This window comes from Planctomycetota bacterium (assembly GCA_033763975.1).
GTDB lineage: Bacteria > Planctomycetota > Phycisphaerae > Phycisphaerales > UBA1924 > RI-211.
Map to the genome: position 1 here is coordinate 1 of JANRJM010000006.1, position 202,653 is coordinate 202,653.

At 71.7% G+C, this 202,653-nt stretch carries 159 protein-coding genes, 4 tRNA genes and 3 rRNA genes; 80 read left to right on the forward strand and 86 right to left on the reverse strand.

Going from position 1 to position 202,653, the window contains the following annotated elements:
* Both SFY69_03420 and SFY69_03425 read right to left on the reverse strand, forming a co-directional pair.
* Nucleotides 1–266, reverse strand: a 266-nt coding sequence (locus SFY69_03420) for an acetyl-CoA carboxylase, biotin carboxyl carrier protein (protein MDX2131086.1), incomplete at its 3' end; no start/stop codon positions are given.
* Between the two features lie 42 nt (nucleotides 267–308).
* Nucleotides 309–1,463 carry a Xaa-Pro peptidase family protein gene (locus tag SFY69_03425; protein MDX2131087.1) on the reverse strand — a complete coding sequence of 385 codons (1,155 nt, stop codon included), beginning with the start codon at nucleotides 1,461–1,463 and terminating at the stop codon, nucleotides 309–311.
* Between the two features lie 79 nt (nucleotides 1,464–1,542).
* Here SFY69_03425 and SFY69_03430 point away from each other — a divergent pair, with 79 nt between their 5' ends.
* The 12 genes from SFY69_03430 to SFY69_03485 all read left to right on the forward strand — a co-directional run bounded on the left by SFY69_03430 (nucleotide 1,543) and on the right by SFY69_03485 (nucleotide 20,703).
* On the forward strand, nucleotides 1,543–3,189 hold the full coding sequence (locus tag SFY69_03430; protein MDX2131088.1) for a hypothetical protein: 1,647 nt from the start codon (nucleotides 1,543–1,545) through the stop codon (nucleotides 3,187–3,189).
* Entirely contained in the window at nucleotides 3,189–4,295 is a 1,107-nt protein-coding gene (locus SFY69_03435; protein ID MDX2131089.1) for a hypothetical protein, read from the forward strand. The genes SFY69_03430 and SFY69_03435 overlap by 1 nt, the downstream gene beginning before the upstream one ends.
* Nucleotides 4,295–7,378: a glutamine amidotransferase gene (locus SFY69_03440; GenBank protein MDX2131090.1), complete on the forward strand. Its 3,084-nt coding sequence runs from the start codon at nucleotides 4,295–4,297 to the stop codon at nucleotides 7,376–7,378. The genes SFY69_03435 and SFY69_03440 overlap by 1 nt, the downstream gene beginning before the upstream one ends.
* 64 nt (nucleotides 7,379–7,442) lie before the next feature.
* The gene (locus SFY69_03445; protein ID MDX2131091.1) at nucleotides 7,443–8,465 is read left to right on the forward strand and encodes a MoxR family ATPase; all 1,023 of its coding nucleotides are present in this window, start codon (nucleotides 7,443–7,445) and stop codon (nucleotides 8,463–8,465) included.
* Between the two features lie 88 nt (nucleotides 8,466–8,553).
* The gene (locus SFY69_03450) at nucleotides 8,554–8,898 is read left to right on the forward strand and encodes a GxxExxY protein (protein MDX2131092.1); all 345 of its coding nucleotides are present in this window, start codon (nucleotides 8,554–8,556) and stop codon (nucleotides 8,896–8,898) included.
* 35 nt (nucleotides 8,899–8,933) lie between these two features.
* Nucleotides 8,934–9,857 (forward strand): DUF58 domain-containing protein, encoded by a 924-nt coding sequence (locus tag SFY69_03455; protein MDX2131093.1) that lies wholly within the window; start codon nucleotides 8,934–8,936, stop codon nucleotides 9,855–9,857.
* On the forward strand, nucleotides 9,854–10,276 hold the full coding sequence (locus tag SFY69_03460; protein MDX2131094.1) for a four helix bundle protein: 423 nt from the start codon (nucleotides 9,854–9,856) through the stop codon (nucleotides 10,274–10,276). Before SFY69_03455 ends, SFY69_03460 begins: the two co-directional genes overlap by 4 nt.
* A gap of 91 nt (nucleotides 10,277–10,367) precedes the next feature.
* Complete coding sequence (locus tag SFY69_03465; protein ID MDX2131095.1) at nucleotides 10,368–12,674, forward strand: BatA and WFA domain-containing protein; 2,307 nt, start codon at nucleotides 10,368–10,370, stop codon at nucleotides 12,672–12,674.
* Nucleotides 12,671–14,887 (forward strand): hypothetical protein, encoded by a 2,217-nt coding sequence (locus SFY69_03470; protein MDX2131096.1) that lies wholly within the window; start codon nucleotides 12,671–12,673, stop codon nucleotides 14,885–14,887. Before SFY69_03465 ends, SFY69_03470 begins: the two co-directional genes overlap by 4 nt.
* Nucleotides 14,884–15,837 carry an ABC transporter ATP-binding protein gene (locus tag SFY69_03475; GenBank protein MDX2131097.1) on the forward strand — a complete coding sequence of 318 codons (954 nt, stop codon included), beginning with the start codon at nucleotides 14,884–14,886 and terminating at the stop codon, nucleotides 15,835–15,837. The genes SFY69_03470 and SFY69_03475 overlap by 4 nt, the downstream gene beginning before the upstream one ends.
* Before the next feature lie 13 nt (nucleotides 15,838–15,850).
* On the forward strand, nucleotides 15,851–17,878 hold the full coding sequence (locus SFY69_03480; protein ID MDX2131098.1) for an ABC transporter permease subunit: 2,028 nt from the start codon (nucleotides 15,851–15,853) through the stop codon (nucleotides 17,876–17,878).
* 56 nt (nucleotides 17,879–17,934) lie between these two features.
* Nucleotides 17,935–20,703: a hypothetical protein gene (locus SFY69_03485; GenBank protein ID MDX2131099.1), complete on the forward strand. Its 2,769-nt coding sequence runs from the start codon at nucleotides 17,935–17,937 to the stop codon at nucleotides 20,701–20,703.
* Here the strand turns inward: SFY69_03485 and SFY69_03490 are convergent.
* Complete coding sequence (locus tag SFY69_03490; GenBank protein MDX2131100.1) at nucleotides 20,615–21,514, reverse strand: class I SAM-dependent methyltransferase; 900 nt, start codon at nucleotides 21,512–21,514, stop codon at nucleotides 20,615–20,617. The two genes, SFY69_03485 and SFY69_03490, sit on opposite strands and share 89 nt — an antisense overlap.
* Nucleotides 21,515–21,527: 13 nt before the next feature.
* Between SFY69_03490 and SFY69_03495 the strand changes: the two genes are divergently transcribed.
* Nucleotides 21,528–22,043: a DinB family protein gene (locus SFY69_03495; protein ID MDX2131101.1), complete on the forward strand. Its 516-nt coding sequence runs from the start codon at nucleotides 21,528–21,530 to the stop codon at nucleotides 22,041–22,043.
* 41 nt (nucleotides 22,044–22,084) lie between these two features.
* On the opposite strand, the gene SFY69_03500 is transcribed toward SFY69_03495, so the two are convergent.
* The 4 genes from SFY69_03500 to SFY69_03515 all read right to left on the reverse strand — a co-directional run bounded on the left by SFY69_03500 (nucleotide 22,085) and on the right by SFY69_03515 (nucleotide 29,443).
* Entirely contained in the window at nucleotides 22,085–24,091 is a 2,007-nt protein-coding gene (locus tag SFY69_03500; protein MDX2131102.1) for a hypothetical protein, read from the reverse strand.
* 10 nt (nucleotides 24,092–24,101) lie between these two features.
* Complete coding sequence (locus SFY69_03505) at nucleotides 24,102–26,270, reverse strand: PqqD family peptide modification chaperone (protein ID MDX2131103.1); 2,169 nt, start codon at nucleotides 26,268–26,270, stop codon at nucleotides 24,102–24,104.
* A 211-nt stretch (nucleotides 26,271–26,481) separates the two neighbouring features.
* On the reverse strand, nucleotides 26,482–28,527 hold the full coding sequence (locus SFY69_03510; GenBank protein MDX2131104.1) for an HlyD family efflux transporter periplasmic adaptor subunit: 2,046 nt from the start codon (nucleotides 28,525–28,527) through the stop codon (nucleotides 26,482–26,484).
* A gap of 52 nt (nucleotides 28,528–28,579) precedes the next feature.
* Entirely contained in the window at nucleotides 28,580–29,443 is an 864-nt protein-coding gene (locus tag SFY69_03515) for an efflux RND transporter periplasmic adaptor subunit (protein MDX2131105.1), read from the reverse strand.
* Between the two features lie 328 nt (nucleotides 29,444–29,771).
* Here SFY69_03515 and SFY69_03520 point away from each other — a divergent pair, with 328 nt between their 5' ends.
* Nucleotides 29,772–30,863 carry a DegT/DnrJ/EryC1/StrS family aminotransferase gene (locus SFY69_03520; GenBank protein MDX2131106.1) on the forward strand — a complete coding sequence of 364 codons (1,092 nt, stop codon included), beginning with the start codon at nucleotides 29,772–29,774 and terminating at the stop codon, nucleotides 30,861–30,863.
* Between the two features lie 80 nt (nucleotides 30,864–30,943).
* On the opposite strand, the gene SFY69_03525 is transcribed toward SFY69_03520, so the two are convergent.
* The 4 genes from SFY69_03525 to SFY69_03540 are packed head-to-tail and all read right to left on the reverse strand — an operon-like array spanning nucleotide 30,944 to nucleotide 36,833.
* Nucleotides 30,944–32,092, reverse strand: a complete 1,149-nt coding sequence (locus tag SFY69_03525) for a hypothetical protein (GenBank protein ID MDX2131107.1) — start codon at nucleotides 32,090–32,092, stop codon at nucleotides 30,944–30,946.
* Nucleotides 32,093–32,141: 49 nt separating this feature from the next.
* Nucleotides 32,142–32,447, reverse strand: a complete 306-nt coding sequence (locus SFY69_03530) for a hypothetical protein (GenBank protein MDX2131108.1) — start codon at nucleotides 32,445–32,447, stop codon at nucleotides 32,142–32,144.
* 55 nt (nucleotides 32,448–32,502) lie between these two features.
* Complete coding sequence (locus tag SFY69_03535) at nucleotides 32,503–34,497, reverse strand: ABC transporter ATP-binding protein (protein ID MDX2131109.1); 1,995 nt, start codon at nucleotides 34,495–34,497, stop codon at nucleotides 32,503–32,505.
* A gap of 44 nt (nucleotides 34,498–34,541) precedes the next feature.
* Nucleotides 34,542–36,833 carry a M14 family zinc carboxypeptidase gene (locus SFY69_03540; protein MDX2131110.1) on the reverse strand — a complete coding sequence of 764 codons (2,292 nt, stop codon included), beginning with the start codon at nucleotides 36,831–36,833 and terminating at the stop codon, nucleotides 34,542–34,544.
* Between the two features lie 111 nt (nucleotides 36,834–36,944).
* Here SFY69_03540 and ggt point away from each other — a divergent pair, with 111 nt between their 5' ends.
* A complete protein-coding gene (gene ggt / locus SFY69_03545) occupies nucleotides 36,945–38,726 on the forward strand; it encodes a gamma-glutamyltransferase (GenBank protein MDX2131111.1) in 1,782 nt (593 codons plus the stop codon).
* Here ggt and SFY69_03550 read toward each other — a convergent pair.
* The 6 genes from SFY69_03550 to murA form a co-directional block, all read right to left on the reverse strand.
* Nucleotides 38,723–38,992: a Trm112 family protein gene (locus SFY69_03550; GenBank protein ID MDX2131112.1), complete on the reverse strand. Its 270-nt coding sequence runs from the start codon at nucleotides 38,990–38,992 to the stop codon at nucleotides 38,723–38,725. The two genes, ggt and SFY69_03550, sit on opposite strands and share 4 nt — an antisense overlap.
* Nucleotides 38,979–39,254, reverse strand: a complete 276-nt coding sequence (locus SFY69_03555; protein ID MDX2131113.1) for an HPr family phosphocarrier protein — start codon at nucleotides 39,252–39,254, stop codon at nucleotides 38,979–38,981. Before SFY69_03555 ends, SFY69_03550 begins: the two co-directional genes overlap by 14 nt.
* 49 nt (nucleotides 39,255–39,303) lie before the next feature.
* Nucleotides 39,304–39,783, reverse strand: a complete 480-nt coding sequence (locus tag SFY69_03560; protein MDX2131114.1) for a PTS sugar transporter subunit IIA — start codon at nucleotides 39,781–39,783, stop codon at nucleotides 39,304–39,306.
* 49 nt (nucleotides 39,784–39,832) lie between these two features.
* Nucleotides 39,833–40,141, reverse strand: coding sequence for a ribosome-associated translation inhibitor RaiA (gene raiA, locus SFY69_03565; GenBank protein MDX2131115.1), 309 nt, complete (start codon nucleotides 40,139–40,141; stop codon nucleotides 39,833–39,835).
* Between the two features lie 125 nt (nucleotides 40,142–40,266).
* Nucleotides 40,267–40,340, reverse strand: a tRNA-Ile gene (locus SFY69_03570).
* 89 nt (nucleotides 40,341–40,429) lie between these two features.
* A complete protein-coding gene (gene murA, locus SFY69_03575) occupies nucleotides 40,430–41,845 on the reverse strand; it encodes a UDP-N-acetylglucosamine 1-carboxyvinyltransferase (GenBank protein ID MDX2131116.1) in 1,416 nt (471 codons plus the stop codon).
* A gap of 310 nt (nucleotides 41,846–42,155) precedes the next feature.
* Here murA and SFY69_03580 point away from each other — a divergent pair, with 310 nt between their 5' ends.
* A complete protein-coding gene (locus tag SFY69_03580; GenBank protein ID MDX2131117.1) occupies nucleotides 42,156–43,079 on the forward strand; it encodes a fibro-slime domain-containing protein in 924 nt (307 codons plus the stop codon).
* Between the two features lie 130 nt (nucleotides 43,080–43,209).
* On the opposite strand, the gene SFY69_03585 is transcribed toward SFY69_03580, so the two are convergent.
* Nucleotides 43,210–43,527 (reverse strand): hypothetical protein, encoded by a 318-nt coding sequence (locus SFY69_03585; GenBank protein ID MDX2131118.1) that lies wholly within the window; start codon nucleotides 43,525–43,527, stop codon nucleotides 43,210–43,212.
* Between the two features lie 159 nt (nucleotides 43,528–43,686).
* Nucleotides 43,687–44,058, reverse strand: coding sequence for a hypothetical protein (locus tag SFY69_03590; protein MDX2131119.1), 372 nt, complete (start codon nucleotides 44,056–44,058; stop codon nucleotides 43,687–43,689).
* A 157-nt stretch (nucleotides 44,059–44,215) separates the two neighbouring features.
* On the opposite strand from SFY69_03590, the gene queA reads away from it, so the two are divergent.
* From queA to mraY, 4 genes are all read left to right on the forward strand, one after another.
* Complete coding sequence (gene queA / locus SFY69_03595) at nucleotides 44,216–45,331, forward strand: tRNA preQ1(34) S-adenosylmethionine ribosyltransferase-isomerase QueA (GenBank protein MDX2131120.1); 1,116 nt, start codon at nucleotides 44,216–44,218, stop codon at nucleotides 45,329–45,331.
* 62 nt (nucleotides 45,332–45,393) lie between these two features.
* The gene (locus SFY69_03600; protein MDX2131121.1) at nucleotides 45,394–46,998 is read left to right on the forward strand and encodes a UDP-N-acetylmuramoyl-L-alanyl-D-glutamate--2,6-diaminopimelate ligase; all 1,605 of its coding nucleotides are present in this window, start codon (nucleotides 45,394–45,396) and stop codon (nucleotides 46,996–46,998) included.
* A complete protein-coding gene (murF, locus tag SFY69_03605) occupies nucleotides 46,995–48,434 on the forward strand; it encodes a UDP-N-acetylmuramoyl-tripeptide--D-alanyl-D-alanine ligase (protein ID MDX2131122.1) in 1,440 nt (479 codons plus the stop codon). Before SFY69_03600 ends, murF begins: the two co-directional genes overlap by 4 nt.
* 31 nt (nucleotides 48,435–48,465) lie before the next feature.
* The gene (mraY, locus tag SFY69_03610; GenBank protein ID MDX2131123.1) at nucleotides 48,466–49,632 is read left to right on the forward strand and encodes a phospho-N-acetylmuramoyl-pentapeptide-transferase; all 1,167 of its coding nucleotides are present in this window, start codon (nucleotides 48,466–48,468) and stop codon (nucleotides 49,630–49,632) included.
* On the opposite strand, the gene SFY69_03615 is transcribed toward mraY, so the two are convergent.
* The 8 genes from SFY69_03615 to SFY69_03650 all read right to left on the reverse strand — a co-directional run bounded on the left by SFY69_03615 (nucleotide 49,629) and on the right by SFY69_03650 (nucleotide 63,537).
* Entirely contained in the window at nucleotides 49,629–50,843 is a 1,215-nt protein-coding gene (locus SFY69_03615; protein MDX2131124.1) for a hypothetical protein, read from the reverse strand. The two genes, mraY and SFY69_03615, sit on opposite strands and share 4 nt — an antisense overlap.
* Before the next feature lie 32 nt (nucleotides 50,844–50,875).
* Nucleotides 50,876–52,015: a prenyltransferase/squalene oxidase repeat-containing protein gene (locus tag SFY69_03620; GenBank protein ID MDX2131125.1), complete on the reverse strand. Its 1,140-nt coding sequence runs from the start codon at nucleotides 52,013–52,015 to the stop codon at nucleotides 50,876–50,878.
* Nucleotides 52,012–52,764 (reverse strand): hypothetical protein, encoded by a 753-nt coding sequence (locus SFY69_03625; protein MDX2131126.1) that lies wholly within the window; start codon nucleotides 52,762–52,764, stop codon nucleotides 52,012–52,014. The genes SFY69_03620 and SFY69_03625 overlap by 4 nt, the downstream gene beginning before the upstream one ends.
* On the reverse strand, nucleotides 52,761–56,495 hold the full coding sequence (locus SFY69_03630) for a hypothetical protein (GenBank protein MDX2131127.1): 3,735 nt from the start codon (nucleotides 56,493–56,495) through the stop codon (nucleotides 52,761–52,763). Before SFY69_03630 ends, SFY69_03625 begins: the two co-directional genes overlap by 4 nt.
* Nucleotides 56,496–56,693: 198 nt before the next feature.
* Nucleotides 56,694–59,027, reverse strand: coding sequence for a hypothetical protein (locus SFY69_03635; protein MDX2131128.1), 2,334 nt, complete (start codon nucleotides 59,025–59,027; stop codon nucleotides 56,694–56,696).
* Nucleotides 59,024–61,285, reverse strand: coding sequence for a BatA domain-containing protein (locus tag SFY69_03640; GenBank protein ID MDX2131129.1), 2,262 nt, complete (start codon nucleotides 61,283–61,285; stop codon nucleotides 59,024–59,026). The genes SFY69_03635 and SFY69_03640 overlap by 4 nt, the downstream gene beginning before the upstream one ends.
* Entirely contained in the window at nucleotides 61,282–62,307 is a 1,026-nt protein-coding gene (locus tag SFY69_03645) for a DUF58 domain-containing protein (protein MDX2131130.1), read from the reverse strand. The genes SFY69_03640 and SFY69_03645 overlap by 4 nt, the downstream gene beginning before the upstream one ends.
* A 12-nt stretch (nucleotides 62,308–62,319) precedes the next feature.
* Nucleotides 62,320–63,537, reverse strand: coding sequence for a hypothetical protein (locus SFY69_03650; protein ID MDX2131131.1), 1,218 nt, complete (start codon nucleotides 63,535–63,537; stop codon nucleotides 62,320–62,322).
* 192 nt (nucleotides 63,538–63,729) lie between these two features.
* On the opposite strand from SFY69_03650, the gene SFY69_03655 reads away from it, so the two are divergent.
* The 6 genes from SFY69_03655 (at nucleotide 63,730) to SFY69_03680 (ending at nucleotide 72,055) form a co-directional block, all read left to right on the forward strand.
* Nucleotides 63,730–64,158 (forward strand): carboxymuconolactone decarboxylase family protein, encoded by a 429-nt coding sequence (locus tag SFY69_03655; GenBank protein MDX2131132.1) that lies wholly within the window; start codon nucleotides 63,730–63,732, stop codon nucleotides 64,156–64,158.
* A 158-nt stretch (nucleotides 64,159–64,316) separates the two neighbouring features.
* Complete coding sequence (locus SFY69_03660) at nucleotides 64,317–65,627, forward strand: CCA tRNA nucleotidyltransferase (protein MDX2131133.1); 1,311 nt, start codon at nucleotides 64,317–64,319, stop codon at nucleotides 65,625–65,627.
* A gap of 199 nt (nucleotides 65,628–65,826) precedes the next feature.
* Entirely contained in the window at nucleotides 65,827–67,242 is a 1,416-nt protein-coding gene (locus SFY69_03665; protein MDX2131134.1) for a hypothetical protein, read from the forward strand.
* 61 nt (nucleotides 67,243–67,303) lie between these two features.
* A complete protein-coding gene (locus tag SFY69_03670) occupies nucleotides 67,304–68,605 on the forward strand; it encodes a hypothetical protein (GenBank protein MDX2131135.1) in 1,302 nt (433 codons plus the stop codon).
* Between the two features lie 133 nt (nucleotides 68,606–68,738).
* A complete protein-coding gene (locus tag SFY69_03675; GenBank protein ID MDX2131136.1) occupies nucleotides 68,739–70,487 on the forward strand; it encodes a M3 family oligoendopeptidase in 1,749 nt (582 codons plus the stop codon).
* A gap of 5 nt (nucleotides 70,488–70,492) precedes the next feature.
* Nucleotides 70,493–72,055, forward strand: coding sequence for a pyridoxal-dependent decarboxylase (locus tag SFY69_03680; protein MDX2131137.1), 1,563 nt, complete (start codon nucleotides 70,493–70,495; stop codon nucleotides 72,053–72,055).
* Nucleotides 72,056–72,186: 131 nt separating this feature from the next.
* On the opposite strand, the gene SFY69_03685 is transcribed toward SFY69_03680, so the two are convergent.
* Nucleotides 72,187–72,816 carry a hypothetical protein gene (locus SFY69_03685; protein MDX2131138.1) on the reverse strand — a complete coding sequence of 210 codons (630 nt, stop codon included), beginning with the start codon at nucleotides 72,814–72,816 and terminating at the stop codon, nucleotides 72,187–72,189.
* Between the two features lie 114 nt (nucleotides 72,817–72,930).
* On the opposite strand from SFY69_03685, the gene SFY69_03690 reads away from it, so the two are divergent.
* Nucleotides 72,931–74,601, forward strand: coding sequence for an FAD-dependent oxidoreductase (locus SFY69_03690; protein MDX2131139.1), 1,671 nt, complete (start codon nucleotides 72,931–72,933; stop codon nucleotides 74,599–74,601).
* Nucleotides 74,602–74,919: 318 nt separating this feature from the next.
* Here SFY69_03690 and SFY69_03695 read toward each other — a convergent pair whose 3' ends face one another.
* Complete coding sequence (locus tag SFY69_03695) at nucleotides 74,920–76,152, reverse strand: porin (protein ID MDX2131140.1); 1,233 nt, start codon at nucleotides 76,150–76,152, stop codon at nucleotides 74,920–74,922.
* 588 nt (nucleotides 76,153–76,740) lie between these two features.
* On the opposite strand from SFY69_03695, the gene SFY69_03700 reads away from it, so the two are divergent.
* Entirely contained in the window at nucleotides 76,741–77,526 is a 786-nt protein-coding gene (locus SFY69_03700) for a response regulator transcription factor (GenBank protein MDX2131141.1), read from the forward strand.
* Between the two features lie 26 nt (nucleotides 77,527–77,552).
* On the forward strand, nucleotides 77,553–78,920 hold the full coding sequence (locus SFY69_03705; protein ID MDX2131142.1) for an ATP-binding protein: 1,368 nt from the start codon (nucleotides 77,553–77,555) through the stop codon (nucleotides 78,918–78,920).
* Here the strand turns inward: SFY69_03705 and SFY69_03710 are convergent.
* Nucleotides 78,917–79,711: a PIG-L family deacetylase gene (locus SFY69_03710; protein ID MDX2131143.1), complete on the reverse strand. Its 795-nt coding sequence runs from the start codon at nucleotides 79,709–79,711 to the stop codon at nucleotides 78,917–78,919. The genes SFY69_03705 and SFY69_03710 overlap by 4 nt on opposite strands.
* Before the next feature lie 5 nt (nucleotides 79,712–79,716).
* On the reverse strand, nucleotides 79,717–80,154 hold the full coding sequence (locus tag SFY69_03715) for a hypothetical protein (GenBank protein ID MDX2131144.1): 438 nt from the start codon (nucleotides 80,152–80,154) through the stop codon (nucleotides 79,717–79,719).
* A gap of 59 nt (nucleotides 80,155–80,213) precedes the next feature.
* Between SFY69_03715 and SFY69_03720 the strand changes: the two genes are divergently transcribed.
* On the forward strand, nucleotides 80,214–81,677 hold the full coding sequence (locus SFY69_03720) for a tRNA-dihydrouridine synthase family protein (protein ID MDX2131145.1): 1,464 nt from the start codon (nucleotides 80,214–80,216) through the stop codon (nucleotides 81,675–81,677).
* Here SFY69_03720 and SFY69_03725 read toward each other — a convergent pair.
* The 3 genes from SFY69_03725 to SFY69_03735 all read right to left on the reverse strand — a co-directional run bounded on the left by SFY69_03725 (nucleotide 81,662) and on the right by SFY69_03735 (nucleotide 86,264).
* Complete coding sequence (locus tag SFY69_03725) at nucleotides 81,662–82,549, reverse strand: DUF3800 domain-containing protein (GenBank protein ID MDX2131146.1); 888 nt, start codon at nucleotides 82,547–82,549, stop codon at nucleotides 81,662–81,664. The two genes, SFY69_03720 and SFY69_03725, sit on opposite strands and share 16 nt — an antisense overlap.
* A 215-nt stretch (nucleotides 82,550–82,764) precedes the next feature.
* A complete protein-coding gene (locus SFY69_03730; protein MDX2131147.1) occupies nucleotides 82,765–85,182 on the reverse strand; it encodes an HDIG domain-containing protein in 2,418 nt (805 codons plus the stop codon).
* A complete protein-coding gene (locus SFY69_03735) occupies nucleotides 85,179–86,264 on the reverse strand; it encodes a PhoH family protein (protein MDX2131148.1) in 1,086 nt (361 codons plus the stop codon). Before SFY69_03735 ends, SFY69_03730 begins: the two co-directional genes overlap by 4 nt.
* Before the next feature lie 237 nt (nucleotides 86,265–86,501).
* Here SFY69_03735 and SFY69_03740 point away from each other — a divergent pair, with 237 nt between their 5' ends.
* Nucleotides 86,502–86,891, forward strand: coding sequence for a hypothetical protein (locus SFY69_03740; GenBank protein MDX2131149.1), 390 nt, complete (start codon nucleotides 86,502–86,504; stop codon nucleotides 86,889–86,891).
* Between the two features lie 35 nt (nucleotides 86,892–86,926).
* Entirely contained in the window at nucleotides 86,927–88,321 is a 1,395-nt protein-coding gene (mgtE, locus tag SFY69_03745; GenBank protein MDX2131150.1) for a magnesium transporter, read from the forward strand.
* A 13-nt stretch (nucleotides 88,322–88,334) separates the two neighbouring features.
* On the opposite strand, the gene SFY69_03750 is transcribed toward mgtE, so the two are convergent.
* A complete protein-coding gene (locus SFY69_03750) occupies nucleotides 88,335–90,392 on the reverse strand; it encodes a cation-translocating P-type ATPase (GenBank protein ID MDX2131151.1) in 2,058 nt (685 codons plus the stop codon).
* Between the two features lie 235 nt (nucleotides 90,393–90,627).
* On the opposite strand from SFY69_03750, the gene SFY69_03755 reads away from it, so the two are divergent.
* From SFY69_03755 to SFY69_03765, 3 genes are read left to right on the forward strand one after another with little or no spacing between them, the layout of a single operon-like run.
* A complete protein-coding gene (locus SFY69_03755; protein ID MDX2131152.1) occupies nucleotides 90,628–91,674 on the forward strand; it encodes an NAD(P)H-dependent glycerol-3-phosphate dehydrogenase in 1,047 nt (348 codons plus the stop codon).
* Nucleotides 91,675–91,697: 23 nt separating this feature from the next.
* A complete protein-coding gene (locus tag SFY69_03760) occupies nucleotides 91,698–92,708 on the forward strand; it encodes a hypothetical protein (GenBank protein MDX2131153.1) in 1,011 nt (336 codons plus the stop codon).
* Between the two features lie 22 nt (nucleotides 92,709–92,730).
* Nucleotides 92,731–93,600 (forward strand): MBL fold metallo-hydrolase, encoded by an 870-nt coding sequence (locus SFY69_03765; protein MDX2131154.1) that lies wholly within the window; start codon nucleotides 92,731–92,733, stop codon nucleotides 93,598–93,600.
* On the opposite strand, the gene SFY69_03770 is transcribed toward SFY69_03765, so the two are convergent.
* Nucleotides 93,597–94,331, reverse strand: a complete 735-nt coding sequence (locus SFY69_03770) for a hypothetical protein (protein ID MDX2131155.1) — start codon at nucleotides 94,329–94,331, stop codon at nucleotides 93,597–93,599. The two genes, SFY69_03765 and SFY69_03770, sit on opposite strands and share 4 nt — an antisense overlap.
* A 224-nt stretch (nucleotides 94,332–94,555) precedes the next feature.
* Between SFY69_03770 and atpG the strand changes: the two genes are divergently transcribed.
* Nucleotides 94,556–95,434 carry an ATP synthase F1 subunit gamma gene (gene atpG, locus SFY69_03775; protein ID MDX2131156.1) on the forward strand — a complete coding sequence of 293 codons (879 nt, stop codon included), beginning with the start codon at nucleotides 94,556–94,558 and terminating at the stop codon, nucleotides 95,432–95,434.
* Nucleotides 95,435–95,442: 8 nt separating this feature from the next.
* On the opposite strand, the gene SFY69_03780 is transcribed toward atpG, so the two are convergent.
* Genes SFY69_03780 through SFY69_03790 form a run of 3 tightly spaced genes read right to left on the reverse strand, consistent with a single transcriptional unit; the run spans nucleotide 95,443 to nucleotide 102,439 of the window.
* Nucleotides 95,443–98,331, reverse strand: a complete 2,889-nt coding sequence (locus SFY69_03780) for an insulinase family protein (protein MDX2131157.1) — start codon at nucleotides 98,329–98,331, stop codon at nucleotides 95,443–95,445.
* A 29-nt stretch (nucleotides 98,332–98,360) separates the two neighbouring features.
* Nucleotides 98,361–101,633 carry an ATP-dependent DNA helicase gene (locus tag SFY69_03785; protein ID MDX2131158.1) on the reverse strand — a complete coding sequence of 1,091 codons (3,273 nt, stop codon included), beginning with the start codon at nucleotides 101,631–101,633 and terminating at the stop codon, nucleotides 98,361–98,363.
* A complete protein-coding gene (locus tag SFY69_03790) occupies nucleotides 101,630–102,439 on the reverse strand; it encodes an RsmD family RNA methyltransferase (GenBank protein MDX2131159.1) in 810 nt (269 codons plus the stop codon). The genes SFY69_03785 and SFY69_03790 overlap by 4 nt, the downstream gene beginning before the upstream one ends.
* A 180-nt stretch (nucleotides 102,440–102,619) precedes the next feature.
* Between SFY69_03790 and SFY69_03795 the strand changes: the two genes are divergently transcribed.
* Together SFY69_03795 and SFY69_03800 are read left to right on the forward strand one after the other, a co-directional pair.
* The gene (locus SFY69_03795) at nucleotides 102,620–103,183 is read left to right on the forward strand and encodes a hypothetical protein (GenBank protein ID MDX2131160.1); all 564 of its coding nucleotides are present in this window, start codon (nucleotides 102,620–102,622) and stop codon (nucleotides 103,181–103,183) included.
* A gap of 66 nt (nucleotides 103,184–103,249) precedes the next feature.
* Nucleotides 103,250–104,014 (forward strand): LON peptidase substrate-binding domain-containing protein, encoded by a 765-nt coding sequence (locus tag SFY69_03800; protein ID MDX2131161.1) that lies wholly within the window; start codon nucleotides 103,250–103,252, stop codon nucleotides 104,012–104,014.
* Between the two features lie 291 nt (nucleotides 104,015–104,305).
* Here SFY69_03800 and tnpA read toward each other — a convergent pair whose 3' ends face one another.
* The 5 genes from tnpA to SFY69_03825 form a co-directional block, all read right to left on the reverse strand.
* Nucleotides 104,306–104,758, reverse strand: a complete 453-nt coding sequence (gene tnpA / locus SFY69_03805) for an IS200/IS605 family transposase (protein ID MDX2131162.1) — start codon at nucleotides 104,756–104,758, stop codon at nucleotides 104,306–104,308.
* Nucleotides 104,759–105,058: 300 nt separating this feature from the next.
* Nucleotides 105,059–105,775, reverse strand: coding sequence for a hypothetical protein (locus SFY69_03810; GenBank protein MDX2131163.1), 717 nt, complete (start codon nucleotides 105,773–105,775; stop codon nucleotides 105,059–105,061).
* 58 nt (nucleotides 105,776–105,833) lie between these two features.
* Nucleotides 105,834–106,409, reverse strand: coding sequence for a hypothetical protein (locus SFY69_03815; GenBank protein ID MDX2131164.1), 576 nt, complete (start codon nucleotides 106,407–106,409; stop codon nucleotides 105,834–105,836).
* 84 nt (nucleotides 106,410–106,493) lie between these two features.
* Nucleotides 106,494–107,192 carry a lipid-A-disaccharide synthase N-terminal domain-containing protein gene (locus tag SFY69_03820; GenBank protein ID MDX2131165.1) on the reverse strand — a complete coding sequence of 233 codons (699 nt, stop codon included), beginning with the start codon at nucleotides 107,190–107,192 and terminating at the stop codon, nucleotides 106,494–106,496.
* Entirely contained in the window at nucleotides 107,189–107,977 is a 789-nt protein-coding gene (locus SFY69_03825) for a glycosyltransferase family 2 protein (protein MDX2131166.1), read from the reverse strand. The genes SFY69_03820 and SFY69_03825 overlap by 4 nt, the downstream gene beginning before the upstream one ends.
* Before the next feature lie 78 nt (nucleotides 107,978–108,055).
* Here SFY69_03825 and SFY69_03830 point away from each other — a divergent pair, with 78 nt between their 5' ends.
* The 4 genes from SFY69_03830 to iscX all read left to right on the forward strand — a co-directional run bounded on the left by SFY69_03830 (nucleotide 108,056) and on the right by iscX (nucleotide 109,322).
* A complete protein-coding gene (locus tag SFY69_03830; GenBank protein ID MDX2131167.1) occupies nucleotides 108,056–108,454 on the forward strand; it encodes a 2Fe-2S iron-sulfur cluster-binding protein in 399 nt (132 codons plus the stop codon).
* A 63-nt stretch (nucleotides 108,455–108,517) separates the two neighbouring features.
* Nucleotides 108,518–108,718: a type II toxin-antitoxin system VapB family antitoxin gene (locus SFY69_03835; GenBank protein MDX2131168.1), complete on the forward strand. Its 201-nt coding sequence runs from the start codon at nucleotides 108,518–108,520 to the stop codon at nucleotides 108,716–108,718.
* Nucleotides 108,718–109,089 carry a PIN domain-containing protein gene (locus SFY69_03840; protein ID MDX2131169.1) on the forward strand — a complete coding sequence of 124 codons (372 nt, stop codon included), beginning with the start codon at nucleotides 108,718–108,720 and terminating at the stop codon, nucleotides 109,087–109,089. The genes SFY69_03835 and SFY69_03840 overlap by 1 nt, the downstream gene beginning before the upstream one ends.
* Nucleotides 109,014–109,322, forward strand: coding sequence for a Fe-S cluster assembly protein IscX (gene iscX, locus SFY69_03845; protein ID MDX2131170.1), 309 nt, complete (start codon nucleotides 109,014–109,016; stop codon nucleotides 109,320–109,322). Before SFY69_03840 ends, iscX begins: the two co-directional genes overlap by 76 nt.
* Nucleotides 109,323–109,358: 36 nt before the next feature.
* Here the strand turns inward: iscX and SFY69_03850 are convergent, their stop codons facing one another.
* Nucleotides 109,359–109,904: a DinB family protein gene (locus SFY69_03850; protein MDX2131171.1), complete on the reverse strand. Its 546-nt coding sequence runs from the start codon at nucleotides 109,902–109,904 to the stop codon at nucleotides 109,359–109,361.
* A gap of 57 nt (nucleotides 109,905–109,961) precedes the next feature.
* On the opposite strand from SFY69_03850, the gene SFY69_03855 reads away from it, so the two are divergent.
* Both SFY69_03855 and SFY69_03860 read left to right on the forward strand, forming a co-directional pair.
* Nucleotides 109,962–110,672 (forward strand): RlmE family RNA methyltransferase, encoded by a 711-nt coding sequence (locus tag SFY69_03855; GenBank protein ID MDX2131172.1) that lies wholly within the window; start codon nucleotides 109,962–109,964, stop codon nucleotides 110,670–110,672.
* A 44-nt stretch (nucleotides 110,673–110,716) separates the two neighbouring features.
* On the forward strand, nucleotides 110,717–112,651 hold the full coding sequence (locus tag SFY69_03860) for a VWA domain-containing protein (GenBank protein ID MDX2131173.1): 1,935 nt from the start codon (nucleotides 110,717–110,719) through the stop codon (nucleotides 112,649–112,651).
* Between the two features lie 95 nt (nucleotides 112,652–112,746).
* On the opposite strand, the gene SFY69_03865 is transcribed toward SFY69_03860, so the two are convergent.
* Nucleotides 112,747–113,784: an SMP-30/gluconolactonase/LRE family protein gene (locus SFY69_03865; protein ID MDX2131174.1), complete on the reverse strand. Its 1,038-nt coding sequence runs from the start codon at nucleotides 113,782–113,784 to the stop codon at nucleotides 112,747–112,749.
* A 191-nt stretch (nucleotides 113,785–113,975) separates the two neighbouring features.
* Here SFY69_03865 and SFY69_03870 point away from each other — a divergent pair, with 191 nt between their 5' ends.
* The gene (locus SFY69_03870; protein MDX2131175.1) at nucleotides 113,976–114,914 is read left to right on the forward strand and encodes an AAA family ATPase; all 939 of its coding nucleotides are present in this window, start codon (nucleotides 113,976–113,978) and stop codon (nucleotides 114,912–114,914) included.
* Nucleotides 114,911–116,746, forward strand: coding sequence for a hypothetical protein (locus tag SFY69_03875; protein ID MDX2131176.1), 1,836 nt, complete (start codon nucleotides 114,911–114,913; stop codon nucleotides 116,744–116,746). The genes SFY69_03870 and SFY69_03875 overlap by 4 nt, the downstream gene beginning before the upstream one ends.
* A gap of 2 nt (nucleotides 116,747–116,748) precedes the next feature.
* Here the strand turns inward: SFY69_03875 and SFY69_03880 are convergent.
* Nucleotides 116,749–116,829, reverse strand: a tRNA-Cys gene (locus SFY69_03880).
* 100 nt (nucleotides 116,830–116,929) lie between these two features.
* Here SFY69_03880 and SFY69_03885 point away from each other — a divergent pair.
* The 11 genes from SFY69_03885 (at nucleotide 116,930) to SFY69_03935 (ending at nucleotide 130,226) form a co-directional block, all read left to right on the forward strand.
* Nucleotides 116,930–117,916: a hypothetical protein gene (locus SFY69_03885; GenBank protein ID MDX2131177.1), complete on the forward strand. Its 987-nt coding sequence runs from the start codon at nucleotides 116,930–116,932 to the stop codon at nucleotides 117,914–117,916.
* Between the two features lie 33 nt (nucleotides 117,917–117,949).
* A complete protein-coding gene (locus tag SFY69_03890; GenBank protein ID MDX2131178.1) occupies nucleotides 117,950–119,524 on the forward strand; it encodes an FtsX-like permease family protein in 1,575 nt (524 codons plus the stop codon).
* Nucleotides 119,525–119,558: 34 nt separating this feature from the next.
* Entirely contained in the window at nucleotides 119,559–120,320 is a 762-nt protein-coding gene (locus SFY69_03895; protein MDX2131179.1) for an ABC transporter ATP-binding protein, read from the forward strand.
* A gap of 39 nt (nucleotides 120,321–120,359) precedes the next feature.
* Nucleotides 120,360–121,190 carry an alpha/beta hydrolase gene (locus SFY69_03900; GenBank protein MDX2131180.1) on the forward strand — a complete coding sequence of 277 codons (831 nt, stop codon included), beginning with the start codon at nucleotides 120,360–120,362 and terminating at the stop codon, nucleotides 121,188–121,190.
* Between the two features lie 37 nt (nucleotides 121,191–121,227).
* Nucleotides 121,228–122,880: a GH3 auxin-responsive promoter family protein gene (locus SFY69_03905; GenBank protein ID MDX2131181.1), complete on the forward strand. Its 1,653-nt coding sequence runs from the start codon at nucleotides 121,228–121,230 to the stop codon at nucleotides 122,878–122,880.
* Nucleotides 122,881–122,947: 67 nt separating this feature from the next.
* Nucleotides 122,948–123,490, forward strand: coding sequence for a hypothetical protein (locus SFY69_03910; GenBank protein MDX2131182.1), 543 nt, complete (start codon nucleotides 122,948–122,950; stop codon nucleotides 123,488–123,490).
* 21 nt (nucleotides 123,491–123,511) lie between these two features.
* A complete protein-coding gene (locus tag SFY69_03915) occupies nucleotides 123,512–124,321 on the forward strand; it encodes an NRDE family protein (GenBank protein ID MDX2131183.1) in 810 nt (269 codons plus the stop codon).
* A gap of 109 nt (nucleotides 124,322–124,430) precedes the next feature.
* The gene (locus SFY69_03920; protein MDX2131184.1) at nucleotides 124,431–125,291 is read left to right on the forward strand and encodes an ABC transporter permease; all 861 of its coding nucleotides are present in this window, start codon (nucleotides 124,431–124,433) and stop codon (nucleotides 125,289–125,291) included.
* Nucleotides 125,281–126,618 carry an ABC transporter ATP-binding protein gene (locus SFY69_03925; GenBank protein ID MDX2131185.1) on the forward strand — a complete coding sequence of 446 codons (1,338 nt, stop codon included), beginning with the start codon at nucleotides 125,281–125,283 and terminating at the stop codon, nucleotides 126,616–126,618. The genes SFY69_03920 and SFY69_03925 overlap by 11 nt, the downstream gene beginning before the upstream one ends.
* Complete coding sequence (locus SFY69_03930; protein MDX2131186.1) at nucleotides 126,615–127,928, forward strand: class I SAM-dependent methyltransferase; 1,314 nt, start codon at nucleotides 126,615–126,617, stop codon at nucleotides 127,926–127,928. Before SFY69_03925 ends, SFY69_03930 begins: the two co-directional genes overlap by 4 nt.
* Before the next feature lie 39 nt (nucleotides 127,929–127,967).
* On the forward strand, nucleotides 127,968–130,226 hold the full coding sequence (locus SFY69_03935; GenBank protein MDX2131187.1) for a hypothetical protein: 2,259 nt from the start codon (nucleotides 127,968–127,970) through the stop codon (nucleotides 130,224–130,226).
* Nucleotides 130,227–130,236: 10 nt separating this feature from the next.
* Here the strand turns inward: SFY69_03935 and SFY69_03940 are convergent, their stop codons facing one another.
* From SFY69_03940 to SFY69_03950, 3 genes are all read right to left on the reverse strand, one after another.
* Nucleotides 130,237–132,552, reverse strand: coding sequence for a glycosyltransferase (locus SFY69_03940; GenBank protein ID MDX2131188.1), 2,316 nt, complete (start codon nucleotides 132,550–132,552; stop codon nucleotides 130,237–130,239).
* 105 nt (nucleotides 132,553–132,657) lie between these two features.
* The gene (locus SFY69_03945) at nucleotides 132,658–133,368 is read right to left on the reverse strand and encodes a haloacid dehalogenase type II (GenBank protein ID MDX2131189.1); all 711 of its coding nucleotides are present in this window, start codon (nucleotides 133,366–133,368) and stop codon (nucleotides 132,658–132,660) included.
* Entirely contained in the window at nucleotides 133,365–133,613 is a 249-nt protein-coding gene (locus SFY69_03950) for a hypothetical protein (GenBank protein MDX2131190.1), read from the reverse strand. Before SFY69_03950 ends, SFY69_03945 begins: the two co-directional genes overlap by 4 nt.
* A gap of 170 nt (nucleotides 133,614–133,783) precedes the next feature.
* On the opposite strand from SFY69_03950, the gene SFY69_03955 reads away from it, so the two are divergent.
* Complete coding sequence (locus tag SFY69_03955; GenBank protein MDX2131191.1) at nucleotides 133,784–135,523, forward strand: hypothetical protein; 1,740 nt, start codon at nucleotides 133,784–133,786, stop codon at nucleotides 135,521–135,523.
* Between the two features lie 8 nt (nucleotides 135,524–135,531).
* Here SFY69_03955 and SFY69_03960 read toward each other — a convergent pair whose 3' ends face one another.
* The 11 genes from SFY69_03960 to SFY69_04010 all read right to left on the reverse strand — a co-directional run bounded on the left by SFY69_03960 (nucleotide 135,532) and on the right by SFY69_04010 (nucleotide 153,595).
* Nucleotides 135,532–136,344 carry a CoA transferase subunit A gene (locus SFY69_03960; GenBank protein MDX2131192.1) on the reverse strand — a complete coding sequence of 271 codons (813 nt, stop codon included), beginning with the start codon at nucleotides 136,342–136,344 and terminating at the stop codon, nucleotides 135,532–135,534.
* A 92-nt stretch (nucleotides 136,345–136,436) separates the two neighbouring features.
* Nucleotides 136,437–138,308 (reverse strand): hypothetical protein, encoded by a 1,872-nt coding sequence (locus tag SFY69_03965; protein MDX2131193.1) that lies wholly within the window; start codon nucleotides 138,306–138,308, stop codon nucleotides 136,437–136,439.
* A gap of 123 nt (nucleotides 138,309–138,431) precedes the next feature.
* Nucleotides 138,432–139,817: a serine/threonine-protein kinase gene (locus SFY69_03970; GenBank protein ID MDX2131194.1), complete on the reverse strand. Its 1,386-nt coding sequence runs from the start codon at nucleotides 139,815–139,817 to the stop codon at nucleotides 138,432–138,434.
* A gap of 76 nt (nucleotides 139,818–139,893) precedes the next feature.
* Nucleotides 139,894–143,061 (reverse strand): DEAD/DEAH box helicase, encoded by a 3,168-nt coding sequence (locus SFY69_03975; protein MDX2131195.1) that lies wholly within the window; start codon nucleotides 143,059–143,061, stop codon nucleotides 139,894–139,896.
* A 24-nt stretch (nucleotides 143,062–143,085) separates the two neighbouring features.
* Nucleotides 143,086–143,158 (reverse strand) — tRNA-Lys (locus tag SFY69_03980).
* Between the two features lie 109 nt (nucleotides 143,159–143,267).
* A complete protein-coding gene (locus SFY69_03985) occupies nucleotides 143,268–148,757 on the reverse strand; it encodes a sensory rhodopsin transducer (protein MDX2131196.1) in 5,490 nt (1,829 codons plus the stop codon).
* 230 nt (nucleotides 148,758–148,987) lie between these two features.
* Complete coding sequence (locus tag SFY69_03990) at nucleotides 148,988–150,262, reverse strand: glycosyltransferase N-terminal domain-containing protein (protein MDX2131197.1); 1,275 nt, start codon at nucleotides 150,260–150,262, stop codon at nucleotides 148,988–148,990.
* Between the two features lie 55 nt (nucleotides 150,263–150,317).
* Nucleotides 150,318–150,390, reverse strand: a tRNA-Val gene (locus tag SFY69_03995).
* A 19-nt stretch (nucleotides 150,391–150,409) separates the two neighbouring features.
* Nucleotides 150,410–151,729 carry an ABC transporter permease gene (locus tag SFY69_04000; protein MDX2131198.1) on the reverse strand — a complete coding sequence of 440 codons (1,320 nt, stop codon included), beginning with the start codon at nucleotides 151,727–151,729 and terminating at the stop codon, nucleotides 150,410–150,412.
* Nucleotides 151,730–152,587 carry an ABC transporter ATP-binding protein gene (locus SFY69_04005; protein MDX2131199.1) on the reverse strand — a complete coding sequence of 286 codons (858 nt, stop codon included), beginning with the start codon at nucleotides 152,585–152,587 and terminating at the stop codon, nucleotides 151,730–151,732. It lies immediately after the preceding gene.
* 303 nt (nucleotides 152,588–152,890) lie between these two features.
* Nucleotides 152,891–153,595: a nitroreductase family protein gene (locus SFY69_04010; GenBank protein MDX2131200.1), complete on the reverse strand. Its 705-nt coding sequence runs from the start codon at nucleotides 153,593–153,595 to the stop codon at nucleotides 152,891–152,893.
* A 63-nt stretch (nucleotides 153,596–153,658) separates the two neighbouring features.
* Between SFY69_04010 and SFY69_04015 the strand changes: the two genes are divergently transcribed.
* Both SFY69_04015 and SFY69_04020 read left to right on the forward strand, forming a co-directional pair.
* Nucleotides 153,659–154,048, forward strand: coding sequence for a PilZ domain-containing protein (locus tag SFY69_04015; protein MDX2131201.1), 390 nt, complete (start codon nucleotides 153,659–153,661; stop codon nucleotides 154,046–154,048).
* Between the two features lie 91 nt (nucleotides 154,049–154,139).
* Nucleotides 154,140–155,051: a hypothetical protein gene (locus SFY69_04020; GenBank protein ID MDX2131202.1), complete on the forward strand. Its 912-nt coding sequence runs from the start codon at nucleotides 154,140–154,142 to the stop codon at nucleotides 155,049–155,051.
* A gap of 21 nt (nucleotides 155,052–155,072) precedes the next feature.
* On the opposite strand, the gene SFY69_04025 is transcribed toward SFY69_04020, so the two are convergent.
* Complete coding sequence (locus SFY69_04025) at nucleotides 155,073–156,122, reverse strand: GntG family PLP-dependent aldolase (GenBank protein ID MDX2131203.1); 1,050 nt, start codon at nucleotides 156,120–156,122, stop codon at nucleotides 155,073–155,075.
* Nucleotides 156,123–156,360: 238 nt separating this feature from the next.
* On the opposite strand from SFY69_04025, the gene SFY69_04030 reads away from it, so the two are divergent.
* Nucleotides 156,361–156,795 carry an Hsp20/alpha crystallin family protein gene (locus SFY69_04030; GenBank protein ID MDX2131204.1) on the forward strand — a complete coding sequence of 145 codons (435 nt, stop codon included), beginning with the start codon at nucleotides 156,361–156,363 and terminating at the stop codon, nucleotides 156,793–156,795.
* Between the two features lie 126 nt (nucleotides 156,796–156,921).
* Here SFY69_04030 and SFY69_04035 read toward each other — a convergent pair whose 3' ends face one another.
* The 10 genes from SFY69_04035 to SFY69_04080 form a co-directional block, all read right to left on the reverse strand.
* Entirely contained in the window at nucleotides 156,922–158,796 is a 1,875-nt protein-coding gene (locus SFY69_04035) for a 5'-nucleotidase C-terminal domain-containing protein (protein MDX2131205.1), read from the reverse strand.
* A gap of 89 nt (nucleotides 158,797–158,885) precedes the next feature.
* Nucleotides 158,886–159,674, reverse strand: coding sequence for a hypothetical protein (locus SFY69_04040; protein ID MDX2131206.1), 789 nt, complete (start codon nucleotides 159,672–159,674; stop codon nucleotides 158,886–158,888).
* A gap of 147 nt (nucleotides 159,675–159,821) precedes the next feature.
* Nucleotides 159,822–161,168, reverse strand: coding sequence for an MFS transporter (locus tag SFY69_04045; protein MDX2131207.1), 1,347 nt, complete (start codon nucleotides 161,166–161,168; stop codon nucleotides 159,822–159,824).
* A 391-nt stretch (nucleotides 161,169–161,559) separates the two neighbouring features.
* Nucleotides 161,560–163,042 (reverse strand): 16S ribosomal RNA (locus SFY69_04050).
* 651 nt (nucleotides 163,043–163,693) lie between these two features.
* Nucleotides 163,694–164,701: a hypothetical protein gene (locus tag SFY69_04055; protein ID MDX2131208.1), complete on the reverse strand. Its 1,008-nt coding sequence runs from the start codon at nucleotides 164,699–164,701 to the stop codon at nucleotides 163,694–163,696.
* Nucleotides 164,702–164,741: 40 nt separating this feature from the next.
* Nucleotides 164,742–165,938, reverse strand: a complete 1,197-nt coding sequence (locus SFY69_04060; protein ID MDX2131209.1) for a protein arginine kinase — start codon at nucleotides 165,936–165,938, stop codon at nucleotides 164,742–164,744.
* Complete coding sequence (locus tag SFY69_04065; protein ID MDX2131210.1) at nucleotides 165,935–166,468, reverse strand: UvrB/UvrC motif-containing protein; 534 nt, start codon at nucleotides 166,466–166,468, stop codon at nucleotides 165,935–165,937. The genes SFY69_04060 and SFY69_04065 overlap by 4 nt, the downstream gene beginning before the upstream one ends.
* Nucleotides 166,469–166,696: 228 nt before the next feature.
* Nucleotides 166,697–166,981: a L28 family ribosomal protein gene (locus SFY69_04070; protein ID MDX2131211.1), complete on the reverse strand. Its 285-nt coding sequence runs from the start codon at nucleotides 166,979–166,981 to the stop codon at nucleotides 166,697–166,699.
* Nucleotides 166,982–167,046: 65 nt separating this feature from the next.
* Nucleotides 167,047–167,343: a bL27 family ribosomal protein gene (locus tag SFY69_04075; protein ID MDX2131212.1), complete on the reverse strand. Its 297-nt coding sequence runs from the start codon at nucleotides 167,341–167,343 to the stop codon at nucleotides 167,047–167,049.
* A 156-nt stretch (nucleotides 167,344–167,499) separates the two neighbouring features.
* Entirely contained in the window at nucleotides 167,500–168,345 is an 846-nt protein-coding gene (locus tag SFY69_04080) for an RNA methyltransferase (protein MDX2131213.1), read from the reverse strand.
* Between the two features lie 57 nt (nucleotides 168,346–168,402).
* Here SFY69_04080 and SFY69_04085 point away from each other — a divergent pair, with 57 nt between their 5' ends.
* On the forward strand, nucleotides 168,403–169,386 hold the full coding sequence (locus SFY69_04085; protein ID MDX2131214.1) for an undecaprenyl-diphosphate phosphatase: 984 nt from the start codon (nucleotides 168,403–168,405) through the stop codon (nucleotides 169,384–169,386).
* Nucleotides 169,383–170,834, forward strand: coding sequence for a phosphoglycerate dehydrogenase (serA, locus tag SFY69_04090; GenBank protein ID MDX2131215.1), 1,452 nt, complete (start codon nucleotides 169,383–169,385; stop codon nucleotides 170,832–170,834). Before SFY69_04085 ends, serA begins: the two co-directional genes overlap by 4 nt.
* Nucleotides 170,835–171,035: 201 nt before the next feature.
* On the opposite strand, the gene SFY69_04095 is transcribed toward serA, so the two are convergent.
* The 5 genes from SFY69_04095 to rlmKL all read right to left on the reverse strand — a co-directional run bounded on the left by SFY69_04095 (nucleotide 171,036) and on the right by rlmKL (nucleotide 176,841).
* Nucleotides 171,036–171,926 carry a hypothetical protein gene (locus SFY69_04095; protein ID MDX2131216.1) on the reverse strand — a complete coding sequence of 297 codons (891 nt, stop codon included), beginning with the start codon at nucleotides 171,924–171,926 and terminating at the stop codon, nucleotides 171,036–171,038.
* 242 nt (nucleotides 171,927–172,168) lie between these two features.
* Nucleotides 172,169–172,363: a YqaE/Pmp3 family membrane protein gene (locus tag SFY69_04100; GenBank protein MDX2131217.1), complete on the reverse strand. Its 195-nt coding sequence runs from the start codon at nucleotides 172,361–172,363 to the stop codon at nucleotides 172,169–172,171.
* 50 nt (nucleotides 172,364–172,413) lie between these two features.
* Entirely contained in the window at nucleotides 172,414–173,469 is a 1,056-nt protein-coding gene (locus SFY69_04105) for an alcohol dehydrogenase catalytic domain-containing protein (protein ID MDX2131218.1), read from the reverse strand.
* A gap of 85 nt (nucleotides 173,470–173,554) precedes the next feature.
* Nucleotides 173,555–174,424, reverse strand: coding sequence for a HEAT repeat domain-containing protein (locus SFY69_04110; GenBank protein ID MDX2131219.1), 870 nt, complete (start codon nucleotides 174,422–174,424; stop codon nucleotides 173,555–173,557).
* On the reverse strand, nucleotides 174,421–176,841 hold the full coding sequence (gene rlmKL / locus SFY69_04115; GenBank protein MDX2131220.1) for a bifunctional 23S rRNA (guanine(2069)-N(7))-methyltransferase RlmK/23S rRNA (guanine(2445)-N(2))-methyltransferase RlmL: 2,421 nt from the start codon (nucleotides 176,839–176,841) through the stop codon (nucleotides 174,421–174,423). The genes SFY69_04110 and rlmKL overlap by 4 nt, the downstream gene beginning before the upstream one ends.
* Nucleotides 176,842–176,862: 21 nt before the next feature.
* On the opposite strand from rlmKL, the gene SFY69_04120 reads away from it, so the two are divergent.
* Together SFY69_04120 and SFY69_04125 are read left to right on the forward strand one after the other, a co-directional pair.
* Nucleotides 176,863–177,309 carry a carbonic anhydrase gene (locus tag SFY69_04120; protein MDX2131221.1) on the forward strand — a complete coding sequence of 149 codons (447 nt, stop codon included), beginning with the start codon at nucleotides 176,863–176,865 and terminating at the stop codon, nucleotides 177,307–177,309.
* 171 nt (nucleotides 177,310–177,480) lie between these two features.
* Complete coding sequence (locus tag SFY69_04125; protein ID MDX2131222.1) at nucleotides 177,481–178,236, forward strand: putative 2OG-Fe(II) oxygenase; 756 nt, start codon at nucleotides 177,481–177,483, stop codon at nucleotides 178,234–178,236.
* Between the two features lie 135 nt (nucleotides 178,237–178,371).
* On the opposite strand, the gene SFY69_04130 is transcribed toward SFY69_04125, so the two are convergent.
* Complete coding sequence (locus SFY69_04130; GenBank protein ID MDX2131223.1) at nucleotides 178,372–179,937, reverse strand: DEAD/DEAH box helicase; 1,566 nt, start codon at nucleotides 179,935–179,937, stop codon at nucleotides 178,372–178,374.
* A 306-nt stretch (nucleotides 179,938–180,243) separates the two neighbouring features.
* Here SFY69_04130 and SFY69_04135 point away from each other — a divergent pair, with 306 nt between their 5' ends.
* Nucleotides 180,244–180,507, forward strand: coding sequence for a hypothetical protein (locus SFY69_04135; GenBank protein ID MDX2131224.1), 264 nt, complete (start codon nucleotides 180,244–180,246; stop codon nucleotides 180,505–180,507).
* Here SFY69_04135 and SFY69_04140 read toward each other — a convergent pair.
* From SFY69_04140 to SFY69_04150, 3 genes are all read right to left on the reverse strand, one after another.
* Nucleotides 180,492–182,201 carry an endonuclease/exonuclease/phosphatase family protein gene (locus SFY69_04140; GenBank protein MDX2131225.1) on the reverse strand — a complete coding sequence of 570 codons (1,710 nt, stop codon included), beginning with the start codon at nucleotides 182,199–182,201 and terminating at the stop codon, nucleotides 180,492–180,494. The genes SFY69_04135 and SFY69_04140 overlap by 16 nt on opposite strands.
* Nucleotides 182,202–182,393: 192 nt before the next feature.
* Nucleotides 182,394–182,795 carry a hypothetical protein gene (locus SFY69_04145; protein MDX2131226.1) on the reverse strand — a complete coding sequence of 134 codons (402 nt, stop codon included), beginning with the start codon at nucleotides 182,793–182,795 and terminating at the stop codon, nucleotides 182,394–182,396.
* A gap of 142 nt (nucleotides 182,796–182,937) precedes the next feature.
* Nucleotides 182,938–183,234, reverse strand: coding sequence for a hypothetical protein (locus SFY69_04150; GenBank protein MDX2131227.1), 297 nt, complete (start codon nucleotides 183,232–183,234; stop codon nucleotides 182,938–182,940).
* A gap of 164 nt (nucleotides 183,235–183,398) precedes the next feature.
* On the opposite strand from SFY69_04150, the gene SFY69_04155 reads away from it, so the two are divergent.
* The 11 genes from SFY69_04155 to SFY69_04205 all read left to right on the forward strand — a co-directional run bounded on the left by SFY69_04155 (nucleotide 183,399) and on the right by SFY69_04205 (nucleotide 194,604).
* A complete protein-coding gene (locus tag SFY69_04155; GenBank protein MDX2131228.1) occupies nucleotides 183,399–184,535 on the forward strand; it encodes a deoxyhypusine synthase in 1,137 nt (378 codons plus the stop codon).
* A 116-nt stretch (nucleotides 184,536–184,651) separates the two neighbouring features.
* A complete protein-coding gene (locus tag SFY69_04160) occupies nucleotides 184,652–186,490 on the forward strand; it encodes a gamma-glutamyltransferase family protein (GenBank protein MDX2131229.1) in 1,839 nt (612 codons plus the stop codon).
* Between the two features lie 160 nt (nucleotides 186,491–186,650).
* Nucleotides 186,651–188,330: an alpha/beta hydrolase gene (locus SFY69_04165; protein ID MDX2131230.1), complete on the forward strand. Its 1,680-nt coding sequence runs from the start codon at nucleotides 186,651–186,653 to the stop codon at nucleotides 188,328–188,330.
* A 113-nt stretch (nucleotides 188,331–188,443) separates the two neighbouring features.
* Nucleotides 188,444–190,177 carry an alkaline phosphatase D family protein gene (locus tag SFY69_04170; GenBank protein ID MDX2131231.1) on the forward strand — a complete coding sequence of 578 codons (1,734 nt, stop codon included), beginning with the start codon at nucleotides 188,444–188,446 and terminating at the stop codon, nucleotides 190,175–190,177.
* 87 nt (nucleotides 190,178–190,264) lie between these two features.
* Nucleotides 190,265–191,014, forward strand: coding sequence for a class I SAM-dependent methyltransferase (locus SFY69_04175; GenBank protein MDX2131232.1), 750 nt, complete (start codon nucleotides 190,265–190,267; stop codon nucleotides 191,012–191,014).
* Between the two features lie 89 nt (nucleotides 191,015–191,103).
* Nucleotides 191,104–191,325 (forward strand): DUF2798 domain-containing protein, encoded by a 222-nt coding sequence (locus SFY69_04180; GenBank protein ID MDX2131233.1) that lies wholly within the window; start codon nucleotides 191,104–191,106, stop codon nucleotides 191,323–191,325.
* A gap of 22 nt (nucleotides 191,326–191,347) precedes the next feature.
* Entirely contained in the window at nucleotides 191,348–192,322 is a 975-nt protein-coding gene (locus SFY69_04185) for a thiamine-phosphate kinase (protein MDX2131234.1), read from the forward strand.
* 8 nt (nucleotides 192,323–192,330) lie between these two features.
* Nucleotides 192,331–193,017 (forward strand): tRNA (adenosine(37)-N6)-threonylcarbamoyltransferase complex ATPase subunit type 1 TsaE, encoded by a 687-nt coding sequence (tsaE, locus tag SFY69_04190; protein MDX2131235.1) that lies wholly within the window; start codon nucleotides 192,331–192,333, stop codon nucleotides 193,015–193,017.
* Between the two features lie 23 nt (nucleotides 193,018–193,040).
* Complete coding sequence (locus SFY69_04195) at nucleotides 193,041–193,718, forward strand: MotA/TolQ/ExbB proton channel family protein (protein ID MDX2131236.1); 678 nt, start codon at nucleotides 193,041–193,043, stop codon at nucleotides 193,716–193,718.
* Nucleotides 193,715–194,140: a biopolymer transporter ExbD gene (locus SFY69_04200; protein ID MDX2131237.1), complete on the forward strand. Its 426-nt coding sequence runs from the start codon at nucleotides 193,715–193,717 to the stop codon at nucleotides 194,138–194,140. The genes SFY69_04195 and SFY69_04200 overlap by 4 nt, the downstream gene beginning before the upstream one ends.
* The gene (locus tag SFY69_04205; protein ID MDX2131238.1) at nucleotides 194,137–194,604 is read left to right on the forward strand and encodes a biopolymer transporter ExbD; all 468 of its coding nucleotides are present in this window, start codon (nucleotides 194,137–194,139) and stop codon (nucleotides 194,602–194,604) included. The genes SFY69_04200 and SFY69_04205 overlap by 4 nt, the downstream gene beginning before the upstream one ends.
* A gap of 22 nt (nucleotides 194,605–194,626) precedes the next feature.
* On the opposite strand, the gene SFY69_04210 is transcribed toward SFY69_04205, so the two are convergent.
* Nucleotides 194,627–195,100: a transcriptional repressor gene (locus SFY69_04210; GenBank protein MDX2131239.1), complete on the reverse strand. Its 474-nt coding sequence runs from the start codon at nucleotides 195,098–195,100 to the stop codon at nucleotides 194,627–194,629.
* Nucleotides 195,101–195,126: 26 nt separating this feature from the next.
* On the opposite strand from SFY69_04210, the gene SFY69_04215 reads away from it, so the two are divergent.
* The 3 genes from SFY69_04215 to SFY69_04225 are packed head-to-tail and all read left to right on the forward strand — an operon-like array spanning nucleotide 195,127 to nucleotide 200,241.
* Nucleotides 195,127–197,448, forward strand: coding sequence for a glycosyltransferase 87 family protein (locus SFY69_04215; GenBank protein ID MDX2131240.1), 2,322 nt, complete (start codon nucleotides 195,127–195,129; stop codon nucleotides 197,446–197,448).
* Nucleotides 197,445–198,572 (forward strand): lysylphosphatidylglycerol synthase domain-containing protein, encoded by a 1,128-nt coding sequence (locus SFY69_04220; protein ID MDX2131241.1) that lies wholly within the window; start codon nucleotides 197,445–197,447, stop codon nucleotides 198,570–198,572. Before SFY69_04215 ends, SFY69_04220 begins: the two co-directional genes overlap by 4 nt.
* Nucleotides 198,517–200,241 carry an NAD+ synthase gene (locus tag SFY69_04225; protein ID MDX2131242.1) on the forward strand — a complete coding sequence of 575 codons (1,725 nt, stop codon included), beginning with the start codon at nucleotides 198,517–198,519 and terminating at the stop codon, nucleotides 200,239–200,241. Before SFY69_04220 ends, SFY69_04225 begins: the two co-directional genes overlap by 56 nt.
* A gap of 12 nt (nucleotides 200,242–200,253) precedes the next feature.
* Here SFY69_04225 and SFY69_04230 read toward each other — a convergent pair whose 3' ends face one another.
* The 4 genes from SFY69_04230 to SFY69_04245 form a co-directional block, all read right to left on the reverse strand.
* A complete protein-coding gene (locus SFY69_04230; protein MDX2131243.1) occupies nucleotides 200,254–200,757 on the reverse strand; it encodes a zinc ribbon domain-containing protein in 504 nt (167 codons plus the stop codon).
* 214 nt (nucleotides 200,758–200,971) lie between these two features.
* The gene (locus tag SFY69_04235) at nucleotides 200,972–201,673 is read right to left on the reverse strand and encodes a hypothetical protein (GenBank protein MDX2131244.1); all 702 of its coding nucleotides are present in this window, start codon (nucleotides 201,671–201,673) and stop codon (nucleotides 200,972–200,974) included.
* A gap of 228 nt (nucleotides 201,674–201,901) precedes the next feature.
* A 5S ribosomal RNA gene (gene rrf, locus SFY69_04240) occupies nucleotides 201,902–202,008 on the reverse strand.
* Nucleotides 202,009–202,243: 235 nt separating this feature from the next.
* Nucleotides 202,244–202,653: ribosomal RNA gene (locus SFY69_04245) — 23S ribosomal RNA — on the reverse strand; the annotation flags it as partial.

Here is a 202,653-nt window from a genome sequence, read left to right on the forward strand (position 1 = left end):
GCCAGGTAGCAGGTGCCGACCATGGGGCTCTCGATCGCGGGTCCGCTGGCCGCGGGCGGGGCGGCGGGGGCTGCGGGCGCCGGGGCGGCGGGGCCGGCCTGGGGCGCGGCGGCGGGGGGCGCGGCGGCGTAGTGCACGATGGGGGCCGCGGCGGGCGACCCCCGCTTGATGCTCACGCCTTCTTTCTCGTCGGTGAGTTCGACCTCGGTGAGGTCGTTGGCGGTCATGAGCGCCACGAGTTCCTTGAGTTTGGCGATGTCGATCATGTCTGATGGTTCCACGCAGACGCGCACCGTCGGTGCGCGAGGCTACAGAGTGGCCCACCCCGCGTCGAGGGGGAGCGAACAGAGGTTCTCGGCGCCGCGCGCCGTGATGAGGTAATCGTCTTCGAGGCGAACGCCCCCGACGCCCGGCAGGTAGATCCCCGGCTCGATCGTCACGACCATCCCTTCGCGCAGGGTCGTCGCGGCGGCGATGTGCGAGAGGAACGGCTCTTCGTGCGCGTTGAAGCCCAGCCCGTGCCCCAACCCGTGCCCGAACCGCTCGGCGTACCCGTGGCGCGAGATGTACCCGCGGGCGATCGCGTCGATCTCGCGCGTCGTTCGCCCGGGGGCGAGGGCGGCGGCGGCGGCGCGGTGGGCGTCGAGCACGACGTCGTAGATCTCGCGGATGGGGGCGGGCCAGCGCCCGAGCGAGAACGTGCGGGTCATGTCGCTGTGGTAGCCGTCGACCACCGCGCCCCAGTCGATGAGCAGCGGGCGGTTGGCGGCGAGCTTGACCTTGTGCGGGCGGTAGTGCGGGAGGCTGCCGTTGGCCCGGGCCGCGACGATGGTCTCGAAACCCGGCGCGCTCGAGCCGCGGGTCTTCATCTCGGCCTCGATGCGGGCCGCGACTTCGAGCTCGGTCTGCCCGGGGCGGATGGTGGGGAGCACGGCGAGCAGGGCCTGCTCCTGGATGCGTGCGGCGGCGCGGATGGCGCGGACCTCGGTCTCGTCCTTGACGGCGCGGAGCGGGGCGACGAGGTCGCGCACGGGCACGAGCGTGACGCCCGCGCCCGCCGCCTCGGCGAGGGCATCGCGCGACGCGAGGGTGACGGTCTCGGCCTGGATCGCGACGCGCCGGATCGAGCGGTCGGCGAGGAGGCCGGCGACGGCCCGGACCATGGGCTCGCGCCGGATGTGCACGCGGGCGAGCGCGCGAACGGGGACGAGTTCTTCCTCGTACCGGAAGTCGGAGATGATGACACGCTCGCGCTGTCCGGCGAGGAGGTAGGAATCCCCGCCGAGGAACCCGGTGAGGTACGCCACGTCGAGCGGATTGGTGACGAGCACCCAGTCGCAGTCGTGGGCGGCGAGGGCGCTCGCGAGGCGGCGGAGGCGGGCGGCGTGCACCGATCCGGCGCGCGCGGGGCCCGACGCGCGGGCGCGCGTGGTCGGGCGGGGGGTTGCGGCGCGGGCCGTCATGGGGTCACGATGATACCGTGGGCGAGTCGGCCTTGAATCGCCCGTGTAGAGCCCGAACCTTGGCAGGCGAAGCACACGCGTGACCATCCCGCTGCGGCAGGTCGAATCGGATCGCAACGCCGCGCCCTCGGGCGTGGGGCTGGTCGCGGCGTGGGGCGTGCTGCTGGGCGGGGTGGCGTTCGTCGCGCTCCCCGCGTTCGGGGTGGCGAGGTCGCTGGTCGGAGGCGTGACGTCCGGCCGCGTGACGAGCGCGTCGCTGACGCCCTCGGCCGGGCTGCTGCTCACCACCGGCGCGTGGTGCGTGGGGGTCGCGGTACTCGCCACCGCGCTCGCGCTCCCGGCGGGGTGGTGGCTCGGCCGGCGCGGCGGGCGTGCGGCGTGGTGGGCGGGCGGGCTCACGATGCTCTTCCCGTCGTTCCTGTCGTACGCGGCGTACGGGCTCGCCCGGGCGCCGGGAACCTGGACCGGCGACCTCATCGCGCGGGCGGCCGAGCGCGGGTGGACCAATCTCCCCGTGCTCGCCGGGCGGGTGGTCGCGGCGGGCGGGCTGGCCTTGTGGGCGTGGCCCCTGGCCGCGCTGATCGTCGCGTGGGGCGTCCGCGCGATCCCGCGCGAGGCGCTCGATTCCCTGCGTCTCGACGTGCCCGGGCGCGGGCGCCGGGCGTGGCACGTCGTGCGGATGGTGCGGGCGCAGGCCGCGGCAAGCGTCGGCGTGATCGCGCTGCTCATGGCCGGCTCGGCGGTGCCCCTGCACCTCGCGCAGGCCCCCACCTACAGCGTGCGGGTGTGGCTGGAACTCACTACTTCGCCGGGAAGTCCTGCGGCGTGGGCGGCGTCGTGGCCTCTGCTGGTGCTGGGCGTGGGCGGGGCGGTGTGGCTGGGCGGCACGGTGGCGCGCGTGCGCATGCCGGGGGGTGAGGAGCCGGCGGGAGCGCTCGGCCCGGCGAGCGGGGCCGCGGCCTGGTTCTGGGGGCTGGTGGTGCTCTCGACGGCGGTGCCGGCGGGGCTGATGGCCGGGAGCCTGACGAGTCTGCGCCCGCTGCTGGATTTCTGGACGCTCTCGGGCGCGGCGCTGGGCGCGAGCACGGTGACCGCGGCGATCGCCGGGATCTTGGGCGGCGCGCTGTGCGTGGGCGTGTGGATCGCGCTGTCGGTCGGCGGGGGCGGGGCCCGGCGGGTGGTGCGGGCGGCCGGGATCGTGTGGTTCGTGGGTGCGCTCACGCCCGGGGTGCTGGTCGGGCAGGCGCTGTCGACGGCGTGGACGGGCTGGGACGCGCTGCTCGAGAGCCCGTTCGCGCCGGCGTTCGCCCATGTCGTGCGGTTCGGGGCGATCGGCGTGGTCATCGGCGTGCTGCTGGCGGGGACGGAGCGCGCGAGCGAGCGCGACCTGCGCGCCATCGACGGGCAGGGCGGGCTGGGCGGGTTCCTGCGGGTCGTCGTGCGCGGGCGTGCGATGGCGGCGGCGGGCGTGGGCGCGGCGATCGCGTGCCTCAGCCTGCACGAGATCGAGACGGGCGTGCTGCTCCAGCCGCCGGGCACGCCGAGCTTTGCGCAGATCATGCTCGGCTACCTTCATTTCTCGCGGCTTGACGATCTCGCCGCGGCGGTCGTGTGGCTGCTGGCGCTGGGAGGCGTCGCGGGCGGGCTGGGAGCGCTCGTGGCGGCACGGCTCGCCCCGCATCCTTGCGTCGCCCGTCGCAGTACCATCCCCCCGGAGTCTGCATGATGACGGCGCGGGCAACCTGGGCGGCGGCGAGGCGGGCTGCCGCGGTGCGGGGACGCGCGTTGGCGGCGTTCGCCGGGGCGCTCGCGGCGCTGTCCGGCGGGTGCGGGGGCACGCCCGACGGCGATCTGCTCGACGTGGTGGCGCTCTACGGCGAGGCGGGGGACGCGCCCGGCCAGTTTTCGTACCCCAGGTGCCTGGACGCGACCCAGACGCACGCCTGGGTCATCGACAAACTGGCGCGCGTGCAGAAGATCGACGTGCGCACCGGCGAGTGTGTCGGCGGGTGGCGCATGCCCGAGTGGCAGAACGGCAAGCCCACCGGCGTCACGGTCTGGACGCCCCCCGCCGGCGGGCCGACGCGGATCATCATCGCCGACACCCACTACCACCGCGTCATGGTGTACGACCCCGCGGGGATCGCGCCGCCCGGCGAGATGTCCGACGCGCACGGCCTGGTGCTCGCCAGCTTCGGCTCGTACGGCGAGGAGGACGGGCAGTTCATCTATCCCACGGACGTGTGCGTCCTGCCGACCGACGACGGTCGCGGGATCAAGCGGCTGTACGTCGCGGAGTACGGCGGGAACGACCGCGTGAGCGTGTTCGAGCCGGCGGTGGGCGAGACGCCCGGGCACGAGACCAGGTTCACGTTCCTGTTCGCGTTCGGCGAGCCGGGCGCGGGCGAGGGCCGCTTCAACCGCCCGCAGTCGCTGTTCCTGGGCGCCGACGGGACGGAACTCGTGGTGGTCGACGCGTGCAACCACCGGCTGGCGCGTCATGCGCTGGACGGCACGTACCTGGGGCAGGTGGGGCTGGGGATCGGTAACGGGCCGGGAGAGATGAAGTATCCGTACGCGGGCGTGGTGCTCTCGGACGGGAGCGTGATGGTGAGCGAGTTCGGCGGGAACCGGCTGCAGCGGTTCGATCTGCGCACGGGCGCGAGCCTGGGGATCTATGGTCGTGCGGGGCGGTCGCCGGGCGAACTCGCGTCGCCGTGGGGGGTCGCGGTCGCGGGGACGCGTCTGCTGGTGCTGGATTCGGGGAACAACCGCGTGCAGAGCATCACGGCGCCGGGGCGGTCGATGTGGTCCGTGGGGGGAAGCCGCTGATGCACATGGCGACGCTGGCATCGCTGGCGCTGGGACCGGTGCAGTTCGACGAGCCGGTCTTCCTCTGGCTGGCGCCGGTGGCGTGCGCGCTGGTGCTGCTCATGGCGCGCAAGAGCCTGTCGGGCCTGGGGCCCGTGACGCGCTGGGCGGCGCTGGCGATCCGGCTGCTGGTGGTGGTGCTGATCGTGGGCGCGATGGCCGAGCCACACTGGCGCCGTGAGTCCAAGGACGTCGCGGTAATCGCGGTGGTGGATTCCAGCGAGAGCGTGCCCTCGAGCAAGCAGACGGAGGTCGAGTCGTACATCCGCGGCGCGCTCGAGGGGCAGGACCGGCGCGACGACCGGCTGGGGGTCATCACGACGGCGAAGAGCTCCTTCGTGCAGGCGTTGCCCAGCCGCCTGACGCGTGAGGTCGAGCGCCAGCACCTGGGCCCGCTGGACGGGACGGACCTGGCGGCGGGGGTGCGCCTGGCTTTGGCCGTGAAGCCGACCGACGCCGCGACGCGGATCCTGCTCGCCTCCGACGGGATCCAGACGGCGGGGAACGTGCTGCAGGTCGCGGAGACGGCCAAGGCGCTGGGGGTGCCCATCGACGTGCTCCCGCTGCAGTACCGGTACGACGAAGAAGTGATCGTCGACCGGCTGGTGGCGCCGGCGAGCGCGCGCGAGGGAGAGACGCTGAACCTGCGCGTGGTGCTGCAGGCGGTGACGCCCGCGCGCGGGCTGCTGACGATCCTGATGAACGGCGAGCCGGTGGACCTGGACCCCGAAGGCCCGTCGCTGGGTGCGCGGGTGGTGCTCAAGGCGGGGCCCAACGTGCTGTCGGTGCCGGTGAAGGCCATCTCGACGGGCCCGCAGCGGTTCGAGGCGGTCTTCGAGCCCGAGGCCCGGGGCGGGCGGGCGATCGGCGACTCGGTCGCGGAGAACAACCGCGGGCAGGCGGTGACGTTCGTGTCGGGCGAGGGCAAGGTGCTGGTGCTCGCGGAGCAGCCGGAAGAGGCGCGGTACCTGCTGGACGCGATGGCGGGGGCGAAGATCAAGGCCGACGTGCGCACCGCCGAGCAGGTCCCCACGTCGCTGACGGACCTCAACGCGTACGACGCGGTGGTGCTGGTGAACCAGGCGGCGTACGGGTTCACGCAGAAGTTCCAGGAAGACCTGCGCCAGTACGTGCACGACACGGGGGGCGGGCTGCTCATGGTGGGCGGACCGGACTCGTTCGGCGCGGGCGGGTGGATCGGCTCGCCCATCGAGGACGCGCTACCGATCAAGCTCGACCCGCCCCAGAAGCGCCAGATGCCCCGGGGCGCGCTGGTGCTCGTGGTGCACTCGGTGGAAGCGCCCGAGGGGACGTTCCTGGGCAAGAAGGTCAGCGAGGCGGCGGTGAACTCGCTCTCGCGCCTCGACCTGATCGGGATCATCGAGTACGGGTGGGGCGGCGGGACGGACTGGGTGCTCCCGCTGGGCCCGCGGGGCGACGGCACCAGGGCCAAGCGCGCGATCAACAACCTGATGTTCGGCGACATGCCGGACTTCACGCCCAGCATCGAGCTGGCGTACGAGGGGCTGAGCAAGGCCGACGCCGGGCAGCGCCACGTCATCATGATCAGCGACGGCGACCCGTCGATCCCCAGCACGGCGCTGCTCGACAGGTACGTGCAGAGGAAGATCACGATCAGCACGGTGGGCGTGTTCCCGCACAGCGGGGCCGACACGAGCCGCATGCAGCAGATCAGCCGGTACACGGGCGGGCGGCACTACCACATCAACACGCAGGCGGGGCTGGCGACGGTGCCCGAGATCTTCGTGAAGGAAGCACAGACCGTGCGCCGGAGCCTGATCTGGGAGGGCACGCCCTTCACGCCGCAGATCCTGCCGGGCGGGGAGGCGATGCGCGGGCTGACGCAGGTGCCGCCGATCAGCGGGTACGTGGTGGCGGCGGAGCGCGAAGGGCTGGCGCTGGTCTCGCTGAAGGGCAAGGAGGGCGACCCGATCCTCGCGCAGTGGCAGCACGGGCTGGGCAAGGTCGTGACGTACACGAGCGACGCGACAAGCCGCTGGAACGCCGCGTGGATCTCGTGGCCCAGCTACCGCCAGTTCTGGGAGCAGCATCTGCGCTGGGTGATGCGCCCGGGCGGGTCGGCGAACGTGCGTGTCGTGACCGAGAACCGGGGCGACCAGACGGTGATCATCGTGGAGGCGCTCGACGCGGCGGGCGAACGCCTCAACTTCGCGACGTTCAAGGGGCGCCTCGCGCTCCCCGACGGGCGCGGGATTGATGTCGACCTGAATCAGGTGGGGCCCGGACGCTATCAGGGCGTGGTGCAGACGGATCGGCCGGGGTCGTACGTCGTCAGCCTGCGCTACGCCGCCCCGGACCCGACGCAGCAGGACGGCGTGCTGGAGGGGAGCGTGCAGGCGGCCGTGACGCGCCCGTACGCCGACGAGTACCGCACGCTGGAGGACAACACGCCCCTGCTGCGCCAGGTGGCGGAACTGACGGGCGGGCGCGTACTGACGGGCGACCCCCGCGCCGAGGACCTGTGGCTGCGCGAGGGGCTCCGGGTGCCGGTGGCGCTGCGGGCGATCTGGCTGTGGGTGGCGGTGCTGGCGATCACCCTGTTCCTGATGGACGTGGGCGTGCGCCGGGTGCGGATCGACCTCGTCGCGATGTGGCGGGCGGTGGCGCGGGGCGCGTCGAAGTCGACGTCGAAGGACGCGGCCCACGTGGGCTCGCTGCGGGCGGCCCGCGAGCAGGCCCGCGCGAAGATGCAGCAGCGTTCGGGCGGGAGCGCGGGCGACCTGCGCCCCGACGAGGCCGCCGCGGGCGCCGTGCGCGACGTCCGCAAGGCGCAGCGCCTGAGCGGGGTGAAGTTCGAGGCGACGCCCGCGCAGGCGCAGCAGGCGGCGGCCCCGATCGTGATGGGCGGGGCCGACGCGCGCGTGACGCCCCTCACGCCACCACCCCCGCCCCGCGACGCGGGCGCGCAGCCCGGCGAGGGGCTGGGGCGGCTCATGAAGGCGAAGCAGAAGGCACGCGAGGGGATGGACGACGAGGGCGCGGGCCCGCAGCAGGGAACCTGACCGACTGGCGCCGGCGCGAGCGGCGAAGGAGTGCACCATGGCCGTGGTCGAACGCGAGATGACGATGGAAACCCCCGCCGAGGTGAAGGCGGAGTGCGAGCGGTTCCGGGCGACGTTCCAGACGCTCAAGGCCGAGGTCGGCAAGATCGTCGTGGGGCACGAGAGCGTGGTGGAGGGCGTGCTGATCGCGCTCTTCGCGGGGGGCAACGTGCTGCTGGAGGGCGTGCCCGGGCTGGGCAAGACGCTCCTGGTGCGCACGCTGGCGCAGACGCTGAGCCTGCCCTTCAGCCGCATCCAGTTCACGCCCGACCTGATGCCCGCGGACGTGATCGGCACGAACATCGTGACCGAAGACCCGGCGACCGGGCGCCGGCGGTTCGAGTTCCAGCGCGGGCCGATCTTCGCGCAGCTCGTGCTGGCCGACGAGATCAACCGCGCGACGCCCAAGACGCAGTCGGCGCTGCTGGAGGCGATGCAGGAGCGGAGCGTGACGGCGGCGGGCACGACGTACAAGCTCGACCAGCCGTTCATCGTGCTCGCGACGCAGAACCCCATCGAGCAGGAGGGCACCTACCCGCTGCCCGAGGCCCAGCTCGACCGGTTCATCTTCAAGATCGTCGTGGGCTACAGCGGGCTCAGCGACCTCATCACGATCCTCGACCGCACGACCGGGCAGAAGACGCCCGACGCGACGAAGGTGCTCGACGCGCCCGGCATCCTCGCGATGCAGAACCTCGTGCGCGGGGCGGTGGTGGCGCCGCACGTCAAGGAGTACGTCGCGCGGCTCGTGCTCGCGACGCACCCGGGCGGGCAGATGGCCGCCGGCGGGAGCGGGGGGCCGACGAACAAGTACGTGCGCTGCGGGGCGAGCCCCCGCGCGGCCCAGGCGCTGATGCTCGGGGGAAAGGTCAAGGCGCTGATCGAGGGGCGCTACCACGTGGGGTTCAAGGACATCCAGTCGATCGCGGCGATGAGCCTGCGCCACCGCCTGCTGCTGAACTTCGAGGCCGAGGCGGACCGCGTGGACCCGGACGTGCTGGTGAAGCAGATCATGGAGCTGACGCCGACCGAGCCGGTGCGGGTGTGAGGAGTTTCAACGCGAAGCCCGCGAAGACGCGAAGCGGGAACGCGGAGTGGGTAACCAGAAACAGCGGGCGAGAAGCGGCGAGGTGGGCATGAGCAACCTGACGCACAAGGAACTCCCGGCGCATATTGAAGCGGCGTGCCACACCGTGATCGGTCGCGCGATCGAAGTGCATCGCGTGCTCGGCCCGGGGCTGCTCGAGAGCTTGTACGAGGACGCGCTGGTGTACGAGCTACGCGACGCGGGACTTCGCGTGGATCAGCAGGTCGACCTTGCCGTGCCCTACAAGGCGACGACGCTGCGCGGCCAGCGTCTCGATGTGCTCGTTCTCCTCAAGGACGGGCTACGACGCGTCTTCAATGAGCGATCTCCCCTGGCCCGGACCGACGTGCACGGCCGGCACGACAAAGTAACCTCGGACGGCATCTCCCTTTGAGCCCTTCGCGGCCTTCGCGTTGAAACAGGTTGTGCATGCTGAAGACTTCCAACCCAACCCGGCCGTCGTCGATCGAGGACCTGCTCACGCCGGACCTCATTGCGCGGCTGGACCCGCTGGACCTCTCGAGCAAGAAGGTCTTCTTCGGCAAGCTCAAGGGCGAGCGGCGGAGCAAGAAGCGCGGGCAGAGCGTGGAGTTCGCCGATCACAGGCCGTATGCGACGGGCGACGACATCCGCCACATCGACTGGAACATCTACGCGCGGCTCGACCAGATCTTCATGAAGCTGTTCCTCGAGGAAGAAGACCTCTCGCTGCACCTGGTGCTGGATTGCTCGGGAAGCGCGGACTGCGGCGAGCCGGGCAAGTTCCTGTTCATGCAGAAGGCCGTCATGGCGCTGGGGTACGTGGGGCTCGTGAACCTCAACCGCGTGTCGGCGACGGCGATGGGCGCCGGGGCGGGGGGCGTGGTCTCGAACATCCGCGACCTGCGCGGGCGCCGGCGCGTGCACGATCTCGCGCAGTGGGTCTGCTCGCTCACGCCCGAGGGCGACTTCTCGTTCCGCGAGGCGACGGAGCGCATCGCGCTGACGCGCCGGGGCAAGGGGCTGATGCTCGTGTTCTCCGACTACTTCTTCAAGGAAGGGTACGAAGAGGGCCTGCGCCGCCTCGTCGGGCACGGCTACGACGTGTACGTCATGCAGGTGCTGAGCCCGCAGGAGGTCGACCCGCCCCTCACCGGCGACCTGCGCCTGCGCGACGTCGAGGACCTCGACACCGCCGAGGTCACCATCTCGGCGCCGCTGCTCAAGCGCTACAAGGCGAACCTCGCGGCGTACTGCGGGCAGCTCGCGTCGTTCTGCGCCCGGCGTGAACTCACGCACATGACCGTCCGCAGCGACACGCCCGTCGACGTGCTCGTGCTCGACTACCTCCGCAAGAAGGGAGTAGTCAAGTGAGCGAGACAGCGAAGCAACGAGCGAGCGAGACAGGGCGGACGCGGACGACCACGAAGGTCCGGACATTCCGTGATCTCGTGGCGTGGCAGCGGGGTATGGAGCTGGCCATCGCCGTGTACGACCATACCCGGTCGCTCCCGGAGGCGGAGCGGTACGGACTTGTGTCCCAGATGCGCCGGGCCGCGGTGTCCGTACCGTCAAACATCGCCGAGGGCTACGCCCGCCAGAGCAGAGCGGACTACGTTCGATTCCTGCGAGTCGCGCGAGGCTCGATCGCCGAACTCGGCACGCAGGCCGAGCTCGCCGAACGGCTCACGCTCGTCGCACCCAACCCGCAGCTCCGCGCGTTGATCGACGAGGAGGCGCGAATACTCCAGGCCCTGATTCGTGCGCTCGAACTGAAGGAGGGCGGCGTATGAGCACCGTTCGCACTTCGCACGCCAGCGGGCATGAATCGGCCCCTGTTTCGCTGTCTCGCTTGCTCGCTCGGTCCCTCTGCGGAGGCCGCCCGTGACGTGGCTCACCCCGATGTACGGCCTCATCGCCGCGTCGATCGCGGTGCCGACGCTCATCATTCTGTACTTCCTGAAGCTCCGCCGGCGCGACGTCGAGATCTCGACGACGCTGCTGTGGAAGAAGGCGATCCAGGACCTGCAGGCCAACGCGCCGTTCCAGCGCCTCCGGCGGAACATCCTGCTCTTCCTCCAACTGCTCATCCTGGGCGCGATGCTGGTCGCGCTCGCCCAGCCGCAGCTCACCAGCCAGGTGATGACCGGGCGGCGGCACGTGATCCTGATCGACCGATCGGCGTCGATGAGCGCGCAGGACGAGGAGCTGGCGGGCGGGAAGAAGGCGAGCCGCCTCGACGTGGCGAAGGAGCAGGCGCTCGCGCTCGTCGAATCGCTGCGCGAGGGCGGGCTGCTGGCGAAGGACCGCGCGGACCAGGCGATGGTCATCGCGTTCGACAGCCAGGCGGAGATCCGCCAGCAACTGACGGCCGACAAGGCCGCGCTGCGGCGCGCGATCGAGGAGATCACGCCCAGCGAGGCCCCCACCGCGATCGAGGAGGCCATCCGCCTGGCGAAGGCGCAGCAGCGCCGGCGCGTGGTCGAGGGGCAGGAGATCGCGGGGCTGACGAGCGACGAGCCGTTCACGATCCACGTGTACTCGGACGGGCGGATCCCCGACGCCTCGCGGACCGCGCCGGGGCCGGAGGATCACGTCGAGTTTCATCGCGTGGGCACGCCGGACGCCGCCAACGTGGCGATCGTGGGCATGCGCGCGGAACGCTCGTTCGACAACCCGTCGAGGCTGAGCGTGTTCGTGTCGCTCATCAACACGCAGACGCTCCCGCGCACGGTGGACGTCGAACTGCTCATCGACGACGCGGGCTCGGGCATCAAGACAACGACCATCGCGGGCGCGAGCACCGAGGGCGTGTCGCTCTCGGCGCCCGAGGCGGCCCGGGCGGGGGCACGCGAGCGCGAGGCCGCGAACGCCGCGGGCCTGGCCCAGCCCGTCGCCGAGCGCACCGGGCGGGCCTCGCCCGGGGTCGGGGGCGTGGTGTTCAGCGTCGACCGGTCCGCGGGGGCGGTGGTGCAGGTGCGACTGCGCGATCCGGCGACGGGCGCGGCGTTGGAGGCCGATTCGCTCGAGATGGACAATCGCGGGTGGCTGATCGTGCCGCCCGCGAAGCGCCTGGCGGTGGCGGTGGTCTCGGCGCGGGGCAATCTCTTCCTGACCTCGGCGCTGCAGGGCCTGCCCTTGTCGCGCCTGGCGGAGTTCGGCCCCGAGGAGTTCGAGGAGCGGGCGGCCGACGGTTCTCTGGGCGAGTTCGACGTGGTGATCCTGGACGGGTACCTGCCGGAGGGCGCGAAGGCGGCGCCCCAGGCCGCCGCGCCGGCAGCGCCCGCACCCGAGGGCGATGCGCCCGCCGCACCGGCCGAGGCGTCCCCCGGGCCCGAGGCGGCCCCGCCCGCGCCGATCGACGCCGCGGTGCCCGTGGATGTGCTCCCGCCGGGGCGGTACCTGATCTTCGGCTCGGTGCCGGGGCGCCTGGGCGCGACGCCCTCGGGCATCCGCGACCTGGGCACGGGCGGCAGTGGCTCGATCATCGACTGGCGGCGTGACCATCCCCTGTTGCGCGCGGTGAACCTCGACGGGCTCGACATCGCACGCACGCGCAAGGTGTCGCTCGAGCAGGGAAGCCCGGCGACGGCGCTCGCGTTCTCCGAGGCCGGGCCGATCATCCTCGACGCCTCGACGGGCGAGGTCCGCAGCGTCGTCGTGCCGTTCGACGTGGCGGAGAGCGACTGGCCCTTCAACGTGAGCTTCGTGGTGTTCATGGCGTCGGCGGTGAACTACCTGGCCGACGACACCGGCGCGGGCGCGACGGGTCGCACCGTGCAGCCCGGCTCGGTCTTCTCCGACCGCCTGCCGCCCGGCTCGACCGGCGCGCGGGTGCAATCGCCGGACGAACAATCCCAAGTCCTTCAGGCGGCCGGCGACGGACGCATCATCTACGGGCCTGTCTCGCGCACCGGCGTGTACGAGCTGTCCTGGAGCGGCCCGGCGGGCCCCACCGACCTGGCGGGCGATGGAGAACGTCCCACGCGCTACTTCGCGGCCAACCTGTTCGACCCCACCGAGTCCGACATCGGCGCCACCGACGTGCTCGACCTCGCGAGCGACCGGGTCGCGGCGCGCGACTCGGGCAGCGCCGGCGCCACGCGACGCCTCTGGCCGCTCTTGCTGCTGGGCGCCCTGCTCATCGTCCTGGTCGAGTGGTTCGTGTACAACCGCAAGGTGCACGTGTGATCACCCGCCCTCGTCCATCGCGTGCGTTCGCGCGGGCGATCGGACTGGGCCTGCTGGCGGCGTCGGCCGCGGGCGCGCACGCGCAGGAGTCGCCCCCGGCGGAGATCACGCGGGTCCGGCTCGGCTGGGGGGGCGCCATCATCCCGGGCGAGCGCTGGGCGCCGGTGGTGGTGGACGTGCGGGGCGGGCCCGATGCGTTCGCGGGCACGCTGACGATCGAGTACACGCAGGATGCAACGCAGCGGGCGCAGGTGTGGGTGCCGGTGGCGACGACGCCCAACCAGACGGTGCCGTACGAACTGGGCGTGTGCGTGCCCTTTCACACCGACAGCGTGCGGGTGACGCTCACGGGCGAGCGGTTCCGCCAGCAGATCGATTTCGACCGGTCCGGGGCGGCGGGCAGCCAGCCGCTCCCGTCGATCGACGGGGCCGAGCGGTTCGTGCTGGCGGTGGGCGATGATCTGGCGGCACTGCGCCTGGCCGACGCGGGTGTGGGCACGCCCGTGCCGCCCGCGGGGATGCCCGTAATGCCCGCGAGCACGCCGCCCGACCCGTGGTCGCGGACGACCGTGGTGCCGGCCGGCGCCGCCGATCTGCCGATGTCGTGGATGCTGTACGAGGGACTGTCGCTGGTCGTCGCGCGCGAGCGCGACCTCCTGGACGCCGACCGGCGCAGCCGGGACGCGCTGCTCACCTGGGTCGAGGCGGGCGGGCGTCTGATCGTGCTGCTCGAGCCCGCCGGCGACGCCTGGCGCACGTTCGTCGGCGCGGGGCACGTGGAGGTCGGGGGCGCCGTGCCCGTGACGCTCGAGCAGGGATCGATCGCGAACGACGCGGCCTCGGGCGGCGCGGACGCCGGCATTCGCACGGCCCGCCCCATCACCATCACGCCAGCGGGCCTCGCCCAAGGGTGGCGCACCCTGTGGCCTTTCGAGGGCGGGGGGCCGACGCGCGGGCTGGGCGCGACCGGGCCCGTCGGCATGGGCATGGTCGGCCTGCTGGGCATCGACCCCGCGCGCCTGCACCCGACGCTCGATACCTCCCGGACACGTTCGCACTGGCGGGATGTCTGCGCGCAGGTGCTGCCGAGCCATTCGAACTACGGCGATTCCTCGCAACCCTGGGCCTGGTTCGGCTCGGGGCGATCCGGGCCCGACACGCCCTCCGCGGACGCGATGTCCGCGGGGCTCGACGCCCTCGCGATCGTGCCCCCCTTCGGCAGCGGCGCGTTCGTCGTCGTCGGCCTCTCGATCGCGCTGCTGGGCCTGATGCTCGGCCCGGTCGACTACGCGCTCCTGCGCCGGCGCCGGCGCGCCCGCTGGAACTGGCTCACCGCCATCACGTGGATCGGCCTGGCGGGCGGCACGGCCTACCTGGCGCCGGTGCTCGTCCGCTCGGGCGAGACCGTGAACGCGCGGATGCGCGCGGTCGACCTGATCGACGGGCCCGAGGGCGGCGCCTTCGCGTGGGAGACCGCGCTGACGGGGGTCTTCGCCGGGCAGCCGCTGCTGACGGCGCCCCCCACCATCGACGGGCGTCCCGCGTGCGAGGGATCGTGGTTTCGGGGCGTGTCGCCGGTGTACCAGCACGGCGGGCCGGCCACCGGGTTCCCGCCGCTGCGCATCGGGGTGCGGAGCACGCCCACGCGGGGCGGGATTCCAGGGCCCATGTCGCAGGGGCAATGGACGTACCGCACGCTGCTCGAGCAGCGCCCCGGCATGCCCGCCTCTCTCCCGATGCCCGTCCGCGTCGCGCGGACCAAGGCGGGATACGCCGTCGAGGTCGGCCCGCTGCCCGAGGGCGCGGCGCTGCGGTCGGCGCACCTCGTGACCGACGCGGGGCACGCATCTCTGCACCTCGTCCCCGCCGAGGACGAACGGGGCGGACGCGTGCTCGTGGACAATGTCCGCGCGAACACGCTGGTTGTCTCGCCATCGGCGCGGGCGGCCGAGTGGGAGCGCGACACCCCGACGCGGACGGTGTGGCCGGCCGGCAGCACCTGGCCGGGGACATGCCTGGACCTGCCGCTGGTGCGCGATCGCACCGACGCCATCGATCGCCGCCTGGCGCGAGGGTGGGTGTGCGTGATGCTCGAGGCGCACGACATGCCCGACGACGGGCTGCTGGACGTGCCCGGCTCGCGTCCGCGCACCGTCATGCTGCTCCGGGCGGTGCTGCGCCCTGACGCCCCTCTCGACGGAGACTTGCCATGATCGAGGCCCGCGGGCTCACCAAGCGGTTCGGGGCGCTGACGGCGCTCCATGACCTCACGCTCGACATCGGCCCGGGCGAGGTCTTCGGCTTCATCGGGCCCAACGGCGCCGGCAAGTCCACCACCATGAAGATCCTCGCGTGCCTGCTGCGGCCCGACGCGGGGACCGCGAAGGTCTGCGGCCTGGACATCGCGACGCGCGCCGACGACATCCGGGCCGCCATCGGCTACATGCCCGACTTCCTGGGCGTGTACGACGACCTGACGGTGGACGAGTACCTGCAGTTCTTCGCGGCGGCGTTCCGCCTGCCCCGCATCAAGCGGCGCACCATCGTGGGGCAGGTGCTGGAACTGACGGACCTGACGGAAAAGCGCGACGCGCTGGTCGACAGCCTGTCGCGCGGGATGCAGCAGCGCCTCGGCGTGGCGCGCGTGCTCATCCACGACCCCAAGGTGCTGCTGCTGGACGAGCCCGCGAGCGGGCTGGACCCGCGCGCCCGCATCGAGATGCGATCGCTGCTGGTGGAGCTGGGACGCATGGGCAAGACGCTCATGGTCTCGTCGCACATCCTGTCCGAGCTCGCCGAGATGTGCACCTGCATCGGGATCGTCGAGCGCGGCCGCCTGCTCTACGCCGGGTCGATCGCCGAGGCGTACGCACGCACCCGCGAGGCGGCCGGGCACGGGGAGCGCATCGCGGTGCGCCTTGATCCCGGCGGCGCCGGCGTGGCGCGGGTGCGCGAGGTGTTCGCGACCGACGCGCGGGTGCAGCGCGTGCTGGGGGACGACGCCGGGCAGACGCTCGTCGTCGAACTGACGCCCGGCCAGCACGGGCACCATTTCGTCATCGAGGCGCTCGTGGGCTGCGGGGCGCGGATCGACGCCTTCCAGCCCGAGGACGTGAAGCTCGAGGACGCGTTCCTGAAGCTCACGACGGGTGCGCTGCAATGACGGGGGCCCCGCCATGACGCAGGCCCCGACCGCGCCCGCGCCGCCCGCGGCTGTGCCACGTCGGTCGCGCGGGGCCCGCCTGTTCGCGGCGCTGCACCCGTCGTACCTGGCGTGGGCGATCCCCGGCCCGATCTTCCACAAGGAGATGTGGATGGCCGGACGCCGTGGGGGCACGTACGCCATCCGCGCGTTGTACACGGGCGCGCTGCTCGCGATCGTCGCGCTGACGTTCGTGAGCATGCGCCCGTGGGGCGGCGGCAGCACGACGGCCCGCCTGCAGCAGATCCAGGGCGTCGCGCCGAGCATCGCGTTCGGGGCCGCATGGTTCCAGTTCTTCGCGCTCGCGCTCGCCGCCATCATCTTCGCCGCCCCGAGCATCTGCGACGAGAAGCGCGCGGGCACCCTCGGCACGCTGCTCACCACGCCGCTGCGCGCCTGGCAGATCGTGCTGGGCAAGCTCGCCTCCACGTGCACGCAACTGGTGATCCTCGCGCTCGTCTCGGCCCCCGTGCTGCTGGCGCTGCGCCTGTTCGGCGGGGTGACGGCGGAGTTCGTGCTCGGCAGCCAGTGCGTTACCATCGCGACGGCGTTGCTCGCGGCGAACATCGCCTTGTACGTGTCGATCGGGGCGAAGCGCGCCCCCGCCGCGGCGGGCACGGCGCTGGTGCTGTTCTTCGTGTCTCTGGGCGCCGGCCCGCTGCTGCTGTGGGGCGTCACTTCGATCGATCTGCCCGCAGGAGTCGCGGCGCGGCTGCTCTCGGGGTGCGTCCCGGGCACGGGCCCCCTGCTCGCTCCGATCATCGAGGGCGTGCTACGCCGACTGAGCGGCGCGGTCGGCCCCGGGGCGTACCTCTTCTCGACGCCCGTCGTCGGCATGTCGATGCTGTACCAGGAACTGCGCCCCGGGATGCTGCCGGCGTGGACGACGCGCGCCGGATGGCTGGCGGGCACCGCGTTCGGGCTCGCCGGGTCGGCGGTGCTGTTCTTCGCGTCCACGTTCCGGCTGCGCCGCGTGCTGCGAGCCGAGAGCGACGGCGGGGCCCCGATCCCCGCGCCGGCGCCCTCACGGACGGCGCGTCCGGGCGCGCAGCCGCCCCCGCTGCCGGGGCCGGCGGGCGGCGCGTGGACGCTGCAAACGGGGGCGGCCTCGCCACCGACCCGCCCGCATGAAGCCGTGCGGGTGCGTGGATGGAGCCGCGAGGTGGGGGACCATCCGGTGTTCTGGCGCGAGTTCCGCCAGCCGCTGTTCCGATCGAGCGTGCAGCGGCTGCTGGCGATCGGGTTCCTGTCGGTGCTGCTGCTCTTCGTGTACTGGCGGGTGGGGTGGGACAATCTGGGCGAGCAGGCGGTGCAGATGCCCGTCGGCACGCTGGGCACGCTGATGCTGGTGCTGCTGGGCATCTTCTCGTCGTCGGCGCTCATCGCCGGCGAGCGCGAGAGCCGCACGTGGGAAGCGCTGCTGGCGTCGCCCCTCTCGGCGTGGGAGATCGTCACGCAGAAGTTCCTGGGGTCGCTCCGCAAGGCCTGGCTGGTGCTGGGCACGCTCACCGCACACTTCGTGCTCATGACGCTGCTCTTCCGCGTGCACCCGCTCACCATCGTCTTCCTGGCCTTCGCCGTGATTCCCCCCCTGCTGGGCGTGACGGCGACGGGCGTGCTGTTCTCCACCGTGCTCCCCAAGAGCGTGCGAGCCGCGGCGGCGAACTTCGCGCTCTGGGTCGGCGTGTGGGCGGCCCTGCCGCTCGTCGTCGGCATCGCCAGCGCCGGCATCGGACGCGCGGACACCATGATCAGCATCGCGATGTTCCCCAACCCCGTCGGCATGACCGCCGTCTCGCTCACCGGGCTGGCCGAGTTCGAGTGGTCCCGGAAGTTCTCCTTGGCACGCTGGGACTTCGATTTCTACGGCATCGGTGACGTGCCGGCCCTGGGCTTCGTGTTCCTCCTGGCGCTCTACACCGCCCTGTACGCCGGCGTCGCCTGGGGCGCCCTGCAGATGGCGGCGAGGCACATCGCCGTCCGCACGGGACGCGCGCGCTGAGGCCCCGGAGTGACGGCCGGTCGAGTTCCCCCGCCCCCGGGGCCGATACTGAACGCATGCGGGCGCGGCGTGTCGAGTTCCTGGCCGGTGTTTGCTCGGTGATCGCCGGCGCCGCGAGCAGCGTCGCGCAAGAGGTCGCCCGCCCTTCGGCGTCGGGGCGCATCGTCCGCATCTTCGACTTCGAAGAACGCGAGACGAACCCCGGCGAGGTGCCCGACCTGTGGTACCGCGACCAGGACGACCCGAGCGGGGTCCGCCGCCCCGGGTTCCCGCCGTGGAACCGGGCGCGCGTCGCGTACGGGCGCGAGGGAACGCTCGCGTACGCGGGGCAGGGCGCGGTCGAGCTGCCCACACGCGGGGGTTCGACGTCGCTGGTGCTCGCGCCGGGGGCGATCCCCGTCTTTCCCAACGCCGACTACCGCATCGGCGCGTACGTCCGGACGCAGGGCCTGCGCCACGCACGCGCGGTGATCGAGGCCCGGTTCCTCGACGCCCAGCGACGGGCGATCCCCGGCGAGACCTATCGCTCGGCCCCGGTGGTGGCGCCCGACCAATGGACACGCGTGGAGTTCGAGGCGGTCGGCCGCGCGAGCGGGGCGGCGTGGCTGCAGCTGGAACTGCTGCTGCTGCAGCCGGAATCGCTCGGGGCGGGCGCGACGACCGGCGAGCACCACGTGCGCAGCCAGGACTTCGACGGGAGCGCGTGGTTCGACGACCTGTCGGTGGTGCAGCTGCCGCGCGTGGAGATCACCACGGGCATTCCCGGCAACGTGTTCACGGGCCCGGACCGCCCGGAGATCGACCTGCTGGTGCGCGACCTCACGGGCGAAGCGCTCACGATCATCGCCGAGGTGCTCGACGCGTCCGGGGCGGTGGTCGCGACCTCGACGCACCGGTCGGGCGCCGGTTTGTTCAAGTCGACGTGGAGGCCCGAGCTGCCGCGCCTGGGGTGGTACCGCGCCCGGACGCGCGTGCGTTCGGGCGGGCGCGAGGTGGACGGCGCGACCGCCGACTTCGCGTGGATCCCCGCCTCGGCGTCGGTCTCGGCGATGCCCGAGGAACTCGAGCGGTTCTCGATCGACCTGCTGTCGCTCCCCGAATCCGCGATGCGCGACGCGGAGGAACTCGTGCAGCGCGCGGGCGCGGGGCACGCGACGCTCGACGTCTGGACGCCCGACCTGACGCCCGAGCTCGCGCCGGAGCGGGCCCGCGCCCTGCTCGAGGGCGTGGGCGCGCTGCTCACGCACGGAAGGGGCGTCTCGTTGTCCGTCTCGGTCGTGCCCGACCAGCTCGCGACCTCGATGCGCCTGGGGGCGGACCGTCCGCTCGCGGTGCTCGCCTCGCCCCGCGAGCACTGGGAGGCGCACGCCGTCGACCTCTTCGAGACCCTCGGCCCGCGCGTCCCGCGCTGGCGCTTCGGGCTGCCCGCGAACGACGCGGACTTCTGGAACCCCTCGATCGCCGACGACCTCCAGCGCGCCCGCGCCTCGCTGGGCAAGTTCATCCCCTCGGCCCGCCTCTCGCTCTGCGGCGGGCTCGAACGCGACTGGTCGGACGTCTCCGGCTGCGACGGCGTCGTGCTCCGCGTTCCCCCGGACATGCCCCCGGAGGGCGTGCGCCTCGCGGTCGAAGGCTGGCGCGCCCGGGCCGACGCCCCGGAACTCACGCTTGTCTTTGAGCCCGTGCCCGGGCCGGTGCGCGACGGCGTCGCGAACCTCGCGCGCCAGGTCGTCGAGGCTTGGCTCGGCGCGGGCGAGACGCGCCCCCCCACCATGACGCTCGCCGATGCGTACTCGTGGGTCGGCGAGCGCCGCCCCGCGCTCGTTCCGCGCCCGACAATCCCCGCGTGGCGGACGCTGGCCGACCATCTCCGCGGGCGCCGGTACGCGGGGGATTTCCCCGCCGCCCCGGGCGTGCGCTGCATCATGCTCGCGCCCTCGCCGGGGTCCGGGCGTCCCGGGGCGCTCGTCGCGTGGAGCGAGGTCGACACGGGCGCCGTGCTGGAGTCGTACCTCGGGCCCGGGCCCGTGCAGGTCACCGATCTCGACGGCAACACCCGCGGTGCCCCGACGCCCGAATCCGCCGGCGACCGACGCCCCTCGGGCGTGCGCATCGCCCTCACCACCACCCCCGTCTTCATCGAGGGCGTGGACATGGGCTGGTGCCGGTTCCTCGCCTCGCTGCGCCTCGACCCCGCCACGCTCGACAGCGCCGGGCGCGACCAGGACCTCGCGTTCGAGATCAGCGGCACGTGGAAGACCGGAGCCGCGGGTTCGATCACGATCTTGGAGCCCGGCGGGCACGAGCGGGGCGAGCGCGACCGATCCTGGCGCATTTCGCCCCGCCAACTCCGCTTTCACGTCGGCCCCGGCGAGGTCGCCCGCGTGCCCTTCAGCGTCGGCTTCAGCCCCGTGGAGGAATCCGGCACGCGCGAGATGGTGCTGGAGGTCGAGGTGCAGGGCGAGAAGGCCTACGGCCCGGTCGAAGTCCGTCGCACGTTCGAGATCGGGTCGCGCGGGCTGCGCCTGGAACTCGCGCCCACCATCGTCGGGGCTGACCTCATCGTCGACGCCATCGTGTCGAACGCCGGAGAGCAGGCGGCCTCGCTGCGCCTGACCGCCTTTGCGCCCAACGCACCGCGCATCAAGGCGGTGATCCCGGACCTTCCGCGTGGCAACCAGGCGACACGCCGGTTCCGGTTCGACGGGCTGGCGGAGCGGGCCCGCGGGCAGCGGGTCATGGTCGTGCTCGAAGACCCCGAGTCCGGCGCGCGCCTCGTGCGCTCTGTGCAGGCCCCGGATCCTGCCCGTCCCGGGCGAGAATGAAGAGGTAGTACCCGGGCTCGCGGGGCGTCGCCGGCACGCCTTCGCCGTCGGTGACGCCGACGACGCGCAGCCCGCCCCGCGACACGACGTCCCGCCACTGCGCGAGGTTGTACCCGCGCAGGGCGTACGTCGAATCGATGTGCCGCTCGCGGACGCGCTTCCCCACCCCAGTCCGCACGGTGAGATGGCTGATCACGCGCTCGTTGCGGGCCGATTCTCCGCGTGCGCCCGCGGGCGGGATGTACTGCACGACCTGCGAGACGCGGACCCCGTCGCGCGAGCCCTTCCAGACGTCCTCGGTGATGCTCTCCAGCCCGTACGCGCACAGGCTGATGCCCACCACGTACACGCCCCCGGGGCGCAGCACGCCCCCGACACTGCGCAGGTGCTCGACCATCGCGCGGTCGCTCGTCAGGTGGCGGATGGTGTTGATCAGGTTGAACGCCATCGTCACAGGGGGCAGACGCCGCCCCGACGCGAAGTCCTCCATGCGGGCGGCGAAGATGCGCACGCCCCCGTCGCCCTCCCCGGTCTGCGACTGGCAGACGCCCGCGTCGCGGGCCGTGCGGCGGGCGAACGCGACCATCTTCGGCTCGCTGTCGAAGCCGATCCCGCGCACCTTGAGGCGTGCCGCCGCACGCAGGTACCGGCCCGTGCCGCAGCCGGGCTCCAGCCACACGTCGGGCCCCTCGTGGCGCGGCACGTGCGCACGGCGCAGGCGGCGCAGCACGCGCACGTCCGACATCGTGCCGGGCGCGTGCAGAATGTCGTACAGTCGCGGGATGGAATAGAAGTCCTCGAACGTGCCCATCGCGGGGGAGCGTATGAACCGATCCGAAGAACTCGCCGGCGCCATCGAGATGTCGCGGGCGCTGCTCGTCCGATTCCTTCCGGGCTTCACCGACGAAACCCACACCGCGCAGTTCCCCGGCCTGCCGAACCACCTGGCCTGGAACCTCGGGCACCTCGCGCACACCTGCCACCGCTGCGCCGCGATGCTCGACGGGCTGGAGGCCTTCCCCGCAGCGGACTTCGTGCCCGGCGACGCGGGAAACCCCGAGCGCTACGCCATCGAGTCCATCGCGTTCGGGTCCGTGCCCGTGGCCGACCCCGCCCGCTACCCGCGATTGGCCCGGTGCAGCGCGATCTTCGACGCGGCCATCGCCCGCTACGCCGCCGCGGTGCGCGCGCTGGAAGATCCCGACCGCGTGGTGTCGTGGGGCGGCACGCCGCTCACCGCGGCGCAGCTCGTGATCCGCATGGTCTTCCACAACGGCACGCACTGCGGCGAGATCCTGGACCTCCGCCGGGCGCTTCGCCTCGGGCGCATCCTGGGCTAGCCCGTGCCGGGGGCTCGGCGACGGGTCGTATGCGCTGGGCGCTACGCCCCGGGCAGATGCTTGTCGATCCAGTCGTCCTGGCGCAGCACGCTGGCGCGGTTGCGTCGGTCGCGCGCCTCGCTGCGGCGCTGCGCGTGACGGAAGACCATCAGCGCGACGCGCGTGTCGAGCAGTTCGTCCGCCGTCGCCCGCGCCCGCAGCAGGCGCGCCTCGAACGGCGCGTGCCGGGTGATGAGTTCGTCCTCCAGCGAGACAAAGACCTGCGACGAACCCGGGTCGCCCTGGCGCCCGGCGCGCCCGATGAACTGGCGGTCGATGCGCTGGGCCCCGTGCATCTCGGTGAGCAGCACGTGCAGCCCGCCGGCCTCGAGCGCCGCCCGGTCGGGCTTGATGTCCGTCCCGCGTCCGGCCATGTTCGTCGCGACGGTGATCGCCGCCCCGGACCCGCCGATGCCCGCCCGCCCGATGAACTCGGCCTCTTCCTTGTCGAAGTTCGCGTTCAGCACCTGGTGCGGGAGGCCCCGCGCCGTCAGCAGGCGCGACAGCAGTTCCGACGCCGCGATCGAGCGCGTCCCCACCAGCACCGGGCGTCCGCGCCGGTGCATGTCCTCGATCGACGCGCCGATGGCGGCCCACTTGTCGCGCACCGTCCGGAACACGCGCGTGGGCATCCGCGTCCGCACCACCGGGCGGTTCGGCGGGATCACCGTCACGGGGCGCGCATACACCGTCTCCATCTCGCTCGTCGCGTCGGCCGCCGTGCCCGTCATCCCGCACAGGAACGGGTACGTGCGGAAGAACCGCTGGAACGAGAGTCGCGCGAGCGTCTCGCGGTCGGCCGTCACGTCCAGCCCTTCCTTGGCCTCCACCGCCTGGTGCAGGCCGTGCTCCCACTGCCGGTCGGGGAGGAACCGCCCCGTGTACTCATCGACGATGAGCACCTTGCCGTCCACCACCTGGTAGTGCTGCCCGTGCAGGTAGCAGTGGCTCGCGACCAGCGCCTGGCGCACGAGCTCTTCGCCCCGGCGCGACGCCCGCCAGATCGCCTCGCCCCCGTGCGCGAGCAGGTCGTCGGTGAGCACGCGCAGCCGGTCGCGCCCGCGGCGCGTGAGCGTCGCGCGCCGGCGCACGTGCTCGACCTCGTAGTCGGCCTGCTCGTCGAGCTTGCCCGCCAGGCGCGTCGCCTCGCGGTACACCTTCGCCATGTCGTCCTCACGCCGCGAACGCGCGATGATCAGCGGGACGACGCCCTCGTCGATCAGCACGGCGTCGGCCTCGTCGACCAGCGCCGCCCGCAGCCCGGGCACCAGCGGGTTCAGTCCTTCGCCCCCCGAGCCGACGAGCGAGGTCAGGCGCCGTGCGCTCCACGCCGTGCCCGTGGGGCCGAGCTTGATCTGATCGCGCAGCCAGTCGGCGACGATCTGCTTGGGCGTGCCGTAGACGATGCCCCGCGAGTAGACGCCCGCGCGCTCCGGGGGCGAGAGGTCCTGGGTGATGGCCCCGACCTCGAGCAGGCATCGTCGGTAGATGTGGCGGCGAGATTCCGCGTCGCGGGCCGCCAGGTAGTCATTCACCGTGAAGACGTGCAGGCGCTTGCGTCGCCAGGCGATGAGCGCCGCCGCGAGCGAGCCGGTGAGGGTCTTGCCCTCGCCGGTCAGCATCTCGATGATCCGCCCGTGGTAGAGGCCCAGCGCGCCCATGAGCTGCACGACGTACGCCTCTTCGCCCGTCGCGCGCCGGGCCACCTCGCGCACGCACGCCAGCCCACGGCGCACGCACGCGTCGTCCTGACGCCCGCGCACGAACCGCTCGCGCACGTCGGCGATCACCGCGTCGAGCGCGCCCTCCGACATCCCCCGCATCTCCGGCGAGAGCGCGTCGGTCGCCTGCGCCTCGCGCAGCAGGCACGACGCACGCGACCGCGCGTGACGCACCAGCGTCCCCACGCGCGACGCGAGCAGATCGACCCCCTTGTGCACCGGCGGCCTCATCCGCCGGCTGCGGAACGAGTCGAACAGCACGCTGTACCTGGTCAGCACCTGCGTCACACGCGCTCCGTTAGATCTTCGCACGCCCCTGCAGCGCCTGACGCAGACGCACCCACCACTGCGCCGCCAGCGGGCGGCTCTCCAGCGTGAACCGCAGCACCACCCGCTCGCCCGGCACGCCGATCGGCGCCGCCCGCTCCGCGCCGGCGTCGTCCACCGCACGGAAATACCCGCGGAAGACCGGCGAAGTCGCGACCCGCCCCGTCTGGTCGTCCGGGCTCGTCGCGATCACCCCGCCCCCCATGGCCGAGAGCGCCTCGTGCGGGAGCGAGCGCGTGCCCGCCTCGATGATCTTCTCGGTCCGCGCCGGCACGACATCGTCCACGCGCGAGACCGTCCGCACTTCCACCTTCAGGGGCCCCTCGCGGACCCACGACGCCTCGGTCTGCGAGAGCACCGCCGCCACGCGCACGTCGGCCAGGTCCACGACCTCGCACAACGCCGCCCCTTCGCGCACGTAGCTGCCCAGTAGCAGGCGGGGATCATCGCCCACGACGACGCCCGCGTGCGGCGCGCGCACGATCATCGCCTCCCGGCGCGCTTCCAGCCACTCGAGCTGCGCGCGGATCGCGCGGGCGTACTCCTCCGCCGCCTGGGCCGCGGCGATGCTCTCGGGCATCGCGGCCCGCCCGCGGCTCTCGACCTCGGCGAGCTGCGCCTTGGAGAGCCGGTAGTGCGCGTCCAGCGAGGCGTTCTCGAGCGTCACGAGGGGCTGGCCCTGCTCGACGCGATCGCCGCCGCGCACGTGCGCCTCGCGCACGAACCCGTCGACCCCGAAGAACACGCCCGAGGCGCTCGCGCTCTCCAGCACGCCCGAGGCGCGGCGACGGTCCGGCGCGGGGATGACCCCCACCGCCGTCACCACCAGGGCGGCCAGCGCAACCGACGTCGCGATCGCGCGCGGGCGCGAGTCGGAGAGCATCGGGCTGGTCGCCAGCCAGTGGACGAAGCGCCCGGTGGGCAGGATGAACCACATCGCCGCCGTCCACGCCGCCAGGAACACCCCGATGGCGAACAGCTTGGTCATCACGTACAGCGTGATCGAGACGAACAGGAAGATGCGGTACACGAACGCCGCGATGCCGTAGACAACGAGGATGGCGGCCTCGGAGAGGCTGCCCGTCGGGGGCTGGGCCTGCTCCAGCCGGTACACGTGGCGCTGGAACAGGAACTGGAGCATCTGGTTCGAACGCTGCATGAGGTTGGGCACCTCGAGCAGGTCGCTGAGCATGTAGTACCCGTCGAACTTCATGAGCGGGTTGGCGTTGAAGAGCACGGTGCTGACGCCCGCGCTGAGCATGACGTTGTACGCGAGCTGGTGGGGCAGGCTCTCGTCGGGGGTGCGCAGCCACACGAACGCGGCGATCGCCGCGACGAAGAGCTCAAAGAGCATGCCCCCCGCGCCGACGGCGATGCGCTTCCACTTGCTCGTGAAGCCCCACGCCGCCGAGGCGTCGACGTACGGCGCGGGCAGCAGCACGAGGAGCATCGCGCCGAACTCGGGCACCTGCCCGCCGTAGCGCTTGCAGATGAGCCCGTGCCCCAGCTCGTGGAAGAGCTTGAGCAGCACGAACACGACCGCCATCCAGCCCCAGTTCGCCGGCGCGATGGCGCCGTCGATCCCGCTCGCCAGGCGCCCCCAGTGCGGGAGCAGCGCGACCACCGCCGCCACGACCAGCCCGAGCCACAGCAAGAAGCCCACGGGCGAGATCGCCGGGCGCACGATCGGCTCGAGCCACGACAGGATGGTGTCGGGGTTGAACAGGCGCACCTTGAAGTACATCAGCCCGATGGCCTGCTGACGCACCTTCTTCGCCGTGCGGTCGCGCCCGCGCCGCAGCAGTTGCTCGGTCTCGGGCGTCACGTCGCCCGTGAGCAGGTTGCTCCCGTACAACTGCGAGAGGAGCTGGATCACCTCGTTCTGCGTCAGCGCGTCGTCCGCGTGCTTCTCGAGCGAGGTCTGCCACACCGCCTCGACGGTGCGCCGTCCGTCGAGCAGCCCAACGAACTCGTGCGCCACGCTGTTCAGCCGGTAGAACTGGTTCGACGAGGGGTCGTGCACCACGTGCCACCGGCGCCCGCGGAAGTGCTGCCTCGTGATCTGCACGTGCGGCCTCAGGCGGGGCTTCATCGCCCGCACCCGGTGCCAGAACGGCGAAAATGTCGATCGCTCGCTCATGTCGTCTCACCGCGAACCGGGCCGCTACCCCTGCCCGCTCTTTCCCTGCCGCGCTGTCTCGCTCTTCCCCTGCCTCGCTGCCTCGCCGTCTCGCTCTTCCCCTGCCTCGCTGCCTCGCTCTTTCGCTCTTTCCCTGCCTCGCTGTCTCGCTCTTTCGCTCTTTACCTGTCTCGCTGTCTCGCTGTCTCGCTTCTTCCCTGCCTCGCTCTCTTCACCACCACAGCCACACGCGCAGCGTGTCGATCACCCGGCGCGACGCGATCCACGCCAGCGAGTGTTCCTCGGTGTCGAACCGCGCCTGGCCTTCCATGCCCGGCAGCGCCCACGCCGGCAGCGCGCCCTGCTGCACCTTGCCCCGCACCTCGAAGACGTTCTCGCCTTCCTTCGCCCGCGCCAGCGGCACGACCGCCTCCACCGTGAAGTCCATCGCCAGCGAGGGGTCCGACTTCGGGCTCACCTGCCCCGTGCCCCCCACCCCGATCATCGCGATGTCGCGATCGTCGACCTCCGCCACCACCACCATGTCGCGCGTGTCCGCCACCTCCAGCAGCCCATCGCCCACCCGTGCCGACGCCCCGATCTTCCGACGCAGGTCCCCCGCGATGATCGTCCCGTCGATCGGCGAGATCACGCGGCTGCGCTCTATCTGGTACGTCATCAGATCCCGGCGCGCCCGCGCCTGCTCCGCCTTCGCCCGCGCCTGCGATGCCTCGCTCAGCTCCGAGCGCTTCAGCGCCTCCGCCTCCTGCTTCTCGAACTGCACCACCTGCGCCTCGGCCTCCAGACGCGACAGGATCATCTCCCGCGTGTCCAGCTCCACCAGCACCTCGCCCGCACGCACGTCGCGCCCCGGCTCCATCCCCTCCGCCACCCGCGCGATCGTCCCGTCGAACGGCATCGACAGCGTCCGACGCTCGCGCGGCTGCAACTGCATCGGCGCGCCCACCCGGTACGTCGTCGTGTAGAACGTCATGAACAGCACCGCGGCCATCACCAGCACGCCCGCGACCTTCCACACCGTGTGCGTCGGGCCCACCGCCCACCCCGCCGCACGCTTCGCCGACGCCCACGCCCGGGCCGCCAGGATGCGGTCGTCGCTCCGGCGCACCGCCAGCACCGGCGCCACCAGGTCGAGCGTCGCCTGCAGCAGTTCCACCGTCGCCGTGTCGATCTTGCCCTCGCCCCCCGCCTCGACGAGCAGCACGCCGACGATCCGCTCGCCCTCGGCGTCCACCACGCGCAGGGGCATGCTCGCGACCTTCAGGCGCGCGTCCTCCGCCGCAAGTTCCCGGTGCGCGTGCGTCACCGCCTGCGACAGCACCGCGTCTCCCGAGGCCTCGGGCGCCGGGAACAGCACCGGCTGCTCCTGGTCCAGGCACTCGTCCATCGCGTGCTCGATCTTGCGGACCATCGCCATGCGACGGTCCAGGTTCTCGGTGTCCGAGAGCGCGACGCACCGCGTCTCGCGCCGGGGCGAACTCCCCTCGCGCGCCGACCCCGCCTCGTGCACCCACCCCACCGCCACGCGGTCGACCGACAACTGGCGGCTCAGGTCGTTCACCAACTGCAGGCAGCACCCCTTGAAGTCGTTGGTCGAGTTGATCGACGCGATCAGCCGGGCCGCCAGGTCCAGCGACGCGCCCGACGCCCGCGCACGGCGGAGCGCCTGGCTCGCCGCGTGCAGGAACGAATACCCGGTCAGCACCTCCACCATCGCCAGCGTGGTCTGCAGCGCCTGGCGCGAGCGCGAGTCGATCAGCAGCGTGATGACGCCCAGCAGGGGCAGGCCCGAGGCCTCGGCGGGCAGGCCCGCCATCACGGGCGCCGCGATCACGCTCCCGCGCTGCCCGGACGCGTCGTACATCAGCGTGTCGCCCTCGAGGGCGAACACCGCCGGCTGGCGCGTCGTGCCCGCGCTGCGCGCCGCCGCCTTCACCTCCGCCGCGGACTCCAACTGGCGCTCGTCGAACGCGCCGGCGTCGAACATCGCGTCCAGCGAGCGCGACACCCGCCCCTGCGCGTCGACCGCGTCGCCGGCGAGGGGCCAGACGAGCGTCGGGCGGGGTTCGAACTCGGGCGCGTTCTCGCGTTGCCCGCCCACGGTGAACAGCACGCCCTGGCGCGCCCCCGACACCTGCCCCAGCACGCCCAGCAGGCGCAGCAGGAACACGCGGTCGTCGGCCGCGGGAGACGTCAGCTCCGACACCACCCGCTGCCACCCGGGCGCCTTGAGATTCGACAGGTCCGTCAGTGCCATGCCAATCACCTCGCCGCCGCGCGGGCCCGCCCGCGCCGCCCCACAGGGTTGCTCACCGGCTCGCCGCCGCGGCCTGCACCCGCAGCGATCCGAGCAACGCCGCGTCGGGTTCCTCGAACCGCACCCACGCCGGCCCGCCCGACAGCAAGCGCCCCGCGCCCTTCGGGTTCGCGATCTCCACACGCACCCGCCTCGTGCGGCTGCCCAGGTCCGACGTCGGCGCGACCTCCGTCACCTTCCCCGTCCGCAACTGCGCGGACCCGGCCACCTCGACCAGCACCCACGCCGGGTCGCCCACCTGCACCCGCCACGTCCGCGCATCGCCGATGTCGGCCCCCACGTCCATCACCAGCGAGTCGATGCGCACCAGGCGCACCAGCGGGTCGGTCTCGCGCACGCTCTGTCCGGCGTCGGCCAGCACGCGGTCCACGATCCCGTCGAACGGCGCGGTGATCCGGAAGCGGTCCACGCGCGCCTGGAACCGATCGACCTGCAGCACCTCCTGCGTCTGCTGCAACTGGGCGTTCAGGTAGTCCAGCCGGGCCGTCTCGAACGTCAGGCGCGCCCGCTCCACCTCTTGCGGGCCCGATCCGCCCTTGTCCCGAATCTCCAGCAGGTGCTTGTACTCCACCTCCGCGAGGTCCATCGCGGCCTTGGCCCGCTGGACGGGAATGTCCTTCTCCGCCCGCACTTTCTGCAGGTTGAGGATCGCGAGTTCCTCGGTGTCGTCGCCCCGAAGCAGCAACTGCCCCGCGACGACCTCCTGCCCCCCCTGCACGAGCACTTCCTTCACGGTCGTCGGCAACTGCAGGCTCATGGTCACGTCCAGCCGCGGGCGGACGTGGCAGAGCACGCCGAACTTCTCCGCGGCCTGCGAATCCACCCGCGTGGGGCCTTCCAGGGGCTGCGGGGCCACCGGCGCAGTGGATCCCCCCGGCGCCGGTCCGGAAGTCTGTGCTGGAACGGGTGATACGCCGAGAGTCACGAGCGAGGCGGCGACAAGCGCCCCCACGCCCCAAGCGGGCTTCGACATGCCCGGACTATACGTCTCCGCCCCCATGAACTGTTGCAGGGGCGTGGATTCCGCGTCGCACCTTCCTACCCTAGCCGGTTAGTCGCCCGCTCAGGGATCGATCTGGAGCACCCGCTTGGCAACCGCCGCCGCCGCCCGACCCCGTTCCGACGCCGCGAAAAATCTGGCCCTGTTTGGCGGGACGCCCGTCAGCACGACCGCCGTGCCGTTCATGTCCACGGCGTTGGCGCCGGCCGACATCGAGGCGTGCCTGGCGGTGCTGAAGTCGGGCATGCTCCGGGCCTCCACGAAGTGCGCGGAACTCGAGGACCGCTGGGCCTCGATGACCGACGCGAAGTACGCCATGACCTGCGCCAACGGGACGTGCGCGCTGCAGCTCGCGTACGAGCCGCTCGTGCGCCCGGGCGATGAGGTCCTGGTTCCCGCCTGGTCGTACATCGCGACCGTCTCGATGGTCGTGGCGCGGGGCGGGGTTCCCGTCTTCGTCGACGCGGACCCCGACACCTTCCAGATCGACGTCAAGGACGCCGCCGCCAAGATCACCAAGCGCACCACCGCCATCGCCGCGACGCACCTCTACGGGTGCCCGGTCGACATCGACGGCGTGCAGGCCCTCGCCGAGAAGCACAACCTCATGGTCGTGTACGACGCGGCCCAGGCGCACCTCGCCACCTACAAGGGGCGCGGGCTGGGCGCCTTCGGCGACGTCGTCACGTACTCGATGTACGCCACCAAGAACCTCGCCACCGGCGAGGGCGGCATCGTCACCTGCAACGACGAGGGGCTCGCCCGCGAGATCCGCCTCCTGCGCTCGCACGGCGAGACCGAGAAGTACCTGCACGAGTCCGTCGGGTACAACTACCGCCTCAACGACATGGCCGGCGCCATCGGCTGCTCGCGCCTCGACCGCCTCGCCGACCAGACGGCCCAGCGCCGGCGCAACGCCTCGCGCTACGACGCGCTGCTCGCCGAGATCGACGGGCTGCTCGCCCCCAAGGCCACGCCCGGCGCCGAGCCCGTGTACCACCTGTACACCGTCCGGCTCGACCTCTCGAAGTTCTCGTGCACGCGCGACGAGTTCTGCAAGGCCCTGGGCGCCGAGGGCGTGCCCACCGCCACGCACTACCCCCGCAGCCTGCCCGAGCAGCCCGCCCTCGCCGAGTTCGACCGGGGCGACACGCCCGAGGCCGCCTCGCTCGCGGCCCGCGTCTTCTCGCTCCCCATGCACCACGACCTCACCGACGAGCACTTCCGCATCGTCGGCGAGGCGCTCCGCAAGGTCGCGAAGGCCTACCGCGCCTGAGCACGCGCACGCCGTCAGCAGCCGTCCGATCAGCCGGGCTGAACACGCGCGCCTGAACGCGTGCTTCCGAGCGGCCCCGCCTACTTGGCGCTGATGGTCGCGCGCCCTTCGCTCAGCGCCTTCATCCCCTCGCCCACGAGGTAGGCGCGTCCCGCGTCGTTGCCCCGCAGGTGCGCGTCGAGGAACGCCAGCACCGCGCTGTGCGTGCACTCCTGGATGACCTCCACGGGCGTGGTCGGGCGCTCGCGCAGCACCGCGGTCGCGCCCTTCCCGCCGAAGGACGCGTGCGTCGCGCCCTCGATCCACAGCAGGTAGACCGGCGGGCCGCCCTTCGCCGTGCCGCGGCTTTTTTCGAACGGATGCCTCCGCGTCGCGGGCACCTCGCTGGTAATGGTCGACGTATCCAGCGACCCGGTGATGACCAGCATGGGAATCTCGATCTCGCTCCACGCGTCTTCGCGGATGGCGACGCGGTTGACCCCCTGCCCGCTGATGACCACGCTCACGCGGATGCGCTTCTCGGGGCGGGCCTCGCCCGCGGGGTTCTCGCGGTCGCGCACCTTCATGCCCGACGCCAGCTGCGTCGTGTACGCCCCGGCCGAATGCCCCAGCAGCACGATCTTCGCCCGATCAACCGTGGCGAGTTCGCCCAGGCCGGCGCATTCCTTCTCCAGTGTCGCCACGCTGTCGATGATGAACGAGATGTCACCGACGCGCTCGGCCCGCTTCTCGGGGTTCATGAGGCGCAGGTCGAAGGCGTTGTCGCGCGTCACCTTTTCGCCATCGCGCCGGCGCTCCTGGACAGAGTCGGCGTGGCTGCACGCGACCACCACGAAGCCGTGGCTCGCCAGATGGTCGCACAGGTCGGGGAAGACGTCCTTCGACCCGCCCAGCCCGTGCGAGAAGATCGCGAGCGGGTACGCGGGACGCGACGCGCCGTCGCCCTCCATCGGGCCCCCGCCCTTGGCCACCGGCACGCGCACCTTGACCCGCAGGTCTTTGCCCCGCTGCTCGTCCTTGAGCACGAGGTCGTCGGTCACGCGCACCTCGAACGGGCCGCGCTCGACCTTGTACCCGCCCTCGGGCTCCAGGCGTGGCCCGGCCATCGGATGGGCCTGGGCGAACGCCGTGCCGGCGCCGGCGAGCAGCACCGCGCCGCCGAGCAGGGCCGCAGCAAGAACCCGCACCGCGCGACCAGCTCGAGCCATCGTCGCTGCGCGGCCCGTCATGGCCGCTCGACCCGTCATCCGGCGCGTGTTCATCCTCGCACCCCCGCTGCTACCGCATGGACTTGTTGACGACCTTGCCCTTGTCGAACGTGACCGACATCTCGGTATTGCCGTTCTTCCAGGTCCACGTCACCTGGCTGTTCTGGCTGCTGCCCCCGGCCACGCCCGCGCCCGAGATGCTCATCCCGCCCACGTCCTGCACCTCGCCCTTGCCGAGGATCCCCTGCACCTGCCCCATCGTCATCCCGATCGTCACCTTCTCGTAGTTCTCGGGCGTCGCTTTGTCGTCGCACGACACCAGCACCACGAGACACAGGGCGGCAACAGCGGCGTACACCGGGCGGGCGATGCGCATGGGAGGCTCCTTTGCGCGTCAGCCTACCACGGCGCGCCCCCCGCGCGGGGCGTTTCTACACGCCGCGCAGCGCGGGCGGCTCGGTCTGCGCCCGCAGCAACTCCGCGTACCGCCCGCCCCGGGCGAGCAGGTCCTCGTGCGGGCCCAGCTCGGTGATCGCCCCCTTCTCGACGACCGCGATCCGCGAGGCGTACCGGATCGTGCTCAGCCGGTGCGCGATCACGAAGCACGTCCGGCCCTTCATGAGCGTCGCGAGCGACCGCTGGATCAGCACCTCGCTCTCCGTGTCGAGGTTGCTCGTCGCTTCGTCCAGGATCAGCAGCAGCGGATCGGCGAGCAGCGCCCGCGCGATCGCCAGACGCTGCTTCTGCCCGCCCGACAGGCGCACCCCACGCTCTCCGATCACCGTCGCGTAGCCCTTCTCGAGGTCGGAGATGAACGCGTGCGCGTTGGCGGCCTTGGCCGCGTCGACGATCATGTCCCCCGTCGCGTCCCGGCGTCCGTACGCGATGTTCTCGGCGACCGTGCCGTCGAAGAGCAGCACCTCCTGCTCGACGATGCCCAGCAGCGCGCGGTACGAGCCGACGTCGAGCCGCCGCAGGTCGACCCCGTCGAAGAGCACCTCCCCGCCCGTCGGGTCGTAGAAGCGCGCGATGAGGTTGCACAGCGTGGTCTTGCCCGAGCCGGACGGGCCGACGAACGCGATGACCTCGCCGGGCTTCACGTCCAGCGAGACGCCCCGCACGACCGGCTCGGGGGGCGTCTCCTGTGCCGCGGGTTCGCCCTCGGCGCGTTTCCTGGGCGCGGGCGCGCGGGGGTAGGTGAACCAGACGTTGCGCAGCTCGACGCGTCCCTCGGCGGTGGCGCGCGAGACCACGACGTCGCCGGGCATGGACGCGAACTCCTCTTCCTCGCCCAGGAGGTCGAGCACGCGGTCGAGTGCCGCCAGGTTGCTCTGGATGGTGGACGCGGTGGACGTCAGGGTCTCGAGCGGGCCCAGGAGCATGAGGAGGTAGGTCGAGAACATCATGACGTCGCCGATGGTGAGCTCGCCGCGGACCACCTGCGACCCGCCGTAGACCAGCACGAACGCCGAGGCGAGCGGGATGAGCACGGCCCAGGCGATCTCGAGCACGCGCGACCACCACCACGTCACGATCTCGATGCGCGTCATGTAGTGCTGCGCGCCGGTGAATCGCACGGCCTCGGCACGCTCGCGTGCGAACCCGCGCACCACCCGGATGCCCCCGAACACCTCGGTCGTCGAGGCGTCGATCCCCTGGCGCACCTGCTTGGCGTCGCGGTGCAGCGGGCGGATCCGCCCGATCCATGTCCGGTGCGTCACCCACACCGCCGGGATCAGCATCGCCCCGCCCGCCAGCATCCGCCAATCCACCCAGGCGAGGATCCCCAGCGTGCCCACGAGCTGCACCACCGCCCGCCACGGGTTGTAGATCATCGAGAACAGCAGCTCGCCCGCCAGCCCCGCGTCCTCGCGCAGCAGGCTCGCCACCCCGCCGGTCTTGTAGTGCTGCAGGCGGTGCAGCGGCAGGCGCACGGCGTGCAGGAAAGTCGTCCGGCGCAGGTGCGCCTGCACGCGCTTCGTCACCCGCGTGATCTGCCACCGCCCCACCGTGCCGATCGAGACCCCCAGCAGCGCGATGAGCACCAGGACCATCCCGAGCCGCCACAGCAGCCCCTCGCGCGAATCCGGCAGCGCGAACACCTCCCGCGCCCACGCGGGGATGCCCGCCGGGCCCGGCTCGTCGGTCAGGATGTAGTCGATCGCGACCTTCGTCGACGCCGGCGCGACCAGGCCCATCGCCGTCACGAGCGTGAGCGTGCCCAGCGCCAGCGCCACGTACCGGCGGTGCCCGCGCGTCAGCTCCCAGAACCGCCCGAAGAGCTCGACGAACGAGCGCGACCGCTTCGACCTGTCCGCGCGCGGACCTTTGTCCGAGGTGGGGCGCTTCGCCCACGCCGCGTCCGCCTTGCGGGTGCGCTGGTACTCCGAGAACCGTTCGCGGCTGGACGATCGGCGTGGGATCATCAGAGGGTTCTATAGGTCCCCTGCGCTCGGCGCGCCCACTTTTCTCAGCCGCCCCCGATGGCGATCGCCAGCGCCTGGACGTCGTCCTGGTCGACGTTCCCGTCCCCGTTGAAGTCCGGGTCCAGCACCGTGCACGACCCCTCGCCCGCCACCGTCTGCGCCAGGCACGCGATGTCGTCCTGGTCCGCGTTGCCGTCCGCGTTGTAATCCAGGTCGATCGGGCACGAGAGCACCTCGACGCGGACGTCGTCCAGCCCGCACTCGACGATCGACCCGGCGCCCAGGTCGCTCGCGACAAACCGCAGGCGCATCCGGTCGGTGGGCGGGAGGAACTCCTCCAGCCGCCAGGCCTTGCGCTGCCACACGCCCGCGTTGTCCTGCGCGCCCTCGAGCTGCACCCACGTGGCGCCGTCGTCGTTCGACAGGAGGATGGGCGACGTGTCCTGGTTCGGGTTCGCCCCGGCGTTGTTCGAGTGCCACCGCGCGTACGACAGACGCACCCCGGCGACCCGGCGCCCGCTCGCCGGTACCGCGCCGAAGCGCGGGCTCGTCAGCGTGGTCGTCCCGCCGTCGACATCGAACGAGCCCACGCCCGTCCCAGCGCGGCAGTCGGTGATCCAGGCCAGCACGCCCGGGTCGAAGGTCGCGTCGTTACCGGGTTGCGCCGCCGTCGCCTCCGGATCGCAGCGGTTCCAGATCCCCAGCGTCGCCGTATCGCCCGGGGCCCCCACCGTCCAGCCCCGGTCCGTCTCCATGTCGTCCGCGAACGTCACGTCGAGATCAACGCCCCGGGCGAGCAGCGTGGCGCCGCCGGCGGGGTACGTCACCGACGTTCCCGTGGTCGTGGGCGCTTCGAAGTAGTACTCCACCACGTTCCCGCACCCCAGCGCGGGCAGCGCGCCCGTGAACGTGCTGCCGACCTCCGAACCCATCGGCTGGCTGGTCCAGGCCCCGCCGTTCACGCGTGTCCACAGCAGAGGCGTCGCGGGGTTCTCCTTCGCCGCCCGCACCGCCAGGCGCACCAGTTCGGGCGCCGACGTCGTCAGCACGCTGGGGTACTCGCCCACCGGCACGACGTACAGCGGGAGCAGCGTCGACTCGGCCAGCCGGATCGCGGCCTCGAAGTTCTCCTCCGCGTTGGGGATGATCTCCGACACCGGCATCACGAAGCCGTATGTCCCCTGGTCGCGCACCTCGATCGTGTACGCCAGCAGCCCGCGCGCGCCGAACGACCAGTCCGGGGCGACGCCGGACGCCGGGTAGATCGTCGTGTACGCCGGGCCCGCGTCGTACACCCGCCCGTGCACGCCGAAGATCCCCTCGCGCATGTCTTCCTCGAGGAACGCGAAGATCGGCCTGTCCGGCGGCAGTTCGCTCGTGTACCCCCAGGGCGCCAGGATGAGCTGCGAGAAGCTGTGGAAGTCGATGTGGGCGCGCAGGCGCGTGTTCGCCGTGATGAAGTCGCGCATCACCTGCGTCTCGGGCTCCGAGAACGGCCCGGTGCCGCGGTACGTGTCGTTCCCGGGGTTGGTGCTCGCGCCCTCGCCCCCCCACTGATAGCCCCAGTTGCGGTTGGGATCGACGCCGAACGTCCCGTCGCCGTTGTCGCGCCGGTTCTTCCGCCACAGGCGGTTGTTGGGCTGCCACGAGAACTCGTACCCGTCGCAGTTCACGACCGGGATGATGATGATCTCGCACTGGTTGACGAGCGCGCTGAGCCGCGCGTCCGTGCCGTACGACTCGAGAAGGCGATCGCCGATCCACATGGTGGTCATGGGCGTCGCCCATTCGCGCGCGTGCTGGCAGGAGTTGAAGAGCACCGCCGGGCGCGAGATCCGCGGGTTGCCGGGCTGGTCGGGCGCGGTGATGCGGATGCCCTTGATGTTCCGCCCTTGCAGCGTCTGCCCCGCGACGAACGTCTCGGCCAGCGTCGGGTACTGCGTCGCCCACAAGTCCAGGCGCGCGTGCACCTCCGTCAGCGTGCGGAACACGCCGAACCACGACGCGTCGCGCTGCAGGCGCGCCTCGGCGATCTCCCGCTGTTCCTGGTCCAGCAGCGCCTGCACGTCGGGGATCACCACCTGGGGCTCGAGCCCAAGGGCCCGGATCGCGCCCAACTGCTCGGGCGTGACCTGCACGTCGATCAGGCCCGTGCCGACGCGGCAGTTCCACGCCGTCGTCGCCAGGTCCAGCACCCGGTCGCGCATCTCGGGCGAGCCCACCTCAACGCGGACGAGTTGGTGCCCGTGGTAGGGGCCCGCGGGCGGGGCGTGCTGGGCCCACGCCGCCGTGCAAACACCCGCCGTCAGAATGACGCTCAGAACCGCAATGCGCATGGCCAGTCTCCGAAAGCCGCCCCCCCGGCGGAATCGCCGGTCCTATCGATCCGCTCACCCGGTGCGCGCGGTTCCCCGCCCGGGGCGGGGGAATCGCTATTCTGCCATGCCATGACCGCTTTGACCAGAGCATTGTCGAGCCTGGCGGCCGCGTGCGCCCTGGCCGGACTCGGCGGTGCGGGCGCATCCGCCCAGGTCTCGCCCCTCGGTCCGGGAGCCGGCGTGTACGAAAAAGCCTGTGTCGCCGCCGATCACGCCCTGGCCAGCGCCGCCGGGGCCGACATCCTCCGCGCGGGCGGCAACGCCGTCGACGCCGCCGTCGCCACCTCGTTCGCGCTCTCCGTCGTCCGCCCCTATTCCTGCGGCATCGGCGGGGGCGGGTTCATGGTGATCCGCCTCAAAGACCACCCGCGCGTCGGCCCGGTCACCGTCGCCATCGACTACCGCGAGGCCGGCCCGCGCGCGGTCCGCGCCGACTCCTTCGAGAACGACCCCGACCCCGACGCCAGCACCCACGGCGGGAAAGCCGTCTGCGTCCCGGGCACCGTCGCCGGCCTGCTGCACGCCCTGGAGCGCTACGGCACGCTGGACCGCGAGGCCGTCCTCGCGCCGGCCATCCGCCTCGCCGAGGAGGGATTCACCGCCGACGCGCACTACGTCGAGAACGCGCGCGAGGATGCGCTCGTGCTGCCCTGGTTCCGCAAGGACCCGGCCCGGGCCGCCCGGTTTGCGTTCGTCTGGGAGCGCTACCTGCTGAAGGGCGAGGTGCAGGTCGGCGACCGCATCCACGTTCCCGAGCAGGGCGAGGCGCTGCGGCGGATCGCGCGCGACGGACGCGCCGGGTTCTACGAGGGGCCCGTCGCGAGCGCGATGGTCGCGTGCGTGCAGAAGGACAACGGGTTCCTCACGCTCGAAGACCTCGCGTCGTACCGCGTGCGCGAGTTCGAGCCCCTGCGCACCCGCTTCCGCGGGCTCGAGGTGCTCGGCATGCCGCCCCCCAGCAGCGGCGGGATCGTGCTGGCGCAGGTCCTGGGAATGCTCGAACACCGGCGCGCCGACCTCGACGCGCTCGTCGCGGCCGACGGGCACAACAGCGCCGCGTACATCCATCTCATCGCCGAGTCCTCCAAGCACGCCTTCGCCGACCGCGCCCGCTGGGTCGCCGACCCGGACTTCGCCCGCGTCCCGCTCGCCGGGCTGCTCGCGCCGTCGTACCTGCGCGCCCGTGCCGACGCCTTCGACCCCGCGCGCACGCTCCCGCACGAGTCCTACGGCAGCGCGACGCCCCCGCCCGACGACGCCGGCACCAGCCACTTCTGCGTCATCGACGAGCACGGCAACGCCGTCGCGTGCACCGAGACGGTCAACCTCATCTTCGGGTCGATGCTCGTCGCCGAGCCCTTCGGCGTGCTGCTCAACTGCGAGATGGACGACTTCCAGACCCGCACGGGCGCGCTCAACGCCTTCCAGCTCGCGCACGCCGAGGGCAACCGCCCGGCGCCGGGCAAGCGCCCGCTCTCCAGCATGACGCCGACGCTCGCCTTCGACGCCGCCCCGGACGGGTCGCTCGGCGATCTGCGGTTCGCCGGAGGCGGCGCGGGGGGCCCGCGCATCATCTCCGGCACGCTGCAGGCGGCCCTCAACGCCATCGTCTGGGACATGAACGCCCACGACGCGCTCCGCGCCCCGCGATTCCACCATCAATGGACGCCCGACCGGCTCGACCTGGAGCCCGCGCTCCACAGATCACCCGCCGCCGCCGGCCTCGGCGAACTCGGGCATTCGTTGGGCACGCGCAAGGCGATCGGCAACGTGCAGATCGTGAAGCGAAGCCCGCGGGGGTGGGAGGCCGCCAGCGACCCGCGCAAGGGCGGCGCGCCCGACGGGTACTAGCCCGGTGACGAGACGGCGTCGGGACCGGGCGGGCCTGCGGGCGGTGACGCGGACTGGTCGGCGACGCCGCTCAGCACCGGCATCCCGTTCACGACCGGGTACCGCAGCGTGCCGTCGACCGTCACGAGTTCGTGGCGCTCGCCCGAACGTTCTTCGCGCAGCGCCTGCCCGGTGCGGGGGCAGCGCAGGATCGCAACAACGCGCGGATCGAGTCCGGCGCGGCGGTCGAGCCCGGCGGGCGCGACGGGCGGTTCACTCTTCGTCAAACCCGCTCTCCACGAGACGCTTGAGCGCGACGAGGGCGGCGTCGGCGTCCGCGCCCTCGGCGGTGATTCGCAGTTCGCTGCCCTGGCTCGCCGCGAGCATCATCATCTGCATGATCGACTTGCCGTCGACGTCGGTGTCGCCCTTGCACACCCGGATCGCGCACTGGAACGTCGACGCCACGTCCACGAACGTCATCGCGGGGCGCGCGTGCAGCCCCAGCCGATTGACGATCTTCACCGTGATGGACGCCCCGTTCCCCACCCAGATCCCTCCGCCGCTGCCCCCGGCATGCCGAGGCGGCGCCCGCTCGCTACCCGTTGAGGCCCTGCCCGTCCGCCTCCTCCAGCAGCGTCCGCACGTCGGCCGGTGATTGCGCCTGACGCAGGAACCGCCGGAACGTGTCCTTGCTGAGGTTGCGGAAGATCACCTCCATCGCGTGCAGATGGTCCTCGGGGCGGTCCTCGGGGCTCAGCAGCAGGAACACCGAGAACACCGGCTGGCGGTCCAGCGCCACGAAGTCGATCCCGTGCGACGACAGCCCGATCCCCGCGACCATCGACGTGATGTCCCGGTGCTTCACGTGCGGGACGGCGACGCCCTTGCCGAACCCCGTCGAGCCGATCCGCTCGCGCGCCAGGATCCGCTGCGTCAACTCCTGACGAAGTTCCGCGCGGACCGCGCCGCTCGATACCAGCGCCTCCACCAGCTCCGCGACCGCGCCGTCGCGGTCCGACGCCGCCAGCGGCACCACGATGCCCCCCTCCGGCACGATGCGGGTCAGCTTGATCACACGCGGCTCCTGAACTGCCCCCGGCGCCCGGGAGGCGGTCTTCCCGTCCTCACGCCTTCGGGTTCTTCAACTGCTCCTTGAAGTCCCGCAACTGACGCTCCCCCTTCTCGCACACCAGGTCGATCCCCTCGTACGGGTCCCGGCAGTCCGAGTGGCTCACGAAGTCGTCGTGCTTCTCCACGTCCAGGATCAACTCGACGTTGTACTCCGAACCGGCCTTGTGGTTCAGCTTCGCCACCCGGACCCGCACCGCCTGCAGCCCGTCGAAGTACTTGGTGAGCTTCCCCGCCTTCGTCTCCGCGTACGCACGGATCGCGTCCGTCACGTCAAAGTTCTGCCCGATCACGTCGACCCGCATGCCGCCTCCTCGGTCGCGCATCCGGCGCGCACCAACTCCCATGATACGCGCCGGGCATCCGCCGCCCGCGCGGTGCGATGCCCCAAAAAGCACGCCGGGGCGCTCACCCGAGCGCCCCGGCCTAGTGGGCCTGATTGGATTCGAACCAACGACCTCACCCTTATCAGGGGTGCGCTCTAGCCAACTGAGCTACAAGCCCGAACGAGCCCGACGGCCTCCGGTGACGCCGGCGGGGAGGGAGTATACGCCCTTGCCCACCGCGGGAAAACCTCCCGCCCCCCCGGAGCGTCATTCCGACGCCGCGCCCGCCAGTTCCTTCTCGTCCTTCCGCTCGATCGCCGCGCCGAGCGAGCGAAGCCGCTCTTCCATCCGCTCGTACCCGCGGTCCAGGTGGTACACGCGGTTCACCACCGTCGTGCCCTGGGCCGCCAGGCCCGCGAGCACCAGCCCCGCGCTCGCCCGCAGATCGCTCGCCATCACCGGCGCCCCGATGAGCTTGCGCACGCCCGTGATCATCACGCTCGGCCCCTGCCGCACGATCTTGGCGCCCATCCGCAGCAGTTCCGCCACGTGCAGGAAGCGGTCCGGGAAGATCCGCTCCGTGATCACCGAGTTCCCGTCCGCCAGGCACAGCAGCGTCACGAGCTGCGCCTGCAGGTCCGTCGGAAATCCCGGGTGCGGCTGCGTCGTGACTTCCACCGGACGCAGCACGCGGTCGCACGTCACGCGCACCGTCCGACGCATCGGGTCGTCGGTCAGGCCCCGCGGGATCGACGTCCCGCTCGTGATCGTCAGCGAGGGCGAACGCTGGCGCACCGGCGAGGCGCCCACGCCCGACACGGGCGTCACGTGCACGCCCGCGCTCTCGAGGGCATACACCGTCGACAGCAACGCGTCGAGCGGGCAGTTGTCGATCGTGAGGTCGCCGTTGGTGATCGCCGCGGCCATCATGAACGTGCCCGCCTCGATCCGGTCCGGGATGATCGTCCAATCCGCCCCGCCCAGCGATTCCACGCCCTCGATGATGATCCGGGGCGAGCCCGCGCCCTGCACCTTCGCGCCCATCGCCGTCAGCAGCCCGGCCAGGTCGACGATCTCCGGCTCGCACGCGGCGCACTCGATGATCGTCGTCCCGCGCGCCAGGCACGCGGCGCACAGCACGTTGGCGGTGCCCAGCACGGTCGAGCCGAACGGCCCGCCCAGAAAGATCGTCCCGCCCTTCAGCCCGGACGGGGGCGCCTTCACGACGATGTCCCCGGACTGCAGCGAGACCTGCGCGCCCAGGGCGGCCAGCCCGCGCAGGTGGATGTCCACGGGGCGATCGCCGATCGCGCACCCGCCCGGCATCGAGACCCGGGCCACGCCGCGCCGGGCGAGCATCGGCCCCAGCGTGCAGATCGACGCGCGCATGGTGCGCACGATGTCGTAGCGGGCGTGCGACTTTGACGCGTCGTCGACGCGCAGCGAGACCACGCCCGAGCCGATGGTCGCGATGTCCTCGGCCCCGTCCTCGCGGACGCAGCCGAGCTCGCCCAGCAGGCGGAGCATGTTGCGCACGTCGGCGAGCGAGGGCACGTCGCGGAGCGTGACGGGCTGGTCGGTGAGGAGCGTCGCCGCCAGAAGGGGCAGCGAGGAGTTCTTGGACCCATTGACCTGCAGCCGCCCGTACAGACGGCGACCCCCCTCGATCACGAACATATCCATGGTGGCCGTCCTGACGGAAAGACGCCCCGCCGCCGCGATGGGCGGAGGACGGGGTCGGTGCGTGCGTCACGTGCTCCCGCGCGGGAGCGTCCGATCATACATCGGCCGCCGGCGTCGCCGGGCTTGTGCAGGACGGCACGCCCGGCGCAGGCGGCGTGCGCGCCGGTCAGCGGGCGCGGGAGCGGTCTTCATCCCTTGCCGCCGCACGCGGGAAATGCACCTTTGCTGATGGTTCGTCGTCGGGTGCGTTGCCCGCAGCGACCGGCCGACCGGTTTTCCCGGCGGCGGACCGGAATCCACGGAGGACACCATGAACATGAACCGAGGCACCCTGATCGCGGCGTTGGCGCTGGTTGGCGCTGCGGGCGGAGCCGCCAGTCTGGCGCCCGCACACCGTTCGAGCGACCCCTACGCCCACCTGCCCTCGTCCATCTCGCTGACGGGCACGGTGCGCGACTTCAAGGAGCGCACCGCCTCGGGCGGGCATCCGGACTTTGAGCGCCAGCCCACCGGCGGGTTCGGCCAGTACGTGAACATGATCAGCGACGATCTGAGCGCGGACGGCAAGCCCGTGATGCGCTCGACCGGCAACAAGCTGAGCAGCCAGTTCCGCGACAGCCAGGGGCGCAACCGCCTGGGCGGGAAGTCGTACATCGAGAGCCGCTCGGGCGACGTCAACGGCTCGGTCTCCTCGACCGCCGGCGGCGCGCTGACCACCTCGGCCTCTTTCGACCAGTGGTTCCGTGACGTGCCGGGCGTCAACCTGTCGCGCCAGCTGACCCTGAACCTGATGCGCCAGCCCAACTCCAACATCTACACCTTCAACGACCGCACCGACCCCGTCTTCGCCGGTCGCGGCGGGTTCTTCCCGGTCAACGGCGAGCTGTGGGGCAACTCCGGCGGGAGCACCCCGAGCCAGAACTTCCACTTCACGTTCGAGCTGGACACCAGCTTCATCTACGAGGAAGGGCGAGGCCAGGCCTTCACCTTCACCGGCGACGACGACGTCTGGGTGTTCATCGACAACAAGCTGGTCGTGGACATCGGCGGCGTGCACGGCGCCGTCTCCCAGACCGTCGAGCTGGACCGCCTGAACTGGTTGATCGACGGGCGCCAGTACAGCCTGAAGTTCTTCTTCGCCGAGCGCCACCGCACCCAGTCCAACTTCCGCATCGACACCACCATGGTGCTGCGCAACATCGACCCGCCCGCCACCTCGGCGCTGCACGACTGAGTTCCGGCGCCCGGGACACCGGGCGCTCTTCCAACCGGGGCGGGGGTTCTCTCCGTGCGGCCCCCGCCCCCGCGATTTCGAGTTCCACGCCCGGGTTGGGCGCGTCGCCCGCCCGGGCGTTGACGCGCGCTCACCACGCCGTCCGCGGATGCCGCCGGAAGTACAGCACCACGTCCGCGTGATGGTCCCACAGGTGCAGGTACCGCGCCCGGTCCAGGCTCGGACGCGACGGCTCGGGCCAGGCGCTTTCTTCGAACGCCGTCCGCACGTCCCGGATCGCGAGCGCGTCGTCCCGCCGTGCGAACTCCGCGCCCTCCGCCGCGCCCCCGAACGCCGGGAACACCAGCGCCTCGCTCTCGCCCTGTCCCGCTAGCCGTACGCCCTGCGAACGGATCGGCACCGACGTGCTGCAACCGGCCAGCCAGGCGGCCGCGAGCACTCCCAGCATCAGCCGGACACGTGTCACAGCAGGTACAGGTACAACACGCGTGCCGACCCGTCCAGCACCATCTGCGCACCGGGGGTCAAAGCCCGTGGTGTCCGCACGCAACATCTTTCGCGACATCGTGTTGCGGCTTCGCCCCAGCGACGGATTCCCGCGATCCGGCTAGATGATCACGTCGAGTATGCGACCCAGGCCCAGCAGGCGCTCGATCACATATCGGACGTGCTGGCGCACTTCCGCCGGCGCACGCCGCGGTGCCGGGGGTTCGCCCCCCAGGGGCTCGGTGCGTGCGGCAGGTCGCCACGAGCTGGCCGGGGCCGCGGACGTCGCGGGCTCGTAGGAATCGGGTGATCGCCGCGGCGCGGGGAGTTCGGCCAGGAACCGGTGGAAGGGGGGCGTGCGGAGATCGTGGCGCCGGCACGGGTCGTGCGGCAGGTCGGCAGGGCACGGGCAGGCCGGCTCGACCTCGCGCAACGGCGCGCACGCCACGGGCCTGGCGAAGAAGAGCGCGGCGTGTCCGTCGTCGATGCGCACGGAGGAAACCGCGTCAACCCGCGGGCCGCACCCCGCCCTTCCGATAAGATCGCCCGCGTGGACGATCCACGCGGCGTCGGGTGCGTGCCCTCCCCGCCGCGTAGAGCGTGTGTTGCGGGCGAGCAACAGCGGTCGTCCACGCGGTGCCACGCCGACGATGCTGCCCACCCGGGACCTCGAGTACGACCTTCCGTCGCGGTGCATCGCGACGACGCCCGCCGAGCCGCGCGACGCGGCCCGGCTGTTGGTCGTCCGCAGGACCGGGAACGCCCCCGCCATCGACCTGCACGTCCGCGACCTGCCGGGGCTGCTGCGCGCGGGCGACCTGCTGGTGCTGAACACGACGCGCGTGCTGCCGGCCCGCCTGGAAGGGACGCGCGTCGACAGCGGGGGGCACGTGGAGGGCCTGTTCCTCGCGCAGGCCGGTGCCGACTGGATCGTCATGCTGCGGGCGCGCCGCCCGCACGCGGGCGTCGTGGTGCGGCTGCACGCGCCGGACGGAACCGACGGCGGGGTGGATCTGGAACTGGTCGAGCGCGTCGAGCACGAGCCGGGCGCGTGGCGGGTGCGCGTCATCGACCGGGCCGCCAGTGGCACTGCGGACCCAGGCGCCCGCACGCCGGACGTTCTGGCGCGGGTCGGGCGGACGCCCCTGCCGCCGTACATCCTGCGTGCCCGTGCGCAGGCCGGCCAGACGGTGGATGACGCGTACGACCGCGCGCGGTACCAGACCCTCTTCGCGGGCGACGCGGGTGCATCGGTGGCGGCCCCCACCGCCGGACTGCACCTGACGCCCGGCGTGCTCGACGCGCTCCGCGCGGGCGGCGTGGGCGTCGCCGAGGTCGTGCTGCACGTGGGCACGGGCACGTTCCGGTCGGTGGAGACGGAGTTCGTCGAGCAGCACCCGATGCACGCGGAAGCGTGCTTTCTGAGCGAGGCGACGGCGGCGGCCATCGAGCGGACGCGGGTCTCGGGCGGGCGGGTGGTGTGCGTGGGAACCACCGCCGCACGCACGGTCGAGGCGTACGCCCGGGGCGACGCGGCGCCGGGGCGGTGGCACGAATCGCGGTTGCTGATCACCCCCGGGTATGCGTGGCGCTGGACGGACGGGCTGCTGACGAACTTCCACCTGCCCCGGTCGACGCTGCTGGCGATGGTCGCGTCGCTTGTGGAGGGCGGCGTGGGGCGGCTGCTGGCGCACTACGGGCGCGCGATCGAGGAGGGGTACCGGTTCTACTCGTACGGGGACGCGATGCTGGTGCTGCCGGAGTAGGGCGCGCGGATTCGACCTCGGTCGCCGGTTTCGCCGATACGCTTGGCCGTCACGGAGGACGGATGCTGCTGTCGGAACTTGTCTCGGGCTTGTCGGTGCGCCGCGATCCCGACCGGGACGCGCGGGTGTGCGACCTGAGCGAGGACAGCCGCACGGTCGTGCCGGGCACGCTGTTCATCGCGCGTCGGGGGCTGAAGGCCGACGGCAACGCGTTCATCGAGCAGGCGCTGCGGGCGGGGGCGTCGGCGGTGCTGACGGACAACGCGTCGCTGCGTCTGGCGGGCGACGGAGCCGTCCCGCTGGTGTACGCCCCGGACGTGCCGGCGGTGCTGAGCGTGATCGCGGAGCGGTTCTACGGCGGGGCGTCGTCGCGTCTCTCGCTGGTGGGCGTGACGGGCACGAACGGCAAGACGACGACGACGTACCTCGTGTGGCGCCTGCTGAACGGGGCCGGCGTGCGCTGCGGGCTGGTCGGGACAGTGCTCGTCGACGACGGGCGCGAGGTGGCGGCGTCGGGCATGACCACGCCCCCCGCGACCGAAACCAGCCGCTGCCTGGCGAGCATGGTCGACGCCGGGTGCGCCGCGGCGTGCATGGAGGTTTCGAGCCACGCGCTGCACCAGCGCCGGGCCGACGCGCTGCGCTTCCGCGTCGGGGTGTTCACGAACCTGTCGGGCGACCACCTGGACTACCACGGCACGATGGACGCCTACGCCGACGCGAAGGCGCGGCTGTTCGAGCGGCTCGAGCCCGACGCGCTCGCGGTGGTGAACGTCCAGGACCCCCGGGCCGCACGCATGACCCGCGACTGCCGCGCCCGCGTGCTGCGCTGCGCCGTGGCGACGCCCGGGGCGCTCACGGACGCCGAGCGCGGCGCGGACTGCGTCGCGACGATCCTCGACGAGAGCCTCGACGCGATGCGCCTGCGCCTGCGCGGGGCGTGGGGCGAGATCGACGCGCGCGTCCCGCTCGTCGGGCGGTACAACGCGATGAACACGCTGCAGGCCTGCGCGTGCGCGCACGCCCTGGGGCTGGGCGCCGACGCGCTCGCGGCGGGGCTCCCGGGCCTCGCGGCCCCGCCCGGACGCCTGGAACGCGTGCACGCGCCCACCGACGACGTCCGCGTGTACGTCGACTACGCGCACAGCGACGACTCGCTCCGCAACGTGCTGCTCACCGTGGGCGCGGTGATGCCCGGGCGACATCACGCCGGGGACATCCGGTCCGCCGCGGGCGCGCCGAAGCAGACGGAAACCCCGTCGCGCCTGTGGGCCGTCTTCGGGTGCGGGGGCGATCGCGACCGCACGAAGCGCCCGCGGATGGGGCGGGCCGCGGCGGACCTGGCCGACCGCGTGGTCGTGACGAGCGACAACCCGCGGACCGAACGCCCCGGCGACATCATCGACGAGATCCTCGCGGGGATCCCCGCGTCCGCTCGCCCCGCGATCGAGGTGCAGGCCGATCGCGCCCGGGCGATCCACCACGCGGTGCGACAGGCTTCCCCTGGCGACGTCGTGGTGATCGCCGGCAAGGGGCACGAGACCGAGCAGATCCTGCCCGACGGGAAGGGCGGCACGGTCCGCACGCACTTCGACGACCGCGAGGTGGCGCGCGAGGCGCTCGAGCTCCGGCGCGCCCGCGTCGCCCCTTCGGAGCCGGCCCCATGACGTTCTGGACGCCCGACGCGATCAAGGGAGTGCTCGGGGGCACCTGGCTGGCGCGCGCGGACGCCCCGGCGGACGCGGGCGTGGGCATCGACACGCGCACGCTGCAGCCCGGGCAGCTCTTCGTCGCGCTGCGGGGCGAGCGCACCGACGGGCACGCGTACCTGCGCGACGCCGTCCGCGCCGGGGCCGCCATGCTCGTCATCGACGACCCCCGCGCCGTGCCCGCCGAAGGGTGGGAGCGCCCCGTGGCGGTGCTGCACGTGCCCGACGCGGGGGCGGCCCTGCTGCGCCTGGGGGCGGCGTACCGCAAGACGCTGGACCCCACGCGCGTCATCGCCGTCGGGGGCTCGAACGGCAAGACGACGACGGTGCGCCTGATCCACGCGGCGCTGGCGCCGTCGATGCGCGGGACGCACGCGCCGCGGAGCTTCAACAACGCCGTCGGTCTCCCGCTCACGCTGCTGGGCGCGCGCCGGGGCGACCAGTACCTCGTGTGCGAGATCGGGACGAACGCGCCCGGCGAGATCGCACCCCTGGCGAGCGTGGCCGAGCCCGACATCGCGGTCATCACGAGCATCGGGCGCGAGCACCTGGAAGGGCTGGGTTCGCTGCGGGGCGTGGCGCAGGAAGAGGCGAGCCTGCTGCTCGGGCTGCGGGCCGGGGGCGTGGCGATCCTGAACGCCGATGCGCCCCACCTGGTGGAGGCGGCCCGGCCGATCGCGCTCTCGCAGCGCGCGCAGGTGCTGACGTTCGGGCGTTCGCCCGAGGCGGACCTGCGCGTGACGGACGTGCGCGACACGCCCGAGGGCCTGCGCGTGCGCGTGAACGAGCGCGAGGCGCTGGCGGCCCCGCTGCACGGGAAGCACAACGCCCTGAACATGGTCGCCGCCTTCGCGGTCGCCCGTCGCCTGGGGCTGGACACGCAGGCCATCGCCGGCGGGCTGGCCCGCGCGACGCCCCCGCCCATGCGCCTGCAGCGCGTGCGCGTCGGCGAGATCGAGTTCCTGAACGACGCGTACAACGCGAACCCCGAGTCGCTGCTGGCGGCGGTCGAGACCTTCGGCGAGCTGTACCGCGACGCCGCCCGCCGGGTGTTGATCCTCGGCGACATGCTCGAGCAGGGCGTGCACGCCCCGGCCCTGCACGAGGAGTGCGCCGCGGCGGTGGGCGCGTGCGCGTGGGCGGACCTGGTCGTGCTCGTCGGACCTCATTGGACGCACAGCGCGTCGATCGTGCGGGCGGCCCTGGGCGACGACCGCGTGCGGACGCTCGCCGACGTCGCGGGGCCGAACGCGTCGCGCGTGGCCCAGGCGCTGCGCCCGGGCGACGCGGTGCTGCTCAAGGGATCGCGCGGGGTGGCGCTGGAGCGCGTGCTGGACGCGTGCCGTCTGGAGGGCGAGGCGCTCACCGAGTTCAAGCCCGGGGCGACGGCATGACCCGCCACGTACGCGACGGGACGCTCCCCGCATGATCTACCTCCTGCTGGTGGAGTGGCTGGGCGATGCGTTGCGCGACGCGGGGCTGTACGGCTTCGTCCGCGTGCTCGAGCAGCTCCAGTTCCGCGCGTTGCTGGCCTCGGGCCTGTCGTTCGCGCTCGTCCTCATCTTCGGCAAGCGCACGATCCGAATGCTCGTGCGCCTCAAGATCGGCGACAGCGGCGCCACCGACGCCGACGCCCTGCGCGCGCACACGTCGTCCAAGGCCAACACCCCCACCATGGGCGGCGTGCTCATCGTCGGCTCGATCCTCACGAGCACCGTGCTGCTCGCCGACATCTCGCAGTTCTACGTCCTGCTCGGCGTGATCGTCGTGGTGTGGCTCGCGGTGCTCGGCGGGTTCGACGACTACCTGAAGCTCACCGCGCGCCAGCGGGGCTCGGGCTCGCGCCAGGGGTTGTACGCCTGGGAGAAACTCATCTTCCAGATCGGCGTGGGGCTGCTCGTGGGGTACTTCGTCTTCCGCCAGGGCTCGGGCGAGGGCGACGTGCGCCACGCGCTCAACCTGCCCTTCCAGAAGACCTACGACGGGCCCGGGCAACTGAGTTCCACGCTGCTGTTCCTCGGCGCGCCCGCGTTCATCATCATCGGGACGCTCATGGTGTCGGGCATGAGCAACGCCGTGAACATCACCGACGGCATGGACGGGCTCGCCGGCGGGATCAGCGGGATCGTCTGCATCGGCGTCTTCGTGCTCGCGATGATCGCCGGCGACCAGGCCATGGCCCAGTACCTGCTCGTCCCGTACGTCCCCGGCGCGGGCGAACTCGCGGTGCTCGCCGGCGCCACCGCCGGGGCGTGCTTCGGCTTCCTCTGGTGGAACTGCTCGCCCGCGCAGGTCTTCATGGGCGACACCGGCGCCCTCGCCCTGGGCGGGATCATCGGCTACCTCGCGATCGTCACGCGCCAGGAGTTCGTCGTGCTCCTGATGAGCGGCGTGTTCCTCCTCGAGATCGGCTCGGTCGCGCTCCAGGTCGGGTACTTCAAGGCGACCGGCGGCAAACGCATCTTCCGCGTCGCGCCCTTCCACCATCACCTGCACCTGGGCGGGTGGCCCGAGCAGCAGGTCGTCGCGCGACTCTGGATCGTCTCGGTCCTGCTCGTCGTCGTCGGGCTCGCCTCGCTCAAGGTGCGCTAGCGCCCGCCCCCCAGCAGCACCAGCGGGCGTCGGAGGATCACGCGGTCCTGCACCGCGCCCCGGTTGCCGGGCGCCACCGTCACACGCAGGCGCGACCCGGCGGGCACCGCCCCGCCGAACTCCACGCGCAGGTCGGCCTTTGGCCGCTCCGCGTGCAGACGCGTGCGCGAGACCTCGCGCCCGCCCACGTCCATGATCAGTTCGCAATCGCCCCACACCCGCGACGACGCCGGCAGTTCGGCCTCGCACGCGAGCATCGTCGCGCCCGCCGGCAGTTCGAACGTGACCTGCATCGGGCCGGGCAGTTCGACGTCGGCGGCGAACAGCGGCGCCCGCGCGGTATCACCGATGACCGGGGGCGGGGTCCAGCGCCGAGCGCCCACGCCCTGCGCCGTCCACGCCAGCCCGCTCAGGCCTCGGACCGCGCCGGGGTCAAAGAGCGCCGCACGCACGTCGGGCACGGACACCCGGACGTCGCCGCTGGTGAGCGTCGCCTCGAAGTCCAGCATGCCGTCGGCGATCGAGACGGAGCCCGCCGACACGACCGACCCGTTGTGCAGCCAGAGGGCGACGCCCGCGGGCGAAGCCTCCGGGTTGGCGAAGGCGATCATCGCCACGCGTTCGAGCGGGACGTCCACGGCGCCGGCGTCGCGCTCCACGCGCACCACCGACCCGACGGCCGCGACGAACCCCTCGACGGAGTCGCCGTTGCGCAGGCGCACGACATCGGCCGTGCCCGCGCGCACCGGCGCACCCCCGGGCAGTTCGCCCAGTTCGAGCACCGCGACGTCCTCGAGCGTGACGCGCACCGAGCCCAGCAGCGTCGATTCCCACCGGAGCGATTCGCCCTCGGGCGCGCCGCCGGCCGAGATGGTGCCGGGCAGGGTCTGCCCGTCGGCCAGGCGCATGCGGGGCTCGAAGGACGCGGAGACCGCGCCGGTCGGCCCCGCCGCCCGCTCGGGCAGCAGCGCCAGCACGTCCGCGCGCGGGATGGTGCGCACGCGGCCCGCGTCGTCGCGCAGGGTGAGGGCGTCGGGGGTCAGCGAGACGACCCGCCCGCGCGTTTCGCGCAGCGCCCGATCGAGCACGAGCCGGGGGACGTCGGCACCGCCCTGGGGCTGCGCATCGGCCAACCTCCCGACCGCGGCCATCGCGCCGACCGCGGCCATCGCCAGGCCAAGCACGAATCCGCCCGTCGTTGCTGCACGCATCGCTTCGCGTCCTCCGCCGGACCGGGGTCGTGTCACTTCTGGAAGATCGGCAGGTACCGCTTGGGCATTTGCAGGATGATGAGCGCCATCGCCGTCCCGTAATCTTCGCCCGCGCTGGTATCGGCCCACAGCCCGTCGGGGCGCTGCGCCCGGATGAGTTCGCGACGGATCGCCGGCCACCACGCCGCCCACCGTGCGCCCCCAGCGAGAAAGGTCGCCTGCACCGCGTAGTAGTGCCCGTAGAAGTAGTGAATCGCCTGCTGATCCGGGCGTCCGGGCATCGCCGTGGTGAACAGGTAGTTCATCCCCGAGTCGATCGCGCGGTCCTCGTAGATGCCCGCGTACTGGAGGGAGGCGATCCCCGCGGCCGACCGGGGCCAGGCGCTCGGGCCGGCCATCATCTGGTACCGGAACCCGCCGTCGGGGTTCTGGCAGGCGCGGACGTACTCGACCGCGCGGTCGACGGTTTCCTTGGGAACGTCGAGCCCGGCGTTGCGCGCCGAGCGGAGCGCCATGATCTGGCAGATCGTGACGCTGACGTCGGCGTCGAACGGGACGGGGTTGTAGCGCCAGCCGCCCTCTTCGTTCTGCGTGCTCTGGATGAGGCGCACGGCGCGCACGAGGGCCGCGTGCACGCGGTCGGACTCGGCGGTCTCGCCCCCGCCGGCGGTCATGCCGTAGACCTCGCCCAGGAACAACGCCGCGAACCCGTGCCCGTACATGGGGCTGGTCGCGGTGGGCGTGGCGAGCAGCCCGTTCTCGCTGGAGTTGCGCAGGACGTACTCGAGCCCGCGCGCCACCTGCTCGCCGTACGCCCCGCGCCCGGGCAGGTTGCCGTCGGCCATGAAGGCCAGGCACGCGAGCGACGTGACGGCGACCGTCCGCCCGTACTGCGCCGGGCCGAACGAGCCGTCCGCGTTCTGCGTGCGCGCCAACGCCGCCAGCCCCCGCGCCACGGCGGCGTCCAGCTCGGGCGTGATCTCGTTCTCGAGCGGGTTGTTCTCCGCCGAGCGGCCTGGCTCGGGCTGCGACATCTCCGCCGGGGCCATCGCCGCCCCCGGGATCAGCTCCGCCGACTCGACCGTGTCGGCCCCGGCGAACGCCGGCACCGGCGCGGGCGTCGACGCCCACGCGTGCAGGCACGCCGCCGCGATCACGACGCCCCCGCTCATCGGCGCCTCCCGGCCTCTTCGGCCAGACGCTTGTAGTACTCCTCGGTCATGCGCTGGTACAGCGCGCTGAACTTGTCCGACTGCCCCTGCGTCAGCGCCTGACGCACGTGCTCGGGCAGGTTGCCCCACGACGCGCCCCCCGACGCCCGCGGCGGGTTTCCCGCGCCGTCCTGGCGGGGCACGCTCGGCTCGCCCCCCTCCGCGCTCGGCGACGACGCGTCCGCCTGCGTGCTCTGACGCTGCGGCTGGTCGCCCTCGCCCGGCTGGGGCTGCTGCTGGCGACTTTTCGACTTGCTCTTGCTGCGGCTCGCCTGGCGCTGCGCCTCGTCGATCAGCTTGTCCAACCGCTTGATCGCCTCGTCCTGCACGCGCTGCGTCTGCGGGCCCTTGTCGCGCGCCGTCTCCAGCCGGCGCGCCGCGTCCGACATCAACTGCACCGCCTGGTTGAAGTCGTCGGCCACATCGCCCGCTGTCAGTTGCCGGTCGAGTTCGGTGCGCGTCGCGTCCTCCGCCTTCGGCGCGTCGGGCGCGGGCTCGCGCGCCGGGGGCAGGCCCAGCAGTTCATCCAGCGTCGGCAAGGGCGGCACGCCCGGCGACGCCGGCGGCGTTCCGGGCTTCTCGGCGGGCTGCTCGCCGGCGTTCTCAGCGGGCTTCTCGATCGGCGGCTGGGTGGACTGTGCCCACGCCGCGCTACACGCCACGCTACACGCGACGCCCCACGCCACCAGCAGCAATGTTCGCACGTTCACGGCGTGTCCTCCTCGGGCGCGGGGGCCGGCGCGGGAGGCTTCGCCCCGCCGGGCGCGTCGGGCTCCTGGGGGACCGCGTCCGGCGCCGGCACGATCGACGGCCCCTCCGCGTTCTTCTCCAACGCCTCCAGCATCACCAGCGCGCGGCGCGCCAGCTCCGCCTGCAGCGATACCAGCGACTCGACCTCCTCGGGCGAGGCGTCCGGCGCGTCGTCGAGCGCTCTCGTCAGTTCCGCGGCCTCGCCCTGCATGGCACGCAGCAGCTTGAGCTCGGCCAGCGGCGGGATCAGGGGCTGCTCGCCGCCCTGACCGCCCGCGCCGTCGCCGCCCCCGCCGCCCTCTTCGTTGCGGAACTCGTCGTCCTTCTGGTCGTTCGTCAGGGCCCGCACCAGCCCCTGCAGCACGCGCAGGGCGCCCTGCTGATCGCGGACGGTAGCGGCGGCGACCGCGCCCGCGCGCAGGCGCTCGGCCGCTCTGGCCATCGCCCCGTCGAGGCGCTGGTGCGCGAACTCGAAGACCTTGGCCTCGGCGAGCTCCTCGGTGCTCGAACGCAACTGCGCCAGCCGCTCGCGCAGCTCGGCCTGCTCGTTCCCCACGCCCCGCACCTCGCTGCGATCGCGCCGCGACAGCTCGCGCCCCGCGAAGGGCTCGCTGCGCGTGAGCAACGCCGCCTGCGTCTCGGCCGCCTCGGCGTACGCCTGGCGCAGCTCCGCCCGGCGCCGGTCGGCGCTGCGTTCGTCGGCTTCTTCCTGCATCTGCTCCGCGCGGGCGAGGGCCTCGCGCAGGCGGCTGAGGCTGAGCCGCTCCGCGCCGTCGGCCTCGGCGAGGTCGGGCAGGCGCAGGGCCGCCACCGCCGCCCCCTGCGCGTCCGCCGCGGCCCCGAGCAGGTCGATGAGTTCGGTCGCGCCCCGGGCCGCCTCGCGGGCGCTCGCCTGCACCGCGAGCGTGTTCTGGTTGAGGGTCGCCATGGCGGCGTCCAGCGCCGGCTCGGCGGGCGCCCCGCCCGCGATGACCGCGCCCAGGCGGGCGATCTCCCGCTCCTGCGCCTCGATGAGCCGCGTGATGGACTCGGTGAGCTCGGCCAGCGCCCGGCGCAACTGCTCGTCGCGCCGCGCCTCGCCCCGGTCGAGTTCGTCCAGAACGCGCTGGATGGCGCGCTCGGCCTGCGCCTGCAGCTCGTCGGCCGCCCCGCTCTGGTTCTGCTCGATCTCGTCCGCCGCCCGGCGCTGCGAGTCCGCGAGCTGCTCCTGCTGCGCCCGCTGTGCGGCGGCCTGCATCGCCTGCGCCTGCGCCGCGTCCCCCGCCTCCATCGCCTGCGCGCGCTGCAAGAGCGCCTCGACGATCGCGTCGGCCCGCTGCCCGGCCTCGCGCTGGCGACGCGCCAGGCGCTCCAGGTCCTCGCGCTCCGCGCGCGACAGTTCCTCCGCCGCCCGCCCGCGCACGGCGTCGCCCGCCGCACGCGTCTGCGAGCGGATCTGCTGCTGCTCGGTCAGCAGACGCTCCAACTGCCGACGCACCGCCCATGAATCCTGCCCCCGGTCCAGCAGGTTCGCCAGCGCCGCCAGTTCCTCCTCCACGCCCCGCTGCGCCGCCTCGCCCCGCGCCGCGGCGTCGGCCCGCTCGCGCTCCGCCCGCCCCGGGCGGCTCAGTTCGTCCAGCGCCGCCGTGGCCCGGTCGGACTTCTCGCCCGCGCTGTCCACAAACGCCTGCGCATCGCGCAGCATGCCGCTGAGCGACTCGTCTTCCAGCCGGTTGCGTTCGACCCGGGCCGTCAGCCGGCGCAGCACGTCGCCGATGGGCGTCAGGCGTTCGCCCAGCGCTCCCTGCGCGCCCACCTGGTCGGCGGCGGTCTCGGGGTCGGTCTTCGCCCCGTCGAGGCGTCCGCGCAGACGCTCCTGGTCGCCCGCGAGGCGCTTGGCCGACTCGCGCACGCCCGAGAGTTCCGCGCGGATCTGCTCGATGAACTCGCTCTCGCCGATGACGCGCAGCCGCCGTCGTGCGGAGCGGCTTGGCTCGCGCGCGCCCGACGCGCCCAGCGCGTCCTGCGCCTCGGTCTCGATCCACACCTCGTCGCCCGGCGCGAGGCCCAGGGGCGAGAGGTCGAGCGTGGAGTTCGCCCGCTCGCGCGTCGTCGCCGGGCCCTGCGCGGGGCGAACCGACGCCAGCTCGATCGGCTCTCCCTGCGCCTCGGGCGGGGCGCCCTCCGAGCCCGCGGGCGGGCGGGCCGTCTGGTACAGCAGGCGCACCCACGCGAGGGCCACGTCGTCGCGCCCTTCGCCCGCCGCGGGCACGGCCGCGTCGGGCAGCACGGGCTCGTCGGACACGGGCTCGACGACGGCGGCCATCGCGGGGCGATCTTCGAGCACGTCCACGCGGAACACCGCTTCGTCCGTGGCGCCGATGCCGTACGAATCCACCAGCGTCACGGGCACACGCATGCTCTCCTTCGCGTCGAACGAGAGCGTCCACGTGGCGCCGTCGAAGGTTCCCTGCAGGTCGGACGTGTGCTCGAGCCCCGGGACGGCGCGCGACGCCCACGCGCGCAGGTCTTCGCCCCCCGGGCCGGGGACGGGCTTGTTCAGATTCAGCACGATCGTGACCCGCGAGCCGGCGAGCACCGGACCCAACACCGCGCGATCGTCGCGCCCCGTGCCCAGGTCGTGCGTGCCCCCGGCGTGCGGCGCGTCCGCCAGCACGTCGCCCACGTACGCCGGCGGGGTGATGTCCGCGCGCGCACCCGTGATCGCGGGCGGGGTGACGAGCGTGACGCGCCCGACGGCCGAGCGGTCGTCGGCCGTTTCGAAGGCGAACTCGAGCTCGGCGGGCGTCGCCGCGTCGCTCGCGCCCATGCCGCCGGTATCCAGGAGGCGCTCGAACAACTCGCCCTCGACCAGGGGCGCGCCGGCGCCGGGGTCGAACGACGCGCGCCGTTCCTGCGACGTCAGCAGCGCGCGGCGCCACGGCCCTTCGTTCCCGTCGGCCACCACGCGATACTCGACGCCGACATCGGTCGCGCCGACGCGTGCGGGCGTGCGGGTGAGCAGGGCCCGCAGCGGGATGGGCGTGCCGAGCGGGTGGGCCGCGATCGGCGTCGCGTTGACGACCATCGTGCGCTTGGGCCAGGCGGCGCCCGACCACGGGGTGGCGACGCGCGCCCAGCCGATGCGCGCGAACTCGGGCGCGAGGAGGCTGGTCGCGACAATCGGCACGCCCACGATCGCGAGGGAAGCCATCGCGCGACGCAGTTGGCGCGGGTTGAGGAACGCGCCCGCGCGGGGAAGCCGCCCCAGCCCCTCGACCGCGCGCGCGAGCGCCTCGGTCGCGAGCGCGTCGGTGAGCCCGCCCCCGCGCGGCCTTCGTCCGAGCTCCAGCCCCGAGGCGAGCACACCAGCCAAGCCCGCCCGGCGCCCGGCGTCGCTGCGCTCCACGCGCAAAGCCATCTCCGTGAGCGAGGGGTTGAACAGCAGCGCCGGCACCACTCGGCGCCACGCCCACCACGCGGCGACACCCAGGCCGGCGGCCCAGACGAGCAGACGCAGCGCCATCGGCAGACGGAACGCGTAGTCGATCAGGCCGACCACCAGTGCGGCGCCGAAGAGGGCCGCCACGATCTGCCCCGCCCGCTGCAGCACCAGTTGGGCCCGCGCGGCCCGTCGCAACCCTGAGAGGAGCGACGTCAGGCGCGTCACCGCCCCGGCCGACCGATGCTCGTGGGAGTCCGCGGCGTCCATGCGCTTCATCCCTCCACGAGCGCGCCCGGCGCTTCCCTGAACAATCGTCCGAAACCGCACGCCGGCACAACCCTGTGCGCGCACGCGGGCGGTCGGGCACGTCCCATTACCAATGTACGCGGCGAACGCCCGGCGGGTGCGGACGTGACGCGCCCGTGACTCCTCGGGGAGCCCCGCCGCGCCCGCCCGCGCCATGGGTTATGAGAGCTTGATCAGGCGGCGGGTCATCCATTCCGCCGCGACGAGCACCATGAACAGAACCCACACGAACGGCTTGTCCCACAGCGTCTCGATGTCCGGCACGCCCTGCACGCGCACCTCGCGGTTGGGAAGCAGCGTCTCGAGCGCCTCGGGCCGGGCCGGGTCGAGCACGACCCCCCCGGACTGCTCGGCCAACGCCGCGAGCAGCGCGTGGTCGGCCTGCGGGTGGCGGAGTTCGTCGTCGGGGTTCACGACGTCGACCTTGGCCGTGATGTCGAGCCCCGCGAACATCGCGTCGGCGGGCTGGAGCGTGTACACCCCCGCGTCGGGAGGCACCCACGTGGCGCCGAAGACGCCGGGCAGGTCGTCGTCGCCGCCGCCTTCCGGACGCAGCACGATCTCGAACGGGCGTTCGCCCTCGCGCTCGGGCGTGATGCGCACCGTGACCGACGGCGGGCGGCGTTCGATCAGCGCCTGGTCGAGCAGCCGGATCGACACCCGCACGACGTCGCCCCGCCCTACGCGCTCGGGCGATGCGGCGAGGATCGCCGGGCGCCCGCTGCGCCCGAGGCTCTCGCGCGCCAGCAGACGCACGAGCGGGATCCAGATCCGCTCGGACAGCGTTTCGCCGCGGGCGTAGCGGTACCGCCAGGTCTCGTCGGTGCCGACGTAGGCGATCCGCCCCGCGCCGTACCGCATCGTCATGATGATCGGCGTGCCGGTGCCGCTCGGGTCCGAGGCGGCGTGCGCGGTCGCGAGCACTTCGGCCGTGGGCTTCAGGTTCTGCGGCGCGAATCGCTGGGCGTAGTAGAGTCGGGTCCAGCCCAGGTCGGGGTCGCTCAGTTCGGCCGGCCAGGCGCGGTCGCGAGCGTCGCTCAGGCGCAGCACGCCGTAGCGCTCCGCGCCCGGCGCAGGGCGCAGCACCACCGGCCCGGGCCAGGACTGCACGCCCTCCTCGGGGTTGGTCGAGAGCGTCACGGGCAGCAGGTCGGCGAGCGGCGTCCCGCGCCAGGCGTCGGGCGTGGCCGACGGCCCGCCGATCCACAGCAGCCCGGCGCCGCGCTCCGCCACCAGCGCCCGGATCTGTCGCAGTTGGTCCTCGCTGAAGAGCGCCGGGCGGATGTCGCCGATCACCACGACGTCGATCGTGTTCCACTCGTCCTTCGTGCGCGGGACGGCCGGCAGCGGGTCGGTCCCTTCCTGGATGTACCGCCGGTCGGAGGCCAGCAGCAGCGCCGAGGACCGGATCGACGCCTCGCGCACCAGCAGGTTCTTGACGTAGCGGTATTCCCAGCGCGGGTAGCCGTCGAAGTACGCGACGCGGATGGGCTGCTCCACCACCTGCACCTGCACGACCGCGCTGTTGTTGTCCTGCGTCAGGTCCGGGGTCTGCGCCCGCAGGCGCACGAGCGCCCGCAGCGGGCCGGCACGCGTCGGGCGCGTCGTCACCGTGACTTCCAGCGACGGGTCCGAGGAATCGAACGACCGCTCGTCGAGCGTGAGATTGGTGTCCGCGTCGATCAGTTCGACCACGCCCCGCACGGGCGCCCCCTCGCCCCCCCGACGGTCGATCCGCACGCGCACGGGCACGAAATCACCCGCGAACGCGGCCCCCGGCGCTTCGACGCCGGCGACGGCCAGGTCGGCCAGGTCCTGCGCGCTCCCCAAGGGCAGCACGAACACCGGCGTCCCGCGCGCCTCGAGCTGGCGCAGCGTGCCGCGCGACACCGCGTCGGCCGAGCGCCCGTCCGACACCAGCACCACCCCGGCCACGGGTCGCGACGCCACACGGCGCAGCGCCTGCTCGAGCGACTGCCCCAGCAGCGTGCGCGTGCCGGCGGGCTCGGGAATCTCGCCCGGCGCGCCCGCCAGGTCGTACGCCCCGGCGTCGAACCCCAGGTACAGCACGCCCCGGCGCTCGGCGATGCGCTCCAGCACGGGGCGGGCGGCGTCGAGCGACTCGCGCATCTGCGCCTCGCGCGCCACGCGCCGCCCGGCGCGCTCGACATCCGCCACGGTCATCGACGCCGAGCGGTCCAGCATCACCACGACCCAGTCGCGCTCGACGCGCTCGCGCGCCCGCACGAGTTGGGGGCGACAGAACAGCAGCACCAGAAGCACGATCAGCACGCCCCGCAGCCCCGCGAGCGCCATGCGCACGCCCCGCGGGCCCACGAGCCGCCCGTACGACCACGCGGCGTACGCGAACGCCGCCAGGGTGATGAGCAGCCATCCCCACGCGGGCACGGGCGTCACCAGCGAGAACTCCACGCCCGCGTCGGCCGACGAGAGTCGTTCGAGCCCGAGCAGCCGATCGATCCACGTGCTCACGCCGCACCCCCGGGCGCGTCGTCCACGCGTGCATGGCTGAAGAACCGGGCGAACACGGTCTCGACGAGCGCGAGCGCGATCGCGGCGCCCAGCAGGTACGGGCTGATCGGGGGCGTGTCGTCGGGGGTGCGTCCGTTGCGGGGCTCGCCCGCCTCGCCCGGGGCGTCGTCGCGCAGCCACTCGAACGCAACACCCGTCTGCGTGAGCCAGCGCTCGACGCCCTCACGCCCCGAGACGTCGACGCCCGCCCCGGCCGGGTCGGGGTTCACCGCGAGCATGCCGACCGTGGCGCCCCCGCCGCCACGCACGCTGTACAGCCCGGCGTAGCGCAGGGCCGGGTCGATCGCGCCGGAGGGGCCCACGCGCGCGAGCGCCGGCCCGGGCGCGTCCGCGCCGACGCGCACCAGTTCCGCCGCACCCTGCGGCAGGCCGGGCGCCAGGCCCGCGACCGACTGCACGGACCCGCCCGCGCGCCCCACGCTCTGGCGGACGAGTTCCTGCACCAGCGGGACCATGAGCGGGCGGGTCGGCAGGTCGGTCCATTCCAGGTGCACCGCCGTGCCGAGGTACACGATCGGCGCGCGCCCGCCGGGCGGGCTGGTGCTCACGAGCAACGCCGTGCCGTCGGACAGGGCGAGCAGCGTCTCGAACGACCCGGCCGGTCCTTGCGGGCCGAGCACCCGGCGCACCGCGACGCCCCGCAGCAGTTCGGGCATCTCGGCATTGAGCAGCGACAGGATCCCGCCCTGGTCCGCGCGCGTGTGCACCACGCCCAGGGCGTCGGGCATCTCGCGCGACTCGCGGGGCAGCGTCCAATCCAGCCCGAAGCGGGCGATCAGCGCGTCGCCCCACAGGTGCGTCTGCACGCCCTCGGGGGCGCTCACGATCACCGGCGCGCCGTTCGACCACGCACGCGCGACCTCGGCCCAGCCGGCGTCGTCGAGCAGGTCCGGGCGCGGGAGCAGCACCGCGTCGACCTCGTGCAGCGCCAGCCCCGTGTTCGCCGGGAGCGCGGGCCGCGCAGGATCGAACACGCTCAGGCGGATCTCACCCGCCTGGCGCCGGCGCACGCCCAGGTCGGTCTCGGGCGCGAGCGCGAGCGCCAGCCAGTCGCCCGAGCCGTACTCGTTCACCGCGGCCCCGACGCGCCCCGCGCCCGGGGCGACAAGCGCCACTTCCAGACGGTCGCGCACGGGCACGACGCGACGGAACGTGTCGTCGGGCGCGATGGCGTCGCGGTCGACATCGGCGCGCAGGACGATCCGCCCCTGCGACGCCGCGCCGCGCGGCAGTTCGACAGACGCCGACACGCTCGCCTCCGACTGCCCGGGGCTCCACGTGTGCACCACGCGGGCGCGCCCGTCGCTCGCGCCGTCGGCGCCCGGCCCTTCCACGCCCACCACCACGCGGGTGGTCTGTGCGGCTCCCGCGCCCGGGCCCGACCGCCGCAGCAGCACGCGCACCGGGGTCGACGTCGGCGCCGCCGCGCCCGCCCCCAGCAGCACCCGGCGCAGGGGCTCGACGCCCACGACCGCCACGTCGTCGACCACCGCCGTCGCGGGCTCGGTGGCCCGCAGCGCCACGCCCGTCGCCGGCAGGCGCGGCGGAGAGGTTTCCAGCGACACCGACCCCGCGCGGAACGCCGAGAGCACGACGACCTCCACGCGATCCCCGCTCGTGGCGGCCTGGCCCGCCGCGCCGGCGTCGCCCGCCGCCAACGCGAGGGCGCCCGCCAGATCCGAGCGGGCGTGCGTGCCGGGCAGCGCCGCGATGACCTCGCGGGCCGCGGCGAACTCGGGCGTCGGGGGCATCACCGGCGCGTCGGCCGGGCCGCCGGCCGTCACCACGCCCACGCGATCGCCCCGCGAGGCGTCGAGCGTGTCGATGATCTCCAGGGCGCGGCGCTTCGACCGGGCCAGGTCCGTTTCCCCCGTGCCGTCCGCCGCGAGCGACGCGAGCCCGTCGTCGATCACGAACACCACGGTGCGCGCGCCGCCCGCGGCACGCCCCGCCAACGCCCCGAGCACCGGCTTGCCGACCGCGAGCGCCAGCGCCGCCACCAGCAGGCAGCGCGTCGCGAGCAGCAGCAGTTGCTCCAGGTTGGTGCGCCGGCGCTGACGCCGGTAGGCCTCCAGCAGGAATCGCATCGCGCCCCACGGCACGGGGCGGCGCCGCCGGCGCATGAGGATGTGGATGAGGATGGGGATCGCGATGCAGGCGAGCGCCGCCGCCGCCAACGCGGGGTTGAGGAAGTTCACGCCGAGCTCCGCTTGAGCATGGCGTTGCGCCGCGCGATGAACGCCGCCAGGGGCGGTCCCAGCCAGTCGTGCGTGCTGATGGTCTCCCAGTCGAAGTTCATGCCCCGGACGATGCGCGAGACCTCCGCCTGGTGCTTGCGGAACACCTCCAGGTACGCCTTGCGGAGCCCGCGCGGGTCGATCCGCACCGCCGCCTCGCCCTCGAGCCCCACGAACGGCGCGCTATCGGTGAACGCGAACTCCTCTTCCGCCTTGTCGAGCACCTGGAAGACGATCACGTCGTGCCCGGCGTGGCGCAGGCGCGCCAGGGCCGTCTGCAGGTCGGCCGGATCCATGAACAGGTCGCTGGCGATCACCACGATCGAGCGGTTCGTCACCTTGCCGCGCACCTGGTCGATCACGCGCGAGAGGCTCGTGGGGCGGGCGCGTTCCGCCGGGTCCACCGGGTGCTGGTTCAGCGCGCCCACGATCTGGCGCCACGTGCTCTGGCTGCTCGACCGGCGCACGATCGCCCGGATCTCGTCGGCGAAGACCATCAGCCCCACCCGGTCGCCCTGCCCGAGCGTCACGTACGCGATCGCCGCCGCAAGGGCCGTCGCGTGGTCGAACTTGCTCCACGTCGCACGCCCGTCGACGCTCGCCGCCTTCCCCGTGCCCGACGCGTCCGCGAAGCTGCGGCTGCCGTAGAACATCGACCCCGACGCGTCGACCAGCAGCATCAGGTCGAGGTTCGTCTCCTGCTGGTGCTGCTTGAGATACAGCTTGTCCGTCCGCCCGAAGACCTTCCAATCCAGGTGGCGCAGGTCATCGCCGGGCACATAGGGCCGGTGTTGCGCGAACTCCACCGAGAGCCCGCGGTAGGGCGAGCGGTGCTGCCCGCTCGAGATTCCTTCCACGATCAGCTTCGCCCGCAGCTCGAACGACGACAGTCGCGCCAGCGTCTGCGGGTGCAGATACATCGACGGGTCCGCCTCGGGGGGCGGACGTTCATCGGCGGCGCGGCGGGGGTCGGGCGATGCCATGCTCGTCAGATGCTATCGGTCCTGCGGGGGCGACGGTTCGGGCGCCGACGCCGGCTTTGCGTCGTCCGCCCCCGGCTGTTCCGCCGGCGCGGGCGCCTCGGCCGGCCACGCCGCGGGCTCCAGGTCGGGCTGCATGAGCGCCAGCATCGCCATCGCCGTCCCGTACGCGCGGCTGCGTTCGAACACCCGGTCGTTCCACGCACCGTCCTCGTCGCGCACCGCGAACAGCCGCTCGCGCACGCGCCGGCGATACTCCACGCGCTCCTCCGCGGGCAATCGCTCGACGCACTGCGCCGCGTAGAAGTGCGCGAACATGAAGTAGTACGGCGCCACGGCGTACGGGCCCTGGTGCGTGCCGGGCTTGGCCCGCCGGTCTTCCAGCCACAACCAGTGCGTCAGGAACGCGTCCACCGCGCCGCGCACGTCGCGCACCCGCCCGCGCCCCGCCAGCAGCAGCGTGCACTCGGCGCTCGTCATGCGTCCGACCGCGCCGGGCGTCGCGTCGGCCCGGCGGGCGCGCCGATCGGCGTCGCCGCTGTAGACCACCGAGCCCGTGCCGCCCCGGGCCTTTTCCAGCACGCGCAGCGCACGATCGACCACGCCCGCGTCGATCTCCTGCCCCGCCGCCCGCGCCGCGAAGAGCGCCTGCAGCGCACGGGCCGTCATGAAGGGCGACGGCGCCGACGCTTCCTCGCGTGGCCCGCGCGCGTAGTTCCACCCGCCCGCCTGCGGGATCTCCATCGCCACGAGCGCCCGCACGTACCACGCGAGCGATTCATCGCACGCGCCGGCGTGCGCCGCCGGGATCAACTCCCGCTGCCGCAGCGTCGCCAGGCACGCGATCGCCTCGATGTACCCCCACGCGCGCACGTCGTACCCGCCCGCGTACTCGTCCGGGCTCATCAGAGCCTCCGACCTCGCCGCGCACATGAACGCCAGCGCCCGCGCCACCGCGTCCTGCCGCGCCGCCGAGGCCTGATACCCCGGCGCGAGCGCCAGCGCCTGCGCCACGATCGCCGTGCCGCCCACGCGATAGCCGATCGGGATCTCGCCCCGCACGCGGTACACGCCCTCGTAGGGCCACTCGCCCTCGCGCTCGCGCATCGCGACGAGCAGGTCCGCGCCCTTCTCAAGCGCGGCCCGCACGCCCTCGTCCGACAAGTCCGCGGGCGCCGCGGCCGCCCCCGGCTGCGCGGCCGGCTGCGCGGTAGCCCGTGCTAGGCCGAGCATGCCCGGGCTCGCCGGCGAACCCCCGCGAGGCACGCCGGAGCAGCCGGCGCCGATCACGCCCAACGCAAGGCCAACACCCGCGAACACCATTGCGCACGCGTGTCCAAGTCGCCCGCAGACGCTCGCCATGCCGCACCTCCCGGCGGAGCGTACCGCGCCCGGGCCCGCGTGCCCCGCCGCTACCCTGTGCGCATGAGCCAGCAGCCCGCTCCCGGCACGTCCCGCTACGACGCCTTTCAGGCGTACCGCACGAAGATGAACGCCCGCATCACGGGCGACGACGCCGCCCGCGCCGCGGCGGGTGCATCGCGCCCCGACGGCTCGGTCGCGCCCGGCGGCACGCTCGTGACGAAGCGGTTTTTCTCGCTCGATCACCAGACCTACGCCGCGGGCGCACTCGATGTGAAGACCAAGGAACTGCTCGGCCTCGTCGCCTCCACGGTCCTCCGCTGCGACGACTGCATCGCGTACCACGTCGACCAGTGCGTGAAGGTCGGCGTCACCGACGAGGAACTGTGGGAGGCCTTCGACGTCGCGCTCATCGTCGGCGGGTCGATCGTGATCCCCCACCTCCGCCGCGGCGTGGAGTTCCTCGACCAGGCACGCCAGCCCAGAACCTAACTTCCATCGACTGCCACTCCGCCACTTTTCCACTCAACCACTCTGCCACTTTCCCCGCTGCCACTTTTCCACTCTGCCACTCCACCACTTACCCCGTTGCCACTCTGCCACTTTTCCACTCAACCACTCTGCCACTTTCCCCGTTGCCACTTTCCCCGGTGAACCCCGCGCATCCCGACCAACCCCCGCACGCGCGCGTCGCCGCCACGTCGATCGTCCGGACGCTCCGCGACGCCGGGCACCTCGCGTACTTCGCCGGCGGGTGCGTCCGCGATGAGCTGCTCGATCTCGCGCCCAGCGACTACGACGTCGCGACCGACGCCACGCCCGACCGCGTTTCGGCCTTGTTCCCCCGCTCGGGCGAGGTCGGCAAGTCGTTCGGCGTGGTGATCGTCCGGCTGTTCGGCGAGGTCGTCGAAGTCGCGACCTTCCGCACCGACGACTCGTACTCCGACCGTCGCCGCCCAGACGCCGTGCGCTTCTCCACGCCCGAGGACGACGCCCAACGCCGCGACTACACCGTCAACGCGCTGTTCCTCGACCCCTTCGGCGTGCCGATGGCGGGCATCCGCGCGCCCCGTTACGGCGGGGCGGTGATCGACTACGTCGGGGGCATGCGCGACCTCGACGCCCGCGTGCTCCGGGCCGTCGGAGACCCGCACGCACGCCTCGACGAAGACCACCTGCGGGCGTTGCGGGGTGCGCGCCTGGCGGCCCGGCTGGGGTTCGACATCGAGCCCGCCACGGCAGCGGCGATCCGCGCACACGCCTCGCAACTCGCCGGCGTCAGCCGCGAACGCATCGGCGACGAGGTCCGGCGGATCCTGCTGCACCCCACCCGCGCCCGGGGCGTGGCGCTCTTGCAGGAACTCGCGCTGGAGCCGAGCGTGCTGGAGGCGCCGCCGCAAGCCCCCGGCACGGCCCTGGCCGCCCCGACACCCGGCGCGCTCCCGCGCCTCGCGGCACTCCCACCGGATGCGTCGGTCGGGCTGTGCCTGGCGGCGTGGGCGCTCGACCGCCACGCGGACCCGTCGCGGGTCCCCAGCGCCGACCTCGTCCGCGACTGGCGCCGCGCCCTGTGCCTGAGCAACGACGAACGCGACGAAGTCGCCGACACCCTGCGCCTCCTCGCGGTGCTCCGCACCGACTGGGACGCCATGGGTGTGGCGCCGCGCAAGCGTGCGGCGGCGTCGGCGGCGTTCGGCGGGGCGCTCACGCTCCTCGCGGTCGAGTCCCCATCGCTCGGGGCCGCCCGCCGGGCGGATCTCGCCGCCCTGGCCGCCAGTGGCATCGCCCCCCCGCCCCTGCTGGGCGGCGACGACCTGATCGCCCTGGGCGCCCGCCCGGGCCCGGCCTTCCGCGGGGTCCTGGACAGCGTCTACGACGCCCAGTTGGAAGGGCGGGTGGCGACCGCGGCCCAGGCGCGCGACCTCGCGCGGGAACTGTTGGGCGGATCAGGCGTCTCATAGGGGTCGGGCGGGTCTTGCCCGATGGTGCGTGTTGCGGTCTAATCTAGACGTTCGAGATTTCACGCGGGCGTTGCCGCGCGGGCCGTCCGCCCGGCGACGTCAGGATGGTTCCAATCGGCTCCTCGACACGGGCGCCGAAAAGCAGGGGTTTGCGATGACTCAACTCCGAAAGACATGGCGTAGCGTGTGGACGGCCGGCGTGCTCGGCGTTCTGGTCGGCATGGCGGCCCCGGCCATGGCCCAGCCGGGCCGGGCAACCCCCCCGGCGAAGAAGGACGAAGACCCCAACCGCTTCGCGCGGATCATCCTGCGAGCCACCAACAAGGTGCTCGAGGGCGAGATCATCTCGGAGACGACGACCACGCTGCGGTTCCGGTCGTCGATCAACGGGATCCCGTTCGAGACCGACTACCAGAAGGCCGAGATCCTGCACATCCAGCGGGGCATCCCCGCGACGGCGACGCCCTCGGACGCGCCGGCGAACGGCGAGCCCGCGGCGCCCAACGTGCCCGCGTTCGACGCGTCCGTGCCCCCGGGGACGGGCGGCCCGCGCCAGAACCTGTACTGGGTCGACCTCGAGGGCGTTTTCGGCGAGGACATCTCGCAGACCCCGATCAGCAAGGCCATCGACGACGCGCAGCGCAACAACGCCGACGTCATCGTGCTGCACCTGAACGCGGACTTCGAGCAGAACCCGCTGGAGCCCCTGCCCAACGACGCGGCGAACTTCGACGAGATCTTCCGGGCCGAGAGCATCGTCCCGATCTTCACCGAGCAGATCCGGCGCAAGTGGGACAAGCAGCCCCGCGTGGTCTTCTGGGTCCGCCAGGCGATGGCCGGGGCCGCCCTGCTCCCGCTCATCAGCCCCGAACTCTACTTCCACAGCGAGGGACGCCTGGGCGGGCTGGGCAACCTGACGTTCATGTTCGAGGGCGTCGGCGACGACGTGGTCCGCGAGAAGCAGCGTTCGCTCCGACTCGGGCACGCCGAGGGCTGGGCGATCGCCGGCGGGTACGACCACCGCCTCGTCCGCGCCATGGCCCGTTACGAGTACGTGCTCTCCGTCCGCTTCGTGAACGGCAAGCCCGAGCTCTTCGAGGGCTACCCCTCCAACCCCGGCGAAGAACTCCTGACCGACGACGGCAAGGACGCGAACGTCGACGGCCTGCGCGAGCGCGTCTCGGGCACCGGCAACGACGTGCTCACCCTGACCGCCCGCGTCGCCAAGATCCTGGGCGTCTCCAAAGACACGGTCGACACCCGCGACGACCTGCTCGTCGCCATGGGCATCGACCGCACCTACGCCGACGTTCCCGGACGTTCCAAGCAGATCATGAAGGAATGGTCCGACGGGCTCGACCGCACCAAGCGGCGACTGCGCGACCTGCTCGAGGAGTTCGGCGAGGTCCGCATCGACGAACCGAATAACTACCAGAACCGTACCAGAGCCCGTGGCCAGCAGAAGCGCATCCTCGAGGAAATGAAGCGCCTCCTCCGCCAGTGGGGCGAGGGGCTCAGCCCGCGCTGGCTGGCCCAGAACGGCATCCCGGACGAGGCCCAGATCAACCTCCGCCTCGAGCAGATCAACATCGAGCAGCAGAAGGACCGGCGCTGATCCCCCCGACCACCCCCCCACCCACGCACCCTGATCCGACCATCCCGAGGGAGAGTTCGACATGAAGAACGTGCTGCACATGACCCGGTCCCTGCTGCTCACGCTCCTGGCGGCGGCGGCGCTGCTCGTCTCCGCGACGGGCGCCTTCGCCGCCGACCGCATCACGCTCAAGGACGGGCGGACCGTCGAGGGCACCATCGTCCGCGAGGTCGAGGGGTTCGTCTGGATCCGCACCAGCGTCGGCGGCATCGAGCAGGAGAAGATGTTCACGCCCGACGAGGTCGCGACGATCGCGCGAGACGCGGCGTCGGGCCCCGCGCCCGCGGCGCCCGTCGCGGCCAAGGACGACGCCCCCAAGGCCGCCCCCCGCTCGGGCGCGCCCCGGGCCGCGATCATCACGCTCGGCTCGCGTGATTCGCGCGAGGGCGACACCATCGGCATCGACATCCAGGCCTTCGCGCTCAAGGAACTGATCCCGATGCTCGAGGACGAACTCGGCACCGACGGGACGGGCGTGGTCGTCTTCCGCATCACGAGCGGCGGCGGGCTGCTGCTCGAGATCCAGCGCCTGAGCGACGTCATCCAGGACGAGTACAAGAAGCGCTTCCGCACGGTCGCGTGGATCGACTCGGCCATCTCCGCCGCCGCCATGACCAGCCACTGCATCGAGGAGATCTACTTCACCCCGCAGGGCAACTACGGGGCGTGCACGGGCTGGTCGGGGCAGTTGTCCGCGGTGAAGGGGCGTGGCCTCGAGGAAGTTCTGTACATGATGGAGCGCATCTCGGCGCGTGGCGGGTACAACCCGCTCATCATGCGTTCGATGCAGATCCAGGTCCCGCTCTCGGCGACGATCGACGCCAACGGCGAGGTGAAGTTCTACGCCGACTCCACCTCCGGCAACATCCTCGTGAACCGCGACAACGAGATCCTGACGTTCAACGCGAACACCGCGGCCGAGGTCAAGTTCTCGCGCGGGACCGCCTCGACGATCCAGGAACTGCAGACCCTGATGGGGTACAAGGAACTGGAGTGGGTCGGGACGCAGGAGAAGGGGTACACCTGGCCGATCTCCCGCGCCGAGAAGTGGAACATCAACTGGCGCCGCAAGGTGAAGGAAGACGAGACGCGCACGGGCGAGTACTGGACGCGCTACCAGATGCACGTGCAGGCCGCCGCGAGCGAACCCCGCGAGACGCGCGGGCGCTTCGTCAACCAGGCGCGCGACATGCTGAACAAGATCCGCGAGGCCACCCGGCGCAACCCGAACATGGGCCTCCTCACGTTCAACGTCTTCACGCAGGAAGAGCTCGACGAGTTCTTCGAGCGTGAGGAGAAGCGCCTGCGCGACCTGATGCGCTGAGCGCCCGCCCGGGCGCACCCGCACCCCGCAACTCCTCCACGCCCCGCCGGCCCCGCCCGCGGGGCGTTGTTCTTTTCGCCGGTCCGCTTCGCGGCACGCCGGCCCCGCCGCGTCACGCCCGTACCATCGGCCCATGACGACGTTCGTGCCCGCCGAGGTCGACGCGACCACGTTCCCGCCCCTGGAGCCCCTGTTCCGCGACCTGCTCGAGCGCCCGGTGACATCGCCGGGCGCGCTCGAGGCGTGGCTGCTGGATCGGGGCGAACTGATCGCCGCGGTGGGCGAAGGGCGTTCGCGCCTGTACATCGCGATGACCTGCCGCACGGGCGAGTCGCAGACGCAGGAGGCGTTCACGCGCTACCTGGAGGACGTGGCCCCGCGACTGTCGCCGCTGTTCTTCGAGCTCGACACGCGCCTGGTCGACCTGGAGCGGGCGCACCGGCTCGACGAGGCGCGCTACGCGGTGCTGCTGCGCAACGCCCGGGCCGACGTCGCGATCTTCCGCCCGGAGAACGTCCCGCTCGTCACCGAGATCGACAAGCTCGCGCAGCAGTACGACCAGGTCTGCGGCGCGATGACGGTGGAGTTCGACGGGCAGACCCGCACGCCCTCGCAGATGGCCCGGTACCTCGAACTGCCCGAGCGCGCGACGCGTGAGCGCGCGTGGCGGAGCGTGGCGGAGCGCCGTCTGAACGACCGCGAGCGCGTCGACGCGATCTACGACGAGCTCGTCGCGCTGCGGACGCGCGTCGCGCGCAACGCGGGGTTCGATACGTACACGCCCTACGCGTTCGCGCAGCTCCACCGCTTCGACTACGGCGTCGCCGCGTGTGAGCGCTTCCACGAGGCGGTGGAGCGCGAGATCGTCCCGCTCGTGCGCCGGCTGGAGGCGCAGCGGGCGCGGACGCTGGGGGTGCAGACGCTGCGCCCGTGGGACCTCGCGGTCGACGTCAAGGGCCGCCCGCCGCTGCGCCCGTTCGACACCGGCGCCGACCTCATCGCGCGGATGCGGACGGTGTTCCGCCGGCTGGACCCGCGCCTGGGCGAGCTGTTCGAGCGCCTGGGCGACGGGACGGAATCCGTGCGGAGCGACGCGGACGTGGGGCGTGTGCGGCTCGACCTCGACAGCCGCCCGGGCAAGGCGCCGGGCGGATACCAGTCGATGCTGCACCGCTCGCGCGTGCCGTTCATCTTCATGAACGCGGCCGGGCTGCAGCGCGACGTGATGATCATGGCCCACGAGGCGGGGCACGCGTTCCACTCGATGCTCTGCGAGCACGAGCCGCTGGTGGAGTACCGCGATGCGCCGATCGAGTTCGCGGAGGTCGCGAGCATGGCGATGGAGCTGCTCTCGATGCGCCACTGGGGCCCGCTGGGCCCGGGGCGCGCGTTCTACGACGACGACGAGTCGTTCCGGCGCGCGCAGCGCGACCAACTGCAGCAGACCATCTCTCGCCTCCCGTGGATCGCGACCATCGACGCCTTCCAGCACTGGGTCTACGCGAACCCGGGGCACACGCGCGACGCGCGCACCGCGCAGTGGCTCGCGCTCGACGCGCGCTTCGGCTCCTCGGTCTCGTGGGAGGGCCTGGAGCCCGCGCGCGACGCGGCGTGGCAACGCCAGGGGCACCTGTTCTCGTACCCGTTCTACTACATCGAGTACGCCATCGCGCAGCTCGGGGCCCTGCAGCTCTGGCTCGACGCCGTCGAGAAGGACGAGGCCGACGCGATCGGACGCTACACGAGCGCGCTGGCGCTGGGGGGCAGCCGCCCGCTGCCCGAGCTGTTCGCGCGCGCGGGGCTGCCGTTCGACTTCGGGCCAGAGATCGTCTCACGGCTGGCCGAGGGCGTCGAGCGTCACCTCGAACGCCTGCCGGAGTAGCGCCCGTGCCCCAGCACCAACCCCAACCCCAACCCGAGCTCATGCCCAAGGCCATGCCAGAGCCCCAGCCCGAGCCCATCCCGCACATGGCGCCCGAGGAGTTCCGGCGTCTGGGCGAGCGCCTGCTCGGCTGGATCGCCGACTACTGGACGCGCGTCGAGGGCTTGCCCGTCGCGTCGCGGGCCGCGCCCGGCGATGTGCTGCGCGCGCTCCCCGAGTTCCCGCCCGAAGCGGGCGAAGACCTGGCGGCGGCCTTGCTGGCCGATCTCGAGCGGATCGTGCTGCCGGGCCTCACGCACTGGCAGCACCCGATGTTCTTCGGCTTCTTCCCCGCGAACATCTCCGCCCCGTCGGTGCTGGGCGAGTTGCTCTCCGCGGGGCTCGGCGTGCAGGGCATGCTGTGGGCGACGAGCCCGGCCTGCACCGAGCTCGAGATGCGCGCGCTCGACTGGCTCGGGCACGCGCTGGGCCTGCCCGACGCGTTTCTGTTCCGCGGGGGCGGCGGGGGCGTCATCGACGGCACGGCGAGCGAGGCCGTCGTGAGCGCTATCACCGCGGCGCGGCACCGAGCGCTGCGGGCGCTCTCCGAGTCGTCCCGCCGCGACGCCGCCGGGCGCCTCACGCTGTACACGAGCACGCAGGCGCACTCGTCGATCGTGAAAGGCGCGATGGTGACGGGCCTGGCGCTCGACGCGGCCGATCGGGCGCGCGTCCGCCTCATCGACACCGATCCCGCCGGCGCGATGGACGCCGACGCGCTGGCCCGCGCGATCGACGCCGACCGCGCGGCCGGGCTCGTGCCGTTCTTCGTGTCCGCCACGCTCGGCACCACCGGCGCCACCGCCGTCGACCCGCTCGCGAGCATCGCCCGCGTGCTCGCCCGCCCGCCCGAACCCCGCCCCTGGCTGCACGTCGACGCGGCCCACGCCGGCGCGATGCTCGTCTGCCCGGAGTTCCGCTCGCCGGCGGCGGGTGTCGAGCACGCCGACTCGTTCACCTTCAACCCGCACAAGTGGCTCCTCACGAACTTCGACTGCAACTGCCTCTGGACGCGCGACCCGGCCTCGCTCACGGCGTCGCTCTCCATCGTGCCGGAGTATCTCCGCAACGCCGCGTCAGACGCTGGGAGCGTCGTCGATTATCGCGATTGGCACGTCCCGCTCGGGCGGCGCTTCCGCGCGCTCAAGCTGTGGCTCGTCATGCGCCACTACGGGCTCGCGGGGCTGCGTGCGTACATCCGCGAGCACGTGCGTCTGGCGGGGTTGGTCGAGTCCTGGGTGCGCATCGAGCCGCGCCTGGAACTCGCCGCCCCGCGCACGATGAACCTCGTCGTCTTCCGCCCGACGCCGCGCCCCGGCGAATCGCCCGGCGCCACCGACGCCCGCGCGCGGGCGCTGCTGGATCGTCTGAACGCGTCGGGCAAGATGTACCTGACGCACACGACGCTGCCGCCAGAGGTCGCGGACGGGCCGCCGCGCTTCGTGCTGCGCCTGTGCATCGGTGCCGTTTCGACGCGCGAAGAGCACGTGCGCGAGGCGTGGCGGCTGATCCTCGACGCGCTGGAATAGCACGCGCCGCGAGGCTGCATTCTCGCTGCCCCGCTGCCTTCGGTGCCCCGCTGCCTTCGAGTGCCTTCGAGTGCCTCGATGCCTGCCGTGATGTTGCCCATAACTTTGCCCGCGCGTTCCGCGGCTGGGCGCTACGGCCCCGGCGTGTCCGCCGCCGCCTCGCGCTCGATGGCGCGTGCCAGCCGGGCTTCCAGGTATTCGTCGCGCGTGTACGGGATGCTCGTGCCCAGGCCGACGCCCCGGGCCACCAGCATCGGGTCCACCGTGTACGACGCCGTCTGCCATGTGCGGCTCGAAACCCGCAGGCCCGGGGCCTGCACGCGGTACACCGTCACCTCGACGCGACCGCGCGTGGGCTCGGCGTCGGGCGAGTCGCCCTCGAACACCACGCGCACGCCCCGGCGCTGGCGGTTCAGCAGGTCCGACGTCTCCTGCCCCAGCGTCGTCTGCTCGGTGTCCCACGGCGCGGCGAGCCCGGGCGACGCCTTCTCGCGCGTCGTGATCACGCCCCCGGCCGCGTCGACGCGCTCGATCGTGAACCGCGCGTCGCGCAGCACACGCCGGGTCGCGTCGAAGGTCGCCGCGTACCGCCCCGGCTCGATGGCGAACTCGCCCGTGCCCTTCGCGCCGCAGCCGCCCGGCGCGCCCGCGAGCACCGCGCACAGGAGCGCTCCCAGCGCGGCGGCCCACCGAACGCCCCGGGGCGCTCCGCGCCGTGTCCCGCCCGCCCGACCAGCCGCCCATGCGCCGCGTTGCCGCATGGGCGAAGCGTACCGGGCCCGGACGCGGGACGCGCACGCGCCGGGGCGGTGCGGCACCTACCGTTGGCGTTCGGCGGGCCTCGCGGCGCGCCGCAGCGCTCCGATGGAGGACGAATGGCCGACACTGCACCCGGACACGCCGGGCCCGACGCCCGCCAGCCCGCACACGCCCCGCGCGATCCCGGCCGGATCGTGATCATCGGCGCCGGCCCCACGGGGCTGGGCGCGGGCTACCGCCTGAAGGAGCTCGGGCACGCGAACTTCGAGATCTTCGAGCGTCACCCGTACGTGGGCGGGCTCGCGCACAGCTTCACCGACGACGCCGGGTTCACGTGGGACATCGGCGGGCACGTCATGTTCAGCCACTACACGTACTACGACCGCTGCTTCGAGCGCCTCATGGGCGAGGAGTTCACGCTCAACAACCGCGAGTCGTGGGTCCGCATGATGGACCGCTGGGTGCCCTACCCCTTCCAGAACAACGTGCGCTACCTCCCGCCCCAGGCGTGCTACGAGTGCCTGAGCGGGCTCATCAAGGCGCAGCACGGCAAGGGACGCGTGCCCTCCCCCGCCGCCGCGGCCAACTTCGGCGAGTTCATCGACGCCGTTTTCGGCGAGGGCATCGCGAAGTACTTCATGCGCCCGTACAACTTCAAGGTCTGGGCCTACCCGCCCGAGCGCATGAACAAGCAGTGGATCGGCGAGCGCGTCGCGGTGCTCGACGTCGACCGCGCGCTCCGCAACGCCATCCTCGGCACCGACGACTTCGGCTGGGGCCCCAACAACCAGTTCAAGTTCCCCCTGCGGGGCGGCACGGGCGAGTTCTACCGGCGGTTCGGCCCGGAACTGGGCCTCTCGCCCGACGGGCGCGAGACCCCCGCCTCGCACATCCGCCTGAACCGCGAGGTCGCGTCGATCGACCACGAGCGCCGGGAGGTCACGTTCCGCGACGGCACGCGCACGACGTACGACGCGCTGCTCACGACCATGCCGCTCGACGTGCTCGTCGGCTCGGTCCTGCGCGGGGCGATCCCGGACCGGGTGCGCGCCGCCGCCGCGGGGCTGCTGCACTCGTCGGGCTACATGGTGGGGATCGGGCTCAAGAGCCGCACGCCCGGGGGCGGCACGCCCAGCACCATGAGCTGGATGTACTTCCCCGAGGACAACTGCCCCTTCTACCGCGTGACATACCTCTCGAACTACTCGCCCTTCATGACGCCCGACAAGGCGAACTACTACTCGCTGCTGTGCGAAGTCTCGGAGAGCGAGGTCAAGCCCACGCCCGGCAACGCCGGGAAGAACCCCGACGCGGTGATCGAAGACGTCATCGGCGGGCTGGAGCGCGCCGGGCTGCTGGAGCCGGGCGAGCGCGCGAACATCGTGAGCCGCTGGTGCTACTACGCCGACTACTCGTACCCCACGCCCAGCGTCGAGCGCGACGCGATCCTGAGCGAGGTCATCCCGTGGCTGGAGTCCCGCGGCATCTACTCGCGCGGGCGCTTTGGCATGTGGAAGTACGAGGTCGCCAACACCGACCACTCGCTCATGCAGGGTGTCGAGCTCGCCGACCGCCTGCTCCTGGGCCAGCCCGAGACGACCATCGGCATGGTCTACCGCGTGACCGACGACGGGCGCAACGCCGCGAGCCACGAACGCCCGGCGCACGCGGGCAGCGGCGAGAAGCGCCTCGCGCACGTCGAGGTGAAGCCCGCCCCCGCGGGTGATGTCGACGCCGGCGACGTGGGCGAAGACGAAGTGGGCATGACGGGCGGCGCGCGGAAGTAGGCAGGAGTTCCGGAGCAACGAAGTTCCGGAGTTCCGGAGTTCCGGAGTACAGAAGTTCCGGAGTGGGGAATGGCCGCGAACGGCCGGGTCGCGCCGGACCTGTGCGGCTCCCACACTTCCGGACTCCGGAACCTGCGTCATGTCGGAACTTCTGCACGCCGTGACTTCGGAACTCCGTGACTTCGGAACTCCGTGACTCCGGAACTCCGGAACTTCGGAACTTCGGAACTTCGGAACCCCCGCACTTTCCCGCCAATGACAAAGGCCCGCCCCTTTCGGGACGGGCCTTGCGAAGAACGATCTGTTCAGATCAGGTCTTTACCAGATGACCTGGCCCTGGAAGGCGAAGGTGAACTCGCCCTCTTCGGAGTCGCCGAGGAACACGTGGCGGGTGTCGCCGATGATGCCCGACGAGCCGAAGACGTTGGTGGTGTCGTTGAAGGCGTAGCCGGCCTGGAAGGTGAAGCGGACGGCGTGCGACTCGGGGGAGAGGAAGTAGTGGACGCCGACGGTGCCGAAGTGGACGTCGGTGTCGCCGCCGAAGACGGAGTCGTCGAGGAAGATGCCGTCCCAGCGGCCGAAGAGCTCGACCTGGTCGGTCACGAAGAAGCCGGCGCTGACCTCGCCGCCGAAGTTGTCGAAGTCGGTCCCGCCGGCGGGGTCGATGTGCGTGCCGTACATCGCGGCGAAGATGTTCCAGCCCGCGCTCTTCCACTGGGCGTCGATGGTGTAGTCGATGACGTCGACGTCGGCGGTGCCGCCGGTCTCGCCGCCGGTCTGGTAGTTCACGCCCGCGCCGATGAGCAGGCCGTCCTCGCTGGCGCTCTTCCAGGAGGAGAAGTAGTTCCAGGTGTTCCAGTCGGTGCCCATCGCCATGAACTCGACGCGGGCGTTGACGCCGAAGTCGGCCTCGGCGGCGCTGTTGAAGTCGGCGTTCTGCCCGCCGATGCCGTCGTGGAAGCCGAAGATCACGCGGAACTGCTCGGCGTTGTAGGCGAACTGGGCACCCTGGACGTACCCGCTGGAGAACGCGGCGTAGGCGATGGAGCGGTCCATGGCCTGCTGGTACTCGCGGTCAACGAGCTGCACGCGGTGCAGGCCCAGGTTCTGCTGGCCCCACTTCACCGTGAAGCCGTTCTCGAAGTCGTACGCGCCCCAGGCCTCCTCGAGGGCGAACGTGCCGCCGCCGGGGTTCTCGTCGGAGAAGTTGCCCTGGATCTTGTACGAGAGGTTCTTGTCCCAGATCGTGCCGTGGAAGCGCAGACGCTGGACGGGCAGGTTGAAGCCCTGGGTGAAGTCGTCCTGATCGCCGACGGTGGAGTCGTCGCGGAACGAGAGGTTGAGACGCGTCGTCGTGGTCCCGCCGATGCGGAGCACGTTGTTGGCGCCGTCGCCGATCTCGAAGAACCCGTTCGTGTACCCGGCGACCGGGGCGAGCTGGCTCGTCCGGTTCGCCGCGTCGGCGCGCAGTTCGATCGCGTCCGTGCCCGCGAGGGCCACGCTCGAGATCGCCGCACCAGCCATCGCCACCATCACCTTGGTCTGACTCATCTGTGTCAACTCCTTGAAAGGACCAACACCATCCCTGCAATCCGTTCCCGGCTTGGGCGATGCGGTCCAGCCGCCCGTCCGGCACACGGGGCGGCCACGAAGCCGTCCCGTCCTATCGCAGCCCGGAGCCGCGGGAATCCCGCGCCGCTCTCCGAACCGGGGCTTCGCGCCCCTGTGTGCCCGACCCGCCGGGGTCGGCGCTCTCCCCGAGGGCTCCGCCCCCGGCACGCTTCGGACCACCGTGGTCCGAGTACTCTCGTCTGCTGTGCGATCCTGCGTCCAAACTTCCAGCAAACCCTACTCAGCGCGGTTCGACCCGCCCACGAACTCGACCCCCGAACCTCACCAAACCCCGCGAGATCCGCCCGCGAACAGGCGACTTTGGGCCGGACTATACCCCGCGTGATTAGCGACTGCAAACCGGGCCATTGACAATTTCGGTCCGTGAGTTATCGCGACACAAGTTTTCCACGCTTTCCCCTCCCCTCCACCTCCGACCCCAAAGCTTTACACAATCCAAGCGCCCGCCCGCTGGAAGACGCGTGAAGCGCTGTTTATTCTCGGGTACGAGGATTTACCGAACACACCATGAAGACGCAAGACCCGCTCTCATTTGAACTTAAGGACTTTGCGATGTCCAACGCCCGCAAGCACGTCCTGGTTGTGGATGACGAGAAGGACCTCGTCGAACTCCTTACTTACAACCTCAAGCGCGCCGGATTCGACGTTTCCGCCGCTTTCACCGGCAGGCAGGCGCTCGAACGCATCGCCCTCGAACCCCCCGATCTGGTCATCCTCGACATCATGCTTCCCGAGCTCTCGGGCACGGAAGTCGCCAGCCGAATCCGCTCCAACCCCGCGACGGCCGCTCTGCCCATCGTCATGCTCACCGCCAAGAGCGAGGACGTCGACCAGATCGTCGGCCTCACGGTGGGCGCCGACGACTACATCGCCAAGCCGTTCGCCACGAAGGTCCTGCTGGCGCGCATCGACGCCGTGCTCCGCCGCGCCGGGCGCTCCGCGGGCGAGCAGCGCATCGTCTCGATGGGCGGGGTGACGATGAACCTCGAAACGCACGAAACGGTGATCGACGGCGAGCCCGCCAAGCTCACGCTCACCGAGTTCCGCCTGCTCAGCGCCCTCATCCAGGGCAACGGGCGGGTCCTCAGCCGCGCCGCACTCATGTCGCGCGCCATGGGCCCGGGCGTCACGGTCACCGAGCGCACGATCGACGTGCACGTGACGGCCATCCGCAAAAAGCTGGGATCGCAGGCGAGCATCGTCAAGACCGTGCGCGGCGTGGGGTACCGGGCGACGCCCGACCTCGAAGCCGACGAAACCACCGGCGAGACGACGCAGGCCTCCGTCCCCTGACGCCCTCCGGGCCGTAGAGTGCACGCATGACCGCCGAACACGCCGAGCCGATTCGGGCATGGCGCTACGGGCTGTTGCTGGCCCCGTGCGCGACGATGGCGGGGCTGGGGTTGGCGGGGGTCACGAGCCCTGCGGCGGTGGTCACCGGGGCGGCCGTCATCGGCGCGTGCGGGGTTGCGGCGCTCGTCGTCGGGCGGAGCGCCCAGCGCCCGGGCCAGGGGAGCGCGTCCGGACGCGAGCCCGATGGCGCCTCGGTCTCCGACGCCGCCCCCGCGCTGGGGCGCGACGAACTGCGTCGGGTGCTCGAGGGCGTGCCCAGCCCGGTCTTCGCGCTCGACCGCGCGGGCGTCGTGCTCGCGCACAACCCGTCGGCGCGCGAGTTCTTTTCCGATCGCCCCGGCCCACTGGTGGGGATGGCGCTCGAGGACCTGTTCACGCAGGCCGAGGTGCTCGGGCAGCATTCGGCCGCGTTGGCGGGCACCGCCCGCGCCGGGCAGATCCGCGTCACCACGCGCGAGGGCGTGCGGACGTTCCAGGTGCTGACGGCCCCGGCGCCGCCGGGCGCCAACGCGCAGAGCGGCGTCGCCGCGGTGCTCACGCTGCGCGACGTCACCGAACTCGCCACCGCCGTGCAGCTCAAGACCGATTTCGTGGCCAACGCCAGCCACGAACTGCGCACGCCCCTGTCGTCGATCCGGGTGGCGGTCGAGACGCTCGCGGACGGCGCGTGGGACGATCACGCGATGCGCGAGCGTCTCGCGCAGATGATCGGGCAGAACGTCGAGCGCCTGGAAGACATGGTCCGCGACCTGCTGGACCTCTCGCGTCTGGAATCTCCCGAGGCGCCGGTGCAGTCCGAGCCGGTGGACACCGAGGAGGTGTTCGACCACCTCCGCGAGATGTTCGCGGGCGAAGCCGCCGAACGCTCGCTGGAACTGGACTTCACCTTTGACGTGCAGGTCGCGCAGCTCCAGACGGATCCGAAGCTGATCCACCTGATCCTCAAGAACCTGCTGGAGAACGCCGTGAAGTTCGCGTATGCGGGCACGACGGTGCGTCTGGTGGGGTCGCTGGTCCCGGGCCCGCCGGGACGTCGGGCGGGCGCGCGGTTCCGGGTCATCGACCGGGGGATCGGCATCCCCATGGCCAACCAGCACCGCGTCTTCGAGCGGTTCTATCAGGTAGACCCGGCGCGCTCGGGCGGGTCGCCCCGGCGGGGAACGGGGCTGGGCCTTGCGATCGTGAAGCACGCCGTCAAGGTGCTGGGCGGCACGATCGGCGTGGAATCGGTCTGGAAGGAAGGCACGACGATGACGGTGGAACTGCCCGGCGTGGTCGAGCCCGCGCCCGGCCCTGGCGCGCCGGCGCCCGCGTCCGCCCAGCGCGACGCCTAGCCGGGCAGCGCGTCGAGCGAGCGCAGCCCGACGGGCTCGCGGGTGTAGAACGGCTCGGCCTGCCGCACCCCGATGCGCGAGCCCCAGAACGCGCCGTACGCGAGCATCTGGTCGGGAAAATCGGGCGTCACGAACCCCGCGCCCGGCGTCGGCGCGCCGATCGCCTTGGGATCACCCGGCGCGAACGACCCCGCGCCGTCATCGTCCCACGGGCCGAACTGCGAGCGGTACGCGCGGATGGCGCGCACCTTCGCCTGCTCGTGCCCGGTGATGTCGACGCAGAACGACGGCGCCGCCACCCGGCGCAGGTGCGAGATGTCGTAGTAGAAGAGCCAGCGGGGATAGATGGGCGGGCCGATCGCCGCGGCCCCGGGCGGCACGGGCATGTCCACCTTTGTCAGCTTCGCGTCGAAGCGCGCGTCCTCGGCGATGCGCGTCGCCGCCAGGTGATCGGGGTGCGCGTCCTCCCACTGGGGCACGAACAGCACGTGCGCCTGGTGCAGGCGGATGACGCCGGCCACCCGGTGGCGCGTGGAGATCGTGTGCTCGAGCGTGCGGTTGGGCATGTCGAGCAGCACGCGACGGACGGGCTCGCCCCGCTCGGGCTGCAGGTGCGCCAGCGCCTCGCCCGCCTCGCGCAGACGCGTCGCGCGGTCGCCCCTGGGCGTGGGGCTCCCGTCGGTCAGGTCGCAGATGAGCACCCGGTGCCCCTGCGAGGCGAGCAGGCGGATGGTGCCGCCCATGCCGATCTCGGCGTCGTCGGGGTGGGCGGCGATGACGAGGACGTTCATGGCGTTCACTGGTCGGCGTCGGTCGCGAGCACGATGAGCGTGACGAGGGCGGGCGTGCCGTCGGGCGCGGGCGTCTCGAGCTGCGCGAGCACGACGGGCTTGGGGGGCTCGGTGGAGAAGAACCCGCCCGCGCGGAAGCGCTCGCCGTACTGATCGACGAAGTCGCGCAGGTCGAGGTCGACGCTCTCGCCGACGCCCACGGGGTCCAGGGGGCGCGAGTACCGCATGTTGAGCCACAGGCGCGACGCGCCGACGTCCTGGGCCGTCGTGTTCGTGAACTGCAGGCGCGTGCCCCGCCGGAAGACCTGGATGTCCGCGAGCGACGTCACGGTCGCCTCCCGCGGGTACGCGGGCGCCGCGCCCTCGGCCCGCGGGCGCGACACGCACGCGCACGGGGCGGCCAGGGCGACAGCGGCAATGAGCACGACGCGGGCGGTCGGCATGAAACGTCCTTTCCGCGACCCCGCCAGCCGGCGGCACGCGTTCACCTATAGTCGCCCCGATGTCGCTCGATTGCAACAGCGACCCCTGCGGTTCCAGCGCCAACGCCACCTCTCCCTGCCCCGCCGTCGCCCCCGGCGCCGACGACATCGACGTCCGGCGCATCGCCGAACGCCTGGCGGCGATGGGCGGCGTGGACCCGCGCGTGCGCGCGGTCGTCCCGGGGTTCGACGCGCCGTTCTTCCAGGCCGGGCTCGCGGGGTACTCCGACGCCGCCATGCGGATCATCGCGCGACGCCACGGGTGCCCGTACTGCGTGACCGAGGCGCTGCTCGATCGCACGCTGCTCGCGGGCGGGCGCGGGTTCGCCAAGGCCGACCTGGGCGAACTGCACGAGAACGTGCCCGGGGGAAGCGAGGACCACCCGCTCGCGGGGCAGATCATGGGGAGCGAGCCCGCGGAGATGGCCGCGGCGGCGATCAAGATGATCGAGCAGGCCTCGCGCAGCGAGCGGGCCTACCGCGCGATGGCGTACGCCTCGGACGGGACGTTCGCGCCGACCCAGCACCTGCGCCTGCCGGGGGGCGAGCAACTGGGGCGCGTGACGCTGGGCGAAGACAACGACGGGTGGGGCTCGTGCGATCCGGAAGAGAGTTCCGAAGACACGGATTTCCGAGGTTCCGAAGCGAAGGGGACGTTCCAGGGTGCAGACGTTCCGGAGGTCCGCGGCAGAGAACTCCGGAGCTCCTCTTCTCCGGAACTCCGGAACTTCGGAACTTCCCCCGCTTCTTTCGCGGCGATTGACGTGAACCTGGCCTGCCCGGTGAAGAAGATCGAGCGCAAGGCGCGGGGCGGGCACTGGCTGGCCGAGCCCGCGGGGGCGATCCGGATTCTGGAAGCGGTGCGCGAGGCCGTCCCGGCGCACATCGCGTGCACGGTGAAGCTGCGCCGGTCGTTCGACGACACGCCCGAGATGGCGGCGAACGTGGCGCGGATCATGGACGCGGCGTGCGGCATGGGGTACGCGTGGTCGACGGTGCACGCCCGGACGGTGGCGCAGAAATACGTGGGCCCGAGCCGCTGGGACCTGCTCCGCGACCTCATCCGCGAGGTGCGGCGCACGCGCCCCGACGCGATCGTCTTCGGCAGCGGGGATATCTGGGAGGCGGCGGACATCTTCCGGATGGTCGAGTACACGGGCGTGCAGGCGGCGGCCGTGGCGCGCGGGTGCATCGGCAACCCGTGGATCTTCCGCCAGGCGCGCGATCTCATGGAAGGACGCACGCCCCGGGGGCCCACGATCGCCGAGCAGGCGGCGGTGCTGCGCGATCACTTCACGCTGCTCCTCGCCGTCAACCGCACCGCCCGCCGGGGCGAAGCGCTGTCGTCACGACAGATCCGCAAGTTCGGGATCCGGTTCGCGGCCCACCACCCGCGGGGCGACGAGGTCCGGCGCGAGATGATCGCGGTGGAGAGCCGCGAGGATTGGGAAGGGGTCGTGCGACGATTCTACGACGAGGCCTGAGGCGTCCCATCGGGAGAAGCTCTCTTCCCGCTGCCCACATACCGGCCGTTCAGGTACTCGAAACCTCTGCGAGTCACGGCGTTTGAGATGACGAACGCTGTCGGCGCCGTTCGCCCGGGAGGACAGGGGTACAGAAGGCGTTCGACGCGTGGGAAGTACCGCTCGCCGATCTTGGCATACGCCGGATTCGAATGGGGGCTGATCACCTTCCCGTAAAGCAGTCCGTGGCAGCACATGGGCACGACGAGGGCGGACGCAACGACATCCGCGATCTGAAGCCCTGCGTGATTGTCGCTGTGCCCGAAGACCGGCACCTCGATGAGGCTCGGATACGGATCACCGCTCGCTCGCAGCTTCTGGGTGAACACGCTGTGGGCTGCATTTACATTTGGCAAGTGGCTTCGGCTATCCACGATTACCAGACCGTGATCGTTCACACCCGACAGGTGCTCTTGAAGACGCTCGCAGTGCCATTGAATCGCCGACGTGTACACGGCCCGCCCGTCGAACGGAACGCCGACACCCTTCATGCACACCTTCACCGCAAGACGCGCGTCGAACTCCTCTAGAACGTCGAGCGTGCGATCGATGAACCCGACCGCCGTCCTCTCTTCTCGGCGTCGATCAGACCGCAGATACTTGCGGAGCGTCGTTCCTTTCACTTCGACCGTCTGCCAATCCCACGGCTTCGCGCTCCGAGGGAGCAGACCCGGATAGAAACGCTGCTTCAGCCCCACCCAGCGACGCGTTATCTGTTCAACTCGTCTTGCATCAAGGCATAGTCCGATCACGGCGAGCGAGGGCTGCGCATTCAGGTCTCCGGCTCGCATCGGTTCGGTATCACCCGATTCATCAACGAACAGAATCCGCATGAACCAAGGATACCCACAAAAACAACCGCAGCCAGTCTCCTGGCTGCGGGGCTTGCCATTGCACAACCCACTGCTGGGCGGTGCCACGGCGTCAACTGTGGTTGATGTTCAAGTATCGGTACGATTGACCAGTTTGTCAAGTTCGAGGTGATCGCAAGAATGCGAGCACCAATAACTCATTCCTTTGACCCACGTGACGAGACCTGGGGCGCCCGTCACATCGGCTGCGTGGGGCTGGGCTGGCCGGGGCCGGGCGTGCGGGCCGCGGGGGGCGATTCGGGCAAGGGGGGCAGCGCCTGCGTCTGCGGCTCTGCGCCGGGCTCGGGGGCGCGCGTCGAGGGCTCGGGGTACGCGACGCGCACGTGGTGCATGCTCGTCAGCGTGCGGATGACGCTCTCGACGATGAGGTTGAGTTCGCGGAGCGTGAGTTCGCAGTCGTCGAACTGCCCGTCTACCAGGCGCTTGTGCGCGATGGCCCGCACGAGTTGCTCGATCTTGGCGGGGCTGGGCTCGCTCATGGCGCGGCTGGCGGATTCCACCGCGTCGGCGATCATGAGGATCGCCACTTCCTTCGTGCGTGGCTTGGGCCCGGGGTAGCGGTACTCGAGCTCGTCGGGCACGTACGTGTCGTCCTCGATCGGGCGCCCGTCCTTGTCGCGCGGGGCGGTGGCGAGCGCCTGCGAGCGGGCCCGGTGGTAGAAGAACTCGACGAGCGTGGTCCCGTGGTGCGCCTCGATGAAGTGCTGCAGGTGCGACGGAAGGCGGAACTCGCGGGCGAGCTCGATGCCGTCCTTCACGTGCGAGACGACGATGAGCAGGCTCATGGCGGGGCTCAGGCGGTCGTGCCGGTTGGGCCCGCCCCCCTGGTTCTCGACGAAGTACTCGGGCTTGCTCATCTTCCCGATGTCGTGGTAGAGGGCGCCGACGTACGTCAGCAGGCTGTCCGCGCCGACGCGCTCGGCGGCAGCCTCGGCGATCGCCGCGACGTTCAGCGAGTGCGTGTACGTGCCGGGGGCGCGCTGCGCGAGCTCGCGCAGCAGGGGCTGCTTGGGGTCGCGCAGCTCGGCCAGCGTCATGCCCGTCGTCACGTTGAACGCACGCTCGATGAGCGGGAGCAAGAAGAGCGTCGTCCCGCCCACGCCCAGCGCGGCCCCGGCGGCGAAGAGCGAGTCGAGCGCGATCTCCCGCACCGCGGGCATCCCGTACGGACGCTCCACCAGCCCGAAGAGCGCGGTGCCGAGCGAGACGCTCAGGGCCGTGACCAGCGTCGTGCGGAACAGCGAGTTGCGATCGCGGATTTCCTTCAGCGACCACACCACCGCGCCCGCGCCGGCGACGATCACGCCGTACATCCCGATGGACTCGCGCAGCGCGACGCACACGAGCAGGCCGTGGAGCAGCGCGAAGGCCAGCGCCGCCCGCCGGTCGTACCCGATGGTGATGAGCATCGCGACGAGCACGGTGGGCGCCAGGGCCGAGACGGCGCGCCACTCCGGGGCCCAGGCGGTGACCAGGCACGCCGTCAGGAACGCCCCTCCCAGGATCCCCGCGACGCCCGCGATGCGCTGCGCGTTGCGCCGCACGCGCGGGCAGAACAGCAGGGTGTACCCGGAGAGCGCGAGCGTGACGGCGATGCACACGCCCAGCACCGCCCCGCGCCGCACCCAGCGGAACAGCGCGGGACGCGTCCGCTCGAACGCGTCCATCTCCAGCGCGTGCAGCGTCGCCTGCGCCGCCGTCAGCACGTCCCCGCGCCGGTAGATGACCTCGCCCTCGCGGATGACGCGGAACTCTTCGGGCGCCCGGGCCTCGGCCGCGTCCTGCGCCGCGAGCGACGCCGATTCGTCGTACGCGTACGTCGGGCGGCCGGTGCGCACGACGCGCGCGATGATCGCCGGGCGGACCGCCGCCGGGAACCCCGCGTCGCGCGCGATCACCCGCACCGAGTTCTCCACCGCCTCGCGGTCCTCGATGTTCAGCGCCTCGCCCCGGGGCACCACCACCGCCTCGCGCCCCAGCATGCTGAGGCGGATCGTCGGGTTTGTGCCGTCGAGCGTGCCCTTCTGCCACGTCTGGCGGTCGAGGATGGGCCGGCGCGCCAGCGCGTCCATGAACACCCGCACCCGCGTCAGCCACCCCTGGCCGGTCTGCCCTTCGACCGACTCGGCCCGCACCGCCCGCAGCACGTCGTTCGTGAGCCCGAACTGCTCGACGATCGCCGGGTCGACGTCGCTCAGGCTCTCGGCCGAGGCGAGCGTCCGGGGCAGGTTCTCGAGCGACGACTGGATCGCGTCGAGTGTCGGGCGATCGCCCACGTAGACGCGCGGGGCCGCGTCGCGCGCAGCGCGGCGGAGTTGCAGCGTCAACCCCTCGTCGGGGATGCGCAGCTCCGTTCGGACGACGCGCGTCTCGGTCATCACCCGCCCGGGGGCGATAAGCGCCGCCGAGTGGGTGACCATCGTCACTACCGCCGCGAACAGCGCGAACCCCGCCGCCACCAGCACACCGAACCCCAGGCTCGGCGTGGCGACGGCGCGCAGCACGCGGCTTCGGACGGTGGCGTCACGCCCCGCGGCCCGCACACGCCCCGCGAGGTCGCTCACGCGCGACGGATTGTTCGTGCTGCGGGTCATGCGTGCCCTGTGCCGCTCCGGTCGGGCTCTGTCAGCGTCCGATCATCCATCGACGCAACACCCGCGTCCGCTTCCGGGTTATCCGGGCGGCGGGGCGGACGCGCGCCCGGCCGGCGCACGTGCGACGGCGGGGGCCGGTCGTCCTCGTCGCCGTACGCGTCGATGATCCGCTGCACGAGGTTGTGGCGCACGACGTCCGCGCGCCCGAACGTCACGAACCCCACGCCCGGCGTGCGCGCCAGGCGCCGGGCCGCATCGATCAGCCCGCTGTCCGTCGGGTCCGGCAGGTCGATCTGCGTCGCGTCGCCCGTCACGATCATGCGGCTGCCGTGCCCCAGGCGCGTCAGGAACATCTTCATCTGGCCCTTGGTCGAGTTCTGGGCCTCGTCGAGGATGATCACCGCGTTGTTCAGCGTCCGCCCGCGCATGAACGCCAGGGGCGACACCTCCACCACGTCGTTCTCCATGAACCGGCGCAGCGTCGCGTAGTCCATCATGTCCGCCAGCGCGTCAAACAGCGGGCGAAGGTACGGGTTCACCTTTGCCCGCAGGTCGCCCGGCAGGAATCCGAGCTTCTCCCCCGCCTCCACCGCGGGACGCGCCAGGATCACGCGCTTCACCCGCCCGGTCTTGAGCAGGTGCACCGCCGCCGCCACCGCCAGGTACGTCTTGCCCGTGCCCGCCGGCCCGATCGCGAACACCAGGTCGTTCCCGCGGATGGCGTCGAGGTACGCCTCCTGGTTCGGGGTCTGCGCCCGCACGGGGCGTCCCGCGGCGTACACGTGCAGCTTGCCGTCCCACGCGTCCACCGACCCGATGGGCTCGTTGCCGTCGCCGATCGCCTCGGTCTCGCCCGAGATCAGGTCGAGCACGCGCTGGCGCGTAGGCATCTCCTCGCCCCGCAGCGCCGAACTCGACAGTTCTTCCAGCACGTTCCGCGCGACCAGCACCGGGGCCCGGTCGCCCGTCACGTGCACCCGCCCGTCCCGCGCCGAGACGTTGACGCCCAGCGCCTCGCGGAGGAGCTTGAGGGTCCGTTCCGCCGGGCCGAGCACCCGGACGCGCTCTGATCCGCTGGGCACCTTGACGATAACTTCCAACCGATCTGTACTCCGGCGGCTCCGCCGCGGGCGAGCCGGGGATGGTAGCGTAACCGCCCGCCCGATCCGCCCATGACCCAATCATACCCCGTACAAACCCGCCGGACAATCAACCGGCGATCTCGCCTCGGAACGCGACGCGCGCCATCGACGCGTCCGGCTGTCGCGGCGCTCTCGCTCGCATGGGCCGCGGTGTGGATCGGGGGCTGCGCGCAGCGCATGTATGCGGAAACGACCCCCTCCACGGGCTGGCAGGAGCGGGCGCGGGGCGACTGGAACGACCTCGACGCCGCGATCGAGGCGGCACTTGGCCCCAACGAACTCGCGCGCGTGGGGGCGTGGTCACCCTCGCAGGCGCCATCGTACTTCGTGCACGCCCCGCGCGACACCGAGGAGCGGGAGCGGACGGTCGAGCTGGTGACGGCGGGGGCGGAGACGGTGATCATCCGGGCGACGCGGGCGGCCGCGGGCGATCCCGGCGCGATCGAGCTCACGGTGCGCGTGGGGCGGTTCGGGGACGAGGGGCGGGAGCGGGCGATCGCGCGCGACATCGTGGCGCGTCTGGAGCAGCTCGCGGGCGTGGACGTTGCGCCGCTGAAGCGGCGCTGAGCATCGACCCCGCGCCGGCCCGTACCATCCGCGCGATGACGCCGACGGCCGAACTGCTGCTGCCCGAGGTCGAGGAACTGATCCGCGAGGGTCAGTACGCCGACCTGCGCGACGCGCTCGCGGCGATCCATCCGGCGGACATCGCGGACATTCTGAGCGAACTCGAGATCGCGCCGGCGGCGGTGGCGTTCCGCTTCCTGCAGCGCGACGACGCGGCGGCGGCGTTCGCGTATCTGGCTCCGGAGCGCCAGGAGTCGCTGATCCGCGAGCTGGGCACGGAGGGCGCGGCGCGGGTCATCGACGTGATGAACCCCGACGACCGGGCGCGCCTCATCGACGAACTGCCCGAGGACATCGCCCAGCGGGTGATGGCGTCGCTCTCGCCCGACGAGCGCCGCGCGACGCAGGCGATCCTGGGCTACCCGGAGGGCACGGTCGGGCGCCTCATGACGCCCGACTACGTGCGGATCCGCCCCCAGTGGACGATCTCGCAGGCGCTCGATCACATCCGCCGGTACGGGAAGGACGCCGAGACGATCGCGTACGTGTACGTGATCGACAACGAGGGGCACCTGATCGACGACCTGCGCCTGCGGAGCCTGCTGCTGGCGGACCCCCAGGACACGGTCGAGAAGCACATGAACCGGAGCTTCGTGAAGCTCCGCGCGACCGACGACCAGGAAGAGGCCGTGCGGACGATGGCGCGGTACGACCGGGTCGCGCTGCCCGTGATCGACTCGCGGGGCGTGCTCATCGGCATCGTGACCAGCGACGACGTGGCGGACGTCGCGCAGGCCGAGGCGACCGAGGACATCCAGCGGCTGGGCGGCGTGGCGGCGCTCGAACAGCCGTACATGGATGCCGGGCACGTCGAGATGTACAAGAAGCGGGGCGTGTGGCTGGCGGCGCTGTTCGTCGGGCAGACCGTCACGATTCTCGTGCTGGGCGGGTTTCAGGAGCGCCTCGCCCAGGCCGCGGTGCTCGTGCTGTTCATGCCGCTCGTCATGAGCTGCGGGGGCAACAGCGGGAGCCAGGCGGCCACCCTCGTGACACGCGCGCTGGCGCTGGGCGAGATCCGCCCGGCCGATTGGTGGCAGATCGTCCGCAAAGAGTTCGTCACGGCCCTCATGCTCGGCACGACCCTCGCCGCCATGGGCTGGCTCTGCGTGACGTTCTTCACGTTCACCGGGCAGGCGAAGGTGCACGCCGCCTCGCACGCCCAGCCCCTGGCGCGCTCGGTCGCGACGGCGATCTTCAGCGTGGTGATGTGGGGTACGACGCTGGGGTCGCTGCTGCCGCTGCTGCTGAAGCGGCTGAAGCTCGACCCCGCGACGGCGAGCAGCCCGATGGTCGCGACGCTGATGGACGCCAGCGGGACGCTGATCTACCTGGGCATCGCGGTGGCGATCCTCACCGGGACGGTGCTGTAACGGCGCGGGTGGCTCAGGCCGGCTGCGCGGTCGAGAGCCCGCGCAGGCTGGCCTCGCGCCGACGAATGACCGCGCCCTCGCCGGGCTTCTCGGCCTCGGCGAACTCCTCGCCGAACCGGAAGAGGCGGAAGCTGTTGCCGATGACGAAGATGTCGCCCGCGAAGTGGTAGAGCGCCGCCAGCGGGAGCGCGAACCCGCCGACCTTCGTGAGCAGGCCCGTGGAGGCCAGCACGAGCCCGATGAGCGCGATGACCACCGACGCGATGATGTTCTGACCGGTGATCGCGCGCGTGCGCCGGGCCAGCTCGATCAGGAACGGCACGCGGGCGAGGTCGTCGTTCATGAGCGCGACGCCCGCCGAGTTCGCCGCGATGTCCGAACCTTCCAGGCCCATCGCCACGCCCACGTCGGCCTCGGCCAGCGACGGGCCGTCGTTGATCCCGTCGCCCACCATCATCACCCGGTACCCGGCCGCCACCAGCCCCTTGATCTGCTCGTGCTTCTCCTCGGGCAGGCACTCGGCCTCGACGGCGTCGACGCCCACGGCCTGCCCGACGCGCTTCGCGACGATCAGGCGGTCGCCCGTGAAGATCGCGATGAACTTGACCTGCAGGTCGCGGAGCTTCTGCACGACGTTCTTGGTGCCCGGGCGGACGGTGTCCTCGAGCCCGACGGCGCCGAGATAACGGCCGTCGCGCATCACGTGCACGCCCGTCATGCCCTCGATCCGCTGCTCGACGTGCGCCACGTGCTCGCGGATGCCCGCGTTGAGCTCCATCAGCCACGACGCGCGCCCGACGCAGACCTCGCCCAGGCTGGTCTTGGCGCGCACGCCCCGGCCGTGGATCTCCTCGAAGTTCGTCGAGCCGTCGGGCTCGATGCGGGCGGCCTTGCCGGTCGTCACGATCGACTGCGCGAGCGGGTGGTTCGACTGCTGCTCGCCCTGCACCGCCGCCGCGAGCAGTTCGGCGCCCTCCACACCCGGCGCGGGCGCCAGGCGCGTGACCTGGAACTTGCCGGTGGTGATGGTGCCGGTCTTGTCCATGACGACGGCGTTGACCGAGGCCGCGGCTTCGAGGGCGCGCGGGTTCTTGATCATGATGCCCAGGCGGGCCGCGGCGGCGAAGGCCGCCAGCATCGCGCTGGGGCTCGCCAGCAGGAGCGCGGAGGGGCACGCGACCACCAGCACGGTGACGGCGGTGGTGCCCGCCGCCGCCCGCACCATCGGGTCGTCCGACTGGCTCTGCACATACCACGCGATGCCCGCGACCGAGAGCACGACGGGCACGAAGAACTGCGCGACCTGCTCGATGAGCAACTGGCGCGGGGTGCGGCTGCGCTCCGCCTGCGCGATGAGCTGCGTCACCTTGCCGATGGTCGTGTCGCCCAGCACGCCCGTCACGGTCAGGTCGATCCCGCCCGTCAGGTTCGTCGTGCCCGCGTACACCGCGTCGCCCACCGTCACCTCGGCGGGGACGGCTTCGCCGGTCAGCGACGCCTGGTTGATCGTGGTTCGCCCCGTCGCGACACGCCCGTCGACCGGCAGGTTCTCGCCGGGGCGGACGCGGACGACATCGCCGACCTTCACCTGCGTGAGGGGCAGCGTCTGCTCCGTGCCGTTGCGGACGACGCGGGCCTCGTCGGGCGTCAGGCGGACGAGCTGCTCGATGGCGCGCTGCGCGCCGCTGGCCGAGCGGCGCACGAGCTGCCCGAACACCACCAGGATGAACGCCAGCCAGCCGGCGGTGGCGTACGAGCCGATGGCGAGCGCCCCGAGGATGGCCAGGGCAGCCAGCGACGAGCTCGACACGCGCCCGGAGCGGACTTCCTTCCAGGCTTCGAGGAGCAACTGCCAGGAGACCAGCAGGGTGCCGATCATGGCGGGCAGCTGCGCGATCATCGTGTTGATGCCGAAGATGTCGCAGATGGTGGTAGCGAGGATCAGGATCCCGCCGAGCAGGTAGAAGACGATCCAGCGTTCGATCGCGACCTCGTGGTGCGAGCAGCACACGGCGGCGTCGTCGTGCGCGTGATCGTGCGAGTGGTTGTGCGGGTGCGCGTGCGTGGCCATGCGTCGTGCATCTCCGAGGGGCTGGCGGCGCCCGCCGAGAACCGGGGGCGGAGGATCCGGGATGCCGGGGCGCGGTCGTCGCGCGTTCGCCCGGCGTGTGGCCTCTACGATACGCCCAGGTCCGCCGCTCTGTTCGGCGGGCGCTCGCGCACCGGCGGGCGCAGGTTCTCCGAGCGGCTTCCTCATGCCCAACAGCAGGCGAACGAAAAGCCCGCCCCCGCACGACCGCCCGACCGTGACCGTGCTCGGGCTGGGGCAGATGGGGCTGGTGTGCGCCGGCACGCTGGCCTCCCCCGAGGGCGGGCGGGGCGAGGGGCCGGGGCGGCTGGACCGTCCGGTCCGCGTGCGGCTGTGGGGACACTCGGGCGAAGAGGCCGGGCACATCGCGCAATCCCGGCGCTCACCCCGGCTCGAGGGCTTCGCGCTGCCCGACCGCGTCGAGATCGCGCTGCGCGACGCCGACGCGCTGCGAGACACCTCGCTCATCGTGTCGGCGATCCCCGTGCAGTTCAGCCGCGAGGTCTGGACGCGCCTCGCGCCGCTGGTCCCGCCGGGCGTGCCGGTGGTGTCGGTGGCGAAGGGGATCGAGACCTCCACGCTGCTGCGACCGACGCAGGTCATCGCCGACGTGCTGCGCGCGGGCGGACGCGACACCCGCCCCCGGTCGTACGCGTGCCTCTCGGGGCCCACGATCGCGGCCGAACTGGCCCGGTGCCTGCCGGCGGCCATGGTCGCGGCGAGCGAGGACCCGGGCCTGGCGGGCGACACGCAGCGACTCTTCGGGTGCTCGTGGCTGCGCGTCTACACCCACAGCGATCTCGTCGGCGTCGAGCTCGCGGGGGCGGCGAAGAACGTCGTCGCCATCGCGGCGGGCGTGCTCGACGGGCTGCGCGCCGGCAACAACGCCAAGTCCGCCTTGCTCGCGCGCGGGCTCGCCGAGATCACGCGCCTGGGCGTCGCGCTGGGCGCCCAGCGCGAGACGTTCTTCGGCATCGCCGGGGTGGGCGATCTCGCCACCAGTTGCTTCAGCCCGGAGGGGCGCAACCGCTCGTGCGGGGAAGCGCTGGGGCGGGGCGAGGCGCTGAGCGACTATCTGCGCCGCACGCCGTTCGTCGTCGAGGGCGTGCAGACCACGCGGGCGGTGCTGGCGCTGGCGCGCCTGCACGGGGTGGACGTGCCGATCATGCAGGCCGTCCACAGCGTGCTGTTCGAGGGCGTGGACCCGCTGGACGCGATCGGCGGGCTGATGGCCCGCGAGCCCAAGCCCGAGCGGGTGGGATAGCTCGGGGGCGTACGCTTGCGGCCATGACACGTGCTCTCCGGTTTGCGGCCGTCCTCGCGGTGATCGTGCTGTGCGCTCCTCGTGCCCGGGCGTGGGATGCGCACGGGCACCGGCTCATCACCCGCCTGGCGCTGGAGGGGATGCGCACGGTGCTGGGCGAGGCGATGCCCGGGTGGCTGGCGGACGCGAAGGCAACCGCGATGGTGGCCGACCAGTCGAACACGCCCGACCGCTGGCGGAGCGTGCGCGTGCCGCAGCTCAAGCACCTGAACGACCCCGACCACTACATGGACATCGAGCAGTTGGCGGAGTTCGGGCTGTCGCTCCGCACGATCCCGCCCCTGCGTCACGAGTACGTGCGGGTGATGAGCGTGGCGCGCGAGCAGCCGGGGTTCACGGGCAAGCCGGCCAACCCGCGTCTGGACCCCGCGCGGGTGCAGGAGTACCCCGGCTTCCTGCCGCACGCGACGCTCGAGAACTACGCGAAAGTGGTGTCGGCGTTCAAGGTCGTGCGGATTCTGGAGCGGCTGAACGACCCCGCGCGGGCGCACCAGCTCGAGATGGCGCGGGCGAGCGCGCTGTACAGCATGGGCGTGCTGTCGCACTACGTCGGCGACGCCGCCCAGCCGCTGCACACCACCGTGCACTACAACGGCTGGACGGGCCCGAACCCGAAGGGCTACACGACCGACAAGGGCATCCACTCGTACATCGACGGCGGGGTGATCGCCCTGCACCGCATCTCGATCGACGACGTGCGCCCGCTCGCGAAGTTCGACCTCGACGCGGCGGACCCCTGGGAGACGATCCTCGCGCACCTCGAACGCTCGCACGCGCAGATGGAGCCCCTGTACGCGATGCACAAGGCGGGCGGGCTCGAGAAGGACGAGGGCAAGGCGTTCATCGAGGCGCGCCTGGCCGACGGATCGCGCACGCTCGCGGCGTTCTACGCCCGTGCGTGGCGCGAGAGCGAGCCCAGCCGCAAGGACATCGACGACTTCGTGCGGTACGACGGGTTCCACAAGGGCGAGTGAGCGCGTCCGCTACGCTTGCCCGGTGAGCCACGCGCGGGCGACCTTCACGTTCCTGGGCACCGGCACGTCGGCGGGCGTGCCGGCCATCGGCTGCGACTGCGCCGTCTGCACGAGCCCCGACCCGCGCGACGCGCGTCTGCGCACCGCCGCGGCCCTGCGCTTCACGGACGCCGCGGGCAAGCCCCGCACCGTGCTGCTCGACGCCGGGCCCGACCTGCGCCAGCAATCGCTGCGGGCGCGCCTCACGCGCTGCGACGCCGTGCTCTTTACGCACAACCACGTCGACCACACGTTCGGGCTCGACGAGGTCCGCCGGTTCAACGTCGTGCAGTCCGGACCCACCGAGGTCTGGGGCGAGGCGCACACGCTCGCGCACCTCCGCCGCGTGTACGCGCACATCTTCGAGCGCGAGCGCAACGTGAACGACAGCTTCGTCGCGTCGCTCATCGCGCGCGAGATCACGCCCCGCGAGGTGAACGAGGGCGTCTCGCTCGACGTCTTCGGCCTGCGCGTCACGCCCCTGCGCCTGCTGCACGGGCGGCTGCCCATCCTGGGCTACCGCGTGGACGCGCCGGGCGCGGGCGAGGCGACCGCCGGGAGCAGCGCGGCCGATGACCTGTTCCCGCTCGCGTACTGCACCGACGTCTCGGGCATCCCGCCGGAGACCTGGCCCCGGTTCCGGGGCGTCCGCACGCTGGTGCTCGACGCGTTGCGGCATCGGCACCACCCGACGCACCTGACGATCGGCCAGGCCGTCAGCATCGCGCACGAGATCGGCGCTCCGCGCACCTACTTCGTGCACATGGGGCACGAGGTCGGGCACGAGGCGACGCAGGGCCAACTGCCGGAGGGGATGTTCCTGGCGTACGACGGGCTGGAACTCACGGCCTAGCGACGGCGACGACGCGCGAGCAGGCACCCGGCGCCCAGAACCAGCATCGAGCGCGGCGCGGGGACGTACTCGACCTCCAACCGCGGCATGGGCATGAGCGGGTCGGGGATGTCGGTGTACGCGAACAGCAGTTCCGACGGGATCGTTCCGGGCATGCCGGGGTGGATGTCGGCGAGCTTGCCGGTCACGAGGAACTTGCCGTCCGGCGAGGCGTTGATCGCGGTGACCGCGGCGAGGCTGAGGTCGATGACGATGTCCGTGCCGCTCGCGTCGCCCGAGACCCCGACGAGCCCGTACGCGTCGCTCGAGCCCATGGTGCCGAACATCGCGGCGAGCATGGGCGGGGTGGCGGTGCCACCAAAGGCCTCGGCGTATGCGGTCCAGGGGAAGGCGGACCCGCTCACGCGGAACTCCTCGGTGGGGTCGGAACTGACGTACCCGGAGGGGAAGAACGGCGCGCCGGGGAGGTAGAGCTTGAGCTTGGCGCTCACGACCGGGCCGGGCACGGAGGAGACGTCGAAGATGAAGTAGTTCCGCCGCTCGACGGGGGACGAAGGGAACGAGTACCCGACGTAGTAGTTCATGAACCCGGGGGACGTGGTCCCGTCGGCGTAGATGCCGCCGGAGAAGGTGGAGGTCAGTTCGAGGGAGTCGGCCGTCGCGCGCGGCGCGCCCACGCCCAACGTTCCCACCGCCGCCACGGCCGCCAGTTTCAACGCGTTCGTCCGCATGGCTGTGTCTCCCTCTCTCGGCCCAGGATTTCCCGTTGCCGCACCAAGATCACCCCCAACCAGTACTGTCCGCAAGCGCGTACACGCTCGGTTGGTACGTACAGCGACCGGCGGGGTCCGGGAATCACGCCGCCGGGTTCGGAATTCGCGGCCCGTCGTGAGCGTCGGCCGGCTTTATCGGCAGCGCTGATCTCGCCGGGGCCGGGGCCTATCCTTGCCTCCCTATGGGCAAAACCCGCGAGATCAAGAAGCGCATCAAGGCGGTCGGGAACATCCGGCGCATCACGAAGACGATGCAGATGATCGCCACGAGCAAGTTCGCCCGCGCCCAGCAGGCGGCGGTGGCGAGCAAGCCCTACACCGAGACGCTGTTCGACCTCGTGAACGAGCTCGCGAGCGGGCTGGGCGACGTGACGCACCCGCTGCTCGACAGCGGGCAGGGCGTGGCCCGACCCGGCCAGGACCTGACGCTGGTGCTGACGAGCGAGCGCGGGCTGTGCGGGCCCTACAACGGCAGCGTGCTGCGCTCGGCGATGCAGTTCCTGCGGGCCAACCCGGGGGCCAAGAGCGGGCTGATCGAGGTGGTGGGCAAGAAGGGCATCGGGTTCTTCAAGTACGCGGGGATCAAGGTCTCCAAGCCCCACTCGTTCGGCGACAAGGTCTCGTACGACGCGGTGCGGGCGCTCGCGGACGACTACACGGCGCGGTTCCTGGCGGGCGAGGTGTCGGCGGTGCGCGTGATCTACATGAAGTACATCAGCGCGGGCAAGCAGACCCCCACGACGATGCAGGTGCTGCCCTTCCGCCCGCCGCCGGCGAAGCAGAAGGACACCGGCGGGACGGTGCAGATCTTCGAGTTCAGCCCGGACGCGGGCGCGCTGCTGAGCGAGCTGCTGCCGGCGGCGGTGAACGCGCTGCTGTTCCAGGCGTTCAACGACGCGGTGGTGAGCGAGCACGTGGCGCGGATGGTGGCGATGAAGTCGGCGACCGACAACGCGGGCAAGGCCGGCAAGCGCCTGACGCGTGTCTACAACCGCGCGCGCCAGGCGCAGATCACCACGGAACTCACCGAGATCGTGTCGGGCGCCGCCGCCCTCGCGTAAGCCCCGCCTCAGATGCCCGCGGGCTTCGGGGCGTCGCTCGCCTTGGGCTCGGCGGGGGTCGCCTGCGCCCCGCGCGGCGTGACCACGACCGTCACGGTGCGCTGCGGCGAGTAGTACCGGTTGAACACCTCGAGGATCTGCGCGGGCGTGATCGCCTGAAAGGCGTCGGGGGCGGCGAGGATGTCGTCGAGCGGGATGCCGTCGGCGGTGGCGGCCTCGAGCTTGCCCAGCCAGAAGGCGGGGTCCTTCATCGCCTCGGCGAGGTTGTTCGCGGTCTGGCGCTTGACGATGGCGACTTCCTCGTCGGTGGGCCCGGATTGCGCGAAGGCCTCGTAGACCTCGGCGATGCTGGTGGCGAGGGCCTCGGCGTTGGCGGGGTCGCAGGGCGCGCCGGCGCGGACCATGCCGTAGCCGGGGTAGGCGTTGCCCGGCTGCACGCCGCAGCGGATGCCGTAGACCAGGCGCTGCTGCTCGCGGATCTTGGTGTTCATGCGGATGGAGAGCACGCTCGCGGCGAGCTGCATGGCGCGGACGTCGTCGACGTTGGCCGAGTCCGGGGCGTAGAACCCGACGCTGGCGCCCGCCGCCGGGGTGACGGTGTCGACCTGCACGCGTGCGACCTTGGGCCCGTCGGGCGCGGGCAGGGTTCGCAGGTCGGCGAACTGGCCGGCGCTGACGCGGGGTCGCTGCGGGAGCGAGCCCAGGTAGCGGGAGGCGAGCTCGATGGCGCGCTCGCGCGAGACTTCGCCGACGATGGCGACCTCGATGGGCGATTCGGCGATCAGCCGGTCGATGGTGGCCTGGGCCTCCTCGATCGTCACGCCCTCGATCTGCTCGCGCGTGAAGGCCTTGGTGCGCACCTCGTGCTCCGGGTAGCGGGCCTCGGTCTCGGTGCGCGAGAACATCTGCAGGGGATTGCGCGGCATGGTGTCCACGAACTGGAGCATCATCTCGCGCCAGCGGTCGAAGGCCGCGGGCTCGACGCGGGGCTCGGTCAGCAGCAGGTGCGCGAGCTGCATCGCGTGCTCGAGGTCGGCGGGGTCGCCCGCGACGCTCACCTGGATGGCGTCGGGCCCGACGCGCCCGCGGACGGTGACCTTGCGTCCGGTCATGAGCTCGCGGATCTGGGTGGAGGAGAGGCTCTTGGCGGCCGGCAGCCCCCCGCCACCGACGCCGGTGCCCCCGCCCCCGATGGCGAGCCCGGCGGCGTTGGTGTTGCCGCGGGTCTCGGGCGTCTCGTACAGCTCGCCCCCGAAGAGCGTGACCTGGACGCTCACCTGGCCCTTGCGCTCTTCCATGTACTTGTGGTGCACGCGGACGTTGTTCGACAGCCACCCGGACCACACGCCGGTCGCGTCGTGGGTCTCGCTCGCGACGACCTCGCCCGGCTGGGGCAGCGCGGACATGAGGGACGTCGCGGCGGCGGCTTCGTGGCGCGCGTCGGGGGTCTGGGCGGCGGCCACGATGCCCGCGGCGAGCAGGTCTTCTTCGGTGGGGGCGTGCGGCCCGGCGGGCATCTGGGCGGCGAACATCACGGCGTCGGGCTCGAAGGTGCGGGCGAACCAGGCGCTGCACTCCTCGGGCGTGATGGAGGGGAGCAGATCGCGGGCGAGGGCGAGTTCCTGCGACGCCGCCATGATCGTGTCGCCCGAGGCGAGGCGGGCGTTGATGCGCGCGAGGTGCCCGGAGGCCGGGATGGTGCCCTCCTGCGAGGCCTGGCGCTCGAAGGTGGAGAGGACGTCGCGCCGGGCGAGTTCGATCTCGCGGAGGGAGAAGCCGTGCAGGCGGGCGCGCTGCACCTCGGCGAGGAGGTCGGTGAGCATGTCGCGCCAGCGCTCGGGCGCGCCGTTCACCGATGCCTGGACGCTGCGGATGATGCGTCCGCTCTGCGAGACGCCGGCGAACCCGCCTCGGAAGCTTGCGGCGCCGTCGCTCACGAGGTTGCGCAGGCGCGTGTTGAAGGCTCGCTGGGCGAGGTCCTCGACGAGGTCCTGGCGGAAGTCGGGGATGGTGGTGACGGGCTCGCGCAGGGGCTCGAGGCGCGTCATGGAGACTGTTGCGCGGGGCAGTTCCGGGTCGGTGATCACCACGCCGAAGCTCGCGTCGTAGGGCGTCACGCCCGGGTCGAGATCGACGGGGCGCGGCGTCGGCGCGGCGCCGGGGGTGTCGAAGGCCTCGGTGATCTTCTCGACGGCGGCGTGCGGGTCCATGTCGGCGACGACGATGACTGTCGTATTCGCCGGGCCGTACCACGCGGTGTAGTAGTCGACGAAGTTCTGGCGCTTCACCGAGTGCAGGGTCTCGTCGACGCCGATGGGCAGGCGCTGGGCATAGCGCGAGCCCGGGGCGGTGCGCAGCAGCATCGCCTCGCTCACGCGCTGCATCGCGCTCTTGCGCGAGGTCTTCTCGTTCAGGATGACGCCCCGCTCCTGGTCGATCTCCGCCTCGCTCAGCAGCAGGCGCGAGTTGACGTCGGCGAAGAACGAGAGCCCCTTGGCGAGCGTCTCGGGCTGGTTGTCGGGGAGCGAGAGCTGGTAGGTCGTCTGGTCGAAGCTCGTGAACGCGTTCTGGTGCCGGCCGAACGTGAGGCCCAGGCTCTCGAAGTACGGCACGACGGCCCCGGGCGGGAAGTTCGCCGACCCGTTGAACGCCATGTGCTCGAGGAAGTGCGCCAGCCCGCGCTGCTCGTCGGTCTCGTTCAGCGAGCCGGTGGAGACGTGCATCCACACCGCGGCCCGCTTCTCGGGGGTGGCGTGGGGCTTCACGATGTACGTGAGCCCGTTGGGGAGCGCGCCCGTCACGAGCGAAGGATCGGCGGGCAGCGGCTGCCCGCGCGACACGCCCGCGAGCACGCACGACGCACCCAGCACCAGCATCACGCCACGTCGCATCGTCATGGTCATTTCCTTCTCGCGATCGGGGGCTCTTAATCGGGCAGCAGCACGCAGTCGCCCGTGCAATCGTCCGTGCGCGAGAACTCGCCCGCCAGCATGCCCGCGACGGCCTTGTCGATTGTACTGCGCACCCTGGCGTGGTTGATCGCACCCAGGTCGATCCGCCCGCGCTCGCCCGTGCCCAAAAGCCAGTACTCGCAGCAGCCCCGCACGTCCTCGCCGTAGAGGCTGCGCAGGGCCATCGCGTATACGCCGAACTGCAGGTCGTCGGGCTTGGGCTCGAGCAGTTTCTTCCACGCGACGCCGGTCTTGTAGTCGATGACGCGGTACGACCCGTCGGGGCGCTGGTCGATGCGGTCGATCTTGGCCGTCATGGCGTGCGCAACACCCGCCGAGACGTACTCGAACCGCACGACGCGCTCGATCTCCAGGATGTTGGCGTGCGCGTCGTGCAGGGCGGCCGCGTGGCGGAGCTGCGCCTCGAGCTGGTCGAGCACCAGCGGGTCGGCCGGCGTGCGGGGGGGCAGGCTCGCGCGATAGACGGCCCGCCCGAGCGCGAGCAGATCGTCGACGCCGGGGGGCGGGCGTCCGTCGGCCTCGGCGGCGCGCACCCGGCCGAAGTGTTGCTCGAGCGCCTGGTGCGCCACCTCGCCCAGCCCGGCCTCCTGGCGCTGCTCGGGCTCGATGCCGAGCACGTACCGCAGATAGAAGCAGCGCCCGCAGCGCGTGTACTGCTCGAGCATCGAGTAGCTGAGGCGCAGCGGGGGCTCCATCTTGCGAAGCACGGCGCCCAGCGGGACGGGCGAGGCCTCGCGACGCGCCCGGGCCGCCAGCCCCGCGATGTCCGCGTCCGCCGGCGCGTGCCACGCGGGGGGCTCGCCGGTCGACGCGGCGTGCGCGATCGCCGCCAGTCGCGCGGCGCTCCGGCCCAGCACGCCCCGCGCCGTCTCGAGTTCGCCCTCGCTCACGCCCGGGCGCGAGACCTGCTCGAGCGCGCCCGCCGCCCGCACGCGCTCGGCGGCTGCCAGGCGCTCGGCGAGTTCGGCCAGGGGCGTGCGGGCGTCGATATCGGCGGGGGGCGACGCGCCCGACGCGGGGGGCGCGACGATCCGCCCGGCGACGACGGCCTGCTCGACGACCTCGTCCTCGCCGCGCACGTCGATCGGCAGCGCGGGGGCCGCGCCGCGCACGAGTTCTTCGTACATGTGCAGCCCGGCGCTGGGCTTCTGCGGCAGGTTCGCGAGCACCACCAGCCGGCGCTTGGCGCGCGTGCACGCGACGTAGAACAGGCGGCGCTGCTCGTCGCGCGCCCGGTCCTTCTCGGGGCGGTCGTCGAGCGGGTCGAAGAGGTCGCGCGGCGCCGTCCAGCCCTCGCGCTCGCGCACCTTGCCGAAGCCGTGCTGGCTGCCGGCGCGCACGACGTACACCGTGTCGAACTCCAGCCCCTTCGCGGCGTGGGCGGTCATGAGGCGCACGCGCCCCGCGCCGGGGACGGCCTCGCTCAGGAACTCCACGTCGTCGGCGTCGCCGAGCGGGCGGCGCGCCGACACCTGGCGCAAGGACTCGAGCTCGTCGATGTACGCGAGCGTCGCGTGGAGATCGGCGGGGGGCTCGAGGCGCTGCTGCACGTCGCGCGCGAGCCGCACGAGGTCGAGCAGCTCCAGCACGCGCCGTGCGCGGGCCCGCCCGGGCAGCAGGTCGGCGTGGGCCGCGTCGATCCCCGTCACGATCCGGGCGATCGCCTCGCTCCCGAGGAGCGACCGCACTTCGACGCGCAGCGCGTCGTACCGGCGCACGAGCGCGTCGATCGCGGGCTCGCGCGGCGCCGCTCGCGCCAGGAACGCCGGGAGCGGGATCGGTCCTTCGTCCTCGCAGGCGCGGCGCCAGGCCCGCTCGACGTTGGCGGCTCGCTCGAGCGCGAAGCCGGTCGGCGGGCGGACGAGCAGGCGGCGCACCGAGCCGCCGGCGTCCGGGTTCACCAGCCAGCGCGCCCACGCCAGCACGTCGAGCACGCCCGGATCGTCGAAGCGCGTCCGCCGCACCTCGCGTTCGAACGGGATCCCCTCCAGGCGCAGCGCGTCGGCGACGCGGTCAAGATCCAGGTGCGTCGCGGCGATCACGGCGTGCGCGTCCCACGTGAACCCCGGCGCCCCGTCCGCCTCCGCGGCACGCAGGAGGGCGGCGACAGCCTCGGCCCCGCACGAGTGCTGCGACACCGTGACGCCCGTCGCCCGCACGTCGGGGGCCGCGCTCGCGTCCGCCTTGCGCAGCGTCTTCTCCGGCCGGAAGCGCTTGCCGGCGCGGCGCACGATCGCGTTGGCGATCTCTACCACCGGCGCCCCGCTGCGGAAGTTCTCGGCGAGTTCGATCACCCGCGCGCCTTCCCACACGCGCGCGAACCGCGCGAACGCCTGCTCGTCGGCCCCGCGGAACGCGTAGATCGCCTGGTCGTCGTCCCCCACCACGCACAGGTCCGCCCGCGCCCCCTCGCGGGGGGGCACGAGCTGGCGCAGCAGTTCGATCTGCGCGGGGTTCGTGTCCTGGAACTCGTCCACCACCACCGTCCGCACCTCGCCCCGCACGATCGAAGCGATGTCCGCGTGCTCGCGCAGCACGCGGCACGCCAGCAGCACCTGGTCGTCGTACGTCAGCCAGCCGCGCTCGTGACGCCGTCGCATGACCTCGGCGTAGGCGCGCGCCTCATCCGCCCGACGCTGCGCGATCGCCGCGCCCGCCTCGTCCCGCGCGGCCTCCGCGGCCCGCAGCGCCTCCGCGGCGCTCGAGGCGAGGGGCCCGGGCTCGAGCGCCAGTTCGCTCATGGTGTCGAACGAGCACGCCAGTTCGTCGGCCAGCGTGTCGAGCCCCACGCCCCGCGCGCGGGCGAACAGGCCCATGTCCACGATCACGTCGCGGATCAGGCGGCGGTGCTGCACCGCGTCGATCAGCGTGACGCGCGTCGGCAGGCCCAGCACGTCGGCGAACCGGCGCAGCAGGGTCCACCCCAGCCCGTTGAACGTCCGCACCTGCAGGCGGGCCGCGATCGACTCGCCCAGCAGCGCCCGCACGCGGGCCCGCATCTCTTCCGCCGCCTTCACGGTGAACGTCAGCGCGAGCGCCCGCTCGGGCTCCACGCCCCGCTCGCCCACCGCCCACGCCAGCCGCCGCTCGATGACGCGCGTCTTGCCCGTGCCTGGCCCGGCGAGCACGATCAGCGGCCCGGCGTCGTGCACCGTCGCTTCGCGCTGCGCGTCCGTCAGCCCCGCCAGCAGCCCCGGCCCGCGCGTCATGTCGTGCACGGATGTCATGCCCGCGCCCGCATGTACAGGTGCACCGCCATCGATCGGTAGACGTGCGTCTCCGGGCCCGTCGCGCCGGGGATGCGCAGGTCCGGCGTCACCGGCCCGCCCGTCGGAGCCGCGCCCGCGGCATCATCGCCCGACACCTCGCCGCCGATCGACGGGTCGCCGTCGCCCGCCGGCTCGACATCGCCGATGCTCTCCGGGAGCGCCCGGGGCACCACGCCCCGCTCGGCCCGTCGCAGGTCGCGCTTCCACGCGTTGCGGGGCTCATTCTTGCGTCGCGGCGCGGGCGATGCCACGGCGGTCGGCTGGGGCGCGCCGGCCTCGTGCACAAAGGGCCAGGGCGTGCGCAGCACCACGAACCCGTCGTCGGTCAGCAGCGCCGCGGCACGCGCGACCTGCGCCACCACCCGCGCGAAGCCCACGGGCTCGCGCACCAGCGGGAACGGCGGATCGAAGAACGCCAGGTGTAGGGGGCGGGGCGCCCGGGCGAGGGACCCCGTTCCCAGCGCGTCGCCCACCACCACGTCGCACCGGTCCTGCACGCCCAGGCTCTCGACGTTGCGCCGCAGGAACTCGGCGATCCGGCGGTCCTGCTCCACCATCACCACGCGTGCCGCCCCGCGGCTCAGGCACTCCAGCCCGATCGTGCCCACCCCGGCGAACGCGTCGAAGACCGTGGCGCCCTCGAAGTGCCCGCGCAGGAGCGAGAACAGCGACTCCTTGACCCGGTCGGGGATGGGCCGCGTCACTTCCGCATCGGGCGGCGTGGCGAGCGAGCGGTGTCGGAACTCCCCGGCGATGATCCGCATGTGGGCGATGGTACCGCCTTGACGGGCCGAAACCCCTGCCGCCGACCCACGTCCCCGCACCCCGGGGCGGGAATCTTCCTGACGCCCACGCGAACCCCGCTGGCGGCGGGGCGTAATCAGGCCGATAAAGACCCCCGGGGCATCTACCCTTCGGACGCCCCGATTCCCGAAAGGTCCACCATGTCCACCCGTCGCACGCTGGCCTCGCTCACCACCCTCGCCTCGCTCGCCGCCGCGGCCCTCGTGGGCGGGTGTCGCTCCGGGTCGGAGACGTACGTCTTCCCCAGCACCCCGCACACGCCGCAGACCGTCACGCTCGTCAACACGCGCACGGGCGAGCGCCTGTGGAGCCAAGAGATCCCGGCGGGGTCGCAGCTCAACATGACGTTCGTGCGGTCGTACCAATCGGCGGAGGGCGACGGGTACGACGAGCTGCGCTGGTCGCTCACGCCGCTGGGCCGCCCGGTGGGCAACGCGTTCACGAACTCGGCCTCGTCGCGCACGAGCTCGATGCGCGTGCCCCCGCCGTCGGAGCGCCGGCTCGATGTCGACGTCCGCCCCGGCCCGGAAGACCGCCCCGCCCGCACCGCGTGGACCACCCCCGCGGCTGAATCCGTGAGCACGACGCCCCCGCCCCCCAACACAGCGCCCGCCGCCCCCACCGCTCCCGCGTCCCCGCCCGCGCCGTCGCGCACGCCCGAGGGCATCGTCCTGCCCGACCCCAAGCAGCCCGCGCCGAAGTAGGGGCGCCTGAGCGCGGCCTCACGCGGCGCTCCCGCCGCTCGAACCCGGGCTTCGTACAATCCCCCGATGTCCGAGGAATCCTCGATCCAAGTGAACTTCGGGCACCCCATGCCCCTGTTCCCGTTGGACCAGGCGACGCTGCTCCCGCAGCAGTTGCTGCCGTTGCACATCTTCGAGCCGCGCTACCGCCAAATGATCGAGCACGCGCTCGACGGGGCGGGGCAGTTCGCGCTCGCGGTGTTCGAGGGCGATCGCTGGAAGCAGGAGTACCACGGGCGGCCGCCGCTGCGTCGGGCGGTGTGCATCGCGCAGATCGTGCAGCACGAGAAGCTGCCCGACGGGCGGTACAACGTGCTGGTGCAGGGCGTCTGCCGCGCCCGCATTCTGCGGGAAGTTCCGGCGGAGGCCGGGCGGCAGTACCGCACCGCGCTGCTCGAGCCCGTCGGGCTCTCGCAGGCCCCGCCCGAGGTGTCGTGGACGGACGACACGTTCGACGACGACACGGATTCCGACGACGCGTCGCCCTCGCTGGCCGAGGCGCGCGGGCGCATCCGCGACATGCTGGCGGAGGGCCCGCTGACGCAGCTCACCCACGCCGCCCCGGTGCTGGAGTACCTGCGCAACGACGAACTGCCGACGAGCGCGGTGCTGGAGGTGGTGTCGTTCACGCTCATCACCGACCCGACGCTGCGCTACGCGTTGCTGGCCGAGGGCGACGCGGACGCGCGGGCCGCGATGATCGTGCGTGAACTGGAGCACCTCGCGGACCTGGTCCGCCGGGCCGCGCTGCAGCACCCGGAAGAGTGGCCCAAGGGGTGCAGTTGGAACTGAGGGTGGGTTCGAGGGGCTCTCGCCGGAAAGCGCCGAGATCGCGAGGCCGAGCGGGTGATCTCGGTGGCACGGGCGGGAACACCTTGGTGTGGTGGCAATCACGCGATTGGTCGAAAACGCCAAGTCGAGCAGAGCGGCTCCGTTCGCTGAAAGCCCCATAGGGGCTTCGGGATGTAGTCACGGGTGAAGCGCAGCCCGGCGACAGCCGGGCGCAGCGCAACCCGTGGAAGTGGATCCGTTTTCTCTCGCCTGCCCCGAAGGGGCAGAGGACTTGCGCGTGAACGCTGTGATTCAGTCAAACACATAGCGCTCGTCGAACTCGATGCCGTGAACGCGGAGTATGCGCAACAACTCGGATTTGAAATCTTCCCTCTTGTGATGCTCTGCCTGGCCCGCGATGTACTTCTTCACGGCTTCTTCCTGCGACTTGCTGACGGAGAAGACGCTGTACCCCATTTGCCACGCGAACTCGGCGAGACTCGGATACGTCTCGTGAACCCACTTCGACGAGCGGGCCTTGACCGTGCGCATCAGGTCCGAGATCGAGGCATCGGGCCGCCACCGGAGGTACATGTGGACGTGGTCTTCGACGCCGCCGATGTCGTAGAGCACGCCCTTCTCAGCCCGGACGATGCCGCCGATGTAGGGATAGAGGCGCTCGGCGACTTCGGCGGTAATCCACGGGGCGCGGCCCTTCGTGGAGAAGACGACGTGGAGCAGGAGTTGGGAGTACGTGCCCGGCATGGAGATTCCTTCGCCCCTCCGGGGCGAGGAGCTTTCCACGGGTTGCGCAGGGCCCAAAGCGGCCCCGCTCCACCCGTGGCTACACCCCAACGCCCCGCTGGGGCGTTGGAAATGACTTTCGCGCATGTCGTGCCCGTGTCCGACCCTACAAGCACTTCCGAAGTAAGTGCGTTCGCCGTGCGTGGGCAACGACTTGCCGGGAGCACCGGACATCACAGGCCGATGGCGGCGGAACGGGCACTTGCACGGGCCGGTGCAGGCGCCCTCGCTCGCGCGTCGGGCTCGTACGCAATCGAGGCGTTAGAACCCCCACTCGTCGCGCACGGCCGCGCGGCGGCGGGGGCGGTCGGTGGGCTGCGGCAGTATCGCGGCCTCGCGTGCGGCGCGTTCGAGCGCCTGGATCAACTTCTCGTGGTCGGGGATGCCTTCGAGGCGTTCGAGCAGGTCGTCGACCCGGTGGTCGGCGGGCCACGCCGGGTCAACCTGCGCGATGGCGGCGTCGCCGAGCGCTTCCTGCGACGCGATGATCCACGCGGGCGTGAACTCGCCGCCGGGCGGCGGATCAACCCGCACGCGGACGACGGCGGGCGCGACCGGCCCGCCCACGCCCACCACGCCCCCCACCGCGACGATCGGGATCTTGCCCTTGTCGGCGTGCCCGGCGCGGATGGCCGGCTCGCGCGCCAGCACCAGCGACGGCACCTTCCGGCGCGCGAGCTGCGCCCGCACGCCCCGCGCGTCCACGCCCACCAGCGGGGGCTCGACCAGGAAGCACCCGGGCGACTCCGCGGCCGGCGCGAGCGGGAGCGCCCGCACCACGCGCACGACACCCGCGTCGACCGCCTGGTGGCGCATCTGGCGGCGTGCTTCTTGCAGGGGGAGGCAGGCGCGGGCGAGTCGTTCGAAGTCGCCCGCGCGGCGCGCACGCAGGAGCGCCCGCTCGCACAGCGCCTCGCACGCGAAGTAGTCGGTCGCGACCAGGGCGCGGCTGGCGCGTTCCATGATCTCGTCGATCACACCGCCCGCACTCCCCGTTCGAGACGTCGCCACGCACAAACCCCCGGGCCTTCGCACATCAGCCGGCGTCGGACGACACGTGGCGCGCGAGCGCCCGCATGAGGTACGCCCAGCGCTCGGCCTGCGCGTCCAGGTCGTAGGCCAGGATGTCCGACACGCCCGACCAGTCCTCGTCGCGCACGGCGTCGCGGAGCAACCGCAGATGCTCGCGGAGGGCGCTCGTCGCGTGCGCGAACGACTCGCCCTCCTCGACGCCTTCGAGACGCAGCGTCGAGACATCCAGCGAGAGCAGCGTCGCGCCGCGATCTACCACCTCGCCCACGGCCTGCCACGTGCCCAGCACGCGCGACAGCGGGTCCATCGCGCGGTCGGTGTCGCCCGACTGGATCAGTTCCGCCGTCGCCTGCTGATCGCCCCGCGCCTGCTCGAGCGCCTCCACCGCGTCCAGCAGCGTCTGGCCGACCAGCCGGCGCGGGTCGGCGGAGGTGAAGGCCAGCACGCCGATCGGGGCGGCGTCTTCGGACGGCGCGCCCAGCGACTCGTCGGACAGGCGTTCGCCGTCGGCCTTGACCTCGATGATCACCCGCCCGGCCGAACGGGCCGTGTCCGCGGCCAGACGGAGAGCGGCCGCCACGGTCGGGCGGGGTACGATGAGCGGAACGCCGTCGAGAAGGACTTGCACGCGGGGAGTGTGCGCCATTTCGCGCCGGAGGCAACTTTAGGAGGCGGAAATATCGGTCGAGACGCCCTCCGCGGATCGCTCGGGGTCGGGTCGGGCGGCGGCGCGACGACGCTTCTTGTGGATGAGCCGCAGGTTCCGCGCGTAGATCACCACGCCCGATGATTGTCCCAGCACGCCGATAAAATCTTGTCGCCACACGAAGTACGTGAAAAGCAGGACCCCGCCGATCAGGCTCATCCACCAGAATACTTCGGGGATGACGCTCGCCTTTTTCCGCTCGCTCACCAGCCACTGCACGAGCATCCGCCCGGTGAAGGCCAACTGCCCGGCGAAGCCCAGCAGCACCCAGACCAACCCCGTCCACGACGTGATGTTGAGCACGCGGAAGAGCGGGCTTTCGGTCCGGGTCGCGGCGCGGAGCGATTCCTCGCCGAACATCGAGGCGAACGCCCGCGCGTCCATGATCGGTGATTCGTAGCCGTTGCGGAGCAGCACGCGGAAGGCCGGGGCGGCGGCGCGGTCGTCGACCTCGACGATGCCCCGCTGCCCGCCGACGCGAAGTTCGATGGCGCGGGTTCCCGGGGCGGGGCGCGGGCCCTTGAGCCCCGAGATGGGCGACCAGATGAGGTACATGCCCAGGCCCATGACCAGGAGCATGAGGGCCCAGGGCTCCCACTTGAGGCGCTTGCGGCGTCTGGGCGGGTCGGACGGTCGCGTGGGGTGTGGATCGGTCATGCCGGAGGCGCGCCCGCGTCGCGGACTTCGACGCACGTCACGGGGCGACGGCGGGAGCGCATCCAGCGTACCGCGAAGAGATCGCGCAGGCCCGGGAGCGCGCGCTGCAGGATGCCAAGCCCGTACTTTGTCTGGCCCGCGACGCGCGGGCGGTGCGTCACGGGCATCTCGACGACCTTCCCGCCCAGGTGCGCGATGGTGACGGGGATGAAGCGGTGCATGCCCCGGAACTCGAGCGGGAGGCGCAGCGCCATGTCGCGCGTCATGACGCGGAGCGAGCAGCCGGTGTCGCGGATCTCGTCGCCCAGGAGCGTGCGGCGGAAGAGGCGCCCGACGATCGACCCGACCTTGCGGACGGCGTTGTCCTTGCGGGCGCGGGAGCGGTCGCCCTGCACGAGATCGGCGCCGGTCTCGCGCAGACGCCGCACGAACGCGGGGATCTCGGCGGGGTCGTTCTGGAGGTCGGCGTCGAGGACGGCGATGAGCGGGGCGCGGCAGGCGCGGAACCCGGCGTGGAACGCCGCGGACTGCCCGTTGCCCTTGCCCGGGGGCGTCCGGGTCATCGCGACGCAGCGGAGAAAGGGGCGTCCCGGCATGAGGGCGAGGATGCGTTCGCGCGTGCGGTCGGTGGAGCCGTCGTCGACGAGGACGATCTCGAAGGGCTCGCCCGCGGCGCGCATGGCGGCTTCGATCTCGCGCACGAGGGGCTCGACGTTGTCCTCTTCGTTGTGCGCGGGCGCGACGACCGACACCGCCGGCGGGGGCAAGACCGAATCCTCGGGCATAGGGGCGAAGAATAGAGGATCCGGTGGGCGTCCGCCCTAGAGTGGGTCGCGGGCGGCTCGACCCGGAAGGAACCCGACATGACGTTCAAGCGACCCGAGGGGGTCAAGGGCCCCCCCACCGTGCCGGTGACGTTCGTGATGGAAGACCCGCTCTCGCTGACCGGCGACGCGGCCCGCGAGCGCACGCTCACCGGCGGCGTCGGCGAGAGCCTGCTCGAACTCGCCCTCGACAACGGGATCAACATCGAGCACGCGTGCGGCGGGGTGTGCGCGTGCTCCACGTGCCACATCTACGTCGAGAAGGGCGAGCAGGCCCTGAGCGAATCGACGGAGGCCGAGGAGGACCGCGTCGAGGAGGCCCCGGGCCTGCAGCGCAACAGCCGCCTGAGCTGCCAGTGCATCATCCGGGCGAACGCGCCGATCGTGGTGCGGGTGCCCGCGTGGAACCGCAACGCGGTGAAGGAAGACCCGCACTAGCGGGCGCCAGACCGGCGCGGGGCGGGCCGGGCCGGTATGCACGGAACATGCATATGCTTATGCATGCGAACGACCCTCAATCTCGACGACGCGATCGTGCGTCAGGCGCAGCAGCTGACCGGCGTGCGAGAGAAGACGTGGCTGGTGCACGAGGGGCTGCGGTTGCTCGTCGCGCGCGAGGCCGCCCGGCGTCTCGCGGCCCTCGGAGGCACCGAGCCGGGCCTTGTCGCCCCGCCCCGCCGACGCACGCGGAAGGCAGGCTGATGCTGATCGACACGTCGGTGTGGATCGATCATTTCGCACGCGGCGTGACCGGCATGGACCAAGCGATCGCGTCCGAAACCATCGTCATGCACGAGGACGTGCTCGGCGAGCTGGCGCTGGGGAACTTCGCTCATCGCGCCCGCGTGCTATCGCTCCTGCGCGCCCTCCCCCTGATCCCGCGCGTCTCCCACGAGGAAATCCTCGAACTCGTGGAGCGCCACGAGCTCTGGGGGAAGGGGCTGGGCGTGGTGGACGCGCACATTTTGGGCGCGTGCCTGGTCGCGCACGAGACGTTGTGGACGCGCGACCGGACGCTGAGCGCCGCCGCGTCGGCCGTCGGCGTACGACTTCACGCTGGAGGTGCATCCTGACCACCGACGATTCACTGCACTGGCTCGACGTCGAAGACCTCGGCGAAGCGCTGGCCGCGGCGCACCCGCGGCGCGACCCGCTCGCGGTGCGCTTCACGGAACTCAAGGACCTCGTGCGCGCGCTGCCGAACTTCCGCGAGCAGCCTGGGCACCCGGTGAACGAGCGGATCCTCGAAGAAATCCAGCGCCACTGGATCGAGACGCGCGCCGGGCGCCCCCGCGACGACGACTGACCGGCGGCGTGACCCGCGCGCCCGTCCCGATTCTGTTCAGGCCAGCGGCATGCCCAGCGCGCGGCGCTTCTCGAGCAGGAAGCGTTCGTGGTGGCGAACGTGGTCGATGTAGACCTGGATGAACTCGGCGAGTGACACCTTGCCGCGCTGGTTGTGGATGCCGCAGCGGGCGAAGTCGGCGGGCGCGACCGTCCGCAGCCAGCGTGCGGTGAAACGCCGGTGCAGGTCGAAGAGTGCGACGACCTCGGCGATGTCGGCCCGGTCGTACGCCAGGCGCTGCACGCACAGCGTCTCGTCGTACGCGATGAGCAGCGGCAGGTCCTCGGCGACGATCCGCCGGAAGCGGTGCGTTGCGGCCAGGTCGCTCTCCAAAGTGTGCACGACCAGTTCCTGCACGCTCCACGTGCCCGGCACGGGGTGCGACAGCAGGTGCTCGCGCGAGAGCCCCCGCACCCACGCGGCGGGGGTCGACGCGTCGGCCTCGTACGCGGTGATGAGCGCGGGGAGCGCGCCGGGTTCCGGCTGCTGCGCGGGGTTCGGGGTGTGCGCGGGGTTCGGGGTGTGCGCGGGGGCGTGGGTCATGGCGCCAGCGTAGCGGGCGGGAGCGGCCAGATCGCGTCCGCCCGTACGCTCCGGGCGATGCCCCAGCCGCGAAAACTGCACGACCGATACTTCAAGCAGGCGAAGGAGGAGGGGTACGTCGCGCGCTCGGCGTACAAGCTGCTGGAGATCAACGAGAAGCGCCGGCTCGTGCGCGCGGGCGACCGCGTGCTGGACCTGGGCAGCGCCCCCGGCTCGTGGCTGCAGGTCCTCGACGAACGCCTGGGCCCGCGCGGGCGGATCACGGGCATCGACCTGCAGGAGGTTGACGCCCCGCGCAGCGAGCGCGTCCGCGTGCTGCGGGGGGACGCGTTCCTGACCTCGCCCGAGGTACTGCTGGGCGCCTGGGGCGAGCCGGACCCGCCGCGGTTCGACGTCGTGCTGAGCGACATGGCACCCAACACGACCGGGCACGGCGATGATTTCCTCTCCGCCCGACTGTGCGAACGCGTGCTCGACCTGTGCGCGGGCGTGCTGCGCCCCGGGGGCAATCTCATCATGAAGATCCTGGAGGGCGAGCCGACGCCGGGCGTCATCGCACGCACGAAGCGGCTGTTCATCCAGGCGGGGACGACCAAGCCCGCGGCGAGCCGCGATCTGTCTCGCGAGATCTTCATCTGGGGCACGGGCTACGTGGGCGAGCGGGGGAACGCCGGGCCGGCCAGCGCCACAGGGGCCCGAGAAGAGCGGGGTGCGGGTGATGGGGCGGGCCGCGACGGCGGCGGCGCTCGAGGGCGGCCTCGTCGATAAGGAGCGGCGATCACCCGGGGGCGGCTCGCTTCTACGCTCTGCGTGTGATTCTGCTGGCCCCCACCGCCGCGCTGATCGGCGCGCTGCTGACGATCCCCCCGCTGGTCGCGCTGTACCTGCTGAAGATGCGCCGCCGCCCGGTGCGGGTCTCGGTGGTATCGCTGTGGCCCGCGGCGGGGCGCGACGCGCAGGCGAACGTCCCGCTGGCCATGATCCGCCCCAGTTGGCTGCTCTTCCTGCACGCCCTCATCCTCGTGCTGCTGCTGCTGGCGGTAGGGCGGCCCGCGCTCCGCTCGGGCGGGGGTTTCTCCGGCGATCGGATCTACTTCCTGATCGACGTCTCGGCATCCATGGGCGCGCGCGACGAGCCCGGCGGCGTCACGCGCCTGGAGCGCGCGATCGACCGCGCGGCACGCGCGGGCGACGACCTGCTGCGGGGCGGCGGGCGACGCGTGGGCGTCATCGAGGTCGGGGCGACGGCGCGCATCGTCGAGAACCCGACGAACTCGCGTGCCGCGCTGCGCGACGCCTTGGCGCGCCTCGCGCCCCGCGACGAGCCGGGCGACCTGGGCGAGGCCGTCTCGCTCATCCGCGCGCTCAGCGCGGGCGAGGAAGAAGCCCCTTCGCCCCCGACGATCGCGCTGTTCAGCGACGGGGCGTTCCGCCAGCACGGCCCGGAGACCGCGGTGCCCGCGGGCCTGCGGTTCGAGCGCGTGGGCCCGGCGGGCCCGGCGGCGCCCAACGCCGGGATCGTGGCGCTGGCCGCCCGGCGCGACGTGCTGGACCCGGGCACGCTGCGCGTCTTCCTCGACGTGCTGCACACGCCGACCGACGGCTCGACGGTGCCGATCGCGATCGCGCTCGACGGGCGCGTGCTCGAACGGCGCGTGCTCGACATCCCGCGCGCGACCGACCCCGCCCGCGTCGCGACGTCCTTCAGCCTGCCCAACATCGGGGGCGGCGTGCTCACCGCGACCATCTCGCGCGACGACGCGCTCGCGAGCGACAATCTCGCGGCCCTGGACATCCTGCCCGCGGTGCGCCCGGCGGTGTGGGTCGTGTCGCCCGAGGGCGGCGCGGGCCGCGCACCCGGGGGCAGCCTGCTGCTGCGCGAGACGCTGGCCGAACTGCGCCTGCGGTCGGTCACGGACCTGACGGCGGAGGCGTACGAGGCGCGCGTCGCGAACGACGGGTTCGAGCGCGTGGACCTCATCGTGTTTGATCGCGTGACGCCCCGAGGCATGCCGCGCCGGCCGACCCTGAGCTTCGCCGGCGGGCCCGAGATCGAGGGCGTCGCGCGCTCGGACGCACCGGCGGGCGCGTCGGGCGTCGTGCTGTGGGAACGCGAGCACCCGGCCCTGCGGTACGTGTCGCTGGACGGCGTGACGCTCTCGGACGCGGGCGTGCTGGAGGCCGACGAATCGGCCGAGGGCGTCCGCGTGCTGGCCCGCGGCGCGCGCGGGGCGCTCATCGTCGAGGCGGAGCGCGCGGGCGTGCGCCACCTGCTGGTGTCGTTCGACCTCTCGCGCAGCAACTGGCCCCTGCTCCCCGGGTTCCCGGTCTTTCTGGCTTCGGGCGTCGACTACCTCGCGATGGCGGGCCAGGCCTCGGTGGGGCGGAGCGCGCGCACCGGCGAGAGCGTGACCGTCCGCGGGCCGGGCGACGAGGTCGTGTACCGCGGGCCCGTGGAGGTGCGCGCGGCGGCCCGCCCGGGCAGCGAGACCCGCGCCGGGCCCTTCACGCGCGCGGGGGTGTACGTCGGGCCGCCACGCATGGAGCCCCGCGTCGTGTGCGTGAACGTCTTCGACGAGCTGGAGAGCTCCATCGCGAGCCCGGCGACGCTGGAGATCGGCGGGCGCACGGCGACAACGGCCGCCGGCGCACGCGAGGTGCGCGAACTGTGGGCGTGGTTCGTCGCGGGGGCCCTCGCGCTGCTCGCGGTTGAGTGGTTCGTCTACGCGCGCAGCGTGCGGTCGTGATCGGCGGCGCGCGACCTTTTGTACGAGCCCGAGGCGCGAGCGTGAGTCCGGCCTTTAGTCCGGGGCCCGGCCATCGCTCGCGGATGTGATTGTGTTCAGCGAGGCGCGCCGGCGTGGGCGGTGTTGACGCGATAGACGCTGCGTCCCGCGGTGATGAGCAGCGTGCGCCCGTCCGAGCCGCCGAAGGCGAGGTTGCTGGCGTTGGGCACGGTGAGCGACGTGATCTTGGCGCCGTCGGGCGAGAGGACGATGATGCCCAGCGGGCCGGTGGTGTAGACATTGCCGTTGACGTCGCAGCGCAGGCCGTCGGCGCGTCCGCGGCTTTCGATGCCGAGCGTCGTGAGGTCGGCGAAGAGCCGCTTGTTGCCGAGCGTGCCGTCGGGCGCGACGTCGTAGACCATGACCTTGTTGTTGCCGAAGTCGTTGACGTAGAGGCGTGACTCGTCGGGCGAGAAGCACAGGCCGTTGGGCAGCGCGCCGAAGCGGTCGAGCAGCGTGAGCGTGCCGTCGGGCGTAACGCGGTAGACGCCGTTGAAATCCAGTTCGAGCGCGGGCTTGGGGGTGAAGAACGTCGGATCGGTGAAGTAGACGGAGCCGTCGCGCTTCACGACGAGGTCGTTGGTGGCGTTGAGGCGTTTGCCCTCGAACGACGCCGCGAGCACGGTGGGCTGGCCCGGCGTGCCGTCGACGATGGGCACGCGCGTGATGCGTCGGTCCTGGGTCTCGGCAAAGACCACGCTCGTGCCGTCGCCCACGGCGGCGCCGATGGCGAGCCCGGCGGGCGTGCGCCAGGGCGTGGGCTTGCCCTCGCCCGTCCAGCGGTAGACGACGCCGCCGTCGGCGGGCGAGCGATCGCAGAAGATGAAGTAGCCGGGCGTGCCCGCGGGCGCGGGGGCCGACTTTGCGTCTGGCTGTGCGTTTGGCTTCTCGTCTGGCGCTGCGGCCGCGGGCGTCCCGGGGATCCAGCACGGGCCTTCGGTGAAGGTGTACCCGTCGCCGACGAGCGTGACCTCGCCGTGGAAGATCGTCGCGAGCGCGGGGCTCGTCGCCGGGGGCTCGGGGGTTTCGGTCGCGGGCGGGGCCGCTCGCATCGCGCCGAGGGCGCACACGAGCATGACGGGGAGGTGGAACATCGGTGGTCGCTCCGGTCGTGCGCGGCGGAGCGCACGCGATACCATACCGCCGCGCCGGAGAGGCCGGCGCTGCGATGAGCCAGGACGCGACCACGACCGACGACCCGTCCGCACGCCGCCCGCCGAGCGAGGCGGAGCTTCGTGAACGCGCGGAGCGGCTGCGGCGCGACTACGAGGGCGTTCGGGCGCAGATGGCGCGGGTGATCGTCGGGCAGGAAGAGATCATCACCGGCGTGCTGACGTGCCTGTTTGTGGGCGGGCACGTGCTGCTGGAGGGCGTGCCGGGGATCGGCAAGACGCTGCTCGTGCGGACGCTGGCCCGCGCGGTGCGGCTCACGTTCTCGCGCATCCAGTTCACGCCCGACCTGATGCCGGCGGACGTGACGGGCACGACGGTGGTGCGCGAGGTGGACACCGACGACGGGCGGCGCGAGCGCCGGTTCGTGTTCCAGCAGGGGCCGGTCTTCGCGAACGTGCTGCTGGCCGACGAGATCAACCGCGCGACGCCCAAGACGCAGTCGGCGCTGCTGGAGGCGATGCAGGAGCGGAGCGTGACGGCGGGCGGGGTGACGCACCCGCTGCCGGCGCCGTTCCTGGTGCTCGCGACGCAGAACCCCATCGAGCAGGAGGGCACGTACCCGCTGCCCGAGGCGCAGCTCGACCGGTTCTTCTTCAAACTGCTGGTGCGCCCACCCAGCCGGAGCGAACTGGGCGAGATCCTGTCTCGCACCACGGGGGCGGACGAGTCGGGCGTCGAGCCGGTCTTGGATGCAACCGCCGCGGCGAGGCACGCGGACCTCATCCGGCGGGTGCCGGCGGCGGCGCACGTGCAGGACTACGCGGTGCGCCTGGTGCTGGGCACGCACCCGGAGGCGGGCGCGCCGCCGATGGTGCAGAAGTACGTGCGCCTGGGGGCCAGCCCGCGCGCGGCGCAGGCGCTGATGCTCGCGGGCAAGTGCCGCGCACTCTTGCAAGGACGCTGGTCGGTGTCGACCGACGACATCCGGGCGCACGCCCTGGGGGCGCTGCGCCACCGGATCCTGATGAACTTCGAGAGTCACGCAGAGGGCGTGACCCCGGACGCGCTGATCGAGAACCTGCTGGCCACCTTGCCTCTGGAGGCGCCGTGACGAGGTCGGACGTTCGCACACGCAGCGGGTCGGAGCGGCGCGGGCTCGTCGGCGCGGGCGCGGGGCTGGCGGCCCTGCTGGGTGTGCTGGCGGCGTGCGCGGGCAAGGCCGACCGGCCGGCGGCGCCCTCGCCCCGGGCGAGCGACCTGGCCCAGGCGATGCGCCCGCCCCTGCGGATCGACGCGATCGTGGGGCGCACGCTCGTGCTCCCGCTGGGCGAGGCGGACCCGGGCGAGCGATTGGCCGTGTCGATCGAGGGCGGCGGCGGGCTGCCCGCGCGCCTGGTGCGCCTGTACGGCGAGTTGCCCCTGATGGGCCCGGGATCGGCCGCGCCCGACCCGTGGCTGGGTTCGCCCGGCGAGTGGCAGACGATCGAGGCCGACCCGCGCGAGCCGGCCCCGCGCTCCGGCACGTGGTGCGCGGTGATCGACATCCCGTCGGACCCCGTGGGGGCGGTGCTGATGGTGAACGGCGAGGCGGTGCGCTGCAACTACCTGCCCCCGCCATCGGCGATCCAGTTCGCGGGCATGCTCGCCGGCGCCGACCCCTGGCGCCCGACCCGCCCGCCGGGCATGCCGATGGACCTGCTCACGTCGCCCCGATTCTCGCCCGCCATGCGCTCGCCCCTGGACCGCTGGCGCTGGCGCCTCCTCCGCGACGGCCTGCGCCCCGACGCCCCCGAGATCGAGCCCTTCGACGACGAAGTGGTCGAGCGCGTCGCGCGCCGGCAGGAGGACCTCTGGCGCGTCGCGCTCGCGCGCCTCTACGCGGCCGACGCGGGGCTCACCGACCGCCTGAAACGCCGCCTCGCGGGGGCGATGGAGTTCGGCGGGGCCTGGGCGCCGGTCTGGGAGACCGACGCCACGGCGCTCGAGCAACTGCTGTCGGACCTGCTCGACCCCAGCCTGCCGGGCGAGCGGCGGGTGGACTTGGTGACGCGATTCCTGGACGAGCGCGAGGCCGGCGTCGCGTGGGTGATCGACGACGGGGGCACGCTCGACGAGTCCCGTTCCATGCTGCTGGCGGATATCGGGGTGGCGAACCTGCTCGACCGGGCCACGCTTTCGTGGGTGGCGCCGCCGGGCTCGCCCGAGACGCCCGACCTGCTGCCCGTCCCGGCCGGCGGAGTACGGCGGACGGTGGCGCCGGCGGGGATGGGCCCCGCGGGCTCGCCGAACGTCCGCGCGCTGAGCGTGCACCTGGGCAAGTGGTCGCGCGAGGTCGCGGTGCTCGCGACCCCCGCGCCGGTCTCGCCCCCCGGGCTGACGGCCTCGCCGTTCGTCGCCGACTGGTCGCTGGACGCCTGGCGCAGCGGGACGGCCCGGCCTCTTGCCGACGGGTGGGAGACCGCCGCGCTCCTGCACCGCCCGAGCGGCCCGGAAGACGAGGCGGTGCCGGGCGCGATCCGGTCTCGTCGGTGGGAGTTGTACGTCGAGTGCAAACTGGTGCCGGGAATCGGAGACCCGTCGCGCGAGCAGGTGACGATCTACGCCGGCCCGCTCGGCCGCCCCACGGCGATCGTGCAGGTCGGCATCGGCGGGACGCAGGAGTTCCTGCCCGTGCCGGGCCTTCCGCCGGAGGCGGCGGAGATCGCCCCCCCGCCCACGACCGCGCGCGTGACGCGCACGCAAGACCGCTGGACGTTCCGCATCAACCTGCCCCCGGGGTCGGTCGAGCGCGACGGGCTGCTGCGCCTGGGCATCGTGCGACGCGACGCGCTGTCGCGGCGGAGCGCGTGGCCCCGGCCGATGCTGCCCTGGGACGTCGAGCCCGCGCGCCTCTGCGTCGACACGCGGGCCTGGGACGGGCTTCCGGCGTCGCAGAGCCCGTGAAGAGGCCGGGGTGGGATTCGAACCCACGAAGCTTGCGCAGCGGATTTGCAATCCGCTCCATTTGTCCACTCTGGCACCCGGCCCGGATGTCAGGGAGGGAAGCGTACGCACGCGCGGTTGCGAAGGCGGGAGTAGGATCGTGCCGATGCTGATGCGCCCGCCGCGGGCTCGGAGAGCCGGCCGATGATCATGTGGACCGTTGTGGGTGCGCTGCTGCTGGGCGTGCAGCCGGGATCGTCGCACGAACCCGGGCACGCCACGCCCGCGCGCGACCCGGCCCTCACGAACCCCAGCGACCACACGCGTGCCCACGACCAGCGCCGCAAGACGCTCGACGAGACTCCGGTGCGCCCGGTCGCGGGCGTTCCCGAGCAGTCGAGCGTGCCGGGCGTGCCGGCGCCCGGCGGGGTCGATCTGCGTGCCCCGGGGGCGCTCCCGCTCGTAGAAGGTGCGGCGCTGGCGCCCCGATCCGGCACGCTGCGCCGGGCGTTGACAGGCGAAGCGGTGTTCGTGCCCGCCCCGGGCGATCCACCCCTGCCCCCGCTGATCTTGCTCCCGTGCGCGGTGCTGGAAGAGACGCGCGGCGTGCCCGACGGCGTAGGCGTTCGCATCGGCGGGCAGGTGCACCGCTACCACGGACGCACCTACCTGCTGCCGACGTCGTTCTCGCGCGAGACGGCGGAGGTGGTCACCGTTCCCGAGCCCCGCCCGCAGCCCGCGCCGACGGACGCGCCCGCCGAGGATCGCGTGCCCCCGCCCCCGGGGAACGATCCCTCGGTTGATGACCTGCTGCGCGACCTCGAGACCGGCGCTCCCGTGCTGCCCCGCCCGGACGCCGACGCGGCGCCCGTCGCCGCGCCCCTGGCACGGTCCCGCGCGGGCACCGACGGGCGCCTGCTGATGCGCGCCCGGGGGCGCGTCATGCGGCTGAGCGACGCGCAGGGGCACTTCGGCGTCGTGATCGACAACGACCCCGACAGCCCGGGCCCGTCGCGCCTCGTGCTCCTCCCCTGCCGCACGCTCGAACGCATCGAGGCGCTGGCCGCCTGGCGGGGCGAGAACGCGGCGTACGAGGTCAGCGGACGCGTCTACACGCACGACGGGCGCACCTACCTGCTGCCCGTGCTCGTGCAGGCGGCCCGCACCAGCGACGTCGCCCCGATGCAGTAACGCCCGCGCGTCGCGGCCCGAGAAGGACACAGCATGTACCAACTCGTCCTCACCGTGCGGTACCTCGCCAGCAAGGTCATGCCCCTGCTCGCGGCGTTGTGCGTCTCCCTCTGCACCATGATGGTCCTCGTGACCTGGTCGGTGATGTCCGGCTTCCTGGGCATGCTCATCGGCACGGGGCGCAACCTCGCCGGCGACGTCACCATTGCATGGCCCGGCACCGGCTTCGCGTACAGCCAGGAACTCATCGCCGACCTCGAGAAGGACCCGCTCGTCGAGGCCGCCACCCCGATGATCGAGACCTTCGGCTCGCTCTCGCTGCCCAACGGCCAGCCGCGGGGCGTGATGATCCGGGGCATCGATCCCGCGACGTACGGGAAGGTCACGAAGTACGACACGTCGCTGTGGTGGAAGCCGCTCGACACGCCCCTCCCCGACGACGAGCACCGGGACGACCCGCGCCTCGCCGGGCTGGGACGCGAGGTGTGGGACCGCATCGAAGGCCAGGGCCGGACGCTCTCGCGGCGCGACCCGCGCACCGGGGGCGACACTCCCGCGATCGTGCCGGGCATCCACGTCACAGGGCTCAACGCCCGCTACCGCGAGGGGTTCTACCGCCCGCTGCAGATGCGTCGGAAGAACGCGGCGGGCAAGATCGAGCAGATCGACGTGTTCCTGCCCTACGACGAGGGGCTGAACCTCGGGCTCACGGTCTTCCCGATCGACAGCGAGGGACGCCCCTACGAGGCGTTCACGCGCTCGTTCCCCGTGGCGAACGAGTTCCACAGCGGGCTGTTCGAGGTGGACCAGTCGGTGGTGTTCGTGCCGCTGGCGTCGCTGCAGGAGATGCTGCGCATGAACGAGGGGCTGCGCCTCAAGGCCGGCGCGGGAGACCAGCCCGCCCCGTCCGCCGAGGGCGAATCGTTCGCGGGCGGGCAGCCGACGGGCGCGTACGAGACCGACCCCGCGCGCGTGACGCACGTGCTCGTGAAGGGCGCGGGCGACCTCGCCGACCGGAAGCGCATCGAGGCGCTGACCGTGCGCGTGAAGGACATCTACCGGGCGTTCGCGCAGCGCCACCCGGACCGCGTTCCGGCGGAGTTCGAGATCGACATCCTGACGTGGGAAGAGCAGAACTCGACGTTCATCAACGCGGTGAAGACGGAGCGCACGCTGCTGCTCTTCCTGTTCAGCATGATCTCCGTCACCGCCGTGTGCCTCGTGCTCGCGATCTTCTGGTCGATGGTGCGCGAGAAGACCCAGGACATCGGCGTGCTGCGCGCGCTCGGCGCCGGGCGGGCGGGCGTCGCCCGCCTGTGGGTGACGTACGGGCTGGCGATCGGGCTGGTCGGCGCGACGCTGGGCATGGCCGGCTCGCTGTTCATCGTGACGAACATCAACGCGATCCACGCCTGGCTCGGGCGGCAGTTCGACGTCGTGGTGTGGAACCCGGAGGTCTACTACTTCACGCGCATCCCCACGGAGATGAGCGCCACCAGCGTGGTGCTCGTGTTCATCGGGGGGATTCTGGCGTGCGGGCTGGGTGCGCTCGTGCCCGCGGCCCGGGCCGCCCTCATGCGCCCGGTCGCCGCCCTCCGCAATGAATAGCCTTGACGCCGGCGCCCGCCCCCCTCCCACCCTCATGCTGCTCGACGTCCAGAACGTGCACAAGACCTACCGCCTCGGACGCGTGCCGGTGCCGGTGCTGCGTGGCGTCTCGATGCGCGTCCGCGAGGGCGAGTTCGTCGCGGTGCTGGGGGCGTCCGGCTCGGGCAAGTCCACGCTGCTGCACCTGCTGGGCGGGCTGGATCGACCGGACCCCACGCCCCCGGGCGTCGTGCGCTTCCGCGGGCGCGACATCGGCGGGGCGTCGTCGGGCGCGCTCGACGAGTACCGCGCCCGCGACGTGGGCTTCGTATTCCAGTTCTACCACCTGCTTCCCGAACTCTCGGTGCTCGCGAACGTGCTGATGGGCGCGCAGGTCCGGTTCTCGATCGGCGGGTACCTGGCGCGCCGGCGGGCCCTGCGCGAACAGGCGACGCGCCTGCTGGACCAGGTCGGGCTCTCGCACCGCCTGCGCCACCGCCCGGCCGAACTCTCCGGGGGCGAGCGCCAGCGCGTCGCCATCGCGCGGGCGCTGATCAACGAGCCCGCGCTGCTGCTGGCCGACGAACCCACCGGGAACCTCGACGCCAAGACCGGCGGGCACATCATCGATGTGCTCCTCGCGCTGCGCCAGGCCCGGGCGCTCACCCTGGTCGTGGTGACGCACGACGAATCCCTCGCCCGCCGGGCCGAGCGGGTGGTCCGCCTGACGGACGGGCGCGTCGACGGGAGCCCGGAAACGGCTTCCGAACATTCTCCGGACTCGCTGTCGAATGCGGGGCGACAGCCCGGTAAGTAGTCCCTATCATCCCTGGCAACCGGAGATGGGAACGGGACCATGACAAGCCTTCCGGCCAGCCAGGGTTCAGGATCGCTCACGGGGCGGTCATCGCGGTACGTGCTTCGCGGCGCGGCGGGCGTTGATGTCCCCGCGGACGTGGTTGATTTCGGCACCGGGCGCCCGGTGGTGTTCCTGCACGGGCTGGTGGGCCTGAACGACCATTGGGAGGAAGTGGCCCAGCGCATCGCGCACCGATGCCGCTGCGTGATGCTCCAGCTCCCGCTGCTCCGCCTGGTGGGCGACGACTGCTCGATCCAGGGCGCGACCGAACTGACCGGGCGGTTCCTGAAGGAGTACTTCGGCGGGCCGACGGTGCTGGTGGGGAACTCCTTCGGCGGGCACGTGGCGCTGCGCCTGGCGATCGAACGCCGCGAACTGCTGTCGGGGCTGGTCCTGGCGGGGTCGAGCGGGCTCATCGAGAAGACGATGATGAGCGACATCCAGATCCGCCCGTCGCGGGCGTGGCTGGAACGCAAGATCGGCGAGTTGTTCCACGACAAGGCCCGGATGAGCGAGGCCGACGTGGAGCGGGCATTCAAGGAGCTGTCGGACCGGGCGCACGCCCGCGCGATGATCCGGCTCTCGCGCACCGCCCGGCGCAACCACCTGGGCGACCTCATCTCCACCATCGCCTGCCCGACGCTGCTGCTGTGGGGAAGGCAGGACATCGTGACGCCGCCGGAGGCTGCGTACGAACTCAAGGCCAAGATCCGCGACTCGCGCCTCGTGTGGTTCGACCAGTGCGGGCACGCCCCGATGATCGAGGCGCCCGAGGCGTTCGGCGACGCGCTCAACGCGTTCCTCGACGAACTGGACCAGCGGGCCTGACCATCAGGTTTCGAACGCCCCTCCCCCCGACCACGCCATGACGCAGGCGCACGCAGGCTTCCGGTGGACCACGCTCATCGGCGCAGGGATGCGTGCGTACCTCGCCGGGCGCATCCGGCGGCTGTCCGACGAGCGGGCCTGGCAGCGCCAGAGCGCGGGCATCCAGCTCTCGCAACTCCGCCAGTTGCTCCGGGTCGCCGCGGGGACGGAGTTCGGGCGCGCCCACGACTTTCCCCGCCTGGCAACGCTGCCCAACACCGAACTCCTGAGCGCGTACCGCAAGGCGGTGCCCATCGCCGACTGGTACGCGTTCCGCAATGCCATCGCGCGCATGCGCGAGGAAGGCCGCCCCGACGTGCTGTGGCCCGGGGTCGTGCGCGACTTCGCCCAGACCAGCGGCACCACGGCGGGGGACAAGTTCATCCCCGTCTCGGCCCAGATGCTGCGCTCGAACTACAACGCGTCGCTGGACATCTTCGCGCACCTCGCGCGGTTCGGCGTCTCGCTGCCCGACCTCCTGACCGGCAAGAGCGTCTTTCTGGGCGGGTCCACGGCGCTCGAGACCAACGCGCACGGCGTGCGCACGGGCGACCTCTCGGGCATCGTCACCCCGCTCATCCGCTGGCCCATCAGCGAGATCTACCTCCCGGGGCGCGAGATCGCCCTCATGAGCCACTGGCCCTCGAAGATGGAGGCCATGGCGAAGCGCTGCCTCGACGAGGACGTGCGGATGGTCAGCGGGATGTGCTCCTGGGCCCTCGTCCTGTTCGAGAAGGTCGTCGAACTGGCCCGCGCCCGCGACCCCAAGATCCGGACCATCCGCGACGTGTGGCCGAACTTCCGCGTGCTGGTGCACGGCGGGGTCAAGTACGCCCCCTTCGACCGACGCGTGCGCGAGGCCTATTCCGGCTCGCCCGACGGGGCGGACGTGCCCACCCGCATCGAGCTGTACCCGGCGTCGGAGGGGTTCGTCGCGATCCAGGACCGCCGGGGCGACCCGGGCCTGCGCCTGCTGACGGATGTGTCGAACTTCTACGAGTTCGTCCCGCTGGGCGAGATCGACGATCCCGGCGCCCGGGCGTTCGCCTGCCACGAGGTCGAGAAGGGGCAGAAGTACGTCGTCGTGATGTCGACCTGCGCCGGGCTGTGGCGGTACGTGCTGGGCGACGTGGTGGAGTTCGACTCGGTGTGCGATCGCCCGGACAGCGCAGGCGGCGGCGGGGGCGATGGCCCGGCGCGCCTGCGCATCGTCGGGCGCCATCGGCATTTCATCAACGCCTTCGGTGAGAACCTCATCGTGGAGCACATCGAGAACGCGGTGGCGGCCGCCGCCGCCGCGACGGGCGCGGTGGTGGGTGAGTTCACCGCGGCACCAGTGTATCCCCGGGCCGGCGTTCGCCCCGGGGTTGAACTCGCGTTCGAGGTGCTCACGCACAACCTTGATCTGGCACGGTTCGGGGCGACCTTCGACGCCTCGCTGAAGTCGCAGAACGTGGACTACACCACCAAGCGCACCGACGGGCTGGGGATGGGCGAGCCGACGCTCACCCCGCTGCCGCCCGGCACCTTTCATCGCTGGTTGGAATCCAAGGGGAAGCTCGGCGGGCAGCACAAGTGCCCGAGGTGCGCGAACGCGCGGGACATTCTGGAGCAGGTCAAGGCGGCGGCCGGGTCGGCGGTGGGTGTCTGACCGGGGCCCGCCGCCCCCGCCGCAACCGCGGTACGCTGGATCCGAAAGAAAGGGCTGGACGACGCACATGAGCCAGGACGGACGAGAGCGTGACGGACGATGCGGGGCGCTGTCGGCGGCGACGGTCACCCTGCTCGACCAGTGTTTCCGCGTGCTGGACTGCTGCACCGACGACGCGTTTTCCACAGACGCGACGACCATCCGCGGCGGGACGCTGGGCAAGCACCTGCGCCACACGCTCGACCACATCGCCGCGGCGGCCGAGGGCGTGAGCGGGTGCGTCATCGAGTACGACCGGCGGGCCCGCAACGTGCCGATGGAATCCGACCGCGCGATCGCGCGGACCGAGATCGCCCTCGTCCGCGACCGGGTCGAGCGGCTCGCCGAGGTGGACGCGCAGACCCCCGTCCGCGTGCGCGTGATGGTCGCGGCCGACGGCACCGAGGTTGAACTGGCGAGCACCATCGGGCGCGAACTGGCCTTCGCCACGCACCACGGCGTGCACCACCTGGCCATGATGCGGGCCATCGCCCGCGAGTTCGGCATCGAGATCGACGACGTGACGGGCACGGCACCGTCCACACTGAACTACGCGCGTCAGGCTCGCTGACGCCGCGGGGAACCCTGCTGCATGTGCACCGTGTCGGTGATCTCCCTGTCCGGCGAGCGAGGCCTGCACTTGGCCGGCGCGGCCGGCTTTCGCGTGATGGTCAACCGCGACGAGCAGCGCGACCGCCCGGCGGCGCTCTTCCCCCGCTGGCGCAGCGTGGCGGCGTCGGACCCGTCGTTCGCCCGGGCGGGCGTGCGGGCGATCTGGCCGATCGACCCGCGCGGCGGGGGCACGTGGGTCGGCGCCTCGGATCGCGGGCTGGTGCTGTGCCTGCTGAACGTCAACCCCACGCCTCCCCCCAGCCTGCCGCCGAACCTCGTCTCGCGCGGGGCGATCATCCCGCGCCTCATCGGTGCCGAGGGCGGCGCGGGCGTGCTCCGCGCGCTGGCGACCCTCGACCTCGAGCGCTTCGCCCCGTTCCGGCTTGTCGTGATCGAGCCGGACCGACCCGGGCGCGCCTGGCGGGGCGGGCACGTGGTGAGCGAGGCCTGGTGGGATCGCGACGAACTGCGCGTGCGCGCCGGGCTCGTCGGGCAGGCGTGCTTCGTGAGTTCGGGGCTGGGCGACGGGCTCGTCGCCGGGCGGCTCGCGCTGTTCGACCAGCAGGTCGCGGGCGCACCCTCGCCGGAAGCCCAGGAGCGCTTCCATGCGCACCGCTGGACCGGGCGCGAGCACCTGTCGGTGCTCATGTCGCGCGAGGACGCGCGCACGGTCTCGGTGACCACGGTGGAGGTCGCACCGCGAGCGGCGGCGACCCCCGGCGTGCGCCTGGCCTACCGCCCCGTCTACGCCGCCCAGCGCGACAGCGTCGCCGTCGCCCCGCTGGCCTGACCCCGGGCGCTCGTACGAGGCACGGGGCCCGGTGCCCCTGGCGCGAGCCCGATCGGGGTGCTTGCTACGATCCGCCACACTCGCACCACGGAGGGCGTTTCCCCGCATCATGCAGCACGGCGTTGTGTATTCCGCGAAGCCGACGCCCCTGCCGCGGCTCCTGAACCCGGTCGAGCCCTGGCGGACGCTGTGGGTCCACCGTGACCTGCTGCGCCAGTTCGCGGTGCGGTACGTCCAGCAGCGCTACCGGGGCACGCACCTGGGCATGCTCTGGGCGATCATGCTCCCGCTGCTGATGCTGACCGTGTACGCGTTTGTCTTCAACTTCGTGCTCTCCGCCCGGTTCGGCACGGGCGGCGACGAACCCCGCTCGCACTACGTCGTCATGCTCTTCTGCGGGCTCACGGTCTACACCGTCTTTTCCGAGACCCTCGTCCGCTCGTGCTCCATCGTGCTCGAGAACCCCGCGTACGTGAAGAAGGTCGTCTTCCCGGTGGAGATCCTCCCGCCCGCGCAGTTGGCGGCGTCGGCGATGGCGTCGCTCGTGGGCATCGTGCTCACCGTGATCGGCGTGTGGATGTTCGTGCGGACGCCCTCGTGGACGGTCGTGCTCTTCCCGATCGTCGTCGCGCCGCTGCTGCTGCTCACGCTCGGGATCGCGTGGTTCCTGGCGTCGCTGGGCGTGTTCGTGCGCGACGTCGCGAACATCGTCGGGCTGATCGTGGGGCAGATGCTCATCTTCCTGTCGCCGGTGTTCTTCAGCCTGTCGCAACTGCCCGAGCCCTGGCGCGGGGTGGCGTCGTGGAATCCGCTGTCGCCGATTCTGGACGGGGCGCGCAAGGTGCTGACCCGGGGGGAGATGCCCGACTGGGGCGCGCTGGGCGCGGTGGCGCTGCTGGGCCTGGTCGTGATGCAACTCGGGTACGCGTGGTTCATGAAGAGCAAGCGGGGCTTCGCCGATGTGCTCTGACGCCGCGCTGTGCGAGCCCGAAACGGCGCGCGTTCCCCCGGCCGGAGCGCGGGAAGTCGCGCTGGCCTGCCGCAACGTGGGGAAGGTGTACCAGATCTACGAGCGCCCTCAGGACCGGCTGAAGCAGGCGCTGCTGCGTTGGACGGGGCGCCGGTACTACCACGACTTCTGGGCGGTGCGCAACGTCTCGTTCGAGGTCGAGCGGGGCGAGTCGGTCGCGATCGTGGGTCGCAACGGCGCGGGCAAGAGCACGCTGCTGCAGATCATCGCGGGGACGATGGCGCCGACGCACGGCGAGGTCGAGGTGCGCGGGCGCGTGGCGGCGATGCTGCAGCTGGGCAGCGGGTTCAACCCGGAGTTCACGGGGCGCGAGAACGTGTACCTGAGCGGGGCGGTGCTGGGCATCTCGCGCGCCGAGATGCAGGCCCGCTTCGACGACGTGGCGGCGTTCGCGGACATCGGCGAGTTCCTCGACCAGCCGCTGAAGACCTACAGCAGCGGGATGCAGGCGCGCCTCGCGTTCGCGGTGTCGTTCAGCGTGGACCCGGACATCCTGATCGCCGACGAGGTGCTGGCGGTGGGCGACATCGGCTTCCAGCAGCGGTGCGTCGCGCGCCTGCGCCAGATGCGCGACCGCGGGCTCACGCTGCTGCTCGTCACGCACTCGCCCGACGCGGTGCGGAGCATCTGCCGGCGCGCGCTGCTGATGGACCACGGGCAGGCGGTCTTCTTCGGCGGGGCCGACGCCGCCGTCAACCAGTACCTCGCGTTTGTCCGCGAGGAGACCAACCGCGAGGCGCTCGAGGCCGACGCGGGCGAATCGCTCCGCCCCGTCCCGTTCGCCGCGGATGTTCCCGGCAAGCTGCGCTACGGCACGGGGCAGGTGCAGTTCGAGCGGGTGCGCGTGCTCGACGCCTCGGGCGAGCCCCGGCGCGCCTTCGCGTTCGGCGACGAGATCGTCGTCGAGGCGCTCGTGCGGGCCCACGCCCCCGCGCGCCACCTCAACATGTCTTTCCTGCTGCGGGACATCACCGGAGTGGACCTCATGGGCACCACCACGTTTGACGAGCACGCGGAGCTGCCGGCGCTCGCGCCGGGCGACACGCTCACCGTGCGGTTCCGGTTCGAGAATCGGCTGCGCGCGGGGAACTACGGCGTGTGCATGGCCGTCAACCGCGTCTCGCGGCGCGACTACGCCGACGTCGTCCTCTTCGACCAGGTCGACGGGTGCGCCGCGTTCGCGGTGATGCCCGACCCGTCGCGGCCGGTGCACTACAAGTTCCACCAGCCCGTCACCGTCGAGCACGCGCGGGAGGGCGGCGCATGAGCGAGTCCGCGTCGCACACCCCCACACACGCCCCCGCCGGCGAGATCGCCCCCAACTACGCCTACTGGCGCGAGCACGGCGCCTCGTGGGAGGGCGAGTACCGCGCCCGCAAGACCTCGCAGGTGCTGTACCACATCCAGGAGATGATGCTCGCCTCGTACATGCTCCGCACCGCCGAGCGCAACGCGGGCGCGCTCCGCGTGCTCGAGTTCGGCTGCGGGCCGGGGCGACACCTCCGCAACCTCCGCGCGCTGCCCGGCGTCGAGCCCCACGGCTACGACCAGTCCGAGAGCATGACCCGCGGCGCGCTCGCCTGGTGCACGCCCGACTGGCTGGAGGCGCACGTCCGCGTGGGCGATCCCACCGGACGCCTGCCCTACGACGACGACTCGTTCGACGTCGTCTACAGCACCGAGGTGCTCGTGCACGTCCGCCCGGATGACCTCGCGGGGATCCTGCGCGAACTGCTCCGCGTCGCGCGCCACCAGGTGCTGCACCTGGAGCCCACGCCGGGGATCGTCGTCGGCTCCGACATCCACGACGGCTGCTGGAACCACGACCTCGTGCGCGCGTACCGCGCGCTCGGGCACGAGTGCGAGGTGCTGCCCCGCGGGTACGAGGTGCACACGCCCTTCCGCGTGATGCTCGGCGGGGCCGCGCCCTACACCTGGCCCCGAGAGATCCTCGACATGTGCCTGCGCATGGAGCGCGACATGAACGCCGGGCTGCGCGCCGCGGCCCAGCAGGCGACGGAAGCCGCCGTGGCGGGCGAGGCGCGGGTGCGCGACGTCGAACAGCGCCTGGGCGCCGCCGCGGACGAAGCCCGGGCGCGCGCGGGGATTCTGTCGGGCGAGCTCGAGGCCGCCCGCAACGCCCTCGCCGCCGAGAGCGCCGCGCGCGCGCAGGCCGCGGGCGACCTGGCCCGGGCGCTCGAGAAGAGCCTGGCGCTCGAACTGCTGCTCGACGAGCGGCAGACGCTGCTCGACAACGAACGGGCGGCGTTGGCGGAGGCGCGGGCGTCGCTCGACGAGGTCCGCGCCGCGCACGCCGCCGCGCTCGCCGCCGCCGAACGCCTCGACGCCGAGCGGCTGGCGGCGATCGACGGCCTGTCGCGTGCGCGAGAGCAGGCGGCCCGGGACGCGGGCCTCCACGCTACCATCGTCGCGTCGCTCCGCCACGACCTGCGCTCGGCGGGCGAGCGACTCGCGGCGTTGCGCGACGAACGCGCCAAGGCCGCGGACGCGACCAGAGCGCTGCACATGATCGTCAGCACAGCCACGGCGCGTCTGCGCCGCAGCGTCGAGGGATGAGCGTCGCCCGGTTGAGGGCGCGCGGCAAGGAGGGGTAGCGTGGGCACGAGCAACTGGCAGCAGATCCCCTTCTGCATCGAGGCGCTCATGAAGATGGCGCCCGAGCGCGTGCTCGATGTCGGCGTGGGCTTCGGGCGCTGGGGCATCATCACGCGCGAGTTCTGCGACGTCTGGTACTCGCGCATCTTCAAGGAAGACTGGAAGATCCACATCGAGGGGATCGAGGCCTTCCCCAAGTCGCTCAGCGCCTACCACCGCGAGTTCTACAACGTCATCCACACGGGCGACGCCGCCAAAGTCATCCCCACGCTCGCCGGGCCCTGGAGCGTCGTGATCTTCGGCGATGTGCTCGAGCACTTCGACAAGCCGACGGCCAACCGCCTGCTCGAGCACTGCCTCGCGCACAGCGAGTACGTGCTCGTGAACATACCCCTGGGCGAGGAGCACGAGCAGGGCGCCGCCTACGGCAACGAGTACGAGCGCCACCTGTCGTCGTGGGACATCCCCGATTTCGCCGGGCCCACGCTCGTGCGCCACGTCGAACTGCGCGACTACATCGGGCGCCCGTACGGCAGCTTCATCCTCTCGCGCGCCGACCCTAAGAACCTCCGCGCGGGGCTCTTCGCCCCCGTCAGCATCTACAACGACGACGAAGGCCTCGGCGCCGAACGCGACGAGCTCGAGCGGCTGCTCGACCGCGCGGGCGACCAGGCGTTTGAACTCTCGTTCATCAAGAACACCCGCCTCTACAAGGCCGGAACCCGGCTGCGGCGTTCCCCAGTCGGGCGCGTGCTCGCCAGGTCGTCGGAACGCACAGTGACGATCCGCGCCACGGGCACTCGCAACGCATCGTCGGGCGGGAGCGAGGTGTGGATTCTGCACGCCTCGGGCGCCGAGGGCGAGCGCAGCGTGCCGTGGGACTACGTCACGCGCGACCACGCCTGGTCGCTCCGCGACGACCCCGCGCGCCCGCACGGGAAGCACCTCGTGACGCAGGGCCCCGGCGAGGCGTTCATCAAGCTCGGCGACGATCCCGAGCTGCGCCTGCTCCGCCACCCCTGGAGCGGGAACGTCGAGATCGAGTTCCGCGGGCGGCGCGAGACGATCGACCTGTATCACCCCGTGGGCGATGTCATCCGCGTCTTCCCGGCGCGCACGCCGATGGCCCCCGCGCTCGACACGCCCCTGCCGGCCCCCACGCCGCGGCCTGCCGCCAGCACGGCGCACGCCAACGGGCACGCGCCGGCGGCTCCCGCGCCGTCGCCCGCGCGCGCGTTCTCCGACGTCGAGCGCGCGTTCATCGAGCGCGTCCGCGCCGCCTCGCCCGCGGCGATCGCCGTCACCTGCCCGCGCTACATGGGTGTCACGAGTTCCACCGTGAACCTCTTCGAGCACACCTACCTCGTGCCGGGCTCACGCGCCGACGACCCCGAAGCGCTCACCGAAGACGACCTGCGCCATCACGCGCGGGTGATCGTCGAGACGCGTGCGCCGCGCGTCGTGATCAGCGGCGGGGACCACCGCCAGCACCGCCTGATGCAGCTCGTACGCGAGGCCGCCCCGCGCGTGCGCTGCGATCTCTTCTTCCACGGCTCGTACCCGCAGTTCTCCGAAGACTACGTGTGGCAGATCTTCAAGATGTGGGTCGAGTCGGCGCGCCGCGGCGACGTCTACTCCATCGCGAGCGACAAGTTCGGGTACGACCGCTTCGTGCGCTCCCTGGGCCTGCGGGGGCACGTGCTCCTCAACCGCATCGAGGGCCCCTTGCTGGATGATCCGAACCTGCCCGATTCACCCCGGCACGTCGGGCTCTGGCTCAGCGGCACGACGTACCGCAAGCTCCCCCACGCGATGCTCGCGGCGCTCAAGATGATGCCCGACACGCTCCTGCACGGCGCCGGGCTCGACGCCCGCTCGCGCGAGGTCATCGAGTTCCTCGACATCCCCACCGCGTTCGCGCAGGAGCGCCACCTGCCGCACGAGGAACTCTTCACGGCCATGCGGCGCACGCACCTCACGATGTACGTCACGTTCATCGAGTGCTGCCCGATGCTCCCGCTCGAGAGCCTGCACCAGGGCGTGCCGGCCCTGACCGGGCCCAACAGCCACCTCTTCGACGACAACCCGTTCCTGTTCGAGCGCCTCGTCGTGCCCTTCCCCGACCGGGCCGAGGTGATCGCCGACTACGCCGAACGCGCGATCCGCGAACGCCGCGAGATCATCGCCGAGTATCAGCGGTACTGGCCGACGTACGACGCGCGGGCGAAGAACTCGGTCCGCGAGTTCCTGAACGGCTAAGCCCCTCGCCTCACCCGCGTCTGAACAGCTTTTCGACGCCCATCGCCGCGTCTTTCGCGAGGCGTTTGACGCCGAGGGCGCCGATGGTGTCGTTCACCTTGTCGGCGAGGCGGTAGCGGAGGTTCTCGGCGAGTCGCTTCTTGACCTCGATCTCGACGTGGTCGTGCGGGGGCGCGCTCATCGGCGCCGGGCCGCCCTGCTCGAGCGCGGCGAGCCGGGCGCGGAGCGATTCGACCTCGGCCGCGAGGGCGTGGGCGCGTTCCTTTTCCTGGTACGTCTCGGCGAGCTGCATGCGGAGGGTGACGTCGGGGCGCGCCATGAGCCCGGGGTGCTTGGCGATGATGTACGCCTTGAGGGCGTGCCAGCGGTGCAGGGCCTCGCTGCGGATGAGCGAGCCGGGGCGGAGGCGGTAGTAGAGCAGGAACTCGGGGATGGCCACGCCCCGGTAGCCGCGGGTGGCGAGCGTGCACCAGAGGTCCCAGTCTTCGAAGCTCGTGAGCCATTCGTCGTACCCGCCGACGCCGAGCACGACCTCGCGCGACAGAATGCTCGCGGCCCCGGGCCCGCCGATGTTGTGGTACGCGAGCAGGTTGCGGTCGATCGCGAGCGGGACGTACCCGCTCACCGCCTCGCCGGGCGTCTCGTAGAAACTCTCGAACATGCAACTGGCGCACGCGAGCGAGCTGTCGCGGCGCACGGCCCGGTACAGCAGTTCGACGAACCGCGGGTGCGCGACGTCGTCGCCGTCGATCGGCACGACCCAGGGCGTGCGCGCGTGGCGGAAGCCGTGGTTGCGGGCCGAGCCCAGGCCGCCGTTCTTCTTGTGCAGCACGGTGTAGCCGGCGCGAGAGAGATCGTCGAGCAGGGCGAGCGAGTCGGGCTCGGTGGAGCCGTCGTTGATGATGAGCAGGTCGAAGTCGGCGTGCGTCTGGCGCTTCAGCGAGTCGAGCGTGTCGGGCAGGAACCTGCCGACGTTGTAGAACGGGATGATGACGGTGATGTCGGGCGTGCGGACGCCGCCGGCACGGCCCGCGGCCCGGGGTTCGGCCCCTTCGGGCCCGGTTTCTTGAGGCCCGGTTTCTTGAGGCCGGGCGGCACGGGCGTCCCGCCTGTGCGCCTCGACGATCGCTTCCAGCCCCTGCGCGATCGCACCCGCGTCGCTCAACTCGCGCGCCCGCACCGACGCCGCGGCCCCGAGGCGCGCCCGCAACCCCTCATCTCCCAGCGCCCGCGCCAACACGTCCGCGAGTGCGCCCGGGTCGTCGGCGCGGCACACCAGCCCGCTCACCTCGTGCTGCACGAGTTCCGGCAGGCTCCCGCCGTCGCCCGCGACCACGCACGCCCCCAGCGCCATCGCCTCGATGCACGCGTACGAGTACGAATCCCACAGCGACGGGCACGCCACCACCGCCGCCCCGCGGATGGCGCGGCGGAGGTCTTCTCGCGCCACCGGCCCCTCGTACCGCAGGTGCTCGCGGTGCGCTTCGGGCGTGCGCCGGTCCATGTGCTCGCGCATCGAGCGGCCGAACGGCCCGGTCGTCGTGTCGCCACCGATGAACCGCACGCGCAGGCGGTGCCCGCGGTCGAGCAGCATCGACGCCGCCTCCGCCAGCACGTGCGCACCCTTGCACAACTGCGTCCGCCCGACGAACACGATCTCCGGCACGTCCGTCCGCGCCGGCTCGGGCACGTCGCGCGTCCACGCCGAGAGATCCAGCGGCAGGCGCAGCAGGCGGAACGGCGGCACGCCCGCGCGGGGCGAGGCCTGCGCCACGTCCCGGCGCATCCGCTCGAGCATCGCCGCGCTCGCGCCCAGCACCACGTCCGCCTCGCCCGCCGACCACCGCTCCAGATGGTCCAGGTGCGCGATCTCCACGTCCATCGTCGGCGTGCGGTCCACCTCGCGGCAGAGGTACAGCGGGGTGTGCAGGCGCACGCCCAGCACCGCGGACGCAAAGTCGCCCAGCGTGCGCTTCGCGCGGCACGACCAGTACCCCTGCCCCTGGTACTCCGGGAACTCGATGTAGTCGAACGGCGTCGCCTCGTGCAGCGGGCGGAGCGCGTCGAGGATCGCCATGCTCATCCGCGACGCGAACGAGTAGTGCGCACCCGGCAACGCCGCCCGACCGGCGTTCACGTCAAAGGCGTGAAACCGCGCGCCCGGCGCCGCCGCGGCGCCGCGTTCGGGCAGCCCCTCGAACGCCTGCGTGAGGACGTGCACCTCGTGCCCGCGGGCGAGGAGCGCCCGGGCCATCTCGAGGATGTACGTCGCCAGGCCGCCCCCGACGAACGGGGCGACCTCGCTGGAAACGAGGCAGATCCGCATGATCCCTCCGCGGACGGTGGGGTGCGGCGTCCGCCCCTCGCGTCGCGGTCGATCGTAGGCGACGGGCTCCGCGACCCGTCCTTGGACGCTGCGTCCGGACGGGGCCTACAGGCGATCGAACAGGCGCGCCACCGACGCCAGGTCCGGCACTTCCAGGTCCGGCTCGCTCGCGGGCGGGTGTGCCGGCGCGACCCCCACGCCTCCCCGGCGCGACGGGCGATTCACGCGAATGGTCGGCATGCCCAGCGCCCGGGCGGGCGCGATGTCGTGGTAGCGGCTCTGGGCCACGTGCAGCACCGACGCCGGCGGCAGGCCGAGCAGCGCGAGCGCCACGCGGAAGTGGCGCGGGTCGGGCTTGTAACTGCGGCAGTACGACGCCGTCACCACGTACGCGAACTCCACGCCCAGCGCCTCGCGCGTGGCGTCGAAGAGGTCGTCGTCGACGTTCGAGCAGACGACCAGCGGGACGCGCGCCGCCAGCGACGCGAGGGCCGCACGGGTATCCGTGAACAGAGGCCATCGGGCTAGCGACGCGGGGAGGTGCTCGAGTTCCTTTTCTTCGAGCGCGAACCCGCAGCGTTCGGCGAAGCGCGCCGTGACGCCCCGCAGGACCTCGCGGTAGGGCGTGTACTCGCCGCTTTCTTCCGCCGCCTCGTACGCCGCGTACGACGCGAGCACGTCCTCGTCGGGCAGGGGCGCGCCCCGCACCGCGAGGAGCGGCTTGAGGGCGCGCAGGATGCCGGCCTCCCAGTCCACGAGCGTGCCGTAGCAGTCGAAGGTGATCGCGCGGATGGCGCCGAGGTCCGGGCGGGTCACGAGCGGCCTCCCAGGCGGCGGAGCCGGCGGACGAACGCCGCCTTCATCATGACCGTGCCCACCAGGAACACCGGCACGCCGCACGCCCCGACGACAACGCCGGTCAGCATGTCGGACTTGAGGTCCGGGCCCGAGGCGCTTTCATCCAGCGGGCGTTCCAGGGCCTGCTGGTAGGTGCGGATGAGCGGCAGCACGCCCCGCACGATGCCGAAGAGCATCACGGCGCCGCCGACGAGCGTCAGCACGAGTCCCAGTGTTCCTCGCAACCGATTTTCCTCTTCAGGTCCGCCCCTCGGGGCGATAAACTCACCGGACTCGGGTGCGGGTGCCCGGCGGGCCCCCGCCCGTGTTCGCGCCCGTCCTCCTGAGGCTAGGCGACGAGTTTTCGGACCAGGGCACATCGAGGAGTCCCCCCATGACCACCCCGCGGCATGACCGGCGCCGGCAGGCATCCCCCCCGTTCGAGGCGCTCGAAAGCCGCCTCGCCCTCGCCGCCGACTTCACCGTGAGCGTGGACGCGCTGTTCAACGATTACGACCAGCGGCGCCAGGTGGACGTCATCCGCCTGAACGCCACGGTGCAGAACGTGGGAGACCGCAACTTCTTCGGGCGGGGCGAGGTCGAGTTCTACCTGTCGCTCGACCAAACCTTCGACGATAGCGACCGCCTCTTCGCCACCGAGACCATCCAGCGCATGCCGCGCCTGGGGCTGTCGACGCGGGTCCGCCTCGATGTGCCCGAGCCCGCGCTGCTCGACCCCGCCGAGGGCGACCCCGTCTCGCCCAACGAGTACTTCATCATCGCGCGCGTCGTCGCGGGCAACGGCACGCTGGACGAGAACCCGGGCAACGACACCGCCTCGACCTTCGCGAGCGCCTCGATCCTCTACGAGTTCGGCACCATCAACAACCGCAACGTCCCCTTCTCGTACACCCAGTCCGACGGCACGCGGATCACCCTCCGCCTCGACGGGCCCGGCGCCGGCAACCTCGCGCCCCAGGACGGCCGCATTCTCCTCGTGGTCACCGGCACCACCGAACGCTCCACCCTGCGCATCTCCACCGACCGCGCGGGGCGCACCGCCGAGTTCGGCCAGATCAACATTCCCGGCAGCCTGAAGGAGATCCTCGCCGAGCGCGTCGTCATGACCGGCACGCTCACCGTCGGCGGGAGCGTCGGCTACGTCCGCCTGGGCGGGCTCCAGAACGGACAGCTCCAGATCAGCGGGTTCTCGTTCTCGCAGTCGCTCGACCTCGGCGACGTCCGCGACGCCGTCGTCTCGTCGGGCTCGTTCATCGATTCCCTGAGCGTCTCGCGCTGGATCAACACCGACCAGTCGCCCGACGTGCTCGAGGCCGCCTTCATCAGCGGCATCTCCTCCAACGGCGACTTCCACCCCAACGTCACCCTCGCCACCAGCAACTCCAACTCGCAGAGCATCGACTCGGCGCGCATCCGGGGCTCGGTCGGCGGGCTGTGGAACATCGCCTCGAGCATCGGCTTCGCCGAGTTCGGCTCGACGCTCCCCTCGTTCCGCGCCACGGTGAACGGCATCGTGGAGACCTTCCGCACCCGGCGCGATTTCCAGGGCATCCTCGCCGCCCCGCTCATCATCACCCTTGACGTCGGGCGCGACATGCTCGGCGCCCGCGTCCTCGCCGGCGCCACGCTGGGCTCGGACGTCGACCTCGGCGGGGCGGGCACGAACGCCGACAGCTTCCGCAACGGCTCGTTCCAGACGATCCTCGTCCGCGGGCGCATGGTCAACTCGCTCGTCGCGGCCGGGCTCTTCACCGACGACGCCATCCTCCTCGACGACGACGACCGCCTCATCATCAGCGGCGACGCCGGCAGCGTCATCCAGAACGTCGAGGTGCGTCGCGACGTCACGAACAGCGTCTTCGTCGCCCCCACCGTCCCCTCGGTCGTGCGCATCAACAACCGCGACGTCAACACCGAGGGCGACCAGCGGTTCATCATCCAGGTGCCCGTGCCCGAGGGCACCGTGCTGCCGAACTTTGATCCCATCGCCCCGCCCCCGCCCGTGTCCGACCCCGGCTCGGGCGGCTCGGGAGGCTCCGGCGGCTCGAGCGGGGGCGACTCCAGCACCGGCGGCGCGGTGTCCATCCTCCGCCGCCTGCGGGGCGGGCGCTAGCCCCGCCTTCAGTCCGGCCGCACCGTCCGCTGCTCGACCCGCTTCTGGCTGGTCGTGCGCACCACCCGGTTCACGAAACTCCCGGGCGTGTGCACGTGGTCGGGGTCGATCCCGCCGAGCGCGTCGAGCTCGTCGACCTCGGCGATCACGAACGCCGCGGCCGTCGCCATCATCGGGTTGAAGTTGCGCGCCGTCTTGCGGTACACGAGGTTCCCGAACGGATCGGCCCGGTGCGCCTTCACCAGCGCCAGGTCCGCGTACAGCCCCGTCTCGAGCACGTAGTCGCGCGCGTCGCCCCGCTGGAACGCGGCGGCGTCGTTGTTCACGCCGGGCCGCCCCGCGAACGACCTGCCGGGGATGGTCGCGCCGCACAGCCCTTCCGACGGGCGATAGAACGAGCGCGTGTCCTTCCCCTCCGCCACGATCGTCCCCGCGCCGGTCGCGGTGTAGAACGCCGGGATGCCCGCCCCGCCCGCCCGGATCCGCTCGGCCAGCGTCCCCTGCGGGTTGAACTCCACCTCCAGTTCGCCCGACAGGAACTGCTTCTCGAACGTCGCGTTCTCGCCGACGTAGCTCGAGATCATCTTGCGGATCTGGCGCGTCTGGAGCAGCAGCCCCAGGCCCCAGTCGTCCACGCCCGCGTTGTTCGAGATGCACGTCAGCCCCGTCACCCCGCTGTCGCGCAGCGCGATGATCAACTGCTCCGGGATGCCGCACAGCCCGAACCCACCCACCATCACCGTCATGCCGTCGCGCAGCACGCCCGAGGCACGCAGGTCTGCGAACGCGGCGGCGGGCGTCTCGAACACTTTCGTCGTCATAGACGCGCAGAATATCACGCGGGGCGGACGCCCGTCTCCGAGCACCCGCCCCGCGTGTACGCGTGCATCAGCAGCCCCGGCGCGACCGGCCCTTACGCCCGCCGACGCCGTCCCCACGCCAACGCCGCCAGGCCCAGCAGCCCGGCCGCACCCGGCGCGGGGATCTGGAACATGGGCAGGTCGAACCCCGAGAGCCCGCCGTAACTCTGCACCCCGAACGACGCGTACTCCGCAACGTCGGCGTCGTTGTACATGAAGTCCCAGGCGCCCAGCTCGCCGCCGGTCGCCGTCTGGTAGTCGAACTCCATGAGGTCGAGCCCGGCGAGGTTCTCGATGCCGTCGCCCGCCCAGATCTTGACGCCGCCCTCGGGCAGCTCGTTCCCGAACGGGTCGAGCGCGCCCGGCGCGAAGAAGTAGATGTTCCACGCGTTCGGCACGCTCATGTTGAGGTCGGTCACGACCACCGACGACTCCGCCGTGCCGTTGACGCGGATGTTCGAGACCTCGAGCAACCGGTCGGTCTCGAACGCCGGGAACAGGTACACCTCGTTGATCTCGCCCATGGCAATGGGCGTGCCGTCCTGCGTCGGGGCCGCGTCGGCGTCGATCGCCGGCGACACTTGGAACGTCGTCGGCTCCGGCCCCGCGCCGGGCGTGCGGGGCTTCTTCCCGCCCTTGACCGCCTCGATCGTCTCGATGTACCGGATCTTCACGGTGTCGTACCGCTTGAAATCGGCCCCGGCGATCGCCAGCTCGGTCTTGTTCGCGTTCAGCGTGCCCTCGAAGTACAGCTTCGTGCGCTCCGCCGCCGCCGGCACGGCCCCGGCCGGCACGGGCACGTTCGCCCCCGCCGCGAACCGGCGCTGCTTGACCTTGTTGTTCGCGTTGCCCGCGGCCGGCGCCGCCGCCAGCCAGTTGTCGCTCGACGTCACCAGGTCGTTGTTCGCGTTCCCGCTCTGCGGGAAGGCTTCCTTCCAGCCCGCGTCGGCCCCGCGGTTGCCGTCGTTGCTGTTGCCCGTGGGGTTGCTGTCCGGGTCGGCGAAGTGGATTGTGCCGTTGCCCGCGACGCTGAAGCCCGCGACGGCGACGGAGTGGAACGCGCCGGTCTCGACCATCCGCGTGCGGGTCGGATTGTCCGGGGTCGGGTCGGGCACCTCGCGCGTCGACGGGCCGCGCCACCAGAGGTCACGCTGCGGCGCATCGGCCGCCAGATCCGCCGGGGGCTCGTAGCCGAGGCGCAGGTTTACCGTGTCGCCGAACTTCATGGACGTCTGGAGGTGCTGGAAGAGCGTGGTCTTGGGCAGCAGCTTCTCATCGCCGGTCGCGGACTGGAAGCACACGTTCGGGCCCGACTGCTTGTAGTTCTGCGCCGTCAGCCCGTCGCGCACCCTGGGCCCGTCGGCCGGGTTGACGCCCCGGGCCACCAGGATGTTGTTCACGCTCTTGGTGAACTGGTTCAGCGGTTCGATGTTGTTCGCCGCCGCGTCGACGTAGGCATCCCGCACGAGGGTGCGCATCTCGGTGTGCAGGTCCGCCGCGTCGTTCACCGCGCCCATCGTGTTGTATCCGCGCTCCTTCCAGTGGTAGAGCTGGTTGGTGTAGGTCGCGAAGTTGCACCAGCCGCTGAACGTCGCCAGCGCCGACACGCGTCCCGCATTCGGCGCGGGGAAGCCGCCCGGGCCCGGCGGGTTCTCCAGGTACGACACCTGCCAACTGAAGATGAACTGACGCGGCGCCGCGCCCACGAGTTCGACCTGATCGCCTCCCGCGTCCGCCGCTCCCGCGATCGCCGGCAGCCCGCCCGGATTCGGGCCCGGCTTCGCTCCCCAGCGCTGATGCTGGAAGGCATCCGGGATGTTCTTCTTCCACGTGGTCTGCGCCAAGCCCGCCGACGCCGCCAGCGACAGCGCGCCGATCGCGCACGCCGTGCGCGCGCGGCTTTCCCACCCGATGAACGTCGTCATGCTCAATCTCCTCGCAGGCCGCGCGGAGCCCCGCGCAGGCGGTGCGCATGCTACACGAAGCCGTCCCGCACGCACCCCGGTGCCAGCACAATTGAACAAACGCAAACACACTTCCGCGCCGCCTTAGCCGCCCAGACGCTTCCAGAGCCTGGAGAGGAATCCGCCCTCCGCGCTGTTCGCATCGCGTTCAGGCGCAGGCGGTCGCTCCGCCTCAGGATTCCGCGGGGTCGCCGCCCGCGAGGACGGGGTCGTGTCCGCCCGTGGCGCGGCCCGGACAAGTTCTTCATACAGCGCCGGGTCGGTGGAGTACTTCACGAGCAGCAGGCACGACGGGCACCGGGCCGTCATGCTCAGCCCGCCCACCGCCGTCCCGCAGCGCACGCACACAGTGCCCTCCGGCACGCTGTCGGCCAGTCCGTCCCCCGCCGCCGCCTCGGGCTGGGGCACGTCGCTCTTTCGCTTCTGCGCGATCGTGCTCAGGCGGTCGTAGTACGTCGCGCCCGCCTGGGGCGTCGGGGTCGCGATTCCCGCGGCCTTGTTCGCGTGACGCTTCGCCACCATCGCCGCAAGGTCCGCTTCGCCCCGCGCACGGTTGGCCAGCATCGCGTCGACCTGCGCGAACGCGCCGTCGAGGGCCATGCGCAGGTGGCGCGCCGACTTCGTGCGGAACATCGTGTTTTTCGCGCACGCCCGCTCGATCACGTCCGCCAGCGCCGGGTGGATGGCCCGCACGGGGTCCAGGGGCATCTCCGCCCGCGCGTGCGCCTCGCGCAGCGCGCCCAGGTCGCCCTCGAAGGGCAGGTGCCCCGTGAGCAGTTCGTACATCATCACGCCCATCGCGTAGACGTCGGACCGGGGCGACACCGCCCGCTCGAACATCTCGGGGGCCATGTACTCGGGCGTGCCCGCGACGCCCTCGACGCGCGCCCCCTTCAGCGACGACACGGGCCGCGCGCACGCCAGGCCGAAGTCGGTCAGCACGGGCGCGCCGTTCTGGGCCAGGAGGATGTTCGCCGGCTTGATGTCCCGGTGCACGACCCCGTGCTCGTGCAGCACCGCGACGGCCTCGCACGCCGCCTCCAGCACCACGCGCGCCGCCGCCAACGGAAAGGGGGTCTGGGGCTCCATGACGTGGGCCAGCGTGGGCCCGTCGACGTACTCCATCACGATGAACGGGACGCCGGCGACGACGTCGGCGTTGAGCACCGGGTTGAGCCCCTCGTGCCGGAGCGCCGCCGCGGCCCGCGCCCCTTCCAGGAACATCGCGAAGTGCGGGTCATCGTCGCTGCAGACGGCGTTGAGCAGGAACTTGACGGCGACGTCCTGGTGCAGCATCTCGTGCCGCCCCAGCCACACGACGCCCATGCCGCCCTTGCCGATCTCGCGGACGAGGCTGACGCTGCCGAGGCGGGCGGGGATCTCGACCGGGGTCGGGGGTCCCTCCTCGGTGCCCGCCGCCGTCGCCCGCGTGGGCGTGCGGGTCATGGTGATCGTCTCGGCTGCACTCATGAACGCGGATCGTATCAGCCGCCGGCCCGCCCCGGGCCGAAGGCCCAGAACCCCCCTGCGCGGCGTGAAACTCTCTTCAGACCTCGTCGTCGACCGCTTCGTTGCGCAGGGTCAGGATGTCCCGCAACTGGTCGGTGCTGAGGTCGCTCAGCCACCCCTCGCCCGCGCCGATGATGTTCTCGGCCAGTTCGGTCTTGCTCTCGATCATCTGGTCGATGCGCTCTTCCAGCGTCCCGCGCACGACGAACTTGTGCACCTGCACCGTCCGCGTCTGCCCGATGCGGTACGCCCGGTCGGTCGCCTGGTTCTCCACCGCCGGGTTCCACCACCGGTCGAAGTGGAACACGTGCGTCGCCGCCGTCAGGTTCAGCCCCACCCCGCCCGCCCGCAGGCTGAGGATGAGCACCGGGGCCGTCCCGTCGGCCTTCTGGAAGCGGTCGATGATCGCCTGCCGCTGCGGCTGGCTCGTCCCGCCGTGGATGAACAGCACGTCCTTGCCGAACTGGTGGCGCAGCATCGCTTCGAGCAGCGCGCCCATCTCGCGGAACTGCGTGAACACGAGCGCCTGGTCCCCCTCCGCGAGCACCTCGTCCAGCATCTCCAGCAGGCGGATGCACTTGCCCGAGCGCGACGGGTCCGGCGGGCGGTGCCCGAGTTCTTCCCCGTCCTGCAGCACCAGCGTCGGGTGATCGCACAACTGCTTGAGGCGCACCAGCGCCGCGAGCACCAGGCCCCGGCGCTGCATGCCCTCGGCCTGCTCCACCTCGCCCAGCATCCGCTTCACGCAGTTCTGGTACAGCGACGCCTGCTCGGCCGTCAGGTGCGTGTACTCGCGCGATTCCACCTTTTCGGGCAGGTCCGCCACCACGGTGGGGTCGCTCTTGAGCCTGCGCAGCACGAAGGGCCTGATGAGCCCGCGCAACTGCTCGCTGCGCTGGCGATCCCGGTACCGCTCGATCGGCAGCGCGAACTTCGTGCGGAACGACCCCGACGAGCCCAGGTACCCGGGGTTCAGAAAATCCATGATCGACCACAGCTCGGTCAGGCGGTTTTCCACGGGCGTGCCGGTGAGCGCCACGCGCCGCTGGGCCCGCAGCGCCCGCACCGCCTGGCTCTGCTTGGCCGTCGGGTTCTTGATGTACTGCGCTTCGTCCAGCACCACCCGCCCCCACTCCACGCGTCCCAGCGACTCGCGGTCGCGGTGCGCCAGGGCGTACGTCGTGACGATGAGGTCGCTCTTCTCCACGCGCTCCACGAACGCGTCGCCGATGGAGCGGTCCTGCCCGTGGTGCACGAGCAGCGTGAGATCCGGGCAGAACCGCGCCGTCTCGTGCATCCAGTTGCCCACCACCGACATCGGCACGAGCAGCAGCGTCGGGCGCACCGCCTGCCCGGTCTGCTTTGCAATCTCGCGCTCGTGCGCCAGCAGCGCCAGGAGCTGCACCGTCTTGCCCAGCCCCATGTCGTCCGCCAGGCAGATCCCAAAGCCCAGGTGCTCCTGGAACACCATCCACGACACGCCCCGCTGCTGGTAGGGGCGCAGCGCGCCGTGGAACGTCGCGGGCGTCTCCACGGGCGCGAGCTGGCGCGACGCCGCCTCGCTGTTGAAGAACGCCTGCAGCCAGCCCGTCGCCTCGAGCCCCACCACCGGGATACCCGTCTTCACCAGGTCGCTCGCGTACGCCAGGCGGAGGGCCTCGCCCAGGCGGATCTCGCCGCCCGGGTTGTCGCGGATGAACTTGATCGCCGCCTGCACGTCCTCGGGCCGCACCTCGACCCAGCGTCCGTTGATCCGCACCAGGGGCGTGCGCTTGGCCGCGAGTTGCTCGAACTCGCGCAGCGACAGCGCGAGGTCGCCCACGGCGATCTCCCACGTGTACCCCACCAGCGCCGAGAGCCCGAGCTGCGCCCGCGCCGCGTTCGACAGCCCGCCCCCCGCGTCGCCGAACGGGTCGATCCCCTTGCTCTCCAGGCGAAGTCGGGCGCCCAGGCGCGCGGACGGCGCGTCCCACCACGCGGGCGCGTCGACCCCGAACCCCTGCTCCACCAGAATCGGGCGGACCTCGCGCAGGAACTCGTACGCCTGCTTGGTCGTGAGGCGCAGGCGCGACGGCTGCGAATCCTCGAGCGCGCCCTCCAGCGTGCGGTACACGCGCGACGCGCGCCCCAGTTCCCCCAGCAGCAGGTCCTGCGGGCGGTCGATCCGCCGCCCCATGATCGTCGCCGACTCGCCGGGGATCAGCCAGATGTCCGGCGCGTCGAGCACCACCCCGGGCGCGTCCACCGCCTGCAGATGGAACGACACCGTCCAGCACGCCTCGTCCGCCGCCGGATCGGGCGCCTTGGGATCGAGCGCGAGCGGCTCGGCCAGTCGCAGCAGCAGCCGCCACGCGGCGCTGGGCCCGCGCTCTTCCAGCGAGCCGATCCACGCGCGCACGCGCCGGGCCATGTCGCCCCGCAGCGCCGGCGGGCCCGCGAGCTCGTCGCCCGGGCCCAGCAGCCCGGCCAGCCACGCCACACACTGGTCGTTCGAGGCGTCGCGCCCCTCGATCGCCTCGTCGAACCGCTCGCGCGCCAGCGCCGCGCGGCACTCCGCGTCCACCACCGCGCCCAGGAACGCGCCCGTCACCGCGCCGGCGTCATGGCGCAGCGCGTCCGCGACGGCCCGGGCCGACGCCGGCATCGCCGCGACCAGCATCTGCACCCGCGCCGCGGTCTCGGCGTCGCTCAGCCAGGGCTCCCACGCGCCCCGCAGCGTGCCACCCGCCTGCACGAGCATGGGCACCACCCGCTGGCGCGCCATGAGCCCCAGCGCGAGGCGTGCCGCCTGCGCGAAGTACTCCAGCGAGCTCCCCGCCCGCCATTCCCCCGCCTCGCCCAGTTCCTCCCGCTCGGCGATCGCGTCCGACAGCGCGGTCAGCACGTCGCACGCCGCTCCCGCGGGGATGGCCAGCGTCGGCACGCGCACGGCCTCGATCGAGACGCCCGCCGCCGCGTCCGGGCTCGAACCGCCCGGCGATCCCACCGTGCGCGCCAGCGTGCCGCTGGGCGTCGGCACGCCCGCCTTCGCGGGCAGCCGCAGCGTCAGTTCTCCCGCCGACGCCCGCAGCGCGCCCATCGCGGGCGCCACGCGGCGCAGGTCGTCCTCGCTCGGAGGACCCATCGGCGCGGGCGCGCCGTCGCCACGCTCGCACCACAGGTGCAACGCATCCCCGGACCAGTTCGCGTGGAAGACTCCCGGCAACGCGCGTCTCCGTGTTCGAAGGAATGAGGGCGCAGGGACTCGAACCCTGGACCTACGGCTTAAAAGGCCGCTGCTCTACCAACTGAGCTACGCCCTCCCGCTGGTGGACCCGCATTGTAGGAACGCACCCCCGCCGAGCGACCCCCAAAACGACGCACGCCCCGGAGACCGCTCCGGGGCGCGCGGAAAGGGCGACGTCGGACCGATCACACGACGGGCGCCGAGCGGCCCAAGGGCGTGCCGAGCGTGCCGAACCCGCCCGGGAAGGCCCGGTCGTAGTGCGTCATGTACGCCACGATGGGCTGGGGCGCCTTGATCGACAGCGAGAAGAACTGGTCGGTGGCGCGCCGCGCGCCCGTCACGAACTGATCGATGTCGAGCTCGACCACCCGACGCGCGGGCACCGTGCGCCGGAAGGTCTCGCTCCCCGGCGCGCCGTCGTACGCGATCGTGATCTCGAGCGTGACGTCCGCGGTCGTCGGGTTGAACAGGCGCAGGTGTTCGTCCACGCCCGGGTGCAGCGTGCTCTGGTCGCCGGGGCGGAAGCCCTCGCCGAAGCTCCACCACGAGTACGCCTCGGTCGCGGTCGTGCTCGCGAGCTGCTGCCCGAAGGCGTTGGACCGCGCCGTGACGGTGACCGGGCTCGCCGCCTCGTACACGACGGCGTAGGGCCGCCCGGTGAGGAACCCGGGCAGGTCCTCGACCTGCAGCGAGGCGCTCCCGCGCGCCGGCACGTTGAGCGTCGCGCGGTACGAACTGCCGTTGTCGTACAGGAACGAGAACGTGACCGTCACCGGCGCGCTGCCCGCGTTGAGGGCGGCGAGCTGCTCGGAGGTGGCGTTGAGCCCGAACTGCCCCTCGGCGATGACCCCGCTCGTGGAGCCGGTCGCGAGTGCGCCAACCGCGCCCTCCGCGACCACCGCGTCGCGGTCGTAGTGCGACAGGGCGGCGACGATCGGCACGTCGGCCGAGAGCGTGACGCCGTACACGCCCTCGGGGAGGACGAAGGGCGTCTCGGCGGGCGAGCCCCCGAGCGTCTGGACGAGGTTCGAGGGCCCGCCGACATCGATGCCGCCGCGGCGGAGCGCCTCCGTGTCGATCGACCGCACGTACGCCGTGCCCCCGCCCTCGGGGAAGAACGTCGCCGTGACCTTGCCGTTGACGCCCGCGGTGTTGAACCACACGACGAAGTCGCTGGTCGTGGCGCCCTTGACGACGCGGGCGAACGACCAGGTCGCGCTCGTGACGCTCGTGAAGCTCTCGCCGACCGCGCTGGGGGTGGGCAGCAGGTTGAGGTCGTAGTGCGCGCTGGTCGCCGCGAAGGGCTTGTCGGCCCGCACCTCGAGCGCGTAGGGGATCTCCGGGCTGCGGATGAGCTGCGCACCCTGGGCCACGAGCTCGGGCGTGGTGAGCGTGATGCCCGAGCGGGCGTTCGCGCCGATCACGGAGTCGAACAGCACCTGGTCGCGCTCGCCCCACTCGTACCGCGCGATGACGACGACGCGCGTCGCCTGGCTGTTGGGGTTGCTCAGGGGCAGGAACTCGTACGTGCCGTTGTTGGCGTTGCCCTCGGGGTAGTACACGCGGTACGGGAACTGCGGCGCCGTCGAGCCGTCCGACAGCACCTCCGTCGCGGGCGCCTGCGAGTTGGCCGTCAGGTGCCCGGCGCCCGTCCCGTTGTTCACCGCCGCGTACATCGTGTCGACCGCGCCCGGCGTCGCGCCCATGAACACGAAGTACCGGAAGCTCGCCGTCGTGCCCGCGTCCAGGTTGCCCAGGCTGTAGAGCATGACGAGCTGCGAGTCGGACGTCGAACCCTCGGGGTCCACCGCGGGCGAGGCGAGGATGAGCGCCGGATCACGCAGGTTCTGCCCGCTGCCCAGCACGTACGCCGTCGCGCGGGTGTCCGCGGCCGGGGCGGCGAGCGCGATCGTCAGCCCCTGCGCAAACTCGTTGTTCACGTACCGGGCCGAGGCGAACCGCCCCGTCGCGTCGATGTCGTTCACCGTCGCCGTGCTGTTCTCCGCCAGCGAGATGCCCGGATCGGGGTTGAACCCCTCCATCCACGCCACGTCGTCCAGGCGCGCGGTCGTCGTGTTCGTCAGGAAGACGTCGATCGCGATGAACGAGTCGTTCACCCCGTACGAGAGCGTCCGCTCGATCCGCAGCCCGCGATACTCGCCCTTCGTGTTCAGCCGCCGGTTCAGCGGGTCGCTCTCGTTCGCGACCGCGAACGGCACCGTGTTCGGCCTGTTCGGCGCGCCGTTCGAGAACTCGTTGCCCGACGCCACCGCCCCGAAGAACGTCTGCGGCCTGACGAGCGACGTGTTCCCCTGCGTCTGCGTGAACTCCGGCAGGAACTCGATCCCGTTGTACCGCAGCCCGCGATACTCGCCCGTCTCGCCCGTCGTGCCGATGTACCCGCTCGTGCCCACGCCCGTCGCGACCACGTTCCCCGACACCGTCTGCCCGGGGTCGCTCACGCCCGGCGTCAGCGACACCTCCAGCGTGTACTCGCCCGTCGTCAGCGACGGACGCACCGTCGAATCGCCCACCGCGTTGGGGTTGTACCCGACGTTGTTCGACTCCGACACGCCCAGGTAGTACGTTCCGCCCGTCGCGAACACGAACGAGTCCACGCGGCTCGACGTCGTCGAGTCCAGGTTGCTCACCAGGATCTGGTTCCCCAGCGCGTCGAACAGGCGCAGCGCCGAGTTCAGCAGGCTCGAGGGCGTCACCACCGCCGTCAGGCTCGACCCCGCCGTCGCCTCGAACGAGAACAGGTCGCGGTCGAACACCCCGAACCCGCCGTCGCCGATGAACGCCGTCACGTCCGCCGTGCCCGTGCCGTTCGTGATCGCCAGCGCCCGCGCGGTGGCGATCGTGTCGTTGGACTCGAAGGGCCCGAAGATGTCGTTCTGGTACGTGATGTCCAGCGCCCAGTTCAGGATCTGCCCGCTGTTGAGGGGCGTCGTGTCGTTCACGCGCAGCGTCCACCGCCCCGCGGCGGTCTGCCCGTCGAAGAACCCCAGCGCCCCGTCGGGGCGGTACGCCCCGGCGAACGGCGCCGCGCCCGCCGCGATGTCCTGCGTCGCCTCGTCGTCGAACAGCGTGTTCGTGAAGTTGTCGCCCGACGCCCCGCGCCGGTTGCTCAGGATCACCTCGGTCCCCTGGGGCGAGATGAGGCTCACCACCAGGTCGCCCGTGAACGTGTGCGACATGCGCAGGCGCACGTTGAGGTCCAGGATCTGGCGCGAGTCCGACAGGTCGATGAACGCCGTCGTGGTCCCCTGCGTCTGCGTCGGCGCGTTCGGCGGGACGCGCGTGGTCTGGCTCGCCGGCGCGTCGAAGTTCGCGAAGACGTCCGTCCCGGGCGTCGGCGCGGGCGTGGGCGTGTAGAACACGCTCGTCACGACGTCGTCGGAGGCCAGGCGCACGTCGACGCGGAGGTTGTACACGCCCGTCGACTGCGAGTTCCCGCTCCCGCCCACCTCGACGTTGTACCGCTCGTTGCCGAACCCGCTCACGCCGACGTAGTACGTGCCCGCCGTGCGCACGAAGAAGTCGATGAACGAGTCCTGCTGGAAGAACTGGTCGTTGCTCGCCAGTTCCACGCCGTTGGCGTCGAAGAGGCGCAGGTAGCTGTCGAGCGTCGAGCCCGAGGGCAGCCGCTTCGCGGTGATCTCCGCGGTGATCTGCCCGCCCCGCGACATGTCGATGCGGTAGAGGTCGACGTCGAGGTTGCCGAACACGCCGTTGCCGAGCGTGACGCCCGAGAGGTTCGCCGTGCCGTTCGAGTCGAAGGTCAGGCGCGTCGCGTCGAGCAGCACGTCGTTGGGCTCGTTGTCGCCCGTCGTCGCGATGATCCGGAAGTCGTAGACCTCGGGCGTCCCGCCCGCGTTGTTCCCGTTCAGGAAGTTGCCGGTCGTGTCGCGGAAGCCCGAGGGAGACAGCGTCAGGCGGTAGAAGTCCACCGGCAGACGACCCTGCGGGAAGCCCAGGAGGTTGAGCGTCACCCGCACCAGGCGCGGGTCCGTCGCGTCGCGCACCACCGACGTGAGCGCGACGGAGACGTCATCGCCCGTGCCGAACACATCATCCGTGCCCGCGCCCACCAGCGAGACCGACGCGCCCGACAGGAAGCTCGCGTCGATGTCCTTGCTGAAGTTCAGCGTCACCACGTTGCGGGGCGTCGTCCCGCCCGGCGCCACCTGCGTCGCCACCGGGCCCGGGTCCACCGAGCGCACCACCGGCCCGTCGATCTGGATGATCTCGATCGCCCGCGCGATGTTCAGGCGCCCGCCCGAACGCACGCGCCCCTGCAGGCTCGGCAGCGGGTCCACGCTGTTGATGAGCGCCTCGCGGATCTCCACCGCGCTCGCGTTGGGCTTCACCGTCTTGAGCAGCCCCACCGCCCCCGCGACCATCGGCGCCGAGAAGCTCGTCCCGTCGATGTACTGGTAGCCACCGCCGTACTGCGTGGTGTACACCCGCACGCCCGCGGCCCCCAGGTCCACCGTCTCCTCGCCGTAGTTCGAGAAGCCCGCGAGCTGGTCGTTGTTGTCGGTCGCCGCCGCCGTGATCACCCCGGGGACGTTGTACGACGAGGGGAAGAACGTGAAGTCGGGGTTGTCGTTGTCGAACCCGTTGTTGCCCGCCGCCGTCACGAACGTCGAGCCCGCGGCGATGAACCGCACGATGGCGTCGCGCTCGGCGACGAACCCCGCCGGCGCGTCGGCGTAGAAGGCCTGGTTGAACCCGCCGTAGCTGTTGCAGCTCGCGACGATGTTCGTCCCGCGCCCGATCATGAGAGTCGCGTAGTCGTGGGCCGCCACGATCGCCGCCGTCGAGAGCGCCCCGAACTGGTCGGCGATCTTGAGGGCCATCATCGAGACGTTCCAGTTGACGCCCGTCACGCCCAGGTTGTTGTTGCCCGTGGCGCCGATGACGCCCGCCACCGCCGTGCCGTGGGCGAAGCCCGCGGAATCATCGTCCGGGCTCGAATCGTTGTCGCCGAAGTCCCAGCCGAACACGTCGTCGACGAACCCGTTCCCGTCGTCGTCGACGCCGTTGTTGGGCGTCTCGCCCGGGTTGCGCCAGAGGTTCTGCACGAGGTCCGGGTGCGCGAGATCGATGCCCGTGTCGATCACCGCGATCACGTTCTGCCGCGTGCCGATCGTGATGTCCCACGCGTCCGTCAGGCTCGAGTCCGCCCCGTTGGTGCCGAACCCGCTGCCCTGGATGAACTGCCCCGTGTTGTTCAGCGCGTACTGCTCGCCGAACTGCGGGTCGTTGGGCGTCCGCAACGCCTGCTGCACCCGGTTCAGCTCGAAGCTCCGCAGGAACCCCAGCTCGTCCACCAGACGCTGCGCGTTCTCCGCCCGGATCTGGTCGTTCGTCGTGAACGTCGCGTACCGCCCGCGCGCGATGACCTCGAAGTCGCTCGCCCGCACCCCCAGGCGCGTCGCGACCTCCCGGGCCATCAGTTCCGCCTGCGCCGTGCTCTGCGCTTCCTCGAACTGCAGGATGTACGAGCCGCGGATCGCCGCGACCTCGCCCTCGCCCCACGGCACCCACGCCGCGTTCCGCGGCAGGTCGGCGCTCAGCAGTTGCCGGGCCTCCAGCGCTTCGAGTGCGCCGATCCCCGGCTGGAATGAACGCGATGCCCCGCCCCGGTTCTGCTGTCCGCTTCGCATACACGACTCCAGACCGCCGCGCGTTGTTGCCACGCGGAAGTACCTCGTCCGGTTGGGTGGTTGCCCTGCGCGGCTCGGCGTGGCGAGATCACTCCCGCCGCCAAACCTCCACGCCCTCGGGTCCCGTAGGCCCTACGAGGCACCCGCCGTCCAGTTCCTATCTTCCCACAAAACCGGTGGGAACTCAAGTCCCCCTCCCACCCCGCGGCCGGCTCTCGCCCCGCAACCATTCAAACACCGTACGCCGCCGCCGGCGCGCCGCGTTCCCCTTCCGCCTCCGCCGCACGTCCCCGCACCAGCCCCAGCAGCATTTCCGCGTGCACGCGGCTCGCGCCCTGGTTCGCCTCGATCGCCTCTCGTCCGCGCCGCGCCACCTCGCGCCGTCGCTCCGGATTCGCCAGCAGCCGCCCCATCACCGACCGCAGCGTCCCCCGGTCGGCCCGCTCGATCCCCCCGCGACGGTCGAGTTCCGACACCGTCTGCTCAAAGTCCGAGACGTACGGCCCCATCACCGTGGCCTTCCCCAGCGACACCGGCTCCACCGGATCCGACCCGAACAGGTCGCCCATGAAACTCCGCCCGACCACCGCGATGTCCGCCAGGCTGTACGCCTGACGCAGTTCTCCGATGCTGTCGAGCAGAAACCGGTCCGCGCCCAGCGTGGGCGTGCCGCGCCGCGACCGGCGCACGCACCCGGGCATCGCCGCCGCCGCCTCGTTGAATCGCTCGGGCTTGCGCGGCGCGCACAGCAACTGCACGCCCGCCGGGCAGCACTCGTGCAGCAGCGACTCTTCCCCCGGGCCCGTGCTCCCGGCGACGATCAGCAGCCGCTCCGGGTCGATCCCCATCTCCCGCGCTAGCGCGCCCGCGCCCGCCACCGGCCCGTCTTCGATCTTCGCCGCGTCCCACTTCATGCTGCCCGTCACGCGGCATCGCTCGGGCAGCACGCCCAGCGCCTGGAACCGCCCGGCGTAGTCCACGTCCTGCACCGCCGCGAACTCCAGCCGCCCCAGCCGGCGCGCCATGAACCCCCGGATCTTCGCGTAGCCCTTGTACGAGCGCGCCGACAGCCGCCCGTTGATGACGCCCACCGGGATCCCCCGCGCCGCGCACGCGTCCATGAAGTTGGGCCAGACCTCGAGTTCGACGAGCCCGACCGCGTCGGGCCGCACCGCGTCGAGAAACCGCCGCACGCTCCACGAGAAGTCCAGCGGGTACCGCACGACATGCGCCGCTCCCGCGAACAGCTCCCGCGCCCGGCGCAGCCCGGTGTCGGTCGTCGCGCTCACCACCACCTCGCACCGCGCCGTCAGCAGCGGCACCAGCTCGCGCAGGGCGCTCACCTCGCCCACCGACACCGCGTGCAGTAGCAGCCGCGGGCGCCCCGTCGGCGCGATCGCCGGCACCTTCCCGAACCGCTCCGCCCACCCCGAGCGCTTCTTGCCCGCCCACACCGGGGCGGTCGCGATCGCCAGCGGGATGTACACGAAGTCGAGCGCGTTCAATGCGGGCCGCCCCCACCACAGACACCGTGCCGGCAACGGCGCCGGCGCCTCCCAATGGGCGGGCGGGGATTCGAACCCCGAACCCCTCGCGTGTAAGGCGAGTGCTCTGGCCGTTGAGCTACCCGCCCGAGCCGCTGATCGTAGGAACTACTCGCTCCACCGCATCGTCCGCACCCCCACCACAAACCCAATCAACGCCAGCCCCAGCAGCACGCCCACCGGCAACGCCATCCGCTCAGGCGGCATGTCGCGCCACAACGCGCCCTCCACCCCCAGCAGCGCCCACCGGAACGGGCTCACCGAACTCGCCGTCTGCGCCCAATCCGGCAGCAGGAACAGCGGCACCGTCCCCCCACCGATCATCGCCAGGATCAGCACCACCGCCTGGCCCGTGCCCCGCGCCGCCGCCTCGGTGCGGCACAGCCCCGCCATCATCATCATCAGCCCGCTGAACCCGATCGCGCTCGCCAGCATCGCCGCCGCCAGGTTCCCCCACGACTCCACCCGCACCCCCAGCGCCAGGCCCAACGCCATCAGCAGCGCCTGCACCATCAGGCACGCGATGAAACACCCCAGCGCCTTGCCCCCAAGAATCGCCCCGCGCGAAATCGGCGCCGTGGTCAGCCGCACCAGCGTCCCGCGCGACCGTTCCGTCGCCAGCCCCGCCCCGAACGCCAGCGTGCACCCCATCAGCCCCCACACCACGCCCTGCGGAAAACTCACCTCGTACGTGCTCCGCGGCCCGCGCCGCTCCTTCGCCCCCAACTCCTCCACCGTGATCGCCACCGGCCGGAACCCGCCGAACCCGCCGTCGTCCTCCGCATCGCCGCCCGCCTCGCCCGTTTTCTCCGCGTCGTCCGCCTTCGCCTCCGCCTCCAGGCGCGTCCGCACGTCCTCGATCGAGTCGAGCATCCCGCCGATGGCCTCCTTGCTCTCGGGCTTCAGGTCCGTCGCCTGCGCCAGCGAGTCGCGCGCCCGCCCCATCACGCCGGTGAACCGCGACCCGTCGGTGAACCCGCCGAACACACGCTGGAACGCCTTCTCCTGCAGTTTGCCCTGCAGCAGCCCCGCCTCCGCGGCTCTCCCGGGCTCGACGATCGCCTCGATCTCCGCCGTCCCTTGCGTAAAGAGCGCGTCGACGCGGTCGCCGAACCCCTCGGGAAAGATCACGCACGCCGAGACATCGCCCCCGCGCACCAGGTCGCGCCCCGCCGCGCGGTCGGGCGCGCGCGTGACGCGGAGCGACGAGTCTTTCTCGAGGTCCGCCACGATCTCGCCCGACGCGGTGGTCCCGTCCTCGTCGACCACGGCGATCTTCATCCCGCCGCTCTTCCCGCCCCCGCCGGGAAAGATCGCCCCGAAGAAGACCGACAGCAGCAGCGGGAACACGAAGGCGAAGAACGCCGCCCCGCGATCGCGCAGCAGCAGACGCAGGTCCTTGAACGCGATGGCTACGACAGCGCGCATCTAGTCTCGCAATCTCCTCCCCGTCAGCGCCAGGAACACCCGCTCCAGATCGGGCTTCTCCACGTGCACCGCCGTCACGCTCGCGTCCCGCGCCAGCGCCTCGCGCAGCACCGCCGCCGGGTCGCGGCTCTGCACCACGTCCCGCGGCGCATCATCTCCCACGCCCCGCACGATCGTCACGACGCTCTCCCCCCCGTGCCGCGCGATGAGCCCGTCCACCGTCCCCACGTCCAGCAGCCGCCCCTTGTCGATGATCCCCACGCGCGAGCACACCTTCTGCGCCTCTTCCATGTAGTGTGTCGTGTAGACGATCGTCTTGCCCGACCCCGCCAGTTCGCGCACGAGGTCGATGATGCTCGCCCGCGACTGCGGATCCACCCCCGCCGTCGGCTCGTCCAGCAGCAGCAGGGGCGGGTCATGGATCATCGCCACGCCCAGGTTCAGCCGGCGCTTCATCCCGCCGCTGAACCCCTCCACCCGGTCGCCCCGTCGCTCCGACAGCCCCACGCGCGCCAGCACCGCGTCTACCCGCTCGCGCAGCCTCGTCCCCACGACCCCGAACAGCGTGCCGTAGAACCGCAGGTTCTCCTCCGCGCTCAGCGTGTCGTACAGCGCCAGCGACTGCGTCGCCACCCCCAACCTGGCCCGCGCCCGCGCGTCTCCCGGCGGCGACCCGCCGATCTCCACACGCCCCGCGTCCGGCTTCAGCAGCCCGATCGCCATCGAGATCGTCGTGCTCTTTCCCGCGCCGTTCGGCCCCAGGAGCCCGAACACCTCGCCCGCGCGCACCTCCAGCGACAGCCCATCGACCGCCACCAACGCGCCGAACGACTTGCGGAGATTCTCGATCACCAGCATGGGGCGCCCACGATACCAGATCGCACACGCAAGGCGTGACACACGCCGCCCGTGCTCATTCGGCATGGTCCCGCCGCGATTCCGCGGCCCCGCGACCCCCGCAGGGACACATGGCCACAGCGCCACAGGGCCGCGACTCCGCATCGCCACATGGCCCCAGCGCCAAAGGGCCGTGCCTCCGCATCGCCACATGGCCCCAGCGCCACATCCAAAGCCCCGCGGTGCGGCGTTCCACTCCGGAACTCCGTTACTTCGGAACTCAGGAACTCCGGAACTTCGGAACTTCCTCACTCCGGAACTTCGTTACTTCGGAACTTCGGAACTTCCTGACGGAACTTCCTTTTCCCACACCGCGATCTGCTCCAGGCTCTTCCTCGTCAGCGCCGGCACGCGGCAATCTTCCGCCGCGTACCCCACGGGGATCAGCACGAACGCCCGCTCCCGCGAAGGCCTGCCGAGCACCTCAGACAGGAACCCCATCGGGCTGGGCGTGTGCGTCAGCGTCGCCAGCCCCGCGTGGTGCAACGCCGCCAGCAGCAGCCCCACCGCGATGCCCACCGACTCGTTCACGTAGTACACCCGCCCGCCGTCGTCGGCCTCCATCGTCTTGAACACCACGATGAGGCACGGCGCGACCTCCAGAAGCTCCTTGTTCGCGTCCGTCCCCAGCGGCGCCAAGTCCGCCAGCCACTCGGGCGTCGCCCGGCGCGTGTAGAACTCGCGTTCCTCGGCCTCCGCCGCGTCCCGGATGCGCTTCTTCACCGCGGGGTCCGTCACCACCACGAACTTCCAGGGCTGCTTGTGCGCTCCCGAAGGCGCCGTGCCCGCAGCCAAGATCGCCCAGCGGATCGCTTCTTCCGGCACCGGGCGATCCGAGAACTTCCGCACCGTCCGCCGCCGGTTCATCGTCTCGTAAAACCGCCGGGCTGCGCTCTCGGGCGGCTCGCCAGGGTCGAACCGCACGTACGGCACCGTCGGGAACGACTGGTCGGACGAGGATGCGTTCATTCGGTGGTCCTTTCCTCAAATCCACTTGCCCGCCTCACGAAACAGACGACATTCGCGAGTGCCATGCCCACACGATCTCACATCCCCGCGTCCGGCACCAGCGCAGGCAAGCCCAGCGACCTGCGCAAGTTCGGCCGCCTCCGCTGCCAGGACGTGCAGTGCAGCCTCGGCACCGTCACCGACCTCTCGCGCGGCGGGATGCGCGTCCGCATGGCCCGCAAGCCCCCTCCCGTCGGCGCACCCTTCACCGTCCGCCTCTTCGCCATGGGACACGAAATCTACCTGAACTGCTCCGTCTGCTGGAGCCGCTCCTCCGGCCTCTGGCGATACGAACTCGGCGTCGCCTTCGACCAGGTCGCCGACAACGCCAAGAGCGTCCTGGCCGAGCTCGCCCGGAGCTGCGCGTACAACGAGACCGTCCGGTACGTCGCGCCCGAGACCGAACCCCGATAGACTGCGCCGCTTTCGCGGGGTCCGAACGCACCGGGCGACGCATCACCCCGGTACCACCTCGGCCCGCATCGCCGCCGGCACGGAGGTTCGCATGCACGTCCCCTTCGCCACCGCATTCCTCGCGGGCTCGCTGCTCGCCGGGGCCGCCCTCGCGCAGCCCCGCCCCGCCCCCGACCGGGCCGGCCAGCCCGAACGAACCGGCCAGCCCGAGCGCGACCCCGCCGCGCGCACCGTCGACCTGCGCCCTCGCTTCACCAAGGGCCAGGAAGTCCGCTACGTCATGGTCCTCGAGTCCAAGAAGTCCGACGCCGGCGACGACGACTCCTCCAGCCGCCAGGAGATCGGCCTGCTCCTCCGCTGCACCGCCACCGACCCGGAGAAGGGCGCCACGCTCGAACTCGTGTACGAGTCCCTCAAGGCCTCGCTCCACACGGGCCTGGTCGACACCGAGTTTGACAGCTCCAAGCCCCCCAACCCCGACGACATCTACGACGCCGCCCTCCGCTCCATGGTCGGCCTCAAAGTCCCCGTCACCATCGCGCCCGACGGCAACGTCACCTCCGCCGGCGGGGGCACGCAAAACGCCCTCACCGCCCAGTTCACCGGCGCCGACATCATCCGCTCCGTCATGGGCCCGATCTTCTCTCCCAAGAAGGGCCAGCCCACCGTCCGCGTGGGCGAGACCTGGAAAACCGAGTCCGAGATGCACGGGCTCATGGGGCGCATGCGCCTCGAAATGACCCACTCCCTCGCCAGCTACGCCGGGGGCAAGGCGGTCATCGAGACCAGCGGCAAGGCCCTCCTCGACCCCTCCGAAGGCGCCGGCGCCCCGCTCGTGCGCATCACCGACTCCACCATCCAGGGGCGCACCGTCTGGAACGCCGACGCCGGGCTGCTCGACGAACACTCCTCCCGCCAGCGCTTCGTCATCGACGCACTCGTCAACGAACAGAAGATCTCCACCACGCAGGACATGACCGTCAACGTCACCCGCCGGAAGTGACCGGGGCCCCGCCCGCGCCGCTCATCCCAGCACGCTCCGCACCGCGTCGATCGCCGCGTCGATCCCCCGATCGTCCACGTCGAGGTGCGTCACCGCCCGCACCCGTCGCGCCCCGGTGGGCAGCATCAGCACCCCCCGCACCGCCAGGCGCTCGCACAGCGCGGGCGCGTCGACGCCCAGACCGGGCGCGAGGTCGATGTACACGATGTTCGTCTCCACGCCCCGGGCGGCCTGCGCCGGGTCGAGCGATACCCCGCCGACCCGCGACAACTCCGCCCCCAGCCGCGCCGCACGCGCGTGATCGTCGGCCAGGCGCGCCACGTGGTGCTCCATCGCGAACAGCGCCGCCGCCGCCAGCAGCCCGCTCTGACGCATCCCCCCGCCGAACTGCTTGCGGAACCGCCTCACCCGCGCGATGAACGCCTCGCTCCCCGCCACCGCCGATCCCACCGGCGCGCCCAGCCCCTTCGAGAAGCAGCACGACACGCTGTCGAACGGCCCCGCCAGCGTGCGCATCGGCGCGCCCGTCGCCACGCTCGCGTTCCACAGGCGCGCCCCGTCCAGATGGCATTTCATCCCGCGCGCCTTCGCCGTGGCGCACACCGCCTCGACGCGTCCCTGCGCCCACACCGCGCCGCCGCCCCGGTTCTGCGTGTTCTCGACCACCACCAGCTTGCTCACCGGAAAATGGTCGTTCACCGCACGCACCGCCCGCTCGACGTCTCCCTCGTCGAACTGCCCGCGCTCGCCCCGCAGCACCCGCACCAGGCACCCCGAGAGCGCCGCCGGCCCGCCACCCTCGTACTGCACGATGTGGCTGTCCTCGTGCGCGATGATCTCATCGCCCGGCTCCGTGTGCGCCCGGATCGCGGCCTGGTTCGCCATCGTCCCCGAGGGCACGAAGCACGCCGCCGCCTTCCCCACCTCGCGCGCGAACCGCGCCTCCAACGCCCGCACCGTGGGATCATCCCCCAGCACGTCGTCGCCCAGTTCCGCCGCCATCATCGCCTCGCGCATCGCGGGCGTCGGGCGTGTCACCGTGTCGCTCCGCAGGTCCGCCGTGATCACCATGGCCCACTGTACCCCCCGCCCGCCGAACGCCTGTTCGTGCCGAACTCCCGTTCCCCGACCCTTTGTTCGCATGTCAACTCGGCACCCGCGCCGCCCGCCGTGTCAGCCCGGGTTGCATTACCGCCGCACGCCGTCCCCGCCCACGCTGGCACGCCGCTTGCCCTTTCGAAGATGTCGGCGCACGACAGGCCGAGCGGCGGCCCGCGTGCCCGCACCTGCCACCCAGGAGGTCCAGATCATGGCATTCCTCATCCGACGCGACCACCGTGACCCGTCCCCGCTCGGTGCCTTTGAGCGGCTCTTCAACGACCCGTTCTTCAGCGAACTCCCCGCCCTCGCCCGCATGGACGAAGGCACCCTCCCGCTCGACGTCTCCGAGAACGACACCCACGTCATCGTCCGCGCCAGCCTCCCGGGCTTCGCCAAGGACAAGATCGACATCGAGGTCCACGACGGCGTGCTCGCCATCAACGCCCATCACGAGGAAGAGCGCGAGGAAAAGGGCGAACGCTTCTACCGCAAGGAACGCCGCAGCGGCTCGCTCAGCCGGCGCGTCGCCCTCCCCAGCACCGTCCTCGAGAAAGACGCCCAGGCCGAGTTCAACGACGGCGTCCTCACGCTCCGCCTGCCCAAAGTCCAGAAGGAGCAGCCCAAGAAGATCCGCATCGGCTGAGCGATCGCTCGCGCGCGAACGCGCTCCCCCACACGAACGCGGCCCGGGGATGTCCTCCCCGGGCCGCTTCTCTTGCTTCGTTGATGTCGGTCAGCGAGCGTGCGACTTCATCCCATCCCGCGCCGCTCAGTTTCGGCGGATGATCCGCCCCTCGCCGCCCTCCGGGTAGTCCTGGGCCGTGATGAACCCGCCGAGGTAGTCGCGCACGTACTCCAGCAGCGACTGCTGGTAGCTCACACCCACGACGCCGAACGCCTGCCCGCCGAAGGGGTACTGGTCCCCGCCGCGCGCCAGGAAGTCGATCGTCGCGATGTTGATCGGGGCGGCCCCGGGCGCGATCGCCCCGTCCCGCACCATCACGCGACCGTCGTTCAGCACGACCTCCTTGATCCGCGTGCCGGGCGTCGTGATCTGGCCCGCCGCGCTGGTCTGCTGCGCCACGCCGGTGGCGTCCCACACGAACGAGAACCCGGCGATCTGCGCGAACCGCCCGTTGCCGCTCCCGCCGACGCGCGACACCGCGTTCTCCAGGATCTCCTTGAACCGCGCCGGCGAGACGTTCGGCACGATCGCCACGAAGTTCGAGAAGGGCAGCACCTCGAACGTGTTCAACTCCGTGAAGTTCCCCGCGGGCAGGATGTTGTTGTTCCGGATGCCCCCGCCGTTCTGCAGCGCCACGTCGGGCGTCGGCAGCCCGAAGTCACCCGCCAGCCGGTTGGCCGTGTAGAGCAGCGCGTCGGTCGAAAGGTTGCCCAGGTTCGTCTCGAACGCCCGGACCGAGTTCGACCGCCCGTCGAGCCCGACCGCCGAGGTCGCGATGACGTTCGCTCCCAGCGCCGCGACCGCCGCCGCCACCGGGTCCACGACCTGCGCCTGCACCACGGGGTCCGGCGTCACCGCGTCGGGCGCGACGCCCGACACCCGCACCGGCCCGCTGATCGAGTCCGTGCCCACCACGTTCCCCGCCGCGTCAAAGCCCACGACCAGGCGCCCGATGTAGCGGTAGTCGCCGCGCGTCGTCACGACCGGCACGTCGCGCCCGTCGGCGTCCACCGCGATCCGCGGGTACCCCGATCCGCCCGAGTTCGCCGGAGCGGGCGAGTCCCCGGGCACGAGCAGGTCCGTCGGGTTCGCCAGCAGTTCGCCGCCGCCGCCCCCGATGATGATGTCGACCCCGCGCAGCGACGGCGCGAGCGCGAACTCGCTGTTCAGGCCCTGCAGGTGGCTCGTCAGGATGATCTTGTTCACCCCCGCCGCCTGCAGCGCCGTCACTTCCGCCTGCACCGCCGCCAGCACCGGGTTCACCACCACGTTGCGGGGCGAAGAGATGAACGGCAGGTCCGGCGTCGTCGCGCCGATGATCCCCACCTGCTGCGTCCCCACCGTCACCACCGTGCTCCTCGCCAGGCGCCCGTTCGTCACGAACGCCTGCAGGCCCGGCTCCCCGGTGAAGTCCAGGTTCGACGACAGGAACTTCGCCGGCCCCACCGTCCCCGCGATGAAGTCGCGCAGCACGTCGGGCCCGAAATCAAACTCGTGGTTCCCCAGCGCCAGCGCCGAGTACCCGATCAGGTTGATCGCCAGCGAGTCGTAGTACGGCACGCCGTTCACCAGGCTCGCGTTGAACTCCGGACCCGCCAGATAGTTGTCCCCCGACGAGATCAGCACCCAGCCCTTCTCCGTCGCGTCCGCCGGGTAGCCGGCGCTGAACGCCTTCAGGTTGTCCGCCAGCGTCTTGAACCGCGCCACGCCCCCGTAGTTCGCCAGGTTGCCCGGCCCCGCGTTGATCAGCTGCGACTCGCCGTCGTTGTTGTGCAGCACGTGCAGCCAGAACACCACCTGCTGCGGGTCCTGCGGCTTCACGTCCCCGGCGTCCACCGGCGCCAGCGCCTTCACCTTGCTCGGGCCCGTCTTCGGGTTCACCCGAACCTGCGCCCACGCCCCCTGCGTCGTCACGGCCCCGGCGATCATCGCCAGCGCCAGGTGCTTCATCGTCGTCATCGTCGATCTCCTTCCCCTCGGTCGTTCGTCAGACCGCCATCCGCTACCTTCCATCTGCCGCTCCGCTCTCCCGCGCCGCCGCCTCGTGCTCACGCACGGCGCCGACGCGACACGACCACGCCCGCCAGCGCCAGCAGCGCGCCCGCGCCCGGCGCCGGGATGAACGCGATGCCCGACACGTCGGTCACCGCGACGACGCCGTGCGCGCCGATGTACGTCGCCGCGCCCGTCGCCGCGTCCAGGCTCCACAGGGCGCCGCCGTCGCTCATGAAGAGCGTCCCGTCGTAGAACGCCAGCCCGCCCACGCTCGCCGCGCTCGACACGCCCGTGTCGCCCACGAGCGTCGCCTGCCCCGTCGACAGGTCGATCGACAGCAGCGTGTCGCTCAGCGTCCCGTTCTTCGCAAGGCCCAGCAGGCGCCCGCTCGCGTCGAACGCCAGCCCCGACACGTCGGTGTCCGTCGTGTTGAACGCCCCGATCGTCGTGCGCGCCGCCGTCGCGGTGTGCACGCCCAGCAGGTCCGTCGACGAGTTCGCGAGCAGCCGCCCCATCGAAGCGTCGAACGTCAGCCCGCCCTCGGGAAGCACGCCCGTGTTCGACGCCACCAGCGTCGACGCGCCCGTCGCCAGGTCCAGCGTGTACAGGTCCGCGCCGGTCGTGAGGGCGTACATCACGCCCATGCCGCGGTCGTACGCGATGTCCGCGATGCGCTCCAGCCCGGTGTCGCCCACCGGTGTCGCCGCGCCCGTGGTGGTGTCGATCTGCACCAGCACCTGCGTCCGGAAGTTCCCGAAGTTGCTCACGCCGTACAGCGTCTGGCCCGAGGCGGTCCCCGCCCCGAGCGCAACCACCGCCGCCGCCACTCTCATCCCTCGCATGACTCCTCCTTTTCGCGCCGCAGCGCGTCTCGTGCGCCGCAGCGCGTCTCTCGGAGGAGACAGTACTGGCACCCACCCGCGCGAACATCAAGACGGCGCGAATGCCCCGCCAAGGTCGCGCACATCTCGGACGCGCCCGCCGACACCCTACACCGTGCGCACGAACCCCTTCATCTCCCGTTCCATCGCCACCCGCAGCGCCACGAACCCCACGCACCCCGCGATGGACACCACCAGCGACACGCCCAGCACCCACGGCGCCGCATCGGCTCCCGACGCCTTCAGCGACTCGTAGATCGTCACGGCCGTGATCGGCGCGATCAGCCCGCGCACGCCGTTCAGCGTCACATGCGTCGCCATGTACCGGCTCGTCTCGCTCGGGGGCGAAAAATCCACGTGCCCCAGGCTCCACGCCAGCGTCCCGCCGGCGTACGCGATCCCCAGCACCACCGACGCCGCCACGAAGCACCCCAGCGTGTGCGTCGCCGCCCCCGTCACGAGCAGCACCCCAGCGCCCACGAACGTCCACCCGTGCCACGCCCGGAACCGCACGATGTGCGCGCGGTCCAGCAGGCGCGCCCACACCGGGATCGCCACCACCTGCGTCGCCATCTGCACCGTGCTCGTCAGCAAAATGCTCCGGAAGTACGTGAGCCCGAACTGCTCGCGCAGCACGATCGCCAGGATCGGCGAGATCATCAGGTTCCCGAACCCCAGCACGAACATGCACAGCATGAACTGCGCGTACCGCCGGTCGGCCCGCAGCACCTTCCACACCACCGCCACCCCGTGCCACGGCGCCATCGGCCGCGCACCCTCCCGCTCTCGCGCCAGCAACTGGCGCTCACGCCGCACGCGCTGGCGGCTCGTCGCCACCACCGCCGCCGCCGCCACCGCGCACGCCCCCAGCACCGCCGGCCGATGCCACGTCCGATCCACGTCCAGCGCGTACCCCAGCGCCGCGCCCCCCGCCGCGATCACCACCGCCTGGATGATCGACAGCCGCCCCACCATCTGCGCACGCATCTCGCGCGGGTAGTTGCTCCGCCACACCGTCGGGCGCAGCGTGATGATCCCCGACCAGCACACCCGCGCCGTCAGCGCCAACGCCACCAGCCCCATCAACCCCGCCCCGCTCCGCGGCATGAACGCCAACGCCGCGATCGCCGCGATCACCCCCACCTGCAGCAGATTGATCAGCCGGATCTTCGCCCGCCCCTGCCCCACCGTGCTCCAGATGAAGCTCAGGATGTTCGCCAGCGCGTCCATCGTTCCGAGCAGCGCGACGGCGAAGTTCAGGCGCGTCTCGCCCACCGCCCCGTCGAACGTCTGCCGCGCGTACACCGACAGCACCCCGCTGTCGATCGCCGCCAGCGCCACCGCAAAGAACAGCGTCGATGTCGTCTCGAGCGCGTAGGCCCGGCGCGCCAGGTACGGCGTCGGCGGCGATCGCCCCGCCACCGCCCGCCCGGCCGCGACAAACGCCCGCCGCACGCCCCCGCTCGCTCCCACCCGCACGCCCCTTCGCCCGGGCAGACACCCTCGCACGACGCACGGCGCCGGCACGCCACTCGCGTGGCAAGCCTAGTTCGGTATCGCGAGCCCGTCGCGCGGCACGGCGCGTGCCGATCGCGAAACCCGCGGCCGCGGCCGCGCGCGTGTGCGCTGCGGCCGAGCGGTGCGGACCAAAAAAGACAACCGCCCACGCGGGGCGTGGGCGGGCTGTCGGTATAGACAAAAGAAACAGTTGGGGCCGCTTAACGCCGCGTTGCCGCGACGCTATCCGACGTTGCCGTCGGACGAGAGTGCGTTGACAACCAGAACCCGGATCGCTCCGAGCCGCGTCTTCTGGACGCGTTGTATCTGGTCTAAGGAAATCCCTTAGAAAGGAGGTGATCCAGCCGCAGGTTCTCCTACGGCTACCTTGTTACGACTTCGTCCCAGTCACCGATCTTGCCGTGGGCACTGCTGAAATGCAGCGACTTCGGGCACTCTCGGCTCCCATGACGTGACGGGCGGTGTGTACAAGGCTCAGGAACACATTCACCGGAGCGTAGCTGATCTCCGATTACTAGCGATTCCGACTTCATGCAGGCGAGTTGCAGCCTGCAATCCGAACTGGGGTGCACTTTTTGCGATTTGCTCCGCCTCGCGGCCTCGCGTCGCTTTGTATGCACCATTGTAGCACGTTTGCAACCCTGGATGTAAGGGCCATGAGGACTTGACGTCATCCCCACCTTCCTCCGGTTTGACACCGGCAGTCTCGCTAGAGTACTGGCTTGCGCCGAGCAACTAACGATAGGGGTTGCGCTCGTTAAAGGACTTAACCTGACACTTCACAGCACGAGCTGACGACAGCCATGCAGCACCTGTGCTTGTTCCGGTCTTGCGACTGTGGCCCCACTTTCATGGGGTTAATCCAAGCATGTCAAACCCAGGTAAGGTTCTTCGCGTTGCCTCGAATTAAGCAACATGCTCCACCGCTTGTGTGAGCCCCCGTCAATTCATTTGAGTTTTAGCCTTGCGACCGTACTCCCCAGGCGGCGCACTTATCGTTTTTACTACGACCGATACGGCGTCAAAACCGCACCGGTCTAGTGCGCATCGTTTACGGCGTGGACTACCAGGGTATCTAATCCTGTTTGCTCCCCACGCTTTCGTGCCTCAGCGTCAGGACAGGCCCAGCCGCGCGTCTTCACCATCGGCATTCCAGTAGATATCTACGCATTTCACCGCTCCACCTACTGTTCTCGCGGCCCCTACCTGCCTCAAGACCGGCAGTATGCCCTGCTGTTCCGCAGTTGAGCTGCGGGCTTTCACAGGACACTTACCGATCCGCCTACGCACCCTTTAAGCCCAGTGATTCCGACTAACGCTTGTGGCCTCTGTATTACCGCGACTGCTGGCACAGAGTTAGTCGCCACTTCCTCTGGGGACAATCATTGGTTCCGTCCCCTGACAGCGGTTTACATACCAGAGATACTTCATCCCGCACGCGGCATTGCTCCGTCAGGCTTTCGCCCATTGCGGAAGATTCGTTACTGCAGCCTCCCGTAGGAGTCCGGACAGTGTCTCAGTTCCGATGTCGCGGGCCGTGCTCTCACACCCGCTACCCGTCTTCGGCTTGGTGGGCTCTTACCCCGCCAACTACCTGATAGGACGATCGCCGCTCCCAAGGCGCTAAAGCTTTGCTCCGAAGAGATCATGGGGTATTACCGGCAGTTTCCCACCGCTATCCCCCGCCTCAGGGTACGTTCGATCGCGTTACTGACCCTTTCGCCACTTACCCCTTGCGGGGCTCGTTCGACTTGCATGTTTTAGCCATGCCGCCAGCGTTCAATCTGAGCCATGATCAAACTCTTCAGTTGATTTCCGGTGACCCCGCCTCACCTCGCGGTGCGACGGGTTTAGTCATCAGAGAAAAGCGACCATGTTATTCCCAACCGACTCCCCTTTCAGGTCATCGATCGGGCGGTCTCCGCCGGACACCTCCCCGCTCCAGGCCTCGCGGCCTCGCGCTGGACATGCCCGACGCCACCGGACGGCTATCCGGTGGATTTGGCTCACTTCCCAACCGACGGTCCACGCTGAGTAGACCATCGGTGTGCACGAGAAGTGTCCAGTTCCGGGCTGTGAACCCCGAAACCGACCACCCGCGACTCGCCTTGTACGGGACAAGTCCGGGCTTGTGTGGATCCGCCCGCGTCCCCCGGGTCGACGGGGTGGCCGTGCAGGCCATGACGCGAACGCACACTCTCGTGCGGCTCCCAACTGTTCACTTTTCAAGGATCCCCCGTCGCTTCGACGGGTACTTCGGTCATTCCACCACTCGGATGGACAACCCGCGGGAGTTGCCCCCGGGTTGCCGTACTCGAACGGCAGGGGGGCAGCATAGACCTCTCCCCTCCCTCAGGTCAAGCAATCTCCCTCCACTTCCGCTCCACCTTCCTTTAAGTTTCTGATTTGCACATGGTTACGGAATCGTTCATCTTCACCATCCGCCCCGTCCCCGCCTCCCCCTACCGCCCCTTCCGCCGCCACTGCTCCCCTTCCGCCACCGCCGCCGTTGCCACCCATATCCCCTCGGGCCTCGATTCCCGCGGCATGTCCCACACCGCGCGGCATGCTTCCCGCAATGTCGCCCCCGTCGTTCGCACATCATCTACCAGAACAACCAGCGATCCCCCCAGGTCCGCCCGCCGCACCCGCATGGTTCCCCGCACATTCGCCTCCCGGCGGCTCGCCGGCACCCGCGTCTGCGCCGGCCGGTGTCGTCGATCCAGCACCCGCACCACCGGTGCCCCCACCACGCCGGCCACCCCGCGCGCCAGCGCCCCCGTGTGGTCGACGCCCCGCGACAGCCGCCGCCACAGCGTCGTCGGCACCGGGGTCACCACGAACCGCCCGCGCTCGACGCCCGCCCGATCGGCCGCGGCGCACACCGCGCTCCCCATCAGCGCGCCCAACTCCTCTCCAAGCGCTCGCCACGCCGAGAACTTCACGTCGTGGATGATGTCGCGCAGCACACCCTCGTACACGCCCAGCCGCACCGCACGCTCCCACGGCACCTTCACGCCGCGGCACGCCGGGCACCCCGTCTCATCGCCCTCGAACGCGCCCACGCTCGCCGCGCACCGCGGGCAGAACGCCCCCGCCTCGTCGGGCATCCAGCCCGCCTCGCGCGCCCGCACCACCAGCGGCGGCCTGGTCAGGCCCAGCAACGCGCCCTCGATCTGCTGCCACGCCGTCCGCCCCGCGCCGGTGTCGACATCCAGCGATGACCCCGACCCGCGCCCCGCGCGACGCCCCGGCTGATCGCGCACCGCGTCGGCGCCGCGCGCCGCGTGCGTCGCGGCGGAGAGATCCCGCCCGTCATCACCTGAGCCGCGAGCCGCATCGCCCCCGCCCCGCGCCTCACCGTCCACGTCGTGTGGTTCAACGCCCCGGGCGTGATTGGCCTGCGCCGGGCGGGGCGGCCACTGGAACGGGCCGGGATCGCTGCTCGGGTTGTCGCCGGCGCGCGTCACCAGCGCAGCCTACCGCGCCCGCCGGCTCGCCAGTCCCTACTCAAACTCTCCCCAGCCGCTGGCGAAGCAGCGCCGCCCGCGCCGCGCGACGCTGTTCCTGGTCGAGTTCACGTCCGAACACCTTTTGCAGGTGCGCCGGCTGCACCAGGAGCATCAGCAGGTTCACCGCGCGCACGCCCGCCGACTGTCCGGCGGCCCCGCCCCCGGCGCCTTGCGCCGTCGCACCGGCGCCGCCCGCATCACCGGTCGCCCGCGCGGGCGTGCCGGCGCTCCCGGGCAGCACGCCCAGCAGCGCGCCCAGGCGCACCATGCTCAGCGCCTGCATCGCTTCTTCGGTGGTCAGCAGTCTCGCGCTCGTCACCAGCCCCCAGGCCCGCCACGCCTGGTCCTCGAGCGCGAGGCGGCGTTTCTGCTGCAGTTCCCGCCGCGCAAGCCGCTCGTACTCGATCACCTTGGGCAGGATCTCCGACTCGAGCATCGTCAGGATCGCGCGCTCGGTCTTGCCCAGCGTCGTCTGGTTGGAGATCTGGAACAAGTCCCCGATCGCCTCGCTCCCCTCGCCGTAGAACCCCCGCACCGCGAGGTTCATGTCGCCCGCGGCGCGCTTCACCTTCTCGATGTCCCCGGTCAGCCGCAGCCCGGGCAGGTGCAGCATGCAGCTCATCCGCACGCCGGTGCCGACGTTCGTCGGGCACGCCGTCAGATACCCGAAGCGCGTCGAGAACGCGAAGTCCAGGCCCGCCTCGAGCAGGTCGTCGATGCGGTCGACCTCGGCCCACGCCTCCGAGAGCGCCAGCCCGGACCGCATCCCCTGCACGCGCAGGTGGTCCTCCTCGTTCACCATGATCGCCACGCGCTCGTCGGGGAGCGTGTACGCCACGGCACGCGGGTCCTCCGCCGCGCCCCCCGCCCCCACCTTCCCGCGGCTGAGCTGCTTCGAGATGATGTGCCGCTCGACGAGCAGCGCACGCTGCAGCGACGTGCTCTCGTGCAGCTCCTCCCACGCGATCCGCGCGCCGATCCCGCACGTCAAGATCCGGTCGCGGCATACCTCCAGCACCCGCTGGCGATCCCGCTTCGTGCTCCGCAGCGCGAACGGCCCCGTCGCCAGGTTCCGCGCCACCCGCACCCGCGACGACAGCACCACGTCCGCCGCGTCTCCCTCGCCCTTCAGCCACTCCGGGCACGACTCGGGCGACGAGGGCTTCGGGGGTTCGTAGTACGGCCCGCCCGTCATGACGCGCCCCGCGCGGGCGGCTCGCCCAGCCGGCGCAGTTCGTCACGCAGACGCGCCGCACGCTCGTACTGCTCCTCCTTCACCGCGTCCTCGAGCTCCGCACGGATCCGCGCCAGCCGACGCGCCCGCTCCGCGAGTTCCGCCTGCGCCCGGTCCGCGTCCTCCGACCCGTCGCTCGCCCGCCGGGGCTTCTTCCCCACGTGGCGCGCCGCGCCCTCGTGCGCCCGCTCGATCAGCGGGCCCAACTGCGCCTCGAACGCCGCGTAGCACGCCGCACACCCCAGCATCCCGTGCTGCTTGAACTCCCCGAACGTCGTCCGACAGCTCGGGCACGCGCTCCCCCGCGTCGTCGCCGCCTGCGACATCGCCGTCACGTGCTGCTTGATGATCTCGCCGATCTGCGGCACGCCCTTCACGGGGATCCCCTGCTCCGCCGCGTGCGCCTCGCAGAGATGGCGCTCGACCTTCACCCCGTTGCGCACGGTCACCTCGTGCACCGTCGCCTCGTTGTCGCAGTGATCGCACTTCATGGCCAACGCGATGATAGAGGGCGGGCTCCGGGTGCCGCCGGGGTGCCGGTTCCGGCATCGGGCATCACGCAAACATCGTGCGGGCGCTCTTGTCTGCCGGCCGAACCGCGCGCCGGGCAGTTCACACTCCGCGCGACACCCTGAATCTCACCCGATTCCTCGCCCGGCCGCCCAGTTCTGATTCTGCGCGGCCCATGACGGGCAAGCGCGCGTGCCGCACGCCGTCCGTCAGTTCGCCGCCGCGGCGGCCGCCTTCTGCTGGCGGGTGTACCCGTACTTGCGCTTGAGGGGCTTGACGACCAGGCCCTGCTTGATGGCCTTGGTGGACGCGAGCACGCGGGTCGGGGCGCCGTCGATCATGGCCGTCACCTGCTGGAGGTTCGGCTTGAACGTGCGCCGGGTGATGCCGGTGGGCTTCAGGCCGAAGCCGCCCTTGCTGATCGCCTGACCACGCCACACGCGCTGCATGCCGCGGGAAGTCTTCTTGCCGGTGAAAAAGCACTCTGCGCCCATCGGATCACCTCATGGGGGCCCGTACGCCCCGCGAGCGGCCTGCGCCGCCGTCACTCTGCCCGCGCTCAGTTCGCCGCCGTCGCGACCTTGCCCTTCAGCCACACCGGGCACGGCGCCGCCGCGTCCGTCGGCAGCACGTGCACCACGCGCCCCTGGAAGGTCACGATGCCTTCCGCCACGCTGAACAGGGTGTCGTCCTTCGCGCGACGCACGTTGAACCCCGCCTCGAAGGGCGTTCCCACCTGGCGCACGATGATCGAGCCCGACTTCGCCGGCTCGCCGCCGAACAGCTTGATCCCGCGGAACTGCGGGTTGGAGTCACGACCGTTCTTGGTCGAACCCTGACCTTTCTTATGCGCCATGGCCGCCTCCCAAACGCGAAAGCCCAACCTCACCCGGTCGGGCCTCCACTGTAGGCGCCCGCCCCGCTCGTTGTCCAAGCCTTCCACGCATCAACCCACCCCCGACCTTCCACCCTTCCACTCTGCCACTCTGCCACTTTGCCACTTTGCCACTTCCTACTCCACCTCGACCAGCCGGTGCAGCGCCACCGCGCACGCCACGCCCACGTTCAGCGAGTCGACGCCCGGCGCCTGCGGAATCCGCGCCCGCACATCGGCCCGCGCCATCGCGGCTTCCGATAACCCGAACCCCTCCGACCCCAGCAGCAGGGCGTACCGAAGCACCCCGCCGCTCGCGCCCCCGCTTCCGCCCTCCGCGGCCCGCCCCGCCGCCGGCAACTCCCGGATGTCCGTCGCCCCGGCGTCGGGCGTCAGCGCAACCACCCGAAACCCCGCGTCGCGGAGCGCGTCGAGCGCCCCTGGCCACGCCTCCGTCCGCTCGAACGGCACGCGCAGCACGTTGCCCATCGACACCCGCACCACCCGCCGGTACAGGGGATCGCAGGTGCGCGGGCACAGCACAACCCCGACCCGCTCGCCCCCCAGTGCCGCGGTGCTCCGAAAGATCGACCCGAGGTTTTCCGGGCTGGTCAGCCCTTCGACCACCACGACGCCGCGGCTTGTCCGCGCCAACGCCGCCATCCCGGCGCTCGGCACGCGCACACCGCTCGCCAGGACGCCCCGGTGAAAGTCAAAGCCCACGAGTCGGCGGATGAGCGCTTCGTCGGCGCACAGCACGGCGACTTGCGGCGCGAGGCCGGCGATGACGTCCGCCACCGCCGCCAGTCGCTGCGCCGTGCCCAGCACCGTCTTGATGGGGTACGCCGTGCGTGCGAGCACCCGCAGCACGAACTCACCCTCCGCGATGAACACGCCCCGGCGCCCGGCGAACTCGTCCGCGCGCAGGGCGGCGTCCTTCAAGTCCGCGAAGTCCGCCAGGCGCGGATCGTCCGCGTCGGTCACGCTGATCGCTCTCGGAGGCGTCTCGGGCTGCACGCCCGGATGCTACCGTGCCGACTCATGGCGGGAACCAGCATCTCCATCGTCGACGCGATCGTCCTCGGCCTGGTCGAGGGCATCACCGAGTACCTCCCGGTCTCGTCCACCGGGCACCTCATCCTCGCGTCGTCGCTGCTGGGGCTCAACACCCCGGAGCGCGAGTCCGCGGTGAACGCGTTCACGATCGTCGTGCAGGGCGGCGCGATCCTGGCGGTGCTGGGCCTCTACTGGGACAACGTCTGGAAGATGGCCAAGGGCGCCATCGGTCGCGACAACTCCGGGTTCCGGTTGCTGGTGAACCTCGTGGTCGCGTTCATCCCCGCGGCGGTCCTGGGAAAACTGCTCGACGATCACATCGAGCGCGTGCTCTTCCACCCGGTGCCGGTGCTGCTCGCGCTGGGCGTCGGGGGCGTGTTCATGATCGTGCTGCACCTGCGCCTCGCCGGACGCTGGGGGCCGCCCGTCCCCTCGCTCGCGCGCAAGGAACTCGCCGACCTGACGCTCACCGAGGCGCTGATCATCGGCCTGCTGCAGTGCGTCGCGATGTGGCCCGGCACAAGCCGCTCGATGATGACCATCTCGGGCGGGCTGCTGGTGGGCCTCAAGCCCAAGGCCGCCGCCGAGTTCAGCTTCCTGCTGGGCCTGCCCACCCTCACCGCCGCGACGCTGTACGTGCTGGGCAAGGACCTGTACACCGCGAACTCGACCGGCGCGCCCTCGATGTTCGACACGCTGGGCTGGCTGCCCATCGCGGTGGGCATCGGCGTAGCAACCGTCTCGGCGGCCCTGGCCGTCCGCTGGCTCGTGGGGTTCCTGGCCCGTCGCGGGCTGGCGGCGTTCGGCTGGTACCGCCTGGCGCTGTGCGCCGTCCTGGCGGGGCTCTGGGCCGCCGGGATCGTCACGATCGGCGCCCACGGGCGCGAAGTGAACGAAACCCAGCGCGAGGTCCCGCCGATAGAGTGGTCGCCCGCGAGCGGCACTCCCGCCGGCTCCCCGCGCCCATGAAGACCTCCTTTCCCAAGAGCAAGATCTCCGTGCTCCTGCTCGAGAGCGTCCACCCCGCCGGCGTCGCCGCGCTCGAGGCCGAGGGATTCCAGGTCCAGGCCCTGCCGGGCGCGCCGGACGAAGCCAAGCTCTGCCGCCTGGTGGAGAACGTCCATCTGCTGGGCCTGCGGAGCAAGACCGAGGTCACCCCGCGGGTGCTCGACGCCGCCCCCAAGCTCCTGGCCGTCGGCTGCTTTTGCATCGGCACGAACCAGGTCGCGCTCCGCGACGCGTGCCGCCGGGGCGTGCCGGTGTTCAACTCGCCCTTCAGCAACACCCGCTCGGTCGCCGAGCTCACCATCGCCGAGATCATCGCGCTGTACCGGCGTCTCACCGAGAAGTCCGACCTCATGCACCGGGGCGTGTGGGACAAATCCGCCGCCGGCGCCCACGAGGTTCGCGGGCGCACCCTCGGCATCGTCGGCTACGGGCACATCGGCTCGCAGGTGTCCGTCCTCGCCGAGGCACTGGGCATGCGCGTGCTGTACCACGACATCATCGCCAAGATGCCCCTGGGCAACGCCCGCCAGGTGAAGTCACTCGCCGACCTGCTCAAAGAGTCCGACGTCGTCACGCTGCACGTGCCCGCGACGCGCCAGACCGAGGGGCTGATCGCCGCACCACAACTCAAGCGCATGAAGCCCGGCGCGTACCTCATCAACAACGCCCGGGGCGGCGTCGTCGACATCACCGCCCTCGCCGCCGCGCTCACTTCCGGGCACCTCGCCGGAGCGGCGCTGGATGTCTTCCCGGTCGAGCCGAGCGCCAAGGGCGAATCGTTCGAGAGCCCGCTGCGGGGGCTGGCGAACGTCATCCTCACGCCGCACGTCGGCGGCAGCACCGAAGAGGCGCAGGCGTCGATCGCCGAAGACGTCGCGTCGAAGTTCATCAAGTTCATCAACGTCGGCACGACCACCGGGGCCGTCAATGTGCCCGAGGTCGAACTGCCCGAGCAGACGTCCGCGAGTACGGGTTTCCCGGCCTCGGGTACCTCCGCACTCCGTGCGGGGTCTGGTTCGGGTCCGGATGCCTCCGCACTCCGTGCGGGGTCTGGTTCGGGTCCGGATATCTCCGCACGCCGTGCGGGGTCTGGTTCGGGTCCGGATGCCTCCGCACTCCGTGCGGGGTCTGGTTCGGGTCCGGCTACCCACGCACGCCGTGCCGGGTCTGAATCCCCTGCGTTCACCCGCCCCCACCGCATCCTGCACTTCCACCGCAACGTTCCTGGCGTGCTCTCCAAGATGCACGCCATGATCGCCGACCTCGGCGCGAACATCTCGGCCGAGTACCTCCGCACCACCGACGACATCGGCTACGTCGTCCTCGACGTCGACCCCACCGACGGCAAGCAGGTCCTCGCGCGCCTCCGCGACATCCCCGAAACCATCCGCGTCCGCATGCTGTGGTGAAGCGCGACGAGCGTTCTGTACCACCCTCCCGTACGAGCCCGACGCGCCAGCGAGGGTCGGTGTCATACAGACGCTCGGTCGTCTCTCCGCAAGTCTCGCTGCGCGGACCATCACGCGAGCGCCCAAGAAAACAGCCGCCCCCAAGGAGGGGGCGGCTGCGATACGACTGCACTCCGATCACTCCGACCCGCTCGTCCCGGCTTACGCCCGGCGACGCCGGATCGTGCCGAGCCCGAACAGGCATGCACCGGCCATCGCCACACCCGAGGGCAGCGGGATCACCGTCATCGCCTGGTTGAACCCGCTCATGGCGGCGGCCTCGGTGTCGCCGAACGCGTGGTACAGCGTCCAGTTCACGACTTGTCCGGGCGTGAGCGATGTCCGGAACGCCAGTGCGTACCCAACGTCGGAGTACGCGTCGTTCGGATCCGTCGCCGTGCCGTTGAACAGGTTGTTCACTTCCGAGCCGGTGTTGATGGACAGTCCGAAGCCGCCAACACCGAAACCCCCGACCGGAGAGACGCCAGAGACAACGGTCCGCCCGGCAAGGTCCCGCGCCCTCATCGCCTCGCCGCCGTACGCGGTGAAACGGTCGTTGTAGGTGCTGGAAGAGAAGTTGCCCTGGTCAGGGTCGTACGTCTCGCCAAAGCGGAAGTCGGACATGGTGGCGGTAATGCTCCGGATGGTCGTCTGCGTCATCACGACATTGAGCCCGGGCAGAATCGAGATGTTCCGCTCGACCTCCACGACGCCCGCGATGCTCACGTAGCGCAGCAAAGTCGACGCAACGGACCCGCTCACGAAGCTGCCTGTCGTGACGGTCAGGTTGCCCACCACGGTTCCAGGATTGACCGTCGGGGTATTCGTCAGGGGTGCCGTCGCGAACGTTCCGGAGCCCGTTCCGTTCTGCATGAAGAACTGCCCGACGGGCGTGCCGGGCGAGAAGTAGTCTCTCCCGCCGAACACCACGTTGTGCGCGCCGTTGTTCTGAACCTGCACGACCAGCCCACTGCCGTTGCTCAACTGGACATTCCCGCCGAACGCGGCACACGCCGCGCCGGCGATGGTCGCGACGACCACCGCTTTCTTCATTCCATTCCGCATCGTTGATCTCCCCTGCGAGTTCGCCCCGAGTGCGTCCGCGTCTCCGGACGACCATCAACTCAGAGCAGACAGGAGAATGTACTAGGTATCGGACCAGAAAAACAAGTGTTTTTTACTGGTTAACCAAGGCTTATCACGGTGTTTTGGCGGGAGGAGCCCCTACAGAAAGTAGTAAGCACCGTAGAAACCGCCATGAATTGAACCAAACAGAGTTCAAACTGCGAGGACACCTACCTCATCCGCACCGCCTGGATGATCCGGTCGGCGTTCTGGTCCTCGTAGTGCTGGTTCACCACCAGCACCGCGTGAATCGCCCCGGGCACCCAGAAGCACAGCGTCAGCACCAGGTTCAGCAGCGCCTGGATCGGTTTCCCGCAGAGCAGCACCGCCAGCGGCGGCAGCAGAATGGCAATCAGGTATCGCATCGGGCACCTCCCACGAGTTATTCCGCAGGTGGCCCCCCTGATTTCGCGCTCTAGAACCCCACCACCACCCGCAGCGCGCCCTCGCCCGCGAGCGCGTCGGGCGCGTGCGCCAGTCGCACCCGTCGGGAGATGAGGGGAGAGGTATCCACGTCCCCCTTCGCCAACACGTCGAGCGCTTCGCGCAGCAGCCCCGCCGACGCCGCGGCCCCCACGCCCACGATCGAGATCTCGTGCCCCACCGCCGGCGTCAGGTCCGCGCCGCCACCATTGCCCGCACCGCCCCCACCGTCCGCTCCGCCCTTCGCCGCCGAGTGCCCCGCACGCGCGTTGATCGCTCCCGGCGGCACGAAGGGCGGGGCCGATCGCGCCACGATCGTTCCCCGCGGCCTCACCAAGCCTAGCGCCAGCGTCAGCGCCTCGGGCGCGCCTGTGCAATCCACCACGATGTCCTGATCGCGCCGCCGCCCGACCTCGCACACGTGCCGGTGCTTCACGCCCCACTTCTCGCACAGCGCGAACTTCTCCGGGTGCGTGCCCAGCAGGCGCACCGAGGCGTTGAGGCGCGCCAGCACCTGGGCCGTCACCAGCCCGACCACCCCGTCGCCCAGCACCGTGACGTACGTCTTGCCCTCGATCCGCACCGACTGCGCCACGCGCAGCGCGCTCGCCACCACGCCCGCGAACAGCGCGCTCTCGTCGGGCAGCGCCTTGGGCACCTCGACCAGGTTCGCCCCGGGCAGCGTGAACCGCTCGGCCAGGCAGCCGTCGAGGCGCCACAGCCCCAGCACCCGCCGGTCCGCGCAGTGTGCCGACAGCCCGCGCGTGCACAGCGTGCACGCGGCGCACGGCACGATCGGCGAGCCCACCACCCGCGCGCCCGCCCGCACCACCGGGCCCGCGCCCGGCCCTTTTTCCACCCGTTCGACCACCGCGACGAACTCGTGCCCCAACACGCCCGTGTGCGCGAGCACGCCCCGCACGACGTCGCGTTCGGCCCGCGTGATCGACGCGAGCACCGGGCGCAGCAGGCAATCATCCGGCGCGGGCACGGGCTCCGCGCGCTCGACGATCGTCGCCTCGCGTCCGTCGCACTGCAGCGCCTTCACCGGTTCCCCCTCGGCCCCGCGCGCGGGCTCGCCGGAGATATCGGCGGTTTCGGGCGGACGGTCGAGCGCGACCCGCCAACGTCCGCTAGTTCGACGCCGTCATGTCCGGGCTCATGCCCACCGGCAGGCCCTTGGGCTCGTTCGGGGGCGAGGGGACGAACGGCAGGTACTCGTACCACTTGCGCCCGCGCTGAAACCCCGGGTAGAGGTACGCCGAGCGAGCGGCGAAATAGTCCGACGTGCCCCGGTACCACACCTGCCACGCCGCCCGGTCGTAGTGAAAGTCCTGCCCCGTCAGCGTGCGCAGCGAGAAGAGCGTCGCCGCGTTCACCGCCAGGCTGTCGTCCGCCAGCGACGCGATGAGCGCCTCGACCACGCGCGGCTCGGCGTACTGCCCGATCGCCCGGGCCGCCTCCACCCGCACGAACGACTCGGGCTCCTTCGCCCGGTCCATCGCCACCAGCAGCGCGTCGACCGCGACGGGGTCGTGGATGCGCTGCAGCGCCCGGGCCGCCTCTTGGCGCACGCTCGGGTCGGCGTCGGCGACGCCCTTCACGATCAGCGGCACGTGCTCCTGCCGCCCGTGCAGGCCCAGCGCGCGGATCGCCGCGGCACGCACGCCCGGGTCCTCGTCGGTCGCCCGCTCGGCGAACAGGTTCAGGTAGATGTCCTCGGCCGCGAACCGCTCCTTCGACAGCAGCAGCACGCCCTTGTACCGCCGGTCGGGGTCGTAGGGGTCCAGCGCCATGTCCACCGCCTCAGACGGCGTGGGGGCGCGCACCGCGTCGAACACGCTCGTCGCGCCCGGACGCATGTTCAGCGGGTTGCTCGCGCACCCGCCCAACACTCCCGTGAGCCCACCCGCCAGCCCGCCCAGAACGCAGCCCCGCACGCAGACCCCGAGAACCCAGGGAACGCGGCGAGCACGCTGCGACGACATCCCACGGTGCATCATGAGCCCGCAGTGTACGACGCGGGCCCGCCCGGCGCGCCCGACGCACCGCCGCCCCCCGCCACGATCCGCCAGCATCGGTGGATGCGCCGGTTGCGGTATTCCGGGGGGACCGTGCGGGCGCTGATCTCGCGCGACGACGCGCCCACGCCCGCCAGGGCCGCCTCGTCGAGCTTGAATCGCCGGAAGTTCGTCGAGAAGTACACCACCCCGCCGGGGGGCATGAGCGCCAGCGTCCGCGTGAGCACCTCCGTGTGCCCGTGCAGCACCTCCCAGTCCTCCTCGGTGGACGTGCTGTTGCTGAACGTCGGCGGGTCGATGACGGCCAGGTCGTAGTGCTCGCCCGCAGGGTGCGTACGCAGGAACGAAAGCGTGTCGGAACGCACCAGCCGGTGCGAGGCGTTCCACAGCCCGTTCAGCCGCAGGTTGCGCTGCGTCCAGTCGAGGTACGTGTTCGACAGGTCGACGCTCGTGGTGCTCGCCGCGCCGCCCGCCGCGGCGTACACCGTGAACGCGCCCGTGTAGCAGAACAGGTTCAGGAAGCGCACGCCGCGCGATTGCTCGCGCACCATCTGGCGCGTGAGGCGGTGGTCGAGGAAGAGCCCGGTGTCGATGTAGTCGCGGAGGTTCACCTCGAAGGCCAGGCCCCCTTCACGCACGGTGATCGTCTCGCCCGTCGCGCTCTGCTTCTCGTGCTGCGTCAGCCCACGCTGGCGGTGCTTCTGCTTCGTGTACACCTGCGCGGGGTCGATGCCGAGCGCCCCCGCCACGATGGCGCGCACGCGGTCCCACCAGTCCGCCTGCTGCGCGAGCGTGCGGCTGTGCTCGCGCTCGTACTCCGCCACGTGGGCCCGCCCCTCGTACACGTCGATGATGAGCGGCACGTCGACCTGATCGCGCTCGTAGACGCGATAGCACGTGACCCCGCGCGAGGGGTAACGCCGCAAGTGCCGCACGTTCTTCGCCAGGCACGCGCCGAAATCCGCGAGTTCGCGCTCGTCTCGCTCGCGCAGGCCCCCGAACGCCGGGGACGCCGCACGCGAAGTGCGAGAAGCGGATTCAGAATGCACAGGAAGTCCGAGAGGAGCATCGGGAGGAGAGGTCGGAGATGAAGCTACTGGGCTGGAATGCGGAACAGAAGGGGACTGGAGCACATCATCGTCCGGAGCAGGCGTCTCCGCCGCGGCATCGCCCGCGTCGCGCTCTTCCCCCGCCGTTCCATTCTCCGCGCGTTCTCCTCCGTCTTCCTCGGCGTTCGTCTCGGGCGTATCCGCAAAGGCCCGAAGACCCGGCGGCTTGGGGCCCAGGAACGTGAAGTACCACGTCTCGATCGTGCTGTTGTAGAACTTGCGCCGGCGCGACGCACGCTGCCCGAAGATGTCCTCCAGGTCCAATCGCCCCGTCAGCATGTGGATCGACCACGTGGGCAACCGCCGGAAGACCAGCGGCATCGAGCGATACAGATGGTCGATCTCGTCGGCGTCGCCCAGTCGCACGCCGTACGGCGGGTTCGTGATGATCGACCCGTACTCCGCCTTGCTCGCGAGCGCGTCGAAGGGCTGCTGCTTGAAGTGCACGTCGCGCGACACGCCCGCGGCCTCCGCGGCACGCCGCGCCAACGCCAGCGCGTCCGCGTCGATGTCGTACGCGTGGATCGCGTGCGCGAGTTCGCCCCGCGGGGCGGCCCGCGCCTCCTCGCGCGCCTCGGCCCACACCCGCTCGCCGAACGACGGCCACCGCTCCGCGTCGAACGAGCGCAGCAGGCCCGGGGCGATGTTCCGCGCCCACAGGGCGGCCTCGATCGCGATGGTCCCCGAGCCGCAGAACGGGTCGATGAGCGGACGCTGGGGCTTCCAGACGCTCAGCAGCACCAGCCCGGCGGCGAGGGTCTCCTTTAGCGCCGCGGCGCCCGGTGCGGTGCGATACCCCCGCTTGTGCAGCCCCGGGCCGGTGGTGTCGATGGTGAGCGTCGCCTGGTCGTGCCAGAGCGCGATCTCCACCCGCACCGTGGGGCCCGTCTCGGGCAGCGAGGGCGTGGCGTGGGCGCGCAGCAGGCGCTCGACGATCGCCTTCTTGACGGTGCGCTGGCACGCGGGCACGCTCGAAAGCTGGCTCTTGACGCTGCGCCCGTCGACGGGGAACGCGAAGTCGCGCGGGATCCACTGCTCCCAGGGGAGCGCCTTCACGCCCTCGAAGAGCGCGTCGAAGTCGCGCGCGGGGAACGTCGCGACGCGGATGAGCACGCGATCCACCGTGCGCAGGTGCAGGTTCGCGCGGGCGATGGCGCGCGCGTCGCCCTTGAAGAGCACGCGCCCCGTGGCGTGCCCCTTGCCGTGGTAGCCCAGCGCCGCCAGTTCGCCCGTGGCGACGCTCTCGAGCCCGAAGTTGGTCACGAGCAGGATGTCGAGTTCGCCGGGCACGGGGGAGGGTACACTGGCCGGATGTTTCGCTCGCAGATCGCGTACAACGCGACACGCATCCACGCCGCGGCGATCTACTGCTCCGACGGGCGCGTGGGCGAGCAGTTCGACGACTTCCTGCAGGTCGGGCTGGGCCTCCCGCGCTATGACCGGGTGGCGCTCCCGGGCGGGCCCGCGTGCCTCGCCGGGCACCAGCAGGCGCACCTCGAAGAAAAGGGCGTGATCGACGAGCTGCAGTTCCTCGTCGAGGTGCACAAACTCTCGCGCGTCGTGCTCATCGCGCACGAAGGCTGCGCGTTCTACACCAAGCGCCTCGAACTCGTGCCGCCACGCCTGGAACTGCTCCAGCGGGCCGACCTCGTGCGGGCGGCGGCGCTCGTGCACCGGGTGACGGGCCTCAGCCGGATCGACGCGTACTTCGCACGCCTGGCCGACGGGCACGTGTCGTTCGAAAAGGTCGAGGCCTAGGAGCGGGCCCGTCGCGCGCACCAGCCCCCGTCCCAGGCCGCGGGCCGCTCGCGCTGCGATCGCGTTCCGAACACGGCGCAAAGCCCGGGCCAAGATCGCGCTACAAGTGATTCACGCGGGCCTGGACGGCGGTTTCCCGCGGTAGGGTGAACGCCCCACCGGAGAAGCGCCATGACGATGCAGGGCCCGGGACTCACGTTCGCCTCCCCCGCCGCACCGACCACCGGGTTCTACGGCGGGGCGCCGGGCGAGTTTGAACTCACGCCCCGGACGTACTGGCCCACGACGATCTTCTCGCGCAAGTACCGCGACCACGCGCGCGACGCCGCGGGCATCATCGAACACCTGTACGAGATCAAGGCGGGCGAAACCAAGAACATCGCCAGCGACATCGCCGTCAGCATGAAGAGCAAGGACGGGCTCTTCGAGAGCAAGTTCGACCTGTTCGAGAAGTCCACCCACGAAGGGTTGCGGCGTCTGGTCGCGTTCATCGAGTCCAGCGTCCGCCGGGCCGTCTGGCACGTCAACGGACGAACCGAAGACCCCGCCCGCATCAAGGTCACGTTCCTCGACAGTTGGTTCCACATCACCAACGGCGGCGGGTTCCACGACGCGCACTACCACGGCGGGTGCTCGTGGTGCGGCGTGTACTACCTCCAGATCAGCGACGTGCCGTCGGACCTGCCCGATCACGCGCCCAACGGCGTGAACCGGTTCTACGCCCCGCGCGGGTGCGGGGCGCTGCTCAGCGACTACGGCAACCACTACCTGGCCGCCGGGCACCTCGACGTCCCCCCCACGCCCGGCACGCTCGTGCTCTTCCCCGCGTTTCTGCTGCACAGCGGCCTGCCGTACCGCGGCGAGAAGGACCGCGTGATCCTGTCGTTCAACTCCACCAGCACGCTGGTGAACCCGCCCAAGGCGTAAGCGCGCGTCGTGGTATGAGCGCGAGCCACGCGACGCGCGCAAGAAACCGCCCGATGAGAACCATCGGGCGGCGTCGTCGCATATTCAGTTCCGCCCTGCGATCAGGCCCGCCCTGCTATCAGGGCCGTCGGGTGATCAGGCCCGCCCCGCGGGGCGACGGGTGGTGTTGCGTGCCATGAACCCGGGGCGGCGGGGCGTGTGCCCGTTCGAGGCCGGGGCGTGGCCGCCGGGCGCGGACGGATGGCGCGGCGTGCCGGCGGGTCGGTCGGACGGCGGGGCCGAGGGACGCTGTGTGGGCGCCCCGGCGGGCCTGGGTGCGCCGGCCTTGTGGGGCACGCCCGCGCCGGGCATCGCGGCCCGGGCGGTGCGCTTGGGCGCGGGGCGGTCAGACGCAGGCCGCCCGTCCGCCGAGCGCGTCGCGCGGGCGGGCTGCGAGCGCCCATCCGCGGCGCGGACGTGGTGCGAGCGTCCCTGCTGGGGGCGTCCCTGCTGGGGGCGCGAGTACGACTCGCGCGGGTCGTCGCGCTTCACGTCCGGCGCGATCTCGGGCAGTGCCGGCAGCGCCAGCGTGGGGATGCGGGCGCCCGTGGTGCGTTCGACGGCGCGGAGCAGGTCGCGCTCCTCGCTGTCGCAGAACGTGACCGCGATGCCGCTGGCGCCCGCGCGCCCCGTGCGGCCGATGCGGTGCACGTAGGCCTCGGGCTCCATCGGCAGGTCGAAGTTGAAGACGTGCGTGATGCCGTCGACATCCAGCCCGCGGGCCGCGACGTCGGTCGCGACGAGCACCTTCGCGTGCCCGGCACGGAAGCTGTCGAGCGCGCGCGTGCGCTGGTTCTGGGCCTTGTTGCCGTGGATCGCGACCGCGTGGATGCCCCCGGCGTGCAGACGGCGCGCGACGCGGTCCGCGCCGTGCTTGGTCTTCGTGAAGACCACCGCCCGCTCGATCGCGCCCTCGCGCAGCAGGTGCGTCAGCAACGCCTGCTTGCGCTCGCGCGGGACCATGTACATCGCCTGCTCGATCTTGGGCTCGGCCGCCGCGGCCCGCGAGACCGACACCCGCACCGGGTCGCGCATCAGCGACTCGGCCAGGCTCACGATCTCGCGCGGGAGCGTCGCCGAGAACAGCATCGTCTGGCGGGCGGCGGGCAGCGCCGCCGCGATCCGCCGGATCGGCTTGATGAAGCCCATGTCGAGCATCCGGTCGGCCTCGTCGAGCACGAAGATGCTGATCTCCGTCAGGTTCACGAGGCGCTGCTCCATCAGATCAATGAGCCGCCCGGGCGTCGCGACGAGGATGTCCACGCCCCGGTGCAGGTCGCGCACCTGGTGAAACTGCGACACGCCCCCGAAGATGACGGTGCCGGCCAGACCCGTGTGCCGCCCGTACACCGCGAAGCTCTCGCCGATCTGCGACGCGAGCTCACGCGTGGGCGACAAGATGAGCGCCCGCGGCAGGACCGGCCCGCGCCGGCTCGCGTCGCGCGGGGCCGTGCTCAGGCGGTGCAGGATCGGCAGCCCGAACGCGGCGGTCTTGCCCGTGCCGGTCTGGGCGACGCCGAGCAGGTCGCGCCCGGCGATGCCCGCCGGAATCGCCTGCGCCTGGATGGGCGTGGGCGTGGTGTAGCCCTCGTCGGTCAGGGCGGTGAGGAGCGGGCGCGACAGCCCGAGTGAGGTGAACGTGATGGACGAAGTCTGAGTCAAGAGCGCGAATCTCCGTCGGCCGCGCGGCCCCGAAAAAGGGAATCCGCGTCGGGCGAACTCTGGTTCGGGCGTTCCTCGCGCCAATCTGATTGGAACAAGTCAGGCCGTACTGGGGTGGAGCGAAGGCCGTTCAAGGCCGACGCCGCCAGCAGATTCCCAGGGCGATCCGTCCGCAGGACGCGGCACGGAAAGAAAACTGAGGCCACCGGCAAGACCACATGATAGGCAGCAGAATGGCCGGTTTCTCGCCGTGCCGTGAAGGTCGTGATAACCTCCGGCGCCCCGATCGGGCCCGGAGCACGCACCATGACCGACGCTGCAGGTGGCAACCCCGCACCGATCCCCGAGGACACGCTCGTGCGGGCGATGGCGGCGTTCAAGAAACGCCACAAGCTCACCAAGCTCGACCAGGAGTCCAAGCTCGGCGCGTCGCGGCCCATGACCTCCGGCAAGAAGGTCGAGAACCTCGGCATCATCCCGCCCAACGACTACCCGCGCGAGGTCTACCGCGAACTGGCGCGCCAGGGCAAGATCAAGGACATGGGCGGCGGGTTCTACTCGATGCCCTGAGCGGGCGCCCACCGCAGCGTCGCCGTCACCGGCCAGTGGTCGCTCGGCGTGCGCCCCGTGTCCATCCGGCGTTCGATCGAGGCGTTGACGACGCCCAACCCCGGCGCCGCGAGGATCCAGTCGATGCGCTCGCCCGCAATGCGCCCGTCCCAGCCGCTGAACGTCGCTTCGTCGGCGTCGCGCGCGGGGTACACCGCGCGGAAGGTGTCGGCGAGAGCGGCATCGCGCAGCACGGCGGCGGCGTCCGGGCCGTCGGCGCTCGTGTTGAAGTCGCCCGTGACGATCACCGGCGCGCCCTCCGCGAGCGCGCCGAGGCGCGCGCGGATGAGGGCGAGCCCTTCACGCCGCGCCCGCACGCCCACATGGTCGAGGTGCGTGTTCAGCACGAGCACGGGGCGCCCGGTGCACCGATCGAGCAGGCGAACCCACGAGGCCATGCGCTCGCACGCGCCGTCCCAGCCCTTGGAGCCCGGCACGTCGGGCGTCTCGCTCAGCCAGAAGTGCCCGGAGGCCAGCGCCGTGAACCGTTCGGCGCGGAACATGATCGGCGCAAACTCGCCGGACCGCGCGGCGTCGATGCGCCCCACGCCGTGGAACGCGTGCGACGGGAACGTCGCGCGCAGCCAGTCGGCCTGCGCCGCCTCCACCTCCTGCAGACCCAGGACGTCCGGATCCTGATCGCGGATCGCGCGCTCGACCAGCGCCACGCGCCGGGGCCAGGCGTTCGGGCCGTCGTTCGCGCCCTCGTAGCGGATGTTGAACGACATCACGCGGAGGTCGTGCGCGGGATCGCCCGGCGGCACGGGGTGCGCGGGGCGGACCTCGGGAATGTCGGCGATCGCCACGCGGAAGAGCTCGCCCCGCGCCTCGTCGGCGATCAGCAGGTGCTCGTCGTCCTCGAAGCAGATCGACTCGCTGTCGCTGTCGCCCCCGGGCACGGTGTATGCCCGCGCCCGCACGCGCGAGGCGAAGAACGGCACGTCGAGCGACGCACGCTCGAACAGAAACACGTGCGTGTAGGTCAGCACCGCCAGACGCAGCCCGTCGGGCGAGCAGTCGGCGCCAGTCGCCTGCCCGCCGAGATCGAAGCGGTCCACGTACGTCAGCGTCGTGACGCGCCCGGGCAGGGGCAGGCCGGCGTCTTCGGTCCGCTCGACGCGGTACAGCTTCGTGAACGTGTCCGACCGGTTCTTGCTCAGGATGTACAGGTCGTCGCCGACGGTGAACAGCGCCTCGGCGTCGAAGTTGCGATTGTCGCTGGGCGCGGGGAACGAGGGCTGATCCGGATACCGGAACACGATCTTGCACGTCCAGTTCGTGCGCTCCGCCGTCGCCTCGGGCTCCTCGAGGATGTACAGCGTGAGATCACGCCGCGCGTTGGAGTTGTTGCCGAAATCAGGCACGATGAGGCGCGCCGACCCGTCCACCGCGATGTCCTCCCAGTCGGAGTTGATCGCCCCGCCGATGAGCACGCCGGGCGTCTGGGCGTCGCGCTCGGAACCCACCACCGTGCCATCGGCCCGGACGGGATACACCCGCGGCTCGTCGCCCGAATCGTTGATCGTCCAGAACACGTCCGGCTGCGTGCGGCTGCGGACGATGCCCGAGATCTCCTTCTTCGCCCCCGGGCCAAGCGCCGCGATCGGACGCAACTGCAGCGCCGGCTGCGCGAGCGCGGCATTGCTGATAGCCACGCACGCGCCCAGCAGAGCGGCTCGCGCAGCGAAGAACGGGACGGGTCGGCTCGTGGGGCGCGGCATCATGCCCCGGAGACTACACGGAAAAACGCTCCGCGTGGCCTTGCCGCACGGAGCGAGAGAGAGAGAGAGAGAGAGAGAGCGAGAGAGAGAGAGAGAGAGAGAGAGACTGTCGGCCGAGCGTGGCGCTTAGCGCTGCCCGCCGCCCTTGTTCCCGCTGCCCGAAGAGCCGCCGCCTTGCTGCTGACCCTGCTGATGCTGCTGCCCGCGGCCGTGGCCGGGGGCACCCCGCGTCAGGTCGTCTTGCGTGCCCATCTGGTCCTCATCGGTGCCCGCACGACGTGCCTCGGTCTCGGCATCACGCCCCGGCATGCCCGACGGCGACTGGCCCGGCTGACGCGTGCCGGACGTGCTGTGCTCGCCTTCCTGGCCCTGCTGATGCTGGCCCTGACCCTGCGTCTGGCCCTTGTTCTGACCCTGGCCCTGTTGACCCTGACCCTTGTTCTGGCCTTCGTTCTGATCCTGACCACGGCCGGTGCCGCCACCGCTGGTGCCGCTGGTGCGATCGTTCTTGTTCTGGTTGTCCGCCATGAATGGGACTCCTGTGAGGTGGTGTGGTGCCGGGGAAGACAGCCCGTGCACGGATGAGTGTGGGTGCCCCGCGTGAATTTCCGGCGAAAGTTGCGTGTGCGGCGGCTCGCTCGGCGGTCGCCGGCGCACGCCGACACCTCGCTCACGACTTGTCGCGCGTCTTTCCTCGGGGCGTGTCGCGTGCCGCGTCGCGGGCGGCCTTCGCCGCCGAAGCGGACGATGTGCCCGAGCGGTTCCCCGACCCGCCCCGCCCGGAACTCGCCGAGGCATTGCGCTCGGCGCCCGACGCCGTGCCGCGGCTGCGCGACGACGACGTCCCGGCGCTGTCGCTCGCGTGGTTGCGCTGGGCCTTGTTGCCCACGGGGTTGCGGTTGGTTTCGTTGCGCCGCATCTCGGCATCGCGGGACTTGCCGTCGGCACGGGGATTCTTGTTGCCCATGCTCCAGCCGTGCGGCCGGCGCCTGAGCCGCAGATGAGCGCGCGACCGCCGAACACGCGCGGCACGCTCGCGTATAGTGAACGTCACGCCGCCACCCCCGGCGTGATCGCACGCACGAGCCGGCCACAGGGGGGCCATGGCCGCTTCTCCAGGAGGAGGTTCCCATGACCCAGTGGACCAAGGCCGACCTGCTGTCGCGCCCCGTGCAGCACATCGACGTGACGAAGTTCGACGCGCGCCCGGTCATCAAGTCGTACCGCGAGATGGCGTACTCGTCGCGCACGCTCGCGCAGGCGAGCGACATCTACTCCATGATGCTCAAGGACCGCGAGTGCGCCGTCATCCTGACGCTCGCCGGCTCGCTCATCTCCGCGGGCCTCAAGAAGGCCGTCATCACGCTCATCGAGCACAACATGGTCGACGCCATCGTCTCGACGGGCGCGAACATCGTCGACCAGGACTTCTTCGAGGGCCTGGGCTTCAAGCACTACATCGCGCCGGGAAGCCCCGAGGCCCCGCCGGTCGACGACCTCACGCTCCGCAACCTGATGATCGACCGCATCTACGACACCTACATCAACGAGGACGACCTCCGCGCCTGCGACGCGCGCACCCACGAGATCTTCAACGCCTTCGCGCCGGGCGCGTACTCCAGCCGCGAGTTCATCGAGGCGATGGGCGCCTACCTCGCCAACACGCCCAAGCTCGCGCGCTACGAGAGCATCGTGAAGACCTGCTACCAGAAGCGCGTGCCCATCTTCGTGCCCGCCTTCTCCGACTGCTCCGCCGGGTTCGGCATCGTCCTGCACCAGACCGAGGCCTTGGAGCAGGGCCGCCCCATGGTCGCCTTCGACAGCGGCAAGGACTTCCGCGAACTCACCGACATCAAGCTCGCTTGCAAGGACACGGGCCTGCTCATGCTCGGCGGGGGCGTGCCCAAGAACTTCGCCCAGGACATCGTCGTCGCCGCCGAACTGCTGAACGAACGCAAGGGCGGCAAGGCCCGCGGCGACATCGGCATGCACAAGTACGCCGTCCAGATGACCGTCGCCGACGCGCGCGACGGCGCCCTCAGCGGCTCCACCCTCCGCGAGGCCTGCTCCTGGGGCAAGGTCGACGTCGTCCACGAGCAGATGGTCTTCGGCGAACTCTCCGCCCTCTTCCCCATCCTCGCCAGCGACGCCTTCCACCGCGGCGCCTGGAAGGGCCGCAAGGGATTCAAGTTCGCCGACCTCTTCGAAAAGGGCGACGGCGTGCCCACCTTCGCCCCCGCCCCGGTGCGCAAGCGCGTCGCGCGGTAACCCGCCACTCCATCAGCATGACGCCCCCGCACGCCCCGCCCGCGCGGGGCGTTTTCTCGCGCCCGCCCGGCGTTCTCCCCGCCCGGCCCCTCGCCCCTCGCCGGTACACTGCGCGCATGAACATCTCGCTCCCGCTCGGCGTGGCGCTCGTCGTCCTGGTGCTCATCGCGCACGTCCTCGACGCCGAGGCCGCGCAGGTCGCGCCGCGACGCGACGACGGGCTGCCCAAGGCCACGCGTCCGGAGGTCTACGCCCCGCGCGCCATGGCGGCGACCAGCCACCCCCTCGCAACGCAGGCCGCGCTGGACGTCATGCGCGCGGGCGGCTCCGCCGTCGACGGTGCAATCGCCGCCAACGCGTGCCTCGGGCTCATGGAGCCCACCGGCTGCGGCGTCGGTGGCGATCTCTTCGCCATCGTCTGGGATCCCAAGACGCAGAAGCTGCACGGCTACAACGGCTCGGGCCGCTCGCCCGCAGGCGTGACGCTCGACGACCTCACCGCCATCCTCGCGGAACGCGGGCTGTCGCAGATCCCCACCGACGGGCCCCTCTGCACGACGGTCCCCGGCTGCGTCGACGCGTGGTTCGCGCTGCACGAGAAGTTCGGCGACGCGCCCATCGCCGACGTGCTCGCGCCCGCGATCCGCTACGCGCGTGACGGCTTCCCGCTCTCGCCCCGCATCGCCGAGGCCTGGTCGATCTCGCACCGCAAGTTCTCGGGCAAGCCCGCCTTCCCCGGGTACAACGCGGTCTTCGCGTCGCGCCGCACCGACAGCGAGCACCCGCTCCCGCCGCGCGTCGGCGAACTGCACACGAACCCCGCCCTCGCCGCGACGCTCGAACGCCTGGTCTCGCACGGACGCGACGGCTTCTACGCCGGCGAGGTGCCCGCGACCGTCGAGTCACATCTCGCGCGCGTGCTCGGACGCCCCTGGCTCACCGCCCACGACTTCGCCGCCCATCGCGGCGAGTGGGTCGAGCCCGTCAGCGCCAACTACCGCGGCTACGACGTCTGGGAACTCCCGCCCAATGGCCAGGGCATCGCCGCTCTGCAGATCCTCAAAGTCCTCGAGACCTTCGACCTCCGCGCCATGGGCTGGGGCAGCGCCGACTACGTGCACGCCTTCGTCGAGGCCAAGAAACTCGCCTTCGAAGACCGCGCCCGCTTCTACGCCGATCCCGCGTTCAGCCCGTCGCCCGTGGCCAGGCTGATCTCCGCCGAGTACGCCAAAGAACGGGCCGCCCGCATCGACATGAACACCGCCGCGCCAAGCGTCGAGCCGGGCGCGCCCCTCGCCGGCCCCGACACCATCTACCTCACCGTCGCCGACGAACGCGGCATGATGGTCTCGCTCATCCAGTCCAACTACCGCGGCATGGGCTCGGGCATGGTCCCCGTCCGCCCGCGTGACAAGGCCGCCCCGACCCCGGCCGCCCCGACCCCGGCCGCCCCCACTGCGGCCGACGCCCTCGGCTTCATGCTCCAATCCCTCGGCGAGCAGTTCGCCCTCCGCCCCGATCACCCCAACGCCTTCGCACCCGCCAAGCGCCCCTTCCACACCATCATCCCCGCCTTCATCACCAAGGACGGCACGCCCTGGATCTCCTTCGGCCTCATGGGCGGCGCCATGCAGCCCCAGGGGCACGCCCAGATCGTCATCAACCTCATCGACTTCGGCATGTCTCTCCAGCAGGCCGGCGACGCGCCGCGCATCCATCACGACGGCTCCACCGAGCCGCAGGGCCCGGTCCGTCCCATGGCCGACGGGGGCGTGCTGAACCTCGAGCCCGGCTTCCCCGCGGCCACCATCGAAGAACTCGCCCGCCGCGGACACACGCTCAAGCCCGCCTCCACCCCGACGTTCGGCGGGTACCAGGCGATCCGCCGCATGCCCGCCGGCGTCTACGAAGGCGCGAGCGAGAGCCGCAAAGACGGACACGCAGCGGGGTACTAGAAGGAAACGCAGAGGAACACGGAGAGTCGACACGCTCGACGAGCTCCGGCGATGGGGAGCACCGTGCGGCTCGACCGCCCGGGCCGAGACTGCGCGCAAAGTCGTGGTCACGGCTCACCGCTCGGGCCGCCGGGCTGGTCCCGCCCCGTACCATTGCTCCATGCGAGAGAGAATGAACCAACCGTCCGGCCTGTCGCTGCTCACGATGCTGATCGCGTGCCTCTTGGGCCCGCTGGCGGCGTGTGCGCAGACGCCTGCGCCTCCGGGCCAGCCCCCATCGCAGCCCACCACGCAACCACCCGCACAGCCCGGCACGCCGCCGGGCGCGCGCGTGCCACCCGCCGACGCCGAGCCGGGCGACGCGCCGACGGTCGGCGGCTTTCGGGTCACGCTCGATGCCGCGCTGGGCGCCGAGGGGATCAAGCTCTACCAGGGGCGGGTGTACGTGGTGCTGTCGAAGTGGAACAGCCCCGAGCCGCGGACGCGGATGTGGGACTGGTTCCGCCCGTCGCAGGTGTTCGCGAAGGACATCTTCGGCGACGGGCTGCGTGCCGGGCAGAGCGAGCTGGTGCTGGGACCGGGGAGCCTGGGGTTCCCCAAGTCGTTCGAAGAGGCCGAGAAGGGCATGTACTACGCGCAGGCCGTCGCGCGCCTGTCGCCGGATTCGAACGAGCCCGGCAAGGGCGTGGGCGACCTGTACAGCGAGGTCACGCGGGTGAACTTCGCCGAGGGGGGCCCGGGCGCGGGCACGATCGAACTGAAACTGTCGAAGCGGGTGCAGGCGCGGGACTTTCCCAAGGCCGACCGCGTGCGCGAGTACTTTCACGCCAGCCCGAAGCTCTCGGCGTTCTTCCATCGCGACGTGGTCGTGAACTGCGGCGTCATCCTGCCCAAGGACTGGTCGCAGACCGACACGAAGACCTATCCGGTGCTGTACTTCATCGGCGGGTTCGGGGGCGACCACACGTTCGCACGCCAGGTGCACGCGCTGACGAAGGGCATGGAGGGCGCCGACGACGTGATCATCGTGGTGCCCGACGCGACGAACTACCGCGGGCACAGCGTCTTCGCCGACTCGGCGAACACCGGGCCGTGGGGCGCGATGCTGGTCCAGGAACTCCTTCCGGCGATCGACCGCGACTTCGGCGGCAACGGCCGGCGGTACGTGACGGGCATCTCGTCGGGCGGGTGGTCGAGCCTGTGGCTGCAGGTGACGTACCCGGACGCGTTCGCGGGGTGCTGGTCGCACTGCCCGGACCCGGTCGACTTCCGCGACTTCCAGCGGATCAACCTCTACGCGCCGAACGCCAACATGTACCGCGACGACGCGGGCGAACGCCGCCCGCTGGCGCGCGGGCCCGGCGGGCGCACGGCGTTGTACTACGACGACTTCGTGGCGATGGAGACGGTGATGGGCCCGGGCGGGCAGATCCACTCGTTCGAAGCCGTGTTCAGCCCGAAGGGGCGCGACGGACAGCCCCGCCCGCTGTTCGATCGCACAACCGGCGCGGTCGATCCCGAGACGGCCAAGGCGTGGGAGGCGTACGACATCAACCTCGTGCTGCAGCGCACCTGGGAGCACCTGGGCCCCAAGCTCGCGGGCAAGCTGCGGGTGTACGCGGGCGAGCGGGACACGTTCTTCCTCGAGGGAGCGACGAAGAACCTGAAGCAGACGCTGGCCGACCTCGGCAGCGACGCGGAGGTCGTCGTCGTCGAGGGGATGGGGCACACGCTGCACGGCCCCGGCGTGCGCGATATGTTCCAGACTATTGCGCGAGAGAACTCGGCGGCTGCAGCGCCGGGTGAACCGGGTGAACCGGGTGAACCGGGCGGCAAGTAGGCCCGTCCAGTTCCACACTCGCGCGATCTTGCCGCGATCTGAGCGAGACGTTCATGCGTTGCGGGTAGGGTTGTCCGAACGCGGCGTGATTCTGCGCCCGGAGGAGATTGACAATGACCACCCGTGGCGTGTTGGCGGCTGTGATTGTGTCCGTCTGCGGTCTGGCCGCGTCGGCCCAAACTCTTCCCAACGGCGTCGCGGCGGGCGATACGACGCAGAACTCGAGCGTGCTCTGGACGCGGAGCACGGTGCTGGGCCCGGTGAACTTCGAGGTCTCGACGACCCCGGACTTCTCGACCATCATCGGCTCGTTCCAGCGGACGGTGACCGACGCGACGCTGCCGGTGAAGGTCGACGTCGCGAATCTCACCCCCGGCACGCAGTACTACTACCGCGCGACGGACGCGGCGAACTCGAGCTCGCAGGGCCGCTTCAGGACGAACGCGGCGTCGGGCCGCAACGGCTTCCGGATGGGCGTGTCGGGCGACTGGCGGGGCGAGCTCGCGCCCTATCCGGCGGTCAAGAACGTTCCCGGGCGGAACCTCGACCTGTGGGTCGGGCTGGGCGACACGATCTACGCCGACGTGGCGTCGCCCGATGTGCCCGTGCCGCAGGCGACGACGCTGCCGGAGTTTCGCGCGAAGCACAACGAGGTGTACGGGTCGCGGTACGGCGCGAACACGCTGCGCGACCTGCGCCAGTCGACGTCGATCCTGGTGAACATCGACGACCACGAGGTGACGAACGACTTCGCCGGCGGGGCGCACCCGTCGAGCGATCCGCGCTTCGCGGGCCAGCCCGGGAACTACATCAACGAGACGACGCTGTACGGCACGGGGCTGCAGGCGTTCCACGAGTACAACCCGATCCGGTCGGAGACGTACGGCCCGCTGGCCGACCCCCGCATGTCGGGCAAGACCAAGCTGTACCGCGAGCGATCCTTCGGGCAGGACGCGGCGGTGTTCAGCCTCGACGCACGGTCGTTCCGCGACCAGGGCCTGCCGGCGGCCAACCCGCTCGACCCCGGCTCGGTCGCGAACTACATCGTGACCTCGATGACCGCGACGAACCGCACGATGCTGGGCACGCAGCAGGTGTCGGACGTCAAGGCCGGGCTGCTCTCGGCCCAACAGGCGGGCACGACCTGGAAGTTCGTCATGGTGCCAGAGCCCATCCAGAACCTGGGCGTGCTCGGCGCATCGGACCGGTTCGAGGGGTACGCGGCGGAGCGCAACGACCTGCTGCGATACATCGATACCAACAACATCGAGAACGTGGTGTTCGTCGCGGCGGACATTCACGGCACGCTGGTGAACAACCTGTCGTACCAGAACGTGCCTTTCGGCCCGCAGATCAGCACGGGCGCATTCGAGATCACGACCGGCTCGGTGGCCTATGACGCACCGTTCGGCCCGACGGTCGTCGACATCGCGACGCAGTTGGGCGTGCTGACCCCGCAGCAGCAGGCCTTCTATCAGAGTCTCCCGCTTGCACAGCGCGAGGGGTTCATCCAGAATCTGATCAACGCGCAGATCACGCCGCTGGGGTATGACCCGCTGGGGCTGCAGGGCTCGGACATCCAGGCGACGCTGCTGCAGGGGCAGTACACGGCGACGAGCACGTTCGGCTGGACCGAGTTCGATGTCGACCCCGTGACGCAGGAGCTGCTGGTGACGACCTGGGGCATCCTGCCGTACACGCAGGCGCAGCTCGATGCCGACCCGGCGGCGATCCTGGCGCGTGATCCGTTCATCGTCAGCCAGTTCCGCGTGACGCCGGTGCCCGCGCCGGGCGCCGGCCTGCTGCTGGCCATGGGCGGCGTGCTGGCGGCCCGTCGGCGCCGGTAAGGTACCCATCGGCCCGTGTCCGGTCGGGAGCGTGCGGAGCCGGGCGGTGGGCCGCTTGAAAGACCCGCGCCCGCGTACGGTCAGGGCATGAGCGCAGATCTGTATTCGTCCATCGCCCACCGGGGCATGGCGTTCATGAACCCGATGGGCGAGCGGTCGATCTCGGCGCTCGTCGAGATCGTGTCGCTCCAGAAGGGGGCGAACATCGTCGACTTCGGCGCGGGCACCTGCGAGCTGGTGGTCCGCCTGGCCGAGCGGTACGCCGTGTTCGGCGAGTGCGTGGAACTCTCGCCCGAGATCGCGTCCCGCGCCCGCGAGCGCGTCGCGGCGCGCGTGCCCGGGGGCGGCGTGCGCGTGCACGAGGGCGACGCGGGGCACTTCAAGGCGAGCGTGCCGGCGGCGAGCTTCGACATGGCCGTCTGCATCGGCTCGACGCACGCGCTGGGCGGGTTTGCCCACGCGGTGGACACGCTCGCACGCCTCACGCGCCAGGGCGGGTGGGTCGTGCTGGGCGAGGGCTACTGGAAGCGTCCGCCCCTGACGGCGTACCTCGAGGGCACGGGGATCGACGAGGGCGAGTTCGTGCGGTTGCACGAGCTGCTCCGGTTCGTGAGCGACCGCGGGCTCACGCCGGCCTGGCTGCACACCGCGAGCGAGCAGGACTGGGATGATTACGAGTGGGCGCACCATCGTAACATCGAGGCCTGGGTGCGCGAGAACCCGAACAGCCCCGACGCGCCGGCGCTGCTGCGACGGTCGCGGAACTGGCGGCGGTGGTACATGGAGGCGGGGCGCGACACGCTGGGCTTCGCGCTCATGGCGTTCCGCAGGCACTGAGGCGTCGAGCGGGTTCGGGCCGCGAAGGCCGGGTGGGCGATGTGGACGGACGCGGGCTCGCTGGGGCCGGCGGGGGCGAAGGAATGAAGGTGCTCTCACGAACGCAGGCGAACATCGTGTCGGTGGCGCTCATCGCGTTCACGATGTCGGGCGTGATGTCGCTGGCGATGGTGATCGTGAACACGGGGCTGGGCGGGGCGCTCGTGGGGCGGTGGATGCGGTCGTGGGTGATCGCGTTTATCATCGCGCTGCCGGTGGCGTTCATCGTAATTCCCGCCATTCGGAGGCTGGTCGGCCGGTTCGCGCGGTAGCGAGAGCGACCTAGCGTTTCGGATGCGCGAGCTGGAACTGCTTTCTTACATCGAGCGGGTCGCGGCGTCGCAGCCGCGGGACTTTCCGCGGGTGGTGGTGCCGCCGGGCGACGACTGCGCGGCGGTGCGGACGCCGTCGGGCGATCTGCTGCTGGCGAAGGTGGACCAGGTTGTGGGCGGGCGGCACTTCACGCCGCCCGTAACCTGGGACCGCGACGAGCCGGGGCCCGACGGGCTGACGCGGGACGCGTACCTGGGGCTGATCGCGCGCAAGAGCGTGGCGCGGGCGCTGTCGGACATCGGGGCGATGGCGGGGCGCCCGATGTTCGGGCTGGCGGCGGCGTGCCTGCCGGCGGGGTTTCCGTCGGACGCGGCGGAGGCGTTGGCCGAGGCGCTGCACCGCTGGGGGAGCGCGTGGTCGTGCCCGATCGTGGGGGGCGACATCGCGAGCGCGGGGCGGGCGGACCCCGGGCCGCTGGTCATCGGCCTGACCGTGATCGGGCTGGCGCACGCGTCGCGCGGGCCGGTGCTGCGGTCGGAGGCGAGGCCGGGCGACGAGGTGTACGTGACGGGGTCGCTGGGAGGGTCGCTGGAGGCCAGCGGGCTGGGGCGGCACCTGACGTTCGAGCCCCGCGTGCCGGAGGGGGCCGCGCTGGCGGATGCGCTCGGCGCTCGGCTGCACGCGATGATGGACATCTCGGACGGGCTGGGGCTGGACGCGGGGCGCATGGGGCGGGCGTCGGGGCTGGTGGTAGAGCTCGACGGCGTCCGCGTGCCGGTGACCCCGGGGAGCGACCTGCGGGGCGCGCTGCGCGACGGGGAGGACTACGAGCTGCTGTTCGCGGTGGAAGCCGGCGCGGCGCCTCCGGAGCTGGCGTGCGGGGTGACGAAGATCGGGGTGTGCCGCGTGCCCGACGGGAGCACGCCGGGGGCGCGCGTGCGCCATGCGGACGGGACGACGACCGAGGTGTCACGGCTCGGGTGGGAGCACACGTAAAGTCCCGCGTGATCACGCTCACGCGCGAGTTGCCGGAACTGGGCGCGACCGAGGCGCTGGCCGAGGGGTTCGCGCGGCTGCTGCGCGCGGGCGATGTCGTGGCGCTCGCGGGCCCGCTGGGCGCGGGGAAGACGGCGTTCGTGCGGGGCGTGGCGGGGGCGCTGGGCGTCGCGCCCGGGCTGGTCTCGAGCCCGACCTTCGTGGTGGTGAACGTGTACCCGGTGGCGGGCGAGGGCGCGGTGCGGGCGCTGGTGCACGTGGACGCGTACCGCCTGGGCGGGGCCGATGAGCTCGACACGCTCGGGTGGGACCGGCTGTTCGACGGGGCGACGCGCCGGGCGACGGGCGGCGGGGCGGCGCTGATCGAGTGGCCGCAGCGGCTGGAGGGCGCGCTGCCGGCCGACGCGGTGCGCATGACGCTGGAGCCGACGGGCGCCGACTCGCGCCGGGTGACGCTCGAGGTGCCCGACGAATGGGCATCGCGCGAGGGGTTCGACCGTCTGCGCGACTATCCGCCGACGCGCTGCCGCGTGACGGGGCGGTGGGTGTCGCCTCTGGCGGCGTCGTGGCCGTTTGTCGACGAGCGGGCGCGACTGGCGGACCTGTACGGCTGGTTCGAGGGCGCGTACCGGACGTCGCGGGGCGTGCGTGCGGACGACGAGGCGGGCGGCGAATCGGGCGACGAGCCCGGGTGAATCACCCGCTACGATCGCGCCGCATGGACATGACCATCGCCGCGACGGGCGCACCGCTGGGATTGTGGGGGCTGTTCAAGCAGTCGTTCGACGTATTCACGGTGCTGCTGCTGGCGGGGTCGCTGGTGGGCATCACGTGGGTGTTCCTGTGCGTGCTGGAGGTGCGCGCGCGGAACATCGCGCCCGAAGGGGTGACGGGGCGGCTGCGCGACCTGGCGCGGGCGGGGCGGTGGGAAGATCTGGAGATCGCGGCGCGGGACGACGACTCGTTCGTCTGCCGCGTGCTGCGTTCGCCGCTGGCGATGCGGGGGCGCGATCGGGCGGCGATCCGGGACGCGGCGGAACTGGCGGCGAGCGAGGAATCGGCGCGGTGGTTCCGCAAGGTGGACGTGCTGAACGTGATCGGGAACCTCGGGCCGCTGGTGGGGCTGGCGGGGACGGTGTGGGGGATGATCCTGGCGTTCACGAGCCTGGGGGCGACGGGCGGGCAGGCGCAGGCGTCGGACCTGTCGCTGGGCATTTCGAAGGCGCTGTTCCACACCTTGCTGGGGCTGTGCCTGGCGATCCCGTGCCTGCTGTTCTACGGGATGTACCGCAACCTGGTGGACAAGCTGTGCACGCGGGGGATCGTGGTGGCGGGTGAGATCGTGGAGCGGATCCCCAGCCGCGAGGACGATGGAGCGCGGGCGGGCGGTGCATGAAGATCCGCGCGGCACATCCGCACCAGACGGGCGCGAAGGTGAACGTCACCCCGCTGATCGACGTGGTGATGGTGCTGATCGTGTTCTATCTGATCGTGGGGAATCTCGCGCGCGAGCGCCTGGCGCCGGTGGACCTGCCCGCGACGGGCGTGGGCACGGCGGAGGACGCGGCGCCGACGCTGATCATCACCGTGGCGCGCGAGGGCGAGGGGGCGCGGGTGGTGGTCGATGGCGCGCCGGTGGCGGCCGGGGCGCTCGAGGGGCTGCTGCGGGCACGCGTGCCCGACCCGGGCACCGCGATCGTGCAGTTGCGGGCGGATCGGTCGCTGGCCTACGAGGACGTGCGCCCGGTGCTCGACGCGTGCCGTCGCGTGGGCCTCACGAGCGTGCGACTGGTGGCGGAGCGCGGGGGCGGGTCGTGAGAGCGACGCACCGGATGCGTTCGGCGCGGGCGCTCTACGAGGCGCACCACGGCCCCAACATGACGCCCATGGTGGACGTCGTGATGGTCATCCTCATCTTCTTCATGACCTCGGCGACCATCATGGGGCCCGAGTGGTTCATCCGCTCGGCGTTGCCGGCGCCGGCGGCGGGGCCCGCGCCGACGGACGCCCCCCCGACGCGCGTGCGCGTCCAGCTCGGGTTCGACGGGGTGTCGCGCGTGGGCGTGGGCGATGCGCCCCTGCGCGCGGCGCCGTTCGACACGATCGAGGTGTACCTGCGCGACGAGGTGGGCCGCGTCGGCGCCGAGAGGCTCGTCGTGACGGTCGAGCCCGCGCCGGGCGCGCCGTACGCCGATGTCGTGCGCGTGCACGAGTGGTGCGCGGCGCTGGGCATCACCAGGGTCGGGATCGTACCGGAAGCCACGGGCGACGACGCCGAGTAAGACGCGAGGCCCGCGCCGGCGTTCAGTTCGAGGGCGCGCGGACGGCAAAGATGTGCAGGCGGTGTCCCTTGGGAACAAGCCCCAGGCTGGCGCACACCCGGTCGCGCAGGGCGGCGAGCTCGGGGATGTGCACGGGGATCGCCTCGCCCCCGTCGAGCGGGATGACCAGGTCCTGCGGACGCCGCCCGTAGACGACCTGGTAGTGCGCCTGGTCCTCGTCGAACAGCACGCGCTGGATGATGCCCGCGTCCTGCAGCAGCTTGATGGTGCGGTAGATGGTCGCCTTGCTGACGCGGAAGCCCGAGGCCTTCACGTCGTCGATGACGCGTTCGGCCTCGAACACCCCGTCGAACCGCAGGATGCAGTCCAGCACCTGCGCACGCTCGGGCGTGTACTTCAGGCCCTCGCCCTTGAGCTTGCGCCGGAAGACGGCGCACAGCGGCTCGACGATGTCGAGCGCGTCGTCGGCCGGTACGTGGCTCGCGTCGCGGGTCATTCCCGTATCCTACCCGCACGTCGCGCATGCCACGCCCCGAAGCCAACCCCGCCCGCTCGCCCGCTGCTTCCGGGGCGGCGGCGCGCCGGGCGACGGTCGTGCTCGCGGGCGTCGTGCTCGTCGTCGGTGCCGCGTTGCTCGCCGGGCTCGGCGGGCCCCACGACACCCTGACGGGCGCGCTCATCGTCATCGACCGGATGATCTTCGCCGGCGGGCCGGCGCTGGCCTACGTGCTCGCGGGCGTGGGGCTGGGGCGGGTGTGCACGCCGCTGGTGCGCGGGGCGTCGTGCGGGCTGGCGTTGCAGGCGGCGTCGGGCATCGCGCTGCTGCTGTGGCTCAGCCATGTGCTCGGCTGGGCGGGGCTGCTCGGCGGCGGGACGGGCCGCGCGGTGGCGGTCGGCGTGCTGGCGACGGGCATCGGCCTGCTGGTCTACCAGTTCGTGCGCTGGCTGCGCGCGGGCGGGTTTGAGCCACGGCTGCACCCGCTGGCGGTGCCGGGCGCGGCGGGCGTCGCGGTGCTGCTCGTCGCGTGCGCGAACCCGCCCGGCGCGCTGTGGGACAGCGAGTTCGGCGGGTACGACACGCTGGGGTATCACCTGCAACTGCCGCGCGAGTGGTTGGAGGCCGGGCGGCTGACGCCGCTGCATCACAACGTGTACTCGTACCTGCCGGGCTATCTCGAAGGCGCGTTCCTGCACCTGGGCGCCGTGATGGCCGCCGGGCCGAGCGCGGACGCGCCGGCGATGGTCGCCGGGTTCGGGCACGCGGCCCACGCGACGCAGTACCTGCACGCGGCGCTCGCGGTGTTCGCGGGCGCGCTCGTGGGGCTGCTGGGCGATCAACTGGCGCGGCGTGCGGGGGTGGGCGCGCGGGCCGCGGGCGCCGGGGGCGCGTTCGCCGGCGCCATGACGCTGCTCACGCCCTGGACGGTCGTCACCGGGTCGATGGCGTACAACGACATGGGCGCGGTGCTGCTGCTGGCGGCGGCGGCGCTCGCGATGCTGGACGAGGGCCTGTCGCCCGTGCGACGCGGCGTGCTCGCCGGGCTCCTGCTGGGCGCGGCGGCGAGCGTGAAGCCGACGGCGTTCCTGTTCGGCGTGCCCCTGCTCGCGCTCCTGGGCGCCTGGTGCGTGCCGGCGCGGGGCTGGGCGCGCCTTGCGCTGGGCGGGCTCGCCGCGGGCGCGTGCGTCGTCGCGCCCTGGCTCGCGCGCAACGCGATCGACAGCGGGAACCCGGTCTTTCCGTTCGCGGCAGGGCTGTTCGCGAACGACGCGGGCGGCACCGGGCACTGGACCGCCGAGCAGGTCTCGCGATTCGCGGGCGGACATCACTTCGACGGCTCGCTCATCGACCGGCTCACGCTGCTGGTCTCGCCCGACCCGGCCGACCCGGCGGGCGCGCGCCATCGCGGGGCGCTGCACCCGCAGTGGGCGTGGTTCTTTCCCGTCGTGATCGCCGCGGGCGTCGCGGGCCTCGCGATGCGCACGACGCACCGCAGCGCGGCGGTGCTCACCCTCGCGCTGGGCGCGGGGCTGCTGGTGTGGCTGTTCATGACGCACCTGCAGTCGCGGTTTCTGATGCCCCTGCTGGTGCCGGGCGGGGCGATGCTCGCGCTCGCGCTCGGCGGGGCGCTGCACGCGGCGGGCTCCCGCGCGGAGCGGGGGGCCTCGTCGGGCGCGGGGCGTTCGCGCGTCGTGACGGGCGCTCTGCTCGGCGTTGCGGGGCTGCTGCTGGCGGGGCATGCCTGGGCGCTGGTGTCGATCTTCGCGGCGCAGCGGGGCGGGTCGCCCAACGCCTTGCTCGCGCCGGGCACGCGTTTGCGCACGGCGGACGGCGGGCGCGAGGAACTCGAGGCGGCCCCGCGCGATCAGGCGCGGGCGTGGGTAGAGAGCGCGCCGCCGGAGCCATTTGTCAACGCCGTCGCCCCGCGCGGGGCGCGCGTGTACCTGCTCGGCACCGGCACGGCGCTGTATTTCCGCGGGCCTCTGGTGTACAACGCGACGTGGGACGCGTGGCCGTTCGGCGAGATCGTCGCGGCCCACCCGAACGACCCGGCGGCGTGGTCGCGCGCGCTGCGCGAGCGCGGCATCGACCTCGTCCTCGTCGACTTCGGCGAGATCGCACGCCTCACACGCTCCGGCTGGATCGACCCGCGCGTGCGGGGCGACGAGGTCGCGGCGTGGGTGCGCTCGGGCACGGTCGTCGTCCGCGCGTGGGACGAGGTCGGCGTATTCCTCGTCATGCCGCTGACGGACCAGCCGCCGAGCGGGCCCGCGGACACGGGGCGCCCCGGGGCGGTTGACCGCGAGACTCCCCCACCGCCGCCGGGCGGCACGGGGGCGCTGTGAGCGCACCCGGCACGCCGCCCGGAGCCGCGCCAGGCGGGGTGGTGCGCGAGGCGGAGCGCCTGTCGCGCGCGCGCGGGCCGCTGCGGCTTGCGGTGCAGATCGTGGGCATGCTGGTGGCGCTCGGGCTGCTCGCGTGGTGCGTGCGGCTGGCGCTGGCGCCGGCGAACCGCGCGTCGATCCGGCGTCTGTCCGAGGCGCCGACGGAACTGGTGGCGGCGCTGTTCGCGCTGGCGCTGGCGGGGCTGGTGCTGAACGGGCTGGGGTTCGCGATCACGCTGCGTCGGCTGGCGCGCGTGCGCCTGCTCGACGTGCAGGCAACGAACGCGATCGCGACCGCGCTGGCCTACCTGCCCTTCAAGCTCAGCATCGTGGCGCGGGTGATGTACCACCACCGGCGCGACGGCGTGCCCCTGATGCGCATCGGCGCCTGGCTGGGCGCGAACGCCACGATCATCCTCGCGGTGGTCGTGCCGCTGGGCGCGGCGGGGCTCTGGCGGGGCGGGCTGGACGGGGCATATATCGCGGCGTCGGCCGGCGGACTCATCGCCTGCGTCGGCGGGGCGCACTTCGTCGCGCTGGCGTTCGGGGGCGAGGCCGGGCTGGCGCGCCTCGCGGCTCTCGCCCGTCGCGCCCGCCTGGGCTTCGTCGAGCGCCTGCTCGCCCGTCCCAGCATCCGCGACCTGCACGCGGGCCTGGCGATCATCGCCCACCGCCCCACGCTGCTCGCCGCCGCGGGCGTGCGCGTGGCCGATGTGCTCGTGCAGGCCCTGCGGTTCATCGTGGTCGGGCGCGCGCTGGGCATCCCGCTGCCCTTCGAGAAGGCGGTGCTGGCGTCGAGCACGTTCTTCCTGACGGGGGCGGCGTCGCCGGCGGGCTCGGTGGGGGCGCGCGAGGGCGCGACGACCGGCGTGGGCGCGCTCGTCCAGATCCCCGGCGTGCCGTACGAATCGCTGTCGGTCATTGCGCTGGCCGTGAGCGCCGCGGAGATCGTGCTGTACGTGCCGCTGGGGGTGGCGGCGTTCCTGTACCTGCGGGTGCGGCGCCCGCTTGTCCCGTACGATCCCGCCGATGCGTCTGGCCCTCATCCCGCTGAACCCGACGGTCGGCGCACTGCGATCAAATAGCGACATGATCGCGCGCGCGTTCGCGGACGCTGGGGCGCGCGGGGCGGCGCTGGCCGTCACGCCCGAGCTGTGCGTCTGCGGCTACCCACCCCGCGACCTGCTGCTGGCGGAACGGTTCGTCGAATCGTGCGAGCGGGCGGCCCTCGACGCCGCCAAGGCCGCCCCGCCGGGCCTCACCGTCGTCATCGGCTCGCCCCGGCGCACCGACCGGGGCGTGGCGAACGCGCTGCTCGTGGCCCGCGACGGAACGGCGATCGCGTGGTACGACAAGCGCCTGCTGCCGACGTACGACGTGTTCGACGAGGACCGGTACTTCGTGCCCGGCGAGACGCCCCTGGTGGTCGACGTGCCCGCGCCGGGCGGGGTGGTGCGCGTCGGCCTGGCGGTGTGCGAGGACCTGTGGAAGGGCCTGGACGCCGGGTTCGCCTCGCGGTACGCCCACGCGCCCGACCCCGTCGCGGATCTCGTCCGCGCCGGCGCGCGGGTCATCGTCAGCCCGTCCGCGAGCCCGTTCGTGCTCGGCAAGCACCGCGCGCACCGGGAGATCTGCGCGGCGCACGCGGCGCGGCACGGCGTCGTCGTCGCCTCTGTCAACCAGGCCGGCGCCAACGACGACCTGGTCTTCGACGGTCACGCGATGGTGCTCGACACGCGCGGGCGGCTTGCGGCGGCGGGGACGCTCTTCGAGCCCGCGCCGCTGATCGCCGAGGTGCCGCTCGCCGAGGTGCCGCTCGCTGCCGCGCCGGTCGCGCTGCCCGCAGAGCCCGACGACCTTGACCTGCTCTTCCGCGCGCTCGTCAGCGGCGTGCGCGACTACCTGGGCAAGACCGGGCATCGCCGGGCCATCATCGGGCTCTCGGGCGGGATCGACTCGGCCCTCACCGCGGTCGTCGCCGCGTGCGCGCTCGGCGGAGAGAACGTGCTGGGCGTGTCCATGCCCGGGCCATACTCGAGCGAGCACTCCAAGACCGACGCCGCCGACCTCGCCCGGCGGCTGGGCGTGCGCATGCTCACGGCGCCCATCGGCGACGGCGTGTCGGGCGTCGCGGGCGTCATCGATCCCGCGCTGCTCGCCCTCGGGCAGCCCGCGCTCGGGCGGACACTGCCGGACATCGCCGAAGAGAACCTGCAATCGCGCGTGCGGGGCACACTGCTCATGGGGCTCTCGAACCGCACGGGGGCCATGGTGCTCACCACGGGCAACAAGAGCGAACTGGCCGTGGGGTACTGCACGCTGTACGGCGACATGAACGGCGGGCTGGCCGTGCTGTCGGACATTTCCAAGACGACGGTCTACCGACTGGCCCGCTGGATCAACGAGCACCCGCGCCGCTGCGGGCTGGCGGGGCCGCCGATCCCCGAGGGGTCGATCACCAAGCCCCCGAGCGCCGAACTCCGCCCCGACCAGACCGACCAGGACTCGCTGCCCCCGTACGACGTGCTCGACGAAATCCTCGCCCGCGCGGTCGAGCGCCGCCAGGCGCCCGGCACGATCGCGTCCGAGACGGGCTTCGAGCGAACGCTCGTCGAGCGCGTGCTGCTCATGGTCGACCGCGCGGAGTTCAAGCGTCGGCAGGCGGCGGTCGGTCTCAAGGTCACGACCGTCGCGTTCGGGACCGGACGACGCATGCCCATCGCGCAGGGGTACCGCGGGCCGGCAGACGCGTAACCGATCCTTCGCTCACGCCGCGGCGGAACTTCTTCGGGCGGGCTCCCCGCGCGAGCCGACGGCCCCGCAGCCCGGGCACGTCGATTCGTGGTCGCCGATCACCGCGCCGCAATGCACGCACGCGTACGGACGACGCCGGGGCAGCAGCACCGTGAACACCACGACCGCCACGCCGCTCAGCAGCCCCGTGGCGATCGCCTTGGACACCAGCGTGTGCATCCACGGCATCGGGGCCGCGGCCAGGACCGCCGCCGCCAGCCCCGCGCCAAGCCCAAGTGTCCACTGGCTGATCGGTCGGCGCACGCGGTTGTCGAACAGACGCCGGGGTGACAGGCGATGCACGCCCACGACGACGACGCCCGCCACCAGCAGCGGCAGGCCGAGCGTCAGCGGCAGTCGTTCGATCGGCGACAAAGTTGGCGCGCGGAGCCAGCCGCCTTCCAGGAACAGGCCCGAGGCGAAGCGAAGCACGAACGCAACGCCGAAAGCGATCAGAAACTTAGCCGCACCGCGCATGTCCCCGCCCCGGTGCTCCCCGTCCGTTCGGAGAGTACTCACGCTGTACGCGGCCCAACGCTCGCGTCGCGCTTTTCACGCACACAATCGGGTAAATTTGCCATGAGAATCGCGGTTACCGACCGCGCGTACCGGTTGACGGCGATTCGCCCGGGTTATCGCACGCGTTTTTACCGGGCACACCAGTACATTTCACCACGTTCCGCGGCCGTGTTCAGCTGCTTCCGCGGCGCATCTGCTCGAGCCCGGCCGGGAACGGGTACGTCGGGAAGACGCCGACGGTGCCGAACCGCCACATCGCGGGGGCGGCGTAGACATCGCCCCGGAAGCCGGCGTTGAACATCGTGCGGAGCACGGACTCGAAGCTCGGTTCGGCGCCGCTGGGGCCGACAAGCCGGTTGGCCTTGGCGTTGAGGAACGAGACGCTCGCCGCGGGCCAGCGGTCGTGGCGTTCGTCGAGCATGCGCGTGACGGTCTTGAAGCCGCGGGAGAGATCGTCGATGGTGAAGTGGTCGCGTCCCTTGGGGCGGAGGATCGCGAGGATGAGCAGGCGGTCGAGGTCGAACTTGAGGACGTAGGGCTCACGGTCCTGGGCCGCGTGCACGGCGACGGACTCCTGGAACATCTTCGCGTAGCTGGTGACGCTCTTGGCCGACCACTGGCTGGAGGTCACGAGCTCGACGAGGTGGGCGATGATGCCGTGGCTGTTGTCGGCGTCGTTGACGCCGCAGACGACGGCGCGGTAACGCCCGTCGATGAGGTCGCGGAGCAGGTCCTGCCCCCAGAGGATGCGAAGGCGCTCGCGTGCGGAGACGGCGCCGCCCTCGCCCGGCAGGAGCGTGACGCGATCAGGGAAGAGGTCGGACTTGAGGAGCGACTCGGCGTCGTCGTCGTAGAGGCGCGGGGGGTTGGGCATGGCGGGCCTCCTGGCTGGAGGAGATGGTACCGCGCGAGGGACAGGGGGAAGGACCGAACTGGGGGATCTGTTGCGGCGGCAACGCGCGATGATGCGACCGAGGAGATCCCGCGGACGGTGGCCGGGCGCGACGGGTTGTGCGGGGGAGTCGCGGGCGCGCGTGGCGGATGGGCCGCGCGATGCCAAAAACGAAAAGACCCCCTGGAGGTTTACCTCAAGGGGGTCAAGAGTCGGCGATGACCTACTTTCCCGCAGTGCAGTATCATCGGCGGCGAAGGCTTAACTGCTGTGTTCGGGATGGGAACAGGTGTTTCCCTTCGCCTATGGTCACCGACAATCCGATCAGCGTGCCTGTCGGCACGCAGACCGGCTGAGCCGGGCGCCGAACGCGCCCGGAGCCGGACGGAAGAATCTCACGCCAGAGGCAGGCCCGACGGGTGCGGAGGCCGCACACGGGGAACCGGCAACTGGACGGAAGCAGAGACAAACGGACAGCGCCGACGGGAGGATCACCCGAAGGTGCGTGCCGCGTGATTGAACACGCGGCGGACAACCAGCCGCGGCGGCTGGTTGGTGTGACCTTTCGACCGTTAGTACCGCTCGGCTCAAGGCATCTCTGCCCGTACACCTGCGGCCTATCAACCTGGTGGTCTACCAGGGGTCTCACGTCTTGCGACTACCAAGCCTCATCTCGAGGGGGGCTTCCCGCTTAGATGCTTTCAGCGGTTATCCCTGCCGTACGTAGCTACCCAGCGGTGCACCGAGCGGTGCAACTGGATCACCAGGGGTACGTCCAACCCAATCCTCTCGTACTAAGGTTGACTCCTCTCAAGCTTGGAACGCCCACAGCAGATAGGGACCGACCTGGCTCACGCCGGTCTGAACCCAGCTCGCGTACCACTTTAATCGGCGAACAGCCGAACCCTTGGGGCCGCCTTCAGTCCCAGGATGTGATGGGCCGACATCGAGGTGCCAAACCG

Coding starts and splice junctions, on each gene's coding strand:
- mgtE (MDX2131150.1), top strand. CDS start 86,927: ATGACGCCGACGGCCGAACTGCTGCTGCCCGAGGTCGAGGAACTGATC.
- SFY69_04230 (MDX2131243.1), bottom strand. CDS start 200,757: ATGCGCGGTGCGGCTAAGTTTCTGATCGCTTTCGGCGTTGCGTTCGTG.
- SFY69_03965 (MDX2131193.1), bottom strand. CDS start 138,308: ATGACGACGTTCATCGGGTGGGAAAGCCGCGCGCGCACGGCGTGCGCG.
- SFY69_04065 (MDX2131210.1), bottom strand. CDS start 166,468: ATGAAGTGCGATCACTGCGACAACGAGGCGACGGTGCACGAGGTGACC.
- SFY69_04160 (MDX2131229.1), top strand. CDS start 184,652: ATGAACATCTCGCTCCCGCTCGGCGTGGCGCTCGTCGTCCTGGTGCTC.
- SFY69_03725 (MDX2131146.1), bottom strand. CDS start 82,549: ATGCGGATTCTGTTCGTTGATGAATCGGGTGATACCGAACCGATGCGA.
- SFY69_04035 (MDX2131205.1), bottom strand. CDS start 158,796: ATGACGACGATGAAGCACCTGGCGCTGGCGATGATCGCCGGGGCCGTG.
- SFY69_03530 (MDX2131108.1), bottom strand. CDS start 32,447: ATGCGCATCGCCCGCCCGGTGTACGCCGCTGTTGCCGCCCTGTGTCTC.
- queA (MDX2131120.1), top strand. CDS start 44,216: ATGCTGCCCACCCGGGACCTCGAGTACGACCTTCCGTCGCGGTGCATC.
- SFY69_03730 (MDX2131147.1), bottom strand. CDS start 85,182: ATGACCCGCAGCACGAACAATCCGTCGCGCGTGAGCGACCTCGCGGGG.
- SFY69_03480 (MDX2131098.1), top strand. CDS start 15,851: ATGACGCAGGCCCCGACCGCGCCCGCGCCGCCCGCGGCTGTGCCACGT.
- SFY69_03885 (MDX2131177.1), top strand. CDS start 116,930: ATGATCATGTGGACCGTTGTGGGTGCGCTGCTGCTGGGCGTGCAGCCG.
- SFY69_03720 (MDX2131145.1), top strand. CDS start 80,214: ATGTCGCTCGATTGCAACAGCGACCCCTGCGGTTCCAGCGCCAACGCC.
- SFY69_04025 (MDX2131203.1), bottom strand. CDS start 156,122: ATGGTGATCACGGCGGACCTGCGGAGCGACACGGTGACACGCCCGACG.
- SFY69_03795 (MDX2131160.1), top strand. CDS start 102,620: ATGTCCACCCGTCGCACGCTGGCCTCGCTCACCACCCTCGCCTCGCTC.
- SFY69_03485 (MDX2131099.1), top strand. CDS start 17,935: ATGCGGGCGCGGCGTGTCGAGTTCCTGGCCGGTGTTTGCTCGGTGATC.
- serA (MDX2131215.1), top strand. CDS start 169,383: ATGAAGACCTCCTTTCCCAAGAGCAAGATCTCCGTGCTCCTGCTCGAG.
- SFY69_03580 (MDX2131117.1), top strand. CDS start 42,156: ATGAACATGAACCGAGGCACCCTGATCGCGGCGTTGGCGCTGGTTGGC.
- SFY69_03900 (MDX2131180.1), top strand. CDS start 120,360: ATGACAAGCCTTCCGGCCAGCCAGGGTTCAGGATCGCTCACGGGGCGG.
- SFY69_03760 (MDX2131153.1), top strand. CDS start 91,698: ATGACACGTGCTCTCCGGTTTGCGGCCGTCCTCGCGGTGATCGTGCTG.
- SFY69_03790 (MDX2131159.1), bottom strand. CDS start 102,439: ATGCGGATCATCGCCGGGGAGTTCCGACACCGCTCGCTCGCCACGCCG.
- tnpA (MDX2131162.1), bottom strand. CDS start 104,758: ATGCCGGGCACGTACTCCCAACTCCTGCTCCACGTCGTCTTCTCCACG.
- SFY69_04145 (MDX2131226.1), bottom strand. CDS start 182,795: ATGGCGGACAACCAGAACAAGAACGATCGCACCAGCGGCACCAGCGGT.
- SFY69_03505 (MDX2131103.1), bottom strand. CDS start 26,270: ATGAGCGAGCGATCGACATTTTCGCCGTTCTGGCACCGGGTGCGGGCG.
- SFY69_04015 (MDX2131201.1), top strand. CDS start 153,659: ATGCCCACACGATCTCACATCCCCGCGTCCGGCACCAGCGCAGGCAAG.
- SFY69_04005 (MDX2131199.1), bottom strand. CDS start 152,587: ATGCTGGTGATCGAGAATCTCCGCAAGTCGTTCGGCGCGTTGGTGGCG.
- SFY69_04215 (MDX2131240.1), top strand. CDS start 195,127: ATGCCACGCCCCGAAGCCAACCCCGCCCGCTCGCCCGCTGCTTCCGGG.
- SFY69_04110 (MDX2131219.1), bottom strand. CDS start 174,424: ATGATGCACCGTGGGATGTCGTCGCAGCGTGCTCGCCGCGTTCCCTGG.
- SFY69_04010 (MDX2131200.1), bottom strand. CDS start 153,595: ATGAACGCATCCTCGTCCGACCAGTCGTTCCCGACGGTGCCGTACGTG.
- raiA (MDX2131115.1), bottom strand. CDS start 40,141: ATGCGGGTCGACGTGATCGGGCAGAACTTTGACGTGACGGACGCGATC.
- SFY69_03890 (MDX2131178.1), top strand. CDS start 117,950: ATGTACCAACTCGTCCTCACCGTGCGGTACCTCGCCAGCAAGGTCATG.
- SFY69_04195 (MDX2131236.1), top strand. CDS start 193,041: ATGGACATGACCATCGCCGCGACGGGCGCACCGCTGGGATTGTGGGGG.
- SFY69_03520 (MDX2131106.1), top strand. CDS start 29,772: ATGTCCACGGCGTTGGCGCCGGCCGACATCGAGGCGTGCCTGGCGGTG.
- SFY69_04165 (MDX2131230.1), top strand. CDS start 186,651: ATGCGAGAGAGAATGAACCAACCGTCCGGCCTGTCGCTGCTCACGATG.
- SFY69_03650 (MDX2131131.1), bottom strand. CDS start 63,537: ATGCTCGGCCTAGCACGGGCTACCGCGCAGCCGGCCGCGCAGCCGGGG.
- SFY69_03750 (MDX2131151.1), bottom strand. CDS start 90,392: ATGGCCACGCACGCGCACCCGCACAACCACTCGCACGATCACGCGCAC.
- SFY69_03800 (MDX2131161.1), top strand. CDS start 103,250: ATGTCCGAGGAATCCTCGATCCAAGTGAACTTCGGGCACCCCATGCCC.
- SFY69_03830 (MDX2131167.1), top strand. CDS start 108,056: ATGACGTTCAAGCGACCCGAGGGGGTCAAGGGCCCCCCCACCGTGCCG.
- SFY69_03930 (MDX2131186.1), top strand. CDS start 126,615: ATGAGCGAGTCCGCGTCGCACACCCCCACACACGCCCCCGCCGGCGAG.
- SFY69_03490 (MDX2131100.1), bottom strand. CDS start 21,514: ATGGGCACGTTCGAGGACTTCTATTCCATCCCGCGACTGTACGACATT.
- SFY69_03920 (MDX2131184.1), top strand. CDS start 124,431: ATGCAGCACGGCGTTGTGTATTCCGCGAAGCCGACGCCCCTGCCGCGG.
- SFY69_03540 (MDX2131110.1), bottom strand. CDS start 36,833: ATGCGCATTGCGGTTCTGAGCGTCATTCTGACGGCGGGTGTTTGCACG.
- murA (MDX2131116.1), bottom strand. CDS start 41,845: ATGGATATGTTCGTGATCGAGGGGGGTCGCCGTCTGTACGGGCGGCTG.
- SFY69_04135 (MDX2131224.1), top strand. CDS start 180,244: ATGACCGACGCTGCAGGTGGCAACCCCGCACCGATCCCCGAGGACACG.
- SFY69_04125 (MDX2131222.1), top strand. CDS start 177,481: ATGACGATGCAGGGCCCGGGACTCACGTTCGCCTCCCCCGCCGCACCG.
- SFY69_03620 (MDX2131125.1), bottom strand. CDS start 52,015: ATGAGCGGGGGCGTCGTGATCGCGGCGGCGTGCCTGCACGCGTGGGCG.
- SFY69_03510 (MDX2131104.1), bottom strand. CDS start 28,527: ATGGCACTGACGGACCTGTCGAATCTCAAGGCGCCCGGGTGGCAGCGG.
- SFY69_03585 (MDX2131118.1), bottom strand. CDS start 43,527: ATGCTGGGAGTGCTCGCGGCCGCCTGGCTGGCCGGTTGCAGCACGTCG.
- mraY (MDX2131123.1), top strand. CDS start 48,466: ATGATCTACCTCCTGCTGGTGGAGTGGCTGGGCGATGCGTTGCGCGAC.
- SFY69_04030 (MDX2131204.1), top strand. CDS start 156,361: ATGGCATTCCTCATCCGACGCGACCACCGTGACCCGTCCCCGCTCGGT.
- SFY69_04000 (MDX2131198.1), bottom strand. CDS start 151,729: ATGCGCGCTGTCGTAGCCATCGCGTTCAAGGACCTGCGTCTGCTGCTG.
- SFY69_03895 (MDX2131179.1), top strand. CDS start 119,559: ATGCTGCTCGACGTCCAGAACGTGCACAAGACCTACCGCCTCGGACGC.
- SFY69_03925 (MDX2131185.1), top strand. CDS start 125,281: ATGTGCTCTGACGCCGCGCTGTGCGAGCCCGAAACGGCGCGCGTTCCC.
- SFY69_04100 (MDX2131217.1), bottom strand. CDS start 172,363: ATGCGATACCTGATTGCCATTCTGCTGCCGCCGCTGGCGGTGCTGCTC.
- SFY69_03690 (MDX2131139.1), top strand. CDS start 72,931: ATGGCCGACACTGCACCCGGACACGCCGGGCCCGACGCCCGCCAGCCC.
- SFY69_03910 (MDX2131182.1), top strand. CDS start 122,948: ATGAGCCAGGACGGACGAGAGCGTGACGGACGATGCGGGGCGCTGTCG.
- SFY69_03705 (MDX2131142.1), top strand. CDS start 77,553: ATGACCGCCGAACACGCCGAGCCGATTCGGGCATGGCGCTACGGGCTG.
- SFY69_03770 (MDX2131155.1), bottom strand. CDS start 94,331: ATGCGGACGAACGCGTTGAAACTGGCGGCCGTGGCGGCGGTGGGAACG.
- SFY69_03525 (MDX2131107.1), bottom strand. CDS start 32,092: ATGACGGGCCGCGCAGCGACGATGGCTCGAGCTGGTCGCGCGGTGCGG.
- SFY69_03670 (MDX2131135.1), top strand. CDS start 67,304: ATGAAGAACGTGCTGCACATGACCCGGTCCCTGCTGCTCACGCTCCTG.
- SFY69_03855 (MDX2131172.1), top strand. CDS start 109,962: ATGCCCCAGCCGCGAAAACTGCACGACCGATACTTCAAGCAGGCGAAG.
- SFY69_04060 (MDX2131209.1), bottom strand. CDS start 165,938: ATGACGGGCGGGCCGTACTACGAACCCCCGAAGCCCTCGTCGCCCGAG.
- SFY69_03960 (MDX2131192.1), bottom strand. CDS start 136,344: ATGACGACGAAAGTGTTCGAGACGCCCGCCGCCGCGTTCGCAGACCTG.
- SFY69_04070 (MDX2131211.1), bottom strand. CDS start 166,981: ATGGGCGCAGAGTGCTTTTTCACCGGCAAGAAGACTTCCCGCGGCATG.
- SFY69_03425 (MDX2131087.1), bottom strand. CDS start 1,463: ATGACGGCCCGCGCCGCAACCCCCCGCCCGACCACGCGCGCCCGCGCG.
- SFY69_03940 (MDX2131188.1), bottom strand. CDS start 132,552: ATGCGGATCTGCCTCGTTTCCAGCGAGGTCGCCCCGTTCGTCGGGGGC.
- SFY69_03445 (MDX2131091.1), top strand. CDS start 7,443: ATGGAAACCCCCGCCGAGGTGAAGGCGGAGTGCGAGCGGTTCCGGGCG.
- SFY69_03695 (MDX2131140.1), bottom strand. CDS start 76,152: ATGAGTCAGACCAAGGTGATGGTGGCGATGGCTGGTGCGGCGATCTCG.
- SFY69_03970 (MDX2131194.1), bottom strand. CDS start 139,817: ATGAGTGCAGCCGAGACGATCACCATGACCCGCACGCCCACGCGGGCG.
- SFY69_04170 (MDX2131231.1), top strand. CDS start 188,444: ATGACCACCCGTGGCGTGTTGGCGGCTGTGATTGTGTCCGTCTGCGGT.
- SFY69_03455 (MDX2131093.1), top strand. CDS start 8,934: ATGCTGAAGACTTCCAACCCAACCCGGCCGTCGTCGATCGAGGACCTG.
- SFY69_03655 (MDX2131132.1), top strand. CDS start 63,730: ATGAGCCAGCAGCCCGCTCCCGGCACGTCCCGCTACGACGCCTTTCAG.
- SFY69_03780 (MDX2131157.1), bottom strand. CDS start 98,331: ATGACGATGCGACGTGGCGTGATGCTGGTGCTGGGTGCGTCGTGCGTG.
- SFY69_04150 (MDX2131227.1), bottom strand. CDS start 183,234: ATGGGCAACAAGAATCCCCGTGCCGACGGCAAGTCCCGCGATGCCGAG.
- SFY69_04095 (MDX2131216.1), bottom strand. CDS start 171,926: ATGAAGAAAGCGGTGGTCGTCGCGACCATCGCCGGCGCGGCGTGTGCC.
- SFY69_03905 (MDX2131181.1), top strand. CDS start 121,228: ATGACGCAGGCGCACGCAGGCTTCCGGTGGACCACGCTCATCGGCGCA.
- SFY69_03825 (MDX2131166.1), bottom strand. CDS start 107,977: ATGCCCGAGGATTCGGTCTTGCCCCCGCCGGCGGTGTCGGTCGTCGCG.
- SFY69_04155 (MDX2131228.1), top strand. CDS start 183,399: ATGACCCAGTGGACCAAGGCCGACCTGCTGTCGCGCCCCGTGCAGCAC.
- SFY69_03715 (MDX2131144.1), bottom strand. CDS start 80,154: ATGCCGACCGCCCGCGTCGTGCTCATTGCCGCTGTCGCCCTGGCCGCC.
- SFY69_03675 (MDX2131136.1), top strand. CDS start 68,739: ATGACGACGTTCGTGCCCGCCGAGGTCGACGCGACCACGTTCCCGCCC.
- SFY69_03645 (MDX2131130.1), bottom strand. CDS start 62,307: ATGGCATCGCCCGACCCCCGCCGCGCCGCCGATGAACGTCCGCCCCCC.
- SFY69_03850 (MDX2131171.1), bottom strand. CDS start 109,904: ATGACCCACGCCCCCGCGCACACCCCGAACCCCGCGCACACCCCGAAC.
- SFY69_03435 (MDX2131089.1), top strand. CDS start 3,189: ATGACGGCGCGGGCAACCTGGGCGGCGGCGAGGCGGGCTGCCGCGGTG.
- SFY69_03495 (MDX2131101.1), top strand. CDS start 21,528: ATGAACCGATCCGAAGAACTCGCCGGCGCCATCGAGATGTCGCGGGCG.
- SFY69_04085 (MDX2131214.1), top strand. CDS start 168,403: ATGGCGGGAACCAGCATCTCCATCGTCGACGCGATCGTCCTCGGCCTG.
- murF (MDX2131122.1), top strand. CDS start 46,995: ATGACGTTCTGGACGCCCGACGCGATCAAGGGAGTGCTCGGGGGCACC.
- SFY69_04120 (MDX2131221.1), top strand. CDS start 176,863: ATGTTTCGCTCGCAGATCGCGTACAACGCGACACGCATCCACGCCGCG.
- SFY69_03685 (MDX2131138.1), bottom strand. CDS start 72,816: ATGCGGCAACGCGGCGCATGGGCGGCTGGTCGGGCGGGCGGGACACGG.
- SFY69_03700 (MDX2131141.1), top strand. CDS start 76,741: ATGAAGACGCAAGACCCGCTCTCATTTGAACTTAAGGACTTTGCGATG.
- SFY69_03955 (MDX2131191.1), top strand. CDS start 133,784: ATGACCACCCCGCGGCATGACCGGCGCCGGCAGGCATCCCCCCCGTTC.
- SFY69_04075 (MDX2131212.1), bottom strand. CDS start 167,343: ATGGCGCATAAGAAAGGTCAGGGTTCGACCAAGAACGGTCGTGACTCC.
- SFY69_04235 (MDX2131244.1), bottom strand. CDS start 201,673: ATGCCCAACCCCCCGCGCCTCTACGACGACGACGCCGAGTCGCTCCTC.
- SFY69_04175 (MDX2131232.1), top strand. CDS start 190,265: ATGAGCGCAGATCTGTATTCGTCCATCGCCCACCGGGGCATGGCGTTC.
- SFY69_03840 (MDX2131169.1), top strand. CDS start 108,718: ATGCTGATCGACACGTCGGTGTGGATCGATCATTTCGCACGCGGCGTG.
- SFY69_03710 (MDX2131143.1), bottom strand. CDS start 79,711: ATGAACGTCCTCGTCATCGCCGCCCACCCCGACGACGCCGAGATCGGC.
- SFY69_04040 (MDX2131206.1), bottom strand. CDS start 159,674: ATGCGAGGGATGAGAGTGGCGGCGGCGGTGGTTGCGCTCGGGGCGGGG.
- SFY69_03985 (MDX2131196.1), bottom strand. CDS start 148,757: ATGCGAAGCGGACAGCAGAACCGGGGCGGGGCATCGCGTTCATTCCAG.
- SFY69_04210 (MDX2131239.1), bottom strand. CDS start 195,100: ATGACCCGCGACGCGAGCCACGTACCGGCCGACGACGCGCTCGACATC.
- SFY69_03615 (MDX2131124.1), bottom strand. CDS start 50,843: ATGCGTGCAGCAACGACGGGCGGATTCGTGCTTGGCCTGGCGATGGCC.
- SFY69_03915 (MDX2131183.1), top strand. CDS start 123,512: ATGTGCACCGTGTCGGTGATCTCCCTGTCCGGCGAGCGAGGCCTGCAC.
- SFY69_03450 (MDX2131092.1), top strand. CDS start 8,554: ATGAGCAACCTGACGCACAAGGAACTCCCGGCGCATATTGAAGCGGCG.
- SFY69_03600 (MDX2131121.1), top strand. CDS start 45,394: ATGCTGCTGTCGGAACTTGTCTCGGGCTTGTCGGTGCGCCGCGATCCC.
- SFY69_03475 (MDX2131097.1), top strand. CDS start 14,884: ATGATCGAGGCCCGCGGGCTCACCAAGCGGTTCGGGGCGCTGACGGCG.
- SFY69_03820 (MDX2131165.1), bottom strand. CDS start 107,192: ATGACCGATCCACACCCCACGCGACCGTCCGACCCGCCCAGACGCCGC.
- SFY69_03865 (MDX2131174.1), bottom strand. CDS start 113,784: ATGTTCCACCTCCCCGTCATGCTCGTGTGCGCCCTCGGCGCGATGCGA.
- SFY69_03785 (MDX2131158.1), bottom strand. CDS start 101,633: ATGACATCCGTGCACGACATGACGCGCGGGCCGGGGCTGCTGGCGGGG.
- SFY69_04020 (MDX2131202.1), top strand. CDS start 154,140: ATGCACGTCCCCTTCGCCACCGCATTCCTCGCGGGCTCGCTGCTCGCC.
- SFY69_03440 (MDX2131090.1), top strand. CDS start 4,295: ATGCACATGGCGACGCTGGCATCGCTGGCGCTGGGACCGGTGCAGTTC.
- SFY69_03535 (MDX2131109.1), bottom strand. CDS start 34,497: ATGATCCCACGCCGATCGTCCAGCCGCGAACGGTTCTCGGAGTACCAG.
- SFY69_04200 (MDX2131237.1), top strand. CDS start 193,715: ATGAAGATCCGCGCGGCACATCCGCACCAGACGGGCGCGAAGGTGAAC.
- SFY69_03870 (MDX2131175.1), top strand. CDS start 113,976: ATGGCGCGGGTGATCGTCGGGCAGGAAGAGATCATCACCGGCGTGCTG.
- SFY69_03630 (MDX2131127.1), bottom strand. CDS start 56,495: ATGGACGCCGCGGACTCCCACGAGCATCGGTCGGCCGGGGCGGTGACG.
- atpG (MDX2131156.1), top strand. CDS start 94,556: ATGGGCAAAACCCGCGAGATCAAGAAGCGCATCAAGGCGGTCGGGAAC.
- SFY69_03740 (MDX2131149.1), top strand. CDS start 86,502: ATGTATGCGGAAACGACCCCCTCCACGGGCTGGCAGGAGCGGGCGCGG.
- SFY69_03835 (MDX2131168.1), top strand. CDS start 108,518: ATGCGAACGACCCTCAATCTCGACGACGCGATCGTGCGTCAGGCGCAG.
- ggt (MDX2131111.1), top strand. CDS start 36,945: ATGACCGCTTTGACCAGAGCATTGTCGAGCCTGGCGGCCGCGTGCGCC.
- SFY69_04225 (MDX2131242.1), top strand. CDS start 198,517: ATGCGTCTGGCCCTCATCCCGCTGAACCCGACGGTCGGCGCACTGCGA.
- SFY69_04185 (MDX2131234.1), top strand. CDS start 191,348: ATGCGCGAGCTGGAACTGCTTTCTTACATCGAGCGGGTCGCGGCGTCG.